Origin of the sequence: Oricola nitratireducens (assembly GCF_014904745.1) — a bacterium.
In the GTDB taxonomy this organism is placed as follows: domain Bacteria; phylum Pseudomonadota; class Alphaproteobacteria; order Rhizobiales; family Rhizobiaceae; genus Oricola; species Oricola nitratireducens.
This window is the reverse complement of sequence record NZ_JACZCS010000014.1, coordinates 115,343-342,413: the sequence shown is the minus strand read 5'-3', so window position 1 is coordinate 342,413 and position 227,071 is coordinate 115,343. Positions and strand designations below refer to the sequence as shown.

Genomic DNA, 227,071 nt, shown 5'->3' with positions numbered 1-227,071 from the left:
GATGGCGTTCTTGTCGTCGCCTTCGCCAAGCCCGGGGATTTCGATCTCGTCGAGGCCGGTCAGCCCGGTTTCGAGCCCGCGCAGCGCCTTTTGCAGCGATTCCGCGAAGGTCCGCCCGATCGCCATCACCTCGCCGACCGATTTCATCGCCGTGGTCAGCACCGGCTCGGCGCCGGGGAACTTCTCGAAGGCGAAACGCGGGATCTTGGTGACAATGTAGTCGATGCTCGGCTCGAACGAGGCCGGAGTCGCGCCGCCGGTGATGTCATTGTCGAGTTCGTCCAGCGTGTAGCCGACGGCGAGCTTCGCCGCGACCTTGGCGATCGGGAAGCCCGTGGCTTTCGAAGCCAGCGCCGAGGAGCGCGACACGCGCGGGTTCATCTCGATGACGACGAGACGGCCATTGTCCGGATTGACGGCGAACTGCACGTTCGAGCCGCCGGTTTCCACCCCGATCTCGCGCAGCACCGCGATCGAGGCGTTGCGCATGATCTGGTATTCCTTGTCGGTCAGCGTCAGGGCGGGGGCGATGGTGATCGAATCGCCCGTATGCACGCCCATCGGATCGACGTTCTCGATCGAGCAGATGATGATGCAGTTATCCGCATGATCGCGGACCACCTCCATCTCGTATTCCTTCCAGCCGAGCACGCTCTCGTCGATCAGCACTTCCGTTGTCGGCGAGGCGTCGAGGCCGCTTTCGACGAAATCGAAGAATTCGGCGCGGTTATAGGCGATGCCGCCGCCGGTGCCGCCGAGCGTGAACGAGGGACGGATGATCGCCGGCAGGCCGACTTCCTCCAGTGCCTGGGCGGCAAGCCCCATGGCGTGGTTCATGTAGCGCTGCTTGCGGTCGGAGGTGCCGTCGCGCCAGTCCTGCTCCAGCTTTTCGAGAGCGGAATCGAGTTCCGCGCCCGTCAGCTCCGCCTTGAGCGCGGCACGCTTCGCCTCGTGCGCCTTGCGGTCGGCGTCCTTGATGTCGGAGGCGTTGACGAGAACCGAGCGCGGGCTTTCCAGCCCGATCCGGTCCATCGCCTCGCGGAACAGCTTGCGGTCTTCCGCCTTGTCGATGGCCTCCGGCTTGGCGCCGATCATCTCGACATCGTGCTTTTCCAGCACGCCCATCGCCTGCAGCGACAGCGCCGTGTTGAGCGCGGTCTGGCCGCCCATGGTCGGCAGCAGCACCATCTTCTCGTCCGGGCGCTCGCCGCGCTCCTTGGCGATGATCTTGGCGACGACTTCCGGCGTGATCGGCTCGATATAGGTGGCGTCGGCGAGGTCGGGATCGGTCATGATCGTCGCCGGGTTCGAGTTGACCAGGACGATCCGGTAGCCTTCCTCCTTCAGCGCCTTGCACGCCTGTGTGCCGGAATAGTCGAACTCGCAGGCCTGCCCGATGACGATCGGCCCCGCGCCGATGATGAGGACGGTGTCGATATCAGTGCGTTTGGGCATGGTTCGGTCCGGCTGTGCGAAGCGACCGGATGCGCGAGGCTCATCCGGTGCGAAAATTCTCGAATTTCAGGCTAGACGCGGCCTATAGGGTAAAGCGCTTCGCCATGTAACCCCCCGGCGCCTGTTTTCCAAGAAAAAGTCCCCGCTTGCGGCATTGTGTGCCGGCCCCGCCGCCGTAGCGTTAACCTTCATGGTAAATCGTCAACAGGAATTCACGTTTGCAACTATAATTACCCTGAGGAACCCAAGACTACCCTGAGGAAACCCAAGCGCGGGGAGCGGCCGCCATGGAAGAAAAACTCGAATACTACCAAGTCGAGAACCTGGCCCGGGACCGCATCAAGGCAAACGTCGACGAAATCGAGAATTCCATCTACGAGATCGCCCGCGGCAATCCCTACGCGGCCGAACCCGACATTGCCCGGCGAACAGCCGGAATCAAGCGCAATACCGGCTTGCCGGAGGAGAATGCCCGCGCGATCGCTGTCCGGATCGACGAGGTCAAGACGGCGCGCGAGGCCGATTTGGCCGGTGCGGAAGCGATCCAGGGCGGCGCGCAGGAATTCCTCGACGTCGCCTTTCTCGACCTCGGCCGCCGGGCCGCCAATTGCGTTGCCCGCGTCGCGCGGCCGAACGGCTCGGCGCGCGGGTCCGGCGTCCTGATCGCGCCGGGCCTGTTGATGACCAACAACCACGTCATCTCGTCGGCCGGCGAGGCGAGGGGCTATGTCATCGAACTCGACCTCGAGCGCGGCCCTGACGGCCGCATAAAGACGCCGACGCGTTTCGCCTTCGATCCCGCGAAATGTTTCGTTACCTCCGGCGTCAGCGCTCTCGACTTCTCCGTCATTGCCCTTGGCGACCGCATCGACGGCGCCGGCGATCTCGGCCATTACGGCTTCATGCCGCTGCTCGACGCCACCGACAAGCACAGCCTCGGCGAGGTCGCGAATGTCATCCAGCATCCCGACGGCAGGCTGAAGGAGGTGGTCCTGCACGAGAACCGGATCGTCTCGCGCGACAATACGAGGCAGGTGCTGCATTACGTCGCCGACACGCAGCAGGGCTCGTCCGGTTCGCCGGTCTTCAACAATGCCTGGGAGATCATCGCGCTACATCACTGGGCCGGGCCGTTCCACGAAACGGTCGGCATTGACGGCCTGCCGCTGATGCCGCGCATCAACGAGGGCATCCGCATCAGCGCGATCGTCAAGGCGCTGCGCGACGGCGACGCCGTCTTCGAGCAGGGCGCCGATGTCAGGATCGCCGAAGCGCTGACGCTGTGGGACCGCCTGTCCGACAGCGGGTTCAGGACCGTCGTCGGTGCCACGGCCACCGGCGGGGCCGGGGAGGGAATGACGGTGGCCGGCGGGGCCGCGAAAGGCGCTGCTTCGGTGATGCAGCGGCGCAATCCCGACGGCTCGCTGACGCTGATCGTGCCGGTCGAGGTCAATGTCTCGCTCGGTGGCGTCGCCATGCCGGCGGTCGCCCGGTCCGGGTTGGCTTCCATCGAAGAGGAGGCCGGGGAGGATTCCGGCAGCGAGAAGATAGCGGCTTGGAAGACCGAGGATTTCACCGACCGCGGCGGCTACGAGCCGGGCTTCCTGCCTGGTTTCATCGTGCCGATGCCGGACACGCCGAATATTCCCGGCAGGCTGGCCGTCAACCAGTTGCCGCCGGTCGGCAGCGAGGACCGGCACGAACTTCCCTATCACCACTTCTCGCTCAAGCTGAATGCCGATCGCGGCCTGTGTTATTTCACGGCCTGCAACGTCGACGGCGCGCGCACACGCCATGTCGACCGCAAGACCAAGACCGTCACCGCGGACCCGACGCTCAACCAGCTCGGCCTCGAAGCGCTGACCATCGAGGGCGTGAAGGCCGATGCCGGCTTCATGCCGGACCGTCGCGTCCTTCCGACCGAGCAGATGACCAACGAATATTATGCGTCGCAGAACGTGCCGGGTTTCCCCGACACCTCGTCGCGGGCGCGCATCGCCCGCATCTTCCAGCGCGGCCACATCGTGCTGCGCAGCGACCCGTCATGGGGCAGCGATTGCGAGGCGCTCGCCGGCGAGCGCGACACGTTCTTCTTTCCCAACATCTGCCCGCAGGTCGGCTTCTTCAACCAGGGCAGCCGACCGACATTTCCCGGCGAAAAGGGCAAGCTGCACTGGCGCGCGGTCGAGACCTACGTCCTTAGGAATGCCGTTACCGAGCGCCAGCGCGTCAGTGTCTTCGCCGGTCCCGTCTTCACCGACGAGGATTTCGATTATCGCTTCGGCGCGAAGATCCCGCTCCTGTTCTGGAAGATCGCGACCTGGGTCACCGGCGGCGAATTGCGCGCGATCGCGCTTCTGGCCGACCAGAAGGAACTGATCGAGGTGATGCCGGAAGCGCTCGAGGAGGCCGCCGCCGAGAACTTCACCGACACCGGGGAACTCGATCGTGTCTCGCAGTTCCTGACCACCGTCGAGGACATCGAGGACCGCACCGGGCTCGATTTCGGCAAGGCGCTGCGCGAGGCAGATGTCCGTTCGGGGTCGGAGGCAAAACCGCTCGCCGTTGCCGAATTCGAGCCGGAAGCGCTGCACGAGCCGCGCCGTCCCCGCAAGGCCGCGCGCAAAAGCGGCGGCACCCGCAAGCGGAGCCGGAAGTAGCGCTTAGGCGCCGTCCTGTCCGGACAGCCACTTTCGCACCGCCGGCCGCTTGCCGCGGCTCACCGGCACGATCACGTCGTTTGAAAGCCTGACCGACATCCGGTCGCCCGTCGTCTCGATACCGGCGACGGCCGAGCGCGCGACCCACCAGGAGCGGTGAACCCGCATGCCGGGATAAGCCGTCAGTTCCTCCTCGGCATCCGACAGCCGCATCAGGATGAGGTCGCGTCCCTTTGCGGTCGTCACCTCGAGATAATGGTCCTGCGCCTGCAGGGAGACGAGTTCCTTGCCGAGCCGGGCCGGCAGGCGCCTGAGGAATGGCGCTTCGCCGGGATCGGCGTCGTCGGCGACAGGAACGGGCGGCGTGTCCTCGCCGCTCTTCGGGCTCGACAGGTCGTAGATCGTCGAGACGGAGACCGCGATCACGACGCACATGCCGTAAAGCGACCCGATCCCGGCCAGTGTCCGCACAGGCGATCCGGAGAAGACGAAATCCATGAGCCAGACCTCCGCCGTGATCGGGATGGCGGCGAGGACGGTACCCAGCGCGATCGCCGGCAGACGCGCGCCCATGCGTGGCCGGATCAGCCGCGCCAGGAAGTTCGTCGCGAACAGGCCGGTGACGAAGGTAACGAAGGCGATCGACCCCCAATAGGCGAGCCGCTCCGGCGCGTTGAAATGCGCCAGCGTGCCGGACGGGCCGGTGACGACGAGAATCGCGATGGCCGCCGCCAGACCGATCCAGAAAGCCGGCCGCCTCAGCAGACCCTGCACTTCACGAAGCGCGAATTGCAGGGCGCTGCCGTCCACGAAGTCCCGCCGCCTGTCCACGTAATCGAGATTGTCCCGGTTCATGCGCATTTCCTAGCAAGCGTCAAACGCAACGCAAGCGCCAAGCAAAGGCCAACGGAGATTTATCATGAACCTTGCCGAATTCACCCACGCGTCCCTCGCGATCCAGCTGCACATGGTTGCGGCGATCCTCGCCTTTTTTCTGGGCGGCTATGTCCTGATCCGCCGCAAGGGCGACCGCCTGCATCGCAATCTCGGCAAGGCCTGGGTCGCTCTGATGGCGGTCACCGCCCTGACCTCGTTCGCGATCCACACGATTCGCCTCGTCGGGCCCTTCAGTCCGATCCACATTCTCTCGGTGGTGGTGCTCGTCTCGTTGGTCGCTGCCGTACGCGCCGCGCGGCGCAGGGATATTCCGAAACATTTGAACGCCATGCGCATGCTTTACCTGTTCGCGCTGATCGGGGCAGGCGCGTTCACCTTCCTGCCGGGCCGGCTGATGAACCGGCTGGCCTTCCACGGCGATGCGCCCTGGACGGGATATGCGACGGTCGCGCTGGCTGCCGCCTTCACCGTTTTCGTCGCGGCGAAAGCCTGGCCCGACCTGCTGCGCCGCGGCGGCCGGATCGGCAAGCCAGGATCGGTTTAAAGTCGAGGATTTTCAGGTGGTTATGGGCAGGGGCTCACCCCTCGATCGCCGTGTCTTCGGCCGGGCTGGTGCCCGCGTCGAGGGGCGGCAGATCGCCGGCGGCGGCGAGAATGGAATCGAGCAGGCCGGGAAACCGCGCTTCCAGGTCGTCACGTCGCAGCGTGATCAGCCGGTTCGTGCCGGAGACCTCGGTATGCGTGATCCCGGCTTCGCGCATCTTGGCGAGGTGGTAGCTGATCTTGGTTTTCGAGCCGAGCGGATTGAACGTCCCGCAGGCCAGGGCGTTGCCGTCGTTGCGCGCCAGATAGGCGACGATGGCGAGCCGCGTCGGGTCGCCGAGGACGGCGAGCACGTTGGCCAGGCTGATCTGGTCTCGGGTCGGGTGCCAAATGTGCATGGCGCAGATTAGCCGTTTTGAACCTTGCTTCAACTCTTTGAAATTGACATTTTGCGCATAAAGTTCAAAAGTTCAAGTAATTTTGAACTAAGGACATCTTCATGGACCGCCGTCTCATATGGCTGGCGATCGGGGCATTCGCCACCTCGACCGTCGCTTTCGTCTTTGCTGGCCTGCTTCCGCTGATCGCCGACGGGGTCGGCACCACCGTTCCGAAGGCCGGCTTGCTGATGACCGCCTTTTCGCTGTCCTATGCCATCGGTACGCCGATCCTTGCGACCGTGACCGGCAGCGTCGACAGGCGCCGCGTCATCGCCTTCGCGCTCGCCTTCTTCATCGCCGCGAACCTGTTCGCCGCGACCGCCGCGTCCTACGGGGCACTGATGGCGGCGCAAATCGTCATGGGCGCCTTCACTGGCCTCTACGCCTCCACCGCCCAGTCGACGGCGATCGCGCTTTCGGATCCGGCACACCGGGCGCGCGCGGTTTCCGCCGTGCTCGCCGGAACCACCTTCGCCGTCGCCTTCGGTGCGCCGCTCGGCGCGCTGATCGGCGATCTCGTCGGCTGGCGCTTCACCTTCCTGTTCATCGGCGTGATCGCGGTCATCTGCCTCGCCATCCTCTGGTTCCGCCTGCCCGGCGATATCGAGGGCGTGCGGCTGTCGCTCGGCGAACGGATCCTTGCCGTCGCCCGGCCGGGCGTGTTTCCGGCGCTTGCCGTCACCTTTCTCTACCTGGCCGCCGGCTTCACGCTGATCGCCTATCTCGCGCCCCTCGCCATCGACGGCGTCGGCCTGCCGAAGACCGCGGTATCGCTGCTGCTGCTCGTCTTCGGCCTCGGCGCGGTTGCCGGTAACGCCGTGAGCGGCCGGCTGGCAGACCGTCTCGGCCCCACCCGGGTCGTGGCGATCGCGCTTTCCGGCGGCGTGATCCTGGCGCTCGCCATCGGCCTTGTCGCGGAATTTGTACCGAGTTCGCTCGCCGGCCCCGCACTGATCGCCCTGATGTTTCCCTGGGGCGTCATCGGCTGGACTTTCCCGCCCGCCCAGGCGAGCCGGCTCGTCGCGCTCGCGCCGGAGCTTGCTCATCTGACCATGCCGCTCAACGTGTCCGCGATGTATTTCGGCATCGCCGCCGGCAGCGTGATCGGCGGGCGGGTGCTGGCCGTCGCACCCGTGCCGTGGCTCGGTTTCGTCGCCTCCGCGATCCTTGTCGTGACGATTTTCGTGCTAACCTGGCGCCGCAAGCCCGCGCGTCCGCTGTCGATGGCCTGACGCCGGCCTTCCGTCTTGAAGCCTTCGCGTTTCCGGGGCATTGATAACGCCTTAGCGTGAGGAGCATCACAATGCGTCTGGAAGGCCGCCGTCAAAGCACCAATATCGAGGACCGACGCGGCCAGCGCACGCGCAATGTCGGTTATTCACCGCGCCCGCGCGTCCGCATTCCCTCCTCCGGGCGGGTGGTGCGCACCGGCGGCGGCGGGATTTCCGGTATTATCATGCTGATCATCCTGTTCTTCGTGCTGCGCTCCTGCGGTATCGATCCGCTGGCGATTCTCGCCGGCGGCGGCGACAATCCGTTCGGCGAGATCGTGCCGCAGACGCAGACGCAGACTTCGCAGGCTCCGTCCGGTCCCGTGCGCAACGACGCGACGACTCAGTTCGTCGCCACGGTACTCGCCGAGACTGAGGATGTCTGGGACGGCATCTTCCAGGCAAACGGCAAGACCTATCCCAAGCCGATCCTCGTTCTTTTCGAGGGCCAGGTCTCGTCCGCCTGCGGCTTCGCCAGCGCCGCCTCCGGGCCGTTCTACTGCCCCAACGACCGCAAGCTCTATATCGACCTGTCCTTCTACGACGAGCTGGCGCGCCGCTTCAAAGCCTCGGGCGATTTCGCCCAGGCCTATGTGCTCGCCCACGAGGTCGGCCACCACGTCCAGAACCTGATCGGCGTGCTGCCGCAGTTCAACCGCATGCGCCAGACGATGAGCCAGGCCGAGGCCAATGCGTTGTCGGTGCGCGTCGAACTCCAGGCCGACTGCTTCGCCGGCATTTGGGGCCATTACACGGCGCAGAAGGGGCTTCTGGAAAAGGGCGATCTGGAAGAGGCGCTGAACGCCGCGACCCAGATTGGCGACGACGCCATCCAGCGCCGCACCCAAGGTTATGTCGTCCCGGAAAGCTTCAACCACGGCACCTCGGCGCAGCGGCGCGAATGGTTCGACCGCGGCTTCCAGTCCGGCAGGCTCGAGGATTGCGATACCTTCAACAATCCCGTCTGACCGGTGGTGTGACAAAGCTCAAGGAGACCGACCTCTATCCCCCGGTCAAGAAACTGCTGGAGGACCAGGGCTACGAGGTGAAATCGGAAGTCGGGGCCGCCGACGTCATGGCGGTCCGCGGCGCCGAGCCGCCGGTCATCGTCGAACTGAAAACCGGCTTCACCCTGTCGCTGTTCCACCAGGCGATCGAGCGTCTGGCGATCACCGATGCGGTTTATGTCGCCGTGCCGCGCGGCAAGGGCCGGCCGTTCCTATCCTCCTTGAAAGGCAACAAGAAGCTCTGCCGCCGGCTTGGCCTCGGCCTGATCACCGTCCGGCCGGATGACGGCTTCTGCGAAATCCACCTCGATCCGGGCCCCTACGCGCCGCGAAAAAACAACGCGAAAACAACGAGATTGCTACGCGAATTCGCCCATCGCATCGGCGATCCCAATCTCGGCGGCTCGACCCGCACGACAATCGTCACCGCCTACCGGCAGGACGCGATGCGCATCGCCGCATGGCTCGCCGGAAACGGAGCCGCCAAGGCGTCCGACGTGGCGAAAGCGACCGGCGTCCCCCGCGCCCGCACCATCATGGCGGACGACCATTACGGCTGGTTCGAGAAGGTGGAACGCGGCATCTACCGGCTGAGCCCCAAGGGCGAACAGGCGGCCGGGGAATTGCCGCCGTCATAGACTGTCCGTCTATTTCTCGCTGTCGAGCATCGCCATCTGCGCCGCGTTGTAGCGGTCTCCGGCGGCCGCGCCCTTCGGGACGGCTTTTTCGATTTCTGCGAGGTCTTCGGCCGAAAGCGCCGCCTCCGCGCCGCCCAAGAGGTCGTCCAGTTGTTCGCGCGTGCGTGAACCGAGCAGAGGCACGATGTCGTCGCCCTGCGCCGCCACCCAGGCGACCGCCGCCTGCGCCGTGGTCATGCCCTTGGCCTGCGCCACCCGGAAAAGCGCCTCGGCCAGCGCCAGGTTCTTCTCCTCGTTGCCTGCGTCGTAGCGTGGCATGCGGGCGCGGATGTCGCCCTTGCGTTTCGGCGTTCCGGGCTTCCGGCGTCCGCCGAGGATGCCGCGCGACAGGATGCCGTAGGCGGTGATGGCGATGCCGAGTTCGCGGCAGACGGGCAGGATCGCGTCCTCGATGCCGCGCGAGACCAGCGAATATTCGATCTGCAGGTCGCTGACCGGAGCCTCCGATGCGGCCCGGCGGATCGTTTCGGGGCCGGCTTCCGAAAGGCCTGCATGGCGCACGTAACCGGCGTCGATCAGATCCTTGATCGCGCCCATCGTCTCCTCGATTGGTACGTTCGGATCGATCCGCGCCGGCCGGTAGATATCGATGTAATCGACGCCGAGGCGGGTGAGCGAATAGGCGAGGAAATTCTTCACTGCCGCCGGCCGCGCGTCGTAGCCGTTCCAGGCCCCGTCCGGGCCGCGCAGCGCCCCGAACTTGACGCTGATCGTGACGTCGTCGCGGTTGCGCTCCTTCAGGGCGCGGCCGATCAGTATCTCGTTCGATCCCATGCCGTAGAAATCGCCGGTATCGATCAGCGAGATGCCGGCGTCTATCGCCGCGTGAATGGTCGCGATGCTCTCGGCGTCGTCGGCCGGTCCGTAGACGCCGGCCATCGACATGCAGCCGAGCCCGACCCGCGAGACGGCGGGACCGTCTTTTCCGAGTTGTACCGTTTTCATGGGAAATCCTCCGATGTCCGATAATCCTCGCGGCCGGGGAAACCTGCAACCCTCCCGTGCATTAATTTTCGCCAGGATATGTTAGAAACACGGAAGCTGCGGGAGGTAGGCATGGCCTTGATTGGGCGGACATTGGTCTTGGCGGTCGGGATTGCCGGCGGCGTGGTCACGTCGCAGGCGCCCGAATTCACCCAGCAATACCGCCAGCGGCTCGGCGGCGCGCTGGAGGAACTGCGCATGGTCGTCACCGATTTCGATTCCGATGCGAAAGACCACGCGCTGACCCGCGGCCAGGCGCTCGCCGCCTACAAGGCGTCCGCCGACGAGTTCCTGCGCGATCGCGGCCTGTCCATCACCCAGACCATCCGGCGTTACGAGAGCCTGCAGCGCCAGTCCGCTCGGTTTGCCAACTGGCCGGATGCCGCCAGCCCGCTGGTTCTGGTCGGCGAGACCGACGCGCAGCTTTTCGGCGGCGCATGGTCGGATTTCCGACCGGGCGTTCCGGTGACGGTCGCCGGTGCGATCTGGGCGGCGCTCGGCTTCCTGCTGTTTGCGCTGCTGGGGCAGGGCGCCAGACGGGCCGGAACCGGCCTTGCCGGCGCCGGACGCCGGCGTGGCATGGCGGCGACGCGGCGCGGTCCGGCCGCCTATCACGGCGACCATGCGGACCCGCCGCCGGAAGTCCTGCCCGATCCCGACGGCCCGGTCCTGCCGCGCTAGAGCAATTCCGGGAAAAGTGAAAACCGGTTTTCCGTGCGGAATTGCGTGAAAACAGACAACTGGAGACGGTCGTCGATTCCGCGAAACGATGGTCGTCTCTAGGTTTCGTCCGCCTTTCTGACCTCCACCGGCGTCCGCATGATGATTTCGCGATGCGGGAAGGGGATCTTGATGCCGGCCTCCTTGAAGGCGTCCCACAGCGCCAGCAGCACCTGGCCGCGAATGTTGGTCAGCCCGTTCTGCGGATCGGCGATCCAGAATCGCAGCTTGAAATCCAGCGACGACGAGCCGAAGGCCGTCATCCAGCAGACCGGCTTCTTGATGCCGATGACGCGGTTGACGGACTGCGCCGCTTGAATCGCGATCCGCGTCACCTCGTGCGGATCGCTGTCGTAGGAGACGCCGAAATCGACGTCGAGGCGGATATAGCTGTCCGAAAACGACCAGTTGACGACCTGGTGGGTGATCAGGTCCTCGTTCGGGATCAGATATTCGCGCCCGTCGCGCGTGATCACCGAGACGAAGCGGGCGCGCAATTCGCGGATCCAGCCGAACGTGTCGCCGAGTTCGATCGTGTCGCCGGGCTTGATCGACTTGTCGACGAGGATGATCACGCCGGAAATGAAGTTCGAGACGACCTTCTGCAGCCCGAAGCCGATGCCGACGCCGACCGCGCCGGAAAAGATCGTCAGCGCCGTCAGGTCGATGCCGATGGCGTTCAGTGCGATCAGCCCCGCCAGCACCGTCAGCCCGATGCGCATGACCTTTCCGGCCAGCACCTTGAACGAGGGCGACAGGTCCTCGTTGGCCGCGATGCGGTTGTCGATGAAACTGCCGACAAGATGCGCCGCCCACAACAGCACCGCCGTCACCGCGATGGCCTTGACGAAGAACAGCGCCGACAGGCGGAAATCGCCGAGATCGACGGCGACGCTGTCGAGCGCGGCCTCGACGGAATCTCGGATGTCGAGCACGCCGGTCGCGACATAGACGAAGACGCAGAGCGCGACGAACCGGGCGATCGCTCGGCTGCGGATGATCCGCGTCAGCACCGAGGCGGCGAGCCAGGTGAAGCCCAGCACCAGCGCCAGCGACAGCATGTAGCTGCGGCTCGGCCATGTCGTCGCGAGGATGATTTCGCGCGCGATCTCGACGAAGACGAGAAACAGCACCCACTCGGTTCGCCGCATGAAAGCGACGATCACCCGCAGCAGGCCGGGATTGCCCTTGATGCGCCGGGCGCGCGCCTCCAGCGCCGGCTCGATGCGCAGCGACAACAGATAGGCGACGGCGAAACAGCCCGCGATGATGGCGAACTGGTAGAATGTCCAGGGCTGGGCGATATAGCCCTGCACCCGGTGGGCGAAGGCTACGATCCAGTCCAGCCAGCTGTTCGCGTCAACCGATCCCATGCACCGAGACTAGCGTATCCCGGCAAATAGGAAAGAGCGGCGCTTTCAGCGCTCGGCCAGCGCCGGCTCGCCGCGCTTTTCGCGGATCAGGTTGATGAAGCGGCGGAACAGATAGTGGCTGTCCTGCGGCCCCGGCGAGGCTTCGGGGTGGTGCTGCACCGAGAACACCGGCTTGCCGTCGACGGCGAGGCCGCAATTCGACCCGTCGAACAGCGACACATGCGTTTCCGTCACGCCCTTCGGCAGCGATTTGGAATCGACCGCGAAACCGTGGTTCATCGACACGATCTCGACCTTGCCGGTGGTGTGATCCTTGACCGGATGGTTCGCGCCGTGATGACCTTGGTGCATCTTCACGGTCTTGGCGCCGAGCGCCAGCGCCAGCATCTGGTGGCCGAGGCAGATGCCGAACATCGGGATGCCGGTCTCCAGCAGTTTCTTGATCGTCGGCACGGCATAGTCGCCGGTCGCTTCCGGGTCGCCCGGCCCGTTGGACAGGAAGATGCCGTCGGGATTGAGCGCCAGCACGTCGTCCGCGCTCGCAGTCGCCGGCAGCACGGTCACTTTCGCGCCAAGACCGGCCAGCAGCCGCAGGATGTTGCGCTTCACGCCGAAATCGAGCGCGACGATATGGATGTCGGTGTCAAGAACCTCGTGCTCGCCGTAACCCTCGTTCCACCTCCACGGCGTCTCGCACCATGTCGAGGACTGGCCGGAGGTCACTTCCTTGGCGAGATCGAGGCCGACGAGGCCGCCCCAGGCCTTGGCGCGCGTCTTCAGCGCCTCGACGTCGAAATTGCCGTTCGGATCATGCGCGATGACCGCGTTCGGAACGCCGTGTTCGCGGATATAGGCGGTCAGCGCGCGCGTATCGATACCCGACAGTGCGACGATGCCGCGCGACTTCAGCCAGGTGTCGAGATGGCCGGCGGCCCGGTAGTTCGACGGATCGGTGATGTCGGCCTTGAAGATCGCGCCGACGGCGCCGGCGCGGCGCGCCGGGGTCAGGTCTTCCATGTCCTCGTCATTGGTGCCGATATTGCCGATATGCGGGAACGTGAAGGTGACGATCTGGCCCGCATAGGACGGATCGGTCAGGATTTCTTCGTAGCCGGTGATCGCCGTGTTGAAGCAGACTTCCGCCTCCACGGCGCCGGTCGCGCCGAAGCCTTTGCCCTCCAGCACCGTTCCGTCGGCGAGAACGAGCAGGGCGGTCGGTTTTTCCACTGTCCAGGCCTCGCCGGCCTGGGTGGATTGCGTGGATGTTGATTCGGTCATGGATCGGTCTCGAAAGGGTGAACGCGCGGTATCTTGTCGAGGCGGGGCTGTATCACCATATGTTGCGCCTGAAAACACCGCGTCCGCCGGGAGGAATCCGGACGGAAATTGCGATCTGGAGATCGCTGCGGTATGTGGCTTTTTTGTGTTTCCAGGCCGTTCAACTTATGGCTGTGAATGAAAAAAGCTAGTTGTATCAATATGATAACGATGATTGCCGCACTTGCGCTACGGTTTGAACAGCGCTATGTTCCGGCGACCATCGAGGAGTGCGAATGATGCGCGATGCGATTCAAGCTGCGCTAAAAGATGCTCAAAAATCACAGGATAAATGTCGTGTTTCCACCCTGCGCCTGATTTGCGCGGCGGTGAAGGATCGCGACATTGCCAACCGTTCCAACGGCAAGGATCCCGTTTCCGACGAGGAAATCAGCGAGATCCTGACCAAGATGGTCAAGCAGCGCCGTGAATCCGCCGAGACCTACGAACAGGCCGGCCGGCTCGAGCTCGCCGATCAGGAACGCCAGGAATCGGCGGTGATCCTCGAGTTTCTGCCCAAGCAGATGTGCGAGGAAGAGGTCGAGCAGGCTTGCGAGAACGTCGTCCGGGAAACCGGGGCGGAAGGTCTGCGCGATGTCGGCAAATGCATGTCGACGCTGAAGGAGCGCTTTTCCGGCCAGATGGATTTCTCCAAGGCCAGCGGCCTCGTCAAGAGCATCCTGTCGCAGTAGCCGAAGGGCCGCCGTTCGCGGTCCTTGTTCTCATCGGAAAATCGACCAGGCCAGTGGCAAGAGGATTGCCGTCGCCAGCGCGTTGAGCCCCATGGCGAGGCCGGAAAACGCGCCGGCGATCTCGTTGACCTGCAGCGCGCGCGCCGTGCCGATGCCATGCGCGGCGGTGCCCATGGCAAAGCCGCGCGATGCCCAGTCCTTCACGCCGACGAGATTGAGAACCAGCGGCCCGAGCGCCGCGCCGAGAATACCGGTGGCGATCACCAGCACTGCCGTCAGCGAGGGCAGGCCGCCGAGGCTTTCCGCGATCCCCATGGCGACAGGCGCGGTCACCGATTTTGGCCCGATCGAGATGATGGTCGTCTGTCCCGCACCGAGCGCCCACGCGATCCCCATAGCGCTCGCTGCCGCAAAGGCGGAGCCCGTTATCAGGCTGACCGCGATGGCAAAGGCCGATTCGCGCACCCGGTGGAACTGGCGGTAGAGCGGAACCGCGAGCGCGACCGTCGCCGGCCCGAGCAGGAAATGCACGAATTGCGCGCCTTCGAAGAACGTATCGTAGGACGTGCCGGTCACGCTGAGGATCGTCACCAGCGCGACCACCGCGATCAGCACCGGATTGAGCAGCGGGTTCATCCCGCCGCGTTTGTAGATCCACATGCCGGCCTGGTAGGCGGCCAGTGTCATCGTCAGGTGCAGCAGCGGGCTCGCCGACAGATAGACCCAGACGGTCTGCAAATCGGTCGGGATGTCACTCTGCATCGGACTGCCCCCGGCGTTTGCGCACGGTCAACGCCTGCATCAGCAGCCCTGTGACCGCGATGGTCGCCACCGTCGAGACGATCAGCGCGACCGAAACCGCGATGCCATCGCCGGCGAGCAGCTTCAGATGCACCATGATGCCGGTGCCGGCCGGCACGAACAGCAGCGACAGGTTGGACAACAGCGCGCCCGAGACCGTGTCGAGGTCCTTCGGAATCGAGCCGCGGATGGCAAGACCGGCAAAGAGCAGCACCATGCCCATGACGGGTCCGGGCACCGGTATGCCGGTCGTCGCCACGAAGGCCTCGCCGGCAAGCTGGCAGGCAAAGATCAGGGTCAGGTAATTAAGCATCGTGCACCTCCGTCGGAGGCATGATGTAGCACATGCAAAGGAATGTCTTGTCGAAAGCCGCGGGTGCGTTGCGCGTTATTACCGTCAGGACAATTAAACCGTTTCTTTGGATTTTTTTGCGAGTTTAACCGGGTAATAACGGAAAGAGGTCCGCCGTGAACCTGGCACAGCAGCGAGACCAGCGCACAGCGACGCGTCATGGAACGCGCATGTTCGTGAAGATAAACCATCGCTTCGAGACGGCCGCCGGCATGGTTGTCGACATTTCCGACAATGGCGTCGGTGTCGAGATGCACAACACCTCCAGCTTCAATGCTGGCGATTTCGTCGAGTTGCACAGCGACAAGATCGGCTGCATCAATGGGGTCGTGCGCTGGGTGCGTCCGCGCATGCTCGGCGTCGAGTTCGACCGGACAACGAACAACGCCGCCAAGGTCGCCGCTTTTTTCAAGTTCTTCCACAAGTAGCGCCGTCCGGCTTGCGGGTCTGTGACTTGCCGGCCTGTGAATAGCGAGGACGCGGCAACCGCGTCTTGGCCTTTGCCGCGCGTGACCTGTATAGAGGGGTGAGATTCCCAAAAAGGCCGGCGATGCGCTTTCCGCAATCATTTCTCGACGAGATACGCGACCGCGTTCCGATATCGGACGTGATCGGCAAGCGCGTGTCCTGGGACAAGCGCAAGACCAACGCGCCGCGCGGCGATTACTGGGCCTGCTGCCCCTTCCACGGCGAGAAGACGCCGAGCTTCCACTGCGAGGACAAGAAGGGCCGTTACCACTGTTTCGGCTGCGGCGTGTCGGGAGATCATTTCCGCTTCCTGACCGAACTCGACGGGGTCTCCTTTCCCGAGGCCGTGCAGCAGATCGCCGACATGGCGGGCGTGCCGATGCCGGAGCGCGATCCCGAAGCCGAACGGCGCGAACAGATCCGCGCCACGCTGCACGACGTCATGGAAATGGCGGTCGCCTTTTTCGAGGCGCAGCTGCAGACCTCCGCCGGCGCCAGGGCACGCGCCTATCTGCGCGACCGCGGCCTGTCGGGGCAGACGCAGAAGAAGTTCCGCCTCGGCTACGCGCCCGACAGCCGCAACGCGCTGAAGGAGCATCTGGCGTCGAAGGGCGCCTCGCGCGAACAGATCGAGGCCTGCGGTCTCGTCGTCTTCGGCGACGACATTCCGGTCTCCTTCGACCGCTTCCGCGACCGCATCATGTTCCCGATCGAGGACGCGCGCGGCCGCATCATCGCCTTCGGGGGCAGGGCGCTGTCGCCCGACGTGCCGGCGAAATATCTCAACTCGCCCGAGACCGAGCTCTTCCACAAGGGCAATATTCTCTACAATTTCCGCCGCGCTCGCGAAGCCGTCCGCCAGGCCGGCACGATCGTAGCCGTCGAGGGCTATATGGACGTCATCGCGCTCGACCAGGCCGGCATCGCCAACGCGGTCGCGCCGCTTGGCACCGCGCTGACCGAAAGCCAGCTCGATCTCCTCTGGCGCGTCACGCAGGAGCCGGTGCTCTGCTTTGACGGCGACAAGGCGGGCGTGCGCGCCGCCTGGCGCTCGCTCGATCTCGCCTTGCCGGGGCTGAAACCGGGCCGCTCGGTGCGCTACGCGCTGTTGCCGGAGGGCAAGGACCCCGACGATCTCGTCAAGACCGGCGGGCGCGAGGCCTTCGACGCGATCCTGAAAAGCGCCAAGCCGCTCGCCGACATGCTGTGGTCGCGCGAAACCAGCGGCAAGGTGTTCGAGACGCCGGAACAGCGCGCCCAGCTCGAAAAGACGCTGCGTGAGGCGACCAGCCAGATCCAGGACGAAAGCGTGCGCCGCCACTACGGTCAGGCGATGCGCGATCGCACCAACGCCCAGTTCGGCGCGCCGCACCAGGGCCGGGGCAAGCAGCAAGGGCAGGGTGGCAACCGCTATGGCCGTGGCGGCGGCCGCGGCGGCGCGGCGGGTGGCCGGCTGGCGATCTCGGAAAGCCTGACCCGGTCGCGCCTGTTGAGCACCACTGGCGACGACATGCCGCTGCGCGAGGCGGCGCTGGTCTCGGCAGTGCTGTGCCATCCGGACCTGCTCGCCGACCATTTCGACGATTTCACCGGCCTCGATCTCGATCATGGCGGGCTGGAGCGGCTGCGCAGCGCCATCCTCGAAGCCTGCGCCACCGGGCGCCCGCGCGACCGCGCCGCGCTGCTCGAGCACAAGGCCGTCGCCGCCCAGGCCGCGACCATCGCCACGCTCGACGCGCTCATTCGGCGCACCCGTCTGTGGACGGCGACGGAGGCGGCGGCGCATGACGATGCGCTCGAGGGATTCCGCCAGGCGTTGCGCCTGCACCGCCGCGCCCGCACCCTGCGCCGCGAACTGGGAGCCGCGCAAAATGCCTATGCCAATGACGGCAACGACATGAATTTCGGCCGCCTGGCCGATCTTCGCAAGGAGATCGACGAGACCGAATCGATCGAGGCGCTTGTCGACGGATTCGGGGTTTCCTCGGGCCGTCCGTCGCGTTCTTTCTGATTTTCGGGCAGGTTACGCCCGGTTTTTTACCTGATTCGCTTGCGGGGGTGTTGACGCAGGGGAGAATCACGGGAATCAAGGGCGACCGGGCCAGGCCCCGGAAATATTGTCAGTCAATATAACCGTTTTTACGTGCTTCATGTTGGATTGGCGTGAAGTGCGCCTAAATAGGGGTAATTGGCAATTAACACGCTTCGCCTAAGGCTGGTTCCGGAAATCGCGGGATCGGGAAATAGGCGCTCACCAAATTGGTGGCGCAACTAGGCGGGATCGCGGCCTTGGACCATCGTCGCCGGAGACAAGACTTTCATGGCAACAAAGACAAAAGAAAAGACCGAAGCGGAAAACGCCCCGGAGCAGACCCCGGATGGCCCGCTGCTGGATTTGAGCGCGGACAGCGTCAAGAAGATGCTGCGCCTTGCGAAGAAGCGCGGCTACGTCACGATGGACGAGCTGAACGCCGTGCTTCCTTCCGAGGAAGTGACCTCGGAACAGATCGAGGACACCATGTCCACGCTGTCCGAGATGGGCATCAACGTCGTCGAGGATGACGAGGTCGACAGCGACAACGACAACGAAAACGATACGTCGAGCGACGACGGCGAAGGCTCGACCGAACTCGCCACGACGACAGGCGGCGCCGTCGCGGCGACCGCCAAGAAGAAAGAGCCGACCGACCGCACCGACGACCCCGTGCGCATGTATCTGCGCGAGATGGGCACCGTCGAATTGCTGTCGCGCGAGGGCGAGATCGCCATCGCCAAGCGCATCGAGGCCGGCCGCGAGACGATGATCGCGGGTCTGTGCGAAAGCCCGCTGACCTTCCAGGCGATCATCATCTGGCGCGAGGAACTCAACGAAGGCAACATCCTCCTGCGCGATATCATCGATCTCGAGACGACCTATGCCGGCCCCGAGGCCAAGCAGGCGCCGAAGGTGCCGACGCCCGAGGAGATCGAGCAGGCCAAGAAGGAGCGCGAGGAAAAGGAACGTGCGCTGCGCGCCCCGCGCCGCCACGACGACGACGTCACCAATGTCGGCGGCGAGGGCCAGCCCGAGGAGGAGGACGACGAGGAGGACGAGGTCAACCTGTCGCTCGCCGCAATGGAGGCCGAACTGCGCCCCGCCGTCATGGAGACGCTCGACGCCATCGCCTCGACCTATTCCAAGCTGCGCAAGCTGCAGGATCAGCACGTCGAAAGCTCGCTGTCGGATTCCGATGCCCTGTCGCCGAGCCAGCAGAAACGCCTGAAGCAGCTCAAGGACGAGCTGATCACCGACGTGAAGTCGCTGTCGCTCAACAACCAGCGCATCGAGGCTCTGGTCGAGCAGCTCTATTCGATCAACAAGCGCCTGGTGCAGAACGAGGGCCGCCTGCTGCGTCTCGCCGAAAGCTACGGCGTTTCGCGCGAGGAGTTCCTGCTGCGCTATCACGGCTCCGAGCTCGACCCGAACTGGGTCGACATGGTCTCCGGACTGACGGCGCGCGGCTGGCGCGAATTCGCCAAGGAACTGGCGACCATCGACGAGCTGCGCTCCGAGATCCAGGAACTGTCGACGGAAACCGGCATCTCGATCGCCGAGTTCCGCAAGATCGTCAACCAGGTCCAGAAGGGCGAGCGCGAGGCGCGCATCGCCAAGAAGGAAATGGTCGAGGCCAACCTGCGCCTGGTGATCTCGATCGCCAAGAAATACACCAACCGCGGCCTGCAATTCCTTGATTTGATTCAGGAAGGCAATATCGGCCTGATGAAGGCGGTCGACAAGTTCGAGTATCGCCGCGGCTACAAGTTCTCCACCTATGCGACCTGGTGGATCCGGCAGGCGATCACCCGCTCGATCGCCGACCAGGCCCGCACGATCCGCATTCCGGTGCACATGATCGAGACGATCAACAAGATCGTCCGCACCTCGCGCCAGATGCTGCACGAGATCGGCCGCGAACCGACCCCGGAGGAACTGGCCGAAAAGCTGGCCATGCCGCTGGAAAAGGTCCGCAAGGTCCTCAAGATCGCCAAGGAGCCGATCTCGCTCGAAACGCCGGTCGGCGACGAGGAGGATTCGCATCTCGGCGATTTCATCGAGGACAAGAACGCCATCCTGCCGATCGACGCCGCCATCCAGGCCAACCTGCGCGAGACGACCACCCGCGTTCTGGCCTCGCTGACCCCGCGCGAGGAGCGCGTGCTGCGCATGCGCTTCGGCATCGGCATGAACACCGACCACACGCTGGAAGAAGTCGGCCAGCAGTTCTCGGTTACCAGAGAACGCATCCGCCAGATCGAGGCGAAGGCGCTGCGCAAGCTCAAGCACCCGAGCCGGAGCCGGAAGTTGCGGAGCTTCCTGGATAGCTAGGCGGACACCTTCCTCCACACATTTCAAATCCGGCGGCCGCAACACCGCCGGATTTTTACGTTCTACCGGCAATATGATTTTGTCCGCTCGAACGCCGGTGTAGTGATATCGCGATGCGGCAGATATCCGAGAGGCTGACGGGGGAATTCGATTGGGGCTTTCTTGCCTCGGTCGGCGCCCACGCGCTTTTCGTGACCTTGCTGGTCTTCGGTTTTCCGCTGCCGAACCCCGCGCCCCCGAAAGACCAGGCCGTCAACGTCGAACTGGTGCCGCCGCCTGCGGAAAAGAAGCCGGACAAGCCGGAAGAAAAGCCGGCGGAACAGGCGCCGCCCAAGGCCGACGCCGCTACAGCGGCAAAGCAAGCCAATGCGCCGCCCGTGCCGGTGCTGCGTCCGGTGGTCGAGTTCGGCGAGAAGGACGCGGGGCCGCGGCAAGCCGATGACGGCAATGCATCGACCGCGCCGGAGACGCCGCCCGACAAGCCGGCGCCGCAGCCCGACCGGCCGGACCCCGCAGTGGCGGCGGTCGCGGCGCCGGAGCCGCCGGTCAAGCTGACCGAGGCGAAGAGGCTCTATTCGCAAGGCGCGACCGGCGATATCGTCGCGACGACGGCAATGGCCGGCCTGTCGCGCGGCGAGCGGGCGGGCGAGTTGTGCGCCAGCGAGTTGCGCGAGCAGTTGCGCCATGCCGCACAGCCCTTTTGGCCGGACCTGCTCCCGGCCTACCGGCTGGACAAGGGCACGGTGATGGAGGTGCGCCGCGGCGCCTTCCGGGCCGGCGGGCAATGGTACGATCTTCGGCTTCGTTGCGAAATCGATGCGGATGCCATGCGGGTTGTGTCCTTCGCCTTCGATGTCGGCGCGCCTGTGCCGCGCGGCGAATGGAAGCGACGCGGTTTTCCGGATTCGTGAGTGGCGGCCGGCGGATACCGCCGCGACATATGCGCCCAACGCCATGTTTGGCGGTGGAAATTCAAAAACCCGCGGACGATATGCGCCTGAACGCCGCCGGCTGTACCGGCGGCCATTTCATTTGGAGATCCGCGCCCCTATGGAACAGCTGTCACAGCTTCTCGACCAGATCCCCTGGAGCCTGCTCATCATCGCCTGCCTGACGCTCGGCCTCGCGCCCTTCGTCCCCGAGCCGCATATCTGGGAAAAGCTGAAGATGCTCGCGGCCGGCACGCTGGTACGCCCGCTCGACATCTTCGATTTTCTCCTCCACGCCACGCCCTTCATCCTCGCGGCCCTGAAGCTGGCGATGATGCTGGTCCCGGCAAAATAGGCTGAATCATAGTACCAATGAAACGGTCTAACCCGGCGTTTGCGCCGGGTTTTTCTTTGTCGGGCGGCACGGCGTCCCGGGCGGATTTCCGCCGTGACGCATCGCCACATTCCGATATCGGAATATGAAAGCCTAACCTGCCCAACTCGGGGAGGGCACAAGGCCCCTCCGGAATCGGGAGGAGAGAATGAAATACGCGAAAGTAATCTGCGCGGGGCTCGCCGGCCTCGCTCTCTCGGTCGCGGCCGCTCATGCCGCCGGACCGGAGGGTCTGTGGAAACGCAAGAACGGCGACACCGTTCAGGTGTCGATCAAGGGCGGCAAGCTGTACTGCACGATCACTACCGGTTCCAAGCCCGGCTTCGAGATGTGCCACGGCATGGACGGCTCTGGCAATTCGTGGTCGGGCAAGAAGATGAAGCATCCTTCGATGCCGGGCTTCATGAAATTCAACGGCACGGTTTCTGTTTCCGGCAACTCGTTCAAGATCAAGGGCTGCGCGATCGGCCAAGCCATGTGCGATTCCGAAACCTGGACGCGGTCGAACTGATCGAGCGGGATGCAGCCCGTGATCTGCGGGTGAGCCCGGCCGGCGCTGCAGCCGGCCGGGCCGCAGCGCTCAGGCGGTTTTCGCGGACGGGTTTGCTGGCTGCCTGGGCGTCCACAGCCACAGCAGCACGCCGAAGATCGCCGCGTTCACCATCGGGAAGGCGGCGGTCTCGATGCCGATGACGCCGGTCGCGGCAAAATAAAGGCCGACGGTGAAATCGATCGCCTGCACCAGCACCATGTTGCGGACCCAGAACGGGTCGGGCCGCTCGGCGCGGGCGAGGACCGCCATGCCGATGCCGTAGGCGATGAACCGGGCCGCCAGCATGCCGAGCATGTACTGGTTGTCGACCGGCGGGACGGTCAGCCCCATCCAGGCGAAGAACGCACCCGGCGCGATCAGGGTCAGCGCGCCGAGGACGAGTTGCGACAAGGCAACGATCCAGAGCAGGATTTTCAGTCGGGTCATCGTGAGGTCTCCTTTTGCCGATGATTGCAAAAGGCTAGGCACCGCACTATAAAAAAGGAAGTAGTTACAAAAAGTATAGCTTAAATTTTCCGGAGAAGCGCATGGATATCAATGATTTATGCGATGACGATTGCCCCGTTGCCAGGGCGTCCGGGGTGCTGTCCGGCAAGTGGACGACGCTGATCGTGCGCGATCTCCTGTCAGGCAAGAAGCGCTACAGCGAGTTGCAGCGCTCGCTGGCCGGGATCAGCCCGCGCATGCTGGCGGCGCGGCTTTCCATGCTGGAGCAGGCCGGCCTGATCGCCAAGACCATCTATCCGACCGTACCGCCGAAGACCGAATATGAATTGACCGATGCCGGCCGCCGCATCGAACCCGTCATCGCCGCCATGGCGGAATTCGGAGCCGGTCTCGCGGCGGGGGAGTAGGTTCGTCGTCTGCCCTCAAGCCGCCGGCCGGCGCGCAAACGCCAAGAGCAGCCCGAAGCCGATCATCATCGAGCCGCTGGTCCGGTTGAGCCAGCGCGCCGCCTTCGGGTGCTGCGCATAGGCGCCGAGATGTTTGCCGGCAAACGCATAGGCCGCCACCGCGCACATCTCGAAGGTCAGGAACAGCGCGCCGAGAATGGCGAAGCTCTCCAGATACCGGTCCGGCGCCACGAATTGCGGGAAGAACGCGGTGAAGATCACGATCGCCTTCGGATTGCCGATACCGACCAGGAATTCCTGCCGCGCGAGGCTGGCCAGCGGCCGGTGCGGCATCGCGCCCTCGTTGGCATCCGAAAGCTGCGCATGCGAGCGCACCAGCTTGATGCCGAGCCAGACGAGATAGGCCGCGCCCGCCCATTTCACCACCGAAAAGGCCATCGCCGAGGCGGCGAGAAGCGCGCCGAGCCCGATGCCGGTAATCGCGATCAGGATCGCATAGGCGACGATGCGCCCGAGCGCCGCCGTGGCGGCGATGGCAACGCCCTCGCGCACGCCATTGGTCAGCGCCAGAAGGTTGCTCGGCCCGAACGTCATGTTGAGCGCGAAACAGGCCGGGATGAAGACGAGAAGCGTGTCGAGGCTCATACCGGTTCTCCGCAAGCGATTGCACGAATGGCTATCACGATGCGTTGTAGCGGCCAAGGACACCTGAATCGGATTGCCATCCGATGCGCCTAACCCGTCCAGATCGCAGGGTTTTCCGCAGCCGCGTCAGATGTCCTTCAGCATTAGCAGGATGCGCCCGTCATAATAGGGCTGGCAGGGATGCGAGAGCACCGGCCGGGTCTCGACGACCCGGTAGCCGAGCCGGTCGTAGAGTTTCACGGCATGCGTGTTCTGCTCGAAGACCTGGATGCTCATCCGGTCGATACCCGTTGCGGCCGCCTTGTCCTCTGCCGCCCGCATTAGCGCCGTGCCGAGACCCAAGCCGCGCCGTCCGGGCAGCGCGGCCAGCGCATTGACGTAAAACGTGCCGGCGGAAAGATGCTCGAGTTCGACGAAGGGCCGGACCGGTTCCGGCAGTCCGGCGACCTCTGCACGGTCGGCTGCCGACGGTTCGCCAAGCGGGTAGCCGAGCATCATCGCCGCGACTTCTCCGCCACGGTCGGCGACCAGCGCATTGCGCCAGGAGAATCCGCCGGTTTCGCGCCGGGCGCGTTCCTCGCCGACATCGAGCGGCGTCTGGCGGTCCGCGGCCATCCGCGTCCACATCCAGTTGGGAATGCCTTCGCCGGCAATGTCGATCAGCTTGGCGAGCATTCCGGCATCGCGCGGCGTCGCCGCGCGGATGTGTGCGTGGGATTGTTTGGTCATGTCGTACCTCGTCCTGGCATCGGGTGCCGTGATCCGGCCGCGCCGGTTCTGCCGTGAGGCAAATATGCGCCATCCTCCCGGCCGGGCGCCAGAAGGCGCGTGATCAAGTACGTTTGTGACGAATTCCTGAAGAAAATTCAGCGCCTTGCCGAGAAGGGGAACTTCCGGGCGTCGGCGGCGGACCGGTTTACTGTACCGGCGGTACAGTCGAGAGGTGGGACGACCCGGATCTTACCCCTTGCCCGTGATCGCGCCGACGAATTGCTCCAGGCCTTCCATCCACGCGCCCGTCTTCAGCTCGCGCTCCGTCGCCGAGAAGGTGGCGATTGCCGGCTTGCCGGCGGCATCCGCCATCCGGGCGAGCGTTTTTTGCGCGCCGGAACCGCCCAGCGTCACGAAACAGGCGATGGAATTCAGTTTGTTATTGTGGGCCGCAAGATACGCCCGCATCGGTGTCGACGGCTGCGACGCCCAGACCGGCGAGCCGAGGATGACGAGATCGTAACCGGCCGGATCGTGTTGCGAGGGTTCGATTGTCGGCAGGATGCCGAGAAAGGATTCCCGCCCCGAGCGCCAGTATTCCAGGAAACCGAGCCGGCTGCGTTTCTCCCGGATCGGCTCGAGATCCGCGCCGAGCTTTTCGGCAAGCGCCTTCGCGACCTGCTCGGTGTGGCCGGTACGGCTGTAATAGACGACGAGGAATTTCGGCATGGGAAATGTCCTTCTGGAAAGATCAGGCGAGCGAGACGTAGATCTCGGTGCGCAGTTCTTCTTCCGGCGTCGAGTCGGGGTCGTTGACATAGACCTCCCAGGTCGGCGCACCAAGCGTCAGCCCTTCCTTCTCCAACCACGCCATCAATTCCTGATAACTCTCGGAGAGCTTCGAATAGGGACCGGTATGGACGAAGTTCACGACGCGTCCGGCCGGCGTCGTGTCCGCCTTCACGTCGCCGGACGCTTTTTTCGCATCCTCTGTCGAAACGAAGAAACCGGCGCGAAATGTCACTGTTTGCGGATCGTAGGTGTAATATACAGAAAGCGCCGGACCGGTCAGCGTCAGTCCGTTTGCCTGGATGAACGCCATGGCGTCGCCGTAGGCCTTGCCCATTTCCTCACTGATCGTTGCGGGCTCCATTGCGCATGTGCGTTCGACATAGACATAGGGCTGTTCTGTGACATCGATGCGCCTGAAGTCGGGCATGGGCTTTTTCCTTCCGCTTTACAGCCAATTATAACCTCGACGCATGACGGCTATTTGTCGTTGATCGGCGTCAACGCGAAGGCGCATGGAATGGCCGACGATCGCTCGGTCTCGAAGGGGAGATGCCGGCATGGAAAAGATCGATTTCAAGAAGACGATGAAGGCGCTGTGGCAGCCGCCGGCGGGCAAATTCACCCTTGTCGAGGTGCCGCGCATGCGGTTCCTGAAGATCGACGGCAAGGGCGATCCCAACACCGCGCCGGACTATGCCCGCGCGGTCGAATGGCTTTATTCGGTCAGCTATCCCGTCAAGTTCGCCTCGAAGAAAGACCTCGGCAAGGATTACACCGTCGCACCGCTGGAGGGCCTGTGGTGGGCCGAGGACATGACGGCGTTCGCGAGCGGCGACCGGGCCGAGTGGCTCTGGACCATGATGATCATGCAGCCTGACTGGATCACGCAGGAGATGATCGATGCCGGCATCGAAAAGGCGCGCGGCAAGCTCGGCGATCCGCCGTCAACCCTGCGCCTCGAGGATTACGACGAGGGTCTGTCGGTGCAGACCATGCATATCGGCCCCTACAGCGCAGAGGCGCCGACAATCGCCCGGATGCACAACGATTTTATGCCGGAGAACGGATTGGTGCCGAACGGCCATCACCACGAGATCTATCTGGGCGATCCGCGCAAGGTCGCGCCGGAAAAATTGAAGACGGTACTGCGCCAGCCGGTGAAAAAGGCCTGACCGGGAGAGGTCCGGGAAGAGACCATTGACACGTCGTCTGCGGCGGCTAGCGTTTCGCGACCGAAATGCGAGGAGAGCCGATGTCCCCCGAATTCCTTCTGACCGCCCTGATCGTCGTCATCGCGCCCGGCACCGGCGTCATCTACACGCTTGCCGTCGCGCTGGCGCGCGGACGCCTTGCCAGCGTCGCGGCGGCCTTCGGCTGCACGCTCGGCATCGTGCCGCACATGACGGCGGCGATCCTCGGCGTCGCCGCGATCCTGCATGCAAGCGCGATTGCGTTCCAGACGGTGAAATTCGCCGGCGTTGCTTATCTGCTGTGGCTTGCCTGGCAGACGATCCGCGACCGAGGCGCGCTCAGGGTCGAAGCGGGCGACGAGGCGGGAAGCCTGCCGCGCATCGCCGTCACCGGGACGCTGCTCAATATCCTCAACCCGAAACTGTCGATCTTCTTCCTCGCCTTCCTGCCGCAATTCATCGATCCGGCGGCGGCGCATCCGCTCGCCGAAATGGTGACGCTTTCCGCCGTGTTCATGGCCATGACCTTCGTCGTTTTCGCCGGCTACGGTTTCGCCGCCTCGGCCGTGCGTGCCCGCGTCTTGGGAAGCGCGCGCATCATGGCCTGGATGCGGCGCAGCTTCGCCGCCGCCTTCGTCGCGCTGGGCGCGAAACTGGCGCTGACCGCGCGCTAGGCATGGCGCAGACGGTCCTCACCATCGAGACACGTGGCCAGGGGCTCTACGAGTTCACCGGGGATGTAAACGCTTTTCTGCGCGAGGCGGACGCGGGCGAGGGGCTGCTGACCGTCTTTGTGCGCCATACCTCCTGCTCGCTGCTGATCCAGGAAAACGCCGATCCGGACGTCCAGCGCGACCTGACCGAATTCTTCCGCCGGCTTGTGCCGCCGTCGGACGATCCGTCCATGTGCTGGATCGTCCACACCGCAGAGGGCCCGGACGACATGCCGGCCCATATCAAGGCGGCGCTGACGCAGGTCTCGCTCGGCATTCCGGTGACGGGTGGCCGCGCGGTGCTCGGCACTTGGCAAGGCGTCTATCTCTTCGAGCATCGCGACCGCCCGCACCGGCGCCAGGTGGTGCTGCATCTGGGCGCTTGAGCCAGACGGCGACGCTGTGTTCAACGAAATGTGTAATTCATGCGCCGTTCAGCTAAAACGCGCCATGGTCCTGACAACTTCGCTGACGTATATCGGCGGCGAACCAACCGAATCTGGGGAAAGATCCTGATGGCTAGCATTCTGATGACACGTCGTTCCGCCCTGATGGCCGCAGCAGCAACGCTTGCGGTCGCCATCGGGCCAAACCTTGCGCTGGCGCAGGCAGCGCCCAAATCGGACGGCGAAGTCGATATGGAAAAGCTGCTGCAGCCGGGTACGCTCAAGGACGAGGTGGAAGGCTCCGCGGATGCCCCCATCACGGTCGTTGAATATGCCTCGATGACCTGCCCGCATTGCGCGCATTTCCACGAGACGACGCTTCCGGCGATCACCGAGAAATACATCAAGACCGGCAAGGTCCGTTTCATCTTCCGGGAATTCCCGTTCGATCCGCGCGCCGCGGCGGCCTTCATGCTGGCGCGTTGCGCCCCCGGCGACAAGTATTTCGCGATGGTCGACGTGCTGTTCAAGCAGCAGGCGGCCTGGGCCCATGTGCAGAATGCCCGCGCGCCACTCGAAAACATCGCCAAACTGGCCGGTTTTACACAGGAGAGCTTCGAGGCCTGCTTGACCAACCAGAAGCTTCTGGATGACATCAATGCGGTACGGGAGCGCGCATCGGCGGATTTCGGCGTCAACGCCACCCCGACGTTCTTCATCAACGGAAAGAAATATTCCGGAGCCCTGACTGTTGAACAGATGTCGGCCATTTTCGACGCATTGCTCTGACGGAAAATGCGCGCGCGCTTTCCGCAAGGCGCGCGTTTTTGTTTCCGGCATGACGGGCGGAGGCGCTTATGCGCTTTGAGAAACTCCGCCTTCTGGGCTTCAAGTCCTTCGTCGAACCGACCGAATTCATCATCGAACGCGGCCTGACCGGCGTGGTCGGGCCGAATGGCTGCGGCAAGTCGAACCTCGTCGAGGCGCTGCGCTGGGTGATGGGTGAATCATCCTATAAGAACATGCGCGCAAGCGGCATGGACGACGTCATTTTTTCCGGTTCCGGTACGCGCCCCTCGCGCAACACCGCGGAAGTCTCGCTGTTCCTAGACAATGGTGACCGCACGGCGCCCGCCGCCTTCAACCAGGACGACACGCTGCAGGTTACTCGCCGTATCGAACGCGAGGCCGGTTCCGCCTACAAGATCAACGGCAAGGATGCCCGCGCCAAGGACGTGCAGCTTCTTTTCGCCGACCAGTCGACAGGCGCCCGCTCGCCCTCAATGGTCGGGCAGGGCCGCATCGGCGAACTGATCCAGGCAAAGCCGCAGGCGCGCCGGGCGCTGCTCGAGGAGGCGGCCGGCATTTCCGGCCTGCATTCGCGCCGCCATGACGCCGAACTGCGGCTGCGTGGCGCCGAGACCAATCTCGAGCGCCTGGAAGACGTGGTCGGCGAACTGGAAAGCCAGATCGAGAGCCTGAAGCGCCAGGCCCGCCAGGCCAACCGCTTCAAGGCGCTGTCGCGCGACATCCGCGAAGCCGAGGCGACGCTGCTTCATCTCAAATGGACGCTCGCCAAGGCGCAGGAAGCGGAAGCGCAGTCGACGTTGGCACATGCGACCTCGGTCGTCGGCGAGCGCGCGCAATTGCAGATGGAAGCCGCCAGGGTGCAGGGGATCGCGCAGCACAAGCTGCCCGAACTGCGCGAAAACGAGGCCGCCGCCGCCGCCGCGTTGCAGCGGTTGACCATCGCATTGAACCAGCTTGACGAGGATGTCCGCCGCCAGGAGGCGCGTCGCGCCGAATTGCAGGGCCGCCAGACGCAACTCTCCGCCGACATCGCCCGCGAGGAGGCGATGAAGGAGGAAAACGCAGGTGCGATCGCCCGCCTCAACGAGGAAGAAGCCGAACTGACCGCCGACGAGGCCTCGACCGGCGACCGCGAGGCGGAACTGAAGCGCCTCTTCGAGCAGGCCGAGGAAGCCCTGGCCCGCAGCGAGGCCGAGCTGTCGCGCCTGACCGGCGAACGCGCCGAGGCTGGCGCTCTGCGCACCCAGCTCGAACGCCGCATCCGCGAGACGCGCGAGCGCAGCGACCGCCTCGCCGGCCAGTTGAACCGCCTGCTCGCCGATCTTTCCGAGATCGACAACCGCATCAAGACGCTCGCCGACCCGGCGGAAAAGCGCGTTCTGCTCGAAGCCGCCGAGGACGCGGTCGCATCGGCCGAGAAAGCCGCTGGCGAAGCCGAACACGCGCTCGCCTCGGCGCGCGACACCGAGGCGGCGCGCCAGCCCGCGCTGCAGGAGGCAAAGGCGCTCCTGAATCGGCTCGAAACCGAGGCGCAGACGCTGGCGAAGATGCTGAATGCCGGCGCCGGCGATCTTTTCCCCGGTGTCGTCGAGCAGATGCGGGTCGAAAAGGGTTACGAACCGGCGCTGGGCGCGGCGCTCGGCGACGATCTCGACCTGCCGCTCGATGCCAACGCACCGGCCTATTGGGCGGGTGTCGCGCCGCTTGCCGACGATCCGGAGTTGCCGGCCGGCGCAACCGCGCTGGCCGATTTCGTCAAGGCGCCCGACGCGCTGCGGCGCGGTCTGCGCCAGATTGGCGTCGTCGACAGCGTCGAGACCGGCGCCGCGCTTCAGGCGCAGCTCAAGACCGGCCAGAGGCTGGTGACGAAGGACGGCGCGCTGTGGCGCTGGGACGGCTATACCGCGCGCGCTGACGCGCCGACGCCGGCGGCCCAGCGGCTGGCGCAGAAGAACCGTCTCGCCGAACTCGACGCGGAGATCGTCGAGGCGACCAGGGCGCTGCGCGTCACGGAGGCAGCCGCTGCCGAGACGAAGCAGGCGACGCAGGCCGCCATTGAAACCGAACGGCTTGCCCGCGAAGCGGTCAAGACCGCCCAGGCGGAAGCCCGCAATGCCCGCGAGGCGCTTGCCACTGCCGAACGCGCAACCGGCGAATTGTCGAAGCGCAAGGCCGTGCTCGACGAAAGCATTGTCCACACCAGGGCCGATATCGACGAGGCATCCGGCGTTCTCGCCGAGGCCGAGACGGCGCTTGCCGGCGAACCGGATCTCTCCGAGCTCGACGCGGCGGTGGAAAAACAGGCCTCCGTCGTCACGACCGAACGCGCCGCGCTGACGGAAGCCCGCGCCAACCACCAGTCGCTGGCGCGCGAACGCGAGGCGCGCCAGCGCCGCCTCGTATCCCTGCGCTCCGAACGCGCCAACTGGATCTCGCGCGGCGAAAACGCCGACAAGCAGATCGCCGTGCTGTCCGCGCGTCGCGAGGAGACGGCGAAGGAACTGGCCGCGCTGGAGGATGCGCCGGACGAGATGCCGGTGCGCCGCCGCGAACTGGTGCGCGAGATCGAGGCCGCGGAACAGGCGCGCAAGGAAACAGGCGACCGGCTGGCGCTCGCGGAGACCGCGGCGCGCGAGGCCGACAAGGCCGCCACCGACTCGATCACGGCGCTGTCCGGAGCCCGCGAGGAGCGTGCCCGCGCCGAAGAACGCCTGACCGCCTCTGCCGAGCGGCGCAAGGAAGTCGAAGCCCGCATCCGCGAGGCCCTGAACTGCGCGCCGCACGAGGCGCTGAAACTGTCGGGCCTTGCGCCTGACGCAACCATGCCGGATGTCGACGCCATCGAGCGCCGTCTGGAGCGGCTGAAAATAGAGCGCGAACGGCTCGGCGCGGTGAACCTGCGCGCCGAGGAGGAACAGAGCGAACTGGTCGAGCGTCTGGAAAACCTCGTCAGGGAACGCGATGACGTGATCGATGCGATCCGCGAGCTGCGCTCCGCCATTTCCAGCCTGAACCGCGAGGGTCGCGAACGGCTGCTGGAGGCCTTCGATGTCGTCAACGGCCACTTCAAGCGGCTATTTACCCATCTCTTTGGCGGCGGCACCGCCGACCTGCAACTGATCGAGAGCGAGGATCCGCTGGAGGCGGGGCTCGAAATCGTCGCCCGCCCGCCCGGCAAGAAGCCGCAGACCATGACGCTGCTCTCGGGCGGCGAACAGGCCCTGACGGCGATGGCGCTGATCTTCGCGGTGTTCCTGACCAACCCGGCGCCGATCTGCGTGCTGGACGAGGTCGACGCACCGCTCGACGACCACAATGTCGAGCGGTTCTGCAACCTGATGGACCAGATGGCGAAGGACACCGACACGCGCTTCGTCATCATCACCCACAACCCGATCACCATGGCGCGCATGGACCGGTTGTTTGGCGTGACTATGGCCGAGCAGGGGGTCTCGCAGCTCGTCTCCGTCGACCTTCAACAGGCCGAGGAACTGCGCGAGGCGAGCTAGGCGCTCACCGATCATGTTGCAATTGCCGGATGCGTTTCATTTTGCTGCAGTGCAAAAAACGAGTCGCACCTTCCCTCCAAAATGCATTATGCAGTAGTCACGGTTGACGTGGACGGATGGATACCGCCAATGACAGCTGGGGAGAGGATTGGCTGAGGCCGGATGACGAACTGGGTATACACATTCGGGGGAGGAAAGGCGGACGGGACGGCGCGTGACCGCGACAGGCTCGGCGGAAAGGGTGCGAACCTTGCCGAGATGGCGCGGCTTGGCCTGCCGGTGCCGCCGGGATTCACGATCGCAACGGATGCCTGCCGGCATTTTTACGCCAATGGCCGCACCCTGCCAGACAATCTGCAACGTGAAGTCCAGGAAGCGCTCGGTGCGCTGGAACGCCTGACCGGCAAGACGTTCGGCGACGGCGACGACCCGCTTCTGGTCTCCGTGCGTTCCGGCTCGCGCGAATCCATGCCGGGCATGCTCGACACGGTGCTCAATCTCGGCCTCAACGACAAATCCGTCGAGGCGCTCGCCAGGGCAAGCGGCAATCCGGCCTTTGCCTATGACAGCTACCGTCGCTTCATCCAGATGTATGCAAGCGTCGTCTTGGGCCTCGATCATTCGCTGTTCGAGGAGATCATCGATCGCGTGAAGGAGGAAAGCGGGGCGACGCGCGACGGCGATCTGAAGGTCGACCACTGGCGCGGCGTCATCGACGGCTACAAGATCGCGATCGCCGAGGAGTTGGACGAACAGTTTCCGCAGGATCCCGGCGAGCAGTTGTGGGGCGCGATCCAGGCTGTCCTGAAAAGCTGGATGAATCCCCGCGCCGTCACGTTCCGCACCTTGCACAATATCCCTGAAGGCTGGGGAACGGCGGTCACCGTGCAGTCGATGGTGTTCGGAAATATGGGCGAGGGATCAGCCACCGGTGTTGCCTTCACGCGCGATCCGGCGACCGGTGAGGACAATCTTTACGGCGAATTCCTGCCCAATGCGCAGGGCGAGGACGTCGTTGCCGGAATTCGCACGCCGCATCCTCTGACCAAGCCGCAGGCCCACGGCTCGGATCTGGTGCCGATGGAAGACGCCATGCCGGTGACCTTCCAGGAACTGAAGGAATTCGCCAGGCGGCTGGAAAATCATTTCCGCGAATTGCAGGACATCGAGTTCACCGTCCAGGCGGGCAAACTCTGGCTTTTGCAGACGCGCGACGGCAAGCGGTCGGCGCGCGCCGCGATCCGGATCGCCGTGGCGATGGCCGAAAAAGGCCTGATTTCCAAGGCCGAGGCGCTGCGCCGCATCGATCCCGCGTCGCTGGAGCAACTGTTGCACCCGACAATCAGCCCGGATGTCGAGCGTATCGTGATCGGCCGCGGCCTTGCGGCCTCGCCGGGCGCGGCCACCGGCGAAATCGTGTTCACCTCCGAGGAAGCCGAGCAACTGCGCGCCTCGGGCCGAAAATCGATCCTGGTACGGCCGGAAACGAGCCCCGAGGACATCCACGGCATGCATGCCGCCGAAGGCATCCTCACCACCCATGGCGGCACGACCAGCCATGCGGCGGTGGTCGCGCGCGGCATGGGCAAGCCATGCATTTCCGGTGCGGGCGCGATCCGCATCAACACCGAGAAACGGGTCATGCTGACCGGCGGACGCACGCTGACGGCTGGCGAGGTGATCACCATCGACGGCACCAGGGGAGAGGTCCTGCTGGGCGCGCTGCCGATGGTGCAACCCGAACTGTCGGGCGACTTCGCGACGCTGATGGACTGGGCCGACGACATCCGCCGCATGAAGGTGCGCGCCAACGCCGAGACGCCCGAGGACGCGCTGACGGCGCGCGGTTTCGGCGCCGAGGGGATCGGCCTGTGCCGTACCGAGCGCATGTTCAACGACGAGGAGCGCCTCCGCGCGATGCGCTCGTTCATCCTCGCCGACAACAATCAGGCGCGCGACGAGGCTCTGACCGCCATGCAGGCGATGCAGAAGGCGGATTTCCTCGAGCTTTTCGAGATCATGCGCGGCCTGCCGGTGACGATCCGCCTGTTCGATCCGCCGCTACACGAGTTCCTGCCGCGCCCGGGCCGCGAAACGGAACAGACCGCGCAAGCCTTGGGGATCGATCCCGAGCGCATCCGCCAGCGCGCCGAGGACCTGCACGAGGTCAATCCGATGCTCGGCAATCGCGGCGTTCGCCTCGCGATCTGCTATCCCGAATTCATCGAGATGCAGGCGCGTGCCATCTTCCAGGCTGTGATGGAAGCCGGCGAGAAGACCGGCGAGAAGGTCGTGCCGGAAATCATGGTCCCGCTGGTCGCCTATGAGCGTGAGCTGAAATTCATCAAGGATCGCATTGATATCGTCGCCGTGGCCGTCATGGAAGAATGGGGCGCCAAGCTCGACTATCTCGTCGGCACGATGATCGAATTGCCGCGCGCGGCGATACGCGCCGACAAGATCGCTGAAAGTTCGGAATTCTTCTCCTTCGGCACGAACGACCTGACGCAATCGACATTCGGCATCTCGCGCGACGATTCCGGGCTCTATCTCAACGAGTATCTGCGCAAGGGTGTGATCGACCGCGATCCGTTCATCACCATCGATGTCGACGGTGTCGGCGAATTCATCCACATGGCCGCCGAGCGGGGCCAGAAGACGCGGCCCGACATCACGCTCGGCATCTGCGGCGAACACGGCGGCGACCCGGCGTCGATCGCGTTCTGCGAGACGGTCGGGCTGCACTACGTGTCCTGCTCGCCCTATCGCGTGCCGGTCGCGCGGCTCGCGGCGGCACAGGCGACGCTCGCCGAGCGCGCCGAGCAGTAGCGGTCAGGCGGCGGCACCTAGCTGCGTGAAGACGTCCATGAAGGCGCCGGCAAAGCTGCGGATCTCGCCGCGCATCTCGTCTTCCGGCACGATTTCGACATCGTTACCGGCGTCGTTGAGCACGGCGAAGAGCAGTTTCCTGCCGTCACGGGTGGCCAGGACGGCGATGCGCTGGCCGGGGATCTGATCGAAAATCGGAAGCTGGAACAGGAAGTTGAACCCGCTCGTCTCGCAAGCCTGCTGCAGGCAGTGTTCGAAGCCGAATTCCTGCAGGGTCTGCCGGTCCAGCGCGAGTTCCAGTTCGACCATTTCCAGGTCGGCGGTGTCCTTCCCGGCCTGGACGGCGTGGGGCGCCGCGGGCTCAAGGATGGCGGCTTCATGCAATTGTGCGGACGACATAAGCGCGTCTCCCTTAGGTTTTTTCTCGTCCCGCCAGCATTTTCCAGTGATTACTTGCAGTTTGGCAGCATTAGGGCAGGCAGAGGGCAAGCCCGGGGTACTTTCGTGATCGGCTTTACATTTTGCGTGTTTTCGCGCTAACGCCGCGCCTCATGGCATTCTTGCGAAGCAGACATTACCGGGAGCCGCTGATCCTGCGGCCGTTACCGGAGCGGCAGCGGTCCCGGACCGCCGGATGGTCGCTGCGCCTGGCCATTTTCGCGCCGCTCCTGGCCATCGTGTCGATTGCCGCCCATCGAACCGGATATGTCGATACGCCAACCTTCCTGGTCCTGGTCATGTGCGTCGCGGCGATTGCACTTGCCGGTCTCGGCCTGATCCTCGTCGCCCTGAGCAGTCTCTGGGCAAAGGGCACAAAAGGCGGCCGGCAGGTGATCTGGGCGCTGTTTTTCTCCATTTTGACGCTTGCGCCCTTTGTCGCCGCCACCGCCGCCTGGATCGTCTTTCCCGACCAGAACGACGTCTCTACCGATCTCGTCGATCCGCCGCTTCTCGCCAAGGAAGTGCAGCTTACCCGGGCCGATCCCAAGGCGGTCGTCGCCGGGCATCTGCGCGACGGCTATGCGAGCCTGACCGGACGCCGCTACAAGGCGCCGCCGGACGCCATCGAGGAGACGATCCAGAAGGTCGCCGAGGCGCAGGGCTGGAAGCTGGTGTCTAGGCGCGGACGGCTCGGCGCGGACGACGAACTGTTCTTCGAATTTTCGTATCTGGTGCCGGTTCTCGGCATCCCCGGATCCGTGATCCTGCGCCTAACCGACGAAGGCGATACGAGCTTCGTCGACATGCGAGCGCGCACCGACTTCGTGTCGAACGATCTCGGCTGGAACGCGCATCTGATCGAGACCTATTTCAAGGCGCTCGATTTCGAACTGATCGGTATCGTCGAGGCCTGAAGCAATTCCAGGAAAAGTGGAAACCGGTTTTCCGTCCGGAATTGCGTGCAAAACAGTTCGAGACGATCATCGATTCCGTGAAATGATGATCGTCTCTAGGCCGGCGAATAGATCCCGTCGATGGCGGGAGGTCCGTCGGTGACGACGAGCCCGCGCGCGACCAGATCCTCCAGATGGGCAAGCACCGACAGGCCGGCGGCGCCGAAGAGGCGCGGGTCGGTGTCGCGATAGATTTCGCGCACCATGTCGGGAATCGTCCGGTCGCCCTTGCGGATCCGGTCGAGAATCGCCGCCTCGCGCATCTTGCGGTGGGTTCTCAGCGCCCGCACGAATTTCTGCGGCCGGTCGACGGGCCCGCCGTGACCCGGCAGGTAGCGCCTTTCGTCGCGGGCCGCGAGACGGTCGAGCGAGGCCATGAAGTCGGCCATCGCTCCGTCCGGCGGCGCGACGATCGAGGTTGCCCAGGCCATGACGTGGTCGGCCGAAAACAGCAGGCCGCTATCTTTCAGCGCAAAGGCCATGTGATTGGCCGTGTGGCCCGGCGTGGCGATGGCCTCGATGGCCCATTCCCCGATATCGACGATTTCTCCGTCGCGAAGCCGGATATCGGGCCGAAACTCGGTGTCCGAGGAGGCATCGAGCGGATTGATTTCGCCGATATGCAGCGCCCGCGCGGCGCGGTGCGGGCCTTCGGCGGCGACGATGGCGCCGGTCGCTTCCTTCAGCCGGGCGGTGAGCGGCGAATGGTCGGCATGGGTGTGGCTTACGAAGATATGGCTGACCGGCCGCCCGCCGATTGCCGCGAGCAGGGCTTGGAAATGCGCCTCGTCCTCGGGGCCCGGGTCGATGACGGCGAGCGTATCGCGCCCGACGATGTAGCTGTTGGTGCCATGGAACGTGAACGGGCTGGGATTGTTGACCGTGAGGCGCGCGACATTTTCGCCGGCCGGAACGGCCTCGCCATAGGCCGGGTCGAACTGGCGGTCGAATTCAAGATCGGACATTTGGCGTTTCGCGGCCCCTGTTCACAAACGCTTCCTTTGGCGGACTTGCTGATTACCAGCTTCGCCGATATAGGCAAGGAAGGTTCCTTGCTTCCATATGGGGGCTGACGAGACAGGAAAAAGACATGGCACTTCCCAACATTTCCCAACCGCTCATCTACCGTGCGCTGCCGCGCGAAACCGCGACGCGTTATGCGATGTACGCGTTCCTCGTTCTTGCCGGATCGGCGCTGATCGCCGTTGCGGGCCAGGTCAAGGTGCCGATGTGGCCGGTGCCGACCACGCTGCAGACGCTGGCGATCTTCACCATTGCCGCCGCGTACGGGCGCAACCTCGCCGTCGCGACGCTGATTGCCTATCTCGCCGAGGGCGCGGCCGGGCTTCCGGTTTTCACCAATGGCGGTGGTCTCGCCTATTTCCTGGCCAGTGCGACGACAGGCTATCTCGTCGGCTTTGTGGTGGCCGCCGGCATCACCGGTTGGGCGGCTGACCAGGGTCTCGCCAGCAAGCCGATCAAGCTCTTCGCGGCGAATCTCGCCGGAACGCTGGTTATCCTCGTGCTTGGCGCGCTGTGGATCGCGGCGATGTTCGGCACCGACAAGGCGATTGCATGGGGCATCGGCCCGTTCATCGTCACCGACATCGTCAAGGCGGCGCTTGCTGCCGCGCTGGTTCCGGCGCTCTGGGGCCTGTTCGGCCGCAAGTAACCGGCGCCGTACCGGACAAGACAAAAGCCGCGGCAATGTCCGCGGCTTTTTTGCGCTTGCGGACGATGCGATTCCGGGGTCAAAATTAGACCATGTATTCAAAAAACGGTTATCCAAGAGATCTTGTCGGATACGGACGGACGCCGCCCGATCCGCAATGGCCGGGCGGCGCGAAGCTCGCTGTCCAGTTCGTCATCAATTACGAGGAAGGCGGCGAAAGCTGCATCCTCGACAATGATCCGGCCTCCGAAAAACTGCTGTCGGAAATCGTCGGCGCCGAAGCCTTGCCGGGCCAGCGCAACATGAACATGGAATCGCTGTACGAATATGGCTCGCGCGCCGGTTTCTGGCGCCTGTGGCGCCTGTTCACCGAGCGCGACATGCCGGTGACCGTCTACGGCGTCACCGTTGCCATGATGCGCAATCCGGAAGCCGTCGCTGCCATGAAGGAGGCCGGCTGGGAAATCGCCAGCCACGGGTTGCGCTGGCTTGAATACAATACTTTCGACGAGGCGACCGAGCGCGCGCACATTCACGCGGCGGTCCGCCTCCACACCGAGATCACCGGCGAGCGCCCGCTCGGGATCTACCAGGGCAAGCCCTCGATCAATACGCTCAACATCGTGATGGAGGAGGGGGGGTTCGTCTATTCGGCCGATTCCTATGCCGACGAACTGCCCTATTACGTCGAGGGGCCGAACGGTCCGCATCTGATCGTGCCCTATACGCTCGACGCCAACGACATGCGGTTCGCGACGCCGCAGGGTTTCAATTCGGGCGACCAGTTCTTCACCTACCTGAAGGACAGTTTCGACACGCTGCTAGCGGAAGGCCGCGATGGCACGCCGAAAATGCTTTCGGTCGGCCTGCATTGCCGTCTCGTCGGCCGGCCGGGACGCGCTGCCGCGCTTGCCCGTTTCCTCGATTACGTCAAGGGACACGACGACGCCTGGGTGACGCGCCGCATCGATATCGCGCGGCATTGGTGGGAAACCCGTCCTCCGAAGGCGGAATAGCCGATGGAGACCGTTTCGCTCACTGTATCGCCTGTCTCGAAGAAGGCCTTCGCCCCGTTTGGCGACGTCGTCGAAACCGACGGCGCGGAGTTGCGGCTGATCAACCAGGGGTCGACCGAGCGCTTTCACGATCTCGCCGATATCGACGTGACGGAGGGTGGCGGACGGGCGATCGTCAGTCTGTTTCGGGGGCAGCCTTTCGCGCCGCCGATCGCCATTTCAATGATGGAGCGGCATCCGCTCGGCAGCCAGTTGTTCTTTCCTGTCGGCGCCAAATCGTTTTTGGCCGTCGTCGCGCCGGACGAGAACGGAATCCCGGGCGTTCCTCTAGCGTTTCTGTGTCCGCCGGGTACCGGCGTGAACTACGCGAAAAACACCTGGCATCACCCGCTCCTGTCGCTTGAAACGGTCAGCGATTTCCTTGTCGTCGACCGTGACGGACCGGGCGACAATCTCGAAGAACACCACTATGCGGGGACGCAGTTCCGCATTGACGCCATTACGACCTGACAGGCAAGGTTCACCGACCATGACAGATCAGCCCCGCACCTCCGACAGCATCCGTTTCGTTCTCAACGGTAAACCCGTCGCGCTCGCCGTGCGTCCGGATACGACCGCGCTCGACGTGATCCGCAACCATGCGGGCCTGACCGGCACAAAGGAGGGATGCGCCGAAGGCGATTGTGGCGCCTGCACGGTGTTGCTGCGCCGTGGCGAGGGCCCGCGCCAGGCGGCCAATGCCTGCATCATGACCGCCGCCCAGCTCGACGGCACGGAACTGACGACGGTTGAAGGGCTGAAACAGGACGGGGTGCTGACGCCGGTGCAGGATGCAATGGCTTCGAACGGCTCGTCGCAATGCGGTTTCTGCACGCCGGGGATCGTCATGGCGCTGACAGGGCTTCTGGAAAAGGCCGCCGATCCCGAAGAGGAAGCCATCCACGACGCGCTTGCCGGCAATCTGTGCCGCTGCACCGGTTACCGGCCGATTGTCGAGGCCGCGAAGACGGCGGCCAAGGCGGGTGTCGCGGCGCCATCTGCGGCAGGCCTGCCGGAAAAACAGACGGAAGTCTCCTGCGGCGGTTCGGTGCTGCATCAGCCGGAAACGCTCGACCAACTGACCGCCCTGCGCGCGGCCTATCCTGACGCTGTGCTTCTCGCCGGCGGTACCGATCTCGGCGTCGCCCGCGCCGACTATCATTCCGACTGGGACCGCATCATCTCGACCGCGCAGGTTGGCGAATTGCGCGCGATCGGGGAAACCGCCGATGCCTGGACCTTCGGCGCGGCGGTCACCTGGGAGGAAATCCTGCAAGCGGTGCGCGCCGACTATCCGAGCCTCGCCACGCTGATCCGCCGGTTCGGTTCGACGCAGATCCGCGCGATGGGCACGGTCGGCGGCAATATCGGCACGGCAAGCCCGATCGGCGACGGCCCGCCGGCACTGATCGCGCTCGGTGCGACGATCACGCTCGCCTCGAAGGCCGGCGGTGCACGAACCCTGCCGCTGGAGGACTTCTTCCTCGACTACCGCAAGACGGAACTGAAGCCCGACGAGGTGATCGTCTCGGTCACCGTGCCGCGCCCGAAAGCCGGAGAAGAGTTCCGCGTCTACAAGCTGTCGAAGCGCTACGACCAGGATATCTCGACTGTTTGCGGCGCGTTCTGGCTGGCGACTGAAGGCGGCAAGGTGACCGCCTGCCGGTTGGCCTATGGCGGCATGGCGGCAATCCCGAAACGGGCAAAGGCGATGGAAAACAAGCTGTTGGACCGTCCGCTTGATAGGGGCTCCGTTTCTGAAGCGATTGAAGCATTGTCTGAGGACTTCTCGCCATTGAGCGACTGGCGCGGCAGCGCCGCCTACCGCAAGAAGACCGCCGCGGCGCTGCTGCATCGTCTCGCGCGCGACCTTGCCGGCGAGATCGTGGAGGTGATGGCGCTATGAATGTCGACGTCAAATCCGTTCAGCGCGCCGTGGTCGGCCACGGCATTGCCCATGACAGCGCCGCCAAGCAGATCGCCGGCGAGGCGTCCTATATCGACGACATCGCCGAACTGCCTGGCACGCTGCATGCCGCGCTGGTCATTTCGCCGGTAGCGCATGGAAAGCTGAAGGGTATCGATCCGTCGAAGGCGCTGGCCATGCCCGGCGTCGCCGCCTTCGTGGCGGCGGGCGACATTCCCGGGCACAACGATGTCGGCCCGATCCTGCCAAACGAGCCGCTCTTCGCCGAAACCGTGGTTGAATATGTCGGCCACCCGGTTGGCGCCGTCGCCGCCACGACCTACGAACAGGCTGTGAAAGCGGCCCGCGCCGTCGCGCTCGACATCGAGGAACTGGAGCCGGTGCTCGATGTCGAGGCGGCGCATGCGGCCGGGTCCTATGTGATGCCGCCGCAGATCCTGATCGAGGGCGATGTCGATGCCGCGCTCGCGTCGGCCGAACGCATCATCGAGGGCCGTCTCGACATTGGCGGCCAGGACCATTTCTACCTCGAGACCCACATCGGCTATGCCATCCCCGGCGAGGACGGCGACATGATCGTCCATTCCTCGACGCAGCATCCGACCGAGGTGCAGCACCACGTCGCCCATGTTCTGGGCGGCCTCGCCAATTCCGTCGACGTGTTCACGCGCCGCATGGGCGGCGGCTTCGGCGGCAAGGAGAGCCAGGCGACGATCATCGCCGCCTCCGCCGCGCTGCTCGCCCGCAAGACCGGCAAACCGGTGAAGCTGCGCCTGAAGCGTTCGGCCGACATGACGGCGACCGGCAAGCGCCACGACATGGTCGCCACGTGGAAGGCCGGCGTCGACGCGAACGGGCGCATCCGCGGCCTCGAAATCGAATATCTGGCCCGCGCCGGCAACACGCCGGACCTGACCGGCCCGGTGATAACCCGCACGCTCACCCATTCCGACAATTCCTATTTCATCCCGGCGGCGCGTTTCACCGGCCACGCCTGCAAGACGAACACGGTCTCCAACACCGCCTTCCGCGGTTTCGGCGGGCCGCAGGGCATCATCGGCATCGAGGCGGTCATCGACCAGATCGCGCGCGAATTGCGGTTGGACTCGAACGCCGTTCGGGCCGTCAACTATTACGGTCCCGAAACCGGCGAGGTCACGCCATACGGACAGGCTGTCGAGACGCACCAGAACCGGCTGATCGAGGTGACCGACGCGCTTCTCGCGTCCTCCGAATGGGAACGCCGCCGCGCCGAGATCGACGCCCACAACGCTACGGACCCGCTGTTGCGGCGCGGTCTTGCCATGATGCCGGTCAAGTTCGGCATCTCCTTCAACCTGACCTCGCTCAATCAGGCCGGCGCGCTGGTGCATGTCTACCAGGACGGATCGGTTCACCTGAACCATGGCGGCACGGAAATGGGGCAGGGGCTGTTCATGAAGGTCGCCCAGGTCGTCGCCGAGGTCTTCCAGATCGACATCGATCAGGTGAAGATCACCGCGACGACGACCGGCAAGGTGCCGAACACCTCCGCCACCGCCGCCTCGACCGGCTCCGACCTCAACGGCATGGCGGCCTACAACGCCGCGACCGCTATTCGTGGTCGGATGGCTAAAGTCGCCGCCGATCATTTCGATGTCCCGGCCGAGGAGATCGTTTTCCGCGAAGGCCGCGTCCATGCGGACAACCGGTCGGTCTCGTTTGGCGAACTGGCGAAGATGACTTGGGCGGCGCGCGTCCAGTTGTCCGAGGCCGGTTATTACGCGACGCCAAAGATCCACTGGGATCCGAAGACGCTGAAGGGCAGGCCGTTCTTCTATTACACCTACGGTGCGGCGGTGGCCGAGGTCGCCATCGACACGCTGACAGGTGAGAGCCGGTGCCTGCGCGCCGACCTGCTGCAGGATTGCGGCGCTTCGCTCAACCCGGCGATCGATCTCGGCCAGATCGAAGGCGCCTTCGTACAGGGCATGGGCTGGCTGACCTGCGAGGAACTGTGGTGGGACGACAAGGGACGGCTGCGCACCGTCGGGCCGTCGACCTACAAGATCCCCGGCTCGCGCGACGTGCCGCGCGAGTTCAATGTCGCGCTGCTCGAGAACGCGCCGAACGGCGAGGAAACCGTGTTCCGGTCCAAGGCGGTTGGCGAGCCGCCCTTGATGCTGGCGGTCGCGGTCTGGCTCGCCATCCGCGACGCGGTCGCCTCATGCGGCGCGCCCGGCCTGTCGCCGCAGCTGAAAGCGCCGGCGACGCCGGAGAACATCCTCGATGCGGTCGACGACATCCGCGCCAGGAGCGGCAAGCTTCAATGACGGTTTCGCTCGCGACCATAAACACCTGTTCCGACTCCGAATTCGTCGCCTTGCTCGGCGCGATCTTCGAGCATTCGCCCTGGGTGGCGGAGGCGGTGGCCGGTGGCCGGCCGTTCGCCTCGGTCGATGCGCTGCATGCCGCGATGGTCTCCGCGATCGATGATGCCGGGCGCGATGCGCAGCTGACGCTGATCCGCGCCCATCCCGATCTGGCGGGCAAGGCAGCGCTGGCAGGAGAATTGACGCAGGAATCGACCTCGGAGCAGAAAGGCGCCGGCCTCGACCGGCTGACGAAGGACGAATTCGCGCGATTTCACCAATTGAATGACGCCTATAAGGAACGTTTCGGCTTCCCGTTCATTCTGGCAGTACGAGGCCACGACAAGCATTCGATACTCGCCGCCTTCGAACGGCGGCTTGAACATTCGCCCGAGGACGAAATTGCCGAGGCGCTGGCGCAGATCGCCCGGATCGGCGCATTTCGGCTGAATGACCTGATTGAGGACTGACATGCCCGGAAAACTCTCGACCCATGTGCTCGACACAGCGTCCGGCAAACCGGCGCAAGGCATGCGCCTGACGCTTTACAAAGCGCCGCCGGGAAGCGGGAAGCTGGAACTGGTCAGGCAGGCGGTCACCAATGTCGACGGCCGCACCGACGAACTGCTGCTCGGCCCGGACCAGATGGCCGAGGGCACCTATGAACTGCATTTCGAGGTCGCCAAATATTTTGCCGAGCAGCCGGGCGGCGGGACGGACAAATTGCCGTTCCTCGACGTCGTGCCGATCCGCTTCTCGATCTCGGATATCGGCGCGGGCTACCATGTCCCGCTTTTGGTCACGCCGTGGAGCTATTCGACCTACCGCGGCAGCTAGGCGCGGTTCAGGCGCTCTCAGATATAGGTTCTGGATTTAGGCATGCCGACGTCCTGAAGCCGGAAATAGCAGTAGAAAGCGAAGCTTGCGGCAAACCACATATAGGATTCTCCGAGCGCGAGGCTGACGTTCGAATTGCTCAGGTTCGTCACCAGGAAGAAAACCATTGTCACGATGAAGGCATGGGCGGCCGACCGCGCGATCAGTCCTTCGTTGGCCGTGCGCCAGACAATTCGGCAGGACCAGCCGCATAGATAGGCGTAGAACACGAGGCCCAGCGCGCCGTACCGTACGCCGATTTCGAGGAAACCGTTGTGGATCAGCTTGTAAGGCATCTCGGGATCGGAAGCACTTTGCCAGAGATGGAACCAGGACACACCGTTTCCGAAGATCGGGCTTTCCGCCCAGAGTTTCAGCGCTTCGCTCCATAGGATCAGCCGGGCGGAGAAGTTGATGGACAGGCCGCCATGCATGCCGACTTCGCGCATTGCCCCGACAAAGCTCTGGCCCTGGTCCATATGCGCCTTCAGGAGTGTCCACACACCGTGGATTTCGTCCGCATGGCGGGCGATTTCGCCGTGCCACAGCGTCGCGATCGCCACGACCGCCAGTGGCGCCGCCACCACGATGAGGCGGTTCAAGCCCCGGCTGATGCCTCCCGCCATGAAGAGAGCGAGCAGGGGGAGCGCGACCGCGACCGCCATCCAGACTCCTTTCGATTCCAGAACAAGGATATTGACGGCCGAAACGACGACAGTGACCAGGGCGAGCAATGACAATAACCGGCGATATCCTCTCGCTAGGCCCTGCCGCTCAGACAGGTAGGACAGGAAGGCGAGGGACAGCAGCAGGATGAAACCGTTGCCGATCGCGGCGTGAATGGTGTTGTTGTGGTAGTGCGTAACCGCGCGCACACCCGCCGCAATCGCGTGGAAGTCCATTGCCGCAACCGAAAACGCAAGCGAAATCAAGATGAAGGCGCTTGCCGTGGCAAATGGATTTCTTACGATTCTGAAGAAAAAATATCCGACCGTGGAATAGAGCGCTGTTAGCAGATAAATGCCTTCGGACGATTCGGTCCCGTATTCAGGATGCTGCGTGTGGGTGACCGCGAACCGTGCGAGCAGATAGACCGGCCACAACAGGCACAGGATGCCGGGGGGGCCGACCATCGGTCTGGCGTAGGTCAGGAAGTCATTCCGGAAGTATGAGACCAGTCCGATCGTGAACATTGCCAATCCGACGAACCGGTAGACATCGGATTCAAACCAGACTGCGGACACGAACAACAGTGTGACGAGCGTCCACAGAACGTCGAATACGGACGGGAATCGACGGAGCGGTTCATCGCTGCCGCTAGCCGTTGCCGCCAGCGGACTGACCGGCACGGCGGCGCCGGCTCGGGAGAGCATGACGTGATGCCCGCGAACGCAGTGCTGACCGATTCTGAACAGCGCTGTCCTTATCCGCCGGAATGGATGGAACTTCTCCTCGTCATATGAGGTCTCCGTGATGCACGAGGTGTGACAATGTCCGGAAAAACTGAAAACATTCGGTGAGACCGAGTAGATGGATGTCTCTGTCTGCCAAAATCGCTCCAGGGCTACGTCCCACGGCAGTTCCATGAACGCGAGAGCCGCCAGAAGCCGTTCCGCACCGCGGCGCGAAACGATATAGGCCGCGGCGGAGCCTTGCGGTCCGATGATTGTGCGCCCGATCTTGTCGCCGTATTCTGTTTCCTCGAGGCAGACGAACAGGCGACTTCTGTGATTGACCAGCCTGATCACATCGAAATCGGGCGCGGTCTCCATGATCGCCTCGATGCGCGACGCAGTGGAATCGTCAGGCAAGACATCGTCTTCCAGAATCAGGCCATGGGATGCGCCCTCATCGAGAAATGTATTCAGCGCCAGTAAATGACTGCGATAGCAGCCATATTCGCCGGACAGCATCCGGCGTCCGCACTTCTTCTCGAACTCCCGAAGATTGACGTCAACCCAGTCGTTACGGTCGACTTGACGGCCATCTATCGCGGATACGCGGTGGCAATCCCATCCCAGTCGGTCAGCGGTTTCCTTGATTGTCGTCCAACGCTCGCGCGACCGATCCAGATTGATCACGTACACAGGAAGGTTCACAGGCGCTGCTCGTTTGAAAATCCGTCTGGATGGCAAGAGCGATGGACACGATCATGAGGTGGAAGTCCACCCGCGAATATTGTTAGTTTTTTCAAACGACTGGATGTCTTCATCTCCACCGATCGCCGATTGTTGAGCCGCGATTGCGGGCGACCTGCCGGCGGAGGAATTCAAGCGTTTTCACCGGTTGAACGACACTTACAAGGAACGTTTCGGGTTCCCGCTCATTCTGGTAGTATGCGGCCGCGACAAGCACTCGATCCTTGCGGTATTCGAGCGGCGTCTGAACCACACGCCGGATGAGGAAAGAGCGGAAGCGCTCGCGCAACTCACCCGGATCGGCGGATTCCGCCTGAGCGACCTGAACGAGAAATGCCGACGGCCGCACCGACGAGTTGCTGCTCGTCCCGGACCAGATGGCCGAGGGCACTTATGAACTGCATTTCGAGGTCGCTAAATATTTTGCCGGGCAACCGGGCGGCGGAACGGACAAATTGCCGTTCCTCGACGTCGTGCCGGTCCGCTTCTCGATCTCGGATATCGGCGCGGGATACCATGTCCCGTTTCTGGTCACGCCCTGGAGCTATTCGACCTACCGAGGCAGCTGTGGCAGCAGTCAGAGTCCGCCGGCCCGCTCGATTTCCGCATCCACCATGGCATGCGCGACCTGTTGCATGCGCATCTCCGCGCGCCAGCCAAGCTTTTCGGCCGCTTTTTTGGCGTTGCCGCATCCGTACAGGAATTCCAGCGGCCGGAACAACGATCGATCGATCTCGACATGGTCCTGCCAATCGAGACCGACCCTGGCGTAGGCTTCGGCCACGAAGTCTTCCAGTGAATGCGGTTCCTCCGTGGCGATCACATAATCCTCCGGGGTATCCTGCTGAAGCATGCGCCACATCGCTTCCGCATATTCGGGCGCCCAGCCCCAGTCGCGCCGCACGGCCAGATTGCCGAGTTTCAGTTTCTGCGGTTCGCCCCTGGCCGCCTGAACCGCGCCGTGTGCGATTTTCCGTGTCACGAACCGATGCGGCCGCAACGGCGATTCATGATTGAACAAAAGCCCCGAGCAGGCGAAGAGACCGTAGGCTTCACGAAAATTCGCCACCTGCCAGTATGATGCGGCCTTGGCGATCGCATACGGGCTTTGCGGATAGAACGAAGTCTCCTCGCAAGCCGGAACTCCCTTCGTATCGCCGAAACACTCGCTCGATGCGGCATCGAAGAAGCGAATCCCGCCGCCCAGCGGGCGAAGCGTCTCCAGGATATTGAGCGTACCGCGCGTGATGCTCTCGAGGGTCTCGGTCGGCAGCTTGAACGACAGGCCGACGGAGCTCTGTCCGCCAAGATTGTAGATTTCATCCGGCTCGACCCTGTGGATGACGCGTTCGACGCTCAGGAAATCGACGGGCGATGCCGAATGCATGTTCACGCGTTCGCGGATTTCGAGCTCGCGGAGCTTGTCCAGCGGGGCTGCTTCCGCGTCGCGTGAGGTCCCGTGTACGGTATAGCCCTTGTCGAGCAGCAACCGGCTCAGATAGGCGCCATCCTGTCCGGTGACGCCGAATATGAGCGCAATCTTTCCCATGCTTACCGCATTGCATCCTGAACGCGGCTGGCCAGGGATTCCGCATCGAGCCGGTGATGCCGGAGAACCTCGTCGGCCGTGCCGCATGCCGGTATTTCGGCGACGCCTGCCTTTGCGAAAATGCGTCCGCTCAATTGGCCGAGGCGGGCAAGTCTCGCCAGCAGGAAATCGCCGAGGCCTCCGACGTCGCAATGATCGTCAATCGTCAGGATCGTTGTGTGCCGCGCCACCAGCGCACTCAGCCAGTCATCGTCTGCGATATTGAGCCATGGCATGTTGACCACCGTAAGCCCTATTCCTCTTTCGCGCAGAATCCCGGCGGCCGAGAGCGCCTGATCCAGCATGATCGGGCCATACGCAAAAAGAAGGGCGTCTTCGCCTTCGGTCAACACCGTGCCCTGGCCACGCGCCAGCCGGTAATCGTCGGGAAGCGGGATACGCCGCGGCGAGGGGCCGATATTCATTCGCAGGACGCAACTGCTGCGAGAGTCGCGAACGCAGTATCGCAATGCCTGCCGTGTTTCCTCGGCACCGCACGGCTGGATGATTTCCATTCCCGGGAGTGCGGCCATCAGGGAAATGTCGCGTAGGCTCTGGTGGGATTTTCCGGGGCCGGCGGGAACGAGACCGGCGAGGTGAAACGCATGGATTATCCGCGTCTCTTCCGTGAAATTGTTGAAGATCTGTTCGTTCGCGCGGCTGGCCAGGAAACACCCGAACGAATTCACCACTGGCAAAAGCCCGGATCTCGCCATGCCGCCCGCGACCGAGCACATGTCCTGTTCCGCGATGCCGTTTTCCACGAAGCGGTCCGGAAATTCGGCGGCGAAGCCCCTCGTTTTGCAGTCATCGGCCAAATCGGCGACGAGAACGCAGAGTTCAGGATGCTCGCGCCCGAGTTCGACCAGGCAATCGCCATAGGCTGAGGCGACGTTCTCATCCGACGGCGCGGCGCTGGCCGGAATCCTCTGAACGGATCGGGTTCCGATTTCGTCTGCACCGCTGGCGGCCATTACCGCGTTGACCCTGGCGAGCAGTTCGGCCGTCGCACGTTCGTAGTTCTCGTCGGACGGGGCGCCGGAGTGGTAGCGGTAGATGTAGTCGGAAGAGACATCCGCCGGCCCTTCCATGAAGGAAACGCCGCGGCCCTTCACCGTGTTGGCGACAATGATCTTTGGCTTGCCGTTTTCGCTTGGCGCGCACAGTGCGCCGGCGATTTGAACGTGATCGTGCCCATCGATCTCGAGACAGCTGCATCCGAACGCCTCGAACTTCTGCCGCAGATTGCCGAGCGGACTGATCACTTCCGTATGCTTGTCCGACTGGTATCCGTTGCGGTCGACGATGACGGTGACGCCGGCCATGCCCTGGTTGGCGGCGGTCAGCAGGGATTCCCAGATCTGTCCCTCCTGAAGTTCGCCGTCGCCGAGCAGGACATAGACGTGGCCCCCGTGGCCCTGCAGCCGCTTTGCCAGGGCCATTCCGCGGGCCTTGCCGATTCCCATTCCGAGCGATCCGGAATTCGCTTCGATGCCGCGCACGGCAATATCCGGGTGGCCGTCCGGCCCGCCGATGCGGCGCAGCATGAGCAGCTTGTCTTCGGCCAGGGCGCCGAACCCGTAAAGGGCCGCGTAGAGCCCCGGCGCATCGTGCCCCTTGGAGGAGAAGTAAATGTCGCGGTCGGGCGAGTCGAACCCGACCGCAAGCGTGTTCATGGCGCGAAGATAGAGGTGGACGACGATGTCCATCGCGCTGAAGCTGGATCCGATATGCCCGGAGCCGGCCTTCTTGATGGCGGTCAGCGCGTTCAACCGGCACAGGTCGGCGATCAATGCCAGCTTCGCATCGTCGGGGAGTGGAATTTCGGAAATCCGGTCGATTTCCGTTTTGGGGACGATACTCAGATTTTGCATGACCGCCGATACTCTCCGGTAAGCGGGTTGGTGGTCCGAACGATCTGTCAGACCGGGTCCGGCAGCGTCACGACGCCGGTATTGACCAGATGCTCGACATAATTCCAGTCATACTCGGTATTCACGTCCAGACCTTCGGCTTCGGTGGTCAGGAACGGCAAAATGACGTTGCCGGCAATCGTCTTTTGTTCCAGCGCAATACGCGTCCAGGCGATCTCCAGGCTGGCGTTTTGCACATACACCTCGGGGAGCGCCTGATACTGGCTGCTGTGCCATGGCTGCTCTTCCGGCGACAATGGCAGCAGGGGCAGCATCCGGTTGCCCCTGATCACCCACATCTTGCCCGGATGCTGCGCGCATTTTTCCACCGCGCGCAATGAATCGATGCCGTCTTCGGAACGGAAAGCGTTCCAGGCCCGCTGGATCGTCTCCGGCTGGCGGCAGGGGCTGGTCGGACGGAGAATGCTGAAGCAATCGAAGTGACGGCCGTTGGCCGCCAGATTGCGCAGGGCATGGTCGACCCATTCGATGTCGGGTGACTTCTCGCCGGCGATGCCGGCGGGCCGCATGAAGGGCACTTCCGCTCCGCGGGAGCGCGCCGCCTCGGCGATTTCCTCGTCATCCGTCGATACCACCACGGCCGAAAAGATACCGCTCCTGCGCGCCGCCGAGATGGTGTAGGCGATCAGCGGGTGACCGGCGAGCGGCCGGATGTTTTTGCGCGGCACGCGCTTTGACCCGCCGCGGGCTGGGATCAGGGCCACGATCGAGGGATCGGTGCTGTCTTTTGTCACCACGACGACCATCCCCCGTCGACGATGACATTGGAGCCGGTCATGTAGCTGGATGCATCCGATGCCAGGAAAACCATCGGGCCGATGACCTCTTCGGCATTCATCATCCGGCCGATCGGCATGCGCGAAAGATAGGCTTCGAGGAATTCCGCCGGCTGGTCGTTTAAAATCCCGGCGAGCGTCAACGTGTTCACGCGGACCCCCTTCTTCGCCCAGTAGGTCGCGAGATAGCGTGTCAGGTTGATCACCGCCGACTTGGACGCGGAATAGGCGACGGGCTTGTAAAAGGTTTCACCCTGTTGCCGCCGGTATTCGTAGATATCCTGCACGGGCGAGAGGATCCCGTAGATCGACGAGATGTTGATGATCGAACCGCGTCCGGCCGCCGCCATGCGTCCGCCTACGGCCTGGCAGCACAGCATGGTGCCCTTGACGTTCACATCCATCACGCGGTCGAAGGAGGCTTCGGGGAAGCTCTCGAAGGGCCCGTTTTCCTCCGGTGGCGCATCCGGCGGCGAATCCAGCCCGGCATTGTTGACGAGAATATGCGGAACGCCGAAGCTTCGCACGACCTGCTCGAGCGCACCTGAAATGGAGCGCGAATCGGTTATGTCGACGCGCAGCGGCAAGATCCTTTCCCGGGCGATCGCGTCGTCGATGTCCGGGTTCGGCTGTCCGGGTGTTTCGGCGATATCGAAGACGGCGACCCTGGCGCCGCGCGCAACCAGTGCCCTTGTATATTCCAGCCCGAGTTGGCCCATTCCGCCGGTCACGATCGCGATCCGGTCGGACAATGTGAAGAGCTCGTCGCCGGGGCCCGTGTTCCCGCGTGGGGCCATCTCGCTCAAATGCTTCTCCGCAAAGGCACCGAAAAACGAATATGTTCCGCGTGCACGTTCAATGAACCGGGCTGCCTCGTATCGTCACTCGGCGGCAATGGATTGCGGCTGGACAACGTCGAATTCGAAATTGTCGTCCTCCTGCAAGTCCCGCTTCAGGATGCCACCGACGATTTTCCCGAAATGCTGGGGCGAGAGCCCTCCGTCCGCCGGGCTTTTCATCGCAATATCCGAAGCGCTCAAAACGGTACCCGCCGGCAATGCGCGGGCCGCGACGAGTTTTTTTCCCATCTTTATGATCGGGTCGCGCTCGGATTCGTAGACCTTCTTCACGCCGTCGCCGACGGCGCTGCGCGCCCGGCCCAAGTCGCGGATCAGTTTGCGCAGCCCTTCCGGTTCGAGCGAGAAGGCGTGATCGGTGCCCTTGAGCGCACGGTTCAGGGTGAAGTGTTTCTCGATCATGCGGGCACCCATCATCCACCCGACAAGCGCCATTGCGATGCCGTTGTCATGCGACGACAGGCCGACCACCGCATCGGGAAACTCGTTCCTGTATGTCTCGATCACGCGAAGGTTTAGCTCGTCGAACGCGGCAGGGTAGCCGGACGTGCACTGGAAAAGACCCAGCTGGCTGTTGGAATCGAGCACGGTTTCGACGGCGAGCCGGACATCCGCAAGTTCGGCGCCGCCCGTCGAGACAAGGACCGGTTTGCCGAACGACGCGACATGCTTGATCAGCGGCAGCGACCGGACATCGCCCGATGCGATCTTGTAGGCCGGCGGATCGAAGCGTTCCAGGAAATCCGCGCTCGCAATATCGAACGGCGTCGAAAACAGGGTTATGCCTTCGTCCTTTGCGCAGGCCACGATGTCGGCGAATTGCTTTTCGTCGAATTCCAGCGCGTCGCGATGCAATCCATAGGTCGCGCCGTAGCTGTTCCGGTGATTGTAGGGCCTGTCGTAGAAGGATTTGGTATAGAGCGCCCGGTTGTCGCGCTTCTGGAATTTCACCGCGTCGGCGCCGCATTGCCTGGCAGCCCGGATCATGTCGAACGCGGTCTCCACATCGCCTTGATGATTGCAGCCGATCTCCGCGATGACATAACAGGGGGTGTCGTCACCGACCTCACGGCCTTCGATGTACAACTGCGCCGTCATGCGTCCCTGACCCGTTTTCCTGCCTGCCCGATGCGTCTTTCTTAGATTGCATGGATTGCTGCCGCAACCATTCGAATTCGTCCTCGACGGGCTCTTTTCGGGGTCTAGATATCGGCCTGCGCAAGGAACTGCCGATAGGTATCCGAACAGGCCTCCGAGATCTCCGATCGGACGTCGGATGGCAGTTCGGACGCGCGACCGAGGACAGACATGTCGATCCCGCTCGTTGAACGAAAAGAGGAATTCGACGTGACGGACCAGCCGTTGAATGACGGCGTCAGCATGGCCTCGTCGAACGGCACACCGATTTTTTGCGCAAGCAGGTCCATGACTTCGCGGGGACGTTCGATGAGCGACTTGAACCCGATCAGGACCACGCGCTCGCGTTGGGCATCCTTCAGGATGCATGCAGACCGTGCCGATCTCTCCCAGATCGCCAATGCTGTTTGCCGGTCCGCAAATTTTTCATTGTGGCGTGATGCCGAGGCGTACCAGTCGACAGGATCGCGGCACAGGCGGATCATGAATCCGTCGCGATAATCCTCGAAGAAGCCCTGGTTCCGTACCGTCTCCTCCTCCGGAGAAAACGTTCCCGGCGTAAAAGCGGTGACCGCTTTCTTGTCCGTTTCCAATCCGCGCCAATCGTGAAAGGCGCCGAAATAGGCGCTCAGGAAGATGTCGAGGCAAGCCCGTCTGTTGTTTGGCGGCGAGTTGGACCATTCATCCGCAAATGTCTCGACATAGCGCCAGTATGACCACCGGTGCGGTAAGACCGCCCCCACGGAGGATTCCGGCGCCTTCTGGTATCCGTGAAGATTGAAACGGCGCAGGTCTTTCAGATTGTTGTGGATCAGCGCTTCCGCGACCTGCTCGGTCCCGTCGGAAGGATCGACTGCGGGCCATTGGTGTTTGACGTCTCCGCCCCATTTGAGCTCGTGGGGAAAGGCAAGCAGATTCGGATGTCCGTCGAACAGCTGGGAAAGAAATGTCCCGCCGGACCGGGGTGCTTGTGAAATCAGAACGAGAGGCAGACCGCGCGCGTTCACGCGATGCTTCGCCGCGTTCTGGTACAGTATCTGCGCAGACAAGTCGAAGGTCTGGCGTTCCACGAATTTCTTCTGGGACCGCGCCGAGTCCCGGATATCGCGCTGCAGCCGATCGAGACCGGAGGTCAATTTGGCTTTGTCATGCTTCATCGCGTTTTCGAGGCGTAAAAGCCGAGAGCGGATCCGTTTGAAAAATGCTGCCGCCAGTAATCCGGTGACCACAGCGAGCACGCAGATGCCTGCTGCGGACAACCAGTATCCGTGCAAAAAAAGATCCAGAGCGATCAGGAGAACGCCGATTGCCGCAACAACAGCGCCTGTGAGAAGACCGGTTTGACGCATACAGCCTCGTCTGTTGGATTTCGCGCATCATACCGGTTGGTGCGATGAGGTGAAGCCGGGCCGCGAGGAATTCGCCAGGGGCAGTCAACATGCTGCGCCAGAGGAAGGTTGCCGCGGGAAAAGCCCGAAGATAAACGGTGTCGGATGGCTTCCCGTACGGGTTGCCGGTCAGATTGCCCTCGAACCGCTTCAAGGCTCCGTTGCAAATACACCGATCGAACAACGGTAATCTTCGGGTGCCGACATGAGCGGGCCGGCGTCATTCCTGCGCAAGGTGATCCGCCAGCCGGCGCTGCGGCCGTTGCGGCTGGCCCGCCTGAACTGGATCGCGCGTCATGGCGCTCATCAGGATTGGAACGAGGTTATCGGACCGGACCGGTCGGCGTGGACGAAAGCGGTCGGCGACGCCTCGGAAGGCAAGCGCATACTTGTCGCCACCGGCGTCGGCGGCCACTTCCCCGCAAGCGCAGTCGACAGGGTCCTGGCGGTCGCGCTGACAATGCGGGGCAACAATGTCCGTTTTGCCCTCTGCGACGGCATGCTGGATGCCTGCCAGAATTGCGAGTCGAGCCTGTTTCCGGACATCGGGCGCTTCGGTAGGGAAGGTCCCACCCGCGACCTCTGCGGCGCGTGCTTCGGTCCGGCCGCCGCGAGCACGGGTGTCCTCGGGCTGCCGATTGAGCGTTATGGCGACCATCACCCGGAGGAGGACAGACAAAAGCTTGCCGAGATTCTCGCCGGCATCGATACGGTGGAACAGGCATGCGCCCTACGCTGGAACGGGATGGAAATCGGCGAACATGCCTTGTCGGGCGCCCTTCGGTTTTTCGCACGCGCCGATCTGCAGGGGGAGACCTTCGCTCGGGCGGTCCTGATGCGTTACCTCGCCGCCGGATTGCGCACGGCGATGATCGCCGAGCGCATGTTCGCGGCCTTCAGGCCCGATATCGTGGTTCTCCATCATGGCATCTATGTCCCGCAAGGCATCTTCGCCGCAGTGGCGCGCCGATGTGGCGTTCGCGTGGTGACCTGGTCGCCGGCCTATCGGACGCACTGCTTTCTGTTCGCGCATGGCGAGACCTACCATCACGCGTTGATGAACGAACCCGTCGAAAGCTGGTCTGACACGCCGCTGACGGAGGAGCAGGACAGGCGGATCGGGGAATATCTGCGCAGCCGCTGGACCGGCGAGGAGGACTGGATCAGCTTTCACAAATCGCCGGACCTGCGTTTGACACACGATCTGTCCGAACTCGGCTTGTCGCCGGACAAGCCGTTGGTCGTTGCGCTTACCAATGTCATGTGGGATGCCCGACTGCATTATCCGGCAAATGCCTTCCCGTCGCAGATTGAATGGCTTGCCGATACGGTCCGCTGGTTCGCCGGCCGCCCTGACCTGCAACTGGCTATTCGCGTGCATCCTGCTGAAAACTCCGGGTACCCGCCGTCACGCCAAAAAGTGGCCGAAGAACTTTCGCGGATTTTTCCCGTTCTGCCGGGCAATGTTCATCTCGTCGCGCCGGAGAGCCGCTTGAGCACCTACGACCTTGCGCGCCAGGCATCCTCGGCGCTGATCTATGGAACCAAGACAGGAGTGGAACTTGCCGCGATGGGTGTTCCGGTGATCGTCGCGGGAGAGGCGTGGGCGCGAAACAAGGGCTTTACGACCGACGTGACCGGCCGGGGGGCCTACTACCGCTTATTGGACGATGAACTGCCTGGCAGGCAAATGCCTGAGGAGATGGTCAACCGCGCGCGCCGCTATGCGTACCATTTCTTTTTCCGCCGCATGATTCCCTTGCCGATGATCGAGAAATGCGCCGGCCCGCGCATGTTCACGGTAACCGGGGTGGGGATCGGACAGTTCCGGCCCGGGACATCCGCGGGTCTGGACGCCATATGCGATGGCATCGCGACCGGCGCGCCGTTCCACATGCCTGGAGAATCCGAGTCGGATTGACGGATCAGTTCCCTGGTGTTTCGGTGTGGCTGCGGATGAGTTCGACCAGCGGATCCCATCCGTAGATCAAAGCGGCCTGTCTTGCCGCTTCGCCCAGCTTGCCGAGATCGTTTGCGTCCGTGGGAAGGGCGTCGAGCTTGTCGATGTCCAGAATGTTGACGCCGTGCAGGTATTCCGGCGGCGAATCCGCGTCCAGATTGCTGATCACGACCGATCCGCATTGCATCGCCGTTTGCACGCTGGTGTTGTTCGCGCGCACCCCTTGGGGAAAAAAGGCCGTGAAATAGGTGCAGGAATTCAGGTAGTTGAACACCGCTGCGTCGGACAGGAAGCCGAGAAAGTTGACCCGTTGCCCGAAAATTTCCGTCATCTCTTCGAAGGCGGTCATGAAGCTGCCGGCGAAATCCGTGCCCTCGTGCAGGGCCGTGGACAGGTAGATGCCATAGGATTTCCCGGTCGCTTCCAGCAGTTCCCTGAGCCGGTAATACCGCTCGGCGCGCATCTTGTGCGCCATGCCGAAGGAGAAGACGGAAATTTCGGTCTGCGGAAACGCGTGCGCGTCGATCAGCGTTCCCGGACACCATGCTTCGATAACGCGCGGGTGACGCGGACCGAGGATGCGGGCCATCTGGGCATTGCCGACATAGATCCGGCTAGCGAGAGCGATCAGGCGCCGCTCGGTCGGCGTATCCGAATAGTCGTGCAGGAAAAGATCGATCGTCTGTGTCGCGTCGCGGCTGGCGATGAAGGCTTCAAGCCGGCCGGTGTCCTTGTCGGTGAACTCCGACAGCTTGATCGACAGGAGCGCATGGCGGCACTCGTCGGCCTCTTCGGAGAACAGGCTGACGACTGGTATGGCGAGCTTCTCTCCGAGTGCGTGATTGAACCGGGCGATGCCGCATGTGAACGGCTGGAGATGATAGCCCAGAATGCAGTCCATCGCTGAAACCTCGGTCTTTCAGATTTTCTCGTAGACGAGAACGCGGCCCTTGTTGAGCCAGTCCATGCGATGTTCGAGGTCGCTGCGCCGGCGGCACCCCTGCAGAACGAACATCAGGCGGAGCATGTCCATGTTCATGAGTGTGATATGCGTGGGATCGACGTCGAACTCGGTCGTGACATCGAAAAGCGTGTTCGGGCCGGGATGGAAACGCGTGGTTACATAGATGAACCTGTCGGAGATCCGGCACATGTTCTGAACCGCTTTCTGGACGTCCAGAACGGTCATGTGTTCGAGAACCTCGCGGCAGATGACGAGGTCGTAGCTGCGGTCGGGCAGGGCGATGTCGGTTATCGAGCCGATATGGATCCGCTCGCGAACGGACGCCGGCGCGATTTCCCTTGCCGACTGCGAGAAATCGACGCCATCCGACTGTACGCCCTGCTCTTCTAGCAGGGACATCAGCGCGCCGGGCCCGCATCCCATGTCGAGCACGCGGCCGCCGCCGAAGACCTCGCGGATGAGTTCCGGATTGCGTCCCTCGATCGAGCGCCGCGCCTCCAGGGAGTAGTTGTTCGCGTTCTCCCGCCAGTCATCGGTGAAATAGGCCTCGTCGTAACGTTCCGAGGATTCGGACGACTGGGTGGACAGGAAAGCCTCATAGGCCGAAACCTGCTCCGAGATCTCCGGAGCCAGACGCGAGGAAATCATGGCGGACGACGAGGAGAGTACCGTGTCGGTGTAGACGATCTCGATTCCAAGTTCGCCGCACAGCTCCACCTGGTCTTCCGGCAAACGGCCCTGCCAGTCCTTGCCCTTCACATAGACTTTCGGCCGAAGCGCCTTCAGCACCTCGACGGTCCCGGTATTGCTTGTATGGACGATATCGATCGGTTCGAGCGCTTCGATCAGTTCGGCCCGTTCCTCCTGCTTCAGGAGGGGCGGATGCTTCGTCGCCAGGTAGTCGTCGCTCGCAATATTGCACAGGACCGGTCGCCCGAGCCGGGCCGCCTCGCGAAAATAGGCGAGGTGGCCGTGATGGAGGGGATCGAAACAGCCGTCGACCATTGTCACTTCGCCGGCATATCGGGCCAACTCTTCGAAGTGTACCCGCATTGCTATTCGCTTCTCATTCGTTGGTACTCGTGGATAGGAGTGGAATCGATTGGGTGTCGAACCGGCCAGGGCACCGATGGCTGTTTGTCCGGTTCAGGTCCTGTTCTTCTTGGTATAGGCGCTGCTCGCGCCCCGGCGAAATGGTTCGTAATGGAATTCTGCTGAAAACGGCGCCTGAAACAGGGCGAGATCCTCGGATTTTGAGACGAAATAGGCGTTGACGCCGGAGAAGTCGCAACCAACGAGCGCCATGTCCTTGTCGCCGCCGATGCGCTCCAGCCGCTTCAGGGACGCGCCGAAGGTCTTCGATCTGTCCCATGCTCCGTCCGCCTCGTATGCGACTTCCCAATCGACATGGCGTGGCATGAAGGGATTGTACTCGATGCAGGCGACCCGCGATCGGCTATCCAGTGCGCGCCAGATGTGTGACGTGTTTTGATCGACGTCCACCGAAAGAAGGTCGAATTCCTTTTCGTCGCCGATCAGCCCGTTGATATTTTCCACGGTCGCCATTCCGTCCACGATCCGCAGCTTGCCGGATTCGCAATACGCGCTGAACGTTCTTCGGGCCAAAGCGCACGCGACGGGGTCGGCCTCGATCCAGATGCCGCTCCATCCCATGATTTCGAGGAAGAACCGTGTCGAGTTCTGAATGCCGTTGCTTGCGCCGATTTCGAGAAACCGCTGCGAACCTGGCCCGATACGGTTGAAAATCTCCGAGAGCACGGCATCCTCGAAATTCTGGGAAAACAGGGGACTTGCCGGTGTGCTCACGCATTTCGGATCGGCATATTTGCTCAAAGAAAGCCAGGGCATCTCGCTGACGATCGCCTTCACGGCGTCGGCGGCCAATGCGTGGGAATCCGCGAGTGTTTCGGCCTGCATTTTCTTGCGTTTGCGGAACGCGGATGCGGATCGGCAAATCTTCCCGGATATGGCTTTCAGTGTCATGCTTTTCCCAAGTCCCCGACCATTCGGACAGTGGCGTACGGCCCCATTCCGCGTCTAGCTCATGTCGGGCAATACCCACTCGCTGCGCATCATGAACCATATCCCGCACAAGAAGACGACGCCGATGAAAAAGGCGCTGACGAGCAACGGTACGGCAGGCCACTGGCCGATCCCGAACAGGGCGTAGCGGCTCGCCTCCATGATCGGGGTGAGGGGGTTGAGATAAAGGGACAGCGTCTGCCACCCCGGCGGCAATGCAGAAAGCGGATAGAGGACCGGCGTGCCAAAGAACCAGACTTGTGTCAGCATGGGCACGACGAACCGGGTGTCGCGGGTCAGGATGAACGCGATCGAGACGAACACCGTCAGCCCGGTCACCAGCATGGCCACGAGCGCAATCAGGACGGGGAACAAGGCAAGCTGCCAGCGCATCATCGAAGGCAGATCCACTCCGGCAATCCCGCAGACGATCACCGCGAAGACAAGGACCGAGAGCATTACGGCGCCATGGATCAGCGGCATGGACAGCGAAGCCAGCGAGAAAAGAAAGGCCGGCAATCGCATCATGCGCTGCAGGCGTCGCCCGGCAAACAGGCTGCGCATCCCGTATGAAATGCCGATATCGACGACGATCCAGACGGTCATCCCTGCCAGCAGGAAAACGGGATAGAACAGGCCGGGCGTCCCGAATTCCGTGACGTGCATGAATATGAGCGCCATGGCGGCGACCGGGGTGAGCGCGCGCAGGGCGATCCACCAGAAACCCAGCACCGTGCGATCGAAAATGCGTTGCACGAGATACCGCGCGACCAGCGGCAGTTGTGGCAAGCTCGCGACGACACGCGCGACATAATCCCCGACATCGCGCGACAAGGCCTTGTTCGGTCGGGTTGTGAAACGATGCGTGAAGCCGGCTACGGTCATTTTTCGTCCCTCGCGCCTTCGGTCTCGTTCCCGGCGGGTCGGATGTGCCATTCGATATCGGCGTGCAGCGGCGCCGCGCCGGGCCGGAAACCGGCCGCTGTGCCCGGTTCGCCGGACACGACCATCTCGCCATCGATCCTGAATTCGGCGCCGATCAGCAACGAGAAGGGATCGTCACGTGGTCCCGCATGCGGACGCGCCTGCACGAGGCGCAACAGGTATCCGCCGCCGGCAAGCAGGCCTGCCGGGATCCTCGCATGCATGGACAGGACATGGCCGCCGGGCAACTCGATATGCTGTGCGGGGGTTCTTGTCAGGATGTATTTGCCGCGCATGATGTCCATGCTGATTTCGCCCGGCGAGGGATATCGCGGAACAGGCCAGACGGAATCGATATCGATCGGCTGCGAGGACGGAAATGCGCCAGGTCCGGATTCGCCCGGAGTTGAAATTCGGATCGAAGCGGGCGGCAGGCCGCCGGTTGGTTCGAAAGTCTCGATCTCCCGGATTTCGAGCTGCGGCGTGACCAGTCCACGCCATTTCAAAGGCAGGAAAGGCCGAACGCCGGACGTCTCCGGGACGACCAGCACGGCATGCTTCAATGGCGTTTGAAGATATTCGCTGCCGTCGTCCCGGCGGCAGGATACCGTCAATCGCAGAGCCCAGGTCGCGGGCGATAACAGCTTGCCGGGAACGATAGCTGTGAGGCACGGGCGTTCGGGGAAAGGCGGCCTCAATTCCGGACCGCATGCGAGAATGGTCGGAAGCGTTTCCTTTGCGAGGATTTCCAGGCAGGGCCGGACGCTGGATGTGTCTTCGGGGAGGTCCAGTTCAAACCGCGCTTCGAAATCGTGCTCGGCAACGACAAGGGTCGGCTGCCGCTGATTTTCCGCAACGTCCAGACGGTCGCGCGCAGAGAGACGGAACTGGCCGCCCTCGGTAATTGACTGCGATATCCGAAGCGAGCCTGGTTCCCGCACTTCTGCACAGGTGGAAGCGGCGTCCGCATAATTCGGATCCCGGTTGCCGTTGGCCTCTTCGTCCGGATCTTCATCCAGTGAACCGTCATCGTCGATCCCGTCGTCGCGATCCGCGATGCCGGCTGCCGCTCCGAGGATATCCAAATGCTCCGCGGCGATATCGGCTGGTCCGAGGTCCAACAGGTTGCCGTTTTCGATCAGTGCCAGATGGGTGGCCCAGGGCAGGATCACCGAGAGCTTGCGCGCCGCCAGCAGGATGCAAATCCCCCGTGATGGTGCCTGTTGCACGAAGCGCTCCCAACGGGTGGCTAGACAAGGCGAGGGACTGCGCATGTCGGGAATTGCGACAATGTCGGCCGGCAGCAGGCACGCGGCCGCGAGCGCCATGTCGAAAAGCGCCTGTTTGGGGACCCGATAGGCCGGGAGATCGGCAATTGCATCCAGTTCGCGAACCGACCGGATCTGCAGCAGCGCGTCGGAAATGTCGCGGTCGGAAAATCGCAGGGCTTTCGCCAGCATCCCGAGATTTTCCGCAACCGTTCGAAACTGAAACGGGGCCAGTCCCGCCGCGTCGACCGGAAAAACGCGGCCATTGTATCGAACCTCTCCGGCTGTTGGAGCTTCCAGCCCGGCGGCAATGCGGACAACTGCCACGCCCGCTGCTTCGCCCTTGTCCGCGACGCCGATGACGGCACCCGTCGGAAAATTGGCGCTAAATGCTCGCAGATAGTGGATCGCCTGGCCTTTGTTGTAAGGGGCGCCGGGATCGCTGGCCGCTTTGGGCATGGCGCGAAAAAGGGCGGAGAATTCGAGCAGCCTGTTCAGTGCTTCGTTGCTTGCACCTCTCGGCCGCAGGTGCTTGGCGGGTGCGCGGCAGTAACCGACGCCAATAAAACTGACGGCAACGGAGGAGGGCTCGGAGAGCCGTGAGCCTGACATATGTTCGGCGGCGCGCGCCATCAGTTTCCGGGGATCCGCCGGTTCCGGGCAAGCCGGGTCATTCGTTTCGCCACGGCGTTGCGGTGCCGCCGCAGTTTCGACTTCGGCGCCTTGCCGGGCAACCGGCGCGCAGTGCCCGTTTCGACGGATTCCGGTAGGGCGGAAGTGGTTTTGCGAAGTCTCTTTTCTTCCTTGGCGCGCTTGATGTCGGACAGGATCCTGGCGGCCGGCAGGAAAAGAATGCGCACCAACCGGTCGCTCAGCCCCGGTTTGATGGGAGTTTTGTTCAGCAAGGCGGCGGCTTCGATTTCCCGCACCATCATCTCCGTCGCCGAAAAATCCGGTTCGGGGCTGCGTATGAAATAATCCACGAATGCGCGGTTTGCGTCGGGCGGCGGCGGATTGTCGAGCGCTTCGCCCAATTGGACGAGATGTTCTTCCATTGTGGTGGAGTATTTCAGCAGTCCGCCTTCGCGAAGGTGCCGGAAATGCAGCGAGCCGCTCTGCGTTCCCCGAAACCGATCGGTTTCCAGGCTCATCACGGGGCGGCCGATCAGCCCGGCTTCGATCATGGCGGTCGTGTTCACGCCGACGACGGCGCTTGCGAAGAAAAGCGTGTCGAAGAAGTCCTCCGCGCTTGCCGCGTCCACGGGATTCGCACCGCCACGGGGAAAGATGACGGCTTGTTCCAGGTCCGAGAAATCCTCGTCCTCCCACTGGCCGGCATTCTGGAAATGCGGACGGACCAGAACGCCGGCATTGCGGACGCGCTCGTTCCGGCTGTCGCGGATCGCCGCAATCCAGTTTCGAACATGTTCGGCTTCGTCGTGGCGGGATATGAAGTTCGAGGAACACATGAAAGCGATGTAGTCGCGGCAGCCTTCCAGCCCGACATGCGCGAGGAATTCTTCGCGGGTGCGTTTCGGCTTGCGTCCGAGCCACCGGTCAAAAGTGTGCGCGCCTGTGACACTGATTCTCTCGGAAGGGATGTAGTGATAGATTTCGGCTTCGTGTTTTTGCGGCCGGTTCCAGACAAGAACCCTGTCGGGACGGCATCTCAACAATCCCTTGTTGGTCAGGTTGTCCCAACTGGCGATCGCGGCGATTGCAGGGATGCCAAGGTGATTTGCTGTCTCGATATCGTCGACCTGTTCCGACGCGATGTTGACGAGCGGCGTGACGATGACGACGTCCGGATTTTTCTCCTGCAGATAGGTGCGGATTTCCTCGCAGACGGGCAGTTTGAACTGGATCCAGTTGAGGAACTGGATGGTGGTCCGCACCATCCATGCGCTGCGAAAGAAGAAAATCCTGTCCAGTACCTTGCCGAACGGGCCGATATATCGCCTCGACTTCTTGCTCAGCCGCTGCTGCAGAACCGGAGCGTCCCGGTAGTCCGGATGGTAGTAGCGGATGAGGTCGATCATGCCGCGCAGGAAAAAGAGCAGGGAGGTCCATTTGTCATGGCGCTGCGGCGCTCCGTCCCATGTCAGTCCGGGATAGCGCTCCGCGAGCCGCTCCTCGATCCCGGTCGGCGAATGATCCGGCATGTCGAAGCCCAGATGGACTTGATGCCCTTTCGCGAGCAGGCCTTCGATGCATGACGCGAAATTGCGCACATAGCCGCGGCGCAGGAGAATGAATGTCACGCGCATGCCGGACGCTTCCTCCCTCTGATCATCCGCGCGCCTGGTGGGCGCGTTTTCTCGCGGCTGCGGACATGAACAGCGGCCTTTAGATTGACCGGGGCGTTCATCGCTTTCCCGCTACTATATCGAACAGGTGACAACAATCCCGCAGGCGCATCAGGGTTACGTCCTGTCCGAGGCTCCGGCAAGCACGCATCGCGAGCAGCTGATGCGCTAAATTCAGATCGTTCGCGGAGTAAAGCCCGACGGATGGCGTGTTCGCGAAGACGGGTAAATAGGACGTACCGCCATAGGTGCCGACAAAGAAATCGGAATCGGCGATCAGCCGGGTTTGAAGATCGAGATTGTTCTCCGGCGTCATCCAGTCTCGCGCGGACGTGATATTGGGATGGACGGGCAGGGCGAAGGCGGAGTGGTCGTCGGCGCGGAATGTCGTGTCGAGACTTATGACAGGGCGTGTTTCCGCGATCTGCAGGATCAGACGTTCGATCTGCCCGGCGGTTTCATCCGAGTGTGGCAAACTCGTTCGGGAGTAGAACTTCACCGCGACGAAGTTGTCGGGAAGCGCCGGGCCGCTCCATTTCGGCAATTCGAAAAGCGGCTCGTATATTGCGTGTTTGAGAACCAGTTCCGCGCCGAGCCCGAGGCGTTTTCCATGCGTCCAGAAGACGACGAAAAAGTTGTACATGACGCTCGGGTGAAGACGATGATGGCTTTCTATGCCGGTTTTCGACGCAATCATCCGGATAAGCCGCGTCTCGGCCGGATCGACGTCTGGCTGCTTTTGGTTGCCCGATCGTTGCCAGCGCGCAGTGTTCATCTGCCGGTATTCATCGGGCGAGACCACCGAGAAGATGTCGCAATAGGTCGACGCGCCATTCCATGCCGGGCGGTTGTACCAGTTCTGCATCCCGCCGCGGGAAACGAAAATGAGCCGGTCCGGTGCGATTGAATAGCGTTCCACGAACCATTTGACGAACGGGATCCAGTACAGGACCTCGAATCCGAGTTCCGAAACCCAGGGACCCACCACAATCGGCCGGTCGTCCTGCTGAAATCTTTCGGCCAGTTGCTCAATGCCCGGCGCGAAGGTGGACAGCACGGAATCGTCTGTCAGGGAATACAGCTTCTTCTTGCTGTCGCCCGGTTTCGTGGAGTGTCCCGACGATCCGAGGCGCCGCCGGATCCGCCGCGCCGTACGCCAGCCGAAGCCGACCAGTTTCTGCAAGGCGCTCGCCTCGTCGGTCATTTGAAAACGGCCCCGCAGATAGTCAACATGGCCCTGGCGTTGTTCGCGGTCATCGGCTTTCGGCGTGAAGCGGCAGGCGGATACTTCGGAAAGCAGCTAGCGCAAACCGGTCTCGATGGAGTGGCTCGGGCAACAGACCCGTCTCGTGAGCAAACTAGTGCCCGGATTCTCGGCAAGTCAACAAGGCTTCGCCGCGTTTCGAGGTTCCTCCCCGCTTTCTCGATGCCGGCTGTTATTCGGTGATGCGAATACGGAACGGTGTTCATCGGCCGATCTCATGGATCCGATGTTCGACAGGATTCTGAAACTCTCGGAGCCGGCCTTGCCGAGGTGCCGCTGCGAAAGAGTTGATTATTCCGGTTGTGCAGAAGCCTCCTTGTGCATACTCGTCGGGATCTACCGGGGAGTTCGCCATTCAGGCTTTCCTTACATGACAATATCGCTCGCGATAACGGGGGCATCCGGTTCCATTGGACGGATGATTGTACCTCGCCTTGCCGATGCCGGAATCAGGCTGGTCCTGGCCGGTCGCGATCCGGACCGTTTGCATGCGCTGTTTCCCGGTCTTGATGCGGTCGGTTACGACGGTTTGCCGGACGCATTGCGCGGATGCGACGCGGTTCTTCACCTGGCCGTCCTCAACAATGATCGATCAGCGTCGCCGGACGCGTTTCGCGCGGTCAATGTCGATTTCCTCCTCCATGTCGCGGACATGGCACGAACGGCTGCCGTTCCGCTCTTCATCAATGCGGCGACGGTCCGGGCGCTCGATAGACGCGCGTCCGATCCCTACACGGCGACAAAGCGGGAAGGCGAGGCCGCGCTCGGCGGGATCGAAGGCTTGCATTGCGTCAATCTGCGCATGCCGGCGGTTTATGGCGGGCGTTTCACCGGCAGGCTGAGCGCGTTGAATCACCTGCCGCCATCCATGCGAGGGCCCGCATTGGCAGCGGCAGCCGCTTTCCGCCCGGTGGTCCACGCAGACCGCGTCGCCGGCGCCATTGTCGCGCTTCTGGACGAGGCGGAGGAACCCGACGTCATCGTTGCCGATCCGCCGGAGGACAACGCGGTCTGCAGGACAGGCAAACGGTGCATGGATCTCGCATTCGTCATCGTCGTCGCGATCCTGTTCTGGTGGCTGCTGGCGATTGCCTGGATTGCCGTGAAGCTGGGCTCGCCGGGTCCCGGCCTGTTCGCACAGCCGCGCGTCGGCGAGAACGAACGCGTCTTCACCTGTTACAAATTTCGCACCATGCAGATCGATGCGCCGCAGGCCGGCACGCACGAGGTTCCGGCCGCGCACATCACGTCGCTCGGACGTTTTCTGCGCAACACGAAGATCGATGAACTACCGCAGATATGGAACGTGGCGCGCGGCGAAATGAGCATGGTCGGCCCGCGTCCCTGCCTGCCGAGCCAGCAAGAGCTGATCGGTTGGCGCAGGAAATTCGGGGTGTTTCGCTGCCGGCCGGGAATAACCGGCTTGGCCCAGGTGCAAGGCGTGGACATGAGCGAGCCGGAGAGGCTGGCTCGGCTCGACGCGCGTTACTGTGTGCTGCGTACGCTGCCGCTCGACATACGGCTCTCGATTGCGACGGTGTTCCGCTGAACGTCGCAAATCGCGCCGTCGATCGGACTAGCGGCTGTCCCGGAAAAGAATGTCGTGAACCTGTCTGCGCACCGCGCCGATATCGAATCCGTTTTTCAGGAAATGCTCACGCGATCTGCGGCCCATTTCTGCGACCAGATCGGGGTTTTCCGCCAGGAACGCGATCCGTTCGGCCGCATTGGCGACATCGATGTCGCCGTCGACGAGTGGCAGAAGATAGCCGTTTTCGCCGTCGATGATCGTCCGGCGGCAGCCCGCAATGTCGCTCGCGACGAGGACGCAGTTCATTGCGGCTCCCTCGAGCAGGACGCGCGGCAGGCCTTCGGCATAGATCGTCGGCAGCAGGATGACATGCGCCTTCTTGACCAGCGCCGGCATATGGCTGACATGGCCGAGAACCTCGAGATTACGCGGCATGTCCAGGTCCGTAATGTCGACGGAATCCGGATCGTCCCGATCGTGAGTACCGGCGACGAGAAACCTGATATCCGGGCCGGTGCGCTCCATGCGCCGTGCGATTTCGACGAACGACAGGATGCCTTTCGACCTCAGCAGCCTGCCGGCGTAAAGGACCACCAGCGCCGGCGGTGACGGACGATCGGGAACCGGGTGGAAGACATCCTCGTCCACGCCGGTGCCGGCGATGACTTCGGTGCGCTCGCGCGGCACGATCCTTTCGCTGACCCAGACGGCGCGATCGTCTTCGTTTTCGAAGAACACGCTGCTGTTTTGTGCCGACAGGCCGATGCGCAGCATCCTGGCGATCAGCCGCCGCCGCATCGTGGCCCGTGCATCATTCCCGGCATTTGAAAAAACGCGTCCGAGGCCTGGACTTGCCATGACCAGCCGCGGCCGGTTTCCCGTCACGAGCGCGGCGAGGCGCGCAGCCAGCCCGCCAAACAGGTTGGGCTTGATGGTGATCGTGTGAACGACGTCCGGCCTCTCGCGAATGAGCGTCCGCGCCATCTGAAAGAACAACAGCAAATCGAGCAATGGCCGGAAACGATATCGGTCGCATGCATAGCGGCGTATCGGAAAGGTCAGGCACGGCGGGATGCCCGGGAACGCGCCACCGCACCAGGCAACGACATCGACGCCGGATTCCGGCAGCGTCTCGAACATCGGATACCGGTGTGCGAGAAAATACCGGTAGTCGTTGCAGAAGATGACGAGTTTCTTGCGCCGCATGGGATGAGTTGAGCACCGAAGGGTCTGGACGGGGAAGCGTTTCGTTGCAGGAGACGGTACAATCGTCCCGCTGTCTATCCGTTGGCCGCGAGGCGGGCAACCGTCACCCCGTTGCGTTTCGGGTGCGCGCCATGCACATGGGACGCAGTATCGCGATGTGCCGTCGCCAGGATTTTTCACGCATGACGCAAAGGACAGCAATGCTCGATAAGCATCTTCGGGATCAAGGAACCTGGTCGCAGCGGATCGGGCGTGGAGATTTCGCCGGCCGGCCGGCCCTGTTTCTGGACCGTGACGGCGTCATCGTCGAAGAAGTGAATTATCTTCACCGGATTTCCGACGTCCGTGTCATTCGCGGCGTGGCCGAAGCGATAGCCGCCGCCAATGCGCTCGATATCGCGGTTGTTGTCGTGACCAATCAGGCCGGCGTCGGCCGCGGATATTTCGATTGGGCGCAATTCGCCGAAGTCCAGCAGTACATTCTCGACGAACTCGCCGAAACCGGGGCCCGGGTCGATTTGGTGCTGGCCTGCGCTTATCACGCCGAAGGCCTGGGAGAATTGCGGGTCGACGCGCACGGATGGCGCAAGCCGCAACCAGGAATGCTGGAGGAAGCGCGCGCAAGCCTCGGTGTAAAACTCGAAAACTCCTACATCGTTGGCGACACGGTGTCCGACATGCAGGCCGGATTTCATGCCGGGCTACCGGGCGGTGCCCTTGTCCTGACCGGCCATGGAGCCCGTGACCGGGACCTCCATGCGGAGGCGCTGGACGATTTGATGCGGGAGGGTTTCGCGCTCGAGATCGTCGAGGAACCCGCCGCCGCGATGACCGGCTGGCTGACACGGGCCGCTGGAAAGCGCTCTAGCTGAAATTCTCGTCGATAAAGCGCTCGGCCTGCACGACCGTTTCCGGAGTCCCGATGTCGATGAACGCGGTTTCATCGAGCCGGACGACGCCGAGGCGGCTTCCGGACGCGATCATCTCGGGGATCAGGTCGTGTTCCATGCTCGATGCGCCGTCTCGATGAATCCGCCGCAGCAGGCCGGTGCGAAACAGGTAGAAACCGCTGTTGATATAGCCTTGGCCTGGCACTTTCTCGCGAAAGGCATCGAGACAGCCGTCTTCTCCGATCGACAGGCTGCCATATCGCGCCGTATCCGTTACATGCAGGCCGATCAGGCCGCCATCGAGGTTGTCGCGTGAAGTCAATGCCAGCAACTCGGGAATGCCCGACATGCAAAGTCCGTCGCCATTGGCGACGAGCGTCCATTCGCCTTCGCACAAGTCGAGGCAGTTGAGGACTCCGCCGCCGGTTCCAAGCGGCGTCTCTTCGCGCCGCGTCAGCCGCTCGATGCCCGGAAAACCTGAGTTCGCGACCCAGTCGTCGATCCGCTCGGCGCGATAGCCCGTCGAGTAGATGAACCTTGTGAGACCGAAATCGGCGAGATAGCGGGTCAGCCAGTAGAGGAAGGGCTCGCCCTTGACCGGGATCATCGGTTTCGGCGTCTCGGGATAAAGCGACTGGATACGCGTGCCGCGTCCGCCGGCCAGGATGACGACGCTGATCGCCCCGGTGGCCATTATGGCGCGTCCGCGAAAACGCGCGCTTCCACCTGTTCGCACAGATAGTGATAGAGGCAGATATGCACCTGCTGGATCAACGGCGTGGATTTGGAGGGGACGGCGATGAGGGCGTCGCTGTGTTCCGCCATACGGCCGCCGCCTTCGCCGGTCAGTCCGATCGTTTTCATGCCGGCGCGGCGAGCCTCGGCGAAAGCGTTCACGACATTGGCCGAGTTGCCCGACGTGCTGAGGCCGATGATCACGCCGCCTTTTGTGCCATGGGCTTCGACCTGGCGGGAAAACACGGTCTCGTATTCATAATCGTTCGACCATGCGGTGAGAATCGCCGGGTTGGCGGAAAGGCAGATGCAATTGAGCGCCTTGCGTTCCTTGAGAAACCGGCCGACCAGCTCGCCCGTGATGTGCATCGCGTCGGCAGCCGATCCGCCATTGCCGCAAACGAGAATCGGAGCGTTGTTGCCGGCGGCCTCCGTCATCCACTCGATTGCCTTCCCGGTCGCGTCGGCGATTTCGGATGTTGCCGACTTTTCAATGACTTCCGCCGAAGTTCGCAGATAGTCGATGATGCTCAAACCGGACTCCTCGCAGCCGTCTCTGGCCTTTGTTCTCGTTTGTTTTTCTTTCGGCCGGTTTGGTCTTGCATAGCGTAAAATGATCCGCAAGCGCATTGCGATTTCCAGCGCCCTGTCGGGTGCGACATCTCTCATCGGGATTACCCGGGCGAGATTGTCCAGCGTCATTGCAATGGCTGCGGTGTTCCAATAGGGACACTCCATCCAGAGACATATTTTCCACGAAAGAGGATCCGATGAGCGAACACGTTCTTGTCACCGGTGCAGCGGGTTATCTGGGCTCGATCCTCGTGCCCGAACTCCTCGCGAACGGCTACTCGGTGACGGCGCTCGACACCTATGCAAGGAATGATGGCGCGCTGGCGGCATGCGCCGCTCATCCGAAGTTCGAACCGGTTCGCGGCGATACGCGCGACAAGGATCTGGTCAAGGGGCTCGTCGCCAGGTCCGATATCGTAATTCCCCTGGCGGCCCTTGTCGGCGCCCCTTTGTGCAAGCAGGACCCGCTCAACGCGCAGACGATCAACCAGGACGCCATCGTCGACATTATCGCGATGATGAGCAAGCAACAGCGGATCGTCTACCCGACGACGAATTCCGGTTACGGGATCGGCACGCAGGGGGAACACTGCACGGAGGAAACCCCGCTCAATCCGATCTCGCTCTACGGCGTGACCAAGGTCGAGGCGGAGAAGGCGGTGCTCGCCCGCGAAAACGGGCTGACCTTCAGGCTGGCGACGGTATTCGGCATGGCGCCTCGCATGCGTGTCGACCTGCTCGTCAACGACTTCACCTATCGGGCGGTCATGGATCGCGCCGTGGTCATTTTCGAGGGCCACTTCAAGCGCAATTACATCCATATCCGCGATGTGGCGAAGGCGTTTCTGCATTCGCTGCGGAACTTCGAAACGATGCGGGGCAACGCCTACAATGTGGGCCTGTCCGACGCCAATCTCTCGAAGATCGAGCTCTGCCAGACGATCCAGAAATATGTACCGGAATTCGTCTATCTCGAGGCGCCGATCGGCGAGGATCCCGACAAGCGCGACTACATCGTTTCGAACGAAAAGATCGAAAGGACCGGCTTCAGGCCGGACCATTCGCTGGATGACGGCATACAGGAACTCATCCGCGGCTACCGCATGATCCGCAATGTCAAATTCAGCAATGTCTAGGGCCGATTCGGTTGGATAAATCGTGACCACCGCATCAACGCACAAGCCGACACGCTACAGTCTTGCCTGGGATGACATCCGCACGTCCCTCGTCAATGTGCGATTCTGGGCTACGCTTGCCTGGGTGGATATCGTGCAGCGGTATCGCGGCTCGATTCTCGGTCCGTTCTGGCTGACGATCAGCACGGCCGCATTCATCTCCGGTATCGGGCCGCTTTATTCCCTGTTGTTCGGACTGGAGTTGCGGGACTATCTACCCTATCTGGCGTCGGGCGTGATTGTCTGGAACCTCATCCTGTCGACCGTCAACGACTCCTGTTCCACCTTCATCAATGCCGGCCCGCTGATGAAGCAGATGCGTATTCCCCGCATGGCGCATGTGTTCCATCTGATCACGCGGCACGTCATCATTTTCGCCCATTCCATCCCGCTGTTTTTTGTTGTTCACGCGTTTCTCGGGCTTCCCTGGGGATGGCAGATGCTTTGGGCGATTCCCGGCTTCATCCTGCTGACGGCGATCCTGACGAATGTGGCCATCATTTTCGCGATCATTTCGGTGCGTTTCCGCGATTTCATTCAGGTTGTCGCCTCGGTCATGCAGATCTCCTTCTTCCTGACACCGGTGATCTGGCATGTCGGTGAACGCCCGGCATTGCGCTTGGCGGCCGATCTCAATCCGTTGGCGGCGCTGATCGCTCTCATTCGCGCGCCTTTGCTGCTCGAACCGATATCGCCAGCGCATATCGCCTGGGCCGTCGGCGGCGTGGTCGTGCTGTCGGCAATTTCCTTCCTGCTGTTTGCGCGTTATCGCCGGCGCATCATCTTCTGGGTTTGATCATTGGCTGAGATCGTCCTCGATAAAGTCACCATCGAGTTCCCGCTCCTTCACGTGGGTCACCGCTCGCTCAAGAAGACGCTCGTCTCGCGCGTGACCGGCGGGATCATCCTGAAGGAAGCGAACACGCCGACGATCGTTCGCGCGTTGTCCGAGATCTCGGTGCACATCAAGTCGGGCGACCGTGTCGGCATTGTCGGTCCGAACGGCGCCGGCAAGACGTCGCTGCTGCGCACGATGGCCGGTATCTACGAGCCGGTTACCGGCGACATGCGCGTAAGCGGAGACGTGGCGACACTGCTCGAGATCGCAGGCGGCATGCGTCCGGAGCTGACTGGCTTGGAGAACATCCATCTGCGCGGCTTGCTGATGGGCCTGTCGAACAGGCAGATTCGCGAAATTACGCCGGAAATCGAGGATTTCACCGGACTGGGCGATTTCCTGAACATGCCGATGCGAACATACTCGTCAGGGATGCGGGTGCGGCTCGCCTTCGCGCTGGCGACGGCGATCAAGGCCGACATCCTGCTGATGGACGAGTGGGTGCTGGCCGGCGATGCGGGATTTGCCGCCAAGGCGACAGAACGTCTGGAATCGATGGTGACAGGGGCGAATGTGCTTGTGCTGGCCACGCATAACAACAACATCATCCGCAAATGGTGCAACAAGGCGATCTACCTTCGCCAGGGCGAGGTGATGATGTTCGACGATGTCGAGGAAGTCGTGTCCGCCTATCTGAAGGACGCAAAGACATAGATCCCGCCGGTTGCCGGCCGTGTCGCCCGGGAGGCGTGCGATGAAACTCGCGATTCTTGGTCTTGGACGGCGCGGCGCCAGCGTTCAGCTGACGAGCCGGCTGTTCGAGGCCGCGCGGGAGATGCAAGGCGTCAGTCCGGCGGTCGTCGTCTCGCGCAGCAACGAGATGGCGGGAATGTTCGAAACGCTCGGACCGGACGGGCTGTTTGTCGACACTGTTTCCGCGTTGGGCCCCCTCGGCCTTTTGACGAACTATCTGCGCGCGCGGCGGCGCATCCTGCACTGCTTGCAGGAGATGGGAACGCAGGCGGTATTCACGGTCATGCCGCATGTCTGGACACCGCTGCTCGCGCGCGACATCCAGCGCCTCGGCATCAAATACGCGACGCTGATTCACGATGTGGGCATGCATCCCGGCGATCCGACCGCGCTTGCGACCCGCTGGCTGCTGAGCGAGGCGAAAAGGGCGGATCTCGTCGTTACGATGTCGCAGTCGGTGACTGAGCAACTGCGCCGCGTTTGTCCGGACCGCCACGGGCGTATCGTCACCGCGTTCCATCCCGATTTCACCGCCCGCAATGCCCCGTCAGCGCGAAAGCGATCGCCGCAGCTCCCGCTTCGGATCCTCTTCTTCGGCCGTATCCTCGCCTACAAGGGGCTGCCGATGCTTGTCGATGCGTTCGAGGATCTGAAGGCCAGAAACGTGCCGGTGACGCTCTGTGTGGCCGGAGAAGGCGATCTGGGCGCGCAGTCGCCGCGGCTCGCGGCCTTGGGCGCCGAGGTTCACAACCGCTGGTTCTCCGAAGCCGGGATGCATGAGCTCTTCGCCGGCAGCGATGCCGCCGTGCTTTCACACGCCGAAGCCAGCCAATCGGGCATTCCCGCGCTCGCCTACGCACATGGCCTGCCGGTCGTCGCGACGCCTGTCGGCGGGCTGAAGGAGCAGGTGGATCACGGCCGGACCGGTCTTCTGGCTACCGACACGAGCGCCAGGGCGCTTGCGGACGCCATCGAGCGGCTGGCGACGGACTCGGCGCTCTATGATCGGTGTTCCGCCAACATCGTCGCCGGGGCGGAACGGCGCTCTCCAGCGCGTTTCATGGCGCTGCTCGCCGAGGAAATCAGCTCGCTGCTGCGTGATTCTCCGGCCCCTTCGCGCTGATCAGCATCTGCACCAGGCGATCGGCATTGTGCTCTTGTCTCACGCGGTCCTTGGCGCCGCGCGCCGCTTCGGCCAATTGCGGATAGGTCTCGATCGCGGAGCGAACCGCTTCGGAGAAACTTCGCTTCGCACCGAAGGTCATGGCCGAACCTTGCGGCGCTTCCTCCGACAACCAGGAATCCTCGGGAACGACGACAGGTTTGCCCGCCGCCAGGGCCTGGACCAGGATCCCTGAACTTCGCCTGCGATAGAGATCGCCGCGATAGGGAAGGAGAACGATATCGGCCGAAAAGATCAGCTCCTGGAATTCCGGCACCGACAGCTCCCGATCGATCAGTTGGACCTGCGTACGCGGATAGCGCGCGAGCTCGGCGGCAGCTCGCGCCACGGCGGCCTCCTCCAAGCTTACCGGAATGTTCGACTGGGCGAGGATCTGCACGCGGCCGGTAGAGAGGAAGTCGGGCTTCAACGCCTTGGCGAGGTCCGGCAGGAGATCGAAACCCTTTTCGCTACGGGCATTGCCCAGATAGGTCAACCGCAACGGTGCGCCGTCGTCATGAGGCCTGGGCGGCAGTTCTTCCAGGCAGTGAGGGATGGGAAGGACGCGCACCCGCTCCTCGCCGACCAGCGCGTTGTATTGGGACGCCAACTGGCGCGTGTCGGAATAGAGATGCAGGCGTCCGGCAAGCTTCTCGTTTCCAATAAGCCTCACAAGCGCTGCCTGTATGCCGCCCCAGGGGTCGGAGGCGACTTTCGCCTCCTCGGCATCGCGCCTCAGCACGATATGGAAATGCGGCAGGACGCCGGCCGTGGACAGCGCTGCGGCGAGCGCGTGCAGTTCGGCATTGAAGAAGGAATGGATGAAGATGTGGTCGTCGGCAGTCATCTCCATCGTCCGCAGGCCTTCTAAAAGACGCTGCCCGAAGGCGGGCAGGGGCGGCGGCGCGGATGTCTTCGGCCGGGCGCCGGACAGCAGATGTTTCGCCTGCACACCGGCAACGACAAGCGGACGCCGCAACGCGGCCGGCGCCAGCGAGATGGCGGCAAAGGCAAGCCGTGTCGCGCCGCTCCTGTGCGCGTCATAGGAGCTTTGGGCAAACCAGGGGAGAACGGGAACCGGAAAGATGTCGTTCATCGAGAATCGCGCATGGGCGAGAATCTGCACATCCAGCCCCAGCGACTTGCCGGCCCGCGCGACAGCAAGATCGTATTCGAGGTGGTGGCCGTCGAATCCTTGCAGCGATTGGTCGACGATGACCAGCTTGGCTGGGCGTGGCGGCATGGATTTTCCCTAGACGGTCCCGATTTCGTCCAGCAGGGACATCGGCGGAAGTGGTGTTGCGGTTTGGCCTTTTGCAAGCTGCGGCAGGATATGGGCCAGCGCGTGTTCCATACTGGGGCCGGTCACCGCTTTCAACACATCCTCTGCCTGTCGCGAGCGAGCTTCGGCGTCGGCCAGCAATGCGAGGATGCGCTCGCTCCAGACGCCGCCGAATGCCTCGCTCATGGCGAGCGCGGACGGTATGCCGAGGCCCCGCAGCGCCGAACGGGTCGCAAGCAGCGGCTTGCCATGCTCGATGGCCTCGAGCGTTTTGGTTGCGGTTCCGGTGCCCGAGAGCAGCGGCGCTATGACGAGGCGCGCGGATGCATAAAGCGCGTCGAGCGTATCGCAAAAACCGAGGCAGGCGATGGTCTGCTGATCGGACACCAGGTCGGCGACCGCATCGCCGGCCGCGCCCGCGATCGCGAGCGTCACGCCTTTCGGCGCGAGATCGGGCAGGAAACATCCGGTCAGAAAAGCGCGCAGACCCTCTATGTTCGGTCCATGCCTGCCACCGACGAACAGAAGGTCCAGCTCCGTGCGCCGCGACCAGGCGTCGTTCGAAGGCCTGCTGCGTGCGCCGCAGGCCGCGAAGACGTCCGCAAGGTTCCGGTATGTCGCCGCTTTCTGCCGCGCCCCGCGCAAATTCTCCGGCATGATCGGCAGGCCGCTATGGACGCGCGCGTCCGCAAGCAGCGCGCCGAGACGGCCCGCGTCTTCCCGGTTGAGCGTCATCAGCGCCGGCCGGTTCGCGAGCATTTCGAGGAAGCGCCGCGACGACGGTTTCGCCGGCAGGTCATGCAGGACGAGCAGCTGGTGCGTACGCGGCGCCAGCGCATCGGCAACGGGAAGGCCCGGCAGGTAATTGGCGATGACGGCGGCCGGGCGGGGGCTGACCCCGTTTTCCGGCGGCGCGGCGAGCCGGGCGAGGTCGACATCGGCCTCCGGGCCGAACGGACGCCGCAGGACCGACCGCAGCGCCGTGCGGATCCATGCCGGCAGCATCGCCGCCGATCGCCGCGTCGAACCGATACCCGCGAGCGGGATGCCGAGTTCGCGCGCGCGCGTTTCGATCAGCGCGCGCTTGGCCGCGCTTGCCCGTCCGCCGGGGCGTATACTCGGCGCGGCGACGAAGAGCAGCGGCAACGCGCCGAATCTGCGCACGGCCGCGGCCTGGCAGCGCAACACCCGCAGCGATCCCGCGGCATCGACGAGAACGGAGTCCGGGCAGACGATTGCGACGGCAGGCCGGTCCGAAACCTTGTCCAACGGGTTCTTTTCCCTTCGCGGTCAGCGCCGGCGGCGCGCCAATTGAGCCGGACTTATCCAACGTTTTCCCGCCCGCCCGATAATGGCCGGACAAACCGGAGACGCGAACATGACGGAATCGACCGACAATCTGAAGCTTCCCTATATCATGCCGGCCCAGGCGCAAAAGCACGTGACCCACAACGAGGCGCTCAGGCTGCTCGATGCCGTCGTGCAATTGTCGGCGGCAAGCCGCGTCTTGTTCGAACCGCCCGACGCTCCCGGGGCCGGCGCGCGCTATCTGGTGGCCGCCGGCGCGTCCGGCGACTGGGCGGGGCACGACGATGACGTGGCGGTCTTCCAGGATGGCGCATGGGTTTTCCATGTGCCGCAGCCGGGCTGGCGCGCGCATGTGCTGGACGAGGGCGCGGACGTCGTCTGGGACGGTGCGGCGTGGCAGTCTCCGGCCGCCGGCGCGAAGCTTTTCGGCGTCAACGCGGTGGCGGATGCGACCAACCGGCTCGCCGTTTCTTCTCCCGCATCCCTCTTCACCCACGAAGGCGCCGGCCACCGGATGAAGATCAACAAGGCGGCGGCGGGCGACACCGGCAGCGTGCTCTACCAGACCGGCTGGTCGGGCCGGGCCGAGATCGGGCTGTGCGGCGACGATGATTTCCATTTCAAGGTCAGCCCCGACGGCAGCGCCTGGCACGAGGCGATGGTGGTGGACAGGGAGACCGGCCGGGTCGGCTTTCCCTCCGGCGGCGCGGCGGAACTGCTTGCCGCCGGCCGCACCTACTATGTTCGCGCCGGGGGTTCGGACGGCAATGACGGGCTGGCTGCGGGGACCGCTTTCGCGACGATCGGCGCCGCCACCGATGCGGCCGCCGCGCTGCTTTCCGGGCCTTTCGACGTCACCATCGACGTCGGTGCGGGGACGTGGGCGGAGGATGTCACCCTGCCGAACATGCTCGGCTCCGGCACATGCACCCTGATCGGGGCGGGGTCGGCGTCGACCACGATCCGGAAGGTGACGCTGGCGCCGAAATCGGTCTGGACCATCGGCGCCTTCAGGCTCGATGGCGGCACGACGCTGCTTTTCGCCGACAGCCACGCGCTCGCGATCATCGATGCCGGTCTGGAGTTCGGCGCCGCGACGGACCAGATCTGGGTCGGCCCGCACGCGACCTTGCAGGCGACCGCGAACGGCGACTACACCATCTCGGGCGGCGCGGCGCGGCACTGGCGGGTGGAAAGCCAGGGCGTGCTGAACCTGTATGGCCGGACGATCACGCTGAGCGGCACGCCGGATTTCTCCAGCCAGTTCGCCTATGCGGTCAATGGGAGCAAAGTGATCTGCGGGGCGGCGACCTTCTCGGGCGCGGCAACGGGCGCCCGGTACTTTGTTGGCAACCAGGCGGGAATTTTCACCAACAACGCCGGCACCGACTATCTGCCGGGGGATGCGGCGGGAACGACGGCGACGACAAGTGGGGGGATATATGCCTGATTATTCGCTCGTACGAATATGCTCCATCTCCTCGCCGAGAACGGCTACCTTTCCGGCAAGCGACGATACGCTGCTATATCGGGTGTTTCTGCAATCAATTGCATGTGCTGATCGCAAAGCGCCTTGAGTCCGATAATGTCGGGCCAAGGCCAGTCATCGAGAATAATCACACCATCCTCCGCGAGCAGTCCCATTGAAAGGCCGAAGTCGACGGTTGGCGCCATTCCGTTGTGAAGCCCGTCGATATAGATGAGATCGAATTCCTGGTCCGCGCAGAGCAAGCCGCGGAGTCCGACGTCACTTGTGACGCGCATGAGCGAAACGTCGACGCCCAAAAGCTCATAGAGTTTCAGTGCGGCGCTCATCGTTGTTTCAGTACTGTCCTTGCGAACCGATCCTGTCGCTGGATGATCCTCCTGATACCCATCTTCGAAATACGGATCTATCGAGACAAGTCGGCCAAGGATGCCTTGCGCGTCCAAAAGCGCCGATACGACACTCATGGACACACCCTCAAATGAACCGATTTCGAGGAAATTTATCTTCCGTTTGAGATGAGCTAGCTCTTGAACGACCGACGCGAAAAATTCGAACCCGTCCGGGTGGATCGATTTGCTGAATCGCATGCCCCTTTGAGCGCCATACACCTCATGCAGCAGTCCGACGATCCTGCTGTGGATATCGCGGCATTCCGGACGGATATCCTCTATGGTCATCCGGCGGCGACGGTCTTCGGAAAGCCGCAGGAACCTGCTGATTAAACCCGGATCATTATGCTTCGCGAAATGCTCGGTTTTCACGGAAAAGTCCCCGTCGTGCTTTGTTATCCGCCAGTGGTATCTGCCCCTGTCTGCGGCAGTCGCGCTCTTAATTTTTCGGCCTTGGTCCAAACTTGGGCGAGAGAATGAATGTCTGGCCGATCCCCTTTGATGGACGCCCGCTGCGACGAGTTCTGATGACCGGATTCAAAGGCTGTCGTGCCTAGCGCCTCGCATTTTGCGGCGGCGACCTTTACGGATTCGAATATGTCACGAAACTCTTCTTCCAAGTTCATGAGTGCGGCATATTTTTCTTCGGCGTCGTGTTTAGTTCGTCTTTCGGGGCGAAAAACGCTACTCGCAACCGGAAGGTCGATCCCAACGAACTGTTCCAGTTTGGGAACTGAATTGCTCCCGAAATCATCCGCGATGAATGTCTTCGTGTTCGGAAAAATCCTCACGAAGTTCGCCCATATTTTTACATATCTGAGCCATGCATCGCACTCTTTCAGCATGTCTTCGGGTTTGTCCCTCTGAATAAGCTTCAAAGTGGAAATCAATGTGTCGATAGGATTTCGGATCAGGAAAATATATTTCGACTGTAAAAATCGGGCTTCAAAAAAGTCCTGAATGCCATCTTCGCCCTTTTCCGATATATGAAACGACGATAGAGCGACTTTCTCACCGACGATATCGAAATTATGGCTCAATTCATTTAGGTATTCCCACCAGGTATTGTCCTGGTCTGGGAGCAGGTCGGGGGCATATGTCGATTTTGTTTTTTGGTTTTTGAATCCTAGATGCTGTTTGTTGAATTCTGATCTGAAAGACGTCCAGTCTCTATCCAGAAAAAAATTCGCCTCACCGAGAATAAAAACTCTTTCGGAGGTGTTCAGCATTTGCAAAGTCAGTGTCGTACTGGATCGCGCATAGCCGATCACGAACACGCATTTGTTAGCCAGACTTCGGCATACCTCGACTTCTCGGGAGTCGCGCGGTTCGATGTTCGAAATTTCGGGACGCTGATTGTTCTTTGCCCTGAGTTTGCCGAGCTCACCGTTAACAACCTTGAGAAGATCTTTTTGTTGCGCGGTCTCCTGTCGCGACGCACGCAACTCGGCTTCCAGAGTCGCCAGTCTGCCCTGTAGTTCGTCGCGTTGCTCATACAGGCGATGGATTTGGGGAATGCGAAGGGCGATTTGTTTCAACATTGAATCACTAACCTGGAGCGAGAAAATCGCGAACGCTGTCAAACGTTCGAGGAAGTTTCACCAGCTCTCCCGCTTGTTGGGTTGATATCTCGTATCTCACAGGCAGGGCATCCGCGGGGTGCGGTAGTTTACGACCGGCCAAGTCCATGATCTCGGCAGCGGAAGCAGTGCCCCGCCCGGTAAGATTGACGACCTGGTTGCGGACGCCCTTGTCGAGTAACTCCAGAACCAGACGCGCCGAATCGTCGGTATGAATGAACTGGAACCGGCTCTCGGGATGCACAAAGAGCTTGTCGCCGTGAAGAATGTCGTAGACTGCGTTCTTCTTCAGGCCCGGCCCGACAAAGCCGCCCTGGCGGACGATCAGCCAGTCGGGCGCGGCGTGCCGGACGCAAAGCTCGGCGAGATATTTGTGAAAGCCATAGGGGCTTTGCCTGTCGACGTCGATTTCGGCGTCTTCCCGCGTCAATTCGGGCGAAGAACAATCGGGATAGATGTCGCTCGTCGAGAGGAACAGATAGGTCCCGAATTTAAAGTCGGCGAGCGTGTCGCGCACCGATTGCACCGATGCGCGGAACTCGGCCTTCGGATCATCCTTGGCCAGAAACTTCTTCGAATTGCCGTTGGCGTTTATGAAGAGATCGCAGGACTTGCCGACGAAATCGCCGTAGTTTTCCCGGGTGATGATCTCGAATGGCAGACCGCGCTCGCGCAGTGTCCGCGCGAAGCCGCTGCCCACAAAACCGTTGCCGCCGAGAAGGAATATCATCGGGGTTTTGTAACCTTAAGATAGAGATGGCCGATGCTGTTATAGGCGAGGAACTCGAAAGCCAGCCCGCTCTTGGGTGTCCATTCGTAGAAGGCCTTAGTTTCTCCCTTCTGCAGGTTCCATGTCCAGTCGTCGAAAACCAGAATGGCGCCGTCGGAAAGGCGCGGCTGCAGATAATCCAGGCACTCGACCGCCGGCTGGTAGAGGTCGCAGTCGATTCGTGCGTAAGCGATCTGTTCGATCCCTTGGGCGAGTGGCTGCGGCAGCGTGTTGGAGAACCAGCCCTTGACGAGGCTGACATGCTTGCGCTCGTCGCATTTGAGGCGAGCGGAAACGGCTTCCAGGCTGGCCGCATATTGTCCTTCCGACCAGCAGGCGAGATCGTCTTTCGCCGACGGCGCGGGCAAGCCCTCGAAACTGTCGAAGCCGTAGATCGGGCGCACCAGCCCGAGATCCTCGCAGGCGAGACAGAGCTTTTCGAGCCACAATCCCTCGAACACGCCGAACTCGACGATCGCGCCGGGAATGTTTTCGTCGCGCACGGAGCGTAGCAGTTCTTTTGCGAAGGCGGTCTCCGCCTCCATCATCGCCTTGCTCACGATGGCGCCGAAGGGATCCTCAGGATCCCAGGACGAGGCCAGGGGAGCACGAGGCATCGGGGGCGTCCCACGGATATGCCCGCTTGCCCAGTAGCCATAGTCCAATTCCGGAACTTCGTAACTCTTGGCGGGCTCGCTCTCCTTCGCATCGGCCGTTACGCTCGTCGCGGCCTGCTCCGCCGATTGGCTCAGCGCGATCTCAATGGCCCTTAACCGCTCCATCACGATCGGAAACCCAACAAGTCTGCGAACAAAATCAACAATCTGGCGTTTCATTGTTTTTCCTAATGCCTCAATCCGTCGGTCGCACCGTCATAGGTGCCGATAAGGCCATTGCCACTATGAAGGAAGATCATATCCCTATGCCGATTTTGGGCCTTTGCCGCCCTGCTCAACAATATCTGATACCAATTGTTGCCATCCGCTCAGTTTCCTTGAGATGCAAATGAAGTCGGTGTGTTGGGAGGGGTAAGCATCAATGCGGGTGACCGCCTCGGCTATTTTCTCTTCGGGAATTGGGCCAAGGCCCACATTCGCGTCGTCGAGGACCACAAAGTTGTGGCAAAGAAGCGCCAAGAAATCGCCGGGCTCTAACCGTGCTCGCATGGCGTGTGGTGTGAATTCAACATGTAACACAACGGGTTGCCGTTCAATGAGTGCACGAGCACCATCGACAACTTCGTAATCGAAACCCTGTGTGTCGATCTTCAAGAATGTTGGCAGATCAAGACTTCTTTCCGCCATGAAATCATCGACGGTTGTAACTGGCGCGGGGCGAGACATCGTAACGCCGCGCGTATCGATCGGATTGCCGAGCCGGTTGTTTTCCGTGTTTCCGATCTCCGAATAGAGCAACGTCATTCCCGACCAGTTGCTGACGGCCTTTGGGAAAAATTCGACTGCCCCCATTTCGGCGTTCATTGCGATGTTGTGGGGAGCGAGACTTCCGGCGTCGCCGGGATCAAACGCGAATACGGGTTCCGATCGCCCGGCCAGCCTCAGGTGGTTGGCGAAAGCGATTGCGGAGGTTCCATATTGGCAGCCGATGTCGAGAACGGCGACGCGGTCAAAACTTTCGAGGAGATAATCCAGACTTCTGCCCATCGGCGTTCCGGCGAACACCGAGCCCCTAGGCGGTTGCCGACGGCGTAAGAAGACGCCCGGTGCTTCTCGTTGCACGGCACATTTGTATTCGTCCGGGATTTGCCGATAGGCCAAATCGTCCATGTACATGAAAAGCGGCATGCTACCGTTAAGTACCAGATCGATGCGCCTTTCATGCGTAACGATGGCTTCGAGTCTGGCGAGGCGCTCCCCCAAATCATTCGTGAAGGTGTGCTCTGAAGCGGATTGTTTCGGATTAAGAACGGCCGCTCGCGTCTCCGCCATGTTTTCGATTGCCCTCACTCGCTCCATCACGATCGGAAATCCAACGAGTCTGCGTATAAAATCGACAACCTGGCGTTTCATGGTCTTTTCCCTAAAGCCTCAGGCCGTCTGTCGCGCCGTCATAATTCTTCGCGAACCAGTTGATCGTGCGCTCCAGCCCGTCGCGTATCGGCGTGTCGCAGCTTAGTCCGAGGGACTTCAGCCTGTCGGTGGCGAAGATCTTGACCATCTGCCCGTCGGGCTTGGACGTGTCCCAGTCGATTTCGCCCGAAAAACCGGTCATCTCGCGGATGATCTCGGCGAGTTCCCGGATCGCCACGCGCGTGCCGCTGGAGATGTTGACCGGCTCGGGGGAGTCGTATTCCTCGATGAAATAGGGGATGGTCCGGGCCACGTCGCCGGCATAGACGAAATCGCGTTCCGGGGTGCCTGTCCCCCACATCACGACCCTGTCCGCGCCGTCGAGCTTGGCTTCGTAATAGCGGCGTATGAATGCGGGCACGACATGGCTGTCGAGCGTGTTGAAATTGTCGTATTCGCCGTAGAGATTGCCCGGGATGATGACCGACGTCTTGAGGCCGTACTGGTCCCGGTAGGAACGGCCCGCGACGGTTCCCATCATCTTCGCGGTCGAATAGCCCGCGCTTTCCTTTTGCGGATAGCCCTTCCACAACTGCTCCTCGTCGATGGGGCTGGTCGCCGTGGACGGATAGGAGCATCCCCCCATCGGATAGACGAGCTTCTTCACATCGTGGCGCGCGGCCGCCTCGAATGTGAGCGCGGTCAGGATCGTGTTGCGGAAATAGAAATCGGCCGGATAGGTCCGGTTGGCGCCGATCCCGCCCGAATAGGCCGCGTAATGGACGACGACCTCCGGGCGGATGTCCGCAAACATCCGCGCGACCGCCGCGGGCTCCATCAGGTCGTAGTCGGAAGACGAGACGCCGATAACATTGCCGGCGCCGTAGCGCTCTTGCAGAACCGGCAGCGTGTGCCGGCCGAGAAAGCCGGTGGCGCCGGTAAGAAGAACCTTCATTCAGTCAACTCCTGTATTCGTTTCCCGGTCGGGAGGTCACTGCAGCCAGGACGAAACGTCGAACTGGCGGATGAACCTGTTTATTTGAACATCCCACGACAATTCCTGTTCGACCGCGCGTTCGCAATTCGCCACGAGTTCATCATATTCGCTCGTCCCCATCAGTTCGACCGCCGTCTTCAGGCCGGCGATCAGGTGATGGCGTTCCCAGCCTTCCAGCAACAGGCCGCATCCATAGCGCTCCACCAGCATCCTGGCCTGCGGGTGCGGCGCGGTGATGGGAGGAACGCCTGCCGCGATCGCCTGGAAAAGCTTGTTCGGAGCGGCGTTCAGCAGGGCGTGCGATATCGGAAGCCAGAACACCAGGGCAAAATCGTAGGAAGGCAATATCTCGTCGAGCTGGCTGCGCGGAATCTGCCCGAACCATGTCGTGTTCGATGTCGGCGAAGTCTTCAGGTTCTTGAACTCCTCGCGCATTTCCGCGACGGCGGCCTCGCTTCCCGACAGGTTGCCATAGACATCAATCGCGAATTTGTTGACGTCGGAGTCGAGTATGAAGTCGCCGATGGTCCTCTTCGGATCGATGGTTCCCGCATAGATGATCTTGCCGGACTTTTGCTGCTTCGGCCTGCAGGGCGCATCGGCCGTGTTGTAGACAATCCCGATCTGGTCGGACCGCAGTCCGTATCGGCTTGCATCGATCAGGGCCCGGTTCGATTCCGGAAATATCCAGATATCCGTGCGGGCGGACGCGGCCTTCAGCCCCTTTTCGCGTTCCGCGCTGATGGTGTTGGCGCCGATATACGACTCGGCGTCCTCCAGCGCGTAATGGACCACTTTCTTCGGCTTGTATTCGAGCAGGTTCACGATCTCCAGGCAGTTGTAGTTGAAAATCGCGACGATGTCGGGCCGCATCGAGTTCAGCAAATCCGCCGCCCGGCTCTTGTACGACCTGTTGCCGAGATAACTGTAGGGATGCATGGCGGTCGGAACCGTGATGACCGACATGTGGTCGTTGTTGTGGTGGTGCCCAGGCACCCGCCCCGGCACCGACGGCTGAATGATGACGCCTTCGGTATCGAACAGTTTGCACAAAGAGCGAATGAAGGCCGGGATCTGCGGAGATCCGTAACCGACGACCACATCGGAGACTGCAGCGATCCGCACATTCATGATCTTGTTTCCGTAAGCATATTGACGAGCGTTTCGCAGGAGTGAAACTCTGTCCAGCGCTTCTTCAGTTCCTGCGCGGCCTGCAAATAGGCGTCGTAATGCTCGATCAATTCGATTGTCGCCAGACTAAAATCTTCGGGACGCGAAAACAGCGCCGAACCCCTAAATAGCGGCAACGTATTCCTTGTCGTGAGCTGATGGAGCGTCAACTCCTTGATCGGCAGTGTCTCCGGTTCATGGCGGTTCTCGTCTCCGCGATCGAAACTGAGCTTCAAACGGATTTCATCGACGTTCCCGGGAAGCCGGATTAATCCGAGAGCCTTTTGGATCCTGAGGTCGATTGTGTATTGGTGCAGGTATGGCGGGCTCGAATTCGGCAGCGCCACTTTCCGGGGGCTGGATACCCACCGGATATCGAGATAGTGCCCCGGCTGGCCAGCGAACTGATCGATCTCGACGATGAAGTGCGCGTATTCGCCTTTTCCGCGTGGGACGATCCTCAATTCCGACAGCTGTTCCACGTCTTTGACGCGGATCGATTGCGATACCTTGTGTGTCTCGAGGCACGACCGGTAATAGGCTTGATTGGCCGACAACAGCTCTTGCGACATCCACGATTTGTCGGTGGTGACGCTGGGGATTCCCGCGGCAACCGCTTCGGCGAAAATTCCCGAGCTGCGCGCATAGTAGTTCTCGGAAAGATAGGGGATGAGCAGAATATTCGCTTCGTTTAAAAGTGCTGCGTATTCCGCGCTTGAAAACGGTCCTTCCGGCAGCTTCACAAAATCGGCGGATTCGGACGTGAGTTCGGTCTTGGCGATACGGCAAACCGGTTCGCCCAGCGGGATATTGAAGTTGCTCTGAATCACGAACCGGAGCTGTTGCTCGGTATATCCGGCTGCGCTGACATCCCTGACGCATCGAGAAAGGCTCGGATAGCCTTTCTCGGTCCTGGCATCACCGATGTAGGTTAGCTTGAGGGGAGGCGTCCCTTTTTCGGCGTCCTCGACATTGGATTCGTCAAGCGGTATCGGCAGTGTCGTAAAGTCGAATACACCAAGTGTCCGGTATTGCTCACTTAACGCGTCGGTGTCGGTGTAGAACCGGGCATCTGCCCCGTCGGCCGTCTTTCTGAACTGAAAAAGACCTTCCGATGTGTCCGTGGCGGAGCGTATCTGGGACGAGTATTGCGGCTCCCGCCCGGTATAGATATTGCGCCGGAAAAGAAATCGCCACGAAATGTCGTCGTGCTTCGTTTTCTCGAGGAACGACGCTATCCCGAGAAGCTCGTTGCTTCCAAGCGTGGGGACGAACAATATGTCGCCCGCGGACGGATTGATGTTGCGGAAAAAGGAGCGCAGGTCATCGCGGAACTGCTCCTGCTTTTTTCCATCGGATGAGGTTGTTCTGAAAAACCTCTTGGCGCCGATAATCGCTGCGAGCGGCAGGAAAAGCGCCAGACCGAGCGGTATCATGACCACACCGAGCACCCGCAAGCCGAGCTTTGTCGGCCAGCGCAGCAGCCGCGGAAGGCGATGAAATCTCGCCTGGGCGAAGGCAAGGGCAAATCCCGTCGTAGCCTGCAGTCTCGCCAAACGGGACTGTCTCAAGTCGTCGAGGCTTTTGATCGCGAGGTGGCGTGGAGTGCCTTGGCGCGCCGCAAGATAGGCAACGCCTGCCGTTGTGCCGGCCAGGGCGCCTTTCAGACGTTCCTTCCAGCGGCAGAGTATCGCCATTGCGCGGTGTCTGGCCGGCACGACCTTCGTGTCGGCCGGCAAGTTCTCGAAAAAGGTAAGCGTGAAAGCGTTGTCGACTATGTCGATATGGGAATTGTCGATCGAATCACATTTTTTGTTGGTGCCCAGGACAGTGACATAGCCTTGCTTTTTTGCCTCGCGTAGAACGCGTATGGCGTATTCGAGGTAGTGGCCCCCCGAATTCTGCAAGCTCTGGTCGACCAGGATGAAGCGCCTTTGGCGATCTCGATTGGATGGCTGGCTCATAACTCGACGAAGTCTTCCGTTTCTCGACGCGCGCTGATGTCAAAATAGTGCCTCAGGGCATCGACGATACGCTCCGCGGCCTTGCCGTCGCCGTATGGCGATCCGCCCAAAGCCATTCTCCGATAGGCTTTCTGATCGGTGAGGAGCATGTTCAGAACATCGTAAATTCGTTTGTACTGGGTGCCTGCCAGAACAGCGACGCCAGCCTCAACCGCTTCCGGGCGTTCGGTCTGTTCCCGGGTCACCACGACTGGCTTTCCAAGCGCCGGCGCCTCCTCCTGCACCCCGCCTGAATCTGTAATGACGAGGTATGCTTGCCGAAGGGCGGCTGTGAACTGCCTGTAGGGGAGAGGACTGCAAAGGTGAATCCTTTCGCGGCTGCCAAGCATATCTCTTACCGTGCGCTCCACGTTTGGATTGGGGTGCACCGGCAAAAGCACTTCCACATTGTCATGAGTATCGACGATGTCTCGAACGGCGGAAAGGATACGCGCCAACGGTTCACCGAAATTTTCGCGCCGATGCACCGTCATGAGGATCAGGCGTCTGTCTTCGCGGGTCTGCCACGGCGCTTCGAGCGCGGTTTCCGGGAGCCCGAAAAGCGCATCGATAACCGTATTCCCGACGATCATGATCTGCTCTTTGGGCACTTGTTCTTTTAAAAGCGCCTCGGCGGCCGAACGCGTCGGCGCGAAATGGAGACTCGCCAGGCGGCCGCACACGACCCTGTTGAATTCTTCGGGAAAGGGATTTTGCATGTCGCCGGTCCGCAATCCGGCTTCAATATGGGCGAACGGAATTTTCTGGTAAAAACAAGCCAAGGCGACGGTCATGACCGTTGTGGTGTCGCCTTGCGCAATCATCATGTCGGGTTTTTCGTGTTGCAGCTGCGGTTCAAGCGCCTGCAGGAGTTTTGCGGTCAAGCCGGTCAGCGTTTGGTCGGGCGCCATCACGTTCAGGCTGGTATCGGCATCGATCCCGAAATCCGCCATGACCTCGGACGCCAGCTCCCGATGTTGGCCGGTGAACAAGGTCCGAAGCTCAACCCAGTTTTCCTTCCGGAGCCTTTGGATAATGGGCGCCATTTTGACGGCTTCCGGTCGCGTCCCGTACACGCATACGATGCGCTTCCTAGGCATGACCATTGCCCCTCGATACCGTGGCATGACCGGGCGAATTCGTGGGACGGACGCGAGGTCTCGCCTTGCACTTACGGCGCATAGTGAACGATCTGGCTTCCTGAGGTCTCGAACTTGAAGGGAACATGCACCAAACCGTCCAGGGCGTCGCGAATGTCGCCATGCTTATCGGGTGATGCAAACAGCATCATGAAGCCGCCGCCGCCGGCGCCCATCAGTTTGCCGCCGATCGCGCCGGCGCGTCGGGCGCGTTCATATACTGCGTCGATGCTCTCGTTGCTGATTTTGTTCGTCAGTCCGCGTTTATGCACCCACCCCTCATGAAGCAGTTCGCCGAAACCGCGAATATCGCGGTTTGATTCAAGAAGGTCCAGCGCCTCGTCCACCATGGATCGCATGCGGTGAAGCGACGGGCTTTTTTCTTTCATGCTTTCCAGCTGGGCTTCTGCGATATGCGATGAAAAGCGCGAAAAACCCGTGAAAACAAGTATGAGGTGCCGATTCAGTTCCTCCTTGCGCGCCGCCGGCACAATAACCGGCTCTGCCCTGACCGTGCCGTCACGACCGAACTGAATGAGGTTGAAGCCACCCAGTGCTGCCGCGAACTGATCCTGGGAGCCGACCGCCTCACCAAGGACATCCTGCTCGATGCGAATTGCTTCGTCCGCGAGCCACTGCTTCGTGACGCGCCGCCCCTGAAACGCGGCCAGCGTATTCAACAAGCCAACCACAAAGGAAGATGACGATCCGAGACCGGAGCGGGCCGGCAAGTCGGCGTCGCAATGGACTTCCAGCCCGCATTCCAGCTCTGTTTCGCGAAGCACGGCGCGGACCGCCGGGTGCTCGATTTCATCAATGGTCTTGGTGTTCTCGAGTTTCGAATAGGCGATTCGATATTTGAAATCGAAGAATGGCGGGAGCTGCCTGCAGCTGACATAGGTGTATTTGTCGAATGTCGTCGAGAGCACCGCGCCACCATGTTTGCGGTACCAGTCGGGATAGTCTGTTCCCCCTCCGAAAAATGACATGCGGAAAGGGGTTCTCGAAATGATCATGAATCGGGCTCTTAAGACTTCCACCCGCTGGTAACATAATGCCTGTCGGCTTCAACGAAAAACCCGCTGTTCACACAATATGTAGGGTTTTTGCTCAATACGCGCGTGCGGATCGGCAAGATTTAGGGGGCGAAGATTACGGATGCGTGTTGCCGTCATGACGCGAAATTCAATTTCGGGCGCATGTCGGCGCGATGAAATCAACGGTGCGCTCAAACAGGCGAAGATACGCTCTTCGGGCGCGAGCAGCCCTGGGTTGTCTGTCTCAAGAGGGCCCGGTTGGCAGCGACCAGACATGCGTCCGGGCCGGCTCAGGACATGAAATCGAAATCAGACCCGGACACTCCGGTCAGTTCGGCCCATGTCATGACGGTCCCGTCGGCGAATTCATAGGCCTCGATATGCTGGCCTTCCTGTCCGATGCGCAGTTCGCCGCTGGCCGAGCCGTCGTTCCACAGCATCCGCAGCGAGGTGCCGTTCACATTGGAGTAGGTGTAGGAGTCGAAGCTGATGTCGGAGAAATTGAGGTCCTGGAAGACGACGCGGTCGGCCGCGCCGTCGCCGGCGCCTTCGGTGGCGGCGGAGATGAAGACGCGTCCGTTGTCCTTGGCGTAGACGTAGGTATCGTCACCGGTGCCGCCAAAGAGATATTGCCACACGCCGGTTCCGGCTCCGGCGTCGAGCGTGTCGTTGCCGTCATAACCCCACAGCACGTCGTTTCCGCCGAGGCCGTTGATGGTGTTGTCGCCCGCGTCGCCGAAGAGCGTATCGTTGGCCGCCGTGCCGTTGATCGCGGCCGGGTCCGGCGTGGCCAGCAACTCGGCCCATGTCATGACGGTCCCGTCGGCGAATTCATAGGCCTCGATATGCTGGCCTTCCTGTCCGATGCGCAATTCGCCGCTGGCCGAGCCATCGTTCCACAGCATCCGCAGCGAGGTGCCGTTCACATTGGAGTAGGTGTAGGAGTCGAAGCTGATGTCGGAGAAATTGAGGTCCTGGAAGACGACGCGGTCGGCCGCGCCGTCGCCGGCGCCTTCGGTGGCGGCGGAGATGAAGACGTTTCCATTGTCCTTGGCATAGATGTAGGTGTCGTCCCCGGTACCGCCAAAGAGATATTGCCACACGCCGGTTCCGGCTCCGGCGTCGAGCGTGTCGTTACCGCCATAACCCCACAGCACGTCGTTTCCGCCGAGGCCATTGATGGTGTTGTCGCCCGCGTCGCCGAAGAGCGTATCGTTGGCCGCCGTGCCGTTGATCGCGGCCGGGTCCGGCGTGGCCAGCAACTCGGCCCACGTCATGACGGTCCCGTCGGCGAATTGATAGGCCTCGATATGCTGGCCTTCCTGCCCGATGCGCAATTCGCCGCTGGCCGAGCCGTCGTTCCACAGCATTCGCAGCGAGGTGCCGTTCACATTGGAGTAGGTGTAGGAGTCGAAGCTGATGTCGGAAAAATTGAGGTCCTGGAAGACGACGCGGTCGGCCGCGCCGTCGCCGGCGCCTTCGGTGGCGGCGGAGATGAAGACGTTTCCATTGTCCTTGGCATAGATGTAGGTGTCGTCACCGGCACCGCCAAAGAGATATTGCCACACGCCGGTTCCGGCTCCGGCGTCGAGCGTGTCGTTGCCGTCATGACCCCACAGCACGTCGTTTCCGGCGTCTCCGTACAACGTGTCGTTGCCGTCACCGCCCTCAATCGTGTCGTTGCCATCACGTCCGTGGATCGTGTCGTTGCCGCCTTCGCCCCGCAGCATGTTGGCGCCGCCGTCGCCGAAAAGCTGGTCGTCATGGCCGGAACCCTGCAGGTTTTCGATGGACGAATAGCTGTCGCCGGCGGCAAGGCCGGTGTTATTGCCGGAAATCTGCAGATCGGCGGTCGTGTTGGAGGTCGCATCGTAGTAACTTGCCCAGTCGGATCCGGCGCCGCCGTAGAGAGCGTCGGCGCCTGCTTCGCCGTGCAGGACATCGTCGCCGTCGCCGCCATAGAGCGCATCGTTTCCGGCGCCGCCGGCGAGGACATTGTTTGCGTCATTGCCGGTTATGGTGTCAGCGCCTGATCCGCCGAATGCATTTTCAATCACCGTCCCGGAGGCGATCGACAGATTCCCGATCAGCCCGCCGGTGTCGGAAATCGATCCCGGGGTAAGGTCGATGCGGTTGTTATGCGTGGACTCGCTGAGATCGATTGTGTCGGTGCCGCCGTCATCGACGATTGTCAGCGCGTAATTCGTGCCTTGGTCGTCGAGAACCGCCGCGCTGAAGCTGCTGTTGCCGGTATTGTTGTTATACCCGTAAACGGTATTGCCCGTTCGGGTCGTGCCGCCGGCGCCATAGAGATCGGTGATCGCCACGATATCGGCGAGCATTGGCGTCAGCAGATATGCGTAGGAGGCGTTGACGGCAGTGTTCTCGTACTGGCTGAAATACGACATCACCGTCGCTTGCCAGGAGTCGTTGGCGTAGAGATTGTCGACGCCGTAGGTGGCGCTGCCGTTGTAGTCGCCCGCGTGGCCGAGGCCCAGCGCGTGGCCGATCTCGTGAATGAACGTCTGGAGGGTATAGGCCGAGCCCTGGCTCGTCAGCCAATCCGAGGCGACGTTCACGTTCGATGACAGGATCGTCGAGCCGCTGCGGCTGGACGAGGAATAGGCCTGCATGCTCCCTGTTTGCGTGAAAGTGATTTCCGCGGAGCCGGAGGTTTCGACGAACTGCACGCCGATGATGTCGGACCATGTCGCGAGCGCGCTTCGCGCCATCCCGGCATAGGTCGCGTTGAGCGCCGTCAGGTTGAAGGTTATGGCGTCGTCCGCGCCGACATTGAATGCCCGCTGCGAGCCGCCCCAGTAGCCCATCGTCAGCTGGTCGGCGATTTGCTGTGTTGTCCAGAACTGACCGTTGTCCGGCGGCGTATAGGTCGCCGCCTCGACCATGTATCCGCCCGCCAGACTGTCGTTGTAGGAGCCTGCGTCGATATAGTAGGTGCCGCTCGATGTGGCGGTGTAAACCAGCGACGAGTTCAAGTCCGGACCACTGTCGTCGTCGAAGCCGACCAGCGTGCCGCTGGCGCGGCTCGTCGATCCCGGCGAATAAAGGCTCAGATACGTGTCCGTGACCGGCGTCGCACCGTAGCCGGACAAGTTGATCACATAGGTTTCGCCGGCGACAAGGTTAACTGCGATCCAGTCGCTGTCACCTACCGTTTCCAGGTCCCCGACGTAGCTGCCGCCGATGCCGATCGAGGCGCCAGTCGCACTGGTACCGGGAAGATCGGCGTAAGTGGGAGCGTCGTTGCCGTCCGCAAGCGGCGCCGCGCTCGCGGCGAACACGCAATCGCTCGAATAGGTTTTCAGAGCTGCGCAGGACAGGCACATCGTCAGTTTCTCCAATCAGCCTGTTTGAAAACAAGACGGATCGGATCGGTTTTACGTTTGAGGTTGAAAAAAAAGATTAAGCCGCGGAATCAAATCGACCTGATTGACCAACGATTTCTTAACGGGCCCGGACAAGCGGCTATTGCGTCAAACGGCGCAGGGTATCGGCAAGCATGGCAAGCGCCGCATCGTTGAGGGGCGCATCGCTGATTTCGATGTGCATGTCATCGAAGCGGTTCTGCCCGTCGGTCCGCCATTCCTGCGCGGTTCCGACAGCGTAGCGATAGGAGATCGCGTGTTGCGAGACGATGCGGGCTTCAAGGACATGGAAACGGGTCGTCATGTCGTCAGCCGGGGTGTCGGCAATGGTCGAATCCAGAGCCGCGCGTGCCATCGGCTTTGCATCGAGAACCTCGGCCGCCCTGGCGCACAATGCATCGGCAAACCCGGTGTCGATCTTGGCTGTATCGGTTGTCACTTTGCAGAATATCAAGTCCATCGCGTTTGCCTCGCATGCCGATCCCAGGGCCAGGACACATGTGGCGGCGAGCCCGTATCCGAGATGTTTGAGTTTTCGCATCTGCATGCCTTCACATTCGTCGGTTTCCCTTCGGCGCATGATCAGGTGGCGCCGTGCGGTCCATTTTGTTCCCCGGGCATGAGCTGTTCCACGCTCGGATACCTTTCCCGCCTGCAAAGCCGCTGATGCCGACCACCCGCCGTTCTTTTCCGTTGCCGGTTCACGCTCCTGATCTGGCAATGAACTTGACAGGCCGCGGTACGAATATATACCGGCTCACCAGCGAACGAGCCGATTTTCGGCGGCGGACATCCGGCGCATATCGTGCCTCGTGATATTACCATCCCGTTAACGGCGACACGCGCCGCGAAAGGATTTGGGGCGTAGCCAAGCGGTAAGGCAGCGGTTTTTGGTACCGCCATGCGCTGGTTCGAATCCAGCCGCCCCAGCCACTCTCCGGTAGTTGAGGTCCTTCGCCGTCTTTATGATGTTGCGCGCTCGTTTTTCTTCGATCGCGGGCGTGACGCAATTCACACAGTGAAATGGAACGTGTTGAAATGTTCCTCCAATGCCAAGAAATCGCGGTATTGTTGCCACGATAAATTGCCTATCGACAACGACGAAAAGCCTGTCACCATCTAACGAATCAGAACAAGCGAAATCTATCTTTGATGGCTGCCTACGATCTTAGGAACATAACCTCGTTTTTGGCGACCAGGCTGTCTCGCCGGGAAAAACAGGGCGCTCAACTCCTCTTCGATTTCGCTGCCTTGACTGGGGCGGCCACGTTAGCGTTTTTCGTCACGCGCGGCAGAGGGCATGGTTTTGATATTTCCGAGATCGCGTACATTATCGCGGCACCCTTGATTGCTGTGCCGATATTCATTCGGCTTGGCCTTTACCGGGCTGTTCTGCGCTACCTTCCGGACAGGGCTTTTCTTACGATTTTCCAGGCAGTGGTTCTGGCAGCACTGTTATGGACCGCACTGGCGTTTTTCACCGAGGGCTTCGGTACTTTCGGTATTTCTAGAAGCGTTCCTTTTCTCTATGCGGTAGTCGGGTTTGTCTTGATCGCGTCCAGCCGCTTTCTGGCGAAATGGATGCTGTATAGTGCCGTCGACTCGCAAAAACGGCGTCGAACGTTGATCTACGGCGCCGGGCGTGCGGGAACACAGCTTGCCGCGGTATTGGGCACCGGAAGCCAGGCAAAATTGCTTGGCTTCATCGATGACGATCGGGATCTGCAGGGACGCGATGTGGCCGGTCTGCGTGTCTATCCTCCGCAACAGCTTGAAAACCTTGTCAGAAATCTCGGTATTGAAGAAGTTATTCTGAGTATTCCTTCGGCGACAGGCGCGCGCAAGCTCAGCATCGGCTCGACGCTCGCGCAACTGCCGGTGAGGGTGCGCGTCCTGCCGGCGGTGTCCGACTTTGCGGCCGGCCATTTCAGCGTGAATACCCTGCGGAATTTCGATATTGGCGAATTGATTGGTCGGTCAACGGTTCCCCCGGACCGGGACCTGATCGAAGAGGTTGTCCGCGGCAATCGCATCCTCATCACCGGGGCTGGCGGCTCGATCGGAACGAGCCTCACCAAGCTCGTGGACGCTTATGGGCCGCGGGAACTGATCCTTGTCGACAGCAATGAGTATTCCCTCTACCAGGTTGCACGGTCGCTTCCGAACGCCAATCGAGTCTACCCGCTGCACGCGTTTCTTGGCTCGGTAGCCGACCGCAAATTCATGGAGCGCGTTTTCAGGCGCGAGCCAATTGGCGCGGTATTCCACGCCGCAGCGTACAAACATGTCGACCTCGTGGAGCAAAATGTCCACGAAGCGATCCGTAACAACATTATCGGGACTCAGGTTACGACAGAAGTCGCGTTTCAAAACGGCGTAAAGCGTTTTGTCTTCATTTCGACCGACAAGGCGGTCAATCCGACGAGCGTCATGGGGGCGACGAAGCGCATTGGTGAGCTGATCATCCGTAAGCATGCCGAAAACGCCGCCGGAATGCAGACCGGTCAGACGTTTCTCTCGGTTCGCTTCGGTAATGTGATCGGGTCGAGCGGTTCTGTCGTGCCCCTCTTCAAGGAACAGATCGAAAATGGCGGCCCGGTGACCGTCACCGATAGGGACGTCACGCGCTACTTCATGGCGGCCTCTGAGGCGGTTGAACTGATCGTGCAGGCGGCCGCCATGTCCAAGGGCGGCGAAACGTTCCTGTTGGACATGGGGGAGCCGATCTCTATCTGGGAACTGGCGCGCAATATGATCGGCCTTGCCGGCATGCGGGTCCGGGACGAAGCGAATCCCGACGGAGATGTCGAGATCAAGATCATCGGGCTCCGGCCGGGCGAAAAGATGCACGAAGAGCTCTTGTACAATGCCGATTCGACGAGCACGACCGCCCATCCGAAAATCATGAAAGCCAACCGGCCCATGGACGTGCGTGACAAGATCGACGGCATTTTGGCGACGCTGATGAAAGGGGTCGACGAACTCGAGGAAGCCGCTCTGAGGGATCTCTTGCTGACGCTTACCGACGAATTCAACCGCGCCCATTATCCAAGTCAGGTGATCGATCTTTCGAAGAAGGCGGGCTTTGGCGCGGCGCACGCCGGGAAAAAACCTGAAAACAGGATAGCCTAGCGGTGAGACTTCCGCTGGTTTCCGGGCTGTATCGTAAACACGGGATGGATCGTTCAAGGCGTGCTTGACGCGGACCGGTTCGCTTCTCGGGGTCACGGTTATTCCGTCTGTCGGCACCCAATTCGCGATGTGAACACGAGGGCGCGTTGCCTTGGCTTTGCCGCTCCTTTACGGTCTCGTTGTCGGCCGCTTAGCTGATTGACCAGCCGGTGAAACAGAAGCGGGGCGAGGGCAAGATATCAGTGGATTCCCGATGCGCAATGCGCCATCCGAAAGCCGAATGTCGCCGCTTGAGCTACCTCTGACCTTCGATCCGCGAAAAATCCATGCCGCTTTGCATCGGTTGGATGCGATGGATCGCAACAATCTGATCTGGGCTTTTTTTATCGGTGCATCGGCGCCGGCCTTCGGAAGCCTGTTGTCCGTCATCGTCTGGTCCACGTTCATCTGGGCGATCATGTCCTTTCTGGCCGGCCGTCTGCCGGTCCGGGCGAACCGCAACACGGTCGCGATTGTCGTTGCCACGTTCGCCTATGCGGCGGTGAAAATTCTTTTCACGTTCGCCCATTCGGGGCTCGACACATGGCAGTACTGGCAATCTCTTCTGATTTTTTTCTCGCCGATGTTTTTCCTGTTTCGGCTGCGCCTTTCCAATCGCGCGAAAATGCTGGATTCTTTCGTACTGGGCAGCGGTTTTTCGACGTTGCTGGCCGTGCCGCATGCCGCCTATGAAACATTCTGGCTAGGCAGGCGCGCGGATACGTTTTGTGGCAATCCTGGCGTGTTCGCCGTCATGGCTCTGGTGTTCGGTTCGATCGGCGTACTGAACGTCATGTCGTCCCGAAACGACCGGCGGTGGCTCGGAATTCTGTCCTATTTCGCCATGGTGTTTTGCGTATTCGCCTCGGGTTTGAGGACAGCATGGGTCATGTTGCCGTTCGTGTCGGCGATCATTCTTTGGGCGGTTGGTCCGACAATGCCGAAGCGGCTTTTCCGCCGGGGCCTGGCCCTGTCGCTCGCAGCGGTGCTGCTTGGCGTCAGTTTCGCCAGCGCGCCATTGATCCAGCGCGTCGAGATGTTCGAGGATGACATCGCGAATATCCGGCAGTCCGGCGATTACCAGTCGTCCACCGGTCTTCGCCTGTTGATGTATCAGGGCGCGTGGCGTGCGATCGAGGCGGCGCCGTTGGCTGGGTACGGGCTTGCCGGGCGAATGAATGCGGTAAGGCAGAACCTGCCCCAGGAATGGCGCCGCATCCCGTTTACCCATCCGCATAACGGTTTCCTGGCCGCCCTGTTGGATGCCGGAGCTGCGGGACTGGTCGTTTTGATGGTCGTGTTGGCTGCGCCTGTCTGGATAGCCGCAGTCGCGCCGCGTGATGCCGCATGGCGATTGCGGATGGCAATCGGTGTTTCGTTGACGGCAAGCTACGTGATCACGGGAATGACGGGGATCATATTCGAGCACGATATCATGGACAGCGCCTTCGTGATTACGCTGGTCATACTGGCCGCATCGGCCAATCCGGACGAAGACGATCGTCTCGAAAAGAGTCAGGAATAGCGACGATCAGCGCATTCATCCCGTCTGCGGGCCATTCTTTACGCTTCGATAATTTCAAATCCCGATAATCGGAGTCCTGTATCGCTCGCAAATGTGAGGCCGGGCGGCTTGGCGGCTTCGGTCTGAACAGTCCGATTAGAACGGCTGGATTGCTCCAGTGCCAGCCGGGAGCGGAAAAGCGACAGGGCCGCCGATTGCCTTCACCGGCATATCGCGGCTGACCAAAAAGGATCGGGCGGTGATGATTGTGGAAAGCGGTGAGCGGGAATTTCGACGATGAAACCCAAATTTGCCCCGGCGGCGCGCGCTGTCGCGGAAATCGGCGTCTTCTCTTTCGTCGTCAATGCGCTGATGCTCGTTATGCCTCTGTACATGCTGCAGATTTACGATCGCGTCCTGCCGTCTTCGAGCATGGAAACGCTGGTCTTTCTGACGATTATCGCGGTCGCCGCGCTCGGATTGCTCGCCATACTGGAGATCGTGCGCGGAATCTACGCCAACCGCCTTGCGGCGCGCCTGGACGTCTCGCACAGCAGGAATGCGATGGTGGCGTCCATGGGTTCGCCGCGCGCCAGCCTCGGCGACATTCAGAACCTGCGCGATCTCGCCGCCGTGCGCTCCTTCATTGCATCCAGGTTGATGTTCTCTCTGTTCGACCTTCCGTTCGCGCCGCTCTTCATCCTCCTGCTTTGGCTGGTGCATCCGGTTCTGTTCTGGATGACGTCGGCCGGAGCCGTTGTCCTTGCCGGTATCGCGATCGCCAATCAGGCGGCGACGCAGGCGGCGGCGCGCCGGGCGTCCGAAAACGGTATCGCGGCTCTGATGACCGCGCAGACCTTCGTGCGCAACGCGGAGACACTGCGCGCGATGGGGATGGTCGGCAACGCTGTTTCGGCCTGGGCGCGCCAACACGCGCCGGAACTCGAGGCTCATGACGATATCGCTCGCATCAACGCATTGTTTGCCGGGTTGTCGCGCTTTTTGCGCCTCGGGCTGCAGATCGCCGTGCTCGGCGTCGGTGCGCTGCTCGTCCTGAAAGGAGAAATGACCGCGGGAATGATTTTCGCAACGTCCCTGATCTCTGGTCGGGGACTGCAGCCGATCGACCAGGTCATCGGCGGCTGGCGGCAATACATGGATGCGCGCACGGCGTGGCGACGTCTTTCCGGCAGGACCGTCTCCGCCGGGAAGGATCGCGACTTCACCGATCTGCCGGCGCCGCGCGGACGCGTGGAGGTCGAAAACGTGACCTATTTCGCACCCAATTCAGCCGCCGACGCCGCGCCGATTCTGAAAAACGTGAGTTTCCGGATTCCGGCCGGCGCCGTGGTCGGCGTCATCGGTCCGAGCGGGGCAGGGAAGTCCACGCTCGCGCGCCTTGTTGTTGGCGCGATCAGCCCGCGCGCGGGGGCCGTCCGTTTCGACGGCGCCGACATCGGCAACTGGGACAGCGAAGTCCTCGGACAGCACATCGGCTATCTGCCGCAGGACGTGGAGCTTCTGCCGGGAACGATTGCCGAGAACATTGCCCGCTTTGCGCCGAATTTCGAAGACGCGGAAATGGTGGAGGCGGCGGTCCGCGCGCAAGTCCATGATCTCATCCAGTCCATGCCGCAGGGCTACGACACGGTGATCGGACCGCAGGGGATGGTGCTGTCGGGCGGTCAACGCCAACGTGTCGGCTTGGCCCGTGCCTTCTATGGCAGGCCAAATCTCCTGGTACTCGATGAGCCGAATGCCAATCTGGACAGTGACGGCGAACGGGCGCTTGAGCGGGCGATCGACGAGGCGCGCGTCGCAGGAGCGACGGTGATCATTGTGACGCAGCGCATGTCGATCGTGCGCGAGGTCGACATGTTGCTCGTGCTGCGCGCCGGAATGATCGAGGACTACGGGCCGCGCGATCAAGTGCTGGCCCGGAAGAAGCAGCAGTCGATGGATGCGGCCGGGAAGCGGAAGCTGGCGGCCAACGCCAATACAGGAAAAGCCGTCATGCAGGCCGATGCTCCCGACAGGGCAAGGCAAATATCGCCTTTCGCAACGTTTGGACCCGGATTGCGCCCCTTATCCCGTCAAGTACCTGACGAAGACGAGCAAACGAGGCAGCCATGACGGATTCCGCGTTACGGGCCGGTCAGGATTGGACGTCTTCGGTGAAAACCGGAACGCGCAAAATTGCGCTTCTGGGATATCTCGCGGTCGCACTTTTCATCGGGGGATTCGGCATCTGGGCCGCGACGGTGCCGCTTGCGGGAGCGGCAATCGTCTCGGGCATCGTGGCGGCTGCGGGCAACAACCAGATCGTCCAGCATCTCGAAGGTGGCATCCTGCAAGAGGTCCATGTCCATGAGGGGGAACGTGTAACGGCGGGCGAGCCGCTGTTCACGATGGATCCGACCCGCGCACAGTCATCTTTGAACGCACTGACGAAACAATGGATCGGCTTGCGGGCACGCAAGGAACGGCTTGAAGCACAACGCGACGGCAAGGCGGCTTTGGAGTTTGACAGCGGGCTTGTCGCACTGGCCGGAAAACATGGTCTCGATCATGTCCTCGAAGAACAGCGTGACGAGTTCGCCGCGCGCCTGGCGCGCTACAACTCCGAAATCGTCATTCTCAAACAGCGCGTCGGCGCCGGAACAGAAGGGATCTCCGGCTACGATAGCCAGAAAAAGGCGCTGGAAGAGCAGCTTGCGGTGGTGAGTGAAGAGACGCGCCGAAAGGAAACCCTGCTCGATCAGGGCCTCGTCAACCGCTCGGAATACACCGCGCTTCTGCGTGCCCAGGCCGAACTGGTCGGGCAGATCGGTTCGATCGCGTCCCAGATCGAGCAGACGAAGTCCCAGATCGTCGAAGCGCGCGAGCAACTCGTCCGGCAGGAAACCCAGCGCGTCGAACAATCGCTTTCGGATTTGAGCGACGTCAGCGCCAAAATGGGCAACCTCGAAGAGCAGATGAATGCGGCGCAGGACGTTCTCGACCGGACCGAGGTCCGTGCGCCGTCGGATGGCGTCGTGATCCGGATTTTCCAGAATACGCCCGGCAGCGTGATCCAGCCGGCCGGAGAGCTTGCGCAGTTGCTGCCGACCAACTCCGAACTGATCGTCGAGGGCCGGATCCGGCCGACTGACATCGATATCGTGCGGCCCGGCCAGAAGGCCGAGTTGCGCTTTGTGGCATTGAATTCGAGGAGCACGCCGCAGGTTTCCGGAACGGTGTCCTACATTTCGCCCGACCGGCTGGTGGATGCTGCCTCCGGCCAATCCTACTACGTGGCGCGCCTGCGCATCACCGACGATCTGCCGCCGGAAATCAATCGCGAACAGATCTATCCGGGCATGCCGGTCGAAGCGATGATCTCGACCGGCGACCGTACCTTCCTCGAATACCTCGCCAAGCCGTTGACCGACTCGTTCACCCGCGCCTTCCGCGAAGATTAGGGACCTTTCCGCGATCCGGAAAACGAATCCGCCTAGAGGGTCACGACTCCCGCTTCGGCCAGTTGCCGGATGATTTCATCGGCGGCTGCCTCCGCGGAGACCTCTGACGTGTCGATACGGATTTCCGGGTTCTCCGGCTCTTCATAGGGTGAGTCGATTCCGGTGAAATTCTTGATCAGACCGGCACGCGCCTTCTTGTAGAGCCCCTTGCGGTCGCGGGCTTCGGCGACTTCGAGCGACGTGTCGACATGGACTTCGACGAATTCACCCCCGGCCATCAGGTCTCTTGCGAGCCGGCGTTCGGCCCTGAACGGTGAAATGAACGAGACGAGCGTGATCAGTCCGGCATCCGTCATCAGCTTGGCGACTTCGGCCACGCGGCGGATATTCTCGACCCGGTCGGCGTCGGTGAAGCCAAGATCCTTGTTGAGCCCGTGCCGGACATTGTCGCCGTCCAGGATCATCGTATGCGCGCCGGCGGCGATCAGTTTGCGGTCGACGATATTGGCGATGGTCGATTTCCCGGATCCGGACAGGCCGGTGAACCAGAGAACAGCCGGTTTGTGGCCCTTCATCGCCGATCGCGTCGAACGTTCGACATCGAGCGCCTGCCAATGCACGTTCGAGGAACGGCGCAGCGCGAAATGGATCATGCCCATGCCGACCGTCGCATTGGTCATCTTGTCGATCAGGATGAAACCGCCGGTCTCGCGGTTGTCGGCATAAGGATCGAAGGCGATCGCCCGGTCGAGCGACAGGTTGCAGACGCCCACCTCGTTGAGCTGCAATTCATGCGCCGCCTCGTGGGCGAGCGTATTGACGTCGATGCGGTATTTCGGCCGCGTGATCGTTGCGTTGACGGTCGAGGTGCCGATCTTCATCACATAGGGGCGGCCCGGATACATCGGCTCGTCGGCCATCCAGAGCAGCGTCGTCTCGAATTGGTTGGCGACCTCGGCCGGATCGCCCGCCGTGCAGATCGTGTCGCCGCGCGAGATGTCGATCTCGTCTTCGAGCGTCAGCGTCACGGATTGGCCGGCGACAGCCTCGTCGAGGTCGCCGTCAATGGTGACAATCCGCGCGACCGTGCTTTCCTTTGCGGACGGCAGGACCTTGATTCGGTCGCCGGGCTTGATGGTGCCGGAAGAGATGAAACCGGCAAAGCCGCGGAAATCGAGGTTCGGCCGGTTCACCCATTGCACCGGCATGCGGAACGCTTTCGTCTGCATCACGTCGCGCACGCCGACGGTCTCCAGATGCTCGAGCAGAACCGGACCGTTGTACCAGTCCGTATTGGCGCTGCGCTCGACGATATTGTCGCCTTCAAGCGCCGACATCGGGATGGCTGTAATGTGTTCGATTCCGCCGAGTTCCTTCGCGAACGCCCGGTAGGCGATCTCGATATCGGAGAAGACCTGCTGCGAATAGCCGACAAGATCCATCTTGTTGACGGCGAGCACCACGTTCTCAATGCCGAGACGCGAAACGATGAAGGAATGGCGCCGTGTCTGCGTGAGAATGCCCTTGCGCGCGTCGATCAGGATGATGGCGAGATCGGCGTTCGAGGCGCCGGTCGCCATGTTGCGCGTGTATTGTTCGTGGCCGGGCGTGTCGGCGACGATGAATTTGCGTTTCTCGGTGGAAAAGAACCGATAGGCGACATCGATCGTGATGCCTTGTTCGCGTTCCGAGGCCAGGCCATCGACCAGAAGCGCGAAGTCTATGCGATTGCCCTGTGTGCCCATCTTCTTCGAGTCGGCTTCCAGTGCCGAGAGCTGATCCTCGAAGATCAGCTTGGACTCGTAGAGCAGCCGTCCGATCAGCGTCGACTTGCCGTCGTCGACACTGCCGCAGGTGATGAAGCGAAGCAGCGACTTCTCTTCCTGGGATTTCAGGTAACCTTCGATATCGGAGGCGATCAGATCGGACTTGTGCGCCATCAGAAATAGCCCTCCTGCTTCTTCTTCTCCATCGAGGCGGCCTGATCATGATCGATCATGCGGCCCTGGCGTTCGGAGGTCGTCGTCAGAAGCATTTCCTGGATGATTTCCGGCAGGGTCGCCGCTTCGCTCTCGATGCCGCCGGTCAGCGGATAGCAGCCGAGCGTGCGGAACCGCACTGTCTTTTCCTGCGCGACCTCGCCGGGCAGCAGTTCCATGCGTTCGTCATCGATCATGATCAAGGCGCCGTCCCGCTCCACGACAGGGCGTGGCGCCGCGAAATAGAGCGGCACGATGTCGATCTTTTCCCGATGGATGTATTGCCAGATGTCGAGCTCGGTCCAGTTCGACAACGGGAAGACGCGGATCGATTCACCCTTGTTCTTGCGGGCGTTGAACAGCCGCCACAGTTCAGGGCGCTGGTTTTTCGGGTCCCAGCGGTGGTCGGCGCTGCGAAACGAGAAGACGCGTTCCTTTGCGCGCGACTTTTCCTCGTCACGCCGCGCGCCGCCGAAGGCGACATCGAATTTGTGCTTGTCCAGCGCCTGTTTGAGCGCTTGCGTTTTCATCACATCGGTGTGCACCGAGGAGCCGTGCGTGAATGGGCCGATACCCTGCCGTACCCCGTCTTCATTGACATGAACGATAAGATCGAGCCCGTATTTCTCGGCGACCTTGTCGCGAAAAGTGATCATTTCGCGGAATTTCCACGTCGTGTCGACATGCATCAACGGGAAGGGCGGCTTTGCCGGATAGAATGCCTTTAGCGCGAGATGCAGCATGACGGCTGAATCCTTGCCGATCGAATAAAGCATGACCGGATTGTCAGCCTCTGCCGCCACCTCGCGCATGATGTGGATGCTTTCGGCTTCGAGCCGTTGCAGATGGGTGAGGGACTTCATTACGGGGTATTCTCCGATTGGTCGCCCACCAAGCCGGCTTGCCGGCGCACGAGCCTCAGACGGGCTGCGTGTTTGCGGGAACAATATATCTGACAGTGGACGACGCGGCGATGAAATTCGGATTCCTGAACTGGGATTTGCCGTAGCTAAGTGGGGAACCGTCGCATGTCAAAACCTTGCCGCCCGCCGCGGCGAGAACCGCGTGACCGGCGGCGGTATCCCATTCCATCGTCGGCCCGAAACGCGGATAAATGTCCGCTTCGCCGGCTGCGACAAGGCAAAATTTCAGCGACGATCCCGCATTGACGCATTCGCCAATTTTATTTTCCGAAATGAAGGATTCCGTTTCCGGCGTCATGTGTGAACGGCTGGCGACCGCTGTCGGTTGCGGGCCGCAGGTTCGCACGGCAATTTCATGCGACGATCCGTCCTCGTCGATTTCACGGGCGCCGGATGTCCGGTCACCGACGAACATCCGTCCTGTGGCCGGAGCGTAGACGATTCCCGCAATCGGCGCGCCGTCTTCGATCAGCGCGATATTGATCGTGAATTCGCCGGTCTTGCGGATGAATTCCTTGGTTCCGTCTATGGGGTCGATGAGAAAGAACCGGTTACCCCGCTGGGATGCATGCGTCGCGGCACGCTCCTCGGTAACGATGGGAATGTCCGGATAGCGCTTGCTGAGCGCGGCAAACAGCAAATTGTCGACCGCGAGGTCGGCTTCCGTGACAGGGCTCTTGTCTTCCTTGAAGGCGACGTCGTGATCGCGCGAATAAATCGCCATTGCCGCCTTGCCCGCTTCCCGTGTCACGTCGACGAGATCGTTGATATGGAATTCGCTCATTCCCGGGGTACCAGTTTCGAGTTGTGATTTGCTTCGCGCTTATCAAGCAGTTCGGCATGTGAAACAAGGATGGTCTTCCGGCTCAAGGGCTTTGCTGTCATACGGCCGCATCTTGCAACGGAACCTGGCCGCGGGTTACGTCGTTATAAAATATCTTTATGTTGCATTGCGAAAGCCTCGCTGAACCCGATTGCAAAAGGAGAGATAACACCGACATGGCTCAACCTGTCCGTAAAGCCGTCATCCCCGTTGCCGGTCTGGGGACCCGTTTTCTCCCTGCGACCAAGACGCTGCCGAAGGAAATGCTGCCGGTCGTCGACCGGCCCGTCGTGCAATATTGCGTCGATGAGGCCTTCGAGGCGGGGATCGAACATGTCGTTTTCGTCACCGGGCGCGGCAAGGTCCTGATCGAGGATCACTTCGATTATCAGTACGAGCTCGACGCGACGCTGCGCGAGCGCGGCAAGACCGCGGCTGCGGAAACGCTCGATGCGCAAACGCCCGGTGCCGGCCGGATCAGCTTTACCCGCCAGCAGAAGCCGCTGGGCCTCGGCCACGCCGTCTGGTGCGCCCGCGACATCGTCGGCGACGACCCCTTTGCCGTCTTGCTGCCGGACATGGTCATGGACGGCGAGCCGGGTTGTCTCAAACAGATGATGGATGCCTATGACGATGTCGGCGGCAATATCATCTCGGTGCAGGAAACGACGCCGGACCTCGCCCACAAATACGGCATCGTGGCGACAGGCGCACAAAAGGGCGCGGCCTTCGAGATTACCGGGATGGTGGAAAAGCCGGCGCCGGGCACTGCTCCCTCCAATCTCTACATTAACGGTCGCTACATCCTGCAGCCGCGGATCATGGACATCCTGTCGACGCAGGCGACCGGAGCGGGCGGTGAGATCCAGCTGACCGACGCGATGCTGACCATGCTGAAGTCAGAACCGTTTTTCGGCGTTTCCTTCAACGGACGGACCTTCGACTGTGGGTCGAAATTCGGCTTCCTCGAAGCGAACATATTGCTCGCGCTGAAGCATGAGGACGTCCGGGAGGAGGTCGCCGGGCTGTTGAAATCGCTGGATCTCTAGCGCGGGGCGTTGAATCGGTTTCTCAGCGCGTTGATCGCGCGCCTTCGCTTTTTTCCGCAACAGTATGATCGGACTCGCAAATCTGCCTTCGTAAGGCACATTTGCGGTGCGACATTTCAGCGTCGACGGTTGCTTTCGCCGCATCAATGGTGAAGAAGGTTCCGATCCCGCGGGTCGCCCGTGGACAGCACGTGTTGCCAGAGATTTCATGCCGATATTACCACCCAACGTCGCCCTGACCGGTCTCGCAGCCGAGCTGCGCGAACGCTCCCTGTCGGGCAAGCCGATCCGCATCGGCCTTGTCGGAACCGGCGAGATGGGAACGGATATTTTCACCCAGGTCGCGCAGATGCAGGGTATCCGCGTCGGCGCCGTGGTGGAGCGTACGAAAGGCCGCGCCGCAATCGGTGCCGAAATGGCCTATGGCGAACCGGGCCACACCCGCGACGTCTCCAGCCACGACCAGATGTCGGCCGCCATGGAAGCCGGCAAGATCGCCGTCACCGGCGATCTGGATCTCGCGCTTTCGCACGGCATGATCGACGTGGTGATCGACGCGACCGGCGTGCCCGAGGCCGGAGCCGAGATCGGCATGCGGACGATCGGTCACGGCAAGCATCTCATCATGATGAACGTCGAATGTGATGTTTGCATCGGCCCGTATCTGAAGCACGAGGCCGACAAGGCCGGTGTGATCTACACATTGGGCGCCGGCGACGAGCCGTCGTCCTGCATGGAGATCATCGAATTCGTCACAGCCATGGGCCATTCGGTCGTCTGCGCGGGCAAGGGCAAGAACAATCCGCTCAATTTCGACGCCGTACCGGACGACTACCAGGAGGAGGCCGACCGGCGGAACATGAATGTCCGCATGCTGGTCGAATTCGTCGACGGGTCCAAGACGATGGTCGAGATGGCGGCCATCGCCAACGCGACCGGCCTTGTCCCGGACGTTCCCGGCATGCACGGCCCGCGCGCAACCGTGGATCAGCTGGCCTCGGTGCTGATCCCGAAGGAAGACGGCGGGGTCCTGTCGAAGCCCGGCTGCGTTGATTATTCCATCGGCAAGGGCGTCTCTCCGGGCATCTTCGTGATCATCAAGGCCGAGCATTCGCGCATCCACGAGCGCATGTCGGACCTGAAGATGGGCGAGGGACCGTATTTCACCTTTCACCGCCCCTATCACCTGACGTCGCTTGAAGTGCCGCTGACGGCGGCCCGCATTGTCCTGCACGGCAAGCGCGACATGGTGCCTCTGCCGAGGCGGGTGGCGGAGGTCTGCGCCGTCGCCAAACGCGATATCGCAGCCGGCGAAAAGCTCGATGCGGTTGGCCAGTATTGCTACCGTTCATGGACGCTGACCGCCGCGGACGCGAAGCGCTCCAATGCCATCCCCTGCGGTCTTCTCGAGAACGGGACCGCCTTGAAGCCGATTGCGAAGGGCGAGTTGATCACCTGGGACAATGCAAGGCCGAAAGAGGGCTCGCTGATCGCCGAATTGCGCGCCCGCCAGGACAAATTGCTCGCCTGACGACGGCTTGCGGATTGAAAAGCTTCATCGTACCGCCATCTTTGACTGCAAAAGGCCTCGCCTGCTTGTCGTGAGGGCGCTGTTTCGGCTATGGCTGAACGGAGAAACGGATCAGGAATTTGAGCACGAGTCCCCCGCATACGCCGCTTCTGGACGGCATTACCGACATTTCGCGATTGCGCGCCCTGGAAGACAAGGTTCTTCCGGACCTCGCGGGCGAAGTGCGCGCGGAGATGATCGATGCCGTTTCGCGAACCGGCGGCCATCTCGGGGCCGGACTCGGCGTCGTGGAACTGACGATCGCCATCCACCATGTTTTCAATACGCCGCACGACCGGCTGATTTGGGATGTCGGCCATCAGTGCTATCCGCACAAGATCCTGACCGGACGGCGTGACCGCATTCGCACCATCCGCCAGGAAGGCGGCCTGTCCGGCTTCACGAAACGTTCCGAAAGCGAGTTTGATCCCTTCGGGACGGCCCATTCCTCGACGTCGATTTCCGCCGGTCTCGGCATGGTCGAGGCCGCGCGCCTGCAGGACGTGCCGCGCCAGGTGATCTCGGTCATCGGCGACGGCGCGATGTCGGCCGGCATGGCCTTCGAGGCGATGAACAATGCCGGCTCGCTCGACGCCCGCCAGATCGTCATCCTCAACGACAACGACATGTCGATTGCGCCGCCGACAGGGGCGATGAGCGCTTATCTTGCGCGGCTCGCCTCCGGCAGCGCCTATATGGGCTTCCGCGACTTCGGCAAGAAGCTGACGGCCTATCTCGGCCGCCGGGTGGACCGCGCCATCACGCGCGCGGTCGAACATGCACGCGGCTATGTCACCGGCGGCACGCTGTTCGAGGAACTGGGCTTCTATCATATCGGCCCGATCGACGGCCACGACCTGCCGACGCTGCTGGCGGTGCTGCGCAATGTGCGCGACAATATTTCCGGGCCGGTCCTGATCCATTGCGTCACCCAGAAGGGCAAGGGCTACGCCCCCGCCGAACAGGCGGCCGACAAGTATCATGGCGTCGCCAAGTTCGACGTCATCACCGGCGCGCAGGCCAAACCCAAGCCGAACGCGCCGGCCTACACCCGGGTTTTCGGGGAATCGCTGGTCGAGGAAGGCCGCCACGACGACCGGGTGGTCGCGATCACGGCGGCGATGCCGTCGGGAACCGGCGTCGATCTCTTCCAGGAGGTCTTCCCGAACCGCACCTATGACGTCGGCATCGCCGAACAGCATGCGGTAACCTTCGCCGCCGGCATGGCCGCTGACGGCATGAAGCCCTTTGCGGCGATCTATTCGACCTTCCTGCAGCGCGCCTACGATCAGGTCGTCCACGACGTCGCGATCCAGAAGCTGCCCGTGCGCTTCCCCATCGACCGCGCCGGTTTCGTCGGCGCCGACGGGGCGACGCATGCCGGTTCTTTCGATATCGCCTTTCTGTCCTGCCTGCCGGGCTTCGTCGTCATGGCGGCGGCCGACGAGGCGGAACTCAAGCACATGGTGCGCACCGCCGTCGCCTATGACGAGGGCCCGGTCGCCTTCCGTTATCCGCGCGGCGAGGGCGTCGGCGTCGAGATGCCGTTGCGTGGAGAAATCCTGGAAATAGGCAAGGGCCGCATCGTCCGCGAAGGATCGAAAATCGCGCTACTGTCCTTCGGCACACGGCTGAAGGACGCGCTGCTCGCCGCGGAAGAACTCGACAGCTACGGATTGTCGACGACGGTCGCCGACGCCCGTTTTGCCAAGCCGCTCGACCATGACCTGGTGAAGCGGCTTGCCCGCGAGCATGAAGTGCTGATCACCCTGGAAGAAGGCTCTGTCGGCGGCTTCGGCTCGCATGTGCTGCAATATCTGAGCGGGAACGGGATGCTGGACGGCGACCTCAAGGTCCGTTCCCTGGTGATGCCCGACATCTTCATGGATCAGGCGAGCCCGGCCCGGATGTACGAGATCGCGGGCCTCGACAGGGCAGGCATCGTGCGAAACGCGCTTGCCGCGCTCGGCATGGACCGGGCGAAGCTCGTCAACCTGCGCGCCTGACCGCCGTCAGTAATCTTTCTCGAAGAAAACCCCGAATTTGGTATCGCCGCTGGAATTGACGGTGCCCTTGGCGGTCAGGCTGTCGGTCACGTCGAGATTGATTGACGCCTCGCCGCCGCTCTGGCCTGCCTGCACATCCAGATAGACGTTGTCCTGGATATATTTGCCGGCCTTCACCGCGACATTGCCTTCCTTGTCCTGGACGACGTCGAGGTCGTCGACGCCGATCCCGCGCCGGATTTGCTCGGACAGGCCGACACCGCTTCCGCCGCTGGCAAGCGAGGCGGCGGCCGTTGCGAGATTGGCGATCTGGAGCGGCGAGAGATTCGCGATTCCCTTGCCGAACAGGACACGCGCCAGGATTTCGTCCTGCGGCAGTTCGGGTGAGGAGGAGAGATCGAGCGACAGGTCGGATGCGCGCCCGCTCAGGCCGACATTGGCGACGATCTCGTCGCCGCTCACCTGCGCGACGAGGTTGATCATCGGATCGAGCGATCCGGTCAGCGTGATGCGGCCTTCGGTCAGTTGCAGCCGCTTGTTGAGGATCGACAGCCGTCCGCGGATCAGGTTGAAGGAGCCGACCGGCTGCAAGGCATCGAGCGGACCGGTGACGCGCAGCCGTCCGCCGAGTTCGGCGTCGATACCGCGGCCGCGCACGAAAATCCGGTTCGGCGAGTTGATCGTGACGTCGAGCCGAACGGGCGCCTGGGGCGAGCTGCCGCCGTCCTTCGGCAAAACGGCCTCGATGCGCTGCAGCGTGCGCAAGGTCGCGCCGTCGGGATCGACGTGACGCACCTCCAGCAGATCGGCCTCGTTGCCGATCGTTTCCGGTACGGTGATCTCGGTGCCGAGCAGGTCTATCCGGCCGGAGAGAAGCGGCCCTGCGGTCAGTTGGCCCGTGACGGAAAGATCGCCCGAAAGGGTTGTTCGGATCGTCTGGGCGTCGGAATAGACGGCCTTGGAGAGCACGATATCGAGATTGGCGGGCAGACCGCCTGACAGGCCGATGGTTCCACTGACACTGACCGAGCCGCCGCCGGCCAACTGGCCCGTGAAGCGGTTGATGGAGATCGTGTCGCCACGCAACCCGGCGACGCCGCCGACCTGGTTCAGCCTCAGATTGGAGAGTGGGTCGCTAACCGTTGCGCCGGAAAGCGAAAACAGCCCATCGGCATTCGGCGCGGCGAGTGAACCGGTGACCGTCGCGTCGATGCGCAGCGTACCGCCAAGCCGAGTGCCGCGTTCGGCCAGGAATCGTTCCGCAAAGGTCAGAGGCACGCCACCATTGACCCGCACGGACAGACCGCCTCCCGACAGCGGGATCGTGCCCGAGCCCGTGAAATCGAGGTCCTGGGCATTGCGGGCCGTCACCTGCGCCAGCCGGACGGTCCCGTCCTGGTAGCTTCCCGAGGCCGTCAGTGCGATCGGGGAGACGGACGCTGACCGAAGTGCGGCTGCGTCGAGCCCGTTCCCGCGGATTGTGAATGACGCTTGCGGGCTTCCGGTCGGGCCGGAGACCTTGACGGAACCGTCAAGCGTGCCGCCGAGGCCGAGATCGGGCCGGAAGCCGTTGACGATCGAAAGCGGAAGGGCGGAGACGTCCGCGCTGATGTCGATGGTCTGGGCAATCGTGCCGGACGCCGAAACGCGTCCGCCGCCGACATTCGCCTGGAGGGACTCGATCCTCGTCGTGTCGCCGGAACGCGAAATGGTCGCGGGCGCGGTAAGTTTCACGTCACCGTAGCGCGATTGAGCCGTAAGCGTCTCGAGCGTGGCGTCGAAACCGCCGGCTGTTGTTTGCAGATTGCCGTTGGCTGCGACGCGTGTGCCGTTGTCGAGCGCCGCATTGGCGCTGAACCGCGTCAAGGCACCCTCTGTGGCCGAGGTCGCCGAGAGTTCGGAGATCGCAATCCCCGCGGCGTCTATTGCGCGGCCGTCGACCTTGGCGTCGATGCGTGGCGTGCCGAACAGGTCGCGGATATTTGCCTCGATTTCGGCATTGCCTATTTTCGTCGTCTCGTAGCGCGCCTTCGAAACCGTGATGGCGGCTGTCGCGTCCTGGCGGCCGTCCGGCGCCGACAGCGTGACGGTGCCGTTGATGACGCCTGCCGCATCCGCAAGCGCCAGCGCGGCGAGGGGAGAAATGTCGTTTGAAACGATGCCGATCCGCCCGTCGGCGAGACTGTTTTCGACCGTGACATCGCCCGTCAGTTGGCTGAAGCCGATGCGTGCGGCAAAATCCGACAGCGACAGTCGCTCGCCGTTGCGCGCGAATGCGCCTGCGATGTCGATGGTTTCGCCGCCGATCAGGCCGCTCCCCTTGATGTTGCCGGCGATGTTCTCGGCGTCCATGCGGCCGTCGAATGCGATCTCGGCATTCGGCACGGCACGGCCGACGAGACGCGCGCTGTCGAGGCCGAGCCGGGCGCTGACGTCGAACGGGGCGGAACGCTCCGATCCTTCCCGCTTGTCGATGGACGCATCGAGCGTGAGCCGTCCCGAGCCGCGCTCGTCGATGCGCGCGATGTCGAAAACCTCAGCATGGGCACGCAGATTGGCGCTGCTGCTCGCGAACACGCCGTCGATCCGCGCGCTTGCCTGGTCGTTGGCGAGGTTCAGTTCGCGGAAATGCAGCCCGTCCGCCGAGCGCGCGGCGCTGCCCGTCAGCTTCGTTTCGCCGGATAGCAGCCGGTCCGCTGCGGGGCTGTCGAAACTTGCGTCGGTGAGCGTGCCGTCGAATGCGAGATCGAACGAGCCGCCTGCCAGTGCGATGTCGCCATCGACGGCCAGTGCGGTGCTGCCGGCGAGGTCGCGATCGGCGATCAGCGAAAATGCAGCGAGATCAGCGGCTTCGATTCGCGCCTTGCCCTTGAATGTGAGACCGTCCAGCAGACCCTGTGCGCCGATCCTGGCTGTATCGCCCTGGACCGACGCGGTTGCGAGGCGCACCGGATTGCCGGAAGACCAGTCGCCGCCGGCGGCAAGGGTGACGCGGTCGCCGACAGCGCGGGCGATGCCCGGATCGTCCGGGCTGATTCCTTCGGCATCGCCATCGAGCTTGAACGTGATCGAGCGGCTGTCGGGATTGTTTACGCCGGTAACGGCGCCCGAGCCGTCGAGGCGGATCTGGCCGATCTTCGCCTTTGCGGTGTCGATACCGGAGATCGACCCGGAAAGTGTCCATTCGCCGGCGCCGTATTGCAGTTTCAGCGTGCCGTTATCGACGGTGACGGGATCGCCGGAAAGCGGCAGCAGAACCGGCGCACCGTCGGCGGAGCGCAGCGTCATGTCGGCTGTGAACTCGCTCGGAAACCCGTCCGCGACCGTGGATCCGGATGCTGTGATGTCGAGCGCGCCGCTGTCGAGCTTCAGTTGCCGCAGGTCGATGGCTCCGCCCTGATGCAGGACGACGTCGGCGGTAAGAGACGTTTCGGCGCCAAAGAACGCGCGATGGGCTTCCGGCAGGATCTTTGCGATTGGCCCCGAAAGCCGGATATCCGCGCGCCGGTCACCGGAGAAAACCGCGTCATTCAGGCTGAAACTGCCGGTTGCGATGCGTTCGCCGGCGACATCGAATGCGAGGTCCAGATCGAAATTGTCGAGCGGGCCTTCGCCGCTGGCTGTCAGCGCCACGGGCGGGCGGTCCGGAATATTGAGCAGATTGGCGACAACGCCGTCCGCCGCTTCCTGCAGCGACAGGTTGACACCGAGTTGCGACGACGCATTGGAATAATTTGCCTCCAGCGCAAGCTGGCCGCCGGGGCCGTCGAGGCGGGCGATATCGAGTTTTGTTGCGAGCGCGCCGTCGCCGAGAGAAAGGCTGCCCTTGAGCGAAAGTGTCGAGGCGAGGCCGAAGACTGGCTCGCCGAAATGCGCCTCATCGATGGCGATCTCGCCGATCTGAACGCTGACGGGCAGTTCCGGCAGGCTGAATTGCCTGGCTTCAGGCGCGGGAAGGCTTTTGTCGGCGGCCGGCATGCGCGGCCAGTCGATCCGCTCCGCGCTCAGGCTCTGGATACTGAGCGTGCCGGTCAACAAAGCGGTGCGGCTCCACTGCAGCCGCGGTTTGACGATGGTGAGCCAGACGCCGTCCTGGTCGGCGATGGTGATGCTGTCGAAGCTGACGTCGGACGAGAGCGTTCCCTTGATGCCGTTCAGCGAAATCTGGCGGTTCGGCGCCGAGAGCTGTTCCTCCACGAAGCGGATGAGGGACGACTTCTCCTCGTCATCCTGGGTCTGCGCATGCGCCAGAGCACCCGGCCAAAGGCAAAGAACGAGCAAAAGAAAACGGGAAAGGAAGCGGTTTGCTGTCATCAGAATGCCTGTCCGATCCCTGCATAGATCGCAAAATCGGGATCCCCGGACTGGGCATTCAGCGGGAACGCCACGTCGAGCCGGAGTGGGCCGAAGCCCGTATTATAACGCAGGCCGATGCCGGCGCCGACGCGCAGGTTGCCTGAAAAATCGGGAGCCGCTCCTTCATTGACCTGCCCGACATCGGCAAAGCCGACCAGGCCGAACGCGTCGGTGATGTCCTGACGGATTTCCGCGGAGGCTTCGAACAGCGACCGGCCGCCCGACGTTCCGCCGGGAACGTCGACCCCGATGCTGCGATATGTATAGCCGCGCACCGACGAACCGCCGCCTGCCAGGAAGAGCTCGTCTTGCGGGATTTCCGAGATCGGTGCGCCGACGATCGAACCGACCTTCAGCCGCGCCGCCAGAACGGTACGTTCCTGTGCGCCAAGGCCGACAAAGAGGCGGGTTTCGCCCTCGAACCTGGCGGCCGCATTGTTAAACTCCCATTCGTAGAACGGCTTGGCCGCGAAGCGTGCGTAAAGACCGTGTTTCGGATTGAGCTTGTTGTTGCGGGTGTCGTATTCGACCGACGCGTCCAGTCCGGCAAGGCCGAAGCGACGCGTGCCGAAGACGTCGTCATATTCGCCATAGGTGACGAAGGTGCCGGCATGCACGGTCAGCTCGTTGCTGACGTATTGGTTGGCGCGGACCGACGCCGATACGCGGTTCTTGGTATAGAGATCGAGCACTTCACGCTCGAAGAACCCGCCGATCACGATGTCCGTGTCGGGTGTGAAACGGCCCGGCAGAGTGAGTTCCGTGCCGAGAAAATAGTCGAGCTTGTCGAAGTCTGCGCTCGAATCGATGCCGGATACCCGGCCGTCGAAACGCAGACGCTCGGCGCGTCCGAACAGGTTTCGATGCAGCCAGTATCCCTCGACGCCGGCGCCGTCGGTGGTTGACAAGGTCGCGCCGACCCCGACGCGGTGCAGCTTGTTTTCCTGTACGGTGAGGGAAAAGGGCAATCTGCCGTCCGGCCCGATCGCGTCCGCTTCCTTCAGCGATACCGAGCGGAACACGCCGAGGCGTTGCAGCCGCTTCTCGGCGCGCTTCAGGTCGTCCGGGTCGTATTCCGCGCCTTCCTTGAGGCCGGTCTGCCGCGCGACGAACCGGGCGCGCATGCGATCCGTTCCCTCCACCTCGACCGGGCCGTAGAGCGCGCGTTGTCCCGGCTCGACCGTCAGTCGAACATTCAACTCGCCCGTATCGTGATTGGCGGTGACGGATTGTACGGCGATCCGCGCCTTCGCGTAGCCCTGCTGGCGCCAGGCGTCGACGGCGAGGCGGCCGGCCTTCTTGACTGTCGCGGCATAGGCGGGGGCACCTGGCTCGAAGCCCTCGTCTGCCGGCAGTACAACGCGGTCGCTCCGGCGCGCCGCCGGCGGCGCGGTGTTGACGATTTCCGCGGTGCCGAAGCGGAACCGCGGTTCGGCGCGCACGGAAATCGCCAGTTGCGCATTGTCCGGGAATTCGGTGCCCGCCGGTACATTCGCGATTTCGCGCCCGTTCCAGGTGATCGAAATCTCCGCACCGTAGCGCGCGTCATTGTAGAGCGCGGCGAGGATGCGCTTGTAGTCGGCCTTGGCCCGCGTCAGCAAACCGGCCGACCCGGCGGCGGGTGACTTGCGGTCCTGCCAGAGAAGGGACGCGTTCTCGATCGCCTTTTTCAGGTCGCGGTCCGGTTGTCCGCTGGCGGTGACGTTCAGGGATACGTCATAGCGTTTCGGATCGATCAGGCCGTCGCTTTCGTCGCCGGTTTTGCAGTCTCCGAAAAGGCAGTAGCCGAAAAGCTCCAGGGCGGACGCCGGTGTTGGTGTTGGTGCGACAAACACAGGCGCGAGCGCGATCGCCAACCCGGTGCGCGCGACAAAGGCGCGAAAACCCGAGCGAGATTGCTGCCCTGGCGCCATTGTTGTGGTTGTGATTGTCGCCGAATCCGCCAAACCGATGCCTTCACTCTGTTACGCTGCACTCAAACTGTATAGTTGACGGAATTCGTCAATCGGTAAGCGCGGGCAACGCCCCTGAAGGCGTCATAAATCCCGCAACTGGGCCGGTACAGCAACAGTATCGCGTAAAACAGTTAAAACTCGATTCATATTGTTAACCTTTCCGCGGTCGGCGACCCCGGACAGGTTGCACCAGGAAACTGGCGGTTCAGGCAATCACGGCGACGGCGCGCACGCGTTCATGGAACTGCGAGAATGTCCCGAAAATCTCTTCGCGGCCGTCCTGGTTGACGCGATAACGGCCACTTGACTTGACTAGCTTGAAGCCTCCGTCAGCGCACTGCAGCCTCAGGACAAAACGATAACCGGTTTTGCGCGCGGCCGCTTCCTCGATGCAGCTCGAGACAAGTGCGCGATCGTCCGGGTGGTAGGCTTCGATCGCCTTGCGGATATCGACTGGTCCATCATGGTAGGGGATACCGTAGATTTCGAAGACATCGCGGCTCCAATAGACCATGCCTGTCTCGAGATCGATGCGCCACACGCCATAGAGATCGAACTGCGCAAGCGCATCGAGGAGGCAGGCGTCACCCAGCCCGATATCTTCCATGGCTTGCGGCGGACGCGGCTTGTCCTGGATCTCAATGCTCAGCTGTGGATGCGGGTCACCCTTCATCGTGACTAATCCAGAAATCCGGCGCGGATCGCTTTCGCGACCGCGTGCGCGCGGTTTGCTGCGCCGAGTTTTTGGCAGGCCGCGCTAAGATAGTGGTTTACCGTGTGTTCAGAAAGGCCTAGAATCGTTGCGATTTCCTGGCTAGTCTTCCCGCTCGCCGTCCAGTGAAGGCACTCGCGTTCGCGCGCGCTCAGGGTTTGTTCGCTGACCCGGTCCGCTTTTCCGATTTCGGAGACACGCTCATAAAGCAGGTTGGAGATGAAGCTCAAGCGAAACAACTCGTTCGACGAGGGCTTCTCGCGCTTGCCGGCAAACGAAACCGCGCCGCGTCCGCCAGACGGGTCCTGGGTCGGGAAGTGGACGCCGCCTTCGAATCCGTATTGGGCGAAAAGCTCGTTTGCTTTGCTTCCATGTCCGCTCGCGCGTTCCCTGTTGACCTCGTGCAGGTTCCATATGAACGGTTGGACGGTTTTGCGCAGCGCCTTGATCACCGGACTGCTCTCGAGCAGCCCCAACCGGTCGTAACTGCTGATGAGTTCCGGCGGCCAGTTGCTGATGATGGACACGGACGCCAACTGGCGCTCGTCGCCTTGCGGAAGCCGGATGATGGAAAAGAATTCGAAGCCGTGGGTTTTCGCGATTTCCCGGATCAGCCGGAGAACGTCATAGCTGGTTTTGCAGCCGGTTATTCGCGCAACGAGTTCCGAATCCTGCGTGGCGGAGAGTGGGAGCGGATTGTGCAACTTCGGGGTCCGTATCAAAAATATGCAATGCATCGAATCCATCGGATCACGGTGCGCTGCCGACGTGAATTGCAAAAGGTTGCTCCGCGTCCGCGCAACCGATGGCGCAGAATGCAACTGCCAAAGACCGGTCATGCCGGCTAACTCGAAAGCAGATTGTCAAAGGGAATGCAGAACAACCGCGGTTGAGGGGCGGCTACTTGCGTATTATGTCGAATTCAAGGCCGGCAAAATCGCGCCGGCGCCATTTGCATATTGCCCTCCGGTTGAGCCCGATACCGGGAATCGACAGTTCGAATTTAGTGGGCAGCCAGGCGTTTTCCGGTATCTGCAGCCGCGCGCCATGCTCTGACAGATCCTTGATGATCGCCCGAAGGGTCACCGTGGATCCAATGCGGATTTCGGCCAGGTGAGCACAAGGCACGCGCTCCGCAACTCGCCGATCAATCGGAATGGTTTCCCTCGTCATTCCCGCCCTGCATAGTCCATCCTATTGTCAGATAAGCATGAATCCACCCTGCCGGATATCCGCGCAATCGAACCGGCGCTTTCTTGCAGGCCGCTGATTCTGATCTGTTAACTTTCGCATGCCTGCGCCGGTTACGGTGAATTTCAGCGGATAATTGTTAGGGGGCCAGAAATTGGGGGCCGGCCGCCTATCCGGGATTAACGAACCGGGCCTAATTTGCCTCGCGCTGACATGATATTGCAGCGCACCCCGACGGAGTTTGGGTGGTCAGCCGACGCTCCACCCCCGCGCGAGATCACCCAAACTCCCATTTTCCCCAACATTTTGATACCTTTCGCCGGCATCCGGGCGTTGCGCCGCGCGAATTGGTCATGTCGGATTTTTGGAAAATGGTCGGAGTGGCAGGATTTGAACCTGCGACCCCCTCGTCCCGAACGAGGTGCGCTACCAGGCTGCGCTACACTCCGCGACCAAACGGAAGCGGTCTATAGCGCCCGAACCATGATCCCGCAAGTGCGCGATGCCATTCTGTGGCGGTTTTTATTCCAGGCGCGGAAGCGCTTGCCCGGCGGCCCGGAAGATGGCACGAAACCAATGCTCCCGGTTCCGTAAGGGCCGGACTTCGATCGGATGGCAATATCGGGATATTATCGATGAAACCACGCGCAGAACTGCAACCGAACAGTTACGAATTCGAGACGCAGGCGCTAGTCAAGCCGACCGGATTTCGCGAATACGATGCGCGCTGGTGGTTCGGGCAACCGGCATCGGACAAGGAACCCGAACTGAACCTGCTCGGCGTTCAGGCGCTCGGCATGGGGCTGGGTACACTGATCCGGCGCCTCGGCGCCGGGCCGAAGATCGTCGTCGGCCATGATTTTCGCGGTTACTCGCTGTCGATAAAACTGGCGTTGGCGCAGGGATTGATGGCGGCCGGCGCCGACGTGAAGGATATCGGCCTGGCGCTTTCGCCGATGGCCTATTTCGCCCAGTTCGCGCTCGACGTGCCGTCGGTCGCCATGGTCACCGCCTCGCATAACGAGAACGGCTGGACCGGCGTGAAGATGGGCTGCGAGCGCCCGCTGACCTTCGGACCGGACGAGATGGGGCAGTTGCGCGACATTGTCCTTGGCGGCGATTTCGATCTGATTGGCGGCGGCTCTTACGAAACGCTCGAGGACTTCCGCAAGACATATATCGACGATCTGGTCGACGGCATCGTCGTGAAGCGCAAGCTGAAGGTCGTGGCGGCCTGCGGCAATGGCACGGCGGGCGCCTTTGCGCCGGAGGTGCTGGAGCGTATCGGTTGCGAGGTGATCCCGCTCGACACCGAGCTCGATTTCAATTTCCCGCGCTACAACCCGAATCCGGAGGACATGGAGATGCTCCATGCGATCCGCGACAAGGTACTGGAGACTGGCGCCGATGTTGGCCTCGGTTTCGACGGTGACGGCGACCGCTGCGGCGTCGTCGACAACGAGGGCAACGAGATCTTTGCCGACAAGGTCGGCGTGATGCTGGCGCGTGATATTTCCTCTCTGCACGCGAATGCGAAATTCGTGGTCGACGTAAAATCGACCGGGCTGTTCATGACGGATCCGGTGCTGCAGGCGAACGGGGCGGTAACCGACTACTGGAAGACCGGACACTCCTACATCAAGCGGCGGGTGACGGAACTCGGCGCTGTCGCCGGTTTCGAGAAATCCGGGCATTTCTTCTTCAACGCGCCGATCGGACGTGGCTATGACGACGGTTTGGTCACGGCGATCGCCGTTTGCCAGATGCTTGACCGCAATCCCGGGAAGTCCATGGCCGATCTCTATCGCGACCTTCCGCTGACCTTCGGGTCGCCGACCATGTCGCCGCATTGCGGCGACGAGGTGAAATACGACGTCGTCGAACGCGTGGTCGACCGGTTCACGGCGATGAAGGAGGCCGGCGAGACGGTCGCCGGACACCCGATCGCCGATCTCGTCACGGTGAACGGCATTCGCATCGTTGCCGACGACGGCACATGGGGGCTGGTGCGCGCATCGTCCAACAAGCCGGAGCTGGTCGTTGTCGTTGAGAGTCCCGTGTCCGAGGAACGCAAGCTCGCCATGTTCCGCGCCGTCGACGCGATCCTGCGCGAGAACAGCGAAGTCGGCGCCTACAATCAGTCAATCTGACCGGTGAGCGGGGAGCGCACGTGATCAATCCTGTCCTTGTCGAATCCGTGCGTGGCGGCGTCACCGACCTGCGCCATCGCGGCGCAATCGCCGTATCGGACGGTGACGGCAGGCTCGTCTGGTCGACCGGCGACGTTGACCGTCCGATCTATCCGAGGTCCGCGGCGAAGCTGTTTCAGGCGCTGCCGCTCGTCGAAAGCGGCGCGGCCGACCGCTATGACCTGAGCGATGAACAGCTGGCGCTTGCATGTTCGTCCCACTCGGCCGAGGACGGCCATGTCGCGGCGGCTGCCGACATGCTCGCGAAGGCGGGCCTTGGCGAACCGGTTCTCGAATGCGGCGCGCATTGGCCGATGTTCAGCCAGTCCCAGCTGATCGACTTCGTGCGCAAAGGGCATGTGCCGAATCAGCTTCACAACAATTGTTCCGGCAAGCATTCCGGCTTCCTGTGCGCGGCGTGTCACCAGGGCATAGAACCGGCAGACTACGTGAAATCGGGCCATGAAATTCAGCGGCAGGTAATGGCCGCGCAGGAAGACATGACCGGATACCGGATCGGCGAAGGGGATGGCGCGATCGACGGCTGTTCGATCCCCGCCTATGCCTTTCCGCTGCGTGCGCTCGCGCACGGCTTCGCCAAGGTGGCGACAGGTCATGGCCTCGGTCCGGAACGGGCCAAAGCGGCAAGGCGGCTGATGGAGGCCTGTATCGCCAATCCCTGGTTCACAGCGGGAACGGACCGCTTCTGCACCCGTGTCATGGAAGCGGGCGAGGGCGCGATCTACGCCAAGACCGGCGCGGACGGCGTTTACGTTGCGGCGCTTCCGTCGGCCGGATTGGGTGTCGCACTGAAATGCGACGACGGCTCCGGCCCCGCAGCCGAGATCATGCTCGCCTCGGTGTTGATGCGCCTGCTCGGCCATGACGAAGCGCTGGGCGAGCGACTGCAGCCGCTGGCGCGCAAGATCCTGAAGAACTGGAACGGCATTGAGGTCGGTGAAATCCGGCCCGTCTCAGCCTGACGTCGCGATATTGCCGGATAGCATGACATTGGACGGAGCGCTTTCCGGCTCGGCGAGAAGGTCGGGCGCGGCCGGCTTGCCCCATTCATGCGCCTGGATGCCGGTTTCGCGTGCCGAGATCAGGTTACCCCGGATCAGCGCATGGCCCGCGCCGTCGGCGGCCGAGACGCCGATACCGAAGCGTGCGCCTCGGATCGTGTTCGCCGAGACGACGACATCGCGCAGATAAGGCCCCCAGCCGGCGTTGATGCCGTAGAGAGGCGCGCCGTCGATGACATTACCGGTCACCGTGGCGTCCGCCTCGACGCCGATACCGGTGCCAAAGCCCGGGAAGTCCGGATCATAGGGGCCAGTCGTGCGCAGGTTGCGAATGATGTTGCCGGTGATCGTCGCGCCGTGGCCACCATGGTCGAGATTGGTGGCTGATATGCCGTTTGCCGCGCCGTCGATCATGTTGTTGGCGATGATGGCGTCCTCGAACGCGAATTCCGCATAGATCGCCGTCTCGCCGCTGTCGCGGCAGATATTGCCGGTCACCTGCATGCCGCGCACGTTGTTGCCGCGGATCGCGGAAAACGCGCTGCTCGAGATCACATTGTTGGCGGCGACCACGTCGTCGGTACGGAAAAAGTTGATCGCGTTGCCCCATTGCCCGGTGCCGCCATTGTCCGCGCCGGTATCCGAAATCCGGTTGCCGGTGACGATGGCGCCGTCGTGGCCGGGAGCGCTCCGGTGAATGATGACGCCGCCGTTGCGGCAATCGCGTATATTGTTTCCGGAAATCGAAAGCCCGGCGCCGTCAATTGAGAAGACGGCGAACAGGCGCGCATCCGAGATCGAATTTCCCTGAAGACGGCCCGAACAGCCTTCGAGGTAGACGGCGTTCGCGCCGGCGCCGCGCAGCGTGCAGGTCGAAATGTCCAGGCCCGCGACATTGCGGAGATCGATCAGCCCCTCGTTCTCGTCAGCCGCGCGATCGAGTCCGTCGATCACCAATCCGCGCAGCGTGACGGACTCGCCGTCATTGGCCCGAAAAAGGGCACCCGTTCCCGCGTGGACAAGCTGAGTGCGGCCGGGGATGCCCTCGAGGCGAAGGCCGGAGGGGAGGTGTATGCCGGACAGCACATACATCCCGCCCGGTAGAAAGATCGCTTCTCCATTGGCCGCCGCGGCATCGACCATCGCCTGGAACAGCGCGGACTGATCCACCGCGACATCAGGCACGACATCGTAGTCCGTTGCGCTCTTCCTCCCGCGCAATTGCGCGCCCGAAATAGGCATTGTCTGCGCCGACGAACTGAACGGGACTGCGGAAAACAATGCAACTGTGCCAAAAAGGGACAGAAACCGGCGACGGTTCATGAATTTGCTCCTTGCGCAACCTTTTGCAGCAATCCGCGTGCCGACCAACAAAAAAGCCCAGACGGTCGTACCGGCCGGGCTCTGAAACGAAGAAGAGGGCAGATCAGACGAACTGGCCGAGACCCGGAATGGCGGCGATCACCTCGTCGACCGGGCCGTCGCCCGCTTTTTCCTTGGCGAACCCAACGGTCTGCTTGGCGACGCCGGAGATTTCGCCCATGCCGAGGCCAAGTCCCATCAGGGCCGAACCCAGTCCCATGACGCCGCCGCCGAACATGCCGCCGCCGGCTTCGGGCGCATTGTCGATCAGGCCCTGAACGCCGGGCATCGCTTCCATCATCTGCTTGATCTGGTCAGCCGGGCCTTCCTTCTGGAGGAAGCCAAGGATCATGCCGACAGCCTTTTGCGCGGTATCGGCATCGATACCGACGGCATCGGTAATGCGGGAGATGAGTTCGTCCATTTCGTCCTCCGAATTTTGACGTTTACGTAATATGCACAAAGGTTGGGGCCGTAAAGCCGTTTTCTGAGAAAAGCGGAGCTTTTTTCATGGCATTGCCGATAGCGTCACCGGCGACTATACGCGAAGGAACCGACGCAGGACGAAGAGGCGACCATGTGGGACGTGACCGACAAACTATTCCTTGGCGCCAGCCGCAAGCCGGATGACAGTTTCCAGCAGCAGGAATTTATGGCGCTTCGCTACGCCAACCGTCACGGCCTGATCACCGGCGCAACCGGCACGGGCAAGACCGTGTCGCTTCAGATCCTCGCCGAGAGCTTCTCCAATGCCGGCGTTCCGGTGTTCTGCGCCGACGTGAAGGGTGATCTCTCCGGGATAGCGGCGAAAGGGGAGCCGAAGGATTTCCTCCTGAAGCGCGCCGAGACGATCAAGCTCGATCCGTATGAGTTCCAGGAATTTCCGGTCATATTCTGGGACCTGTTCGGCGAGAAAGGTCATCCGATCCGCGCGACGATCTCCGAAATGGGCCCGCTGCTGCTTTCGCGGCTGATGAACCTCACCGATGCGCAGGAAGGCGTTCTCAACATCGCCTTCGAGATCGCCGACGACGAAGGGCTGTTGCTGCTCGACCTGAAGGATCTGCGCTCCCTGCTCAATTATCTCGGCGAGAACGCGAAGGAAATCTCGGTACGTTATGGCAATGTCGCCACCGCCTCGCTGGGCGCGATCCAGCGTTCGCTTCTGGTGCTGGAGCGCGACGGCGCAGAGCATTTCTTCGGCGAGCCGGCGCTGCACATTTCAGACCTGATGCGCACCACCCGCGACGGCCTCGGCGCGATCAATGTGCTCGCCGCCGACAAGCTGATGATGAATCCGCACCTCTACGCCACCTTCCTGTTGTGGTTGTTGTCGGAGTTGTTCGAGGAACTGCCGGAAGTCGGCGATCCTGAAAAGCCGAAGCTGGTCTTCTTCTTCGATGAAGCGCATTTGCTGTTCGACGAGGCGCCATCGATCCTGATCGAGCGCGTCGAGCAGGTTGTCCGGCTGATCCGCTCCAAGGGTGTCGGCGTCTTCTTCGTGACGCAGAACCCGCTCGACGTTCCGGAAACTGTATTGTCGCAGCTTGGTAACCGGGTGCAGCACGCGCTGCGCGCCTATACGCCGCGCGAGCAGAAAGCGGTGAAGGTCGCCGCCGAAACGTTCCGGCCTAATCCGGAGTTCGACTGCTTCGAGGCGATCACCCAACTCGGCGTCGGGGAGGCCTTGGTTTCGACGCTCGAGAACAAGGGCATTCCCGGCATCGTCCAGCGCACGTTGATCCGTCCGCCGTCCTCACGTCTGGGCCCGATCGAGGACAATGAACGCGCCGAGGTGATGAAGCTGAGCCCTGTCGCCGGCCTGTACGACGAGACGATCGACCGCGAATCCGCCTACGAGATGCTGAACAAGAAGGCCGAACAGGCCGCAGCCGAAAAACATCGCCAGGAGGAGGAAGAGCAGCGTCGCGACGATGGCGGTTCGCGCTGGACGCTTCCTGATTTCGGCGATGACGACGATGACGACCGGCGGAAAAAATCATCTTCATCGCGCAGCCGCAAGACGACGACCCGCCGTAGATCGAACCGGCAAAGCGTCGGCGAAGCGGCGATGAAATCGCTCGCCCGCTCGGTATCGTCCTCGCTCGGCCGCGCGCTGGTCCGTGGCATCCTTGGCAGTTTGAAGAAAAGCCTGCGCTGACGAAAACGCCGGCATGTCGCCGGCGTTTTCTGATGGTTGATCGAGTGAAATCCGGTTAGCGGACCAGAACCGGCGTTTTCATGGGGACGCGGTCGTAGAGATCGAGAATGTCCTGGTTCATCAGCCGTACGCAGCCGGACGATACCGACTTGCCGATCGAGTTCCATTCCGGCGATCCGTGCAGGCGGTAGAGCGTGTCCTTGCCGTCCTGGTAGAGATAGAGCGCCCGCGCGCCAAGCGGATTGGTAATGCCCGGCTCCATGCCGCCATTGTAGACGTCGTTCTGCTTGTCGTAACTGACGCGGTATTTTTCCAGCTTCGGTTCGCGGTCGACCATTTCATCCGGCGGAAACCATTTCGGCCATTCACGCTTGGCGCCGATTTCGGCGCGGCCGGACCATTCGAAGCCAGCGCGGCCAAGGCCAACACCATAACGGATCGCGTATCCGTTGCCGAGGACCAGATAAAGGAAATGCGAGCCCGTATCGACGACGAGGGTGCCCTTCGGCTCGCCGGTCGGATCGCGCACGATCTGGCGCAGGAACCGCTCGGGAACCTTGGTGTAAGGCACGGCGGGGATGTTGTAGCCGCTGTCGCTGACGGCGGCATACATCGTCGCATAGGGCGGAAACTCCGGCAGCGGGTTGCCGAAAGTGAGGCCGGCTCTGCCGGAAGAGCCGTCGGCCGTGGTGCAGGCGCTGACGGCGAAACCGGCGGTCAGGGCCGCTGAAGTGGCAAGGAAATTGCGGCGCGAAAGGTCTTTCATAGTAAATCCATCGCAATGTCGGTGCGTTTGCCGTCGAGCGACTGCTCGAAACAAGGAATAGGGCCATTAGCCGTTTTTGCGAGAAGATTTGAGAGAAATTCGGCGGCAAAGGGACCGTATGGCGCCGGTTGTGTCGAAACCGGCGTAACCGTTGCAGCGCAGCAACACTTGGCAGGTTGGAGCTTTAAAGGGCCGTCAGGTCGGCGATGACGCGCCCGGGCCCGTAATTCAGGTATTCGTCGGGCAGGCCGGCACGATTGATCCAGACGGTTTCGAACCCGAATTTGTGCGCGCCGGCAATATCCCAACGGTTGGACGACTGGAACGATATTTCGCTGGGCTGAAGATCGAAGGTGTCCGTCACCATCTGGTAGACCTGCGGCGCGGTCTTGAACATCTTGATCGCGTCGACCGACAGGACGGCGTCGAACAGGCCCGACAGTTCAGCCGACTGCACGGCGGCGTCGAGCATGTCGGTCGAACCGTTCGAAAGGATCGCCGTCGACGCGCCGCTCTCGCGCAGCCGCGCCAGCATGTCGGGCACTTCCGGATAGCAGTCGAGCGTCCAGTAGGCTTCCAGCAGCGGATCGCGAAACGAGGGGTCGATGCCGGGCACGACAGCGAGCGCGTAATCGAGCGCTTCCTCGGTCAACCGCCAGAAATCGGTGTAGGATCCCATGAGCGTGCGGATCCAGGAATATTCGAGCTGCTTGGCGCGCCAGATTTCGGAGAGCTGTCTGCCGGCCGGACCGAGCGACTCGGCGTGCTTGCGCACGGCCGCATGAACGTCGAACAGGGTGCCGTAGGCGTCGAATACATAGGCTTTGAAGGACATTTTTCCGTTCCGATTGCGCAGACATTGGGCAAAGCGTGGTTGACCGTCAATAGGCGGCGGTGCGGTAGCAACATCTCGCGGCGATTGACTGCGCGGCATAAATCCGTTTTGCGTTGCCGCGAACGACAATCGAGGAGACGGAAATGGCGGTCGATATTTCTGCCCAAACGGCGACGTGGACCTATGTCGATGGCGACTGGTACGAGGGTAACGTGCCGATCATCGGGCCGCGCACACATGCGATGTGGCTGGGTTCCTCGGTGTTCGACGGCGCTCGCTGGTTCGAGGGCGTTGCTCCCGATCTCGACCGCCACGCTGCTCGCGTGAACGCATCTGCGGTCGCGCTCGGCCTCAAACCAACCATGAGCGCGGACGAGATTGTCGGACTGACCTGGGACGGGTTGAAGAAATTCGACGGCAAGACCGCCGTCTATATCCGCCCGATGTACTGGGCCGAGCATGGCGGCTACATGTCGGTTCCGGCCGATCCTGAATCGACGCGATTCTGCCTGTGCCTGCACGAGGCGCCAATGCTGCCGCCGAAGGGCTTTTCGGTGACCGTGTCGCCTTTCCGCCGGCCGACCATCGAGACCATGCCGACCAATGCCAAGGCAGGCTGCCTCTATCCCAACAACGGCCGCGCCATTCTCGAGGCCAAGAGCCGCGGCTTCGATAATTGCCTGGTGCGCGACATGCTCGGTAATGTCGCGGAAACAGGCGCGTCGAATGTGTTTATCGTCAAGGATTCACAGGTCTTCACGCCGGCCCCGAACGGCACATTCCTCTCCGGGATCACGCGCTCGCGCACGATCGATCTGCTGCTGCAATACGGCTTCAAGACGGTCGAGAAGGCGCTGACGGTCGATGACTTCATGGATGCCGACGAAATTTTCTCGACCGGGAACCATTCCAAGGTCGTACCCATTGTCAGGATTGAGGATCGCGAACTCCAACCCGGACCAATCGCGGCCAAGGCGCGCGAACTCTACTGGGACTGGGCGCATTCCTGAACGGGCAGAAAAAACCTGCTTCGTTTGTTGCCGTAAGGCCGCTGGAATTCTATGTGTCTGCTTGGCAGCGCGGTCGATCCTCCGGGCGCGCCGGTTTCGATACGAATTATTTTGAAAAGGAGACCCCCAATGGCCTTTACGCTTCCCGAACTTCCCTATGATTACGAAGCACTTACGCCCTTCATGTCGAAGGAGACTTTGGAGTATCACCACGACAAGCACCACAAGGCCTATGTCGACAACGGCAACAAGCTCGCCGCCGAGGCCGGGATGGACGGGCTTTCGCTCGAGGAGATCGTCAAGCAGTCGCACGGCAAGAACCCGGGGCTCTTCAACAATGCGGGCCAGCACTACAACCACATCCATTTCTGGAAATGGATGAAAAAGGGCGGCGGCGGCCGGTCTCTGCCGGGCAAGATCGCCTCGGCGATCGACTCTGATCTCGGCGGCTACGACCAGTTCCGCGCCGACTTCATCAATGCCGGCGCGACCCAGTTCGGCTCCGGCTGGGCCTGGATCGCCGTCAAGGACGGCAAGCTGGAGATCATGAAGACGCCGAACGGCGAGAACCCGCTGATCCACGGCGTGGCGCCGATCCTCGGCGTCGATGTGTGGGAACATTCCTACTATATCGACTACCGCAACGCGCGCCCGAAATATCTCGAGGCCTTCGTCGACAGCCTGATCAACTGGGACTACGTCCTGGAAATGTACGAGGCCGCGACGGCCTGACAAGCGCCGTCACCGCAGACTGTATCGGCGCGGCTCCGCATCCTGTGCGGGGCCGCGTTTCGTTTCCGTTGACACTGTGTCGCAGCCGGACATTGCGAATTCACGAAACCGTGACCACCTGAGCGGGAATAATTGTCGCAATCTTCGGGTCCAACCAGAGCGTACCAACCCCAGGAGGATCCTAGTGAAGAAGACGTTTCTCGTAATCTCCCTTCTCGCCGCGACCGCCGCCGCCGCTTACGCGGCCGACGATCCGATCGCTGCCCGCAAGTCCCTGATGCAGGCCAACGGCGCCGCCGCCGGTGCGTCCGCCGGCATGATGAAGGGCGAGATCGCCTACAGCCCCGCCGTCGCCAAGGCGGCGATCGCATCGTTCAACGCGACGGCCCACACCTTCGGCGATTATTTCCCCGAAGGTTCGGACATGGGCGCCGACACCCATGCCTCGCCGAAGATCTGGGAAGACCGCGCCGGCTTCGACGCCGAGCTCGCCAAGTTCCAGACCGCGGTTGCGGCGGCCATGCAGGCCTCCGGCAAGGACGGCCCGGCCGATCTCGACGCCTTCAAGGCGGCGGTCGGCCCGATTTTCGGCACCTGCAAGAGCTGCCACGAAGGCTACCAGGTCCGCCAGTAATCCCATGCTCCGCAAGCTCGCCACGATTGCCGTTCTGGCCGCGATCGCGGGCGGGCTTGCATTCTATGTCCTGACGATGCCGCGCACCCTGCCGGAGGCGACGCTGGCCGCGCTTCCCGAGGGCGACGCGGCGCGCGGCGAGACCATGTTCTGGGCCGGCGGCTGCGCCTCCTGCCATGCCGCCGACAAGGCCGAGGGCGACGACAGGCTGAAGCTCGGCGGCGGCCATGTGCTGAAAAGCGGTTTCGGCGATTTCGTCGCGCCGAACATCTCCCCCGATCGCAATGACGGCATCGGCGCCTGGTCGCGCGGCGATTTCGCCAACGCGATGCTGCGCGGCGTGTCGCCGGCCGGCGCACATCTCTACCCGGCCTTTCCCTACACGTCCTATACGCGCATGAAACCGCGCGACGTCGCCGATCTGTGGGCCTTCCTGAAGACGCTGCCGGCCGTCGAGGGCAGGGCGCCCGGTCACCGGCTCGGCTTCCCGTTCACCGTCAGGCGCGGCCTCGGCCTGTGGAAGCTGCTCTATCTCGACCCCGCGCCGGTGATCGATCTCCAGACCGACGATCCGCAATTGCTGCGCGGCCAGTATCTGGTCGAGGGGCCCGGCCATTGCGGCGAGTGCCACACGCCGCGCGATGTCGCCGGCGGCCTGATCCAGGCGAAATGGCTCTCCGGCGCGCCGAACCCTGACGGCGAGGGCCGCGTGCCGAATATCACCGGCGGCAAGGGCGGCATCGGCGACTGGTCGCAGGCCGACATCGCCTATTATCTGGAAAGCGGCTTCACGCCGGCATTCGACAGCGTCGGCGGCTCGATGGTCGAGGTGCAGGAGAACATGGCGAAGCTGACGGCGGAAGACCGCGACGCCATCGCCGCCTATCTGAAGGCCGTTCCGGCGGTGGATGCTACGGGACAGTGACGGGATTGCCGGCGGCGTACGGCGATAAGCGAACATCGAACAACGGCGGTTGGACGGCCGCGTCCGACCGGGCCGCGGCTTGCAATCGGCCCTGCGACGGCGCAGCATGCATGATCGCCCGGCAAGAGGAGGACTTGCATGGCCGCCCTCGAAGAGATCAATGCCGACATGCTGGCCTTCTGGAACGGGAATGGCGGCCAGACCTGGGTAGCTCGACAGGAGCACACCGACATCACGCTCACGGCGGTGACGGACGCCTTGCTCGCCTTTGCCGCGCCGCGTGCCGGCGAACGGGTGGTCGATATCGGTTGCGGCTGCGGCGCGCCCACGCTGGAGCTTGCGCGCGCCGTCGGTCCCTCCGGCCGCGTCGCGGGGTTCGATATCTCGGGGCCGATGCTGGCCGAGGGTGAGCGGCGCGCGACCGCCGCCGGCATCGCCAATGTCGATTGGCGCCACGACGATCCCGCTGTGGCGGCGCTGGACCAATATGATCTGCTGACCTCGGCATTCGGCGTGACGTTCTTCGGCGACAGGGTGGCGGCATTCGCCAATATGCGCCGCGGCGCGGCTCCGGAGGCGCGCATGGCCCTCGTGTGCTGGCGCGCGCTGGCCGAAAACCCGTGGATGGAGGTGCCGATGACAGCCGTCGCGCGGCACCTGCCGCCGCGGCCGGAACCGGTTCCCAACGCCCCCGGAATGTTCGCCTTCGCCGATCCGGACCACGTCGCCGAGGTTTTCACGGCGGCCGGCTGGGCGCCGCCGCGCTTCGAGAAGCTCGATATGGATCTCGACATCGCCGCCGGCCGCGGGCTGGAGGAAGCCGTGGTGCAATCGACCCAGATCGGCGCCGTGAACAGCTGGCTGCGCAACCAGCCGGCGGAGGTTGTCTCGGCCGCCGTCGCGTCCCTGCGCGAGGAACTGGCGCCCCATGCGGATGGCGCGAGCGTGCGCCTGCCGGGCGCGATGTGGCTGATCAGCAGCGCGCCTGCCTGAGCATGCATGGCAGGCCGGATGCGCGCCCGGCGTCGCGGACGGCTTCGCGGCGGACGGCATGCAGGACGAACCAACGGGAGGAGACCATGAGCAACCACGTCTACAAGTCGATCGAGCTGACCGGATCCTCGGCCACCGGCATCGAGGACGCTGTCGCAAACGCGATCGCCGTCGCGGCGAAAACCGTCCGCCACATGCACTGGTTCGAGGTGACGGAGACGCGCGGCCATATTGAGGACGGCCAGATCGCCCACTGGCAGGTGACGGTGAAGATCGGCTTCACGCTGGAAGGCTGATCGGGACCCGGGACCCGTCGACCCGGCGGGGCAGAAGAACCCGGCTCAGCTGGCGCGGCGCGGCCGTCGCCACCATCAAGGACGAGCGCCTCCGGCAGCATGGCGACGTGCTGGAAGCGATCCGCGACCGCGATCCCGACCTTGCCCGCCGGCGCATGGAAACGCTGCTCGACGATGCGATCCGCGACGTCAACGAGGCGCTTGCCAACAACGCCGCACAGAATTCCGAGATGGCCGACGTGTGAACGGAGCGGGTTCGTCCGGCTCTCTTGCGGCGGCGGTGTCGTGCGCATCGGAAAGATGGGCGGCAAGGCGAGAAGCCATATGGCATCTGGCGACCATCAAAATACAAGCCAAAAGCCAAGTGGAAAAAAGGCCAGTAAGCTTAGTCAGAAAGAGCAATCCGAGCGGTTCGAGGAAACCGCTCGGGAGCTTGAGGCCGACGAGTCAGGGGAGCGTTTTTCTGAAGCTTTGGGCGTTTTGCTGAAACCGAAAAAGGCAGATTAACTTCCCAAAAGTGGCATATTCCAGCTGCCTACCCGTAGAATGTTGACTGAAACCTCGATCAATAAATGAACCTCATGAGGATGCGTCCTCTCTGGAAAGAGTAACCTGCCTGTGTCGACTTCGAAATTATAAACGAGAGAGTCGCTCTCCATTAGGCAATACGTCCTCTTCTGAGATTGCGGAAAGCGAACAGCATTCTCTGGTTTTGGCATGGTCAGCGCGTCAAGCAGCGTCTTTATGCGGCCATCCAGATCGCCGCCTTGCAAGACTAGTTCGCCAGGATCCTCCTGCCTTAGAAAACTGATGCTCAACGAGCAATTCAGATCTAGCGATTTTCGAATAAGCGGCACAAATTCTTGCCCGTCGATATCAATAGGCGTGGTCAGATCGACCTCATCTTCTCTAGCAGGATATTGATCGACGTCACGCTCAACCCCGAAAGGTGAGTCGTTGGTAAACATACGGCTATCGCCTTCACGATAGACTATTGCCGTTTGACGAAGGCGATGAAGAACGCGATGTACCTTCCAAAGTTCTTCCATCTGACAATGCAATGCGTCGCGAATCTTTCGCGCGTCGTCGGGCTTCGATTTGTTGCCGGATGACGGTAGTTGCCCACTGTAAATCAGATGAAAACGCATCAACTCCCTCGGACACGAAAGATTTTGTAGCAGCAATTCATTTCGCGGCGTCATCTTCCGTTCCCGCAGCGTATGCTCTTGGGTGCGCGAAGTACAATGTTAGGAAATAATTCCTTGACGCCGTGACGCTCCTCGCGTAGGCTTCGGGCATCATCGCAGAATTGGGCAAACCGGCCGGGTGCTTCGCATCGCGGCCTTTTTTCTTGCCCGGATCTTACCCGACAAAGGAGGGCGAACCCGATGGGCGAGAAACCCGAACCGGCCTCGCGCGCGATACTCCAGGACACCGACGAGATGGCGGAAAAGTTCTACGCCTTCGGCAGGGAGGGCCTTCCCAACTGGGGCATCGCCATGAAGCTTTGCGTGCATGTCAACACCGTCGGCACCTTCCTGCGCCGCGCGCCGAAATCGAAGGCGGCGCTGGAAAAGGGCAGGGCGGAGGCAAAGGCGGTAACGCGCCGGCGCCAGGCGCCGCTCGTCGCGGCCGGGCGCAGACCCGCCGCGCCGAAGCCGGGCGCCATCTGCCCGACCTGCGGCCAGATCGCCGCCGAAGTCGCGGAACCGATCATGCTGACGCCGGCCGCGATCGCCGAGGCGCAGAAGACGCTCGACGACCTCATCGGCCGGCACCTTGCGGCGCGCGACGCCGCCGGGGGAGAGGACGATGCCGGATGACCGGCGCCAGGGCGGATCGCCGCCGGCTCAGCCCTTGTAGCGGCAGCGGCCCTGCGAGCCGGCGATCGGGTAGGCCGACTGCATCGTGTAGAGCCAGTTGTCGCAGTCTTTCGCGCTGCGGAAGCAGCGCTGCGTCGTGAACTGGCGGATCGAATCGTCGGACACGAATTTCGACTCCTCGTAGCCGAGGAAATGCCCGACATAGACGCCGGCCGGAGCGTAGGGCCAGGAGCAGCGCTCGCCGGCCTTGATGCTGGTCAGCGTGCGCGCCGACGCCTGCGTGACCGGCAGCGCCGTGACGGACAGCGCGAATGCGGCGGCGAGCGCCGCTCGAAATGCGGTGGTTCCGGCAGTCATGGAAAGCTTCACTGGCTAACCTCCCTTGGCATGTCACCATGCAAGCCGATTGTGTCGAAACGCGCTACGCGCGCCCTCACAATGCGGTGAGCGCGTCTCCTCACGCCTTGCCCGTGACCTTCAGCGCGAAGGCATAGGACAAGGCGATCTCTTCCAGCCGCGAGAACCGGCCCGACGCGCCGCCATGGCCGGACTCCATGTGCGTCTGCAGCAGGAACGGCCCGGCGTCGGGATTGATGGCGCGCAGCTTGGCGATCCACTTGGCCGGCTCCCAGTAGGTGACGCGCGGATCGGTCAGCCCGGCGACCGCGAGGACCGGCGGGTAGGGCTTTTCCGAGACATTGTCATAGGGCGAATAGGCGGCGATCGTCTCGTAGTCCTCCTTCGAGGCGATCGGATTGCCCCATTCCGGCCATTCCGGCGGGGTCAGCGGCAGCGTGTCGTCGAGCATGGTATTGAGCACGTCGACGAAGGCGACCTCGGCGATGATGCCGCCGAAGGCGTCCGGCGCCATGTTGGCGACCGCGCCCATCAGCATGCCGCCGGCCGATCCGCCCTGCGCGACGATGCGGTCGGACGACGTGTATTTCTCGGCCGCCAGATGGCGCGCCACGGCGACGAAATCCCTGAAGGTGTTCTGCTTGACCGCGCGCTTGCCGTCCTCGTACCAGGTAAAGCCCTTGTCCTTGCCGCCGCGGATATGCGCGATGGCGTAGACGAAGCCGCGGTCGGCGAGCGACAGGCAGTTGGTGTTGAACGAGGCGGGAATGGCGATGCCGTAGGAACCGTAGCCGTAGAGCAGGCAGGGCGCGGTGCCGTCGAGCTTGGTGTCCTTGCGGTAGAGCAGGGTGACCGGCACCTCGGCGCCGTCATGCGACGGCACCAGGATGCGCCGCGTGACGTAGTCGTCCGGATCGTGGCCCGACGGCACTTCCTGCGTCTTCAAAAGCGTGCGCTCGCGGGTCGCCATGTCGTAGTCGTAGACCTGCGCCGGCGTCGTCATCGAGGAATAGGTGAAGCGGATGATGTCGGTGTCGTATTCATACGAGCCGGAAAGGCCGAGCGAATAGGCTTCCTCGTCGAAGGCGATGGCGTGTTCCTCGCCGGTCTTGCGGTCGCGCACCACGATGCGCGGCAGGCCGTTCTCGCGTTCCAGCCAGACCAGGAAGTTTTTATAGGCCTGGTGGGCGAGGATCAGGCGGCCCGGCTTGTGGGCGACGAGCTCGCTCCAGTTTTCCTTCTGCGGCGCATCAACCGGCGCCGTCATGATCTTGAAATCCTTGGCACCGTCGGCGTTGGTCAGGATGAAGAAGACGTCGCCGCCCGACTCCATCTCGTATTCGACGCCGGTCTCGCGCGGCGCGACCATGACCGGTTCGCCGAACGGATCGCCGGCGCGGATCAGCCGGACTTCGCTGGTCTCGTGATCGTAGGACGAGACGTAGATGAAATCGTTCAGGCGGCTGCCGCCGGCGCCCATGAAGAAGCCGGCATCCGGCTCCTCGTAGACCAGCGTGTCGTCGCCCTGTGCCGTGCCGAGCCTGTGGTAGAACAGTTTCGACGGCCGGTGATTGGCGTCGAGCTTCGAATAGAAGAAGCCTTGCGCCGCCGCATCCCAGACGCCGCCGCCATTGCTGTCGGCGATGTCGTCGCCGAGATCGGCGAGCGTGTCGAGATCGCGCACCCGCAGCCGGAAGAATTCCGAGCCCTTGTCGTCATAGCCCCACAGCATCTTCGAATGGTCTGGCGAATGATCGGCGGACGCGATGCGGAAATAGGCCTTGCCGTCCGCCTCCTTGTCGCCGTCGAGAATGATGGTCTTGTCTTCCTCGGCGGTCCTGCCGCGCGGCATGCGCTCGAAGCGCGGCTGCTGGCCGCCCTTCTTGAAGGACGAGCCATAGGCCCACGGCCCGTCCGGGGCCGGGACGGTGGAATCGTCCTCCTTGATGCGGCCCTTCATCTCCTCGAAGAGCACTTTCTGCAGATCCTTGGTGTCGGCCATCAGCGCGTCCTGATAGGCGTTCTCGGCCTCCAGGTAGGCGCGGATATCGGCGTCGAGGATGGACGTGTCCTTGAAAACCTCCTGCCAGTTGTCCGCGCGCAGCCAGGCATAGTCGTCGCTGCGCGTGATGCCGTGACGGGTGTCGGTAACCGGGCGTTTTTCGGCGGCGGGAGCGGGCACGGTCGTGTCGAACGGACGGGATGTCATGTTTTTTGGCCTATTGTGTTTGGGGCGGGGAGCGGAATTCGATTCTAGATGAGTAACTTGGCCGCAACATCTTCAATGTCGGTTGCGACGATTTCCCAGTCGCTTTCGGAAGAGATGTCGGTCGTCTGGCCGGGACCGTACTCCGTCGGGCGGGGGAAGAAGCAGGTCATGAGTCCGGCTTTTCGTGCAGCGGCCAGGTCATCATTGTGTGCGGCGACCATCATGACCCGCGAAGGCGGCAACCGAAGCGCCTCGCAGGAGCGCAGATAGGCGGCGGGATCAGGCTTGTAGGCCCGCGCGACCCCGGCGCCGAGAATGCAGTCCCAAGGCAGTTCCCCGTATTTCGACAGCCTGGTCGTCAGGGCGATCGAGCCGTTGGAGCAGGGCGCGACGATGAATTTGCGCTTCAGGCGGGTCAGGCCGGGCACCGTGTCGGGCCAGGGTGGAAGCTTCTCCCATGCGTGGTTGAGGTCGGCACGGGCCGTCTCGTCGAATCTGTCGGCGATGCCGAATTCGCCGAGCGTCGCATCGAGGTTTTCGCGGTGCAGGATGTCGAGATCGACATAATCGCGTTTTCCCGACCGGATGGACTGCATCGCCGGCTGGTATTTCGCCCGCCAGGAGTAGGCGAACGCCGCGCCGTCGATCGCCATGTCGAGCGCCGTCGCCGCCGTTTCGACTTCCCGCGCCACGCCGCCGCGCCAATCGACGCAGGTGCCGAAGACATCGAAAATCAGCGCATCTGGTTTGATGGGGAACATCGTCAGCTGTCCGGGGTGAAATCCATCGCGACGCCGTTCATGCAGTAGCGCAGGCCGGTCGGCTGCGGCCCGTCCTCAAAGACATGGCCGAGATGGGCGTCGCAATCCGCGCAGCGGATTTCGGTGCGCACCATGAAGAAGGACCGGTCCCGGTGCTCGCTGACGGCGCCCGGTTCGACCGGCTCGTAGAAGCTCGGCCAGCCGGTGCCGGAATCGAACTTGCTCTCGGAGCGGAACAGCGGCCGGCCGCAGCATACGCAGCTGTACAGGCCCTTCGCCTTGGTGTCCCAGTTCGGACCGGTAAAGGCGCGTTCGGTGCCGTGCTTGCGCGCGACGCGGAATTGCTCCGGCGTGAGCTGCTCGCGCCACTCCGCTTCGGATTTCTGGACTTTCAGCGCGGTCGAATCTGTCATGGGTCACCTCGTCGCGTTCTCAAATAGGCCTGCAGGTGTGATGCGGCAAGCGCTCGCGTGTAACGGGAACCGCGGGTCTCCATCCCTTGCCGGCAACGAATAATCCCTTGATAAGGGCCGGATTTCACGCATTCCCCTTGTTCTTTTCGCACAACCGACCTAGGTCGGATCACCATGAAATCCATGACTTTCCCGCCGCGCGTGTTACCGGCCATCTGATTTTTGGGTGCGTGACCTGACATGACGTTCTACGCACTCTTCGTGCCTTTCATCGCCGCGCTGTTCGCGCCGGCCCTGACGCGCGTTTTCAAGCACAATGCGGCATGGATCCTGGCGCTCGCGCCGGCCGGGCTGTTCGTTCACTATCTCGGATATGTCGAGGGCGTCTCCCAGGGCGAGCGGTTCACCGGCGGCTATCCGTGGATCCCGTCCTTCAACGTCAATTTCTCCTGGCTGGTCGACGGCCTGTCGCTGACCTTCGCGCTGCTGATCACCGGGATCGGAACGCTGATCGTGCTGTATTCGGGCGGCTACCTGAAGGGCCACCGGCATCAGGGACGCTTCTTCTCCTTCATCCTGATGTTCATGGGGTCGATGCAGGGGCTGGTGCTGTCCGATTCCTTCCTGATGCTGTTCGTCTTCTGGGAACTGACCTCGATCACCTCGTTCCTGCTGATCGGCTTCAATCATGCCGCCGAACGCTCGCGCCGCGCCGCGCTCCAGGCGCTGGTCGTCACCGGTCTCGGCGGATTGTCGCTGCTTGCCGGCCTGCTCCTGATCCGAAACATCACCGGCCTCTCCGAATTGTCGCTGCTGCTGTCGTCGGGCGATCTTTTGCGCGACAGCCCGTTCTTCATTGCCGCCTTCGTCCTCGTCCTCGGCGGCGCGTTCACCAAATCGGCGCAGTTCCCGTTCCATTTCTGGCTGCCCAACGCCATGGAAGCGCCAACGCCGGTCTCCGCCTATCTGCATTCGGCGACCATGGTGAAGGCCGGCGTCTATCTGCTGATGCGGCTGAACCCCGTGATGGGCGACACGGTCGCCTGGGAAACGGTGCTCCCGGTCTTCGGCGGCGCGACGCTGATCGCCGGCACCTTGCTCGCCATGCGCCAGACGGACCTCAAGCTGATGCTGGCCTACACGACGATGGCGTCGCTCGGCCTGCTGGTGATGCTGACCGGTTTCGGCACCGAGAAGGCGATCGAGGGCGCGGTCCTCTATCTGATCTCGCATTCCATGTTCAAGGGCGGCCTGTTCATGGTGGCCGGCAATGTCGACCACGAGTCCGGCACGCGCGACATTTCCAAGGTGAGCGGGCTGCGCCGCGCCATGCCAATCACTTTCGCGGCCGCCTTGCTCGCGGCCTTCTCCATGGGCGGCCTGCCGCCCTTCTTCGGCTTCCTCGCCAAGGAGGAGATCTATGCCGGCCTCGCCTTTGGCGACACCTGGTCGGTGGTCTTCACCATCGTCGCCATCGTCGGCAACGGACTGATGTTCGCGATCGGCTTCGCCGTGGCGCTCAAGCCCTTCCTCGGACGCAAGGTGGTCGCGCCGAAAGACGTTCACGAGGGGCCGGTGCTGCTGGTGGCGGGGCCTGCCGTCCTGGCGCTCGGCGGGCTGGTGTCTGCGCTGTTCTCCGGTGCGTTCCACGACTGGTTCTCCAGCCCGATGGCGAGCGCCGTTACCGGCCATGCCGCGGAAGTGACGATCACGGTCGTCCCGCATGTCGGCCTGCCGCTCTATCTGTCGCTGGCGACGATCGCGCTGGGTATCGCCTCCTATGTCGCTATCGCGCCGGTGCGCACGGCGATGGCGAGCCTCCTGACCGGCTTCGGCTGGGGCCCGGATCGCGGATTCGACCAGGTTATCGCAGGCATTGTGCGCCTGTCGGGCGCGGTGACGCGGTTTATCCAGAACGGACGGCTGGAAGCCTATATCACGGTGACCTTCGTGCTGATGGTTCTGGCGATCCTTGTGCCGATGGGCATTGCCGGCGAGTGGCCCTCCATGCCGGCCTTCCCGCATCTCTTCTTCTACGAATGGGCGGTCATCCTGATCGCGGCGATCGGCCTGTTCGCGGTGATCATGGCCAAGGACCGGCTGACGGCGATCGTCTCGCTCGGCGTCCAGGGTTTCGCCGTCGCGGTCCTGTTCATGCTGATGGGCGCGCCCGATCTGTCCTTCACCCAGTTCATGGTCGAAACGCTGTCGGTCGTCATCCTCGCGCTCGCGATGACCCGGCTGCGCCTGTCGCCGCAGGACCACCGCGCGCCGGTCCAGCGCGTGTTCGACGGGGCGATCGCGCTTGCGGCCGGCGGCGCCTTCACGCTGCTGCTGTTGCGCGTGCTCGAAGTCGATCTGGATATGTCGCTGACCGAGTTCTTCAACACCTATTCGCTGCAGGTCGCGCATGGGCGCAATATCGTCAACGTGATCCTGGTCGACTTCCGCGGCATCGACACATTCGGCGAGATCGCCGTCGTCATGGTCTCCGGCCTCGCCATTCTGGCGCTGATCCGCGTGCTGCCGAAGCGCTCGCGCTCGGCGCTGACGGAACCGCCGGCGCCGCCGCCCGAAGCCGCCAGGACGGCGGAGGCGATCCACGCCGAAGTCAGGGAGGCGAACTAGACCCATGCGCACGCTGATTTTCAGAACAGTCGCCCCCTATCTCGCGAGCCTGATGATCCTGTTTTCGATCTTCGTGCTGCTGCGCGGCCACAACGAGCCCGGCGGCGGCTTCATCGGCGGCCTGATCGCGGCTTCCGCTCTGGCGATCTACGGCATCGCCTTCGGCGTCTCGCCGGTGCGCCGCGCGATCCGCTTCCACCCGATGGCGTTGTCCGGCTTCGGGCTGTTCCTCGCCGCCATCGCCGGCATCCTGTCGTTCTTCTCCGGCGTGCCGTTCCTGACCGGATTGTGGATCTATCCGTCGATCTTCGGCGTCGACCTGGCGCTGTCGACGCCGATGCTGTTCGACATCGGCGTCTATTTCGTCGTGTTCGGCGCGATCACCTCGACCGCGCTGGCGCTCGAGGAAAGGGAGCGCGACTGATGGAAACGGCGATCACGATCCTGACCGGCCTGTTCTTCGCGACATCGATCTACCTGATGCTGTCGCGGCACATCATTCGCATCCTGCTTGGCGTCGCGATCCTCGGAAACGCGGTCAACCTGACGATCTTCACCAATGGACGCATCACGCGGGAAGCCCCGCCGATCATCCCGGACCATGCCGCGGTGCCGGAAGGCGTAATCGCCAATCCGCTGCCGCAGGCGCTGGTTCTGACCGCGATCGTGATCTCGTTTTCCTTCTTCGCCTTCCTTCTGGTGCTGGTGTTCCGCAGCTATCAGGAGATCGGCACCGACGACACCGACGAAATGCGCGAGGCCGAGCCGCGCGACGAACCCGCGCCGCCGCTCGGCTACTGATTGAACGACTGGACCCCAATGGCCGGAAAAACCGACTATCACGTTGATCTTGCCCAGGCGCTGGTACTGAAGGCGCCGGCCGCCGCCGACTATCTCGTTGTCGCGCCGCTGGTGATCGGCTTCCTGTTCGGCGCGATCTGCCTGATGTCGCGCAAGAACACCGACCGCCAGCCCTATATCGCGATCGCCGGCCTGGTACTGATGCTCGCCGCCGATCTCGGCCTGTTCTGGCATGTCTGGCAAAACGGCACCGTGGTCATGACCATGGGCCGCTGGCTGCCGCCCTTCGGCATTACCTTTGCCGCCGACATGCTCGGCGCGACCTTCGCGCTGACCGCCGGCATCGTCGGCCTGGCCGGCGGCGTCTACGCGCTGCGCGATGTCGGGCGCACCGGCCGGCGCTACGGCTTCTATCCGTTCCTGCTGCTGATGATGGCCGGCGTGACGGCGGCCTTCCTGACCGGCGACATCTTCAATCTCTATGTCTGGTTCGAGGTCCTGCTGATCTCGTCCTTCGGGCTGTTGATCCTCGGATCGGAGCGCGAACAGCTCGACGGCGCGACGAAATACGCCTTCCTGAACCTGATCGCGACGACGCTGTTCCTGCTCGCGGTCGCCTATCTGTACGGCACGTTCGGCACGCTCAACATGGCCGACATCTCGCGCAAGGCAGCCAAAATGCGCGAGACCGGGCCGCTGTTCACGATCGCCGTGTTGTTCCTGTTCGCCTTCGGCATGAAGGCGGCGGCGTTTCCGGTCAATTTTTGGCTGCCCGCGTCGTACCATACGCCAAGGATCGTCGTGTCGGCGCTGTTCGCCGGCCTTTTGACCAAGGTCGGGGTCTACGCCCTGCTGCGCGTCTTCCTGATGCTGTTTCCTGTCGAGCGCGACATGCTGGCCGGCACGATCGCGATCATCGCGGGCGCAACGATGGTGCTCGGCGCGATGGGGGCGCTTGCCCAGAACGACATCCGCCGTATGCTCGGCTATCTGGTGATCTCCGGCATCGGGATGATGCTGGCCGGCCTCGCGCTCGGCAGCGAAACCGGATTGACCGGCGCCGTGTTCTACGCGGTGCATTCGATGGTGGTGATGACCGCGCTGTATTTCCTCGCCGGGATCGTCGGCCGGCGCATGAACGGCTTTTCGCTGGCGACGGCGGGCGGACTCTACAGCCAGGCGCCATGGCTGGCCGGCATCGCGCTGGTGCTGTTGCTGTCGGTCTCGGGCCTGCCGCCCTTTTCCGGCCTGTGGGCGAAGGTCTATCTCGTCAAGGCGTCGCTCGATGTCGGCGCATGGTGGCTGGCTTTCTCCATCCTGTTGACGGGATTGCTGACCACGATCGCCGTCGGCCGGACCTTCGCGTTTTCCTTCTGGCGCGAGCGCCAGGCCGATGACGGGGAGGGGAGCGAGGCCCCGGCCGGGACAAGCGGTTTCGTCACCGCGTCCCTCGTCGCGCTGACCGCGCTGACAGTCGCCGCCGGTCTCTATCCCGAACCGCTGATCCAGGTCAGCGACCGCATAGCCAGCGAACTGCTTGCGCCGGCGGGATATGTCGACACCGTGTTCCCGCCGCAAGGGCCGCAGCAAACGGAGGTGCAATCGCAGCAATGAACCTCTATCTCGTCAATGTCCTGATGGCCCTTGCCTGGGCCGCGGTGACCGGCTCCTTCAGCCTGGTCAATCTCGTCTTCGGCTTCGCGCTCGGCGCGCTGGCGCTCTCCCTGATTCGCGAGCAGGTCGGCTCGATGGGATACTTCTCCCGCGGCCGCCGGGTGCTCGCCCTGATGGCGCTGTTCGTCTACGAACTCGTGCTGTCGGCCATTCGCGTCGCGATCCTCGTCCTGACGCCGGACATGAAGCTGAAGCCGGGGATATTCGCCTTTCCGCTGCGGGTCGACCGCGATTTCGAGATCACGCTGCTCGCCAATCTGATCACCCTGACGCCGGGCACCCTGTCCGTCGACGTCTCCGATGACCGGCGGTTCCTCTATGTCCACGCGCTCGACTGTTCCGATCCCGACCAGACGCGCGAAGACATCGCCGACGGTTTCGAACGAAAGATCATGGAGGCGTTCCGGTGATGGCCTCGGCCGAATTCCTGGGCATCGCGATCCAGATCGCGCTCGCCATGCTGTCGCTCACCTTCCTGCTGACGGTGTTCAAGGTGATCCATGGCCCGACACTGCCGGACCGGATCCTGGCGCTCGACATGCTTGTCGCCGTCGCGATCGGCTTCATCGCGGTCATCGGCATCAAGACCGGCTACACGCTGTATCTCGACATCGCGATTGCGCTCGGGCTGGTCGGCTTCCTCGCAACGGTGGCCTTCGCGCGCTTCGTGCTGACCCGCGGACGAATCGAGGAGACCGAAGACGACAAGCCGAGACTTGTGAGAGGCGAGGCGTCGGACGTGCGCGACGAAGGCGCGGTGCCGTCAACGATGCGCGGCGCATCGGCGGCTCCGGTCGCCCGCGAGCCCGGCGCCGCAACGCCGCCGAAAAAGGGGTAACGACGTGGAAACGGTCATAAATATACTGGCAGGTTTGCTAATACTTTCGGGCGCTTTTTTTGCGTTTGTCGCCGCGGTCGGATTGTGGCGTTTTCCCGATATATATTCACGCATGCATGCTGCATCTAAAGCGGGAACACTTGGATCAGGTCTCGTTTTGCTTGCACTCGCAGTTCATGCGGGCGATACCGCGACGGTCACGCGCGCGCTGGCGGCGATTGTCTTTTTTCTTCTCACTGCCCCAATTTCCGCTCATTTGCTTGCCAAAGCTGCCTATGTGGTTGGGTATGGACTTGTGAAAACTTCAGTACTTGATGAAATGCGCGAATCAAAATCATCGCGTTGACCTTGACGTAATACATCCTATACGTTTATACATATAAAAAACAACGGGATTTGCAACCGGGGGTTGCTTATTCACGGGGGTTTTTTACTATGGCATTCCAATTTGTTGTGATACGTGTCACAAACGGTATAGGAAGTGTAACCGGATTTGCACGCGAGGGCATCTCGCGCAACGCTCTAAAAAACGCAAGGATTATAAAAAATGACAGAGACCTCGGGGCAAAATGATCTTCTGGCTGAACTGACCGCAGATGTCGTGTCTGCCTATGTCAGCAACAATCCTGTTCCGGCCGGAGACTTGCCCGGGCTGATCTCCGAAATACACTCGGCGCTCGGTAAGACGCTTACCGGCGCTGTTGAAGAGGTCCAGGAAAAGCCGCGCCCCGCCGTGAATCCGAAGCGTTCGGTCACGGACGACTACATCATTTGCCTGGAAGACGGCCAGAAGTTCAAGTCGCTCAAGCGTCACCTGATGAGCCACTACAACATGACGCCGGAAGAGTATCGCGAGAAGTGGGGCCTTGCGGCCGACTATCCGATGGTTGCTCCGGCCTACGCCGCCCAGCGCTCGAAGCTGGCGCGCGAAATGGGACTGGGACGCAAGCGCGGATCCAAGCGCTAAGGCGTTTCCGGTCTTTCCGGATTGCAAAGCCGCGGCGGTGTCCGCGGCTTTCGCGTTTGCGGGCGGCGCGTCGCGCGCCGTTCCAGCTCGCCGGCGATGCGGTCGCGCGCTTGTTTCAGCGCGATATGGCGGTTGAGATCGTAGGACCAGTGGCGCATCACGCTTTTCGCGCGTTCGCGCCGGATCGCGGCGGTGATGCGATCCGCCCAGATCCGCAGCTCGCCGGTCGGCATCGCCGCCATTTGTTCCGGCCTCGCATACAGGATCGGCAGGATCGAACCGGGCCCGTGAGCGGCGCGGTTTTCGCGCTCCCTGGGCCCGAGATTGTGTGTCCCGGCGAATGTCACGCAAGCGGTCTCCCTTGATAATCCGGAAGACGTGACCGTAACCGCGGTTCGGCCCGGTTGGATAAACCCGGCGGGCAGAGCGCCCGGATAATCGCCACGCCGGCGTGCTGTCGGTGTTTTTTCGCAATCGTGGCGGGAAAACTTATGCAACCGCTGTCTCTCTGATATAGGAATATATTCCTTTATGAGGAGATGACACGGTATGCCGCAAGACAATCAGGCAGAAACGCTGTTCGGGCTCGACCCCGGCGCACCCGATACAGGTTTCGCACGGCCCGGCGATTTCGTTGAAGCGGGGCCGCCCTTTGCTCGCGGGCGTTTCGACGGCGAAAACGCGATCGCCGTGTGTGACGGCCTGATCGACCTGCTTGCGATCTTCTTCAATGTCAGCAGCCGCCAGCTGCGGTCTCCAAACCGCACCGCATTGCCTGTCTCGCGCGTCCGCCAGATCGGCATGTATATCGCCAATGTGACGCTCGGCATGAAGATGACGGCCGTCGGCGCGGGCTTCGGACGCGACAAAAGCACGGTGGTTCACGCCTGCCATACCATCGAGGATCTTCGCGACGACGAGGATTTCGACCTGATCGTCGGGCGGATGGAAAAGCTGGTCACGATCGCCTTTTCACTGGAACGCCAGGCGGTGCGCCCGGATGGATGACGCCAAACGCGACAAGCGGTTGCTGCGCTATCTGCGGCTGCTCGCGAAGCGGCCGGCGGCGCTGCGCGAAACCGGCGATCCGGCGACGTGGCTGCTGGAGTTTCCCGGCGAGCGTTCCGTTCGGTTCGCGCGCACCGATTGCGAGCATCTGCGGCGCAGGGGCTGGATCGACGTCGCGCCGCGGGACGAGGCAATGCGGGTCGATATCACAGGCGAGGGGCGGGCGGCCCTGCGCCGGTCCGAGGGCGGCGGCTTTGCGGCGCAGCACAGGCATCTGCGCGGTAGCGACATATGCGTGGATGGCCGGCGGGAACGCGTCGTCGTCAACGACGACGAGTCGCCGCTTTCATCTCTGGCCCGGTTGAAGGACGGCAAAGGCCGGCCCTGGCTCGACAGGGTCGAAGCGTCGGCAGGCGAAAGGCTGCGGGCCGATTTCGAGCGGGCGATGCTGCAGCCGCGCGTGACCGCGTCCTGGGATTTCTCGCGCATGGCGAAATCCGGCAAGGGCGGCCGGAACGGTGGCGCGGACCTGACCGACGGCGCGCTTGCCGCGCGCGAGCGCGTTCACCGCGCCATCGAGGCGGTGGGACCGGAGCTCGGCGGCGCGCTCCTCGACATGTGCTGTTTCCTCAAGGGACTGGAACAGGTGGAGCGCGAGCGCGGCTGGCCGCGCCGGTCGGCAAAGCTGATGCTCAAGACGGGGTTGGCGATGCTCGACCGCCATTACCATCCGCCGCAGCCGGGCACGCGGCATGCGCGCCGGATTCTGCATTGGGGCGCGGACGGGTTCCGGCCGTCATTGTGAGCAGCGGAAGGGGATCAGGCCGCTTCGGCGGCGGCGCGCGCATCGTCCTTCATGCGCGCCACCATGGCGCGCAAACCGTTCGAACGCTGCGGCGTGAGATTGTCTTCCAGGCCGAGCGACTTCATCAGCGCGGCGGCGTCAAGCGCCTGGATCTCCGACGCCTTGCGTCCCGACATGGCCGAGATCATGATCGCCACGAGGCCGCGCACGATATGGGCGTCGGAATCGCCGCGGAAGGTCACCACAGGATCGGCGCCGTCCTCGACCTCGGTCACGAGCCAAACCTGGCTGACGCAGCCATGCACCTTGTTGGCGGCGGTCTTTTCGGCCTCGGGGAGATCGGACAGGCTGCGGCCAAGCTCGATCACGTAGCGGTACTTGTCTTCCCAATCGTCGAGGAAGGCGAAATCGTCGATGATCGTTTCGATTGCCGGAACCATGTCCATGAGCCTGCGAAATTGACACGTTTGCGCACGCGGCGACAGGCCGCGTGTCCTGACAGGCTACTTAGTCGGAGGAGTGCCGCCCGGCAAGCCCGGCGGATTTCAGGCGCTTACTGCGCAGCCGTATCGCCGACGGCGTTTTCCGGCTTTTCGCCGGCCATGGAGGGATGGCCGTGGCGGAACATCGCATAGGCGATGACGAGGCCTTCGCGCGCCCTGGTGCCGGCGTAGGAAATCAGGTCCTTGCCGGTTTCGCAGACGCCCGGCTGGCGGTCGCAGATGCCGCGGACGTCGGCGGCGGCGCGCCCGACGACGGACGTCAGTTCAAACGCCGACGGCGCTTGCGGACCGTCGGCCGTTCCGGCCGCGGCCTGTTGGTATTCCTCCGGCGCAAAGGCAGGCAACACCGTCAGGCCGATGAATCCGAGAATGAAGAGTTTCAAGAGAAAACGCATGGTTCTCCGCCAAACCTGTCTGCTGACACCAATCCCGATGCCAGCACTATCCGATGATCTCTTGGCGCATCCGAAGCGGCAGAGGCGGGATTTTAGGCGATTTTTGCTAAAAGTTTACGGGCCCTGAAAAAGCCGCGCCGTTTCAAGCGGTTGTTATGTGAACCGCGCGTTAACCATAACGCTAAATCTTTGCCGCTTTCCCTCCCGACAGGGCAATTCGGCTCCGCCATGCCGCGTCATTTATCCATTCATTAAAGGTGAACTGCGATTTTGGCGGCGCGGCGATGGTTGCCGCGCGTGAATGTGTTGTGAGTTGCGATTCTTGGCCTTCCTCGGTTCCATATCAGAGCAGTATCAGACGGCGCTTTGCGACATGGCCCGGCGATCGGTCGGCCATGGCCAGAAGGGCGCGTCCGGGACGGATGCCCTGCGTACGTTCCTGGCCGAACGCCTCATCGCGCTGGGTGCGGGCGCCGTCTTCGTCGTCGCGCCCGTCTGCATCCTGCTGAGCGGCTTCGGCCTGCCGGGCACCTATGGCGCGGCGGCAGCGATCGCGCTGACCTATGTCGCGATCCCGTTTCTGGCGCTCGGCTGGCTGAGCATTTCGAGCACGCCCTGGATGGCCGGCCTCTTTGCCCTGGCGAGCTGGAGCGCTCTTGCCGGAGCGCTCGTCGCCATATCGCCGCTTCTCGCGCTAACCAGCGGTCTGGTGCTGTTCCAGGTCGCGGGCGGCACGCGCACCGCCGAACGGATCCGCGCGTTGATCGTTCCCGCCGAGCGCGCCGCGCCCGCGGCCGAAGCGGAAGACGCGGAGATCGCGGCAGAGGACGAAACAACGACACTGGAGTTGACGCCCGAAGGCGTCATCGAACGCGTGGCGGGCCATCGCGACACGATCTTTCGTCCGCACCGCCTCTTCATCGACCACGTGCATCTTGCCGACCGGATCGCCTTCCTCGGCGCCTTGTCGGACGTGGCAAAGGCCCGCAAGACGGTTGCACCGGTCTCGGTGCGCGTCAATCTCGCCAAATCGGGTGAGCCGCAGTCCTTCAAGACCGTGCGCGCCGAACTGCTTCCGAGTGCCGTCGGCGTTGCGCTTGCGCTGCATGAGCCCGCCGCGCAAACCGATGAACAGGCGGCAGCGTCCGAAGAGGGCACGGCGGTCCAGAAGCGTTTCCTGGCGACGGTCAGCCACGAATTGCGCACGCCGCTCAACTCGATCATCGGCTTTTCCGATATCCTGCGGCGCGACCTCTTCGGTGCGCTCGCCAATGACCGCCAGCGCGAATATGTCGAACTGATCCACAGTTCCGGCACGCATCTCCTGTCGGTCGTCAACACGATCCTCGACCTGTCGAAAATCGATGCCGGCACCTATGGCATCCAGCGCGAGCCGTTCGATCTCAATGGCATGGCCGGCGAATGCGTCTCGATGCTCAAGCCGCAGGCCGATGCCAAGGGGCTCACGCTCGATTTCGTGGCCGCGCCGGAAATCGCGCAGGCCGACGGCGACCGCCGGGCGATCAAGCAGGTCGTGCTCAATCTCCTCTCGAACGCGGTGAAATTCAGCGAACTTGGCGGCACCGTGCGGCTTTCGACCGAACGCCGCGAACGCGGCGTCCTGATCAGTGTTTCGGATACGGGGATCGGCATGACCGGCGAGGAACTGGCCACGATCGGCACGCCTTTCATGCAGGCCGACAACTCCTATACGCGCGCCTGCGAAGGCACCGGTTTGGGGCTGACCGTGGTGATGGGCATCGTGCAGTTGCATGGCGGAACGCTCGATGTCGAAAGCGAACCGGGCGAGGGAACCCGCGTGACGGTGTTCATCCCGGAAAGCGCCAGCCGTATCGCGGGCACGCGCGGCCACCAGATCGAAGCGGAGGAGTTTTCAACCGCCCGGCGCCTGCAGGGCGAAACCAATCGCAAGGTAAACGGAAATGCAGTTCGACTCGCAGGATGACGAAATGACGGTCTTCTCGGCCATTCGCGGCACGGCGTCCTATCTCGGCGAAGTGATTGTCGCCAATCCCGGTTCCGCCGGCGCGGTAACGGCGTTTTGCGTCGCGATGACGTTCTTCACGGCCAACGCGGTCTATTTCCAGGACCACCAGCACCCGTCGGCGCTTTTTGCGACCCGTCCGGAATTGCTGCGCCTGGTTCCGCAGAGCGAAGTCGCGAAGACGGACAGCAAGACCCGGGTCGCCGAAAGCGAGCCCAATGTCAGCCGCTTCGAGCTTCAGGGGGCGGAATCGCGGCAATCGGCGCATGCCGAGGTGCCGTTGTCCGCGCCGGTGCCGATGCGCCGCCCGACAATCGTCGCCGTCGAACAGACGCCAAAGCCCGTCGAACTCGCGCCGGGCGGCGACACCGGCATTGCCGGCATCCAGGAACTTTTGACCAAGCTCGGTTACTACGACGGCGACGTCGACGGGTTGCGCGGCCCGAAGACGGATGCCGCCATCGAGGACTACAAGAACAAGGCCGGCTTGCGCGGTATCGAATTGTCTGACGCCCAGCTCGTCACGTCGATCAAGAACAATCTCGACGTGACCGCCGCCATTCCGGCGCCGCGCCCGGTGGCGGAGAGCGCCGGCGAGGGCGAAACCGTCGCCGAACTGATCGCGACCGGCGAGGAGCAATCGGCTCCGGTGCCGTTGCCTTCGCAGATTCCGTCGGCCGAAGTCGTCAAGGTGCAGGCGGCGCTGCGGGCGTTCGGCAACACCGACGTTGTCGTCGACGGGGTCTCCGGCGCGCAGACGGAAGCGGCGATCCGCGAGTTCCAGGCCCTGTTCCATCTTCCGGTGACCGGCGAAATCGACGGCATCCTGCTCGACAAGATGCGTGCCGTCGGGCTTATACAGTAGGGCATTCCCGCCGCCCGCAACGGAGCCGCCTTGGCCAGCCGGTTAACCTCATCGATCTTCGTTTCCGCCACCATTCGCCGCGTCAACGGCGCTGGCGGTTTCGCAACGGTATTGCGCCGCGGTTCGGACGAGGCCGGCGCAATCTTCATTTGCGTGCCCGGCGAACGCGGCGAGGGCGCGGCGCTTTACGGCCAGGCGCCGCAGAGCGTCTTTGCCGACCATGAGGCAGTCATGATCGGCGGACGCCTGTTCGAACTTATCGGCGAAGGCCTTGCGCCCGAGGAACTGGACGCGCGGTTCCAGCGCGAAGCGCGTCTCGATCCCGATTTCTGGGTCGTCGAACTGGAACTGTTCGGCCGGCCGGTGACCGAATTCATCGATATCGTTTGAAGGCCGCGTCAGGCGACCTTCATGAAGCTGTCGCCCTCGATCTCGGCGCGGTCCGCGTCCGATGCGCCGGCGAGGTTCGGATCGTTGACGGCAAGCGCTTCGCGGGCCAGAGCGAGGAGGTCGTCGCTGCGCCACGCCCAGACCTTCCTGACCGCCTGGTCGGCGGTGATTTCGCCGTAGACGGCTTCGAAGCGCGCGGAGACCTCGGGATCCTCCGCGAGGTCCGGCGCCAGCGCCGTGAAGACCATCAGCGCCTTCCTGACCGGCATTCCGATGAAGCGCAGCATGTAGATCAGGTTTTTCGAGGTCGGATTGGTGCACAGCGCCGTTGCGCTGACAAAGGTGATCGCCAGCGCGTCGGCGACGGCGGTGCGGAACAGCACCGGATTGGGATCGCGCGCCAGCGAGATCAGGTCGTCATTGTCGATCGGAACGACCGGGCGCGCATGGCCGGCAACGTCGCCATGCATCAGGGCCTGGAACTGGTCGAAGGATTGCGCCTGTTCCGGCGGCATCGCGTCGTCGAGACGGCGGCGCAGATCGAGCGCCCGGTTCACGGCCTCGCTTTTGAGCGATCGCAGCGCATCGAGGACCGGCGTGCCGAGATTGCCCCGTCGCGCGATGGACCGGGCATGCTGTTCGCCGTGCTGGGAGAGAATGGCGAGAAGTTCGGCGTCGTTGAGCAGCTTGCTGCGCGTCAGGATGGGCGAGCAGACCGCGGCCGGAAAGTCGCACAGCGCCAGCAGCAGCGTCTTCGGCGCGAACTCGTTGGTCGCGAGGCTCGCCGCGATCCGGCGGCGGCTGTCGTCGCCGACGAGCTTCAGGAGCGGGAGGACGAGATCGACCAGCCGGATTATCTCGCTGCGCAATGGCCGCGGGCGTAAACAGAATTCCCTGACCGCGTTGACCGCGATGTCGTCATTGTCCGTGTGATCCGGGGTTTCGAATGCCTGTGCCATGATTAGCCCACCGCCCATGCTTGTTTCGGTGGCATGAAGCTAGCGGCGAAGCGTTAGCAAGTTGTTAACCATGAAATGTCAGGTCTTAGGCAGTCGCATTCTGCGAGCGAGGTATAGGACATGGCACAGGTTGTCGCGTTCCCGGCATTCGCTCCGCGTACCAACCGGCGCAAAAGCACGACATGCCGGGCGGATGGAGACAGCGTTTTCGGCAAAGTCATCGTTTTCACGGGCGTCTGGCACGAGCGCGTGGAAAAAGACGCCGTCTGCGAAAAGCCGAAAAAGGTAACGAAGCCAAAGAAATAGATCCGCCCGGCCAAGGCCTATTTTAGAGCGGATTGGCCCTGCAGTCGACACTTTGCAGGAACTCCTCGGCGACCGGCTCCCAGGTCGCGTCGGGGCGGAAGGTCCTCACCACCACGAAGCCCTCGCTGCGGCTGGCCTCGGCCATGATCGCGTTGGCGAAGTCGGCGCGGGGATTTTGCTGCAGGGCCCGCAGTTGAAGCGGCAGCGCGACGACCAGTTCGAGATCATCGGTGGCGACAATACGGTCATTGGCCGAAAACACGATGCGGCCGAAATCGTCGAGGACGGCGACCGACCAGAAATCGCCATTGCCCGGCGCGGTGATGGAAAAGACGCCGTCGGACAGGTCGTAACGGCAGGCGGTCACCGCAAACATCGGATCGAGCGAGCGGGCGGCGGCGATGAGCGGTCCGTCTCCGTTCCGGTCGAGGCGGGCGGGCTGATAGAGCGACGTCTTGGCTTCGATCTGGCGCCAGACGTCGTTTGCCGACAGATGCGGCAGCATCAGCACGATCGCCACATGGACGAGGGCCGCGCCGACAAGGCCGACCAGGGTCGCGTGAAGGAACCTAGCCATGGATGCACCCCGCCCGGGTTACCTTGGGCATGTGCAGGTCGCTGAGCCCGGTGTCGCTCGCGACCGACGTGTCGTAAAGCGACAGCGACAGGGCGAACGGGCCCGACGAGCCGGCATAGATCCAGTTGCCGGGCTGCGGCCGCGGCGCCACGCGGATCCGGAACGTGCCGTCCCGAAACCTGACGATATTGCGGGAATACAGCCCGACCGGAATGCCGGGTGCCTGGATGGAATAGGGAAAGCCGTCGCGAAGGACTTCCAGCGTCCAGCGCCGCGCGTGCGGGGTTTCGCCGACGATCTCGTAGATGCAGCCGGCGTCGAACGGTTCGCCGGCGTCGTCGGCCCGCCGGATGAATGTCAGGCCCTCGGACGCGGCCAGCGGCAGCCCGCCGGACCGTGAGAAATAGGCCTGCGAATACGGGTCCGGATGATCACCGCCGATCGCCGGATTGGCTGTCCAGCCATCGATATCCATGACGCCGAGCAACGGCAGTTGGTTCGTCGCCCAGACCGCCGAGGCAATGCCCAGTCCGAGCGCCAGGGCGACGCCGTAAAGCATGGTGATGAGATCGCGGATCATTCGGATGTCATGCCGGAAAGCGTCAGAAAATCAACAGGGCTGGCACGGCGGACGGTATCAGCGCGGCAACGTGCCCGCAATCGTCAGCTTCTTGGGATTGAGCGGTTTGGCTTTTTCCAGCTTGTCGCCGAGCGCGCGCAGGAAGTCCGATGTCTTTTGCGACAGCACACGAGGCCGCTCGCGCCGCTCCGGCGAACCGTCGGCAACCGCGTCCTCCTTCTTCTTTTCGTCCGGCTTCACCTCCGGCTGCGGAACGCCGGGGATCGGCTTCAGTTCGATGCCCTGGTGCGCATAGGTCATGATCCGCTGCCAAGTCATCGCCGGCAGGCTGCCGCCGGTCATCCGGTTGGTCGGCTTGTAGTTGTCATTGCCGTACCAGACCGCGGCCGTGAAGTTGCCGGTGTAGCCGACGTACCACGCGTCGCGATAGGACTGCGTCGTGCCGGTCTTGCCGGCCGCCGTCGTCATGGTCAGGTCCGCGCGCCTTCCGGTTCCCCATTTCGGGACATTGGCCAGCATCTCGTTCATGTATAGCGCCGCCTGCTTGGACAGAACGCGGTCGCCGGTATTGTCGGAGTCGCGGCGATTGTAGAGGACTTCGCCGGACGGCGAGATGATCTGCGTGAAGGCATGGCGGCGGTGCGCGTAACCGCCCGTGGCGAAGGTCAGGTATCCGGTCGCCTGGTCCAGAACCGTCATCCCCGACGTGCCGAGCACCATGGTGTGATGGCGGATGATCGGCGAGGTGATGCCCATCTTGTGCGTCAGTTCGACGATCGGCTCGGTGCCGCCGATATAGTCGCGCGCCAGCAGCACCGGAATGGTGTTGATCGATTTCGCCAGCGCCGTCGCCAGCGTGACGTTGCCGCGATAGGACCGGCCGTAGTTCTTCGGCGACCAGTTGCGCCAGGTGATCGGGCCGTCGCGCACGACGGTGTCGGGCGTCAGGCCCTCTTCCATGGCCACCGCATAGACATAGGGCTTGAAGGAGGAACCGGCCTGCCGTTCGGCGGAGGTGGCGCGGTTGAACTGGCTCTCGCCATAGTCGCGTCCGCCGACCATGGCGCGCACCGCGCCATTGTTCTCGATCAGCACGACCGCGGATTCGTCCACGTCATACTGCTTGCCATACTGGCGCAGGAAGAACTGCACGGCCTCCTCGGAAGCGCGCTGCAGGTCGAGGTCGATCGTCGTGCGTACAGTGAACGAACGATAGGGCAGGTGCTCGGAAACGACGAAGTCCTTCACCTGGTCGAAGGCCCAGTCGAGGAAATAGTCCGGGCTGTCGGCGGTATTGCGCAGGACGACGTCGGCGGGATGACGGCGCGCGCCGGTGACCTGGCCTTCGGTCATGAAGCCGGCCTGGACCATGTTGGTCAGCACCTCGTTGGCGCGCGCGCGCGCCGCCGGCAGGTTGACATGCGGGGCGTATTTGGCCGGCGCCTTGAACAGGCCGGCGAGCATTGCGCTCTCGGCAAGCGTCACGTCGCGGACGTCCTTGCCGAAATAGAATTCCGCCGCCGCCGCGACGCCGAAGGTGCCGCCGCCCATATAGGCGCGGTCGAGATAGAGCTTGAGGATCTCTTCCTTGGAGAGATTGGCCTCGAGCCAAAGCGACAGGAAGGCTTCCTTGATCTTGCGCGAATAGGTTCGTTCGTTCGACAGGAACAGGTTCTTGGCGAGCTGCTGCGAGATCGTCGAACCGCCCTGGACAACGGTGCCCGCCCGCGCGTTTTCCGTCATCGCGCGAATGAGGCCGACGAAATCGAGACCGTAATGCTCGAAGAAGCGCCGGTCCTCGGTCGCCAGCACCGCCTTGATTAGATGGTCCGGCAGTTCCTTGATCGGCACGGCATCGGTATGCAGGATTCCGCGCTTGCCGATCTCGTTGCCGTAGCGGTCGAGAAAGGTCACTGCGAACTCGTCCTGGCTGCGCCAGTTGCCGGCGATCTCCTCCGACGCAGGCAGCGCCAGCATCAGCATGACAATGAGGCCGCCAGCCCCGAGCGTCGCGCTTTCGCTCAGGAGTTCGATGAAGAAGCGCTTGACGCCGCGAACGCGGAACCGCCGGAAAAATATGACGACCTCTTCCCAGAACTCGCCGGCGGCAAAGCGCGACTCGTACATGTTGGAATCGACCCAGGCATCGACCTCGAGCAGGAAGGACGACTTCTTCACGGGCGGTTTTTGGCCGTCCTCTTCGCCGATTTTAAATGGATCTTCCATGGTGGCCGCCGCAAACCCTGCACGATACGCTACGCTTGGCGTCCCGGCTGCTTTCCCGGACCGGGCCCGTATTGCGTTGCATGCCCCTTGCTCGATTCATGCCGCATTTGCGCGGCCATCTCAAGCGCGATCTCTAGTCTTGGTTATCCAGTTTGCCCTGTTCGGCCTTGTGAAAGTACTGGCTGGCGACGAGCCAGCCCTTCACTGGCCGAAGCGGCAGGATCGCGAAGATGATGATCAGCGGCACCGTCAGGATCGCGGTCAGCCAGTAGGACATCCCGACGCCGAGGATCAGCCACAGCACGATGCCGAGCACCGGTACCGAGGCGATCAGCATGACGAAGAAGGCCGGACCGTCGGCCGCATCGGCGAAGGTGAGGTCGAGCCCGCAGACGTCGCAACGCTCCTTCAGCGAGATAAATCCCTTGAAAATCGTGCCCTGTCCGCAACGCGGGCATTTTCCTGCCGGTCCCGTGGTCATCGGGGGCAGGGGCGGATACTGGTCGTCGGTCATGTGCGGCTCCGTTTCCCGATCACATAGTGGATACGGACGCGAAAAGGGAGGGGCGGAGTGTCGCGCAGGGTGCAAAGCCGCAATTTTTCGCCGGCAGCCGGCGGCGCGCAGGGCATCGCGGCCGCTTCAGTCTTCCATGATCGCGTCGAGGGTCTCTGGATCGCCCATCGACGGCTTCACTCGCGCGCCGAGCGCGTCGATCGGGCCCTTGAAGCGGTCGTGCAGCCGCATCAGCCGCGTCCGGCCCTCGGTCATGGCCGGGGTCTCTTCGAATTCTCCGGATCTCGACCATGTCCTCGTCCCGCTTGCGGGGGACACGATGGTTTTCGATTTGACTGTCCGCATTTCGAAAATTCCTTCCTTGAAAAAACGCAGTTGCATTCGCTCGGTCAATCGGCGTCCGACGCGATACGATTGCGCCCGGTCTGCTTTGCGTCGATGAGCTTCATGTCGGTACGCCTGATCAGTGTCTCGGCATGATCGTGGCTGCGTGCATATTACGCACGCAATCGACCTCGCTCCGGCACAACGGAGTTGTTTTCGTGACCATGCTCCCGATGCGCGCCCGCGGCGGCCTGGGTCCGGAAAATCGCGATCAAGCGATTGATCGCATCGACCTCGCTTCCGAGGGAATGGCTGCTCGCGGTGAGTTCCTCGGCCATCGCGGCATTCTGCTGGGTTCCCTGATCGGCCGACAGGACAGATGAGTTGACGTCCTGCAAGGCCGTCGACTGTTCCCGGGTGAGCTCGGTAATCGCCATCACGTGAGTAGCGACTTCCTGCACTTCCGATACGATTGTTCCGAGAGCCGAGCCAACCTGCCCCACGAGCGCTACGCCGTCCTTGACCTCGGCCCCGGACGCGACAATCAGCTGATTGATATCCTTTGCCGCGCCAGCCGAACGTTGCGCGAGTTCCCGGACTTCCTGTGCCACGACGGCGAACCCTTTCCCGGCCTCTCCGGCGCGGGCGGCCTCGACCCCGGCATTGAGCGCCAGCAGGTTCGTCTGGAACGCGATCTCGTCGATGACGGTGATGATCTTGGCTATTTCCTCCGAAGACTGGCTTATCCGGCCCATGGCAAGCGTCGCCTTGCCGACGATTTCTCCGGATTGTTCGGCGTTCGTCTTCGTGCGCGTGACCAGTGCGTTGGCATCCGCGGAGCGCGTGGCGGCCGACTTGACGGCCGCTGTGATCTGCTCGACCGCGGCGCTCATTTCTTCCACAGACGCCGCTTGCTGCTCCGCCCGGCGGGAGAGGTCGTCGGCAGCGGTTCGCACCTCCCTGGAACCGGAGGCGATCCCCTCCGCCGACCCGCGAATTTGCGACAATGCGTCGTCCAGCTGATTAAGCGCCGCGTTAAAGCTTGCCTTCAACGAGGCATACTCTTCCGGCAAGTCGTCGGTGATGCGTGCGGTCAGATCGTGCTGGCCGAGCCTGGAAATCGCCTCACCGAAGCTCGTGACGGCTTTCTGGACGGTCGCCATCGACTCCATTTCGACACGCTTTCGCGCCGCCTCGGCTTCCTCGATGTGAACGGAAATGGACAGGTCCATGTCGAGCAAAATGCTTTTCAAGACAGCCGACAGCAATTTTGCGACGTCGCTCGCGGAGTGTTGTTCTTTCGAGAACAATCCTGCCTTGGGCCAGCTCGAATTCAGGACTTCGGTGACGATCTGCTCACTTATCAGCGCGTAGCCGCCGATATACCAGCGCGGATCGAGGCCGATCCGGGCATGTACCGACCCGATGGCGCGGACCCGGCTGACATAGTCCTCGTCGTAGACGCCGGCGCAAATGGTAGCCCAGTGCCGGATCTGCGCCTGCTTTGCGCCCTTCATTTGTCCTTTGGACGAAAAGAACGCGGCCGCGCGCGGTGTCTTCGCGACGACCTCGTAGAACCGGTCCAGTCCCTTTTCCAGCGAATCCTCGATCAGCTTCTTCCGGTTGCGGATGAGCCTCATGCTATCGGAATCAAGGCCGAGAAACTTCAGGCGACCTTCAAGGTCGCTGTCATTGGAGCGTTCTTGTGTGACGGTGTTCATGTCGTTCTATCCGTTCGGCTGTCGGGAAGCTCTCGTGCACGATTCGGCAATGGAAGCCGTGAACACGAGTGTTCGACGCAATCGCAAATCAGTGCGTGAAAAGAGGTTTCATGCCTGCGGAGAGGCGGCGCCATAACACGGCGGATCGCAACATCGACCATTGCAAGATATTGCAGGGGTAGGTTTACGCGCGATGTCCGTCGTACTACTGAAATCGATAGTCAGAATCGGCTATGCGGATGGAGTAGCGCCCCGGCTGGTGGCAGAAATGCCGCTCTACAAAATTCGTTGCGATGCGGGCAAAACCCTTAAAATACGGCCTGTTTCGGGCGTATTCCCGACGCTGCCGACCGACTCCGCCGCTGCCCGATCCTGGCGGCGTTGCCGGCGAAAAGCGATGCCTGATCGCGGTTCGTAATCGGGTGGATTCCGGAACGTGTCGTTGTGTGGTATTGCCGTTGCGTAACGTTACTGCAACGTGATGTAACATCGTTGCCGTGATTCGGAGAGTTGCCGGGTGTGAGACAGGACGCTGCAATAAGGGTTCCGTTGTATGAGTCCACGCGTCGGGCAGAGGAGATGCTCGACGCGGCCGGTACCGTCTATGACATATTCCAGGTTCTGAAACGTATTGGCACGGAGTTCTGTCTACCGCACTTTCTTGTCACCGGCGCGCCGCGGCCGGAACCGAGGCAATTTGCCAACCGGGTCAAGCTGACCAATTGGGACAACGAACTGCTGCAACTGTGCATTGAGGAAAAGGTTTTCGAACAGCCTTTGTTCACGCATCCGCGCATATCGGTGCTACCGAGCGCCGCCAGCTGCTCGGATTTCATCGAGGCGCCGCGATACGCCGCTCTCCATTCCACGCTCAGGCATCTGATCAATCGCGGCCATGACACATTCGCCCATTTCCCGGTCATGGCTGACAACGGCGTCTGGGGCGGAATCACCTTCACCGGCTCGCGCGAACCGGTTACGAAGCAGGAGATGATCCATCTGGAGCACATCGCTGCGCTCACATTCGTCAAACTGGTTTCTCTGTCTGGAGTTGAGGACGAGGAAAATCCGCTCAACCGGCGCGAAATCGAATGCCTGCGCCTGACCGCCGATGGCATGAGCGTGAAAGATATCGCCGTGAACGTCGAAATTTCCGTTCACACGGTGCAATATCACATCAACAACGCGGTGAGAAAACTCGACGCGAAGAACAAGGTCCACGCAATCGCGATCGCCCTGGGCAAGGGCTGGCTACACGATCCGTCGTAGCTTCGGATCAGGCCTTTTCGACTTGCAATCGGCGGCGCACAGGGCATCGCGGCCGCTTCAGTCTTCCGCGAACTCGTCGAGGGTCTCCGGATCGCCCATCGACGGGTCCAGCCGTGCGCCGAGCGCGTCGACCGGGCCCTTGAGGCGGTCGTGCAGCCGCATCAGCTGTGTCCGGCCCTCGATGATGCCTGGGGTCTCGCTCAACTCGCCGGATTTTGACCATGCCCTCGTCCTGCCGGCGAGGAACACGATGGTTTCGGATTTGGCTTTCCGCATTTCGAAAATTCCTTCCGTGAAAAATCGCGGTTGCATTCACCCGGTTAATCGGCATCCGACGCGATGCGATTGCGCCCGGTCTGCTTCGCTTCCAGGAGCTTCATGTCGGCGCGCTTGATCAGAGTCTCGGCGTCGTCGCTTCGTGTCGCCTGCGCGATGCCGAATGTGCTCGTCACCTTGCCGATCGGGTTGTGTCCCTTCGAGACGACCAGATTTGCGCGCCCTAGCTGCGCCATGATCTGCTGCATGAGCAGTTTCGCGTTGGCGGAGGTCGTCGACGGCAGGATGATCGCGAATTCCTCGCCGCCGTAGCGCGCGACGATGTCGCGTCCCTTCACGTTCTTCTGCAACAGCGCCGCGAAGTAGCGCAGAACGTCGTCGCCGACCTGATGGCCGAAGGTGTCGTTGACGAGTTTGAAATGGTCCAGGTCGGCCATGACGAGATTCAGTGGCGAACCGGTCGCGAAGGCATCGGCGATGAACCTGGGCAGGGCCCTGTCGAAATAGCGGCGGTTGGCAACGTTCGTCAGCGGGTCCTTGAACTCGTTCTGGCGCGCTTTTTCGAGCTGGGCGCCCAATTTGCGGACTTCGATGCGGATCTGGTCGAGGCTGTGGCTCAATTTCACCGATTCCGCCCGCATCCGGCCGTTGTCGACAAGCAGGAACTCGACCGTCTGCTGCAGCTTCGCCGGATTGGCGGTCGCCGTCATCGCGTTGGCCGATTTCTTCAGCGTTTCCGCGAAACGGTCGTTCGAGCCGATATGTCTCTGGACGAGACCGATGGCCTTGTGCATCTCGCGATCCAGATGAAAACCGGCCAGTTCCTGTTCGCGGCGCTGCTCCTCGCTCAGTGCCAGGAATTCACGGTGCAACTGGTCGAGTTCATAGGAACTGACGGCCCCGTTTGCGGCGATCAGTTTCCTGATCTCCTGACAGAGCTTCTCCGGCTTGCCGGCGGCGAACGCATACCAGATCTCGTAGATCTTCGGGACCGGCGGGGTGTTGTACGTTTCGGCGAAATGAAGCGCCCTGGACGCCAGCGCAACCGGATCGTCGTGGCCGCCTCGATCCGGTTTGCCGGAATGAAGATTCTCCGTGTCGAGCATGTCTGGCTGTCCGGGTTCATGCGCCGTCGGGAGGGCGGCGGCTTCACGTCACGAAAGGAAATTGTCGGGAGTATCTCGGCGCAGCCGAGGAAAGAACCGGCTTCATGCCGGCCGCATCATGAAGAGTTGCATGTAATAATTCGCGGGTATTCGTTAACATACCGGTAACATCGAATTCTGCGGCGGAAACTGGACTCAGGAGTTCGCCGGCAAGGCCCGGTGCAGCGATCCGGCGCGCAATTGCTTGACCCGCAACCACCTTTCTCAGAATCCGCCGACGGCATCGCCGAATTCAGGCGCCGTGACGGCGGATGGTTTGCCCCGGGCGGCGGGTTCGGGTTAGCCTTCGGGTCGCAATCGGAAAATCTTCCACCGTTTGGGCGACAGAAATGTGCGCCTCGCAAGGGGAGATTTCTTCAAGGGAGAGACTATCGGGACGGCAATCCCGACGAGAACTACGACCGGGAGGGGAAGATGTACAAGAAGATCATGGTGCCGATCGACTTGGCGCATGCCGACAAACTGGCGCTTGCGCTCGACACGGCGGCAAATCTGGCGAAACTCTACAGGATCCCTGTCACATATGTGGGCGTCACCGCGTCCTTGCCCGGCCCGCTCGGGCACAATCCGGCCGAGTATGCGAAAAAACTGAAGGCGTTTGCCGACGACCAGGGCGTGCGCCATGGCATCGCCACGGAGTCCATGCCGGTCGTCAGCCACGACCCCGCGGTCGACCTCGACGAGGCCCTGGTCAAGGCAGTGCACGAGACGGGCGCCAACCTCGTCGTCATGGCGACGCATATTCCCAATGTCGCGGACCACATCTGGCCGTCGAACGGCGGCCGGCTGGCGACCCACACCGACGCCTCCGTGTTCCTCGTGCGCCATTAGGCGAAACGGCCGCGCCATCGCGGCAATCACGAACGATCGGCAATTCCGGGAAAGACCCCAGGAGGAAACCCCAATGAGCGACACCACCGGCATTCCCGCCCCAGACGGCCCGACGGCCCTGATCGATACCGAATACGAGATCGGCCAGGACAACATCACGACGAGTATCGGGCCATTCGGTCTCGATATACACAATCCGGTTTTCGCGATTTCCGGCCTGACGATCGTCGCCTTCGTGTTGGTGACGCTGGCCTTTCAGGAATCCGCCGGCGCGGTCTTCAACGACCTGCGCGTCTGGCTGACCTCGACCTTCGACTGGTTCTTCCTGCTTTCGGCCAACGTCTTCGTGCTCCTGTGCCTCTTCCTGATCGTTTCGCCCTACGGAAAGGTGCGCATCGGCGGCAAGGACGCGACGCCCGACTATTCCTATTCCGGCTGGTTCGCGATGCTGTTCGCCGCCGGCATGGGCATCGGGCTGATGTTCTACGGCGTCTCCGAACCGATCTCGCATTTCTCCTCGTCGGTGGCGGAAAATGCCGGTGCGCCGGACAGCTGGGCGCCGCTCGGAGGCGCAGCCGGAGACGCCGCGGCGGCGCGCCATCTCGGCATGGCGGCGACGATTTTCCACTGGGGCCTGCATCCTTGGGCGATCTATGCCATCGTGGCGCTGGCGCTGGCCCTGTTTTCCTACAATAAGGGCCTTCCGCTGACGATGCGTTCGGTTTTCTACCCGATCTTCGGCGAGCGCGTCTGGGGCTGGACGGGACACGTCATCGACACGCTCGCGGTCTTTGCGACGCTGTTCGGGCTGGCGACGTCCCTTGGCTTCGGCGCCGAACAGGCCAATGCCGGCCTCAACCATATTTTCGGCCTGCCGGTAAACGACGTCTCCAAGGTCGTGCTGATCGTCGCGATCACCGGCGTCGCGCTGATGTCGGTGGTCGCGGGCCTCGACGCGGGCGTCAAGCGCCTGTCGGAAATCAACATGGTGCTGGCGGCGCTGCTGCTGGCGTTCGTGCTGCTCGTCGGGCCGACGCTCGCCATCATCACCGGCTTTTTCACCAATCTCGCCGAATATGCGCGTTACCTGCCGGAACTCTCCAACCCGTTCGGGCGCGCCGATGACAATTTCCGCCAGGGCTGGACATCCTTCTACTGGGCGTGGTGGATCTCCTGGTCGCCTTTCGTCGGCATGTTCATCGCGCGTGTCTCGCGCGGGCGTACGGTGCGCGAATTCATCATCGCCGTGCTGATCGTCCCGTCGGTCGTCTCTGTCTTCTGGATGACGGCCTTCGGCGGCACGGCGATCAGCCAGATCGTCAATGACGGCTATCAGACGGTCGCCGACGCGCCGCTGGAACTGAAGCTGTTCGCCATGCTGGAGGCGTTGCCGCTGCAGGCGATCACCTCGTTCATCGCCATCATTCTGGTGATCGTCTTCTTCGTGACGTCGTCCGACTCCGGTTCGCTGGTGATCGACACGATCACCGCCGGCGGCAAGGTGGACGCGCCGGTGCCTCAGCGCGTGTTCTGGGCGTCCTTCGAGGGCCTCGTTGCCATCGCGCTGTTGCTCGGCGGTGGGCTCGGCGCGCTGCAGGCGATGGCGGTGTCGACCGGCTTCCCGTTCACCATCGTCCTGCTGCTCGCCTGTTTCGCGATCCTGAAAGGACTGCACAGCGAACCGAGGTGAGGGGCGAACGCCTCAATTCCGGTTCTTCTGCCGGAAGAATTTCGGCCTCGGCGTCGGGCCGGCGTCGTATCGCGGATTGGCGGTGCGCAGAACCGGCCGGCGCTCCGAGACGTTGGCCCGGCTTTCGCGCCAGACGATAAAGACGCCCGACGCGATGATGATCCCGGCGCCGGTCGCCACCATCGTGTCGGGCCGCTCGGAAAAGAAGACGATGCCGTACAGCGTGGCCCACAGGATCTGGCTGTATTGCGTCGGCGCGACGACGGCCGCCGGCGCGAAGCGGTAGGCGGTGATCGTGCCGAGCTGGGCCACGACGGAGAGGAGGCCGACGCCGGCCATCATTCCGAGCGACGGCAATTCGACCGGCACGTAAACCGCCGGCAGGATCGCTCCCATCACCAGGATCGACGCCAGCATCGGATAGAGGATCAGCACGGCGGAGCGCTCCTCGCTTCCGATTTTCCGGATGATGATCGCGGCAAGCGAACTTGCCAGCGCGGCGCAGAGCGCGGCGAGATGGCCGACGGACAGCTCGGTGACGCCGGGGCGCAGCACGATCATCACGCCGACCAGGCCTGCGACGACCGCCGCCCAGCGCTGCGCCCGCACCGTCTCGCCGAGCAGCGGCACGGAAAGCGCCGTGATGAGCAGCGGGGTGGCGAACAGCAGTGCGTAGACCTCGGCCAGCGGCAGGGTGACGAAAGCGAAGAAGGCCGAACTCATCGCGGTCAGCGACAGGAGCGACCGCGCCAGCAGGAGCCAGGGATGGCGTGGCCGGAAATTACCGGTGGACTGGTCCGCCAGCACCAGGATCGCCATCGGCACGAAGGCGAACAGCATGGCGAAGAAGATGATCTGGAAGACGGAATAGTCGGCGCCCAGCGCCTTGATGATCGCATCATGGGTGGCGAACAGGCCGAAGGCGAGGAACGCAAAGCCGAGGCCGCGAACCGGCGAATTGCTGCCACCCTGCATCTGGATGCTCCCTGCCGACTGGTGCGAATCCCGTGTCCCGGGTGACGATAGGGGAAAGTGCGCGGCCGGTCATCCCGGTTTGGGCGTCACGCCAGGAGCCAAGGGCCGCTGTTGCCTTCCATCGGCGCCGGCCGAGAAAGCCGGTCATGCGCCGGAGTGAAACAGATCGAAGGCCGCAAGAGTGAAACTGTGGCGGTCACCGGCGATTGCGGAGTGAGGGCACCCCATTCACGCAAAGGAAGGGCGCCCGAATGCGGCGGGCAATGATCGCGCGCCGGCTTTCATTGACAGTCGAGCCGATAGGTGGGATGTTTCGTGAATAGACCGGTCGGTCTATTTCTTGAAACCGGCTTGCGGGAGTTATCGCGATGCATGTAGCAAAAGACCAGGTGGACACCAGAATGCAGATTCCCGGCGCGGTCATCCGCCAGCGCAAGGATTTCGGCGACGCAACCGGGTTGGGCAAGATCAGCGGCGAATATTTCACGCTGGCCGCTGGCGTCGACACTACGCCGCTGTTCCAGGGCCTCGAAGGCAATCTCTGCCAGTGCCCGCATTGGGGCTTCGTGCTCAAGGGCGAGATCACCACGACCGACGCGCAGGGCGGGCAGGAAACGGTGAAGACCAACGACCTGTTCTACTGGCCGCCGGGCCACAATGTGCGGATCGATGCCGATGCGGAGCTGATCATGTTCAGCCCGCAGCACGAGCACAGCCATGTCATCGACCATATGATCGAAAAGACCGGCGGATAGACAACCGGCCGGCGTCCGCGAGATTGTCGTTGCGGGCGCCGCCGCGGCCGGTAGTGTCGGGTGGCGGCACGACGCCGCACCATGAAACGAACATCCGGGCACCAATGCACCCAACCAAGAAACGCCTGATCGATGTGGGCCTGCCGCTGATGCTGCAGCGCGGCTACAACGACCTCGGCATCCAGGCGCTGCTTGCCGCCGCCGGGGTTCCAAAGGGCTCCTTCTATCACCACTTCACGGACAAGGAGGATTTCGCGCTGCAGGTCGTCGATGCCTATGTGGCGCGGGTTTCCGCCGATCTCGACACCGCCCTGTCGGACCGGTCGCTGCCGCCGCTTGCGCGCGTGCGGCGCTTTTTCGACCTGACCCGGGAAATGTATCGCGAACAGGGCTACCTGGGCTGCCTGCTCGGCGGGCTCGGACAGGAACTGTCCGGCATCAGCGAGGTGTTCCGTCACAAGATCGAAGGCTGCTTTTCCGGCATTGCCGGCCGCATGGCGGGCTGCCTGGAAGAGGCGCGCGAAAGAGGCGATATCCCGGCCGACAGCGACACGGACCGGATGGCCGACCTGCTGGTCGACTGCTGGGAAGGCGCGGCGCTGCGCAGCCGCATGCGCCAGGATCCCGCCTCCCTGAATGCGATGCTGGATTTTTTCCTTGATTCCGTGGCTGCGGGCGACGAGGCGCGGTCTTTCGCCTGACCGGATACGGTCACGACCGGGCCGTCACGCCGAGGCGGTCAGCGCACCGCCCACGATCTCGCCGATCGAACGGCTCACCGGCCCGGCCATGAACGGCCGGATATGCTCGGCGAACCATGGCGCGCCGACGTTCTTCGAAATCTCGTCGAGCGCTTCGCGGGTTTTATACAACACGAGAATGATTCCCTGCCGGTCATCGGTCCGGATCAGGCAGCCGCCGCCGAAATCCGGATGGTCGATCGCCTTGTTGAATGCGTCGAACTTGCCGGCGAGTTCGCTCCACTCGGCATCCGGCCTGATCTGCAGGTGATTGACGATGGCATGCATGACGGTTCTCCTTCGCGTCGTTTCACGGGTGAAGCACGGGTCCGGGAAGCGTTTGCCTCCCGGAAGCCTGCTCCGGCCTGTCGCTGTCAGGCTTCGGCCGCCTGGCGGTCCGCCGGCATGGCGATATCGGGCTCGCCGCCGAATTTCGCCCAGAACTCGTCGCGCTGGTTGCTGCGCGGGAACGCTTTCGCCGGCACGGGCACGTCGAGGAAGCGGCACAGCGGCTCCCAGCCCTCGGCGACGTCGAACACCAGCAACCGGTCCGCCGGGATGGTCTCGCGCACGAGCGCGTTGTTCCTGCGGTAGGCCGCGATGGCCGTTTCGCGGCTGATATGGCCGCCGAAGACGGGCTTGATGATCAGTTCCTGCATGGTGTCGAAGATGCCGGCGATCTCGGGCGGCAGCGGCATCGACCGGTAAATCGACATGAACTTGCCGATGGTCTTCTCGAAGCTCTTCCACCAGTCGTCCTCGGGCCGCTCCGTGTGGACGATCTTCGCGTCCGGGAAGGCGATCGCGGTCTGGCGCCAGACCGCCGCGCCCGGCCAGTCGACCTGAGATTTGTAGCCCTCGAAGACCTCCTCCCAGTCGACCTCCTCGCCCGCGGCGACCGCTGCCCAGCGGGCCGGCTGCGCCGGATTGCCCATGACCTCGACCATCTGGTGGCAGGGCCCGAAGCCGAGTTCCTCCAGCGCCAGTTTGGTCGACAGCGTTCCTGTCCGGCCGAAGCCGCTTCCGATGACTTTGAGTGCCATTTTCTCTTCCTCTCGTTATGTTTGCATCGTATCGTCGATGCCGGAGCCAGCTTGTGCCTCGGGGCGGCGGAAACCTAACGAACAGTTTTCAGGTCAGATGAACAAAATTAACCTGGCCCGCATCGATCTGAACCTTCTCGTCACATTCGAGGCGCTGATGGACTTGCGCTCGGTCACGCTGGCGGCCGAGCGGCTCGGCCGGACGCCCTCGGCGATCAGCCATGCGCTGGCGCGGCTGCGCGAGCAGGTCGGCGATCCGCTGATGGTGAAGGTCGGCGGCAAGATGCAGCCCAGCCCCTTCGCGCTCAAGCTGATCGAGGACATCAAACCGTTGCTGCGCGGCATCGAGCGGGTCATCAGCCCGCCCGACGCATTCGATCCGGCGATCAGTCAAAGGGTGTTCCGGCTGGCGATCCCGGCCTTTCCGACTCTGTTATCGACTGTCTCGCAACGCGTGCTGGCCGAGGCGCCGCATGTCGATCTCGAATGGGCGCCGGTCAGTCCGCTGTCCAATGCGGCGCTCGTGGAGGAACGACTTGACCTCGCCATGCTCTCGCCGGGTACGTCGCCGCCCGACGGGCTGGAGGCGTGGTTCTCGCCGCCGACGCGCCGGCGGGTCTTTGCGCGAGGCGACCATCCGGCGATATCGGACTGGGGAATGGATGCCTGGCTTGCCTATCCGCATGTCGTGGTCGATATCGGCGGCGCCGGCCGCCAGACCGTTCAGGACGCAGTCGAGCGCGACGGCCTCCAACGCCGCATCGGCGCCAAGGTTGCCGAATTCGCCGGGCTTGCGCCGCTGATCTCCCGCACAGACAATCTGGGCACCTTCGCTCCGATCGGCATCGCAGAGGACGCCCAGGCCTTCGGGCTGGCGGTTCTCGAGCCGCCCATCGACATGGCGCCGGTCTCTTTCGGCATCGCCTGGAATGCCCGGCTCGCCAACGATCCCGCGGTCCGCTGGATCCGCGAAATCGTTATCTCCGCTTACGAGGATACCGACCGCAGGATCAACGCGATCGTCTCGGCGACCGACATCGTCCGCCCGAAGGCCGCTGGCAGGGCCTGACGAGAGGCCGGATTCCGCATCCCGCCCGAAACCCGCAGTCACGCCGCCGGCAATTTCAATGCAGGCGTCAGCATCGATTGTCGTTGGACGAAGTGCGTCAAGACACCCTAAAGTGGCGCCCTGAATGTAGAATCAAGCCGGAGAAAACGTCCCATGGTGCGCCTCGAGTCTCTGGAGCGATATTCCGTTTTCGTATGCGTTTTGGGATTGACCGCCGTGTCGCTGGCTCTGGTTGCCTGGAGCGCCTGGTTCTGGCTCACCTTCTTCGGCTTCGCCGTGCTGTCGGCGGTCGGCGTTTACGACGTCGTGCAGACCAGACACTCGATTCTGCGCAACTATCCCGTCATCGGTCACATGCGCTTTCTCTTCGAGGGCATACGGCCTGAAATCCGCCAATACCTTATCGAGAGCGACCAGGACGAAGAGCCGTTTTCGCGCGACGAGCGTTCCATCGTCTACCAGAGAGCCAAGGGCGTCGAAGACAAGCGGCCGTTCGGCACCCGGCGCAGGGTCTATGACGCCGGCTACACGTGGCTGACGCATTCGATCAAGCCGACGACGCTGGTCAACAGCGATTTGCGGGTCACGATTGGCGGGCCGGATTGTCTTCAGCCGTATAACGCATCGCTCTACAACATTTCGGCGATGAGCTTCGGCGCGCTGTCGGCGAATGCCATCCTCGCGCTCAACACGGGCGCCAGGAAGGGCGGATTTGCACAGGATACCGGCGAGGGTGGTATCAGCCGGTATCATCGCCAGGGTGGCGGCGACCTCATTTTCGAGATCGGATCGGGTTATTTCGGATGCCGCACCGCCGACGGCAAATTCGATCCCGACCGGTTCGAGGAACTGGCCGCGGATCCGCAGGTCAAGATGATCGAGGTGAAGCTGTCCCAGGGCGCCAAACCGGGCCATGGCGGCATGCTGCCGGCGGCCAAGATCACGGCGGAAATCGCCGAGGCGCGCGCGGTTCCGATGGGGCAGGACTGCGTTTCCCCGGCATCGCACAGCGCCTTTTCGACGCCGCTCGAAATGATGCGGTTCCTCGGTCTGCTCCGGGCGCGATCCGGTGGCAAGCCGGTCGGCTTCAAGCTCTGTATCGGGCATCGGCGCGAGTTCATGTGCATCGTCAAGGCGATGCTGGAAACCGATATCGTCCCCGATTTCATCGTGGTGGACGGCAAGGAAGGCGGAACCGGCGCAGCGCCGCTGGAGTTCGCCAATCATGTCGGCATGCCGCTGGTCGACGGTCTGACCTTCGTTCACAACACCCTGCGCGGGGCGCGATTGCGCGACCGCGTGAAGATCGGCGCGGCGGGAAAGCTGGTGACGGCTTTCGACATAGCCCGCGCGCTGGCGCTGGGGGCTGACTGGGCGAATTCGGCCCGGGGCTTCATGTTCTCGATCGGCTGCATCCAGGCGCAGGCGTGTCACACGAACCGATGCCCGGTCGGTGTCGCGACGCAGGACCCTTTGCGGCAACGCGCCCTCGATGTGACCGACAAGTCGGAGCGGGTCGCGCGGTTTCACGGAAATACGATGAAGGCGCTGGGGGAAATGGCGGGCGCCGCCGGTCTCGATGATCCGCGGGCGTTTCTGCCGCATCATTTCATGCAGCGGGGAATGGACGGCGAGATGATATCGGGCAATCAGGCATTCCCCTATCTGCCCGAGGGGTTCCTGCTCGATGGTGACGAAACGCATATCGACGATCTCGATCGCTGGAACCGGGCCGACGCGCGAAGCTTCGATCCCGTCGCCTGAACAAGACACCGGATTCGACCCGCCATGACGAAATCGAAGCTCGAGGAACTGGAAACGCGAATTGGCGCCGCGACGGGCGAAGACCGGGATCTCGACCGCCTGATCAAGGACACGCTTGCCGGCGGAGGTGAACCGGCGCTGCGCTATTCGTCCTCGGTCGACGACTGCATCGCGCTGATCGGAGCGGTCTTGCCGGAATGGGCTTGGCACATCGGATACGGGCCCCGGGGAATCATGCCCTATGCGAACCTGCGCCTCCGGACGGCGAAAGACGGATCCGACAGGCGCGTGGAGACGACGGCGCCGACCGTGCCGCTCGCGCTGCTGCAGGCTACCGTCAAGGCGCTGTTGTCGGATCGGTGAGGGGACGAAGCCCGCCGATTTTGGCGATGTAAAAACAGGAATAAATTCCTTGACACCGTCACGGTGCTGGTGTAGCCTTCGGGCATAATCGCAGAAATGGGCAAACGGGCCGGGTGCTTCGCACCGCGGCCCTTTTCTTTGGCGGTCAGGAACCGGCCGTTTGCGCCAGCACGCGCAGGCGGCTGTCGAATTCGCCGCGGTCGACATAGAAGCCCTGGAGATGGCGGTGGCCGGTCGCCGGATCGAAGGCGGCGCGGCCATGCAGGACGCGGCGGTTGTCGAAGACGACCATCTCGCCGGGCCGGAGCGCGAACTCGACCGCATAGGCCGGATCGCGCGTCGCGGCCATGAAGGCGCGATAGGCGCGGTAATACGCCGCCAGGGTTTCCGCCGGCATGTCGAATACATCGGCGAGGTGGGCGTTCCAGCAGATTTCGGTCACCGCCCCGCCGTCATCCAGCGTGATGACTTCGTGGCGACGCCGGATGTCGACGTCGCCATCGTGAAACCGGAACGGGATCGGGATGGTCGACAGCAAGTCGAACGCGTCGGGCGCGTTTCGGCGCAGGTCTTCGGCGATGGCGTAACCGTCCGCGAAGACCGAACCGCCGCCGACCGCCTCGTTGGCGAGGCAATGCAGGAACTGGTAGCCGGGCGGCAATTCCTGGTTCGGCAGGTCGGTGTGCAGCGGCAGCGCTACGGCGGTATAGGCGAGATTGTTCGGATTCGGCTTCGATTTGACCTCGAAGACCGTGCCGAAATTCGTTTCGCGCAGAAACCCTATGCGCCGGGCCACCGCCATGCCCGCCTGCGGGTCGTCGGCGAGCCCGTCGACCAGCGAGATGCCCCAGGCGCGGGTTTCGGCGAGCCAGTGCGCGAGTGCGCCGTCGTCGGCGAGCAGGGACGCGGCGTCGCCTGTCGGCAGGTCCTGCCGGGCGATATCACCGCGCCACGGTTTCGCGGCGATCTCGGCCGGGTCGGGAAGCGGCCGGCCGGGCGCGTGTTGCGCCAGCCAGTCGAGCGAAAAGCGGCTGCGATGGCCGTCGTCCTCCCAGGCGACGGTGACGCAATCGCCTTCGACGCTGACGTCATGCGCGGAAAGATCCGCCGGAATCGCGAGCAGATCCTGCATGCGTTCCTGGGTTTCGGGATGCCAGGCGCTCGGGCAATTGTCCCGGAGCCAGATGAAAGGAAAATTCGCCTGCGTGCCATCAGGCCATATCACGCGCAGCATGCGTTGTGCGCGCAGTTGATCCACTACGGTCATGGATTCGTCCTCTTCAGATGTATGGAAAATGGAAAGGCCCTGCCGTCACCGGGGTGGCGGCCACCATTTGTGGGCTTTCGCATGCGGGGCGTTCTGCTGACGCCCAAGGACAACGGGCATGATGTGTTTCCGCCGTGACTGACGAAATGTAGCGCTGGTTGCCCGAGCCGGCAATCGGTTTGATCCGGGCGGCCATTGCCGAAGCGCAGGGGACGCTCGATGACCTCATTGCTCGACACCTTGCCGCGCGAGATACTGATCGGCCTGTCGGAGACGGACGATGCCCTTCTGCGCACCCTGTTCCGGCATGATTGGCGTATCTTCGCCCGGCCGGGCCAGTTGCCGCCGCCGGGTGACTGGCGCAACTGGCTGATCCTCGCCGGGCGCGGCTTCGGCAAGACGCGGTCCGGCGCCGAATGGGTGCGCGGGCAGGCAAAGGCCGGGGCAGGGCGCATCGCCCTGATCGCGCCGACCATCGCCGATGCGCGCGACATCATGATACGCGGCGAAAGCGGGCTGCTTTCGGTGTGCTGGGAGGGCGATTTTACGCATGATGGGCGCTGGCTCGGGCGGCCGGTCTACCAGCCGACCATGCGCCGCGTGGTCTGGGCCAACGGCGCGGTGGCGATGATCTTCTCCGCCGAGGAGCCGGAGCGCCTGCGCGGGCCGCAGCACGAGAAAATATGGGCCGACGAGATTTGCGCGTGGACCTATTCGCGCGAGACCTGGGACATGGCGATGTTCGGCCTCAGGCTGGGTGTCAATCCGCAGGCCTGTATCACCACGACGCCGAAGCCGTTGCGCCTCATCAAGGAACTCGCGGCGGACCCGGCGACAGCAGTCACAAGAGGCTCGACCTTCGATAACGCGATCAACCTCGCGCCGGGTTTTCTCGACGCGGTGCTCGCCAAATACGAGGACACTCGCCTCGGCCGCCAGGAACTCCACGCCGAGATCCTGGAAGAGGCCGATGGCGCGTTGTGGACGCGCAGCCAGATCGACGGTCTGCGGCGGCGGGAGGCGCCGAAGGATTTGAAGCGCATCGTCGTCGCGGTCGATCCGCCGGCGGGCTCGAAATCGACCTCGGACGCCTGCGGCATCGTCGCCGCCGGGATCACCGGCAACGGCGTCGCCCATGTGATCGCGGATGCGAGCCTGCGGGCGGCAAAACCGTCGGCCTGGGCGGCGAAGGCGGTGGCACTCTACGAGACGCTCGGAGCGGACCTGATCCTCGCCGAGGTCAACCAGGGCGGCGACATGGTCGAGGCCGTGATCCGGCAGATCGATGCCACCGTGGCGCTGAAGAAGGTACATGCCAAACGTGGCAAATGGCTGCGCGCCGAACCCGTTGCCGCGCTCTACGAGCAGAATAGGGTGACGCATGCGCCGGGACTTGGCGCTCTGGAGGACGAGATGTGCGAGTTCGGCACGGACGGATTGGCGTCCGGCCGCTCGCCCGACCGGCTCGACGCCATGGTCTGGGCGGTCAGCGAATTGCTGCTGGGGCGGCACGGTGAGCCGCGGGTGAGGGGGCTTTGAGCCCCCTCGATCAGGCTTCGGTTCTCGCCGTCAGGCCGCCTTGCGTGTGGCGATCGCCGAGGCGACCGTCTCGGTCCACGGCGTCGTCGGACGGCCGATGAGACGCGACAGCGTGCGGCTGTTGTCTTCGAGCGCGCCTTTTGCCGTGCCGGCATCGCTGTCGGCCAGCAATTCGGCGAATGCCCTAGGGAGGCCCGCGCCTTCCAGCGCGGCGGCATAATCGGCCTCGCTCATGTCCGCATAGGCGACGGGCTTGCCGGCAGAGTTCGCGATCGCCGCGGCGAATTCGGCCATCGAGAAACTGTCGTCGCCGGCGAGTTCATAGACCACGTTTTCGGCCGGCGCATCCGCCGTCAGGACGGCAACGGCCGCCTTGGCGTAGTCCAGGCGCGGCGCGCTGGAAATGCGGCCGTCTCCCGCCGCGCCGATATAGGCGCCGTGTTCGATGGCCGGATCGATCGAGCCCGTCTTGTTCTCTGTATACCAGCCGTTGCGCAGGAAGGCGTAGGGAATGCCCGAGGCCGCGAGGTCGGCCTCGGTGGCGCGGTGTTCGACAGCGAGGCCGAGCGGAGACGTGTCGGCCTTGAGGATCGAGGTGTAGGCGATGAAGCCGACGCCGGCTTTTTTCGCCGCCGAGATGGCATTTTGATGCTGGACAGCACGCTGGCCGATTTCGGAGGACGAGATCAGCAGCAGCCGGTCGATATCACGGAAGCCCTTTTCGAGTGACGCGGGATCGGTGTAGTCGCCGAACCGGACCTCGATGCCCTTCGCCTCGAACGCGGCGGCGGATTCCGGCCGGCGCACGAGCGCGACAATATTTGCCGCGGGTGTTTTCTTGAGGAGGTCGGCGATGACCAGCGTGCCGAGTTGGCCGGAGGCTCCGGTGACGAGATATTTTGCGGTGGTCATGGTATTGTTCCTTTCAGGTTTGTTTTAGGTCTCTAAATGAGGTATGGTCTCTTTTAGTTACCAACTCTCGGAAGGCGATGGAAGGAGGCACTTTTTCATGACCAAGGCACATGAAGGTAACCTCCCGGCCGTGACGGAAGAGATGAGCCAGCGTTTCGACGCCTGGCAGGAAGCGGGGTTCGACGCCGCGAATTGCCCGGTGCGTGACGTGCTGGACCGGGTCGGCGACAAATGGTCGGTCCTGATCCTGACTGCGCTTGCCGAGGAGCCGAAGCGGTTCAGCGCGCTCAACCGGGCGGTCGGCGATATTTCGAAGCGGATGCTGACCCAGACGCTGCGGACGCTGCAGCGCGACGGCCTGGTGGACAGGACCGTCTATCCGACGACGCCGCCGACGGTCGACTACCGGCTGACGGAACTCGGCCACTCGGTACTGGAGCCGCTGTCGGCGCTGATCGCCTGGGCCGAGACGCGCCATGACGACATACGCGCCGCGCGCAACGCCTTCGACGAGGACGAAGCCGTAGCGGCATAGTCAGCTGCCGCGAGAGGCAGGGCAGGAAAAGGGGCGCTTGCGGCCCCTTTTTCGATTCCGAAATCAACAACCTGGACCAATTCCATGAATCGATCTGCCAACTGGCTGGCCCGGGCCTTCGGGCTTGGCCGGGACAAACATGCCGTGAAACCGGCGGAGGCGAAGGGCTGGCCCCTGGGCTTCGTCGCCATGCATGGCGCGGCAACCGCGGCATGGACGTCGGCCTCCTACGGCGCCCTGTCGCGCGAAGGCTTCATGCGCAATCCGGTCGTCCACCGCTGCGTGCGGATGATCTCGGAGGCGGCGGGCGCGGTGCCCTGGCTCGCCTATGACGGCGACGCCGAGGTGCCGGACCATCCGGTCATGGCGCTGCTGGAAAGCCCGAACATGCGCGACACTCGCGCCTCATTTCTGGAAGCGCTCTACGGCCACCTGCTTCTGTCAGGAAACGCCTTCATCGAGCGCGTGGCGGGCAGCACGGACGGCGACGCGCTTTATCTGCTGCGTCCCGACCGGGTGTCGGTTGTCACCGGGGCGGACGGCTGGCCGGTCGCGGTCGACTACCAGGCCGGGCCGGTCAAACGGCGGATACCCTTCGAGGAGGCAGGCGGCGAGCCGCGATTGCTGCATTTGACGCTGTTCCACCCGCTCGATGACCTGCGCGGCTTCGCGCCGCTGGAGGCCGCGCTGATGGCGCTCGACATCCACAATGCGGCGGGCACCTGGAACAAGGCGCTGCTCGACAATGCGGCGCGGCCTTCCGGCGCGCTGGTCTATGCGCCGCCGGAGGGCGGCAACATGGCGCCGGAGCAGCGCGAGCAGCTGAAACGCGATCTCGAGACGGAATATGCCGGCGCGTCGAATGCCGGGCGGCCGCTGCTACTCGAAGGCGGGCTCGACTGGAAGGCGATGGGCCTGACGCCGAAGGACATGGATTTCATCCAGGCCAAACACGCCGCCAGCCGCGACATCGCGCTCGCCTTCGGCGTGCCGCCGATGCTGCTCGGAATTCCCGGCGACAACACCTATGCCAATTATGCCGAGGCGAACCGCGCCTTCTACAGGCTGACCGTGCTGCCGCTGGTGACCCGCACCGCCGACGCCTTTTCCCGTTTCATCGGCGATGGGCCTCTGCGCCTCGCGCCCGACGCCGACCGCATCGAGGGACTTTCCGCCGAGCGCGACGCGCTGTGGGCGCGGCTCGAGCGGGCGAGCTTCCTCAGTGACGACGAGAAGCGCGAAGCCGTGGGCTACGGCCCGAAATCCTGAATGAGGACAGATCATGACCATGACGGACCTGTCGCCGGCCGCTTCCCTGTGGCTGGCGAAAACGGCCGGCGCGCTCGCCGGCTCGGCGATCTCGCTCGCCTATCTCTTGCCGAAGGGCCGCCGCGAGGCGGCGCTGCGCTTCCTCGCCTCGATGTCGGCGGGGCTCGTGTTCGGCGGCACCGCCGGGCTGGCGGTCGCCAAGCGCCTCGGCGTCGACGCGAACCTGTCGCCGCATGAACTGGTGCTGATGGGGTCGGCGCTGTCGAGCCTGTCGATCTGGTGGGCGATCGGTTTCGCGATCCGCTTCGGCGACCGGCTGATTGCCGGCAGGCCCGCGGAAAGCAAGCCACGGCGGGAGGGCTGCGATGAGCACTGACGCGAAGAGCCTGGAGCACAAGTTCAACCGGGTGGAGCTGGAAGCCGGCGACGGCACCATTTCCGGCTATGCCAGCGTCTTCGGCGCGGTCGATCTCGGCCGCGACGCGGTGGAGCGCGGCGCCTTCGCCAAATCACTGGCGGCCAGAGGCGCCGGCGGGATCCGCATGCTGTTCCAGCACAATCCCGACGAAGTTATCGGCCGCTGGACGGCGATCCGCGAGAACGCACGCGGACTCTATGTCGAGGGCAGGATATCGACCGAGGTCGCCAAGGGCCGAGAGGTGTTGGCGCTATTAAGGAATGGCGGTCTCGACGGGCTGTCGATCGGTTTCAGGACGGTGAAGGCGAAAAAGGAGGCGCGCAGCGGCGTCCGCCGCATCCTCGAGGCCGACCTCTGGGAGATCTCGGTGGTGACCTTTCCGATGCTGCCGCAGGCGCGCGTCACCGCCGTCAAGGCCGGGCGCCGGCCGACGGCGCGCGAATTCGAACGCTGGCTCGTGCGGGATGCCGGGCTGACCAGGAGCGAGGCGAGGGCGGTGATCGCCAGGGGCTTCGCTTCGCTCGGACGCCGCCGGGACGGCGCGGCCGGGGAAAAGGGCCTCGCGAAGACGATCCGCGAAGCGGCCCGGCAACTCCAACCGACACGAGGAACACGATGAAACAGGAAACGATTGTCGCCCCCGAACTGAAATCGGCGGCGGACGGCGATGTGGCGGAAGCCTTTGACGACTTCATGCACGCCTTCGACGAGTTCAAGCAGGCAAATGACGAGCGGCTGGCACAGATCGAGAGCCGCTTCGGCGCCGACGGCGTTACCAGCGACAAGGTCGAGCGCATCAACCAGGCGCTCGACGAACAGAAGCGCACGCTCGACACGCTGGTGCGCAAGCAGGCCCGTCCACCACTCGGCGGTGGCGAACCGGCTGTGCCGAGCGAACACAAGGCCGCCTTCGAGAACTATGTGCGACGCGGCGATGAGCGCCGGCTGCAGGCGCTGGAAGGCAAGGCGATGTCGATCGGCTCCGGCCCGGACGGCGGCTATCTGGTGCCGCCCGAGACGGAAGCCGCCATCGGCGCGCGGCTGCGCGACATTTCGCCGATCCGCTCGATCGCCAGCGTCAGGCAGGTATCGGGCTCGGTGCTGAAGAAGCCCTTCGCCATCGGCGGTCCGGCGGTCGGCTGGGTTGGCGAGACGGATGCGCGGCCGCAGACGGCGGCCTCGACGCTCGCCGAATTGCAGTTCCCGACGATGGAGCTCTACGCCATGCCGGCGGCGACGGCGCAGCTTCTGGAGGACTCGGTGGTCGATATCGACCAGTGGATCGCCCAGGAAGTCGACGCCGCCTTCGCCGAACAGGAGGGCGCCGCCTTTGTCGCCGGCGCCGGAACCAACAAGCCGCGCGGCTTCCTCGATTACACGACGATCGCGGAAGCCAGCTGGACCTGGGACAAGATCGGCTATGTCGCGACCGGCGTCGACGGCGCGCTGCCGGCGTCCGATCCGTCCGACGTGCTGATCGACATGGTTTATGCGCTCAAGGCCGGCTACCGCCAGAACGCTTCGTGGGTGATGAACCGCAAGTCGCAGGCCGCGATCCGCAAGATCAAGGATGCCGACGGCAACTATATCTGGCAGCCGCCGGCGGCGGTCGGCCAGAAGGCGATGCTGATGGGCTTCCCGCTGGTCGAGGCCGAGGACATGCCGGATATCGGCTCCGACGAAATGGCCATCGCCTTCGGTGATTTTGGCCGCGGCTATCTCGTCGTCGACCGCACCGGCGTCTCGGTGCTGCGCGATCCCTATTCGGCCAAGCCCTACGTGCTGTTCTACACGACCAAGCGCGTCGGCGGCGGGGTGCAGGATTTCGACGCGATCAAGCTGCTCAAGTTCGGAACTGCGTAAGCAGGACCGACAAGACGGCCCCGGTCTTCCTCCCGCCGGGGCCGTTTCCCGTTCCATTTATGGAGACATCCATGACCTATGCCCAGATTGCCGCGCCCGCGGCGATGCCGGTGACGCTTACCGAGGCGAAGGCGCATCTGCGCGTGACCTCCGGCACCGAGGACGACACGATCACCGCCTTGATCGCGACCGCGACGCAATATCTCGAACGCGATACCGGCCAGGCGCTGATCGACCAGCAGTGGCGGGCGTATTTCGACTGCGTGCCGGCCGACGGCGTGCTGGAGCTGATGCGCTCGCCGGTACGCGGCATCGTCGCCGTGACCGTCTATGACGGCGCCGGCAATGGAACCGTGCTCGACGGCTCCGGCTACTACGTCAATCTGGTTGCGCGCCCGGCGCGGCTGCGGCTTGCCGATGGCGTGACGCTGGCGATGCGCGCCAACGGCATCGAGGTCGATTTCGACGCCGGTTACGGCGAGACCGGCGTCGACGTACCGGACATGCTGAAACGCGCGGTCCTCGTGCTGGTCGCGCACTGGTACGAATTCCGCGGCGTGTTCGACGCCGCCGACCATCCGGTCTCCGTACCGGCGCTCTATGCGCGGCTGACGCGGCATTTCCGGTTTCTCTCGGTGTGACCATGAAAACGGTGTTCTTTGATCCTGGAAAACTGCGCCACGAAATGGCGCTGCAACAGGCGGTGCGTGTGGCGGACACGCTCGGCGGCCAGACCGAAACGTGGCAGACGCTCGCGACCGTCTGGGCGCATCTCGTACCGGCGACGGCAAGCCCGGTGCGCCGCGCCGATGGCGAGGAAGCCGAAATCACGCATCATGTCGTGTTGCGCGCCGACGCCGGCGTGCAGCGCGGTATGCGGCTGGTGACAGGCGAGAGGGTTTTCGCCATCCGCGCGGTTCGCGATCTCGACGAGACGGGCCGTTACCTCCTCTGCCTGACGCGGGAGGAAACGCCATGAACCTGACCATGCGGCTGACGCTGGACGGGTTAGTCCGAGCGCTCAGGACGCGCGCCGAGATCATCGCCGACGAGCGCGTGGAAGAAGCGCGCAGGCAACAACCGGACCCGAAAGACAAGCCGGAGGATCGCGATGAGCAGCGCCGCCCATGATCTGCAGGCCGCGATCGTCGCCGCGCTGCGCGCCGACACGGATCTCGTGGCGCTGCTCGGCGGGGAGGATCGCATTTTAGACCGCGTGCCGCCGGATCGGGCACTTCCCTGCGTCGTCATCGGCCGGACGGCGGCGCAGGACTGGAGCACCGACGACCGGACGGGCGAGGAGCATCTGGTGACGATCCGCGGCTGGTCGCGTGCGACCGGCCGAACAGAGGTGCTGGCTGTCGCGGAGCGCGTGACGGCCGCGCTCGTAGCGCTTGCCGGCGTCAGCGGCGACACGCGGATCGTGTCCTGTCTGCCGGTATCCACCGATCACGGCTACGAACCGGCCGACCGCGCCTGGCGCGCGACAATAAGGCTCCGGGCGCTGACCGAACCGGCGGCCTGATCCCAAACCAATTCGAACCAAGGAGGCGGCGGCGATGGCATCGCAACGCGGCAAGGATCTGCTTTTGAAATTCCGGGACGGTGCGAGTTTCGTCACTGTCGCCGGGCTGAGGACCAAGCGCATCAGCTTCAACGCACAGACGGTGGACATCACGGATTCCCAGTCGGCCGGGCGGTGGCGCGAACTGCTCGACGGGGCGGGCATCCAGCGCGCCTCGGTCTCGGCCTCGGGCATCTTCAAGGATGCGGCGTCGGACGAAACGGTCCGCGCCGCCTTCTTCGCCGGCGCGGTGACGACTTGCCAGCTGGTGATCCCGGATTTCGGCACCATCGAGGGTGGGTTCCAGATCACGTCGCTCGACTATGCGGGAAACCACGACGGCGAGGTCACCTTCGACATTGCGCTGGAATCCGGTTCTGCGCTGACATTCGGAGCCGCCTGATGCTGATCAATCGCAAGAGAGGCGAGATCGCCGCCGATCTCGGCGGCAAGGAGCGCGCGCTCTGCCTGACGCTCGGCGCGCTGGCCGAACTGGAAGCGCATTTCGGCGCGGAAGATTTGACCGCGCTGACGCAGCGCTTTTCAAGCGGGAAACTGTCGGCGGACGATTTGCTGACCATCATCCATGCCGGGCTGAAAGGGGCGGGCCATACATTCACCCGCGACGAGGTGGCCGAAATGCAGACGCAAGGCGGCGCGGCCGGCTATGCCCGCATCGTCTCGGACCTGCTGCAGGCGACCTTCGGCGGCGATGGCTGAGCGTTTTCCCTGGCAAGCGGCGATGGCTTTCGGTTTCGCCGTCATGCGGCTGTCGCCCCAGGAATTCTGGGCGATGACGCCGCGCGAACTTGCCGCCGCCATGCGGGCCTTCGGCCACGGCGTCCACGCGCCGCCGGAGAGGGGAAGCTTCGAGGAGATGATGGGGCGATTTCCGGATGGCTAGCTGAGGTCACCGCCCGCGATTTGCGGCGGGCCGTGCGATGCGTTCAATCGCGGCGACGGCCGGCCTTTTCCTTTCGGTAGCGCGCGATCCATTCGGCGCTCGTGGCGTCCGCCAGTTTCGCGACCTCCGGAACCGCCCCGGATGCAATCGCGCTGTCTAGCCCCAAACGATCAAGGATCAGGGCCAGAACCGAAGCGGGATCGCCGGACAGCATCTCGTAAGTAATGCGAACCGGGTCGATCCCGCATGCCGCGAACCATTGGTTCCAGGCATCGTCGTATCGCTCCAGTTCGGTGACATATTTGTCAATCGCATCATGATCGTAGACCGGATGCGCGAGAGGAGACAGCCTTTCCAGTTCGGTTCCGTCGGGAGCGACGTGCCACAGCCCGGTTTGTTCGGCCTTCACGCGCGAAACCGCCTGGGCCACCTTGTCCCCGCGCGAAAGATGGATGAAGAGCGTCCGGCCGAACGCCTTTTCGAAGCGGGCGACGTCATCGGGCAGCCCCGGATAGACCGTGTCGATCATCCCGATGGCGTCTTCGAGGTTTTCCCGCATGAGCCGAAGTCCGAAAACGCCGGTCCGATTTTCGCCTTCTCCGAAGGCCGCGCCCAGATAGGTTCGGGCGAATTCCGCGTCCGTCATCGTCTCCCGGGCGGGAAGGCCCCAATCGTCCATCCACTCGGAAACCGATTGCCGGCGGAAAAAGGAATCCGGCTTTCCGGCTACCCCGGTAGAGGCCAGCAGGCGACACAGAAGGGTGCTGCCGGACCGCGGCGTTCCGCAGATGATGTAGGATTTGAACATTGCCGGTCCCTGTCTTCGAGCAGCTTATAAAGTCCGATGTGTGACACGGGTTTGGCAATCGGGACGCCATTGCCAATTGGTCAATTGCATCGACCGGTTCACGCCGCCGCAGGCAGGCCGGGATCGGTTTCGATCAGGCTCGCAAGCGTCGAGATTCGCCGCCACCAGCGCGAAAGGGCGGGGTAGACCGCGATCGCGGCGGCGCCCTCCGGCGCGCGCAGGAAATAGTCGATCATCGGTGCGAGGTGGCAATCGGCGAGCGTGACGGTTTCGCCGTCGAGGACGAGGCCCTCGCAGGCGATGGTTTCCAGAGCGGCCAGAACTGTCCTGCTCGCTTCCAGTCCCGCCGCAATTTCTTCCTCGCTGGCGGTTTCGCCCTCCAGCGGGCGGAAAATGCGATGTGCGAACACCTGCCGCACCAATGGCCAGTAGCCGTAGGCGTCGACGATCGCGATCACCTGCGCCATGCGAGCGATGGCTTTCGGGTCGGCCGGCGTCAGAGGCGAACCGTTAAAGGCGGCATCGATGTAGCGGGTGATCGCCGCGGTTTCGTAAAGGACGAAATCGCCATGCGCGAGAACCGGAACCCGGACGAAGGGGTGCAACAGGCGGTGCGACGCGGAAACGTTATCGGCGAATGGATCGAGCTCTACCCGGTCATAAGCAACGCGCTTCTCGGCGAGGACCATCCGCACGGCGCGCGTATAGACGCTGTAGCGGTAGCCGTGGAGCGTGACCTTGTCCGCCATCGCAGTCCTCCGCGTCATTGAAACTCGCAAGGTCTTAGGAGATTTCGGCCATGGATGAAACACTGATTGTGGCGATCAACGCCGACGCCAGCGGCTTCGAGGCATCAACCTGGGCGCGGCCGCGACACAAACCGGAAAGTGATGGTTCGAAGAAGGCCCCTCACTCCGGGATCGGGAAAATCCGGTCGTAAACGAGATTGAAGGTGAAGGTGTAGACCAGGAAGAAGACCGTCAGCGAGAGGTCGATGACGAGCGCCTCCCGCAGACTGACGCCGAGGATGATGACGATCACCGGCAGCAGCAGGACGGTCAGCAAGAACTCGAACAGCACGGCATGGAGGACGCGGACGCCAAAACCCTTCTTCCGCGAGCTTTCGGTCAACCGGAGCAAGGCGTGATCGAAACCGAGATTGTAGAGATAGTTCCAGATCATAGCGACGACCGAACTGGCGATGCCAACCGCGCCCATGTTCATCGCCGGCATGCCGAACAGCCGGTTGCCGAGCAGCACGACCATGAGGATGGCGAGGATCTCGAAGCTGATCGTGTGGCGGATACGGTCGGGGGTGGAGCGCATGGTCTGTCCGGACGGGAAATGCCCGGCGGATGCGCGGGCCGAACCTTCGTTAGCGCGGAGCGGAGTTTATTCCAAGCCGGTCATAAGGGCAGCTGGCACGAACATGGCCTCCTGCGGCAAGCAGGGCGAGGCGGAACGATACGACACGAAAGGCGCCACTCTTGGATGAACAACTCACAATCGCCATCAACGCCGACACGACCGGCTTCGAGACGGCGCTGAAATCGCTTGAGCGGCAGGCTTCGTCGTTTGGCACGACGCTGACCGGCGCGCTGAAGGGCGCGGCCGTCTCCGGCCGCTCGCTGGAGGACACGCTGCGTTCGATCGGCCAGAATCTCGCGACAAGCGCGTTGAATGCCGGTCTCGCGCCCTTGCAGAACCTGCTGAACGGCTTTGCCTCGCGGGCGTTCTCCGGGGTCTCGGGCATATTGCCCTTCGCGCAGGGCGGCGTGGTCGGCGCGGACGCGATGTTCGCCGGTGGCGGCGTGCTGGCCGCGCCGGCCTATTTCCCGATGGGCGGCGGGCGCACCGGGCTGGCCGGAGAGGTGGGACCGGAGGCGATCCTGCCCTTGAGCCGCGGACCGGACGGGCGGCTGGGCGTCGCTACGGGCGAGGGCGGTGCGCCGGTGATGGTCAATGTCACGATAAACACGCCGGATGCAGGCTCCTTCCGCAAGTCGGAGGCGCAGGTCTCCGCCGCGCTGGCGCGTGCCGTCGCGCGGGGGCGAAGAGCGAACTGAGGAACTTTCATGAGCGGTTTTCACGACGTCGTCTTCCCGTCGCGGCTTGCCTTCGGAGCGAGCGGCGGGCCGGAGCGGCACATCGAGATCGTGCGGCTCGCCTCCGGACTGGAGCAGCGCAACGCGCGCTGGGCGCGTTCGCGGCGGCGCTACACGATTTCGACCGGAATCAAATCCTTGGCCGATCTGCATAACCTTTTGAGTTTCTTCGAGGAACGCGGCGGGCCGCTGAACGCCTTCCGCTTTTTCGACCCGGTCGATCACCAGTCGGTGGCGCCGGGCGAAACCGTGACGCCGACGGACCGGGCGATCGGCACGGGCGACGGGGTCGCCACCGCGTTCCAGCTTGCGCTCGGCGACAACCGGCCGGTCACCAAGCCTGTCGCGGAAACGGTGCGTGTCGCGGTCGACGGCATCGAACTGTCGAACCCGGCGGAATTCTCCGCCGATGCCCTGACCGGCGTCGTCACGCTTGCGAGCGCGCCGGATCCGGGCGCGGCGGTGACGGCCGGGTTCCGGTTCCATGTGCCGGTGCGCTTCGACAATGCGCAGCTCGCGGTGACGCAGACCTCCTTCGAGGCCGGCGAGATCCCCGACATACAGCTTGTGGAGGTGTTCGAATGACGGACCTGCCGCAAGAACTGCGCGACCATCTCGACCAGGAGGTGACGAGCGTCTGCTTCTGCTGGATCGTCCGCCGCAAGGACGGCATCGTGCTCGGCTTTACCGACCACGACCGGGCGCTGACCGTCGAAGGCGTCGCCTGCGAGCCGGCGACGGGTTTCGTCGCGGGCGACATCGAATCCAGCCTGGGTTTCGCCGGCGACACGGCCGAAGTCGCCGGCGCGCTGTCGTCGGAGGCGATCAGCGAGGCCGATATCGAGGCGGACAAATATGACGGCGCGGGAATAGAGCAATATCTCGTCAACTGGGCAGAGCCGGGCCAATACGCGCTGATGAAGCGCCATGCCGTCGGCGAGATCCGCCGCACCGACGGGGCGTTCCGTGTCGAACTCAGAAGCCTGTCGGCGAAATTCGACGAGCGGCGCGGGCGCTACTTCCTGCGCAAATGCGACGCCGATCTCGGCGATGGACGCTGCGGGTTCGACACCGGCGCGCCGGGGTTCTCCGCAAGCGGGACGGTGACGGCCGTTGGCGCGGGGCAACTCACGGTGACCGGCCTCGAAGGATACGACGACGGCTGGTTCGTACACGGGCGGCTGAGCTGGATGTCTGGGCAGCGCGTTGGAACCGCCGTGACCGTCGCCGCCATGCGCGCGAGCGCTGTCGGGCACGAGCTGTCACTGTTCGAACCGGACATGGCCGGGATCTCGGCCGGCGACACGTTCGCGCTTGCCGCCGGCTGCGACAAGCGTTTCGAGACCTGCCGCGCGAAATTTTCCAACGGGCTCAATTTTCGCGGCTTTCCGCATATTCCCGCCAATGACGCAGCGCTCAATTACGCCGACGAGGAGACGGATTTCGATGGCGGCCCGCTTGTCCCGTGAGGCCGCGAGGAAAGAGGCGCTCGGCATCGCCTGTTGCTGGATCGGCACGCCCTATCGTCATCAGGCAAGCCGCAAGGGCGTCGGTTGCGACTGTCTGGGGCTCGTTCTCGGTGTCTGGCGCGAGCTCTATGGCGAGCGGATCACGGCGCGGCTGGCCTATTCGCCCGACTGGGCGGAGACGACGATTGGTGAACCGTTGCTGGCGGCGTTGCGGGACCGCTGCGACGAACTCGATCCGGCGGCGATGCGGCCGGGCGACATCCTCGCTTTCCGCTGGCAGGTGGGGACGGCGGCAAAGCACCTGGCGCTGCTCGCGCCGGACGACCGCATCATCCACGCCTATGAAGGCCACGCAGTCATGACCTCGGCATTTGTGCCCTCATGGCGGCGGCGTGTGGCGGGCGTCTTTGCGTTTCCGGCTGTCAGGTCCCCCAGCCGGCAATAACCGCATCGACTTCCAGCTCGACGAGCCACTCGGGATTCACGAAACGGTCGATCGCCATGATGGTGTCGACGGGGCGGATGTCCCGGAAATATTCCTTGCGCACATCGATCGCGGCTTTCCAGTTGTCGATGTCGGTGAGGATCACGCGCGTCCGCACGACATCGTGCAGTCCGGATCCCGCCTGCTCCAGCGCCGTCTTGATGATCTCGATGCACTGACGGGTTTGCGCGGCGACATCGCCGATGCCGACGGTCTTGCCATCCGGACCGACGGGGGCGGTACCGCCGATCGAAATGAACGGGCCGACCCTGACCGCGCGGCTGAATCCGACGATTGCCTCCATGGGATTTCCGTTGGAAATCAGTTCCCTGTCGAATTTCATGGCGAAGATCCTCCTGTTGTCTTCCGTTAGGTTAACTCGACGCCACGGGATCATCCACACTTGTTGACCGGCACGGCCGGCGCTTCACCATCCGACCATCGGAGGAAATTCAATGGCGACCCTGCTGCTGCAGGCCGCGGGCGGGCTGCTCGGCGGCGTTTTCGGCGCGACCGGCGCGGCCATCGGCACGGCGGCCGGAGCGCTTGCCGGCTATGCGATCGACACCGCGCTGATCAACTCGACGCGCCATGTTGAGGGCGCGCGCCTGTCCGGCGCGCGGCCACTGACGGCGGAGGAGGGCACGCCAATCGCGCGCGTCTACGGCCAGGCGCGCCTGTCGGGCACGGTGATCTGGGCGACGCGCTTCGAGGAGACCGCGCGTACCGAGCGGCAGGGCGGCAAGGGCGGTCCTAAGGTCACGACCTATTCCTACTACGCTAATCTTGCCATCGGCCTTTGCGACGGGCCGGTCGCGGCGATCAGGCGCGTCTGGGCCGACGGCAAGGAACTGGACCTGACTGGGATCGCCATGAGGATTTATCCCGGCGACGAGACGCAGCTTCCCGATCCGCTGATCGAGGCGAAACAGGGTGCCGGCCTCGCGCCGGCGTTCCGCGGCACGGCCTATGTCGTCTTCGAGCGGCTGCCGCTGGAGCGCTTCGGCAACCGCGTGCCGCAATTCCAGGTCGAGGTAATCCGCCCGGTCGGCGAACTGGAGCAAGAGGTGCGCGCGGTCTGCGTCATCCCCGGCTCGACCGAGCATGGCTATGCGCCGGGCCTCGTGACGGCGAGCCCGCAAAAGGGCGTGACGAAGGAACTGAACCGGCATGTGCTGTATGCGGGCTCCGACTGGGAAGCCTCCATCGACGAGTTGCAGGCAGTCTGCCCGGCGCTCGAAAACGTCTCGTTGATCGTCGCCTGGTTCGGCGACGACCTGCGCGCCGGTGAGTGCAAATTGCGCCCGGGCGTGGTTACGGTGTCGGGTGGCGGCGAAAGCCAGGCCTGGAGCGTCGCAGGCATGGGGCGCGGCCATCCCGGCACGCATGTCGTTTCGCAGCCCGATGGCAAGCCGGCCTATGGCGGCACACCGTCGGACGCCAGCGTGATCGCGGCGATCGCCGACCTGAAGGCGCGCGGGCTGAAGGTGACGCTCTGCCCCTTCATACTGATGGACGTGCCGGCGGACAACGCGCTGCCCGACCCCTGGTCGGACGGCAATCAGCCGGCCTATCCCTGGCGCGGACGCGTCACCTGCGATCCGGCGATCGGCCGGCCGGACACGGCGGACCGGACGGCGGCGGCCGGGACGCAGATCTCGGAATTCGCTGACAATGCAGAAGGTTACCGCCGCATGGTGAATCACTATGCGAGCCTTGCTGTGGCCGCCGGTGGTGTGGACGCCATCGTGATCGGCTCCGAAATGCGCGGCCTGACGCAGGTCCGCGACGATGCGGGCGCGTTTCCCTTCGTCGCCGAATTGAAGGCGCTGGCCGCCGAGGTCTGCGCGATGGTCGGGCCGGACTGCGCGATCACCTATGCCGCCGACTGGTCGGAATATTTCGGCTATCACCCGCAAGATGGTACGGGCGACGTCTTGTTCCATCTCGACGCGTTGTGGGCCGATTCGAACATCGATGCCGTCGGTATCGACAATTACATGCCGCTCTCCGACTGGCGCGACGCCGACGCGGCCGATCCCGGCGCCAACCCGGACGGCCAGTTGCAGGCTTCCGACCGGGATGCTTTCCGTGCGGCGATTGCGGGCGGCGAGGGCCATGACTGGTATTACGCCTCCGAGAGCGACCGGCGTGACCGCATTCGCACACCGATCACCGACGGACTGGCCGGCAAGCCCTGGGTGTTCCGCTTCAAGGACCTCGTCTCATGGTGGTCGAATGAGCATTTCGACCGCATAGAGGGCGCGGAGGCGGCGGAGGCAACCGATTGGGTGCCCGGTTCGAAGTCGATCTGGTTGATGGAACTCGGTTGCCCGGCCATCGACAAGGGCGCGACCCAGCCGAATGTCTTCACCGATGCCAAGTCGTCCGAAAGCGCCGTGCCGTGGTTTTCCAATGGCGGCCGCGACGACGGCGAGCAGCGCGCCTTCCTGCAGACGCATCTGGAGCATTGGGCGAGCGGGACGGGCGCCAATCCGCTGTCGCCGGTGACCGGCGAACCGATGCTCGATCCGGCGCGGATCTATCTCTGGGCATGGGACGCGCGTCCGTTTCCGGCTTTTCCGATGGCGACGGACGAATGGGGCGATGGCGAGAACTGGCTGCGCGGCCATTGGCTGAACGGTCGGCTCGGCACGGCGCCGCTGCGCGAAACCGCGGCGCGCATTCTCGGGGACCACGACGCGGACGCACAGGCGGTTATCGGCGTCGCCGATATCGTTCAGGGCGTGGTGATCTCGCAGCCGGCGTCGGTACGCGACGTGCTGGAGCCGCTGGCGGCGGGTTTCGGCTGGTCGGCCTCCGACATGGCGGCGGATGGCGGCTTTGCGCTCAACGCCGAGGGCGCGGCGGTGTCGAGGGTCATCGACGAGGGCGACATCGCCGATATCGATGGCGAGGCGCTACGAGACGTGACCGAGGCGCAAAAAAGCGAATTGCCGGCCGAAATCGTCGTCTCCTATCGCGACGGGTTGTCCGATTATCGCGCGGCGACAAGCTATTCGCGCCGGCTGGAGACCGGCGCGCCGCGCCAGGAGACGGACGATCTGCCCTGTATCGCCGATGCGAGCGTGATCGACCCGGTCGCCGACCGCATGCTGGCGCGGGCATGGGCGAGGGGGCGGACGCTGCGCTTCGCGCTTGCCTTGCGCCATGCCGGGATCGCGCCGGGCGACGTTTTCGCCTTTGCATCCGACCCGGCCACGCGCTGGCTGGTGACGCGGACCGATCTTGGCGACGCGCTGCACATCGAGGCCGTTCCGGTGTTTCGCAGGCCCGCCAATGCCAGGGTCCCGCATCTGCCGTCGCAACGTCCCGCAGCGTCTGGCGATACCGCCGGCGTGCCGGATTTCCTGCTGCTCGACCTGCCGATGCGGCCGGGCCGCGATCCGCAGGACCAGTTCCTGTTGGCGGCGTGGTCATCGCCGCCGCGTGTGCAGGCGGTTTATGCCTCGCCGGAAGCGTCGGGCTTCGAATATCGGACACAAGCGCTGTCGAACGCCGTCATGGGCGACCTGACCGCGCCGCTGACGGGCGCGTTTTCCGGCCGTTTCGACCATGCGAATGTGGTCGAGCTTTCGGTGCCCGCCGGCGAATTCGAGAGCGTCAGCGAAACGGCGCTGCTGTCGGGCCGCAACCTTATCGCGGTGCAATCGGCGAGCGGAGCGTGGGAGATCATCCAGTTCCTGTCCGCCGAGGAGGTCTCGGCCGGCGAGTGGAAGCTGACCGGCCTGCTGCGCGGACAGGGCGGAACCGAGGGCGCGATGCTGGCGGGCGCACCCGCCGGCGCGCGCGCCGTCCTGCTCAACGAGGCGGTGGTGCCGGCCGGACTGCGCGCAAGCGAGATCGGGCTTGCGCTGCAATTGCGCATCGGCGTCGCCGGGCGGCCTTTCACCGACCGCTATTTCGAGACCGTCGCGGTAACCGGCGGCCTGCGCGCGCTGACCCCGCTGTCGCCGGTGCATCTGAACGCGGAACGGCAGGCAGACGGCGGCATCGCGCTCGTCTGGATCCGCCGCACCCGCATCGACGGCGACTCGTGGCTCGGCACCGACGTGCCGCTCGGCGAGGCGGAGGAACGCTATGCCGTGCGCATTTACGACGGCGAAAGCGCCCTCTTTTCCGCTGAAGCGACGGACCCGGCGCTGATTCTCGACGCCGCGACAGTGACGTCGCTCGACCTCGATGCGCCGGATGCCGCTCTCGATCTCGAAGTCACGCAGATCAGCCAGTCCGTGGGCGAGGGCATCCCCGCCCGCGCTACGATTCTCATCCCCTGAAGCCAAGGAAAGGAACTGTCATGAACGAAGAAAAACCCTGGTATTTGTCGAAGACCATCTGGGGAGCGCTGGTCAGCGTCGCCGCGACGCTCGCCGGAATGCTCGGCCTGCCGGTCGACGCCGGCGGGCAGGCGGCGCTGACCGACGCGCTCCTGCAGACGATCTCCGCCGTCGCCGGAATTGTCGCCATTCTCGGGCGGGTGAGCGCGACGAGCAGGATCGGTTGAATCCGGGAGGCTTTTCGGGGCATGAATGATTAAAATCATCATTCATGTTCCGTTCAGCCTCCGCAGCGTAATTTGGCGGCCAAGTTGGAGACCACGAAAATGCTTCGCATGACCATGGCAGCGCTGATCGCACTTCCCGTGCTGGGCACGGCGCCGTCGCATGCCGCCGACAATTGCTATGCCGTCGGCCAGCGTGTTGCCGCCGAGAAGGGGGCCGAGCTTGCCAGCGCCGAGGTGGCCCCGGGCGGCAAGTGCAAGATCGTGCTGGTGATCCCCGGCGCGAACGGACAGCGCCCCAAGCGCCAGGAAATCATCGTCGACGGTTAACACGCCGCGCGTTTGGCGTTTCGCCGCGCCTGCGCTAGCGTCTGCCCGTATCTGCCCGGAGGTCCGATTCCATGCGAATTCTCGTCGTCGAAGATGACGCGTCTCTCAATGCGCAACTGAAAAACGCGCTGGAAGACGCCGGCTACGTGGTCGATGCCGCGGCCGACGGCGAGGAGGGCCATTTCCTCGGCGACACCGAACCCTATGATTGCGTGATCCTCGATATCGGCCTGCCGGTGATGGACGGCATTTCCGTGCTGCAGCGCTGGCGCGAGGACGGACGGGCGATGCCGGTCTTGATCCTGACGGCGCGCGACCGCTGGAGCGACAAGGTCTCCGGTATCGACGCCGGCGCGGACGACTATGTCACCAAGCCGTTCCACGTCGAGGAAGTGCTGGCGCGGGTGCGGGCGCTGATCCGCCGCGCGGCCGGCCACGCCTCCTCGGAAATCCGCTGCGGGCCGCTCGTCATCGACACCAAGGCGTCGAAGGCGCTGGTCGACGGCGCGACGCTGAAACTGACGTCGCACGAATTTCGGCTTCTGTCCTATCTCGCCCATCATATCGGCGAGGTCGTTTCGCGCACCGAACTGGTCGAACATCTCTACGACCAGGATTTCGACCGCGATTCCAACACGATCGAGGTGTTTGTCGGCCGCCTGCGCAAGAAGCTCGGCCACGACCTGATCGAGACCGTACGCGGCCTCGGCTATCGCATGACCGCCCCGGACGAGCCGGCCGAAAAGGCCGGGTGACGCCTTGAACCTGCGGCTCGATTCCCTTGGCGTCCGGGTCATCCTCTATTCGAGCCTATGGGCCGTCGCGGCGATCGCATTGCTCGGATGGCTTCTGATCGGGCTCTACCGCAACGATGCCGAGCGCGGCTTCGCCAATCTGCAGGAAGCCCAGCTGTTCAACCTGATCGGCGCGATCTCGGTCGGCGACGACGGCACGTTGCAGGGCAGCCCCAATCTCGGCAACACGCGCTTTCTCGAGCCGCAATCCGGCTGGTACTGGCGCGTCGTGCCCGTCGAGAAGATCGAAGGCGCCGGATTGTCCTCGCTTTCGCTCGGGGGCACGAAGCTGGCAGGACCGCCGCTTGCCGAACTGCCCTATGACCGCCAGTTCAGCCGCCATTTCATCATTAAAGGACCGGGCGGCGAACGGATCCGCGTGCTGGAATCGGAAATCGATCTTGGCGACGGCCGCATCGCCCGGTTCCAACTGGCCGGCAGCCAGACCGAATTCGAGGCATCCGTGCGCGACTTCGCCCGACAGGTCGGGCTGATGCTGTCGCTGTTCGGCCTCGGGGTCGTCGTCATCAATGGCGCGATCCTGCTGTTCGGCCTGCGCCCGCTCGACCGCGCGCGCCGCGCGCTCTCCGCCATCCGCAACGGCGAGGCGACATGCCTCGAAGGGCGCTTCCCGAGCGAGATCGAACCGCTGGTCGACGAGATGAACGCGCTGATCGACAACAATAAGCGCATCGTCGAGCGCTCGCGCACCCAGGTCGGCAATCTCGCCCATTCGCTGAAGACGCCGCTTTCGGTGCTGACCAACGAGGCGGCGGCGAAGGGCGGTCCGTCGGCGAAAACCGTCGCCGAACAGGCGCGCGCCATGGATTTCCAGATCCAGCATTATCTCAAGCGCGCCCGCATCGCCGCCCAGCGCGAAAGCATCGTTTTCCGCACCGAGGTCGAGCCGGTCGCCGAAAAGCTGGTCTCGGTCATGCGCAAGCTCAATCCGGACAAGCACATGGGCTTCAACATGAAAGCGGAAGCCCATGTCTTCATGGGCGAAAAGGAGGATCTGGAGGAGATCCTCGGCAACCTTCTGGAAAACGCCGGCAAGTGGGCGCGAAGGCAGATTACGCTCACGGTGGCGGATGCCGCCGGCGGTGACGGCAGGCGCTGGCTGCAATTCACTGTCGAGGATGACGGACCCGGCATCGCCGCCGACAAGCGCGAGACTGCGCTCAAACGCGGCAAGCGGATCGACGAATCCGTGCCCGGCACCGGTCTCGGTCTTGCCATCGTCGCCGAAACGGCGTCGGCATATGGCGGTTCGGTCGAACTGGGCGAAAGCGCCGCGGGCGGCTTGCGCGTCGAGGTCATACTGCCGGCCGCGGCGCATTGATTTGGCATAAACCGCGCATAAGTCTAAAGGAAAACAAAATACCGACACAGTTTTGGTCATGGGTGGCCGGCAGGAACGGGTGGAGCGGGAATTGAGTTCGAAAATGAAGCGTATCGTATCCTTGGCATTCGCCGCGGCGCTTTCGGGTCTGGCCGCGGGATGCACGTCGGCCGGACACGGGCCGGTACCGAGCCTCGCCTTCGGAGCCTTTCCAGGCACCGGCGATCCCGCAAACCATTTGGCCGGCACGCAGTTGGTCAGCGCGCTGAATGGCGGGATCATCGCCACAGACATCAGCGCCCGCATGGACTCCGGTGTGCGCAGCAAGGCGTTGCAGGCCGAGTACCAGGCGCTCGAATATACGCCGGCCGGCCAGAAGGTGACGTGGGGCAAATCCGGCGACCGCTTCAACGGCGAAGTCGTTGCCTCGCAGCCCTATCGCGTCGGTTCGCAGGACTGCCGCCCGTATACGCACACGATCACGGCCGATGGCGTGTCGGAGAAGACGCGCGGAACCGCTTGTCGCAATCCCGACGGAAGCTGGACGCCGTTGACCTGATGAAACAGGGCCGGGAGAAGCTTTCAGCGTGATTATGTCGCGTCCGGTCGAATTCCATTGGCAAGTCTGACTTGCATATTTATCTGACCCCCATGTTGTTCATCATTCTGGCTGCATTGTTGACGATTGTGCTGCTCGGCATCGTGTTCTGGCCGGCATTGCGTCCGGCCGAACCGGCGGCGACGGCGCACGAGCACGATTTCGATCTGGAAATCTACAAGGACCAGCTGCGCGAACTCGACACCGACCTCGAACGCGGCGTGATCAACGCCGCCCAGGCCGATTATGCCCGTGCTGAAATCGGTCGCCGACTGTTGGCCGCAGAGGACGCGGCACAGGCCGAAGCGGACGCCAAGAGAACGGCCGGAAACACGCGCGGGCCGATGCTGGCCGCCGCAGCGGCCTTCGCGCCGCTCGCCGCCGTGGTTATCTATGCTGCGGTCGGGTCGCCCGGCATGGACGCGCAGCCGCTCGCCGGCCGCCTACAGGAGCGCCAGCAGCCTATGACGGCGCAGACCCTGCAGAACCTCGACGTCAAGGAACTGGTCAAGAAGGCCGAAGACCATCTTCGGGCCAATCCGGATGACGGCCGCGGCTGGGACGTGCTCGCGCCGATGTATCTGCGTCTCGGCCGTGCCGACGACGCGCGTGACGCTTTTGAACGCGCGATCGCGATGCTTGGCGAGACGGCACCGCGGCGTTCGGGCCTCGGACAGGCCTACTACATGCTTTCCGGCGGCGCCGTCGACGTCAACGCGCGCTCCGAATTCGAACGCGCCGTGGCGCTCGATCCCAATGACAGCCGGTCGCGCTTCTTCCTCGCGCTCGCCGCTGCCGAAGGCGGCAACGTCAACGGAGCGCTCGAAGGCTGGAAGACCCTGATAGCGGACAATCGCGCCGCGCCGGAATGGAAGGCGGCGGCCCAGGAAGGTCTGCGCCGTTTCGGCGGCGAAGCTCTTGCGATGGCGCCGGGCTCTTCCGCGCCGCAGCTCGACCAGGAGACCGTGAAAAACGTCCAGTCGATGAGCGCAGAGGATCGTCAGGCGATGATCGGCAACATGATTGCGCAGCTCGACGCGCGCTTGCGCGACAATCCCGACGACGTCGCCGGCTGGCAGCGCCTGATCCGGTCCTATTCCGTGCTCGGCAAGAAGCCCGAAGCCGAGGATGCAGTGAAGCGCGCGCTGGAGGCATTCGCCAGCGACGAGACCAAGCACGGCCAGATCGTGGAGTTTGCCGCCGCGCTCGGCCTTTCTTCCGGAGGCACGACCCAATGACCCGCAAGCAGAAACGGTTCACGGTGATCTTCGGCGCACTCGCCATGCTCGGCGTCGCCGTCGCGCTCGTTCTGACGGCGTTGAGCGACCAGGTCACCTTCTTCCGCACGCCGTCCGAAGTCCATGCGGCGCCGGGGCAGGACACCGGCCGCATTCGTCTTGGCGGTCTCGTCGAGAAGGGCTCCGTGAAGCACGCCGACAATTCCGGCGTCGAATTTACGATCGAGGACACGACCGACCGGATCGTCGTGCGCTATGCCGGCATCCTGCCGGACCTGTTCCGCGAAGGGCAGGGGGTCGTCGCCGAGGGCGAGTTGCAGTCCGACGGAACATTCCTTGCCGATACGGTACTTGCCAAGCATGATGAGAATTACATGCCGAAGGAAGTGGCCGACAAGCTGAAAGAGCAGGGCTACTGGCAGGGCAAGGAGGCGAACGCAGCGCAATGATTGTCGAACTCGGACATTACGCCCTCGTCCTAGCGCTTGCGCTTTCCGTGCTGCAGACCGTCGTGCCGTTCGTCGGCGCCAGGACAGGCGACACCCGCCAGATGGCGATGGCGCCCAATCTGGCTTTCGCGGTCTTCGCCGCCATCGCATTGTCCTTCGGTGTGCTCACCTGGGGCTACGTGGCGTCCGATTTCTCGATCCTGAACGTCTGGGAAAACTCCAATTCGCAGCAGCCCCTGCTGTTCAAGTTCACCGGCGTGTGGGGCAACCATGAAGGCTCCATGATGCTGTGGATACTGATCCTGTCGCTGTTTGGTGCGCTGGTTGCCTTTTTCGGCTCCAACCTGCCGCCGAGCCTACGCGCCATGGTGATCTCGGTCCAGGGCCTGATTGCCACCGCCTTCACCGGCTTCATCCTGTTCACGTCTAATCCGTTCACGCGCCTGTCGCCGGCGCCTCTCGAGGGGCAGGACCTCAATCCGATCCTGCAGGACGTCGGCCTCGCGATCCATCCGCCGCTGCTCTATCTCGGCTATGTCGGCTTCTCGGTCTGTTTCGCCTTCGCCATCGCGGCGCTGGTCGAGGGCCGGATCGATGCCGCCTGGGCCCGCTGGGTGCGTCCGTGGACGCTGACCGCGTGGATCTTCCTGACGGCGGGCATCGCGATGGGTTCCTACTGGGCCTATTACGAGCTCGGCTGGGGCGGCTGGTGGTTCTGGGACCCGGTCGAGAACGCCTCCTTCATGCCGTGGCTGGCCGGGACCGCGCTGCTGCACTCGGCTCTCGTCATGGAAAAGCGCGAGGCGCTGAAGGTCTGGACCATCCTTCTCGCCATTCTCGCCTTCTCGCTGTCGCTGCTCGGCACCTTCCTGGTGCGCTCGGGTGTGCTGACCTCGGTGCATGCCTTTGCCAGCGACCCGACGCGCGGCGTCGTCATCCTCGCCATTCTGGTGTTCTTCATTGGCGGCGCGCTGATCCTGTTCGCACTGCGCTCCTCGACCCTGTCCAATGGCGGCCTGTTCCACCCGATTTCGCGCGAGGGCGCGCTCCTCCTCAACAACCTCATCCTGACGACGGCGGCGGCGACCGTCTTCGTCGGTACGCTCTACCCGCTCGCCATCGAGGCGTTGACCGGCGAGAAGATTTCGGTCGGCGCGCCTTATTTCGACGCTACCTTCGCGCCGCTGATGATCCCGCTGCTGCTCGCCGTTCCCTTCGGGCCGCTGCTGGCATGGAAACGCGGCGACCTGTTCGGCGCGGCGCAGCGCCTCTATGTTTTTGCCGGCATCGCCATCCTCGCCGGTCTCGTCACGCTTTACCTCGCAACCGGCGCACCCGTTCTTGCCGCCATCGGCGTCACCATCGGCTTCTGGCTGATCGTCGGCGCATTCGCCGAGGTCTGGCAGAAATCCGGTCTTCCGAAGGCGGGCGTCCGTACCGCGATGGCGCGTCTTTCCGGCCTGCCGCGCTCGGTCTGGGGCACGGCCTTCGCCCATGCCGGTCTCGGCGTGATCACGCTCGGCATCGTCTCGGTCTCGGCCTTCCAGGAAGAGCACGTGCTGCGCATGGCGCCGGGCGATACGACGGACCTTTCGGGCTTCAGTGTCCTTTTCGAGGGCATGGAGCCGCGTCAGGGTCCGAACTACACTGAGAACGTCGCCACCTTCCAGGTGAGCCGCGACGGCAAACAGATCGCGACGATCAATCCGGCGAAGCGCATCTATACGGCACGCCGCATGCCGACGACCGAGGCGGGCATCCATACGCGCGGGTTCAGCCAGATCTACATCGCGCTCGGCGACCCGGTGGAGGGCAGCAACCAGATCGTGGTGCGCCTTTGGTGGAAGCCGGACGTGACGCTGATCTGGTTCGGGCCGATCCTGATGGTCATCGGCGGCCTGTTCTCGCTGTCGGATCGCAGGCTGCGCATCGGCGCTCCGGTGCCCTCGGCCAGACGCCGCCAGGTTCTTGCGGCGGCGGAATAGGGGCGCGGACGTGAGACGATTCCTCGCCGCCTGCGCGCTCCTGCTCGTCACCGCGACCGCGGCCTATGCGGTCAATCCGGACGAGATGCTCGACGATCCGGCACTTGAGGCGCGCGCGCGCACCATTTCCGAGAAGCTGCGCTGCCTCGTCTGCCAGAACCAGTCGATCGACGCGTCCGATGCCGACCTCGCCCACGACCTGCGCGTGATCGTGCGCGAACGCCTCACGGCCGGCGACACCGACGAGCAGGTGCTCGACTACGTCGTCGCCCGCTACGGCGAGTTCGTGCTTCTCGAACCGCGCTTTTCGGCCCGCAACATGCTGCTCTGGGGCACACCGCTGCTCGGCCTTCTGCTCGGCGGCGCAGCGATCATCGTCCTCTTCCGCAACCGCGCGGGCGCCGCGGCGGCCACCGGGCTGTCGCGCGAGGAAGAAGAGCGCCTCTCGAAAATTTTAGCTGACGGTGAAGGCAGCGATCACTAGCCTCCGCCGGAAATCCTTCACGACGTAGAGGCGGTCATGGCAACGGAAAAGCGGGAATTTCCCTCCGCGACGGGCGAAACGCTGGCGGCAAGGCTGGATCTGCCGGATGGGGACATCCGCGGATACGCGCTGTTTGCCCACTGTTTTACCTGCACCAAGGACATCATCGCCGCGCGCCGGATCGCCGGTCACCTGTCGCGCCTCGGCATCGCGGTCCTGCGCTTCGACTTTACCGGCTTGGGATCGAGCGAGGGCGAGTTCGCCAATACCAGCTTCCGTTCCAACGTCGCCGACCTTGTCGCCGCCGCCGACTACATGCGCGAGACGCTGGAAGCGCCGGTATTGTTGATCGGCCATTCGCTCGGCGGCGCGGCCGTTCTAGTCGCCGCCCACGACATTCCCGAGGTCAGGGGCGTGGTGACCATCGGCGCGCCCGCTGACACCGAGCATGTGTTGCACATGTTCCACGAAGACCTTGCCAAGATCGAGCGTGACGGCGAGGCGGAGGTTTCGCTCGGCGGACGCAAGTTCCGGATCGGCAAGGGCTTTCTCGACGCCGCGCGCTCGACCAATCTGCTCGACCGCCTGCCCAAGCTGCGCGCCTCTCTCCTGATCATGCACTCGCCGCTTGACGAGGTCGTCGGCATCGACAATGCCGAGCGCATCTTCGTGGCCGCGCGACATCCGAAAAGCTACATCTCGCTCGATCATGCCGATCACCTGCTGAGCAAGCCGGAGGACGCCGAATTCGCCGCCCAGGTGATCGGCGGATGGGCGACGCGTTTCCTGCCGCAGGACAGGCCGCAAGGCGTCACGCCGATCGAGCATGTGCGGGTCGCCGAGACGCGCCAGTCGAAGTTCCAGAACACGGTGCAGGCCGGCGTGCATCGCTTTTTCGCCGACGAACCGGTCTCCGCCGGCGGCGCCGACAGCGGTCCTTCGCCCTATGACCTGCTCGGCGCGGCGCTGGGCGCCTGCACCTCGATGACGCTGCGCATCTATGCCGATTTCAAGAAGCTGCCGCTCGGCGCGGTAACCGTCGATGTCAGCCATGCGAAAGTGCACGCCAGGGACTGCATGGAATGCACCGACGAGGAAAAGAACAAAGGCGGCAAGATCGACCGTTTCGAGCGTCATATCGCCATCGATGGCGACATCGCGCCGGAACTGGCCGAGAAGATCGAGGAAATCGCCAACAAATGCCCTGTCCACCGCACGCTGGAGGGGTCTTCGAAGGTGGTGACGGTGGTAGAGCACAAGGCGGTATGAGGACCGCCGACCGTCGAACATTACCAAAAATTCATGCAGTGGAAAGCGGCGTGTAATTTTCGCTCCGCTATTCATGTCCGCACGGTCGGCTTCCCGGCCCGCAATTTCCAGACTGAGGACATGAACCGATGACGACCCCCAACAAAACCTCTCGTAGATCCATCGTGAACAAGGTCGCCGCTGCGCTGATCGCGTCGACGGTGCTCGGCGTCGGCGCTTTCAGCTTCTCCGGCGCGATCACCGGTCCGGCTGCCGCCGAGGCTGTCCATATCCAGACCCCCGCCGCCGCACCCGGCTTTGCCGACCTTATCGAAAAGGTTTCGCCCGCCGTCGTATCCGTGCGCGTGAAATCGAATGTCCAGCCAGCCTCCAACATGGAGTTCAACTTCAACGGCCAGAACTTCGATCAGCTTCCGCCGCCGTTGCAGAAGTTCTTCCGTGATTTCGGCCCGCAGTTCGGCACCCCCAACGGCCCGCGTGACGACCACCACGCACAGCGGCCGCATCGCGCCCGCCCGGTTGCCCAGGGTTCCGGCTTCTTCATCTCCGGCGACGGTTATCTGGTGACCAACAACCACGTGGTCGCCGACGGCACCGAATACAGCGTTGTGCTGAACGACGGCACCGAACTCGACGCAAAACTTATCGGCGCCGATCCGCGCACCGACCTAGCCGTCCTGAAGGTCGATGCCGACCGTGAATTCACCTATGTGAGTTTCGCGGACGACTCCAAGGTTCGCGTCGGCGACTGGGTCGTCGCCGTCGGTAATCCGTTCGGCCTCGGCGGCACGGTGACCGCCGGTATTGTCTCGGCACGCGGCCGTGACATCGGTGCAGGCCCCTATGACGATTTCATCCAGATCGATGCTGCGGTGAACCGCGGCAACTCCGGTGGCCCGACCTTCGATCTCGCTGGCCAGGTCGTCGGCATCAATACCGCGATCTTCTCGCCGTCAGGCGGCAATGTCGGCATCGCCTTCGCCGTCCCGGCTTCCACCGCGAAGAGTGTTGTGAAGCAACTGATGGCCGATGGCAAAGTCCAGCGCGGCTGGCTCGGCGTGGCAATCCAGCCGGTGACCGCCGACATCGCGGAATCGCTGGGGCTGAAGAAGACCACGGGCGCGCTTGTCGCCGATCCGCAGGCCGATGCTCCGGCAGCCAAGGCCGGCATCAAGGCGGGCGACATCATCACCGCCGTCAACGGCAATGAGGTGAAGGGTCCGCGCGAACTGGCCCGCGAGATCGCCGGTATCAATCCGGGCACCGATGTCAACGTCACGCTGATGCGCGACGGCAAGGAAAAGACCGTGACCGTCAAGCTCGGCGAACTTCCGCGCAAGCAGATGGCATCGGCCGAACAGGCCGCTCCGGACCAGTCGGCGCAAACCGCGCTTTCCGATTTCGGAATGACGGTCGCTCCGGCCGAGCAGGGCAGCGGTGTCGTTGTGACCGGTGTCGAGCCGGATAGCGCGGCCGCCGATGCCGGCATCCGCGTCGGCGAAAAGATCATGGAGGTCAACAACCAGCCCGTTGAATCGGCTTCGGACATCGAGAAGGAGTTGACCGCAGTCGCCGACTCCGGACGCAAGGCGGCTCTGCTTCTGCTCGAGCAGAACGACACGAACCGCTTCGTTGCGATGCCGGTCGGCAAAGGCTGACTTCTCCCTGGTTGCCTGTCCGGATTACACCATGTCATCCCCCCGGACAGACAACGCTGGCGGCGGCAGGTCTTCCCCCCTCAACCTGCCGTCGCCACTTCCGTTGCGAAGCGGCTTTTCTTTCCTCACCGCGCGCGCGATAAGCAAATCCATGAAAGTCCTGATCATTGAAGATGACGCCGAAGCCGCCGCTTACCTGAAGAAGGCGATGGACGAGGCCGGCCATGTCGCGGATATCGCGGGCAATGGCGACGACGGTTTCGCCATGGCCGACAGCGGCGATTATGACGCGCTGGTGGTCGATCGCATGCTGCCGAAGCGGGACGGCCTGTCCGTCATATCCGCCCTGCGCGCCAAGGGCGACATGACCCCGGCGCTGGTGTTGTCCGCCCTCGGCGAGGTCGATGACCGGGTAACCGGGCTTCGCGCCGGCGGCGACGACTACCTCACCAAGCCCTATGCGTTCTCCGAGCTTCTCGCCCGCCTCGAGGTGCTGTTGCGCCGCCAGTCCGGTGCCGAGCAGGAAACGCGCTACCAGGTCGGCGATCTCGAACTCAACCGGCTTTCCCACGAGGTCAAGCGCGGCGATCAGACGATCGCCCTGCAGCCGCGCGAATATCGTCTTCTCGAATATCTGATGCGCCATTCCGGCCAGGTCGTCACCCGCACGATGCTGCTGGAGAATGTCTGGGATTACCATTTCGATCCGCAGACCAACGTCATCGACGTTCATATCTCGCGCCTGCGCTCGAAGATCGAGAAAGGCTTCGACAAGCCGCTTCTGCACACGATCCGCGGCGCCGGCTACATGATGCGCGACTGATCCGTGGCGCCATGAAACGTTTCCTGTCGGCATTCAACACAACGGCGGCGCGCCTTTCGGCGCTCTATCTCATCCTGTTTTCCGCCTGTGCCGTTTTCCTCGTCTTCTATATGACGGGATCGGCCGCGCGGTTCCTCGTCAACGAGACGCGCACCGCCATCGCGGAAGAGGTGCGCAGCCTTGGCGATGTGTATCGCGACCGCGGATTGCGCGTCCTTGTGCGCGAGATCGACCGCCGCTCGCGCCGGCCGGGCGCCAATCTCTACATGGTCGCCGACAATGCGGGCCGCATCCTGTCCGGCAACGTCATCGCGCTCGAACCCGGCGTTCTGGACAATCCGGGCTGGACCGAACGGCCCTTCGTCTATGCGCGTTTCGGCGACGACCTCTCCGTCATCGAGGACCCGGAGCGCGCGCCGCATGCGCTCGCCCAGGTTATCGTCGTCGACAACGGCATGCGCATCCTCGTCGGCCGCGACCTCGGCGAGCCGCAGCGCTTCCGCGAGATCGTGCGTCGCGCGCTGATCACCGCGCTCGCTTTCATGGCGGCGGGCGGTTTCCTGATCTGGTTCTTCGTCGGACGCCGGGCGCTGCAGCGCATCGACCGGGTTTCGGAGGCGAGCGCGCGCATCGTGGCGGGCGACCTGTCCGGCCGCCTGCCTGTCTCGGGTGCCAATGACGAGTTCGACCGCCTGTCGGAAAGCCTCAACACGATGATCGAGAAGATCTCGACGCTCAATGACGGGCTGCGCGACGTCTCCGATTCCATCGCGCATGACCTCAAGACGCCGCTGACGCGGATGCGCAACCGCGCCGAGGTGGCGCTTGCCGGCGACGACAAGTCCACCGATTACCGCACGGTGCTGGAGGACATGATCGGCGAGGCCGACCAGCTCATCAAGGTGTTCAACGCGCTCCTCCTGATCTCGCGCGTCGAGGCGGGCTTTTCGAAGCAGAAGCTGGACGAGGTCGATCTCGCCGTGATCGCGTCCGAGGTGCAGGAACTCTACGAGCCGCTGGTCGAGGATGCCGGCATGGTGCTGGTCAACGAGGTCGAGGGGCCGCTGCCGATCGCCGGCAAGCGCGAACTGATCGGCCAGGCGGTGACCAACCTGATCGACAACGCGATCAAGTACGGCGCCTGCCCGAACGGAAAGATCACGATTTCGACGTCCCGAGACGATGCCGACAAGATGATCCGCCTTGCCATCGCCGACCAGGGGCAGGGGATCCCCGACACCGACAAGGAACGCGTCAAGGGTCGCTTCGTGCGCCTCGACGAAAGCCGCTCCAAGCCGGGATCGGGCCTCGGCCTCAGCCTCGTCTCGGCGATCATGAGCCTGCATGGCGGCAAGCTGGAACTGGAAGACGCCGGTCCCGGTCTGAAAGTCGTCTTGTCATTTCCCGCCGCGAAGCCTTAGACCTGTCCTCCATCAATTGAATCGATTTCGCGGCCCTTCGGTCCAAGCCGCTGATCGGACTCGCGGATTCGCGGAGGGGACATGACGCACGACGGCACGGCCTGGTTCGGACAACCGGCGGTAACGCTTCATCCGGGCGACGATGATTTGGCCGCTAAGGCGCGCGCCTCGCTGATCGCAGCCGCCGGGAAAGCCGGCGCCGAACGCCTTCGCGCCGAGGTGGAAGCAGACAGCCCGCTTGCCGGGTTCCTTGTCGCCGTCATGGCGCTGTCGCCCTTCCTGTCGAACCAGATCGAGCGCCAGGCGGCGCTTCTGGAAAGCCTCTTCGACGAGCCGGTCGGCGCGCAACTGGAAGCGATCCTCGCCCGCACAGAGGCGATGCGGCATGGCGAGGAATTCGCCGACAGCGAAGCCGTGCTGATGACGGCGCTGCGTCGCGAGAAAGCGGCGCTGCATCTGCTGATCGCGCTCGGCGATCTGTCCGGCGCCTTCGCCGTCGACGACACGACCGGCTGGCTGTCGCGCTTCGCCGAGGTGTCGCTCGGCGCGGCGGCGGCCTGGATCCTGCGCGACGCGCACAAGACCGGCAAGCTGACGCTGGCCGATCCCGCCGAACCCGAAAAGGGATCGGGCTGGATCCTGCTCTCCATGGGCAAGCTCGGCGCCCACGAACTCAACTATTCCTCCGATATCGACCTGATCGTGCTGTTCGATCCGGATCCGCCGGGACTGTCCTGGCCGGACCACTACATGATCGGCGAAACCATGGCGCGCATGACGCGGCGCCTCGTCCGCGTGATGCAGGAACGCACCGGCGACGGCTATGTCTTTCGCACAGATCTCAGATTGCGCCCCGATCCGGGATCGACGCCGGTCGCGATCCCCGTCGAGGCCGCGCTCGTCTATTACGAGGCGCGCGGCCAGAACTGGGAACGCGCCGCCATGATCAAGGCGAAGCCCGCCGCCGGCGACGTCGAGGCCGCAAACCGCTTCCTCTACGAAATGCGCCCCTTCATCTGGCGCAAACACCTCGACTATGCCGCGATTTCCGACGTGCATTCGATCAAGCGGCAGATCCACGCCCACAAGGGCCACGGCAAGATCGCCATCGAGGGCCACAACGTGAAACTCGGACGCGGCGGCATCCGTGAGATCGAGTTCTTCGTCCAGACCCAGCAGCTCATCTTCGGCGGCCGCGTGCCCGAACTGCGCGGACGCGGCACGATTGCCATGCTCGACGAACTGGCGGCCCATGGCTCGATCGAGCCGAACGCCGCGAAGACGCTGGCCGGCTGCTACCGCTTCCTGCGCCGCGTCGAACACGCGATCCAGATGATCGGCGACGAACAGACGCACAAGATGCCTGACAGCGCGGAGGGCGTGGAGCGGGTCGGGCGCATGCTGGGCTATGATGGCAGCGAGGCGTTCCGCAAGGATCTCGTTGGCAATCTGCGCACTGTCGAAAACCACTATGCGGCGCTGTTCGAACACGAGGCCGCGCTTGGCGACGAGGGCAATCTGGTCTTCACCGGCGGCGAGCCCGATCCGGACACGGTCGAGACGCTCTCGCGCATGGGCTATGCGCGCCCCGCCGACATCTGGCGCGTCGTCAGCCAGTGGCACATGGGCCGCTACCGGGCGGTGCAGTCCGAACGCGCCCGCGAGCGCCTGACCGAAATCACGCCGTTGCTCCTGAAAACCTTCGCCGACAGCGGCCAGCCCGACGAGGGCGTCATCGGGTTCGACCGTTTTCTTTCCGGCCTGCCGGCGGGCATCCAGGTCTTCTCGATGCTGCAGTCCAACCCGCGCCTGATCAATCTCATGGCGCTGATCCTGTCGGCGGCGCCGCGCCTCGGCGCCATCATCACGGCCAAGCCGCTGGTCTTCGACGGCATGCTCGACCCGGCTTTCTTCTCCGGCGTTCCGAAAAAGGAGGAGCAACGCGGCAGGCTCGAGGATTTCCTCGGCGAGGCGCGTGCCTACGAGGAAGTGCTCGACCGGCTGCGCATCTTTGCCGCCGAGCAGCGCTTCCTGATCGGCGTGCGCCTGCTGACCGGAAACCTCGAAGCGGCCGAAGCCGGGCAGGCCTTTGCCGATCTCGCCGATCTCATCATCGAATACGCGCTCGATGCCGCACGCTCGGAACTCGCCGAGAAACACGGCGTCATCGCGGGCGCACAGATCTGTGTCATCGGCCTCGGCCGGCTCGGCTCGCGCGAGATGACGGCGGGCAGCGATCTCGACCTGATCCTGCTTTACGAGGTCGAGGACGACAATATCGAGAGCGACGGGCAAAGACCGCTCGCCGCGTCGCAATATTTCATCCGCCTGACGCAGCGCTTGACGGCCGCGCTTTCGGCACCGACGGCCGAGGGCGTGCTCTATGAGGTCGATTTCCGGCTGCGCCCGTCGGGAAACAAGGGGCCGCTCGCCACCTCCTTCAGGAGCTTCTCGCGCTATCAGCGCAATGAGGCCTGGACCTGGGAACACCAGGCGCTGTGTCGTGCGCGCACCGTCGCTGGCGACGCCGGTCTGCGCGCCAAGGTGGAGACCGAACTTGACGAGATCCTGCGCCTTCCGCGCGACGCGGCGAAGCTGAAGGAAGACATCGTGTCGATGCGTCACCGTCTTCTCAAAGATAAGCCGGCGTCCGGAATCTGGGACATCAAGCTCGCCGAAGGCGGTCTGATGGACATTGATTTCATTGCGCAATTTCTCGTCCTGACCGGGTTACCAAATGGTAATTTGAACGGCGCCGACGCAACACATATTTTCAAGCTGTCCGACGATGTCTTGCTTGGCGAAAACGACAAGGAAATCCTTGCCAAGGCGTTTTCGGACTATTCGGCGATCATGCAGATCGTCCGCCTGTGCACGGAAAAGGGTTTCGATCCCGAAACCGCGCCGAAAGGACTGATCGATCGCCTGTGTGCGGCCGGCGGGTTTCCCAATCTGGAAACCATGCAGGCACATATGGTGGAGACCGAAGGCAAAGTGGCGGAAATCTTCCGCGCCGTGCTGGGGGATCCACGCTCCGGCCCGTGAGGGAAGCGCGGGATGGGCTTCTTCGCATCGGGGGTGACAAACGATGCAAAGGACGACTGTCATGAACAAGAAAACGAAAATCACTGTTTTGCTGGCCGGCATTGCCGTTTCGGCGACTGCCGTCGCAACAGCCTATGCGGACAACGGCCCGCGCGGCATGATGATGCGCGACGGCGAAGGCCCCCACTATGGCCGGAACATGCCTGACGGCATGGGCCCGGGCAGGATGGGACCGGACCGGATGTTCCAGCGCGCCGACAAGGACAATTCCGGCACGGTCACGCTCGAGGAGTTTGCGGCCATGTCGCCGTTCGACTTCAGCGCTGCCGATGCCGACGGAAATGGCAATCTCACGGCCGATGAAATCGCCGCGCAAATGGAGCGCGACATGCTCAAGCGCCGTGCCGAGCGCATGATCCGGCGTTTCGACACTGACAACGACGGGCAGGTTTCGCAGGCCGAGATCGACAATCACCGGCAGCGCATGTTCGCCCGCCTCGACATCGACGGCTCGGGCGCTATCGAGAAGGATGAGTTGCCGCAGCCGCGCGGCGATCGCCGTGGTGGCGATGAACGCGGCCAGGGCCGTGGCGACGGCCAAGGCTACCACCGTCACGGCCAGTTCGGCCGCTAGTATTCCCGGTTAAAACGGGTTTGCTCAGGCTCGGGCCGGCTTTGCCGGCCCGTTTTTTGTTGGTCAGGCTGTTTTCCTGTCGTCGGCGATCACCTCGACCGCCTCGACCGCCTTGCCGCCACAGGGGATGCGCACGGCGACGATGGTGCCGACATTCGGCTTGGAGCGGATCTTCAGCGAACCGCCATGCAGTTCGGTCAGCGATTTCGAGATCGCGAGACCGAGACCCGAGCCGGAGTGGTTGCGGGTCAGCTGGTTCTGAACCTGCTCGAACGGGCGCCCGAGCCGTTTCAGCGCCGATGGCGGGATGCCGCAGCCGCTGTCCTCGATGGAAATCTGGATCGCGCCGCCGACGGCCTTCGCGCGGATGCGGATGCGCCCGCCTTCGCCGGTGAATTTCACCGCGTTGGACAGCAGGTTGATGATGACCTGTTTCATGGCGCGCCGGTCGGCGAAAATGCGCATCGTCTCGTCGATGGTCTGTTCGACGGCGATGTTCTTTTCCTCGGCCTGGATCGCGACCATGTGCAGCGTCTCGTCGATCAGCGGCGCGAGGTCGAGCTTTTCGCGCTCCAGCTGGACGCGCCCGGCCTCTATCTTCGACATGTCGAGAATGTCGTTGATGACGCCGAGCAGGAAGGTGCCCGAGGCGTTGATGTCGCTGACATATTCCTGGTAGCGGTCGGAGCCGAGCGGTCCGAACATGCCCGACTGCAGGATTTCCGAAAAGCCGATGATCGCGTTCAGCGGCGTGCGCAACTCATGCGACATGTTGGCGAGGAAACCGGATTTCGCCTTGTTGGCGGCTTCAGCCTTGTCGCGCGCCTCGAGATACCTGGCGTTCAGGTCCTCCAGTTCGACGGCCTTTTGCTGCGACGCCTTGCGGGCGAGCGAGAGGTCGTGGATCGTCGCCATCAGGCGCCGTTCGCTTTCCATCAGCCGTTCCTGGTGCAGCTTGAGCTGGGTGATGTCGGTGCCGACGGAAATCGTGCCGCCGCTGTTGGTGCGCCGCTCGTTGACCTGCAGCCAGCGCCCGTCGGCGATCTGCCGCTCGAAGGTTTGCGCCTCGTGATGGTTCTTCGGGCTCGGAATGCGTTTCTCGCTGACCGGAGAGCGCATCAGGGCGTTGACGGCGTCGCGCGGCGTTCCCGTCGCGACGGCTTCGGCGGGCAGGCCGTTATATTCCTGGAACTTGGTGTTGCAGAGCACCAGCCGGTCTTCGGCATCCCACAGCGCGAAGGATTCCGTCGTGTTCTCGATTGCCGCGCGCAGATTGTCGTTGGCAATCTCGTTTTCGGCCGCAAGCCGATGTTGCTCGGTCACGTCGACGGCGATGCCGATCAGGTGGACGCCGGTCGAGCCCTTCTCGACGAGTTCGGTGCGAATGCGCATCCAGCGGAAATGTCCCTCGGCGTGGCGCATCCTGAACAACTGGTCGACGCGGCGGATTTCCTGTGCGGCGGCGCGCTGGGCGAGGTCGAACAGGTCGATGTCCTCGGGGTGGATCAGCGCCTTGACCTCGCCGAAGGACAGGATATCGTCGCAAGCCTCGTAGCCCAGCATGTCGAACATCGAGCGCGACCAGTAGATGCGGCCGCGCGCCAGGTCCCAGTCCCATAATCCACAATGGCCGCGCGTCAACGCCAGGTCGACCCGTTTCTGCGCCTCGCAATAGGTCTCGTCGGCCTCCTGCGCTCGCGCCGCCTGCCCGAAATAGGCATAGAGCAGGATGATCAACACGGAGGAGGAGGCGACGAACAGCGTGACGTTGAGCGACAGCCGCTTGCGCCACGCTGCATAGAGATCGCGTTCCGATTGCAGGACGGCGATCACCGCGTTACCGTCGCCGATCTTCACCATCGATGCGAGATGCGCCGCGCCGTCGAGCGTTACGGGCTGCACCCCCGCATTGCCGCCGAAGAGGAACAGAGCCTGCGCGCCGTTCAGTTTTGTCGGCAGGCTCTCGCCCATCAGGTCGGCATGCAGGCCGCGCGTTCCGATAATCCGACCGGTCTTGTTGGTGATGATCAGGAAGCGGCCGTTATAGGTCGATTCCTCGGGCAGAGAGCGGAACAGGAGCTGCTCGTATTGCGCGCCCGTCGCCGGTGCGAAGCCGGTTTCCCGGGCCGTTTCGACTGCCGCCTTGGCGGCGCCGGAAATCAGCGACAGGTAAAGCTTGCCGTCATGGGCGGTTTCGGCGCGATCCGTCATCAGCGCCATGGCGCGCGCGAGGAACACAACGCCGAGGAAAATCATGATCAGAACCGGGATCGACCGCTTCAGGATCGGTTCGATGCTTTCGAGTTTGGAATATGCGGGACCGGCCAGGAAACGGGCGTGGCCCGTCATGGCAGTCGACGTGGAATTTTCCATCCCCGCAATAGACAATATTCATCCCCCAGGCGCACAAGGCGTCCGTTTCGGCCCCGAAAGAAAGCCGCCCAACAAGCATTTGTTCTGAAACATGATCCGGATACCGCACTCCCGAATCATCCATAATGAATCAAAACTGATTCGGGCTGTCCACCCCATGGAGAAGTAAATTTTTCGTTCGGATTCACAACTGCGCGTTCTGCGTGGAACATCGCAGATTACGCTGGGGAAGAAACATCAGAAATTAGAATGCCTTCCGCCAGGGGACGAACGCTGCGCTAGGCGAGCGTCCGGTCGAGAATATCGCGCACGTCGCGTGACAAATGCTGCTTGGAGGCCAGCGCCGTCATCGCCATGCGCGCCTGTTCGCGCCGCGCCTGTTCGAGATTCTTCCAAGACCGCATCGCGGTCAGAAGTCGCGCCGCGACCTGCGGGTTATGGCCGTCGATGCGCGCGATCGCCTGGCACAGGAACTGGTAGCCTTCGCCGTCGGCACGGTTGAAGCCGGTCGGGTTGCCGGCCGAAAATGCGCCGATCAGCGAGCGGATCCGGTTCGGATTGTCCCATGAAAAGCCGGGCTGGTTGGTTAGCGCCTTGACGGTGTCGAGCGTCTTGGCGTCCGGCGCCGTCGCCTGGATCATGAACCACTTGTCCATGACGATGGGCTCGTTCCGGAACTCGGCCTGGAACGCCTTCAGCGCGTCGAGCGTCGCGTCGGCGCGCGGCTGCAGATGCGCCATCAGTGTCAGCGCATGCGCCCGGTCGGTCATGTTGTCGGCATCCGCAAACACCTTGGCGGCAAGATCGCTGGTGCGGTCGGCATGGCACAGATAGGCGAGCGCGATGTTGCGCAGCGACCGCTTGCCGGCGCTTGCCGCATCCGGCGAATAGGAACCCGTCGGCGCCAGCCCGTGGAACAGCCGCGCGAAAACGCCTTCGGCGACACGGCCAAGCTGCCGTGACGCCGCCATGTGGGCGGCGTGGATCGCGTCGGGATCGATGTCGTTGCCGATTTCGCGCGCGATGTCGTTCTCGCTCGGCAGCGTCAGGCACAGCGCGCGGAAGGCATGTTCGTAGTCCTCGTCGGCGGCGATGCCGGTGAAGATCTCGCAGGTCGCGTCGTCGAAGACGTCGGCATGCGCGTCGGCTTGTTTCGCAGCCGCCTGTTTCATCTGGCGCACGACCAGAGCCGACAGCGCCTGCCAGCGGCCGTATTCATCGCTGTCGTTGCGGGCGAGGAAGGCGAGGTCGGCGTCGTCGGGTTCGGGATAGACCGTTACCGGCGCGGAGAAGCCGCGCAACAGCGAGGCGACGGGGCGTTCGGCGACGCCCTCGAATACAATCTCGTGCTTCGGCTGGCGCAAGTGGATGACGTCACCGGTGATCTCGGCACCGTTGGCGGCCGTCCATTCGATGTCGCCCGAAGCGCCGACGAGGCCGAATTTCACCGGGATATGCATCGCCTGGTGCGGAGCGCCCTCGATCGGCGGCTTCAGTCGCTGTTCGATCGTCAGCGTGAAGCGTTTCGCGTCCTGGTCGAATTTCGAGTCGACGGTGAGGTTTGGCGTGCCCGGCTGCTCGTACCACAGCGCGAACTGCGTCAGGTCCGTGCCGCTCGCATCCTCGAAGGCCTTCAGGAACTGCTCGATCGTCGCCGCCTCGCCGTCGTGACGGTCGAAATAGAGATCGAGCCCGGCGCGGAACTTCTCCGGCCCGAGTATCGTGCGGATCATCCGCACGACTTCCGATCCCTTCTCGTAGACCGTCGCCGTATAGAAATTGTTGATTTCCGAATAGCGCCGCGGACGCACCGGATGCGCCAGCGGGCCGGCGTCCTCCGGGAACTGGTGCGCCTTCAAAAGCTTTACCTCGGCGATCCGCTTGACCGTGCGCGAGCGCATGTCGGCAGAGAACTCGTGGTCGCGGAAGACGGTCAGTCCTTCCTTCAGGCAGAGCTGGAACCAGTCGCGGCAAGTGATTCTGTTGCCGGTCCAATTGTGGAAATACTCATGCGCGATGATCGCCTCGATATTGGCGTAGTCGGCGTCTGTCGCCGTGCGCTCGTCGGCCAGCACATATTTGTCGTTAAAGACGTTGAGGCCCTTGTTCTCCATCGCGCCCATGTTGAAGTCGGAGACGGCGACGATCATGAACACGTCGAGATCGTATTCGCGCCCGAAGGCGTCCTCGTCCCATTTCATCGAGCGTTTCAGCGCGTCCATGGCATAGGCCGCGCGCGGCTCCTTGCCGTGCTCGACATAGATCTCCAGCGCCACCGCGCGTCCGGACATGGTGGTGAAGCTGTCGCGCACCACGCCGAGATTGCCGGCGACCAGCGCGAACAAATAGGACGGCTTTGGGAAGGGGTCGTGCCAGACGGCGTAGTGCCAGCCGTTTTCGAGCGATCCGGAGTCGATCCGGTTGCCGTTCGACAGCAGCAGCGGCGCATCCTCGGCGCGGGCTTCGATGCGCACTGTATACACCGACAGCACGTCCGGCCTGTCGAGGAAGTAGGTGATGCGGCGGAAACCCTCCGCCTCGCACTGCGTGCAATAGGTGCCGTTCGAGCGGTACAGCCCCATCAGCTGCTTGTTGGCGGCCGGATCGAGCGTCGTCTCGATTTCCACCGTGAAGGTATCATCGGCCGGCAATTCGCCGATGACAAGCTTGTCTGGCGCGGCGGTGTATCCGTTTTCCGCCAGTGTCTCGCCATTGACCTTGATCCCCGCCAGCGTCAGCTCGTCGCCGTCGAGGCTGAGCGGCGTATCGGCGGCTATGCCCTCCCGCCGCCTTATGCCGAGCTTCGCGCGCACCACCGTGCCCTCGGGCTCCAGCGTGAAGGCGAGGTCCGTCGTCTCGATCAGATAATCGCTTGGCCGGTAGTCTTCGAGGCGAATGACGGTTCCGGTTTCGGTGCGCATGTCTTGGTCCTGCTTGCGGGGGTTGCGCCGCCCGATCAGGGGGCGAAATTTGTATACTTGGCGACCAAAGATCTCGACTTTCGGATCGCATCACATATGTTCGCAGTCGCGAAACCGGGTCTGTTCGCAATTGCGATATGACCGACATGGCGGATCAGAGGATTGAAATCAAGATGAATGTCGCACCTCCGAAATTCGGGTCGAAATCGCTAATCGGGGCTTCGGTCCTGCGCAAGGAGGACAATGCCTTCATCCGCGGCAAGGGTTGCTACACCTCCGACATCCGCAAGGAAGGCATGCTGGAAGGCTTTGTCGTCCGCTCGCCGGTCGCCAATGGTTCCTTCACGATCGGCTCGCTGGACGAGGCGAGGGCGGCGCCGGGCGTCCGCCTGATCCTGACCGGCGAGGACATCGCCCATCTCGGCACGCTGACCGCGATGGGCATGCGTCCGGGCCCCGACGGCGAGAAGGCGCCGTACCGCCCGATCCCGGTGCTGTGCGCGGACCGCGTGCGCTATGTCGGTGATGCCGTCGCCTTCGTCGTCGCCGACACGCTCGACCAGGCCAAGGACGCCGCCGAGCTGATCGAGGTCGACTACGACAGCGACGACCCCGTCACCTCGATGACTGGCGCGCTGGACGACGGCGCGCCGCTGGTCTGGCCGGAGGCCGGCTCCAACACCGCCTATCTCAACACCCATGGCGATGCCGGCAAGGCCGAGGCGATCTTCGCCAAGGCCGCCCATGTCACCAAGATCGATTTCATCCAGAACCGCCTCGTCGCCAACTACATGGAAACCCGCGCCGCCATCGGCGAATGGGACGCTGACGCAAACCGCATGACATTGACCTGCGGCTCGCAAGGCGTGCACGGCCAGCGCGACATCATAGCGAAGGGCGTCTTCGGCGGCGACGTCGACCTGCGCGTCATCACGCCCGATGTCGGCGGCGGTTTTGGCCCGAAGGGCTTCGTTTACCGCGAATATCCGCTGGTCTTGGAAGCCGCCAAACGCCTCGGCAAACCGGTGCGCTGGGTCGGCGATCGCACCGAGCACTTCCTCACCGACGCGCATGGCCGCGACAATACGGTCCATGCCGAAATGGCGATGGACGAGAACGGCAAGTTCCTGGCGCTGCGCATCCGCCTCATCGCCGACATGGGCGCCTATACGCACCAGTTCGGCGTGGCGATTCCGTTCTTCGGCGCCATGATGGCGACCGGCGTCTACGACATTCCGGCGCTCGATTTCCGCCTGACCGGCGTCTACACCAACACCTGCCCGGTCGACGCCTATCGCGGCGCTGGCCGCCCGGAAGCCGCCTTCCTGGTCGAGAAACTTGTCGATGCCTGCGCCCGCGAGACCGGGCTGGCGCGCGACGAGATCCGCCGCCGCAACTTCATCAGGCCGGAACAGATGCCCTACCTGACGCAGGGCGGCCGCAACTACGATGTCGGCGAGTTCGAGGCCTGCATGGACCAGGCGATGAAGAACGCCGACTGGGCGGGCTTCGAGAAGCGTTTCGAGGCTTCCAGGGCCAACGGCAAGATCCGCGGCATTGGCATGTCCTATTACATCGAGGCCTGCGCCTTCGCCGGCTCCGAGCCGGCCTATGTGCAGCTGCTCGACGACGGCACAATCACAATGGATATCGGCACCCAGTCGAACGGGCAGGGCCACGCGACGGCCTATGCGCAGTTCGTTGCCGAGACGCTCGGCCTCGATGTCGACAAGGTCGCCGTCATCCAGGGCGATACCGACCGCATCCCGACCGGCGGCGGCACCGGCGGCTCGCGCTCGATCCCGCTCGGCGGCGTCTCGGCCTATTACGCCGGCGAGGCGCTGGCCGAGAAGATCAGGAAGCTCGCCGCCGACGAACTGGAGGCATCGCCTGACGACATCGAACTCATCGGCGGCGAGGCGGTCGTCGCGGGCACCGACAAGGCGGTCTCCTTTGCCGACATCGCCAAGGCGGCGACGAACCCAGCCGACCTGAAGGCCGACGGCGAGTTCAAGCAGGACGAGGCGACCTATCCGAATGGCTGCCACATCTGCGAGGTCGAGATCGATCCCGACACCGGCGTCGTCGAGGTGGCGTCCTTCACCATGGTCGACGATTACGGGCTGACGGTGAACCCGATGCTGCTGCTCGGACAGGTCCATGGCGGCGTGGTGCAGGGCATCGGCCAGGCGCTCTACGAGAACGCCGTCTATGACGAGAGCGGCCAACTCCTGACCGCGACCTTCATGGATTACACCATGCCCCGCGCCGACTATTTCCCGATGTTCTCCTTCGAGACCCGCAACGTGCCCTCGACCACCAATGCCCTCGGCATCAAGGGCGCCGGCGAGGCGGCGACCATCGGCTCGACACCGGCGGTGATGAACGCCGTCACCGACGCGCTCTACCGCGCCAGGGGCATCACGCACATCGACATGCCGGCGACGCCGCAGAAGGTCTGGGACGCGCTGAACGGCTAACGCCGTCGTCCTCTCTCCTTCGTGGGAGAGGAAGCCTTTTACTGCATTTACGCGGGCGGATGTCCGTGCAAATGCTTGCAAAAGGCAAGAAAGGGCAAATCATGCGCGCACTCGTCCAACGCGTTTCGCAAGCCAGCGTCACCGTCGACGGCACAGTGGCCGGCGAAATCGGAGCGGGCCTGCTGGTCCTTGTCTGCGCCATGCGGGGCGACACCGAAGCGCAGTCCGAATGGCTCGCCCGCAAGGTCGTCAATCTGCGCATCTTTTCCGACGATGAAGGCCGTATGAACCGCTCGCTGGTCGATATCGGCGGGTCGGCGCTTGTCGTCAGCCAGTTCACGCTCGCCGCCGAGACCAAGGGCAATCGCCCCGGCTTTTCCTCAGCCGCCCCGCCCGACGAGGGCGAGCGGCTCTACGAGCATTTCTCCGGACAGGTGAGGGGCCACGGCGTGACGGTCGCTAACGGCATCTTCGGCGCGGACATGAAGGTGGCGCTCGTCAATGACGGCCCGGTGACGATCTGGCTGGATACGGAGGGGAAGTGAGGGGAACCTTTTCCCGCCTTTAAAACGTGCCCTGCTTCAGCTGCCGGGCGACGGTGAACAGCCTGCCGATTGGCGTCAGCGGCTGCGACAGGCGGCGCATCTCGGCGGGGCTTCCGCCGAAGCGCAGCTTGTAGTCCTGCATCCCCGTGCCGAAACAGAACGTCTTCAGGCCGTTTTTCTGCGACCAGTCGATGACCTTCGCGGTCAGCACCATGCCCGGCGAGCAGCAATGCCACTTGTCGTCGCCGATCGAGATCAGGACGCCGTTCATGACGGTCCTGTCGGCGAAGGCGAGATAGGCCGCGACGATGTCATCGCCGGTCTTGAGGCAGAAAGCCATCACCGAACCGCCGGTTGACGCGTTGGAGGCCACGGACCGGTAGAAATCGGTGAAACCGGGTCGGCTTTCCAGTGAATCCATCCGGCCGATGGAGTGGAACCGCCTGTGGCGCTGGCGTTTCAGCGCTTCGAAGAGATCGAGGGATTCGCGCGGATTCTGCGTCTGGTGAAACGTGACTCCGGTCTCGGACAACCGCTTTTCCTTCGAGCGGACGGTCTTGTAGACCGACTTCCTGCGCCACGTGGCGTCGCTACCCGCGGTCAGGTCGAGCGCGAGCATTTCGCCCGACGGCTCGCACGCGTCCAGGCGATGGAGCGGATTGTCCCGTTCGCCGATGCGCGGCGGAATCTTGTCGATATCGACGAGGTCGACGCCACGAAGCTCCCCGGTGAACGCGGCCCAGATCGAACGGAAATCCTCCTGCGGGATCGAATGGCCGTTCGCCAGAACCGGCCCGGCCTGGTCCGCCAGCCCCATGTCGGGAACCGAGGCGATCCGGACGGGACCGCGTTTATGGACCGCATAGGGAAACATCGCGACCGGCGATCCGGTGTCCGTGTCACGGACCTCGCAGATGTGCAGCCGCATGCCGTGGCGCGGAGCGATGGTGCGGACAAAGGAATCCAGAAAGCATGGCGACTGGAACGGGGTGTGGCACGCCCCGCCCGGCAGCGTCGCCCACAGGGCAGAAAAATCGAATTCCTCGTCTGCCCGGTGGAGCAAATTATTGTAGCGTCTACTTTCCGTAGGGGCATTTACGCGGGATGTATGCAAAGCCGGGCTCGTTTTGTTTTCGGAGAAAATTCAGGTATTGGCGATTTATACAGTATCCGGAATCCCTATACATTCCGGCTCTTAAACAAGTCTTATCGCGGCCTCCGAAATTTGCACGGCCGCCAAGCATTGATCGACCCGTTTCGGGTCTCTCCGGATTGTCCGGTCCGGGGAGAGCGAGGGGGCTTTTTCTCAGCGTCGGATACCCATCGCCGTCACCGCCTCCAGCAAATCCTCGAACTCGCAGCTTGGCTGCGGTGCCAGCCCGTCCGCCGCGCCGGGCGCCCATTTGCCTGTGTGCACCAGCACGCCGGCAAGGCCGCAGGCGACCGCCGCGCTGGCGTCGAATTCGGCGTCGTCGCCGATCATCGCGGTCTCGCCCGGATTCAGCGTCATGTCGGCGCAGGCCGAATGGAAGAATTCCGGTGCGGGTTTGCCGATCACCTCCGCCTCGCACCCGCTCGCATATTCCAGCGCCGCCACATAGGCGCCGGCGTCGAGGCAGGTTTTCCCGTCCGGGCCGGCGAATTTGCGGTTTTTCGCCAGGGCGATGAAGTCCGCGCCGTCCTCCAGCAGCCGGAACGCCTCGTTCATCGCCCCGTAGGTGAAGCCGTCGCCCACATCGCCGAGGATCACCGCCGGCCGGTCGCCTTCCGCCAGATCGGCAAAATCCTCCATCAGGGCAGGGCGGACAAGGAAATGCGGCTTCAGCCCGCGTTCGGCGATCAGGTGCCGCGCGGCCATCGCCGGCGTGAACACATGATCCCCCTCGACTTCCACGCCCATGCTCGCGAGTTTCTCGACGATAGTCCGCTTCGGCGCGCTGGTCGTATTGGTCAGGAAGCGGAACGGCACATTCGCTTCGGTAAGCCGCGCAATCGCTTGCGCGGACCCGGGAACGAGCGTGTCTCCCTGATAGACGACGCCTCCGAGATCGATCAGAAAACCCTTTACGGCCGGCATGGGAAATTCCGTCTGGCTGGAGGAAGCTGTTTCGACGGTTCCGGAGTGTGATCGCGCCGGCGTCGCGCGTCAAACGTGTTTCAGACGCCGCCCTCGGTCTTGATGTGGATCGTCGTACCGCAATGCTTGCAATGGATCGCATCGGAATCGTGCAGGCTCAACCCGCATTGCGGGCATTCGTAGCGGACCTTCGCCGGGCGGAACAGCACCTGGGCCAGCCGCAGGAACAGGGTGACGCCGACGATCATCACGCCGACGGACAGAAGCCGCCCGCCCGTGCCGGTGAGCGTGATGTCGCCGAAACCGGTGGTCGTCAGCGTCGTCACGGTGAAATAGAGCGCGTCGGCATAGTTCCCGATTTCCGGGTTCACGCGGTACTGCGTCGCGTAGATCAGGCCGGTCATCACGAACAGGAAGACCGCGAGATTGATGGCAGCGAGCACCACGTCCTCGTGCTTGCGGAAATAGGGGAAGTCCTGCCTGAGCCGGGCGAGAAGCTGGTAGGTGTGCAGCAGCCGGAGCGTTCTGAGGATGCGCAGGAACCCGAAACCCTCGCCGGTGATCGGCGCGAGAAACGACAGCACCGCCGCGACATCGGCCCAGGTCGCCGGCCGCAGGAAGAACAGGCCTTTGCTCTTCTCGATCATCACCCGCACGAGGAAATCGACCAGGATGATGATGCCCAGAACGATGTCGATGAACTCCACCGTCTGGGTGCGCTGGAAGAACGACGTGACGATCACGAAAAAGACCGTGCCGAGGTCGAAGACCAGCAGCCCGTAACGGAATCGCTGCGCCACCGGCGTTTCGTCCTCGTAGAGTGACCTGAACCTTTCCAGCACTGGCGTTGTTTCCTTGTGCGTTGCGCGGTGGTACGCGGCAAATCACCGCCTTTTTACCGGATATGCGGCGGCTCTGTCACGGCAGAGTGTAACGGCCGGGAAAACGCGTTGCCTACCGCAACCGCTTCGCATATTAATTTGATTACGCGAAAGAAATCCCGGTTCCAGAAATGTCCGCAACCGACAACCGCAATCGCCCCGGGCCTGATGCCGAAAAGGTCAGCGTCGCCCTGGAGCGCGATCTCCTCGACGGGATCGACGTCTATGCAGCCGCCCAGAAGGACAAGCCGTCGCGCCCCGACGCGGTTCAGCGCATCCTGCGCGAATGGCTGCAGGCGCACGGTTTCATGCGCTCTTCCACGTTGGAGGAAGGGACCCGGCCGGAAGACCTGAATTCCGCCAATGACGATTGAAACCGGCGCGACACGCTTTTCTTACGGCGCGCTCACGCTGCGTCTGGCGAACAGGTAGCAGTCCGGAAGGCCGAGCCGCCTGCAGGCCTGCACGGCGGGATAGGTCGGGATGACGAGCCGGTCGCTAACCTTGGCGATGCCGGAGATGAAGCCGCGTTCCAGCATGTTGAGGCACCATTCCTCGCCGAGGTCGAGGCGCTGACGCACCCAGTCCGGCAGGATCTCCACCGCGCCTTTCAGGAGTGCGTGCTGGACCGGACCGGCATGTATGCCGTCGATCCGGATCTTGCGCATGATACCCAGGAACTCGTGCACGATCGGCGAGGGCTGCAGGCGGTTCCGTTTTGCGTTGAACAGCGCCTCGCATTGCGCGGCAGAGGTCAGCGGCTCGGCAACGCCATAGAGCCGCGCGGCATTGACCGCTTCCGCGTAGGCACTGTCCTTTTCCTCGGGTGAAAGCGGTGCGACATAGCGGTGATAGGCCTCGATGAAACCGTAGCTTGCCGTCGCCTGAACCCATTCCAGCAATTCCGGATCGTTCGCCGCATAGGGTTCGCCCTCGCTGGTGACGCCGCTGATGCGCTCATGCATCGCCCGCACCCGGGCGATCATGCGTTCGGAGTCGCTGCGCGCGCCATAGACCGTTACCATCGCCGCGTAGCCGGTGCGCTGCAGCCGGGCGAAGGCGTCGCGCCGAAAGCTCGTGTTCTGCCAGACCCCGTCGCGCACCCGCGGTTCGCCGAATTCCAGCAGCACCGCGGCGACGCCGCCGATGAACAGCGAGACCGGGTTCTTGAAGATGCGCCATGACACTGAGTCTGGCGGCGCGAGCGCTTCCTCGCCTTGCGGCCTGGTGAAGTCGATGGTCGCGCCCTTCGGCGTCAGCATATGCGCCACCCGTTCGGCGACGCGGCCGCGCAGCGGCGCGGGCAGGTGCAACGGTCTGGTCACGGCGGTCATCCGGTTGGTCCTGTCGGCGCTTGCGGTCCGGCCGGTGACCGGACCGCGGAATCGGCCTATACGGAAATAGAGGCGAAAAGCAGGGCAGGGAGGGCCGGATGCTTGAGGGGATGCGCATCATCGAGATCGAGGGGCTCGGCCCCGGACCCTTTGCCGCGATGCTATTTGCCGATCTCGGCGCCGATGTTGTCACCATCCACCGCAAGGGCGGTTCGGCGGCGCCGGGCTTTGCCGAACGCAATCCGCTCGATCGCGGCAAGCGCTCCATCGCGCTCGACCTGAAGGATGCAGGCGACCACGAGACAGCGATGGCCCTGATCGCGGCCGCCGACGGGCTGATCGAAGGTTTCCGGCCGGGCGTCATGGAGCGTCTCGGCCTCGGGCCGGACGAATGCCACGCCGCCAATCCGGCGCTCGTCTATGGCCGCATGACCGGCTGGGGGCAGGACGGCCCGAAGGCGCAGCAGGCGGGTCACGATCTCAACTATATCGCGACCTCGGGTGCACTCTGGTATGCCTCCGCGCCAGGCGACGCGCCGCTGACACCGCCGACTCTTGTCGGCGATATCGGCGGCGGCGCGCTCTATCTGGTCATCGGCATGCTGTCGGGGATCCTGCGGGCGCGCCAGACCGGCGAGGGTGCGGTCGTCGACGCGGCGATCGTCGACGGTTCGGCGCATATGATGAACCTGTTCATGGCGCTGTCGGCGACCGGCGCGCTGTCGATGGCGCGCGGCCGGAGCCTGCTCGACGGTCCGCACTGGTCCCGCACCTATCGCACCGCCGATGGCGGTTTCGTCTCGGTGCAATGCCTGGAACCGAAATTCTATGCCGAGTTCCTGCAGCGTATGGGCCTCGCGGACGACCCGGACTTCGCCCGCCAGTACGATACATCCCTCTGGCCCGAGCTGTCGCAGAGGCTGGCGGCGGTCTTCGCGAAGGAAAACCGCGCGCACTGGGCCTCTCTGTTCGAGGGATCGGATGCCTGCGTCGCGCCGGTTCTCGATCCCGCCGAGGCCGCACGCGATCCGCACATGCAGGCGCGTGGCGTCTGGCAGGGCGATGCGCCGGCGCTGCAGGCCGCGCCCGCGCCGCGCTTTGTCGGCGAAGCGCCGTGGACACCGAAGCCGAGCCCTTCGCGCGGCGAGCACACCGGCGAGATACTGGCGGAACTGAAAAACAGGGGTCGCTGAGCTTTTCGTAACCCGCGGGCGGCGGCATCAATCTTGCGCCACCGGCTGAAAACACCTATCGCGGGACCGGCCGGCGTCAAACGGGCCGGTATTCCAGGCGGTTCGATGCGCGGCACTCCTCATCTTTCACCCGATACGACCAGGGCTATCCTTTTCGACAAGGACGGTACGCTTATCGATTTCGAGAAGAGCTGGGCGCGGATCAACCGCGAGGCGGCGGCGATCGGCGCGTCGGGCGATCCGGCGCTCGAGAAGCGCATCCTCGCCGCCTGTGGAGTCGATCCGGTCACGGGATTGACCGTCGCTGACAGCCTTTTCGCATCGGGAACGGCGCGCGAGATCGCGGCGCAGATGGTGGCCGAGGGCAGTCCGATGACCCATGAAGCGCTGACGAAGGCACTCGACGACCGTTTCGCCGCCGGCGCCGACGCGGCCGTTCCGTTGGCCGATCTCCCACTGCTGTTTTCCGAGCTGAAGGCCATGGGTCTCGTGCTCGGTATCGCCAGCAGCGACAGCGAACGCGCGATTGCAGGGACTGCCGAAACGCTGGGGATCGGCGGTTTCACCGATTTCGTCGCCGGTTGGGATTCGGGTCATGGCCCGAAACCGGGACCCGGCATGGTACGCGCCTTTTGCGCCGCCATAGGCTGCGCTCCGGCCGATATCGCCGTCATTGGCGACAGCCGCCACGATATGGAGATGGGCCGCGCGGCTGGAGCGGGAACCGTTGTCGGCGTTCTCAGCGGGGCGGGGAATTGCGAAACGCTGTCGCCGCTTGCGGACGCCATCATCGACAATGTCGCGATATTGCCGGCCTGTTTCGCGTCGGTGAGCGGTTAGGGGCAGGTCGAAAGAAAACGCCCCCCGTCGGAACGGAAGGCGGCCATTTGCGTGGTCCGGAAATCCGGGACGGGCAGGTCTCAGAATTCTTCCCAGTCGTCCGCGGGCGCCGCGTTTCCGCCGAAGGCGTTCGCCACCTTGCGGTTGAGTTTGCGGGCAGGCGATGGCCGCGGGCTTGCCGGTGCGTCCGACGAGACCGCCTTCGGCGCCTTGATCTGCTGGTATCCGGTCGTGAATTCGCGAAGCATCTGGTTGATCGAAGCGACCTCGTTTCCAAGTGAATGGCTCGATGCCGTCAGCTGCTCGGCCATCGCGGCGTTTTGCTGCGTGCCCTGGTCGACGGACGAGACCGACACATTGATCTCCTGCAGCCCGCCCGACTGTTCGCGCGCCGAATCGATGATCGCGTCCACGTTGATGGCGATTTCCTGCACTTCGCCGACGATTGACTCCAGTGCCTTGCCCGTCTCGCCGACGAGCGACACCCCGGACTTCACTTCGTCACCCGACGTGGTGATCAGTTGCTTGATCTCCTTTGCGGCATTGGCCGAACGCTGCGCCAGTTCCCGCACTTCCTGCGCGACGACGGCGAAACCCTTGCCGGCATCGCCGGCGCGCGCCGCCTCGACCCCGGCGTTGAGCGCCAGCAGGTTGGTCTGGAAGGCGATTTCGTCGATCACGCCGATGATGCGGGAGATATCCTCGGACGACTTGCTGATGCGGCCCATCGCATCGACCGCCTTGCGCACGATGTCGCCCGACTGCTCGGCGTTCTTCTTGGTCCGGGCGACGAGCTGTCCGGCTTCTTCGGCGCGGTTGGTGGAGGACTTGACCGCTGCAGTGATCTCCTCGACCGCAGCTGCGGTCTCCTCGACGGCCGCGGCCTGTTGTTCGGCACGCTTCGACAGATCGTCGGCGGCGGATTTGATCTCGTCGGATCCCGAATTGATCGCCTCCGCCGACCCGCCGATGCTGTTGATCGTCTCGGCGAGTTCCTTGACCGCGTTGTTGAAATCTTCCTTCAGCGTAGCGTAGGCCTCCGGCAGATCGTCCTCGACCCGATATGAGAGGTCCTTGGCGGCAATGTGCGCCATGGCGCTGCCGAAACTGTCGACAATCATCTTGCGTTCGGCGGCGATCGCTTCTTCCTGGGCCTTCTTCTTGGCCTCTTCGGCCTGGTCCATGTAGACCGAGATCGACAGGTCCATGTCGAGCATGATCGCCTTGAGCAGGCCGACAAGCAGGTCGGCCGTATCGTCGGAGCCGCTTTTCTTGGCGAAGACGCCGCCGGCCGGCCACTGGTCCTTGAGAATGCTGTGCACGAGGTGCTCGATGAGGAGGCCGTAGCCGCCGATATACCAGCGCGGCTCAAGGCCGATCCTGGCGTGAACCGATCCGATCGTGCGCACGCGGTTGACGTAGTTTTCGTCGAACTTGCCTGTCGTGATGCCGCCCCAATGGGAGAGCTGCGCGTTCTTGGCGCCGCGCATGTGGTCGTCGGAGGAGAAGAATTTCCGCGTCTCCGGCGTCTTGCGCACCGTATCGTAGAAGCGGTCCAGTCCGATCGGGAGTTCGCGGTCGATGATCGGCTTCAGGCGCCGGATATTTTCGGCGGTCTTTTCGTCAAGGCCGAGAAAATCGAGGCGGCCTGCGATGTCCTGTTCAACGCAGACGTCATTTTTCGCTGCTGCATTCATGGCTGTAACCTCTTGAATTGCGAATTTGTTCACGCGAGTCGGCATGCGTCTCCGTTCCGGCGCCGCTGTGCAGGCGCCGATGACAGGCGATGCTCTGCATCGCCGGATGAAATGCCGGATCGAATATCGAGGCTTAATGCCCCACACCGGTTCGCCGAACACGGGCGAACGCCATGCGCCAAATCATCGCATGCTGGTAAGAAATTACCCTCTGTTCCTTAACGGAATATGTAAGATTCTACTTACCTAGGGTAAGTATTCTACGCTTGGCGGGTTTCTTAGAATGGTATTCCAGCCGGAAGCCATGGTTCGTCAAGCCGTGGACGGTGGGGTCCGTTCCGGGTCGTGAACTGATTGCTCCGGCACCAGAGGCGGTGGAATGGCGCGTTCACGCCGTGGCCGTTATCGGCGACGGCGCGGCTTTGTAGGTTTTTGGCCAGTTTCTGTCGGACGCCGGTTACGACACCGGAATCAAAGCCCGGCGCTGGCGCCGGGCTTTATGTTGTCAGAATTCTTCCCAGTCGTCCGAAGGTGCGGCGTTGCCGCCGAACGCGGCGTTGACCTTGTGGGCTAGATTGCGGGCGGGCGAGGGCCGCGGGCGTGCCGGTGCGGCCTCGGAGACAGCTTTCGGCGCCCTGACCTGTTGATGCCCGGTCCGGAATTCTCGCAGCATCGCGTTGATCTCGACCACTTCGCTACCGAGCGAGTGGCTGCTGGCGGTGAGTTGTTCAGCCATTGCCGCATTCTGCTGCGTGCCCTGGTCGACCGAGGATATCGTGATGTTGATTTCCTGCAGACCGGTCGATTGTTCGCGCGCCGACTCGATGATCGCCTCGACATTGCTCGCAATATCCTCGACGCCGGTCGCGATGCCTTCAAGCGCCTTGCCGGTCTCGCCGACCAGCGACACGCCGGTTTTTACTTCGTCGCCCGAGGCGGAGATGAGCTGCTTGATCTCCTTTGCGGCATTGGCTGAGCGCTGCGCCAGTTCGCGCACTTCCTGCGCGACGACGGCGAAACCCTTGCCGGCATCGCCCGCGCGCGCCGCCTCGACCCCGGCGTTGAGCGCCAGGAGGTTGGTCTGGAAGGCGATCTCGTCGATCACGCCGATAATGCGCGAGATGTCATCGGACGACTTGTTGATGCGGTCCATCGCCTCGATCGCCTTGCGTACGACCTCGCCGGACTGTTCGGCGCTTGTTTTTGTCCGGCCGACGATTTGGCCGGCTTCCTCGGCGCGCCCGGCCGATGATTTGACGGCGGCCGTGATCTGTTCGACGGCTGCGGCGGTCTCCTCGACGGCTGCGGCCTGTTGCTCGGCGCGTTTCGACAGGTCTTCGGCGGCCGACCGGATTTCGTCTGAGCCCGAATTGATCGTCTCCGCGGAGGCGAGAATATTCTCGATCGTGCCGGCCAGCATCCCGAGGGCATCGTTGAAATCGGTCTTCAGCGACTGGTAGCCTTCCGGCAACTCGTCTTCCATTCTGTAGGAGAGGTCCTTGGCGGCGAGATGGGTGATCGCCTTGGTAAAGGCGGCCACGGTCACGCGCATGACGTCCATGGCCTCTGCCTCGGCCCGCTTCCGCTCTGCTTCTGCTTGTTCCACATAGGCCGAAATCGAAAGGTCCATATCGAGCATGATCGCCTTGATGAGGCTCGACAGCATGGCGGCCGTTTCGTCCGGCGATGTTTTCTTTTGCGAGAACATGCCGCCAGCAGGCCACATCGCCTCGAGGACACCGTGCAGAAACTGTTCGATGATCAGGCCGTAGCCGCCGATATACCAGCGCGGCTCGAGCCCGATACGGGCATGCGTGGAACCGATCGTGCATACGCGGTCGACATAAGCGTCGTCGAAATTCCCGGTCGTGATGGCGGTCCAGTGGCCGATCTGCGCGCCCTTGGCGGCGCGCATGTGATCATCGGAGGAGAAGAATTTCCGCGTTTCCGGCGTTTTGCGCACGGTGTCGTAGAAGCGGTCCAGTCCCTTCGGTAGTTCGCGCTCGATGACAGGCTTTAATTTGCGGATTTGCGCCCGGCTCGTTTCGTCGAGACCGAGAAAGGCCAGTCGGCCTTCGATATCCTGATCGGCGCAGGTTTCCTTGTCGCTATTCTGGTGCATTCCGCGTCCCCTGTTCGTCCTTCCCTGTCCCGAAACGGGTGCCGGTAAGACGCACTTTTGCGTTTCGGTGCAGAATGTCTCTGCGCCGGTCAATTGCCGTTATGTCCGTACGGGACGCGCGGCCTTACTGTATTGGTTGGGGAGCTTGGGCGCCCCGTCCTCATCCGCCGCTCAGGGCGTCAGCAAATGGCAATCATTGCATTTCAAACCAGATACGAACCAGATATGTCAGCATTGTTAACCCGAGCTATAAAATCTAGCCATCGGTCGGAAAATTGCTCGTCATGCGGGAAGATCGTCCTTTCCTTAACGGAATGGCTTCAAAGGGATAGGGGGAATCCTCCGACTCTGACGCATATTGGTGTGAAGTCGCTTGCATGCTACTCATGATTGTATAATGCGGCGCAGCGTTCCGGGGCGCGCGGAAGCCGGTTGGAAGCGCAGGGCGCAGTCCGTTCGGGAGGCTCGGGCGCATGATTTTTCCGGTCGCCCGTGTCCGGCTGGTCGTTTTCCGTTCCCCCGGTTTTCCGTACAGCGTCATTGCCGCGTTGGTTGACCCGGACTACGTTCCGTCATGCCGGGACAGGGGAGGTGGCATTGGGAGACGGGAGCGGAACGGAAAGACTGTTGTGGGAGAACGACGCGACGGCGCTTGGCGCGATGGTTGCGCGTGGCGAGATCTCTCCCCTCGAACTGGTCGATGCGGCGATCGCCCGCGCCGAACGCAGCGGCCCGAAAATCAACGCCATCGCCGAAAACCTGCTCGATAGCGCCCGCGCGGCGGCCGCTGCGGTAGACCGTACGACGCCCTTCGCGGGTGTTCCGGTTGTCATCAAGGATCTCGGGATATCGATCGCAGGCGTTCCGGTTCACTGGGGCAGCGCCGTCAAGCCGGTCATGCCGCAAGAGGACTCGCTGCTTGTCACCCGCTACAAATCCGCCGGTTTCATCCCTATCGCTACCAGCACGACATCGGAATTCGGCCTGCGGCTGGTGACCGAAACGAAGCGGTTCGGGATCACGCGCAATCCCTGGAACACCGGCCACGTCACCGGCGGGTCGTCGGGTGGCTCGGCGGCGCTGGTTGCCGCGGGGATCGTGCCGGTCGCCCATGCATCGGACGGCGGCGGCTCCATCCGCGTGCCGGCCGCATGCTGCGGGCTGGTCGGCATGAAGCCCTCGCGCGGCCGCGTGCCGTTCACGCCGGATTTCCTTGAAGGCTGGTACGGTTTCATCGCCCAGCATGCGGTGACCCGCTCGGTGCGCGATTCCGCGGCCATGCTCGATCTGTCGTCCGCGCCCGATCCCTTGTCGCCCTATTGCGCCGCCCCCGCATCCGGCCCGTTTGCCGCCGCGGCCGCCAAGCGGGCGAAAGGGCTGCGGATCGGCGTCTACCGCCAGTCGCCGATCGGTCTCGACATCTCGGACGAAACGCTTGTCGCGCTCGATGCCGCTTGCGCCCTTGCGCGGGAAGCCGGCCATGCGGTCGAGGAAATCGACCTGCCGATGGTCACGCGCGATTTCATGGGCGATTTCGGCCGTCTCGTCGCCTCGGCCTTCGCCGGACAGATGCGGTTGGAGGCAGAGCGTCTGCAAGGGCCGGGCCGGCTCGAGCGCACGACGCGGATCATGAAGCGTTTCGGCGACATGTTGGGCGCCGGTGAAGCCGCCGAGGCGCTCCTGCGCCTGCAGTTGGCGACACGCGATCTGATCCTGGAAACAAGCGCTTACGACGCCGTCCTCATGCCGGTGATCGCCCATCCGCCATTGCCCTGCGGCGCTATGGACACCAGGGGCTTCGACCAGCTGAACGAGATCGTCCTCGACGCGCTGCACCTGACGCCGCTCCTTCGCCTGCCGCCTCTGTTCGCCAAGATGATGGATCTGAGCCTGTGGTTCACGCACTGGCCCGCGATCCAGAACGTGACCGGCCAGCCGGCGATTTCGTTGCCCGTGCATGTCACGGATGCCGGCCTTCCGGTCGGAATACAGGCCGTCGGGCGGATCGGTGACGAAGAGACGCTGTTCATGCTGGCGGGCCAGATGGAGGAACTGTCCGGCTGGCTCGGCAGGCGCGCGCCCTTCGACGTGCCGCAATAGGCGGGTTTCAGCCGCCGAGTTCGTCGGGCGCGTCCTCGCTCAACAGGTCGCTTCCTGTCCCGAGCGTCCGCTCCTCTTCGATCTTCTTGTTGACGGCCTCGTCGGGGCTGGTGTCGTTGGCGGTCGTCGACTCCTGGCGCGCAGCGGGTGTTTTCGAGGGGCTTGGAGCGGCGGCTTTTGTGCTTTTCGCGCCGGTCAGTGGCGCCGCGTTGTCGAAATGCAGCCGGTATGTCGGCTCCGGCAGGGAAAAGCCGCTGCCCTCCAACGCCAGTTTTACCAGCCGCACGGCCTCCGACCGCGCCTTGAGAAATCCCGTGACGTTCTGGTCGATCCATCCCGTGAATGTCAGCACAACGTTGGAATCGCCGATATCCTCGATCCATGCGTCCGGTCCGGGATCGTTGAGCACGAAGTCGAGCGCCTTGATGCGCGACTGGCCGGTTTCCAGCGCCTGTTCCAGATTGCTGTCCGGCCCGACCCCGAGCTTGAACACAAACCGCCTTTGCGGATTGCGGCTGTAGTTGGTGATGTTGCTCTTGTAGACGGTCGAATTCGGAATGCGGATGTGGTTGCCATCCACATCGAGGAGGATCGTCGCGCGCGACGTCAAGCTGATAACCGACCCTTCGAGATCCTGGATCCGGACATAGTCCTTCGGCCGGAAGGGCTGGCGGATCGAGAGCAGGATACTCGCGATGTAGTTCTCTACCGTGTCGCGCACCGCGAAACCGATCGCCAGGCCGACGATGCCGGCCGCGCCGAGGATCGTTCCGAGCAGGGCGGTCGCACCGAGAATGTCGAGCGCCATCACCGCGCCGAGGACGAAAAAGACCAGCCGGACCAGTTGCCGCAGCAGGTTGGCGATAAACGCGTTCGGCGCGATCCGGTCCCATGGCCAGCCCGGGCGTGCGGCAAACCATCCGATAAGGAAGATCGCCGCCCAGCATATGACGGCGACCGCCAGCAGCGGGATATACCCGACCGCCTGCATGACCCGCTGAGTCAGTCGCTGGTAGACCGGCGTGAGCCGCACCGAAAGCGAGGTGACCTCGCCGATCTGGTTGGTGACCTCGACGACGCCGTTGACGCGCTTGGCAAGCTGCTCGGCCTGATCCGACAGCGCCGCTTCGGTCACCTTGCCCCGCAGCGTCACGACGCCGGAATGAACGGTGACGAAAACGCCCTGCAGCCCCTCGATCTGATCGAAGATGGCCTCGATCCGCGCATCGATATCCTTGTCGCTGACCGCCGCGTTGCCCGTATTGATCGTGCTGTCTTCCTGGGCATGCGCAAGAACGCCGAAAAACAGGCAGAAGACGGCAGCGAGCGGGAAGAGGCGATAGCGCATCGGTTTTTCTCCGGAACCCGGTGAGGGAAGGGCGCGCAAAACCTATTCCGGGAATTCCGGTTTGTCAGCCATCCGTTGCGTTCCGGTGAGAACGATAGGCTTTCTTCGCAACTTGTTTGGCGCTACGGACAGGGTTCCATGTCTGCCGCGGCTGCTTCTTCCGACATCGAATCGCGCCCCTTTCTCGCCATCGGCCTGAAGGTCGGCTCCGTCACGGCGTTCATGGGCATGGCGACGGCGATCAAATATGCCGGCCAGTTGCCTGCGGGACAGATCGTGTTCTTCCGCTCGTTCTTCGCGATCCTGCCGATTTGCGTGTATCTGCTCGCCGTCGGTCAGCTGGCGGGCGCGTGGAAAACCGAACACCTGGTCGGTCATGTTATGCGCGGTCTCGTCGGCGTGTCTGCCATGGCACTCGGCTTTTACGGCCTGACCCGTCTGCCGCTGCCGGACTCCACCGCGATCGGCTACGCCCGCCCGCTCGTCACCGTCGTCTTCGGCGCGGTTCTGCTCGGCGAGGTCGTGCGCCGGTACCGCTGGGGCGCGGTCATCGCCGGCCTGTTCGGCGTCGTGGTCATTTCCTGGCCCAAGCTGCAGCTTTTCCGCGGCGCCGGTGATTTCGGCAGCGACCAGGCGCTGGGCGTGGCGGCGACTTTCGCGTCCGCCTGTATCGCCGGTCTTGCCATGGTGCTGGTGCGCCGGCTTCTCGTCACGGAAAAGACAGCGACCATCGTGCTGTATTTCTCGGTGACCGCCTCGGTCTTCGCGCTGGCGACGATCCCCTTCGGCTGGCAGGCGCTCGACATGACGCAGACCGTGTCGCTGGTGCTCTCCGGATTCTGCGGCGGCCTCGGCCAGATCCTGCTGACCCAAAGCTATCGCCATGCCGACGTCTCGACCATCGCGCCGTTCGAATACACCTCGGTGGTACTGAGCATCGCGATCGGCTATTTCGTCTTCGCGGAAGTGCCGGGCTGGGCGACGATCATCGGTTCGGCGATCGTCACCGCATCGGGCATTTTCATCATTTACCGCGAACACCGCCTCGGCCTCGAACGCGCCAGGGCCCGGCGCGCCATCACCCCGCAGGGTTGACGGCGGTCAGCTTGCCGCCTCGTCGGCGCGCGGATCAAGCTGGATGGCCTCCGGGGTCAGGGCCGAGGAGACCGGCGGCGAATAGGTGAATTCGGTCATCTCGTCCTGCGGTACGCCCGGGCGTCGCGAGATGCGCCATGCGGCGTAGAGTGCGAAGATGAGATAGGACACCGCCATCATCACGAAGAAACCCGTCGGGCCCATGATGGCCATGAAGCCGCCGGCGATAACCGGCCCGGCCATCGATCCCGCGCCATAGAGGATGAGCAGGCCGGAGGAGATTTCGACGAATTCGTCCGGGTCGGCATGATCGTTCGCATGCGCCGTGACGATTGAATAGAGCGGCATCAGCACGCCGCCGAACAGGACCATCAACCCGATCAGGGCCGTGAAGGAAATCCCGGTCGATGTCGCAATGGCTACCGAGAGGACCAGTCCCGCGAACGATACAACGACGATGACGCGCCGCCGGTCCGTGCGGTCGGAAATCCGCCCGAGCGGGAACTGGAACACCATCCCGCCCACCATCGCCGCGGCCATAGCGGTAGCGATCTTTGCCTCGCCGAAGCCGGACAGTTGCAGATAGACCGGCGCCTGGAACATGTAGGCGCCGAAGGTGACGCCGGTAAGCACGATGCCGATGAATGCCAGCGGCGAATTCCTGTAAAGTTTGCCCAAATTTAGCGAAACCTCGGTCAGCGGTTTCGGTGATGACGCGTTCGAAAGGCCTGTCGGGATGACGGCGGCGGCAAACAGCAGCGCTGCCAGCATGAACAGCGAGGTGGTGGCCGGATCGGCGGAGACGAGCAGGAACTGTCCGGCCATCACGCCGATCATCGTGGTCACCATGTAGATCGAGTACATTTTTCCCCGGTCCTCGTTGCTGGTTTTCTCGTTGATCCAGCTTTCGACGATCATGTAGGTGCCGGCGAGCGCAAACCCGGCAAGGCCGCGAAACACGATCCATGCGACGGGAATGACCAGCAGGGCATGCAGCAAGGCCGACATGGCGAGAACGGAGGCGAGCACGCCATAGACGCGCACATGTCCGACGCGCAGCACGAGGCGGGGCACGACGATGCATCCCGCGGTGAAGCAGAGCGCGTAGCCGAAACCGATCCAGCCGATGACGACGGGGCTCCACCCCTCAAGCGACGCGCGGACCGGCAGCAGCACGCCGATGAGCCCGATGCCCGTCAGCAGCAGCAGGGTGGAGGCCAGCAGTCCGGCGACGGGACGGAAGAGGTGCAGCATCGATATTCATCCATGGGTGTGCATATGCCTGCTAGCGCGATTGCATGGCGGGCGCATGAAAGAGGGGCGACGGAATATGCCTCGTTTACGCCGTCAGGACGGAGCGTTTTCGTCGAGGCGGTCGCGGATCGTCAGCAGATCGGCCCAGGCAAATCGTTTTTGCGCCGGCTGTTCCAGCAGAAACCGGGGATGCAGCGTCGCGATGGCCGGAACTTCGAAACCTGAGGCGGTGCGCACGGTTTTC

212 protein-coding genes, 2 tRNA genes and 1 pseudogene (2 of these 215 cut by a window edge) are annotated in these 227,071 nt (G+C 63.2%); 119 read left to right on the top strand and 96 right to left on the bottom strand.

All coding sequences use genetic code 11. The features are described 5' to 3' along the window. On the bottom strand, positions 1–1,455 hold the beginning of the coding sequence (gene carB, locus IG169_RS10100) for a carbamoyl-phosphate synthase large subunit (protein WP_193176067.1). The gene continues 2,049 nt to the left of window position 1, outside the view; the window shows 1,455 of its 3,504 coding nt (coding positions 1–1,455); its start codon is at positions 1,453–1,455; the stop codon falls past the left edge of the window. Between the two features lie 287 nt (positions 1,456–1,742). On the opposite strand from carB, the gene IG169_RS10095 reads away from it, so the two are divergent. Further along, positions 1,743–4,115 carry a DNA/RNA non-specific endonuclease gene (locus tag IG169_RS10095; protein WP_193176066.1) on the top strand — a complete coding sequence of 791 codons (2,373 nt, stop codon included), beginning with the start codon at positions 1,743–1,745 and terminating at the stop codon, positions 4,113–4,115. Between the two features lie 3 nt (positions 4,116–4,118). Here IG169_RS10095 and IG169_RS10090 read toward each other — a convergent pair whose 3' ends face one another. Further along, complete coding sequence (locus tag IG169_RS10090; protein ID WP_193176065.1) at positions 4,119–4,970, bottom strand: LytTR family DNA-binding domain-containing protein; 852 nt, start codon at positions 4,968–4,970, stop codon at positions 4,119–4,121. A 64-nt stretch (positions 4,971–5,034) separates the two neighbouring features. On the opposite strand from IG169_RS10090, the gene IG169_RS10085 reads away from it, so the two are divergent. Further along, positions 5,035–5,556, top strand: a complete 522-nt coding sequence (locus IG169_RS10085) for a DUF2306 domain-containing protein (protein WP_193176064.1) — start codon at positions 5,035–5,037, stop codon at positions 5,554–5,556. A 34-nt stretch (positions 5,557–5,590) separates the two neighbouring features. Here the strand turns inward: IG169_RS10085 and IG169_RS10080 are convergent, their stop codons facing one another. Next, positions 5,591–5,953: an ArsR/SmtB family transcription factor gene (locus IG169_RS10080; protein ID WP_193176063.1), complete on the bottom strand. Its 363-nt coding sequence runs from the start codon at positions 5,951–5,953 to the stop codon at positions 5,591–5,593. Between the two features lie 101 nt (positions 5,954–6,054). Here IG169_RS10080 and IG169_RS10075 point away from each other — a divergent pair, with 101 nt between their 5' ends. The 3 genes from IG169_RS10075 to IG169_RS10065 all read left to right on the top strand — a co-directional run bounded on the left by IG169_RS10075 (position 6,055) and on the right by IG169_RS10065 (position 8,911). Then, the gene (locus IG169_RS10075; RefSeq protein WP_193176062.1) at positions 6,055–7,227 is read left to right on the top strand and encodes an MFS transporter; all 1,173 of its coding nucleotides are present in this window, start codon (positions 6,055–6,057) and stop codon (positions 7,225–7,227) included. 71 nt (positions 7,228–7,298) lie between these two features. Further along, on the top strand, positions 7,299–8,234 hold the full coding sequence (ypfJ, locus tag IG169_RS10070) for a KPN_02809 family neutral zinc metallopeptidase (RefSeq protein WP_193176061.1): 936 nt from the start codon (positions 7,299–7,301) through the stop codon (positions 8,232–8,234). A gap of 8 nt (positions 8,235–8,242) precedes the next feature. After that, a complete protein-coding gene (locus IG169_RS10065) occupies positions 8,243–8,911 on the top strand; it encodes a DUF2161 family putative PD-(D/E)XK-type phosphodiesterase (protein ID WP_193176060.1) in 669 nt (222 codons plus the stop codon). A 9-nt stretch (positions 8,912–8,920) separates the two neighbouring features. Here the strand turns inward: IG169_RS10065 and IG169_RS10060 are convergent, their stop codons facing one another. Beyond that, complete coding sequence (locus IG169_RS10060; protein WP_193176059.1) at positions 8,921–9,916, bottom strand: aldo/keto reductase; 996 nt, start codon at positions 9,914–9,916, stop codon at positions 8,921–8,923. Between the two features lie 111 nt (positions 9,917–10,027). Here IG169_RS10060 and IG169_RS10055 point away from each other — a divergent pair, with 111 nt between their 5' ends. Then, positions 10,028–10,636: a DUF2937 family protein gene (locus tag IG169_RS10055; protein WP_193176058.1), complete on the top strand. Its 609-nt coding sequence runs from the start codon at positions 10,028–10,030 to the stop codon at positions 10,634–10,636. A 98-nt stretch (positions 10,637–10,734) separates the two neighbouring features. On the opposite strand, the gene IG169_RS10050 is transcribed toward IG169_RS10055, so the two are convergent. Then, positions 10,735–12,048, bottom strand: a complete 1,314-nt coding sequence (locus IG169_RS10050) for a mechanosensitive ion channel family protein (protein ID WP_193176057.1) — start codon at positions 12,046–12,048, stop codon at positions 10,735–10,737. A gap of 45 nt (positions 12,049–12,093) precedes the next feature. Beyond that, on the bottom strand, positions 12,094–13,326 hold the full coding sequence (carA, locus tag IG169_RS10045) for a glutamine-hydrolyzing carbamoyl-phosphate synthase small subunit (RefSeq protein WP_193176056.1): 1,233 nt from the start codon (positions 13,324–13,326) through the stop codon (positions 12,094–12,096). Positions 13,327–13,601: 275 nt separating this feature from the next. Between carA and IG169_RS10040 the strand changes: the two genes are divergently transcribed. Then, entirely contained in the window at positions 13,602–14,057 is a 456-nt protein-coding gene (locus tag IG169_RS10040; protein WP_210325941.1) for a GatB/YqeY domain-containing protein, read from the top strand. 30 nt (positions 14,058–14,087) lie between these two features. On the opposite strand, the gene IG169_RS10035 is transcribed toward IG169_RS10040, so the two are convergent. After that, positions 14,088–14,819 carry an LrgB family protein gene (locus IG169_RS10035; protein WP_193176055.1) on the bottom strand — a complete coding sequence of 244 codons (732 nt, stop codon included), beginning with the start codon at positions 14,817–14,819 and terminating at the stop codon, positions 14,088–14,090. Further along, complete coding sequence (locus IG169_RS10030; RefSeq protein WP_193176054.1) at positions 14,809–15,171, bottom strand: CidA/LrgA family protein; 363 nt, start codon at positions 15,169–15,171, stop codon at positions 14,809–14,811. The genes IG169_RS10035 and IG169_RS10030 overlap by 11 nt, the downstream gene beginning before the upstream one ends. 155 nt (positions 15,172–15,326) lie before the next feature. Here IG169_RS10030 and IG169_RS10025 point away from each other — a divergent pair, with 155 nt between their 5' ends. From IG169_RS10025 to IG169_RS10000, 6 genes are all read left to right on the top strand, one after another. Then, positions 15,327–15,638, top strand: a complete 312-nt coding sequence (locus IG169_RS10025; RefSeq protein ID WP_343225633.1) for a PilZ domain-containing protein — start codon at positions 15,327–15,329, stop codon at positions 15,636–15,638. Between the two features lie 122 nt (positions 15,639–15,760). Beyond that, a complete protein-coding gene (dnaG, locus tag IG169_RS10020; protein WP_193176052.1) occupies positions 15,761–17,689 on the top strand; it encodes a DNA primase in 1,929 nt (642 codons plus the stop codon). A gap of 309 nt (positions 17,690–17,998) precedes the next feature. After that, on the top strand, positions 17,999–20,044 hold the full coding sequence (gene rpoD, locus IG169_RS10015; protein WP_193176051.1) for an RNA polymerase sigma factor RpoD: 2,046 nt from the start codon (positions 17,999–18,001) through the stop codon (positions 20,042–20,044). A gap of 113 nt (positions 20,045–20,157) precedes the next feature. Further along, the gene (locus IG169_RS10010) at positions 20,158–20,955 is read left to right on the top strand and encodes a DUF930 domain-containing protein (protein WP_193176050.1); all 798 of its coding nucleotides are present in this window, start codon (positions 20,158–20,160) and stop codon (positions 20,953–20,955) included. 139 nt (positions 20,956–21,094) lie between these two features. Then, the gene (locus tag IG169_RS10005; RefSeq protein WP_193176049.1) at positions 21,095–21,328 is read left to right on the top strand and encodes an RND transporter; all 234 of its coding nucleotides are present in this window, start codon (positions 21,095–21,097) and stop codon (positions 21,326–21,328) included. Between the two features lie 187 nt (positions 21,329–21,515). Next, positions 21,516–21,878, top strand: a complete 363-nt coding sequence (locus IG169_RS10000; protein WP_193176048.1) for a DUF2147 domain-containing protein — start codon at positions 21,516–21,518, stop codon at positions 21,876–21,878. Between the two features lie 69 nt (positions 21,879–21,947). On the opposite strand, the gene IG169_RS09995 is transcribed toward IG169_RS10000, so the two are convergent. Continuing rightward, the gene (locus IG169_RS09995) at positions 21,948–22,346 is read right to left on the bottom strand and encodes a hypothetical protein (RefSeq protein ID WP_193176047.1); all 399 of its coding nucleotides are present in this window, start codon (positions 22,344–22,346) and stop codon (positions 21,948–21,950) included. A gap of 101 nt (positions 22,347–22,447) precedes the next feature. Between IG169_RS09995 and IG169_RS09990 the strand changes: the two genes are divergently transcribed. Next, the gene (locus IG169_RS09990) at positions 22,448–22,774 is read left to right on the top strand and encodes a winged helix-turn-helix transcriptional regulator (protein ID WP_193176046.1); all 327 of its coding nucleotides are present in this window, start codon (positions 22,448–22,450) and stop codon (positions 22,772–22,774) included. 15 nt (positions 22,775–22,789) lie between these two features. On the opposite strand, the gene IG169_RS09985 is transcribed toward IG169_RS09990, so the two are convergent. The 4 genes from IG169_RS09985 to IG169_RS09970 form a co-directional block, all read right to left on the bottom strand. After that, complete coding sequence (locus tag IG169_RS09985) at positions 22,790–23,419, bottom strand: LysE family translocator (protein ID WP_193176045.1); 630 nt, start codon at positions 23,417–23,419, stop codon at positions 22,790–22,792. 126 nt (positions 23,420–23,545) lie between these two features. Beyond that, positions 23,546–24,148: a GNAT family N-acetyltransferase gene (locus IG169_RS09980; protein WP_193176044.1), complete on the bottom strand. Its 603-nt coding sequence runs from the start codon at positions 24,146–24,148 to the stop codon at positions 23,546–23,548. Positions 24,149–24,379: 231 nt separating this feature from the next. Next, the gene (locus IG169_RS09975) at positions 24,380–24,859 is read right to left on the bottom strand and encodes a flavodoxin family protein (RefSeq protein ID WP_193176043.1); all 480 of its coding nucleotides are present in this window, start codon (positions 24,857–24,859) and stop codon (positions 24,380–24,382) included. Between the two features lie 22 nt (positions 24,860–24,881). Continuing rightward, the gene (locus IG169_RS09970; RefSeq protein ID WP_193176042.1) at positions 24,882–25,349 is read right to left on the bottom strand and encodes a GyrI-like domain-containing protein; all 468 of its coding nucleotides are present in this window, start codon (positions 25,347–25,349) and stop codon (positions 24,882–24,884) included. Positions 25,350–25,479: 130 nt separating this feature from the next. Here IG169_RS09970 and IG169_RS09965 point away from each other — a divergent pair, with 130 nt between their 5' ends. From IG169_RS09965 to ppdK, 6 genes are all read left to right on the top strand, one after another. Then, positions 25,480–26,094, top strand: a complete 615-nt coding sequence (locus IG169_RS09965; RefSeq protein ID WP_193176041.1) for a GyrI-like domain-containing protein — start codon at positions 25,480–25,482, stop codon at positions 26,092–26,094. A gap of 80 nt (positions 26,095–26,174) precedes the next feature. Continuing rightward, positions 26,175–26,786, top strand: coding sequence for a LysE family translocator (locus tag IG169_RS09960; protein WP_193176040.1), 612 nt, complete (start codon positions 26,175–26,177; stop codon positions 26,784–26,786). A 2-nt stretch (positions 26,787–26,788) separates the two neighbouring features. Continuing rightward, positions 26,789–27,211 carry a secondary thiamine-phosphate synthase enzyme YjbQ gene (locus tag IG169_RS09955; protein WP_193176039.1) on the top strand — a complete coding sequence of 141 codons (423 nt, stop codon included), beginning with the start codon at positions 26,789–26,791 and terminating at the stop codon, positions 27,209–27,211. Between the two features lie 129 nt (positions 27,212–27,340). Next, the gene (locus tag IG169_RS09950; protein ID WP_193176038.1) at positions 27,341–28,000 is read left to right on the top strand and encodes a DsbA family protein; all 660 of its coding nucleotides are present in this window, start codon (positions 27,341–27,343) and stop codon (positions 27,998–28,000) included. Positions 28,001–28,068: 68 nt separating this feature from the next. After that, positions 28,069–31,530 (top strand): chromosome segregation protein SMC, encoded by a 3,462-nt coding sequence (gene smc / locus IG169_RS09945; RefSeq protein ID WP_193176037.1) that lies wholly within the window; start codon positions 28,069–28,071, stop codon positions 31,528–31,530. Between the two features lie 162 nt (positions 31,531–31,692). After that, a complete protein-coding gene (gene ppdK, locus IG169_RS09940; protein ID WP_193176036.1) occupies positions 31,693–34,359 on the top strand; it encodes a pyruvate, phosphate dikinase in 2,667 nt (888 codons plus the stop codon). A 3-nt stretch (positions 34,360–34,362) separates the two neighbouring features. Here ppdK and IG169_RS09935 read toward each other — a convergent pair whose 3' ends face one another. Next, on the bottom strand, positions 34,363–34,758 hold the full coding sequence (locus tag IG169_RS09935) for a hypothetical protein (RefSeq protein ID WP_193176035.1): 396 nt from the start codon (positions 34,756–34,758) through the stop codon (positions 34,363–34,365). Between the two features lie 152 nt (positions 34,759–34,910). On the opposite strand from IG169_RS09935, the gene IG169_RS09930 reads away from it, so the two are divergent. Further along, a complete protein-coding gene (locus tag IG169_RS09930) occupies positions 34,911–35,714 on the top strand; it encodes a DUF1499 domain-containing protein (RefSeq protein ID WP_193176034.1) in 804 nt (267 codons plus the stop codon). Between the two features lie 95 nt (positions 35,715–35,809). Here the strand turns inward: IG169_RS09930 and IG169_RS09925 are convergent, their stop codons facing one another. Continuing rightward, the gene (locus IG169_RS09925) at positions 35,810–36,718 is read right to left on the bottom strand and encodes an MBL fold metallo-hydrolase (RefSeq protein ID WP_193176033.1); all 909 of its coding nucleotides are present in this window, start codon (positions 36,716–36,718) and stop codon (positions 35,810–35,812) included. Between the two features lie 125 nt (positions 36,719–36,843). Between IG169_RS09925 and IG169_RS09920 the strand changes: the two genes are divergently transcribed. From IG169_RS09920 to uraH, 7 genes are all read left to right on the top strand, one after another. Further along, positions 36,844–37,425, top strand: a complete 582-nt coding sequence (locus IG169_RS09920) for a biotin transporter BioY (RefSeq protein WP_193176032.1) — start codon at positions 36,844–36,846, stop codon at positions 37,423–37,425. Between the two features lie 92 nt (positions 37,426–37,517). After that, positions 37,518–38,441 carry an allantoinase PuuE gene (gene puuE, locus IG169_RS24055; RefSeq protein WP_246717282.1) on the top strand — a complete coding sequence of 308 codons (924 nt, stop codon included), beginning with the start codon at positions 37,518–37,520 and terminating at the stop codon, positions 38,439–38,441. Between the two features lie 3 nt (positions 38,442–38,444). Beyond that, positions 38,445–38,951: an ureidoglycolate lyase gene (locus tag IG169_RS24050; RefSeq protein ID WP_246717280.1), complete on the top strand. Its 507-nt coding sequence runs from the start codon at positions 38,445–38,447 to the stop codon at positions 38,949–38,951. A gap of 19 nt (positions 38,952–38,970) precedes the next feature. Then, positions 38,971–40,386: a xanthine dehydrogenase small subunit gene (gene xdhA / locus IG169_RS09910; protein WP_193176031.1), complete on the top strand. Its 1,416-nt coding sequence runs from the start codon at positions 38,971–38,973 to the stop codon at positions 40,384–40,386. Continuing rightward, positions 40,383–42,719, top strand: a complete 2,337-nt coding sequence (xdhB, locus tag IG169_RS09905; protein ID WP_193176030.1) for a xanthine dehydrogenase molybdopterin binding subunit — start codon at positions 40,383–40,385, stop codon at positions 42,717–42,719. The genes xdhA and xdhB overlap by 4 nt, the downstream gene beginning before the upstream one ends. Continuing rightward, the gene (gene uraD / locus IG169_RS09900; protein WP_193176029.1) at positions 42,716–43,228 is read left to right on the top strand and encodes a 2-oxo-4-hydroxy-4-carboxy-5-ureidoimidazoline decarboxylase; all 513 of its coding nucleotides are present in this window, start codon (positions 42,716–42,718) and stop codon (positions 43,226–43,228) included. Before xdhB ends, uraD begins: the two co-directional genes overlap by 4 nt. A 1-nt stretch (position 43,229) precedes the next feature. After that, entirely contained in the window at positions 43,230–43,595 is a 366-nt protein-coding gene (uraH, locus tag IG169_RS09895; protein ID WP_193176028.1) for a hydroxyisourate hydrolase, read from the top strand. 17 nt (positions 43,596–43,612) lie between these two features. Here the strand turns inward: uraH and IG169_RS09890 are convergent, their stop codons facing one another. After that, positions 43,613–45,733, bottom strand: coding sequence for a glycosyltransferase family 25 protein (locus tag IG169_RS09890; protein WP_193176027.1), 2,121 nt, complete (start codon positions 45,731–45,733; stop codon positions 43,613–43,615). Positions 45,734–45,920: 187 nt separating this feature from the next. On the opposite strand from IG169_RS09890, the gene IG169_RS24450 reads away from it, so the two are divergent. Beyond that, complete coding sequence (locus tag IG169_RS24450) at positions 45,921–46,169, top strand: 2-oxo-4-hydroxy-4-carboxy-5-ureidoimidazoline decarboxylase (protein WP_210325940.1); 249 nt, start codon at positions 45,921–45,923, stop codon at positions 46,167–46,169. Then, positions 46,150–46,275: pseudogene (locus tag IG169_RS09880) on the top strand (hydroxyisourate hydrolase); the annotation flags it as partial. The gene IG169_RS24450 and the pseudogene IG169_RS09880, both read left to right, overlap by 20 nt. A gap of 74 nt (positions 46,276–46,349) precedes the next feature. On the opposite strand, the gene IG169_RS09875 reads toward IG169_RS09880, so the two are convergent. The 6 genes from IG169_RS09875 to IG169_RS09850 form a co-directional block, all read right to left on the bottom strand. Continuing rightward, the gene (locus IG169_RS09875; RefSeq protein WP_193176026.1) at positions 46,350–47,321 is read right to left on the bottom strand and encodes a GDP-mannose 4,6-dehydratase; all 972 of its coding nucleotides are present in this window, start codon (positions 47,319–47,321) and stop codon (positions 46,350–46,352) included. Between the two features lie 2 nt (positions 47,322–47,323). Then, positions 47,324–49,234: a transketolase C-terminal domain-containing protein gene (locus IG169_RS09870; RefSeq protein ID WP_193176025.1), complete on the bottom strand. Its 1,911-nt coding sequence runs from the start codon at positions 49,232–49,234 to the stop codon at positions 47,324–47,326. A gap of 47 nt (positions 49,235–49,281) precedes the next feature. Continuing rightward, entirely contained in the window at positions 49,282–50,031 is a 750-nt protein-coding gene (locus IG169_RS09865; RefSeq protein WP_343225632.1) for an acylneuraminate cytidylyltransferase family protein, read from the bottom strand. Continuing rightward, positions 50,025–50,867: an SDR family oxidoreductase gene (locus IG169_RS09860; protein ID WP_193176109.1), complete on the bottom strand. Its 843-nt coding sequence runs from the start codon at positions 50,865–50,867 to the stop codon at positions 50,025–50,027. Before IG169_RS09860 ends, IG169_RS09865 begins: the two co-directional genes overlap by 7 nt. An 84-nt stretch (positions 50,868–50,951) precedes the next feature. After that, on the bottom strand, positions 50,952–52,025 hold the full coding sequence (locus tag IG169_RS09855; protein WP_193176023.1) for an N-acetylneuraminate synthase family protein: 1,074 nt from the start codon (positions 52,023–52,025) through the stop codon (positions 50,952–50,954). Between the two features lie 104 nt (positions 52,026–52,129). Beyond that, positions 52,130–53,413: a hypothetical protein gene (locus tag IG169_RS09850; protein WP_193176022.1), complete on the bottom strand. Its 1,284-nt coding sequence runs from the start codon at positions 53,411–53,413 to the stop codon at positions 52,130–52,132. Between the two features lie 244 nt (positions 53,414–53,657). On the opposite strand from IG169_RS09850, the gene IG169_RS09845 reads away from it, so the two are divergent. Continuing rightward, complete coding sequence (locus IG169_RS09845) at positions 53,658–55,373, top strand: capsule biosynthesis protein (protein ID WP_210325939.1); 1,716 nt, start codon at positions 53,658–53,660, stop codon at positions 55,371–55,373. Positions 55,374–55,377: 4 nt separating this feature from the next. On the opposite strand, the gene IG169_RS09840 is transcribed toward IG169_RS09845, so the two are convergent. The 7 genes from IG169_RS09840 to IG169_RS09810 form a co-directional block, all read right to left on the bottom strand. Continuing rightward, positions 55,378–56,313: a hypothetical protein gene (locus IG169_RS09840; protein WP_193176021.1), complete on the bottom strand. Its 936-nt coding sequence runs from the start codon at positions 56,311–56,313 to the stop codon at positions 55,378–55,380. Between the two features lie 18 nt (positions 56,314–56,331). Next, the gene (locus IG169_RS09835) at positions 56,332–57,429 is read right to left on the bottom strand and encodes a methyltransferase domain-containing protein (protein WP_193176020.1); all 1,098 of its coding nucleotides are present in this window, start codon (positions 57,427–57,429) and stop codon (positions 56,332–56,334) included. A gap of 93 nt (positions 57,430–57,522) precedes the next feature. Continuing rightward, a complete protein-coding gene (locus IG169_RS09830) occupies positions 57,523–58,314 on the bottom strand; it encodes a hypothetical protein (protein ID WP_193176019.1) in 792 nt (263 codons plus the stop codon). A gap of 120 nt (positions 58,315–58,434) precedes the next feature. After that, complete coding sequence (locus IG169_RS09825; RefSeq protein ID WP_193176018.1) at positions 58,435–59,304, bottom strand: ABC transporter permease; 870 nt, start codon at positions 59,302–59,304, stop codon at positions 58,435–58,437. Then, positions 59,301–61,244, bottom strand: a complete 1,944-nt coding sequence (locus tag IG169_RS09820; protein ID WP_193176017.1) for a P-loop NTPase family protein — start codon at positions 61,242–61,244, stop codon at positions 59,301–59,303. Before IG169_RS09820 ends, IG169_RS09825 begins: the two co-directional genes overlap by 4 nt. Then, positions 61,244–62,878 carry a hypothetical protein gene (locus IG169_RS09815; RefSeq protein ID WP_193176016.1) on the bottom strand — a complete coding sequence of 545 codons (1,635 nt, stop codon included), beginning with the start codon at positions 62,876–62,878 and terminating at the stop codon, positions 61,244–61,246. The genes IG169_RS09820 and IG169_RS09815 overlap by 1 nt, the downstream gene beginning before the upstream one ends. A gap of 97 nt (positions 62,879–62,975) precedes the next feature. Then, on the bottom strand, positions 62,976–64,121 hold the full coding sequence (locus IG169_RS09810; protein ID WP_193176015.1) for a hypothetical protein: 1,146 nt from the start codon (positions 64,119–64,121) through the stop codon (positions 62,976–62,978). A 430-nt stretch (positions 64,122–64,551) separates the two neighbouring features. Between IG169_RS09810 and IG169_RS09805 the strand changes: the two genes are divergently transcribed. Continuing rightward, the gene (locus IG169_RS09805) at positions 64,552–65,730 is read left to right on the top strand and encodes a hybrid nucleoside-diphosphate sugar epimerase/sugar transferase (RefSeq protein WP_193176014.1); all 1,179 of its coding nucleotides are present in this window, start codon (positions 64,552–64,554) and stop codon (positions 65,728–65,730) included. A 27-nt stretch (positions 65,731–65,757) separates the two neighbouring features. Here the strand turns inward: IG169_RS09805 and IG169_RS09800 are convergent, their stop codons facing one another. Continuing rightward, entirely contained in the window at positions 65,758–66,918 is a 1,161-nt protein-coding gene (locus IG169_RS09800; protein WP_193176013.1) for a glycosyltransferase family 4 protein, read from the bottom strand. Positions 66,919–66,926: 8 nt separating this feature from the next. Between IG169_RS09800 and IG169_RS09795 the strand changes: the two genes are divergently transcribed. Continuing rightward, positions 66,927–67,790, top strand: coding sequence for a D-glycero-alpha-D-manno-heptose-1,7-bisphosphate 7-phosphatase (locus tag IG169_RS09795; protein ID WP_343225631.1), 864 nt, complete (start codon positions 66,927–66,929; stop codon positions 67,788–67,790). On the opposite strand, the gene IG169_RS09790 is transcribed toward IG169_RS09795, so the two are convergent. After that, the gene (locus IG169_RS09790) at positions 67,783–68,502 is read right to left on the bottom strand and encodes a sugar phosphate nucleotidyltransferase (protein WP_193176011.1); all 720 of its coding nucleotides are present in this window, start codon (positions 68,500–68,502) and stop codon (positions 67,783–67,785) included. The genes IG169_RS09795 and IG169_RS09790 overlap by 8 nt on opposite strands. After that, positions 68,502–69,077, bottom strand: a complete 576-nt coding sequence (locus IG169_RS09785; protein ID WP_246717277.1) for a D-sedoheptulose-7-phosphate isomerase — start codon at positions 69,075–69,077, stop codon at positions 68,502–68,504. The genes IG169_RS09790 and IG169_RS09785 overlap by 1 nt, the downstream gene beginning before the upstream one ends. Before the next feature lie 236 nt (positions 69,078–69,313). Between IG169_RS09785 and IG169_RS09780 the strand changes: the two genes are divergently transcribed. The 4 genes from IG169_RS09780 to IG169_RS09765 are packed head-to-tail and all read left to right on the top strand — an operon-like array spanning position 69,314 to position 73,005. Then, the gene (locus IG169_RS09780; RefSeq protein ID WP_193176010.1) at positions 69,314–70,252 is read left to right on the top strand and encodes an NAD-dependent epimerase/dehydratase family protein; all 939 of its coding nucleotides are present in this window, start codon (positions 69,314–69,316) and stop codon (positions 70,250–70,252) included. A 22-nt stretch (positions 70,253–70,274) separates the two neighbouring features. Next, positions 70,275–71,087: an ABC transporter permease gene (locus tag IG169_RS09775; RefSeq protein ID WP_193176009.1), complete on the top strand. Its 813-nt coding sequence runs from the start codon at positions 70,275–70,277 to the stop codon at positions 71,085–71,087. A 3-nt stretch (positions 71,088–71,090) separates the two neighbouring features. Beyond that, on the top strand, positions 71,091–71,843 hold the full coding sequence (locus tag IG169_RS09770; RefSeq protein WP_193176008.1) for an ABC transporter ATP-binding protein: 753 nt from the start codon (positions 71,091–71,093) through the stop codon (positions 71,841–71,843). A gap of 40 nt (positions 71,844–71,883) precedes the next feature. Further along, on the top strand, positions 71,884–73,005 hold the full coding sequence (locus IG169_RS09765) for a glycosyltransferase family 4 protein (protein ID WP_193176007.1): 1,122 nt from the start codon (positions 71,884–71,886) through the stop codon (positions 73,003–73,005). On the opposite strand, the gene IG169_RS09760 is transcribed toward IG169_RS09765, so the two are convergent. Then, entirely contained in the window at positions 72,965–74,287 is a 1,323-nt protein-coding gene (locus tag IG169_RS09760) for a glycosyltransferase (protein ID WP_193176006.1), read from the bottom strand. The genes IG169_RS09765 and IG169_RS09760 overlap by 41 nt on opposite strands. 9 nt (positions 74,288–74,296) lie before the next feature. After that, on the bottom strand, positions 74,297–75,595 hold the full coding sequence (locus IG169_RS09755; RefSeq protein WP_193176005.1) for a glycosyltransferase: 1,299 nt from the start codon (positions 75,593–75,595) through the stop codon (positions 74,297–74,299). Positions 75,596–75,704: 109 nt separating this feature from the next. Between IG169_RS09755 and IG169_RS09750 the strand changes: the two genes are divergently transcribed. Then, the gene (locus tag IG169_RS09750) at positions 75,705–77,084 is read left to right on the top strand and encodes a DUF2793 domain-containing protein (RefSeq protein ID WP_193176004.1); all 1,380 of its coding nucleotides are present in this window, start codon (positions 75,705–75,707) and stop codon (positions 77,082–77,084) included. Positions 77,085–77,128: 44 nt separating this feature from the next. On the opposite strand, the gene IG169_RS24040 is transcribed toward IG169_RS09750, so the two are convergent. From IG169_RS24040 to IG169_RS09690, 12 genes are all read right to left on the bottom strand, one after another. After that, positions 77,129–77,884: a class I SAM-dependent methyltransferase gene (locus tag IG169_RS24040; protein ID WP_193176003.1), complete on the bottom strand. Its 756-nt coding sequence runs from the start codon at positions 77,882–77,884 to the stop codon at positions 77,129–77,131. A 23-nt stretch (positions 77,885–77,907) separates the two neighbouring features. After that, positions 77,908–79,053 (bottom strand): sulfotransferase, encoded by a 1,146-nt coding sequence (locus IG169_RS09740; protein WP_193176002.1) that lies wholly within the window; start codon positions 79,051–79,053, stop codon positions 77,908–77,910. Between the two features lie 7 nt (positions 79,054–79,060). Next, complete coding sequence (locus tag IG169_RS09735) at positions 79,061–79,822, bottom strand: NAD-dependent epimerase/dehydratase family protein (RefSeq protein ID WP_193176001.1); 762 nt, start codon at positions 79,820–79,822, stop codon at positions 79,061–79,063. Next, positions 79,819–80,478: a TylF/MycF/NovP-related O-methyltransferase gene (locus IG169_RS09730; protein WP_193176000.1), complete on the bottom strand. Its 660-nt coding sequence runs from the start codon at positions 80,476–80,478 to the stop codon at positions 79,819–79,821. The genes IG169_RS09735 and IG169_RS09730 overlap by 4 nt, the downstream gene beginning before the upstream one ends. A 303-nt stretch (positions 80,479–80,781) precedes the next feature. After that, positions 80,782–81,891 (bottom strand): FkbM family methyltransferase, encoded by a 1,110-nt coding sequence (locus tag IG169_RS09725; RefSeq protein ID WP_193175999.1) that lies wholly within the window; start codon positions 81,889–81,891, stop codon positions 80,782–80,784. A gap of 10 nt (positions 81,892–81,901) precedes the next feature. Next, a complete protein-coding gene (locus IG169_RS09720) occupies positions 81,902–82,846 on the bottom strand; it encodes an NAD-dependent epimerase/dehydratase family protein (RefSeq protein WP_193175998.1) in 945 nt (314 codons plus the stop codon). 36 nt (positions 82,847–82,882) lie between these two features. Continuing rightward, a complete protein-coding gene (locus IG169_RS09715) occupies positions 82,883–84,019 on the bottom strand; it encodes a glycosyltransferase family protein (RefSeq protein ID WP_193175997.1) in 1,137 nt (378 codons plus the stop codon). Then, positions 84,016–86,022: a glycosyltransferase gene (locus tag IG169_RS09710; RefSeq protein WP_193175996.1), complete on the bottom strand. Its 2,007-nt coding sequence runs from the start codon at positions 86,020–86,022 to the stop codon at positions 84,016–84,018. Before IG169_RS09710 ends, IG169_RS09715 begins: the two co-directional genes overlap by 4 nt. Next, a complete protein-coding gene (wecB, locus tag IG169_RS09705; protein WP_193175995.1) occupies positions 86,019–87,161 on the bottom strand; it encodes a non-hydrolyzing UDP-N-acetylglucosamine 2-epimerase in 1,143 nt (380 codons plus the stop codon). Before wecB ends, IG169_RS09710 begins: the two co-directional genes overlap by 4 nt. A gap of 71 nt (positions 87,162–87,232) precedes the next feature. Further along, positions 87,233–88,216 (bottom strand): GHMP family kinase ATP-binding protein, encoded by a 984-nt coding sequence (locus tag IG169_RS09700; protein WP_193175994.1) that lies wholly within the window; start codon positions 88,214–88,216, stop codon positions 87,233–87,235. Positions 88,217–88,527: 311 nt separating this feature from the next. After that, entirely contained in the window at positions 88,528–91,584 is a 3,057-nt protein-coding gene (locus IG169_RS24035) for a M10 family metallopeptidase (RefSeq protein ID WP_193175993.1), read from the bottom strand. A gap of 139 nt (positions 91,585–91,723) precedes the next feature. Further along, a complete protein-coding gene (locus tag IG169_RS09690; RefSeq protein ID WP_193175992.1) occupies positions 91,724–92,344 on the bottom strand; it encodes a hypothetical protein in 621 nt (206 codons plus the stop codon). A 137-nt stretch (positions 92,345–92,481) separates the two neighbouring features. Here IG169_RS09690 and IG169_RS09685 point away from each other — a divergent pair. The 5 genes from IG169_RS09685 (at position 92,482) to IG169_RS09665 (ending at position 99,759) form a co-directional block, all read left to right on the top strand. Beyond that, a tRNA-Gln gene (locus IG169_RS09685) sits at positions 92,482–92,556 on the top strand. A gap of 219 nt (positions 92,557–92,775) precedes the next feature. After that, positions 92,776–94,755, top strand: coding sequence for a polysaccharide biosynthesis protein (locus IG169_RS09680; protein WP_193175991.1), 1,980 nt, complete (start codon positions 92,776–92,778; stop codon positions 94,753–94,755). Positions 94,756–95,035: 280 nt separating this feature from the next. Next, complete coding sequence (locus IG169_RS09675; RefSeq protein ID WP_193175990.1) at positions 95,036–96,319, top strand: O-antigen ligase family protein; 1,284 nt, start codon at positions 95,036–95,038, stop codon at positions 96,317–96,319. A gap of 276 nt (positions 96,320–96,595) precedes the next feature. After that, the gene (locus tag IG169_RS09670) at positions 96,596–98,431 is read left to right on the top strand and encodes a type I secretion system permease/ATPase (RefSeq protein WP_193175989.1); all 1,836 of its coding nucleotides are present in this window, start codon (positions 96,596–96,598) and stop codon (positions 98,429–98,431) included. A gap of 41 nt (positions 98,432–98,472) precedes the next feature. Further along, the gene (locus IG169_RS09665; protein ID WP_193175988.1) at positions 98,473–99,759 is read left to right on the top strand and encodes an HlyD family type I secretion periplasmic adaptor subunit; all 1,287 of its coding nucleotides are present in this window, start codon (positions 98,473–98,475) and stop codon (positions 99,757–99,759) included. 32 nt (positions 99,760–99,791) lie between these two features. On the opposite strand, the gene cysN is transcribed toward IG169_RS09665, so the two are convergent. Genes cysN through cysQ form a run of 3 tightly spaced genes read right to left on the bottom strand, consistent with a single transcriptional unit; the run spans position 99,792 to position 103,445 of the window. Further along, positions 99,792–101,699: a sulfate adenylyltransferase subunit CysN gene (gene cysN / locus IG169_RS09660; RefSeq protein WP_193175987.1), complete on the bottom strand. Its 1,908-nt coding sequence runs from the start codon at positions 101,697–101,699 to the stop codon at positions 99,792–99,794. After that, entirely contained in the window at positions 101,699–102,601 is a 903-nt protein-coding gene (gene cysD, locus IG169_RS09655; protein ID WP_193175986.1) for a sulfate adenylyltransferase subunit CysD, read from the bottom strand. The genes cysN and cysD overlap by 1 nt, the downstream gene beginning before the upstream one ends. A gap of 55 nt (positions 102,602–102,656) precedes the next feature. Next, positions 102,657–103,445 carry a 3'(2'),5'-bisphosphate nucleotidase CysQ gene (cysQ, locus tag IG169_RS09650; protein WP_193175985.1) on the bottom strand — a complete coding sequence of 263 codons (789 nt, stop codon included), beginning with the start codon at positions 103,443–103,445 and terminating at the stop codon, positions 102,657–102,659. A gap of 215 nt (positions 103,446–103,660) precedes the next feature. Here cysQ and galU point away from each other — a divergent pair, with 215 nt between their 5' ends. From galU to dxs, 3 genes are all read left to right on the top strand, one after another. Next, positions 103,661–104,533: a UTP--glucose-1-phosphate uridylyltransferase GalU gene (galU, locus tag IG169_RS09645; protein ID WP_193175984.1), complete on the top strand. Its 873-nt coding sequence runs from the start codon at positions 103,661–103,663 to the stop codon at positions 104,531–104,533. A gap of 208 nt (positions 104,534–104,741) precedes the next feature. Then, positions 104,742–106,064 (top strand): NAD(P)H-dependent oxidoreductase, encoded by a 1,323-nt coding sequence (locus tag IG169_RS09640; RefSeq protein WP_193175983.1) that lies wholly within the window; start codon positions 104,742–104,744, stop codon positions 106,062–106,064. Between the two features lie 119 nt (positions 106,065–106,183). Beyond that, positions 106,184–108,109, top strand: coding sequence for a 1-deoxy-D-xylulose-5-phosphate synthase (dxs, locus tag IG169_RS09635; RefSeq protein WP_193175982.1), 1,926 nt, complete (start codon positions 106,184–106,186; stop codon positions 108,107–108,109). 6 nt (positions 108,110–108,115) lie between these two features. On the opposite strand, the gene IG169_RS09630 is transcribed toward dxs, so the two are convergent. The 6 genes from IG169_RS09630 to IG169_RS09605 all read right to left on the bottom strand — a co-directional run bounded on the left by IG169_RS09630 (position 108,116) and on the right by IG169_RS09605 (position 116,772). Then, positions 108,116–112,423, bottom strand: a complete 4,308-nt coding sequence (locus IG169_RS09630; protein ID WP_193175981.1) for a translocation/assembly module TamB domain-containing protein — start codon at positions 112,421–112,423, stop codon at positions 108,116–108,118. Next, the gene (locus IG169_RS09625) at positions 112,423–114,378 is read right to left on the bottom strand and encodes an autotransporter assembly complex protein TamA (protein WP_193175980.1); all 1,956 of its coding nucleotides are present in this window, start codon (positions 114,376–114,378) and stop codon (positions 112,423–112,425) included. The genes IG169_RS09630 and IG169_RS09625 overlap by 1 nt, the downstream gene beginning before the upstream one ends. 247 nt (positions 114,379–114,625) lie before the next feature. After that, on the bottom strand, positions 114,626–115,093 hold the full coding sequence (locus tag IG169_RS09620) for a PAS domain-containing protein (RefSeq protein ID WP_193175979.1): 468 nt from the start codon (positions 115,091–115,093) through the stop codon (positions 114,626–114,628). A gap of 5 nt (positions 115,094–115,098) precedes the next feature. Continuing rightward, positions 115,099–115,971, bottom strand: coding sequence for a helix-turn-helix transcriptional regulator (locus IG169_RS09615; RefSeq protein ID WP_193175978.1), 873 nt, complete (start codon positions 115,969–115,971; stop codon positions 115,099–115,101). Between the two features lie 61 nt (positions 115,972–116,032). After that, complete coding sequence (locus IG169_RS09610; RefSeq protein ID WP_193175977.1) at positions 116,033–116,305, bottom strand: PilZ domain-containing protein; 273 nt, start codon at positions 116,303–116,305, stop codon at positions 116,033–116,035. A 390-nt stretch (positions 116,306–116,695) separates the two neighbouring features. After that, a tRNA-Pro gene (locus IG169_RS09605) sits at positions 116,696–116,772 on the bottom strand. A 186-nt stretch (positions 116,773–116,958) separates the two neighbouring features. On the opposite strand from IG169_RS09605, the gene IG169_RS09600 reads away from it, so the two are divergent. Together IG169_RS09600 and IG169_RS09595 are read left to right on the top strand one after the other, a co-directional pair. Then, positions 116,959–118,473, top strand: a complete 1,515-nt coding sequence (locus tag IG169_RS09600; RefSeq protein WP_193175976.1) for a phosphomannomutase/phosphoglucomutase — start codon at positions 116,959–116,961, stop codon at positions 118,471–118,473. Between the two features lie 20 nt (positions 118,474–118,493). Further along, positions 118,494–119,495, top strand: a complete 1,002-nt coding sequence (locus IG169_RS09595) for an asparaginase (RefSeq protein WP_193175975.1) — start codon at positions 118,494–118,496, stop codon at positions 119,493–119,495. Here the strand turns inward: IG169_RS09595 and IG169_RS09590 are convergent. After that, the gene (locus IG169_RS09590) at positions 119,487–120,857 is read right to left on the bottom strand and encodes a TIGR03808 family TAT-translocated repetitive protein (RefSeq protein WP_193175974.1); all 1,371 of its coding nucleotides are present in this window, start codon (positions 120,855–120,857) and stop codon (positions 119,487–119,489) included. The two genes, IG169_RS09595 and IG169_RS09590, sit on opposite strands and share 9 nt — an antisense overlap. A gap of 103 nt (positions 120,858–120,960) precedes the next feature. Beyond that, positions 120,961–121,320: a DUF2780 domain-containing protein gene (locus tag IG169_RS09585; protein WP_193175973.1), complete on the bottom strand. Its 360-nt coding sequence runs from the start codon at positions 121,318–121,320 to the stop codon at positions 120,961–120,963. A gap of 153 nt (positions 121,321–121,473) precedes the next feature. Between IG169_RS09585 and IG169_RS09580 the strand changes: the two genes are divergently transcribed. Further along, on the top strand, positions 121,474–123,057 hold the full coding sequence (locus IG169_RS09580) for a helicase HerA-like C-terminal domain-containing protein (protein WP_193175972.1): 1,584 nt from the start codon (positions 121,474–121,476) through the stop codon (positions 123,055–123,057). 55 nt (positions 123,058–123,112) lie between these two features. Here the strand turns inward: IG169_RS09580 and IG169_RS09575 are convergent, their stop codons facing one another. Both IG169_RS09575 and IG169_RS09570 read right to left on the bottom strand, forming a co-directional pair. After that, complete coding sequence (locus IG169_RS09575; RefSeq protein WP_193175971.1) at positions 123,113–123,823, bottom strand: L,D-transpeptidase family protein; 711 nt, start codon at positions 123,821–123,823, stop codon at positions 123,113–123,115. Between the two features lie 184 nt (positions 123,824–124,007). Then, entirely contained in the window at positions 124,008–124,658 is a 651-nt protein-coding gene (locus IG169_RS09570; RefSeq protein ID WP_193175970.1) for a haloacid dehalogenase type II, read from the bottom strand. 143 nt (positions 124,659–124,801) lie between these two features. On the opposite strand from IG169_RS09570, the gene IG169_RS09565 reads away from it, so the two are divergent. From IG169_RS09565 to IG169_RS09530, 8 genes are all read left to right on the top strand, one after another. After that, entirely contained in the window at positions 124,802–125,668 is an 867-nt protein-coding gene (locus IG169_RS09565; RefSeq protein ID WP_193175969.1) for a branched-chain amino acid aminotransferase, read from the top strand. 129 nt (positions 125,669–125,797) lie between these two features. After that, positions 125,798–126,400, top strand: coding sequence for a superoxide dismutase (locus IG169_RS09560; protein ID WP_193175968.1), 603 nt, complete (start codon positions 125,798–125,800; stop codon positions 126,398–126,400). Between the two features lie 184 nt (positions 126,401–126,584). Continuing rightward, entirely contained in the window at positions 126,585–127,034 is a 450-nt protein-coding gene (locus IG169_RS09555; RefSeq protein ID WP_193175967.1) for a cytochrome c, read from the top strand. Between the two features lie 4 nt (positions 127,035–127,038). Continuing rightward, positions 127,039–127,959: a cytochrome c gene (locus tag IG169_RS09550; protein ID WP_193175966.1), complete on the top strand. Its 921-nt coding sequence runs from the start codon at positions 127,039–127,041 to the stop codon at positions 127,957–127,959. Between the two features lie 138 nt (positions 127,960–128,097). Further along, entirely contained in the window at positions 128,098–128,952 is an 855-nt protein-coding gene (locus tag IG169_RS09545) for a class I SAM-dependent methyltransferase (RefSeq protein ID WP_193175965.1), read from the top strand. Between the two features lie 86 nt (positions 128,953–129,038). Continuing rightward, the gene (locus tag IG169_RS09540; RefSeq protein ID WP_193175964.1) at positions 129,039–129,248 is read left to right on the top strand and encodes a dodecin; all 210 of its coding nucleotides are present in this window, start codon (positions 129,039–129,041) and stop codon (positions 129,246–129,248) included. After that, positions 129,206–129,493 carry an FCD domain-containing protein gene (locus tag IG169_RS09535; RefSeq protein WP_193176106.1) on the top strand — a complete coding sequence of 96 codons (288 nt, stop codon included), beginning with the start codon at positions 129,206–129,208 and terminating at the stop codon, positions 129,491–129,493. Before IG169_RS09540 ends, IG169_RS09535 begins: the two co-directional genes overlap by 43 nt. Before the next feature lie 40 nt (positions 129,494–129,533). Beyond that, entirely contained in the window at positions 129,534–129,755 is a 222-nt protein-coding gene (locus IG169_RS09530) for a hypothetical protein (protein WP_193175963.1), read from the top strand. Here the strand turns inward: IG169_RS09530 and IG169_RS09525 are convergent. Then, the gene (locus tag IG169_RS09525) at positions 129,752–130,450 is read right to left on the bottom strand and encodes a hypothetical protein (RefSeq protein ID WP_193175962.1); all 699 of its coding nucleotides are present in this window, start codon (positions 130,448–130,450) and stop codon (positions 129,752–129,754) included. The genes IG169_RS09530 and IG169_RS09525 overlap by 4 nt on opposite strands. 186 nt (positions 130,451–130,636) lie before the next feature. Here IG169_RS09525 and IG169_RS09520 point away from each other — a divergent pair, with 186 nt between their 5' ends. Beyond that, a complete protein-coding gene (locus IG169_RS09520) occupies positions 130,637–131,071 on the top strand; it encodes a hypothetical protein (protein WP_193175961.1) in 435 nt (144 codons plus the stop codon). Between the two features lie 27 nt (positions 131,072–131,098). Here IG169_RS09520 and IG169_RS09515 read toward each other — a convergent pair whose 3' ends face one another. The 4 genes from IG169_RS09515 to msrB all read right to left on the bottom strand — a co-directional run bounded on the left by IG169_RS09515 (position 131,099) and on the right by msrB (position 134,811). Then, a complete protein-coding gene (locus tag IG169_RS09515; RefSeq protein WP_193175959.1) occupies positions 131,099–131,428 on the bottom strand; it encodes a hypothetical protein in 330 nt (109 codons plus the stop codon). A gap of 100 nt (positions 131,429–131,528) precedes the next feature. After that, on the bottom strand, positions 131,529–133,637 hold the full coding sequence (locus IG169_RS09510; protein ID WP_193175957.1) for a S9 family peptidase: 2,109 nt from the start codon (positions 133,635–133,637) through the stop codon (positions 131,529–131,531). 44 nt (positions 133,638–133,681) lie between these two features. After that, complete coding sequence (locus IG169_RS09505) at positions 133,682–134,398, bottom strand: haloacid dehalogenase type II (RefSeq protein ID WP_193175955.1); 717 nt, start codon at positions 134,396–134,398, stop codon at positions 133,682–133,684. A gap of 2 nt (positions 134,399–134,400) precedes the next feature. Then, positions 134,401–134,811: a peptide-methionine (R)-S-oxide reductase MsrB gene (gene msrB, locus IG169_RS09500; RefSeq protein ID WP_193175954.1), complete on the bottom strand. Its 411-nt coding sequence runs from the start codon at positions 134,809–134,811 to the stop codon at positions 134,401–134,403. A gap of 240 nt (positions 134,812–135,051) precedes the next feature. Between msrB and IG169_RS09495 the strand changes: the two genes are divergently transcribed. The 8 genes from IG169_RS09495 to IG169_RS09460 all read left to right on the top strand — a co-directional run bounded on the left by IG169_RS09495 (position 135,052) and on the right by IG169_RS09460 (position 141,719). Next, on the top strand, positions 135,052–137,439 hold the full coding sequence (locus IG169_RS09495; protein ID WP_193175953.1) for a putative monovalent cation/H+ antiporter subunit A: 2,388 nt from the start codon (positions 135,052–135,054) through the stop codon (positions 137,437–137,439). 4 nt (positions 137,440–137,443) lie between these two features. Next, entirely contained in the window at positions 137,444–137,863 is a 420-nt protein-coding gene (locus tag IG169_RS09490) for a Na+/H+ antiporter subunit B (protein WP_193175952.1), read from the top strand. Beyond that, positions 137,863–138,240, top strand: a complete 378-nt coding sequence (locus IG169_RS09485) for a Na+/H+ antiporter subunit C (RefSeq protein ID WP_193175951.1) — start codon at positions 137,863–137,865, stop codon at positions 138,238–138,240. The genes IG169_RS09490 and IG169_RS09485 overlap by 1 nt, the downstream gene beginning before the upstream one ends. A gap of 18 nt (positions 138,241–138,258) precedes the next feature. Beyond that, positions 138,259–139,854, top strand: a complete 1,596-nt coding sequence (locus tag IG169_RS09480; RefSeq protein ID WP_193175950.1) for a Na+/H+ antiporter subunit D — start codon at positions 138,259–138,261, stop codon at positions 139,852–139,854. After that, complete coding sequence (locus IG169_RS09475) at positions 139,851–140,324, top strand: Na+/H+ antiporter subunit E (protein WP_193175948.1); 474 nt, start codon at positions 139,851–139,853, stop codon at positions 140,322–140,324. Before IG169_RS09480 ends, IG169_RS09475 begins: the two co-directional genes overlap by 4 nt. Beyond that, positions 140,324–140,752 carry a cation:proton antiporter gene (locus tag IG169_RS09470; RefSeq protein ID WP_193175947.1) on the top strand — a complete coding sequence of 143 codons (429 nt, stop codon included), beginning with the start codon at positions 140,324–140,326 and terminating at the stop codon, positions 140,750–140,752. The genes IG169_RS09475 and IG169_RS09470 overlap by 1 nt, the downstream gene beginning before the upstream one ends. 4 nt (positions 140,753–140,756) lie before the next feature. Next, the gene (gene mnhG, locus IG169_RS09465; protein ID WP_193175946.1) at positions 140,757–141,098 is read left to right on the top strand and encodes a monovalent cation/H(+) antiporter subunit G; all 342 of its coding nucleotides are present in this window, start codon (positions 140,757–140,759) and stop codon (positions 141,096–141,098) included. 201 nt (positions 141,099–141,299) lie between these two features. Next, complete coding sequence (locus IG169_RS09460; RefSeq protein ID WP_193175945.1) at positions 141,300–141,719, top strand: Ros/MucR family transcriptional regulator; 420 nt, start codon at positions 141,300–141,302, stop codon at positions 141,717–141,719. On the opposite strand, the gene IG169_RS09455 is transcribed toward IG169_RS09460, so the two are convergent. After that, positions 141,716–142,066 carry a hypothetical protein gene (locus tag IG169_RS09455; protein ID WP_193175944.1) on the bottom strand — a complete coding sequence of 117 codons (351 nt, stop codon included), beginning with the start codon at positions 142,064–142,066 and terminating at the stop codon, positions 141,716–141,718. The two genes, IG169_RS09460 and IG169_RS09455, sit on opposite strands and share 4 nt — an antisense overlap. A gap of 202 nt (positions 142,067–142,268) precedes the next feature. On the opposite strand from IG169_RS09455, the gene IG169_RS09450 reads away from it, so the two are divergent. After that, positions 142,269–142,727 carry a helix-turn-helix domain-containing protein gene (locus tag IG169_RS09450; RefSeq protein WP_193175943.1) on the top strand — a complete coding sequence of 153 codons (459 nt, stop codon included), beginning with the start codon at positions 142,269–142,271 and terminating at the stop codon, positions 142,725–142,727. After that, positions 142,720–143,532 (top strand): DUF6456 domain-containing protein, encoded by an 813-nt coding sequence (locus IG169_RS09445; RefSeq protein ID WP_193175942.1) that lies wholly within the window; start codon positions 142,720–142,722, stop codon positions 143,530–143,532. Before IG169_RS09450 ends, IG169_RS09445 begins: the two co-directional genes overlap by 8 nt. A 14-nt stretch (positions 143,533–143,546) precedes the next feature. Here the strand turns inward: IG169_RS09445 and IG169_RS09440 are convergent, their stop codons facing one another. After that, positions 143,547–143,972, bottom strand: coding sequence for a SufE family protein (locus IG169_RS09440; RefSeq protein WP_193175941.1), 426 nt, complete (start codon positions 143,970–143,972; stop codon positions 143,547–143,549). 113 nt (positions 143,973–144,085) lie between these two features. Next, on the bottom strand, positions 144,086–144,430 hold the full coding sequence (locus IG169_RS09435; RefSeq protein WP_193175940.1) for a DUF5330 domain-containing protein: 345 nt from the start codon (positions 144,428–144,430) through the stop codon (positions 144,086–144,088). A gap of 373 nt (positions 144,431–144,803) precedes the next feature. On the opposite strand from IG169_RS09435, the gene IG169_RS09430 reads away from it, so the two are divergent. From IG169_RS09430 to IG169_RS09420, 3 genes are read left to right on the top strand one after another with little or no spacing between them, the layout of a single operon-like run. Next, positions 144,804–146,396, top strand: coding sequence for a sensor histidine kinase (locus IG169_RS09430; protein WP_193175939.1), 1,593 nt, complete (start codon positions 144,804–144,806; stop codon positions 146,394–146,396). After that, on the top strand, positions 146,374–147,300 hold the full coding sequence (locus tag IG169_RS09425; protein WP_193175938.1) for a peptidoglycan-binding domain-containing protein: 927 nt from the start codon (positions 146,374–146,376) through the stop codon (positions 147,298–147,300). Before IG169_RS09430 ends, IG169_RS09425 begins: the two co-directional genes overlap by 23 nt. Before the next feature lie 30 nt (positions 147,301–147,330). Next, positions 147,331–147,690 (top strand): DUF1491 family protein, encoded by a 360-nt coding sequence (locus tag IG169_RS09420; protein ID WP_193175937.1) that lies wholly within the window; start codon positions 147,331–147,333, stop codon positions 147,688–147,690. 8 nt (positions 147,691–147,698) lie between these two features. On the opposite strand, the gene IG169_RS09415 is transcribed toward IG169_RS09420, so the two are convergent. From IG169_RS09415 to IG169_RS24215, 7 genes are all read right to left on the bottom strand, one after another. Further along, positions 147,699–148,649 (bottom strand): DUF2336 domain-containing protein, encoded by a 951-nt coding sequence (locus IG169_RS09415; RefSeq protein WP_193175936.1) that lies wholly within the window; start codon positions 148,647–148,649, stop codon positions 147,699–147,701. 328 nt (positions 148,650–148,977) lie between these two features. Beyond that, the gene (locus IG169_RS09410) at positions 148,978–149,532 is read right to left on the bottom strand and encodes a DUF1254 domain-containing protein (RefSeq protein WP_193175935.1); all 555 of its coding nucleotides are present in this window, start codon (positions 149,530–149,532) and stop codon (positions 148,978–148,980) included. Continuing rightward, entirely contained in the window at positions 149,525–150,112 is a 588-nt protein-coding gene (locus IG169_RS09405) for a DUF1214 domain-containing protein (RefSeq protein ID WP_193175934.1), read from the bottom strand. Before IG169_RS09405 ends, IG169_RS09410 begins: the two co-directional genes overlap by 8 nt. 57 nt (positions 150,113–150,169) lie before the next feature. Beyond that, the gene (locus tag IG169_RS09400; RefSeq protein WP_193175933.1) at positions 150,170–152,338 is read right to left on the bottom strand and encodes a transglycosylase domain-containing protein; all 2,169 of its coding nucleotides are present in this window, start codon (positions 152,336–152,338) and stop codon (positions 150,170–150,172) included. Positions 152,339–152,471: 133 nt separating this feature from the next. Next, a complete protein-coding gene (locus IG169_RS09395) occupies positions 152,472–152,852 on the bottom strand; it encodes a DUF983 domain-containing protein (protein WP_193175932.1) in 381 nt (126 codons plus the stop codon). Between the two features lie 126 nt (positions 152,853–152,978). Further along, positions 152,979–153,197, bottom strand: coding sequence for a hypothetical protein (locus tag IG169_RS09390; protein ID WP_193175931.1), 219 nt, complete (start codon positions 153,195–153,197; stop codon positions 152,979–152,981). 152 nt (positions 153,198–153,349) lie between these two features. Further along, the gene (locus IG169_RS24215; protein WP_193175930.1) at positions 153,350–154,897 is read right to left on the bottom strand and encodes a globin-coupled sensor protein; all 1,548 of its coding nucleotides are present in this window, start codon (positions 154,895–154,897) and stop codon (positions 153,350–153,352) included. A 579-nt stretch (positions 154,898–155,476) separates the two neighbouring features. Here IG169_RS24215 and IG169_RS09380 point away from each other — a divergent pair. After that, on the top strand, positions 155,477–156,166 hold the full coding sequence (locus tag IG169_RS09380) for a helix-turn-helix transcriptional regulator (protein WP_193175929.1): 690 nt from the start codon (positions 155,477–155,479) through the stop codon (positions 156,164–156,166). Between the two features lie 57 nt (positions 156,167–156,223). On the opposite strand, the gene IG169_RS09375 is transcribed toward IG169_RS09380, so the two are convergent. Continuing rightward, complete coding sequence (locus tag IG169_RS09375) at positions 156,224–156,442, bottom strand: hypothetical protein (protein WP_193175928.1); 219 nt, start codon at positions 156,440–156,442, stop codon at positions 156,224–156,226. A 44-nt stretch (positions 156,443–156,486) separates the two neighbouring features. Continuing rightward, positions 156,487–157,548, bottom strand: a complete 1,062-nt coding sequence (locus IG169_RS09370; RefSeq protein WP_193175927.1) for a GGDEF domain-containing protein — start codon at positions 157,546–157,548, stop codon at positions 156,487–156,489. 474 nt (positions 157,549–158,022) lie between these two features. Here IG169_RS09370 and IG169_RS09365 point away from each other — a divergent pair, with 474 nt between their 5' ends. Beyond that, on the top strand, positions 158,023–158,439 hold the full coding sequence (locus IG169_RS09365; protein WP_193175926.1) for a universal stress protein: 417 nt from the start codon (positions 158,023–158,025) through the stop codon (positions 158,437–158,439). 73 nt (positions 158,440–158,512) lie between these two features. After that, entirely contained in the window at positions 158,513–160,129 is a 1,617-nt protein-coding gene (locus tag IG169_RS09360) for a BCCT family transporter (RefSeq protein WP_193175925.1), read from the top strand. Between the two features lie 12 nt (positions 160,130–160,141). Here IG169_RS09360 and IG169_RS09355 read toward each other — a convergent pair whose 3' ends face one another. Further along, positions 160,142–161,104, bottom strand: a complete 963-nt coding sequence (locus tag IG169_RS09355; protein WP_193175924.1) for a DMT family transporter — start codon at positions 161,102–161,104, stop codon at positions 160,142–160,144. A 368-nt stretch (positions 161,105–161,472) separates the two neighbouring features. Here IG169_RS09355 and IG169_RS09350 point away from each other — a divergent pair, with 368 nt between their 5' ends. Together IG169_RS09350 and IG169_RS09345 are read left to right on the top strand one after the other, a co-directional pair. Further along, on the top strand, positions 161,473–161,859 hold the full coding sequence (locus IG169_RS09350) for a cupin domain-containing protein (RefSeq protein WP_193175923.1): 387 nt from the start codon (positions 161,473–161,475) through the stop codon (positions 161,857–161,859). Positions 161,860–161,963: 104 nt separating this feature from the next. Continuing rightward, positions 161,964–162,560 (top strand): TetR/AcrR family transcriptional regulator, encoded by a 597-nt coding sequence (locus IG169_RS09345; RefSeq protein ID WP_193175922.1) that lies wholly within the window; start codon positions 161,964–161,966, stop codon positions 162,558–162,560. Positions 162,561–162,584: 24 nt separating this feature from the next. Here IG169_RS09345 and IG169_RS09340 read toward each other — a convergent pair whose 3' ends face one another. Continuing rightward, positions 162,585–162,887 (bottom strand): hypothetical protein, encoded by a 303-nt coding sequence (locus IG169_RS09340; protein ID WP_193175921.1) that lies wholly within the window; start codon positions 162,885–162,887, stop codon positions 162,585–162,587. Between the two features lie 86 nt (positions 162,888–162,973). After that, positions 162,974–163,642, bottom strand: coding sequence for a sulfotransferase family protein (locus IG169_RS09335; RefSeq protein ID WP_193175920.1), 669 nt, complete (start codon positions 163,640–163,642; stop codon positions 162,974–162,976). Between the two features lie 97 nt (positions 163,643–163,739). Here IG169_RS09335 and IG169_RS09330 point away from each other — a divergent pair, with 97 nt between their 5' ends. The 3 genes from IG169_RS09330 to IG169_RS09320 all read left to right on the top strand — a co-directional run bounded on the left by IG169_RS09330 (position 163,740) and on the right by IG169_RS09320 (position 166,838). Continuing rightward, positions 163,740–164,711 carry a LysR family transcriptional regulator gene (locus IG169_RS09330; RefSeq protein WP_193175919.1) on the top strand — a complete coding sequence of 324 codons (972 nt, stop codon included), beginning with the start codon at positions 163,740–163,742 and terminating at the stop codon, positions 164,709–164,711. A 153-nt stretch (positions 164,712–164,864) separates the two neighbouring features. Beyond that, complete coding sequence (locus IG169_RS09325; protein ID WP_193175918.1) at positions 164,865–166,475, top strand: FMN-binding glutamate synthase family protein; 1,611 nt, start codon at positions 164,865–164,867, stop codon at positions 166,473–166,475. A 24-nt stretch (positions 166,476–166,499) separates the two neighbouring features. Next, complete coding sequence (locus IG169_RS09320) at positions 166,500–166,838, top strand: hypothetical protein (RefSeq protein WP_193175917.1); 339 nt, start codon at positions 166,500–166,502, stop codon at positions 166,836–166,838. A gap of 145 nt (positions 166,839–166,983) precedes the next feature. On the opposite strand, the gene IG169_RS09315 is transcribed toward IG169_RS09320, so the two are convergent. Beyond that, a complete protein-coding gene (locus tag IG169_RS09315) occupies positions 166,984–168,105 on the bottom strand; it encodes a TauD/TfdA family dioxygenase (protein WP_193175916.1) in 1,122 nt (373 codons plus the stop codon). Between the two features lie 219 nt (positions 168,106–168,324). Between IG169_RS09315 and IG169_RS09310 the strand changes: the two genes are divergently transcribed. Further along, positions 168,325–169,644 (top strand): DNA-packaging protein, encoded by a 1,320-nt coding sequence (locus IG169_RS09310; RefSeq protein ID WP_193175915.1) that lies wholly within the window; start codon positions 168,325–168,327, stop codon positions 169,642–169,644. Positions 169,645–169,674: 30 nt separating this feature from the next. Here IG169_RS09310 and IG169_RS09305 read toward each other — a convergent pair whose 3' ends face one another. Then, positions 169,675–170,556, bottom strand: a complete 882-nt coding sequence (locus IG169_RS09305; RefSeq protein ID WP_193175914.1) for an SDR family oxidoreductase — start codon at positions 170,554–170,556, stop codon at positions 169,675–169,677. A gap of 97 nt (positions 170,557–170,653) precedes the next feature. Between IG169_RS09305 and IG169_RS09300 the strand changes: the two genes are divergently transcribed. From IG169_RS09300 to IG169_RS09245, 12 genes are all read left to right on the top strand, one after another. Beyond that, entirely contained in the window at positions 170,654–171,091 is a 438-nt protein-coding gene (locus IG169_RS09300) for a winged helix-turn-helix transcriptional regulator (protein ID WP_193175913.1), read from the top strand. Between the two features lie 84 nt (positions 171,092–171,175). After that, positions 171,176–172,360 carry a phage portal protein gene (locus IG169_RS09295; RefSeq protein ID WP_246717266.1) on the top strand — a complete coding sequence of 395 codons (1,185 nt, stop codon included), beginning with the start codon at positions 171,176–171,178 and terminating at the stop codon, positions 172,358–172,360. A 19-nt stretch (positions 172,361–172,379) separates the two neighbouring features. Then, a complete protein-coding gene (locus IG169_RS09290) occupies positions 172,380–172,736 on the top strand; it encodes a DUF6107 family protein (RefSeq protein ID WP_193176104.1) in 357 nt (118 codons plus the stop codon). Then, a complete protein-coding gene (locus IG169_RS09285) occupies positions 172,726–173,397 on the top strand; it encodes an HK97 family phage prohead protease (protein ID WP_193175912.1) in 672 nt (223 codons plus the stop codon). The genes IG169_RS09290 and IG169_RS09285 overlap by 11 nt, the downstream gene beginning before the upstream one ends. Beyond that, a complete protein-coding gene (locus tag IG169_RS09280) occupies positions 173,394–174,641 on the top strand; it encodes a phage major capsid protein (RefSeq protein WP_193175911.1) in 1,248 nt (415 codons plus the stop codon). Before IG169_RS09285 ends, IG169_RS09280 begins: the two co-directional genes overlap by 4 nt. A 71-nt stretch (positions 174,642–174,712) precedes the next feature. Then, the gene (locus IG169_RS09275) at positions 174,713–175,282 is read left to right on the top strand and encodes a head-tail connector protein (protein WP_193175910.1); all 570 of its coding nucleotides are present in this window, start codon (positions 174,713–174,715) and stop codon (positions 175,280–175,282) included. Positions 175,283–175,284: 2 nt separating this feature from the next. Next, entirely contained in the window at positions 175,285–175,620 is a 336-nt protein-coding gene (locus tag IG169_RS09270; protein WP_193175909.1) for a phage head closure protein, read from the top strand. Continuing rightward, positions 175,617–175,772 carry a hypothetical protein gene (locus IG169_RS09265; protein WP_193175908.1) on the top strand — a complete coding sequence of 52 codons (156 nt, stop codon included), beginning with the start codon at positions 175,617–175,619 and terminating at the stop codon, positions 175,770–175,772. The genes IG169_RS09270 and IG169_RS09265 overlap by 4 nt, the downstream gene beginning before the upstream one ends. Then, a complete protein-coding gene (locus IG169_RS09260) occupies positions 175,753–176,166 on the top strand; it encodes a DUF3168 domain-containing protein (RefSeq protein ID WP_193175907.1) in 414 nt (137 codons plus the stop codon). Before IG169_RS09265 ends, IG169_RS09260 begins: the two co-directional genes overlap by 20 nt. Positions 176,167–176,200: 34 nt before the next feature. Continuing rightward, positions 176,201–176,608 (top strand): phage major tail protein, TP901-1 family, encoded by a 408-nt coding sequence (locus IG169_RS09255; protein WP_193175906.1) that lies wholly within the window; start codon positions 176,201–176,203, stop codon positions 176,606–176,608. Beyond that, complete coding sequence (locus IG169_RS09250; protein ID WP_193176103.1) at positions 176,605–176,925, top strand: gene transfer agent family protein; 321 nt, start codon at positions 176,605–176,607, stop codon at positions 176,923–176,925. The genes IG169_RS09255 and IG169_RS09250 overlap by 4 nt, the downstream gene beginning before the upstream one ends. Next, on the top strand, positions 176,918–177,109 hold the full coding sequence (locus IG169_RS09245; RefSeq protein ID WP_193175905.1) for a rcc01693 family protein: 192 nt from the start codon (positions 176,918–176,920) through the stop codon (positions 177,107–177,109). The genes IG169_RS09250 and IG169_RS09245 overlap by 8 nt, the downstream gene beginning before the upstream one ends. Positions 177,110–177,152: 43 nt before the next feature. On the opposite strand, the gene IG169_RS09240 is transcribed toward IG169_RS09245, so the two are convergent. The 3 genes from IG169_RS09240 to IG169_RS09230 form a co-directional block, all read right to left on the bottom strand. Next, complete coding sequence (locus IG169_RS09240; protein WP_193175904.1) at positions 177,153–177,917, bottom strand: Stf0 family sulfotransferase; 765 nt, start codon at positions 177,915–177,917, stop codon at positions 177,153–177,155. A 98-nt stretch (positions 177,918–178,015) separates the two neighbouring features. Next, positions 178,016–178,666, bottom strand: a complete 651-nt coding sequence (locus IG169_RS09235; RefSeq protein ID WP_193175903.1) for a glutathione S-transferase family protein — start codon at positions 178,664–178,666, stop codon at positions 178,016–178,018. 160 nt (positions 178,667–178,826) lie between these two features. After that, positions 178,827–179,243: a PACE efflux transporter gene (locus tag IG169_RS09230; RefSeq protein ID WP_193175902.1), complete on the bottom strand. Its 417-nt coding sequence runs from the start codon at positions 179,241–179,243 to the stop codon at positions 178,827–178,829. A 161-nt stretch (positions 179,244–179,404) separates the two neighbouring features. On the opposite strand from IG169_RS09230, the gene IG169_RS09225 reads away from it, so the two are divergent. The 4 genes from IG169_RS09225 to IG169_RS09210 are packed head-to-tail and all read left to right on the top strand — an operon-like array spanning position 179,405 to position 181,936. Continuing rightward, positions 179,405–179,983: a phage tail tape measure protein gene (locus tag IG169_RS09225; RefSeq protein ID WP_193175901.1), complete on the top strand. Its 579-nt coding sequence runs from the start codon at positions 179,405–179,407 to the stop codon at positions 179,981–179,983. Positions 179,984–179,992: 9 nt separating this feature from the next. Then, a complete protein-coding gene (locus tag IG169_RS09220; RefSeq protein WP_193175900.1) occupies positions 179,993–180,607 on the top strand; it encodes a DUF2460 domain-containing protein in 615 nt (204 codons plus the stop codon). Beyond that, positions 180,604–181,491, top strand: coding sequence for a DUF2163 domain-containing protein (locus IG169_RS09215; RefSeq protein WP_193175899.1), 888 nt, complete (start codon positions 180,604–180,606; stop codon positions 181,489–181,491). Before IG169_RS09220 ends, IG169_RS09215 begins: the two co-directional genes overlap by 4 nt. Further along, positions 181,469–181,936 carry an NlpC/P60 family protein gene (locus IG169_RS09210; protein ID WP_193175898.1) on the top strand — a complete coding sequence of 156 codons (468 nt, stop codon included), beginning with the start codon at positions 181,469–181,471 and terminating at the stop codon, positions 181,934–181,936. The genes IG169_RS09215 and IG169_RS09210 overlap by 23 nt, the downstream gene beginning before the upstream one ends. Here IG169_RS09210 and IG169_RS09205 read toward each other — a convergent pair. Further along, complete coding sequence (locus tag IG169_RS09205; protein ID WP_193175897.1) at positions 181,914–182,318, bottom strand: RidA family protein; 405 nt, start codon at positions 182,316–182,318, stop codon at positions 181,914–181,916. The genes IG169_RS09210 and IG169_RS09205 overlap by 23 nt on opposite strands. Before the next feature lie 112 nt (positions 182,319–182,430). On the opposite strand from IG169_RS09205, the gene IG169_RS09200 reads away from it, so the two are divergent. From IG169_RS09200 to IG169_RS09125, 16 genes are all read left to right on the top strand, one after another. Beyond that, entirely contained in the window at positions 182,431–186,273 is a 3,843-nt protein-coding gene (locus IG169_RS09200; RefSeq protein WP_193175896.1) for a baseplate multidomain protein megatron, read from the top strand. 20 nt (positions 186,274–186,293) lie between these two features. After that, complete coding sequence (locus IG169_RS09195) at positions 186,294–186,500, top strand: hypothetical protein (protein WP_193175895.1); 207 nt, start codon at positions 186,294–186,296, stop codon at positions 186,498–186,500. Positions 186,501–186,599: 99 nt separating this feature from the next. After that, a complete protein-coding gene (locus tag IG169_RS09190) occupies positions 186,600–186,827 on the top strand; it encodes a hypothetical protein (RefSeq protein WP_246717264.1) in 228 nt (75 codons plus the stop codon). A 71-nt stretch (positions 186,828–186,898) separates the two neighbouring features. Continuing rightward, on the top strand, positions 186,899–187,582 hold the full coding sequence (locus tag IG169_RS09185) for a response regulator transcription factor (RefSeq protein ID WP_193175894.1): 684 nt from the start codon (positions 186,899–186,901) through the stop codon (positions 187,580–187,582). A gap of 4 nt (positions 187,583–187,586) precedes the next feature. Beyond that, a complete protein-coding gene (locus IG169_RS09180) occupies positions 187,587–188,963 on the top strand; it encodes a sensor histidine kinase (RefSeq protein WP_193175893.1) in 1,377 nt (458 codons plus the stop codon). 103 nt (positions 188,964–189,066) lie between these two features. Then, complete coding sequence (locus IG169_RS09175) at positions 189,067–189,522, top strand: RT0821/Lpp0805 family surface protein (RefSeq protein ID WP_193175892.1); 456 nt, start codon at positions 189,067–189,069, stop codon at positions 189,520–189,522. Positions 189,523–189,614: 92 nt separating this feature from the next. Continuing rightward, entirely contained in the window at positions 189,615–190,799 is a 1,185-nt protein-coding gene (gene ccmI, locus IG169_RS09170) for a c-type cytochrome biogenesis protein CcmI (protein WP_193175891.1), read from the top strand. After that, the gene (ccmE, locus tag IG169_RS09165; RefSeq protein ID WP_193175890.1) at positions 190,796–191,248 is read left to right on the top strand and encodes a cytochrome c maturation protein CcmE; all 453 of its coding nucleotides are present in this window, start codon (positions 190,796–190,798) and stop codon (positions 191,246–191,248) included. Before ccmI ends, ccmE begins: the two co-directional genes overlap by 4 nt. After that, a complete protein-coding gene (locus tag IG169_RS09160; RefSeq protein WP_193175889.1) occupies positions 191,245–193,233 on the top strand; it encodes a heme lyase CcmF/NrfE family subunit in 1,989 nt (662 codons plus the stop codon). Before ccmE ends, IG169_RS09160 begins: the two co-directional genes overlap by 4 nt. A 10-nt stretch (positions 193,234–193,243) precedes the next feature. Next, positions 193,244–193,717: a cytochrome c-type biogenesis protein CcmH gene (locus IG169_RS09155; protein WP_193175888.1), complete on the top strand. Its 474-nt coding sequence runs from the start codon at positions 193,244–193,246 to the stop codon at positions 193,715–193,717. Between the two features lie 36 nt (positions 193,718–193,753). Then, positions 193,754–194,986 (top strand): bifunctional alpha/beta hydrolase/OsmC family protein, encoded by a 1,233-nt coding sequence (locus tag IG169_RS09150; protein WP_193175887.1) that lies wholly within the window; start codon positions 193,754–193,756, stop codon positions 194,984–194,986. Between the two features lie 128 nt (positions 194,987–195,114). Beyond that, positions 195,115–196,644, top strand: a complete 1,530-nt coding sequence (locus IG169_RS09145) for a Do family serine endopeptidase (protein ID WP_193175886.1) — start codon at positions 195,115–195,117, stop codon at positions 196,642–196,644. Positions 196,645–196,795: 151 nt separating this feature from the next. Further along, complete coding sequence (locus tag IG169_RS09140; RefSeq protein ID WP_193175885.1) at positions 196,796–197,467, top strand: response regulator transcription factor; 672 nt, start codon at positions 196,796–196,798, stop codon at positions 197,465–197,467. Between the two features lie 11 nt (positions 197,468–197,478). Continuing rightward, positions 197,479–198,888 carry a sensor histidine kinase gene (locus IG169_RS09135; protein ID WP_193175884.1) on the top strand — a complete coding sequence of 470 codons (1,410 nt, stop codon included), beginning with the start codon at positions 197,479–197,481 and terminating at the stop codon, positions 198,886–198,888. A gap of 81 nt (positions 198,889–198,969) precedes the next feature. Next, the gene (locus IG169_RS09130; protein WP_193175883.1) at positions 198,970–201,933 is read left to right on the top strand and encodes a bifunctional [glutamine synthetase] adenylyltransferase/[glutamine synthetase]-adenylyl-L-tyrosine phosphorylase; all 2,964 of its coding nucleotides are present in this window, start codon (positions 198,970–198,972) and stop codon (positions 201,931–201,933) included. A 61-nt stretch (positions 201,934–201,994) separates the two neighbouring features. Then, positions 201,995–202,567, top strand: a complete 573-nt coding sequence (locus tag IG169_RS09125; protein ID WP_193175882.1) for an EF-hand domain-containing protein — start codon at positions 201,995–201,997, stop codon at positions 202,565–202,567. Between the two features lie 63 nt (positions 202,568–202,630). Here the strand turns inward: IG169_RS09125 and IG169_RS09120 are convergent, their stop codons facing one another. Both IG169_RS09120 and pepN read right to left on the bottom strand, forming a co-directional pair. Next, positions 202,631–204,916, bottom strand: a complete 2,286-nt coding sequence (locus tag IG169_RS09120; protein ID WP_210325935.1) for a PAS domain-containing sensor histidine kinase — start codon at positions 204,914–204,916, stop codon at positions 202,631–202,633. Between the two features lie 302 nt (positions 204,917–205,218). After that, entirely contained in the window at positions 205,219–207,861 is a 2,643-nt protein-coding gene (gene pepN / locus IG169_RS09115; RefSeq protein ID WP_193175881.1) for an aminopeptidase N, read from the bottom strand. A gap of 173 nt (positions 207,862–208,034) precedes the next feature. Between pepN and IG169_RS09110 the strand changes: the two genes are divergently transcribed. Next, complete coding sequence (locus IG169_RS09110) at positions 208,035–210,341, top strand: xanthine dehydrogenase family protein molybdopterin-binding subunit (protein WP_193175880.1); 2,307 nt, start codon at positions 208,035–208,037, stop codon at positions 210,339–210,341. Positions 210,342–210,442: 101 nt separating this feature from the next. Continuing rightward, complete coding sequence (dtd, locus tag IG169_RS09105; protein WP_193175879.1) at positions 210,443–210,886, top strand: D-aminoacyl-tRNA deacylase; 444 nt, start codon at positions 210,443–210,445, stop codon at positions 210,884–210,886. Between the two features lie 19 nt (positions 210,887–210,905). Here dtd and IG169_RS09100 read toward each other — a convergent pair whose 3' ends face one another. The 3 genes from IG169_RS09100 to IG169_RS09090 all read right to left on the bottom strand — a co-directional run bounded on the left by IG169_RS09100 (position 210,906) and on the right by IG169_RS09090 (position 213,805). After that, positions 210,906–211,949: a GNAT family N-acetyltransferase gene (locus IG169_RS09100; protein WP_193175878.1), complete on the bottom strand. Its 1,044-nt coding sequence runs from the start codon at positions 211,947–211,949 to the stop codon at positions 210,906–210,908. A gap of 243 nt (positions 211,950–212,192) precedes the next feature. Continuing rightward, the gene (locus IG169_RS09095; protein ID WP_193175877.1) at positions 212,193–212,963 is read right to left on the bottom strand and encodes a TIGR01458 family HAD-type hydrolase; all 771 of its coding nucleotides are present in this window, start codon (positions 212,961–212,963) and stop codon (positions 212,193–212,195) included. A gap of 80 nt (positions 212,964–213,043) precedes the next feature. After that, positions 213,044–213,805: an ion channel gene (locus tag IG169_RS09090; protein WP_193175876.1), complete on the bottom strand. Its 762-nt coding sequence runs from the start codon at positions 213,803–213,805 to the stop codon at positions 213,044–213,046. 170 nt (positions 213,806–213,975) lie between these two features. Between IG169_RS09090 and IG169_RS09085 the strand changes: the two genes are divergently transcribed. Then, a complete protein-coding gene (locus tag IG169_RS09085; protein WP_193175875.1) occupies positions 213,976–214,218 on the top strand; it encodes a ribbon-helix-helix domain-containing protein in 243 nt (80 codons plus the stop codon). A 21-nt stretch (positions 214,219–214,239) separates the two neighbouring features. Here IG169_RS09085 and IG169_RS09080 read toward each other — a convergent pair whose 3' ends face one another. Beyond that, positions 214,240–215,178: an oxygenase MpaB family protein gene (locus IG169_RS09080; RefSeq protein ID WP_193175874.1), complete on the bottom strand. Its 939-nt coding sequence runs from the start codon at positions 215,176–215,178 to the stop codon at positions 214,240–214,242. Between the two features lie 98 nt (positions 215,179–215,276). Between IG169_RS09080 and IG169_RS09075 the strand changes: the two genes are divergently transcribed. Together IG169_RS09075 and IG169_RS09070 are read left to right on the top strand one after the other, a co-directional pair. Then, on the top strand, positions 215,277–216,371 hold the full coding sequence (locus IG169_RS09075; RefSeq protein ID WP_193175873.1) for a CaiB/BaiF CoA transferase family protein: 1,095 nt from the start codon (positions 215,277–215,279) through the stop codon (positions 216,369–216,371). 105 nt (positions 216,372–216,476) lie between these two features. Beyond that, complete coding sequence (locus tag IG169_RS09070) at positions 216,477–217,211, top strand: HAD family hydrolase (RefSeq protein WP_193175872.1); 735 nt, start codon at positions 216,477–216,479, stop codon at positions 217,209–217,211. 80 nt (positions 217,212–217,291) lie between these two features. Here the strand turns inward: IG169_RS09070 and IG169_RS09065 are convergent, their stop codons facing one another. Together IG169_RS09065 and IG169_RS24210 are read right to left on the bottom strand one after the other, a co-directional pair. Next, positions 217,292–218,908, bottom strand: a complete 1,617-nt coding sequence (locus tag IG169_RS09065; protein WP_193175871.1) for a globin-coupled sensor protein — start codon at positions 218,906–218,908, stop codon at positions 217,292–217,294. A 505-nt stretch (positions 218,909–219,413) separates the two neighbouring features. Next, positions 219,414–221,030 (bottom strand): globin-coupled sensor protein, encoded by a 1,617-nt coding sequence (locus IG169_RS24210; RefSeq protein ID WP_193175870.1) that lies wholly within the window; start codon positions 221,028–221,030, stop codon positions 219,414–219,416. A gap of 627 nt (positions 221,031–221,657) precedes the next feature. On the opposite strand from IG169_RS24210, the gene IG169_RS09055 reads away from it, so the two are divergent. Continuing rightward, positions 221,658–223,130, top strand: coding sequence for an amidase (locus IG169_RS09055; protein ID WP_246717262.1), 1,473 nt, complete (start codon positions 221,658–221,660; stop codon positions 223,128–223,130). Between the two features lie 7 nt (positions 223,131–223,137). On the opposite strand, the gene IG169_RS09050 is transcribed toward IG169_RS09055, so the two are convergent. After that, positions 223,138–224,478: a mechanosensitive ion channel family protein gene (locus IG169_RS09050; RefSeq protein WP_193175869.1), complete on the bottom strand. Its 1,341-nt coding sequence runs from the start codon at positions 224,476–224,478 to the stop codon at positions 223,138–223,140. A gap of 138 nt (positions 224,479–224,616) precedes the next feature. Between IG169_RS09050 and IG169_RS09045 the strand changes: the two genes are divergently transcribed. Continuing rightward, positions 224,617–225,573: a DMT family transporter gene (locus IG169_RS09045; RefSeq protein ID WP_193175868.1), complete on the top strand. Its 957-nt coding sequence runs from the start codon at positions 224,617–224,619 to the stop codon at positions 225,571–225,573. A gap of 6 nt (positions 225,574–225,579) precedes the next feature. Here IG169_RS09045 and IG169_RS09040 read toward each other — a convergent pair whose 3' ends face one another. Further along, on the bottom strand, positions 225,580–226,827 hold the full coding sequence (locus tag IG169_RS09040) for an MFS transporter (RefSeq protein WP_193175867.1): 1,248 nt from the start codon (positions 226,825–226,827) through the stop codon (positions 225,580–225,582). Between the two features lie 93 nt (positions 226,828–226,920). Next, on the bottom strand, positions 226,921–227,071 hold the 3' portion of the coding sequence (locus IG169_RS09035) for a uracil-DNA glycosylase (RefSeq protein WP_193175866.1). 647 nt of this gene lie beyond the right edge of the window; 151 of the gene's 798 nt are visible here — the last part of the coding sequence; the start codon falls outside the window, past its right edge; it ends in the stop codon at positions 226,921–226,923.

What these genes read in the sequence shown, in the direction of transcription:
- IG169_RS10095 (WP_193176066.1), top strand. Translation starts at nt 1,743, where the DNA reads ATGGAAGAAAAACTCGAATACTACCAAGTCGAGAACCTGGCCCGGGAC.
- IG169_RS10090 (WP_193176065.1), bottom strand. Translation starts at nt 4,970, where the DNA reads ATGAACCGGGACAATCTCGATTACGTGGACAGGCGGCGGGACTTCGTG.
- IG169_RS10085 (WP_193176064.1), top strand. Translation starts at nt 5,035, where the DNA reads ATGAACCTTGCCGAATTCACCCACGCGTCCCTCGCGATCCAGCTGCAC.
- IG169_RS10080 (WP_193176063.1), bottom strand. Translation starts at nt 5,953, where the DNA reads ATGCACATTTGGCACCCGACCCGAGACCAGATCAGCCTGGCCAACGTG.
- IG169_RS10075 (WP_193176062.1), top strand. Translation starts at nt 6,055, where the DNA reads ATGGACCGCCGTCTCATATGGCTGGCGATCGGGGCATTCGCCACCTCG.
- ypfJ (WP_193176061.1), top strand. Translation starts at nt 7,299, where the DNA reads ATGCGTCTGGAAGGCCGCCGTCAAAGCACCAATATCGAGGACCGACGC.
- IG169_RS10060 (WP_193176059.1), bottom strand. Translation starts at nt 9,916, where the DNA reads ATGAAAACGGTACAACTCGGAAAAGACGGTCCCGCCGTCTCGCGGGTC.
- IG169_RS10055 (WP_193176058.1), top strand. Translation starts at nt 10,028, where the DNA reads ATGGCCTTGATTGGGCGGACATTGGTCTTGGCGGTCGGGATTGCCGGC.
- IG169_RS10050 (WP_193176057.1), bottom strand. Translation starts at nt 12,048, where the DNA reads ATGGGATCGGTTGACGCGAACAGCTGGCTGGACTGGATCGTAGCCTTC.
- carA (WP_193176056.1), bottom strand. Translation starts at nt 13,326, where the DNA reads ATGACCGAATCAACATCCACGCAATCCACCCAGGCCGGCGAGGCCTGG.
- IG169_RS10040 (WP_210325941.1), top strand. Translation starts at nt 13,602, where the DNA reads ATGATGCGCGATGCGATTCAAGCTGCGCTAAAAGATGCTCAAAAATCA.
- IG169_RS10035 (WP_193176055.1), bottom strand. Translation starts at nt 14,819, where the DNA reads ATGCAGAGTGACATCCCGACCGATTTGCAGACCGTCTGGGTCTATCTG.
- IG169_RS10030 (WP_193176054.1), bottom strand. Translation starts at nt 15,171, where the DNA reads ATGCTTAATTACCTGACCCTGATCTTTGCCTGCCAGCTTGCCGGCGAG.
- dnaG (WP_193176052.1), top strand. Translation starts at nt 15,761, where the DNA reads ATGCGCTTTCCGCAATCATTTCTCGACGAGATACGCGACCGCGTTCCG.
- rpoD (WP_193176051.1), top strand. Translation starts at nt 17,999, where the DNA reads ATGGCAACAAAGACAAAAGAAAAGACCGAAGCGGAAAACGCCCCGGAG.
- IG169_RS10010 (WP_193176050.1), top strand. Translation starts at nt 20,158, where the DNA reads ATGCGGCAGATATCCGAGAGGCTGACGGGGGAATTCGATTGGGGCTTT.
- IG169_RS10005 (WP_193176049.1), top strand. Translation starts at nt 21,095, where the DNA reads ATGGAACAGCTGTCACAGCTTCTCGACCAGATCCCCTGGAGCCTGCTC.
- IG169_RS10000 (WP_193176048.1), top strand. Translation starts at nt 21,516, where the DNA reads ATGAAATACGCGAAAGTAATCTGCGCGGGGCTCGCCGGCCTCGCTCTC.
- IG169_RS09995 (WP_193176047.1), bottom strand. Translation starts at nt 22,346, where the DNA reads ATGACCCGACTGAAAATCCTGCTCTGGATCGTTGCCTTGTCGCAACTC.
- IG169_RS09990 (WP_193176046.1), top strand. Translation starts at nt 22,448, where the DNA reads ATGGATATCAATGATTTATGCGATGACGATTGCCCCGTTGCCAGGGCG.
- IG169_RS09985 (WP_193176045.1), bottom strand. Translation starts at nt 23,419, where the DNA reads ATGAGCCTCGACACGCTTCTCGTCTTCATCCCGGCCTGTTTCGCGCTC.
- IG169_RS09980 (WP_193176044.1), bottom strand. Translation starts at nt 24,148, where the DNA reads ATGACCAAACAATCCCACGCACACATCCGCGCGGCGACGCCGCGCGAT.
- IG169_RS09975 (WP_193176043.1), bottom strand. Translation starts at nt 24,859, where the DNA reads ATGCCGAAATTCCTCGTCGTCTATTACAGCCGTACCGGCCACACCGAG.
- IG169_RS09970 (WP_193176042.1), bottom strand. Translation starts at nt 25,349, where the DNA reads ATGCCCGACTTCAGGCGCATCGATGTCACAGAACAGCCCTATGTCTAT.
- IG169_RS09965 (WP_193176041.1), top strand. Translation starts at nt 25,480, where the DNA reads ATGGAAAAGATCGATTTCAAGAAGACGATGAAGGCGCTGTGGCAGCCG.
- IG169_RS09960 (WP_193176040.1), top strand. Translation starts at nt 26,175, where the DNA reads ATGTCCCCCGAATTCCTTCTGACCGCCCTGATCGTCGTCATCGCGCCC.
- IG169_RS09955 (WP_193176039.1), top strand. Translation starts at nt 26,789, where the DNA reads ATGGCGCAGACGGTCCTCACCATCGAGACACGTGGCCAGGGGCTCTAC.
- IG169_RS09950 (WP_193176038.1), top strand. Translation starts at nt 27,341, where the DNA reads ATGGCTAGCATTCTGATGACACGTCGTTCCGCCCTGATGGCCGCAGCA.
- smc (WP_193176037.1), top strand. Translation starts at nt 28,069, where the DNA reads ATGCGCTTTGAGAAACTCCGCCTTCTGGGCTTCAAGTCCTTCGTCGAA.
- ppdK (WP_193176036.1), top strand. Translation starts at nt 31,693, where the DNA reads ATGACGAACTGGGTATACACATTCGGGGGAGGAAAGGCGGACGGGACG.
- IG169_RS09935 (WP_193176035.1), bottom strand. Translation starts at nt 34,758, where the DNA reads ATGTCGTCCGCACAATTGCATGAAGCCGCCATCCTTGAGCCCGCGGCG.
- IG169_RS09930 (WP_193176034.1), top strand. Translation starts at nt 34,911, where the DNA reads ATGGCATTCTTGCGAAGCAGACATTACCGGGAGCCGCTGATCCTGCGG.
- IG169_RS09925 (WP_193176033.1), bottom strand. Translation starts at nt 36,718, where the DNA reads ATGTCCGATCTTGAATTCGACCGCCAGTTCGACCCGGCCTATGGCGAG.
- IG169_RS09920 (WP_193176032.1), top strand. Translation starts at nt 36,844, where the DNA reads ATGGCACTTCCCAACATTTCCCAACCGCTCATCTACCGTGCGCTGCCG.
- puuE (WP_246717282.1), top strand. Translation starts at nt 37,518, where the DNA reads ATGTATTCAAAAAACGGTTATCCAAGAGATCTTGTCGGATACGGACGG.
- IG169_RS24050 (WP_246717280.1), top strand. Translation starts at nt 38,445, where the DNA reads ATGGAGACCGTTTCGCTCACTGTATCGCCTGTCTCGAAGAAGGCCTTC.
- xdhA (WP_193176031.1), top strand. Translation starts at nt 38,971, where the DNA reads ATGACAGATCAGCCCCGCACCTCCGACAGCATCCGTTTCGTTCTCAAC.
- xdhB (WP_193176030.1), top strand. Translation starts at nt 40,383, where the DNA reads ATGAATGTCGACGTCAAATCCGTTCAGCGCGCCGTGGTCGGCCACGGC.
- uraD (WP_193176029.1), top strand. Translation starts at nt 42,716, where the DNA reads ATGACGGTTTCGCTCGCGACCATAAACACCTGTTCCGACTCCGAATTC.
- uraH (WP_193176028.1), top strand. Translation starts at nt 43,230, where the DNA reads ATGCCCGGAAAACTCTCGACCCATGTGCTCGACACAGCGTCCGGCAAA.
- IG169_RS09875 (WP_193176026.1), bottom strand. Translation starts at nt 47,321, where the DNA reads ATGGGAAAGATTGCGCTCATATTCGGCGTCACCGGACAGGATGGCGCC.
- IG169_RS09870 (WP_193176025.1), bottom strand. Translation starts at nt 49,234, where the DNA reads ATGCAAAATCTGAGTATCGTCCCCAAAACGGAAATCGACCGGATTTCC.
- IG169_RS09860 (WP_193176109.1), bottom strand. Translation starts at nt 50,867, where the DNA reads ATGGCCCCACGCGGGAACACGGGCCCCGGCGACGAGCTCTTCACATTG.
- IG169_RS09855 (WP_193176023.1), bottom strand. Translation starts at nt 52,025, where the DNA reads ATGACGGCGCAGTTGTACATCGAAGGCCGTGAGGTCGGTGACGACACC.
- IG169_RS09850 (WP_193176022.1), bottom strand. Translation starts at nt 53,413, where the DNA reads ATGCGTCAAACCGGTCTTCTCACAGGCGCTGTTGTTGCGGCAATCGGC.
- IG169_RS09845 (WP_210325939.1), top strand. Translation starts at nt 53,658, where the DNA reads ATGAGCGGGCCGGCGTCATTCCTGCGCAAGGTGATCCGCCAGCCGGCG.
- IG169_RS09840 (WP_193176021.1), bottom strand. Translation starts at nt 56,313, where the DNA reads ATGGACTGCATTCTGGGCTATCATCTCCAGCCGTTCACATGCGGCATC.
- IG169_RS09835 (WP_193176020.1), bottom strand. Translation starts at nt 57,429, where the DNA reads ATGCGGGTACACTTCGAAGAGTTGGCCCGATATGCCGGCGAAGTGACA.
- IG169_RS09830 (WP_193176019.1), bottom strand. Translation starts at nt 58,314, where the DNA reads ATGCAGGCCGAAACACTCGCGGATTCCCACGCATTGGCCGCCGACGCC.
- IG169_RS09825 (WP_193176018.1), bottom strand. Translation starts at nt 59,304, where the DNA reads ATGACCGTAGCCGGCTTCACGCATCGTTTCACAACCCGACCGAACAAG.
- IG169_RS09820 (WP_193176017.1), bottom strand. Translation starts at nt 61,244, where the DNA reads ATGGCGCGCGCCGCCGAACATATGTCAGGCTCACGGCTCTCCGAGCCC.
- IG169_RS09815 (WP_193176016.1), bottom strand. Translation starts at nt 62,878, where the DNA reads ATGCGCGTGACATTCATTCTCCTGCGCCGCGGCTATGTGCGCAATTTC.
- IG169_RS09810 (WP_193176015.1), bottom strand. Translation starts at nt 64,121, where the DNA reads ATGACCGACGAGGCGAGCGCCTTGCAGAAACTGGTCGGCTTCGGCTGG.
- IG169_RS09805 (WP_193176014.1), top strand. Translation starts at nt 64,552, where the DNA reads ATGACAATATCGCTCGCGATAACGGGGGCATCCGGTTCCATTGGACGG.
- IG169_RS09800 (WP_193176013.1), bottom strand. Translation starts at nt 66,918, where the DNA reads ATGCGGCGCAAGAAACTCGTCATCTTCTGCAACGACTACCGGTATTTT.
- IG169_RS09790 (WP_193176011.1), bottom strand. Translation starts at nt 68,502, where the DNA reads ATGGCCACCGGGGCGATCAGCGTCGTCATCCTGGCCGGCGGACGCGGC.
- IG169_RS09780 (WP_193176010.1), top strand. Translation starts at nt 69,314, where the DNA reads ATGAGCGAACACGTTCTTGTCACCGGTGCAGCGGGTTATCTGGGCTCG.
- IG169_RS09765 (WP_193176007.1), top strand. Translation starts at nt 71,884, where the DNA reads ATGAAACTCGCGATTCTTGGTCTTGGACGGCGCGGCGCCAGCGTTCAG.
- IG169_RS09760 (WP_193176006.1), bottom strand. Translation starts at nt 74,287, where the DNA reads ATGCCGCCACGCCCAGCCAAGCTGGTCATCGTCGACCAATCGCTGCAA.
- IG169_RS09750 (WP_193176004.1), top strand. Translation starts at nt 75,705, where the DNA reads ATGACGGAATCGACCGACAATCTGAAGCTTCCCTATATCATGCCGGCC.
- IG169_RS09740 (WP_193176002.1), bottom strand. Translation starts at nt 79,053, where the DNA reads ATGTTGAAACAAATCGCCCTTCGCATTCCCCAAATCCATCGCCTGTAT.
- IG169_RS09735 (WP_193176001.1), bottom strand. Translation starts at nt 79,822, where the DNA reads ATGATATTCCTTCTCGGCGGCAACGGTTTTGTGGGCAGCGGCTTCGCG.
- IG169_RS09730 (WP_193176000.1), bottom strand. Translation starts at nt 80,478, where the DNA reads ATGCCTCGTGCTCCCCTGGCCTCGTCCTGGGATCCTGAGGATCCCTTC.
- IG169_RS09725 (WP_193175999.1), bottom strand. Translation starts at nt 81,891, where the DNA reads ATGAAACGCCAGGTTGTCGATTTTATACGCAGACTCGTTGGATTTCCG.
- IG169_RS09720 (WP_193175998.1), bottom strand. Translation starts at nt 82,846, where the DNA reads ATGAAGGTTCTTCTTACCGGCGCCACCGGCTTTCTCGGCCGGCACACG.
- IG169_RS09715 (WP_193175997.1), bottom strand. Translation starts at nt 84,019, where the DNA reads ATGAATGTGCGGATCGCTGCAGTCTCCGATGTGGTCGTCGGTTACGGA.
- IG169_RS09710 (WP_193175996.1), bottom strand. Translation starts at nt 86,022, where the DNA reads ATGAGCCAGCCATCCAATCGAGATCGCCAAAGGCGCTTCATCCTGGTC.
- wecB (WP_193175995.1), bottom strand. Translation starts at nt 87,161, where the DNA reads ATGCCTAGGAAGCGCATCGTATGCGTGTACGGGACGCGACCGGAAGCC.
- IG169_RS09700 (WP_193175994.1), bottom strand. Translation starts at nt 88,216, where the DNA reads ATGATCATTTCGAGAACCCCTTTCCGCATGTCATTTTTCGGAGGGGGA.
- IG169_RS24035 (WP_193175993.1), bottom strand. Translation starts at nt 91,584, where the DNA reads ATGTGCCTGTCCTGCGCAGCTCTGAAAACCTATTCGAGCGATTGCGTG.
- IG169_RS09680 (WP_193175991.1), top strand. Translation starts at nt 92,776, where the DNA reads ATGGCTGCCTACGATCTTAGGAACATAACCTCGTTTTTGGCGACCAGG.
- IG169_RS09675 (WP_193175990.1), top strand. Translation starts at nt 95,036, where the DNA reads ATGTCGCCGCTTGAGCTACCTCTGACCTTCGATCCGCGAAAAATCCAT.
- IG169_RS09670 (WP_193175989.1), top strand. Translation starts at nt 96,596, where the DNA reads ATGAAACCCAAATTTGCCCCGGCGGCGCGCGCTGTCGCGGAAATCGGC.
- cysN (WP_193175987.1), bottom strand. Translation starts at nt 101,699, where the DNA reads ATGGCGCACAAGTCCGATCTGATCGCCTCCGATATCGAAGGTTACCTG.
- cysD (WP_193175986.1), bottom strand. Translation starts at nt 102,601, where the DNA reads ATGAAGTCCCTCACCCATCTGCAACGGCTCGAAGCCGAAAGCATCCAC.
- cysQ (WP_193175985.1), bottom strand. Translation starts at nt 103,445, where the DNA reads ATGAGCGAATTCCATATCAACGATCTCGTCGACGTGACACGGGAAGCG.
- galU (WP_193175984.1), top strand. Translation starts at nt 103,661, where the DNA reads ATGGCTCAACCTGTCCGTAAAGCCGTCATCCCCGTTGCCGGTCTGGGG.
- IG169_RS09640 (WP_193175983.1), top strand. Translation starts at nt 104,742, where the DNA reads ATGCCGATATTACCACCCAACGTCGCCCTGACCGGTCTCGCAGCCGAG.
- IG169_RS09630 (WP_193175981.1), bottom strand. Translation starts at nt 112,423, where the DNA reads ATGACAGCAAACCGCTTCCTTTCCCGTTTTCTTTTGCTCGTTCTTTGC.
- IG169_RS09625 (WP_193175980.1), bottom strand. Translation starts at nt 114,378, where the DNA reads ATGGCGCCAGGGCAGCAATCTCGCTCGGGTTTTCGCGCCTTTGTCGCG.
- IG169_RS09620 (WP_193175979.1), bottom strand. Translation starts at nt 115,093, where the DNA reads ATGAAGGGTGACCCGCATCCACAGCTGAGCATTGAGATCCAGGACAAG.
- IG169_RS09615 (WP_193175978.1), bottom strand. Translation starts at nt 115,971, where the DNA reads ATGACCGGTCTTTGGCAGTTGCATTCTGCGCCATCGGTTGCGCGGACG.
- IG169_RS09610 (WP_193175977.1), bottom strand. Translation starts at nt 116,305, where the DNA reads ATGACGAGGGAAACCATTCCGATTGATCGGCGAGTTGCGGAGCGCGTG.
- IG169_RS09600 (WP_193175976.1), top strand. Translation starts at nt 116,959, where the DNA reads ATGAAACCACGCGCAGAACTGCAACCGAACAGTTACGAATTCGAGACG.
- IG169_RS09590 (WP_193175974.1), bottom strand. Translation starts at nt 120,857, where the DNA reads ATGAACCGTCGCCGGTTTCTGTCCCTTTTTGGCACAGTTGCATTGTTT.
- IG169_RS09585 (WP_193175973.1), bottom strand. Translation starts at nt 121,320, where the DNA reads ATGGACGAACTCATCTCCCGCATTACCGATGCCGTCGGTATCGATGCC.
- IG169_RS09580 (WP_193175972.1), top strand. Translation starts at nt 121,474, where the DNA reads ATGTGGGACGTGACCGACAAACTATTCCTTGGCGCCAGCCGCAAGCCG.
- IG169_RS09575 (WP_193175971.1), bottom strand. Translation starts at nt 123,823, where the DNA reads ATGAAAGACCTTTCGCGCCGCAATTTCCTTGCCACTTCAGCGGCCCTG.
- IG169_RS09570 (WP_193175970.1), bottom strand. Translation starts at nt 124,658, where the DNA reads ATGTCCTTCAAAGCCTATGTATTCGACGCCTACGGCACCCTGTTCGAC.
- IG169_RS09565 (WP_193175969.1), top strand. Translation starts at nt 124,802, where the DNA reads ATGGCGGTCGATATTTCTGCCCAAACGGCGACGTGGACCTATGTCGAT.
- IG169_RS09560 (WP_193175968.1), top strand. Translation starts at nt 125,798, where the DNA reads ATGGCCTTTACGCTTCCCGAACTTCCCTATGATTACGAAGCACTTACG.
- IG169_RS09550 (WP_193175966.1), top strand. Translation starts at nt 127,039, where the DNA reads ATGCTCCGCAAGCTCGCCACGATTGCCGTTCTGGCCGCGATCGCGGGC.
- IG169_RS09545 (WP_193175965.1), top strand. Translation starts at nt 128,098, where the DNA reads ATGGCCGCCCTCGAAGAGATCAATGCCGACATGCTGGCCTTCTGGAAC.
- IG169_RS09540 (WP_193175964.1), top strand. Translation starts at nt 129,039, where the DNA reads ATGAGCAACCACGTCTACAAGTCGATCGAGCTGACCGGATCCTCGGCC.
- IG169_RS09525 (WP_193175962.1), bottom strand. Translation starts at nt 130,450, where the DNA reads ATGACGCCGCGAAATGAATTGCTGCTACAAAATCTTTCGTGTCCGAGG.
- IG169_RS09520 (WP_193175961.1), top strand. Translation starts at nt 130,637, where the DNA reads ATGGGCGAGAAACCCGAACCGGCCTCGCGCGCGATACTCCAGGACACC.
- IG169_RS09515 (WP_193175959.1), bottom strand. Translation starts at nt 131,428, where the DNA reads ATGACTGCCGGAACCACCGCATTTCGAGCGGCGCTCGCCGCCGCATTC.
- IG169_RS09510 (WP_193175957.1), bottom strand. Translation starts at nt 133,637, where the DNA reads ATGACATCCCGTCCGTTCGACACGACCGTGCCCGCTCCCGCCGCCGAA.
- IG169_RS09505 (WP_193175955.1), bottom strand. Translation starts at nt 134,398, where the DNA reads ATGTTCCCCATCAAACCAGATGCGCTGATTTTCGATGTCTTCGGCACC.
- msrB (WP_193175954.1), bottom strand. Translation starts at nt 134,811, where the DNA reads ATGACAGATTCGACCGCGCTGAAAGTCCAGAAATCCGAAGCGGAGTGG.
- IG169_RS09495 (WP_193175953.1), top strand. Translation starts at nt 135,052, where the DNA reads ATGACGTTCTACGCACTCTTCGTGCCTTTCATCGCCGCGCTGTTCGCG.
- IG169_RS09490 (WP_193175952.1), top strand. Translation starts at nt 137,444, where the DNA reads ATGCGCACGCTGATTTTCAGAACAGTCGCCCCCTATCTCGCGAGCCTG.
- IG169_RS09485 (WP_193175951.1), top strand. Translation starts at nt 137,863, where the DNA reads ATGGAAACGGCGATCACGATCCTGACCGGCCTGTTCTTCGCGACATCG.
- IG169_RS09480 (WP_193175950.1), top strand. Translation starts at nt 138,259, where the DNA reads ATGGCCGGAAAAACCGACTATCACGTTGATCTTGCCCAGGCGCTGGTA.
- IG169_RS09475 (WP_193175948.1), top strand. Translation starts at nt 139,851, where the DNA reads ATGAACCTCTATCTCGTCAATGTCCTGATGGCCCTTGCCTGGGCCGCG.
- IG169_RS09470 (WP_193175947.1), top strand. Translation starts at nt 140,324, where the DNA reads ATGGCCTCGGCCGAATTCCTGGGCATCGCGATCCAGATCGCGCTCGCC.
- IG169_RS09460 (WP_193175945.1), top strand. Translation starts at nt 141,300, where the DNA reads ATGACAGAGACCTCGGGGCAAAATGATCTTCTGGCTGAACTGACCGCA.
- IG169_RS09450 (WP_193175943.1), top strand. Translation starts at nt 142,269, where the DNA reads ATGCCGCAAGACAATCAGGCAGAAACGCTGTTCGGGCTCGACCCCGGC.
- IG169_RS09445 (WP_193175942.1), top strand. Translation starts at nt 142,720, where the DNA reads ATGGATGACGCCAAACGCGACAAGCGGTTGCTGCGCTATCTGCGGCTG.
- IG169_RS09440 (WP_193175941.1), bottom strand. Translation starts at nt 143,972, where the DNA reads ATGGTTCCGGCAATCGAAACGATCATCGACGATTTCGCCTTCCTCGAC.
- IG169_RS09435 (WP_193175940.1), bottom strand. Translation starts at nt 144,430, where the DNA reads ATGCGTTTTCTCTTGAAACTCTTCATTCTCGGATTCATCGGCCTGACG.
- IG169_RS09430 (WP_193175939.1), top strand. Translation starts at nt 144,804, where the DNA reads ATGGCCCGGCGATCGGTCGGCCATGGCCAGAAGGGCGCGTCCGGGACG.
- IG169_RS09425 (WP_193175938.1), top strand. Translation starts at nt 146,374, where the DNA reads ATGCAGTTCGACTCGCAGGATGACGAAATGACGGTCTTCTCGGCCATT.
- IG169_RS09415 (WP_193175936.1), bottom strand. Translation starts at nt 148,649, where the DNA reads ATGGCACAGGCATTCGAAACCCCGGATCACACGGACAATGACGACATC.
- IG169_RS09410 (WP_193175935.1), bottom strand. Translation starts at nt 149,532, where the DNA reads ATGGCTAGGTTCCTTCACGCGACCCTGGTCGGCCTTGTCGGCGCGGCC.
- IG169_RS09405 (WP_193175934.1), bottom strand. Translation starts at nt 150,112, where the DNA reads ATGATCCGCGATCTCATCACCATGCTTTACGGCGTCGCCCTGGCGCTC.
- IG169_RS09400 (WP_193175933.1), bottom strand. Translation starts at nt 152,338, where the DNA reads ATGGAAGATCCATTTAAAATCGGCGAAGAGGACGGCCAAAAACCGCCC.
- IG169_RS09395 (WP_193175932.1), bottom strand. Translation starts at nt 152,852, where the DNA reads ATGACCGACGACCAGTATCCGCCCCTGCCCCCGATGACCACGGGACCG.
- IG169_RS09390 (WP_193175931.1), bottom strand. Translation starts at nt 153,197, where the DNA reads ATGCGGACAGTCAAATCGAAAACCATCGTGTCCCCCGCAAGCGGGACG.
- IG169_RS24215 (WP_193175930.1), bottom strand. Translation starts at nt 154,897, where the DNA reads ATGAACACCGTCACACAAGAACGCTCCAATGACAGCGACCTTGAAGGT.
- IG169_RS09380 (WP_193175929.1), top strand. Translation starts at nt 155,477, where the DNA reads ATGCTCGACGCGGCCGGTACCGTCTATGACATATTCCAGGTTCTGAAA.
- IG169_RS09375 (WP_193175928.1), bottom strand. Translation starts at nt 156,442, where the DNA reads ATGCGGAAAGCCAAATCCGAAACCATCGTGTTCCTCGCCGGCAGGACG.
- IG169_RS09370 (WP_193175927.1), bottom strand. Translation starts at nt 157,548, where the DNA reads ATGCTCGACACGGAGAATCTTCATTCCGGCAAACCGGATCGAGGCGGC.
- IG169_RS09365 (WP_193175926.1), top strand. Translation starts at nt 158,023, where the DNA reads ATGTACAAGAAGATCATGGTGCCGATCGACTTGGCGCATGCCGACAAA.
- IG169_RS09360 (WP_193175925.1), top strand. Translation starts at nt 158,513, where the DNA reads ATGAGCGACACCACCGGCATTCCCGCCCCAGACGGCCCGACGGCCCTG.
- IG169_RS09355 (WP_193175924.1), bottom strand. Translation starts at nt 161,104, where the DNA reads ATGCAGGGTGGCAGCAATTCGCCGGTTCGCGGCCTCGGCTTTGCGTTC.
- IG169_RS09350 (WP_193175923.1), top strand. Translation starts at nt 161,473, where the DNA reads ATGCATGTAGCAAAAGACCAGGTGGACACCAGAATGCAGATTCCCGGC.
- IG169_RS09345 (WP_193175922.1), top strand. Translation starts at nt 161,964, where the DNA reads ATGCACCCAACCAAGAAACGCCTGATCGATGTGGGCCTGCCGCTGATG.
- IG169_RS09340 (WP_193175921.1), bottom strand. Translation starts at nt 162,887, where the DNA reads ATGCATGCCATCGTCAATCACCTGCAGATCAGGCCGGATGCCGAGTGG.
- IG169_RS09335 (WP_193175920.1), bottom strand. Translation starts at nt 163,642, where the DNA reads ATGGCACTCAAAGTCATCGGAAGCGGCTTCGGCCGGACAGGAACGCTG.
- IG169_RS09330 (WP_193175919.1), top strand. Translation starts at nt 163,740, where the DNA reads ATGAACAAAATTAACCTGGCCCGCATCGATCTGAACCTTCTCGTCACA.
- IG169_RS09325 (WP_193175918.1), top strand. Translation starts at nt 164,865, where the DNA reads ATGGTGCGCCTCGAGTCTCTGGAGCGATATTCCGTTTTCGTATGCGTT.
- IG169_RS09320 (WP_193175917.1), top strand. Translation starts at nt 166,500, where the DNA reads ATGACGAAATCGAAGCTCGAGGAACTGGAAACGCGAATTGGCGCCGCG.
- IG169_RS09315 (WP_193175916.1), bottom strand. Translation starts at nt 168,105, where the DNA reads ATGACCGTAGTGGATCAACTGCGCGCACAACGCATGCTGCGCGTGATA.
- IG169_RS09310 (WP_193175915.1), top strand. Translation starts at nt 168,325, where the DNA reads ATGACCTCATTGCTCGACACCTTGCCGCGCGAGATACTGATCGGCCTG.
- IG169_RS09305 (WP_193175914.1), bottom strand. Translation starts at nt 170,556, where the DNA reads ATGACCACCGCAAAATATCTCGTCACCGGAGCCTCCGGCCAACTCGGC.
- IG169_RS09300 (WP_193175913.1), top strand. Translation starts at nt 170,654, where the DNA reads ATGACCAAGGCACATGAAGGTAACCTCCCGGCCGTGACGGAAGAGATG.
- IG169_RS09295 (WP_246717266.1), top strand. Translation starts at nt 171,176, where the DNA reads ATGAATCGATCTGCCAACTGGCTGGCCCGGGCCTTCGGGCTTGGCCGG.
- IG169_RS09290 (WP_193176104.1), top strand. Translation starts at nt 172,380, where the DNA reads ATGACGGACCTGTCGCCGGCCGCTTCCCTGTGGCTGGCGAAAACGGCC.
- IG169_RS09285 (WP_193175912.1), top strand. Translation starts at nt 172,726, where the DNA reads ATGAGCACTGACGCGAAGAGCCTGGAGCACAAGTTCAACCGGGTGGAG.
- IG169_RS09280 (WP_193175911.1), top strand. Translation starts at nt 173,394, where the DNA reads ATGAAACAGGAAACGATTGTCGCCCCCGAACTGAAATCGGCGGCGGAC.
- IG169_RS09275 (WP_193175910.1), top strand. Translation starts at nt 174,713, where the DNA reads ATGACCTATGCCCAGATTGCCGCGCCCGCGGCGATGCCGGTGACGCTT.
- IG169_RS09270 (WP_193175909.1), top strand. Translation starts at nt 175,285, where the DNA reads ATGAAAACGGTGTTCTTTGATCCTGGAAAACTGCGCCACGAAATGGCG.
- IG169_RS09265 (WP_193175908.1), top strand. Translation starts at nt 175,617, where the DNA reads ATGAACCTGACCATGCGGCTGACGCTGGACGGGTTAGTCCGAGCGCTC.
- IG169_RS09260 (WP_193175907.1), top strand. Translation starts at nt 175,753, where the DNA reads ATGAGCAGCGCCGCCCATGATCTGCAGGCCGCGATCGTCGCCGCGCTG.
- IG169_RS09255 (WP_193175906.1), top strand. Translation starts at nt 176,201, where the DNA reads ATGGCATCGCAACGCGGCAAGGATCTGCTTTTGAAATTCCGGGACGGT.
- IG169_RS09245 (WP_193175905.1), top strand. Translation starts at nt 176,918, where the DNA reads ATGGCTGAGCGTTTTCCCTGGCAAGCGGCGATGGCTTTCGGTTTCGCC.
- IG169_RS09240 (WP_193175904.1), bottom strand. Translation starts at nt 177,917, where the DNA reads ATGTTCAAATCCTACATCATCTGCGGAACGCCGCGGTCCGGCAGCACC.
- IG169_RS09235 (WP_193175903.1), bottom strand. Translation starts at nt 178,666, where the DNA reads ATGGCGGACAAGGTCACGCTCCACGGCTACCGCTACAGCGTCTATACG.
- IG169_RS09230 (WP_193175902.1), bottom strand. Translation starts at nt 179,243, where the DNA reads ATGCGCTCCACCCCCGACCGTATCCGCCACACGATCAGCTTCGAGATC.
- IG169_RS09220 (WP_193175900.1), top strand. Translation starts at nt 179,993, where the DNA reads ATGAGCGGTTTTCACGACGTCGTCTTCCCGTCGCGGCTTGCCTTCGGA.
- IG169_RS09215 (WP_193175899.1), top strand. Translation starts at nt 180,604, where the DNA reads ATGACGGACCTGCCGCAAGAACTGCGCGACCATCTCGACCAGGAGGTG.
- IG169_RS09210 (WP_193175898.1), top strand. Translation starts at nt 181,469, where the DNA reads ATGGCGGCCCGCTTGTCCCGTGAGGCCGCGAGGAAAGAGGCGCTCGGC.
- IG169_RS09205 (WP_193175897.1), bottom strand. Translation starts at nt 182,318, where the DNA reads ATGAAATTCGACAGGGAACTGATTTCCAACGGAAATCCCATGGAGGCA.
- IG169_RS09200 (WP_193175896.1), top strand. Translation starts at nt 182,431, where the DNA reads ATGGCGACCCTGCTGCTGCAGGCCGCGGGCGGGCTGCTCGGCGGCGTT.
- IG169_RS09195 (WP_193175895.1), top strand. Translation starts at nt 186,294, where the DNA reads ATGAACGAAGAAAAACCCTGGTATTTGTCGAAGACCATCTGGGGAGCG.
- IG169_RS09190 (WP_246717264.1), top strand. Translation starts at nt 186,600, where the DNA reads ATGCTTCGCATGACCATGGCAGCGCTGATCGCACTTCCCGTGCTGGGC.
- IG169_RS09185 (WP_193175894.1), top strand. Translation starts at nt 186,899, where the DNA reads ATGCGAATTCTCGTCGTCGAAGATGACGCGTCTCTCAATGCGCAACTG.
- IG169_RS09175 (WP_193175892.1), top strand. Translation starts at nt 189,067, where the DNA reads ATGAAGCGTATCGTATCCTTGGCATTCGCCGCGGCGCTTTCGGGTCTG.
- ccmI (WP_193175891.1), top strand. Translation starts at nt 189,615, where the DNA reads ATGTTGTTCATCATTCTGGCTGCATTGTTGACGATTGTGCTGCTCGGC.
- ccmE (WP_193175890.1), top strand. Translation starts at nt 190,796, where the DNA reads ATGACCCGCAAGCAGAAACGGTTCACGGTGATCTTCGGCGCACTCGCC.
- IG169_RS09160 (WP_193175889.1), top strand. Translation starts at nt 191,245, where the DNA reads ATGATTGTCGAACTCGGACATTACGCCCTCGTCCTAGCGCTTGCGCTT.
- IG169_RS09150 (WP_193175887.1), top strand. Translation starts at nt 193,754, where the DNA reads ATGGCAACGGAAAAGCGGGAATTTCCCTCCGCGACGGGCGAAACGCTG.
- IG169_RS09145 (WP_193175886.1), top strand. Translation starts at nt 195,115, where the DNA reads ATGACGACCCCCAACAAAACCTCTCGTAGATCCATCGTGAACAAGGTC.
- IG169_RS09140 (WP_193175885.1), top strand. Translation starts at nt 196,796, where the DNA reads ATGAAAGTCCTGATCATTGAAGATGACGCCGAAGCCGCCGCTTACCTG.
- IG169_RS09135 (WP_193175884.1), top strand. Translation starts at nt 197,479, where the DNA reads ATGAAACGTTTCCTGTCGGCATTCAACACAACGGCGGCGCGCCTTTCG.
- IG169_RS09130 (WP_193175883.1), top strand. Translation starts at nt 198,970, where the DNA reads ATGACGCACGACGGCACGGCCTGGTTCGGACAACCGGCGGTAACGCTT.
- IG169_RS09125 (WP_193175882.1), top strand. Translation starts at nt 201,995, where the DNA reads ATGAACAAGAAAACGAAAATCACTGTTTTGCTGGCCGGCATTGCCGTT.
- IG169_RS09120 (WP_210325935.1), bottom strand. Translation starts at nt 204,916, where the DNA reads ATGACGGGCCACGCCCGTTTCCTGGCCGGTCCCGCATATTCCAAACTC.
- pepN (WP_193175881.1), bottom strand. Translation starts at nt 207,861, where the DNA reads ATGCGCACCGAAACCGGAACCGTCATTCGCCTCGAAGACTACCGGCCA.
- IG169_RS09110 (WP_193175880.1), top strand. Translation starts at nt 208,035, where the DNA reads ATGAATGTCGCACCTCCGAAATTCGGGTCGAAATCGCTAATCGGGGCT.
- dtd (WP_193175879.1), top strand. Translation starts at nt 210,443, where the DNA reads ATGCGCGCACTCGTCCAACGCGTTTCGCAAGCCAGCGTCACCGTCGAC.
- IG169_RS09095 (WP_193175877.1), bottom strand. Translation starts at nt 212,963, where the DNA reads ATGCCGGCCGTAAAGGGTTTTCTGATCGATCTCGGAGGCGTCGTCTAT.
- IG169_RS09085 (WP_193175875.1), top strand. Translation starts at nt 213,976, where the DNA reads ATGTCCGCAACCGACAACCGCAATCGCCCCGGGCCTGATGCCGAAAAG.
- IG169_RS09080 (WP_193175874.1), bottom strand. Translation starts at nt 215,178, where the DNA reads ATGACCGCCGTGACCAGACCGTTGCACCTGCCCGCGCCGCTGCGCGGC.
- IG169_RS09075 (WP_193175873.1), top strand. Translation starts at nt 215,277, where the DNA reads ATGCTTGAGGGGATGCGCATCATCGAGATCGAGGGGCTCGGCCCCGGA.
- IG169_RS09070 (WP_193175872.1), top strand. Translation starts at nt 216,477, where the DNA reads ATGCGCGGCACTCCTCATCTTTCACCCGATACGACCAGGGCTATCCTT.
- IG169_RS09065 (WP_193175871.1), bottom strand. Translation starts at nt 218,908, where the DNA reads ATGAATGCAGCAGCGAAAAATGACGTCTGCGTTGAACAGGACATCGCA.
- IG169_RS24210 (WP_193175870.1), bottom strand. Translation starts at nt 221,030, where the DNA reads ATGCACCAGAATAGCGACAAGGAAACCTGCGCCGATCAGGATATCGAA.
- IG169_RS09050 (WP_193175869.1), bottom strand. Translation starts at nt 224,478, where the DNA reads ATGCGCTATCGCCTCTTCCCGCTCGCTGCCGTCTTCTGCCTGTTTTTC.
- IG169_RS09045 (WP_193175868.1), top strand. Translation starts at nt 224,617, where the DNA reads ATGTCTGCCGCGGCTGCTTCTTCCGACATCGAATCGCGCCCCTTTCTC.
- IG169_RS09040 (WP_193175867.1), bottom strand. Translation starts at nt 226,827, where the DNA reads ATGCTGCACCTCTTCCGTCCCGTCGCCGGACTGCTGGCCTCCACCCTG.